The organism is Rhizobium sp. YTUHZ044, from assembly GCF_051123975.1.
In the GTDB taxonomy this organism is placed as follows: domain Bacteria; phylum Pseudomonadota; class Alphaproteobacteria; order Rhizobiales; family Rhizobiaceae; genus Rhizobium.
Genome location: NZ_CP101426.1, coordinates 4,375,001 through 4,600,749 on the forward strand (window position 1 = coordinate 4,375,001; position 225,749 = coordinate 4,600,749).

217 protein-coding genes, 4 tRNA genes, 2 rRNA genes, 1 other RNA gene and 1 pseudogene (2 of these 225 running past the window's edge) are annotated in these 225,749 nt (G+C 61.8%); 106 read left to right on the top strand and 119 right to left on the bottom strand.

Going from position 1 to position 225,749, the window contains the following annotated elements:
• From NL154_RS21355 to NL154_RS21365, 3 genes are all read left to right on the top strand, one after another.
• A 23S ribosomal RNA gene (locus tag NL154_RS21355) occupies positions 1–2,421 on the top strand; it begins 458 nt to the left of the window's first position.
• 217 nt (positions 2,422–2,638) lie between these two features.
• A 5S ribosomal RNA gene (gene rrf / locus NL154_RS21360) occupies positions 2,639–2,753 on the top strand.
• 225 nt (positions 2,754–2,978) lie between these two features.
• A tRNA-Met gene (locus tag NL154_RS21365) sits at positions 2,979–3,055 on the top strand.
• A gap of 51 nt (positions 3,056–3,106) precedes the next feature.
• On the opposite strand, the gene NL154_RS21370 is transcribed toward NL154_RS21365, so the two are convergent.
• Both NL154_RS21370 and NL154_RS21375 read right to left on the bottom strand, forming a co-directional pair.
• Positions 3,107–6,526, bottom strand: coding sequence for a DEAD/DEAH box helicase (locus NL154_RS21370; protein WP_434733314.1), 3,420 nt, complete (start codon positions 6,524–6,526; stop codon positions 3,107–3,109).
• A 29-nt stretch (positions 6,527–6,555) separates the two neighbouring features.
• Positions 6,556–6,705, bottom strand: coding sequence for a hypothetical protein (locus tag NL154_RS21375; protein WP_221147644.1), 150 nt, complete (start codon positions 6,703–6,705; stop codon positions 6,556–6,558).
• Between the two features lie 494 nt (positions 6,706–7,199).
• Between NL154_RS21375 and NL154_RS21380 the strand changes: the two genes are divergently transcribed.
• A complete protein-coding gene (locus NL154_RS21380) occupies positions 7,200–7,982 on the top strand; it encodes a helix-turn-helix transcriptional regulator (protein WP_434733315.1) in 783 nt (260 codons plus the stop codon).
• Positions 7,983–8,098: 116 nt separating this feature from the next.
• Here the strand turns inward: NL154_RS21380 and NL154_RS21385 are convergent, their stop codons facing one another.
• Positions 8,099–8,419 (bottom strand): hypothetical protein, encoded by a 321-nt coding sequence (locus NL154_RS21385; protein WP_210629698.1) that lies wholly within the window; start codon positions 8,417–8,419, stop codon positions 8,099–8,101.
• Between the two features lie 384 nt (positions 8,420–8,803).
• Between NL154_RS21385 and NL154_RS21390 the strand changes: the two genes are divergently transcribed.
• The 5 genes from NL154_RS21390 to NL154_RS21410 are packed head-to-tail and all read left to right on the top strand — an operon-like array spanning position 8,804 to position 14,190.
• Positions 8,804–9,823, top strand: coding sequence for a UDP-glucuronic acid decarboxylase family protein (locus NL154_RS21390; RefSeq protein WP_210629697.1), 1,020 nt, complete (start codon positions 8,804–8,806; stop codon positions 9,821–9,823).
• A gap of 1 nt (position 9,824) precedes the next feature.
• The gene (galE, locus tag NL154_RS21395; RefSeq protein ID WP_210629696.1) at positions 9,825–10,808 is read left to right on the top strand and encodes a UDP-glucose 4-epimerase GalE; all 984 of its coding nucleotides are present in this window, start codon (positions 9,825–9,827) and stop codon (positions 10,806–10,808) included.
• Positions 10,805–12,661 (top strand): glycosyltransferase family 2 protein, encoded by a 1,857-nt coding sequence (locus tag NL154_RS21400; RefSeq protein WP_434733316.1) that lies wholly within the window; start codon positions 10,805–10,807, stop codon positions 12,659–12,661. Before galE ends, NL154_RS21400 begins: the two co-directional genes overlap by 4 nt.
• 35 nt (positions 12,662–12,696) lie before the next feature.
• The gene (locus tag NL154_RS21405) at positions 12,697–13,215 is read left to right on the top strand and encodes a DUF995 domain-containing protein (RefSeq protein WP_221147645.1); all 519 of its coding nucleotides are present in this window, start codon (positions 12,697–12,699) and stop codon (positions 13,213–13,215) included.
• 3 nt (positions 13,216–13,218) lie between these two features.
• Positions 13,219–14,190 carry a glycoside hydrolase family 26 protein gene (locus NL154_RS21410; RefSeq protein ID WP_210629693.1) on the top strand — a complete coding sequence of 324 codons (972 nt, stop codon included), beginning with the start codon at positions 13,219–13,221 and terminating at the stop codon, positions 14,188–14,190.
• 60 nt (positions 14,191–14,250) lie between these two features.
• Here the strand turns inward: NL154_RS21410 and NL154_RS21415 are convergent, their stop codons facing one another.
• Complete coding sequence (locus NL154_RS21415; protein WP_210629692.1) at positions 14,251–15,537, bottom strand: ABC transporter substrate-binding protein; 1,287 nt, start codon at positions 15,535–15,537, stop codon at positions 14,251–14,253.
• Positions 15,538–15,683: 146 nt separating this feature from the next.
• On the opposite strand from NL154_RS21415, the gene NL154_RS21420 reads away from it, so the two are divergent.
• The 3 genes from NL154_RS21420 to NL154_RS21430 are packed head-to-tail and all read left to right on the top strand — an operon-like array spanning position 15,684 to position 19,583.
• Entirely contained in the window at positions 15,684–16,712 is a 1,029-nt protein-coding gene (locus tag NL154_RS21420) for a LacI family DNA-binding transcriptional regulator (protein ID WP_210629691.1), read from the top strand.
• 7 nt (positions 16,713–16,719) lie between these two features.
• The gene (locus NL154_RS21425) at positions 16,720–18,576 is read left to right on the top strand and encodes a DUF2264 domain-containing protein (RefSeq protein WP_434734122.1); all 1,857 of its coding nucleotides are present in this window, start codon (positions 16,720–16,722) and stop codon (positions 18,574–18,576) included.
• On the top strand, positions 18,573–19,583 hold the full coding sequence (locus NL154_RS21430; RefSeq protein WP_210629690.1) for a hydroxyacid dehydrogenase: 1,011 nt from the start codon (positions 18,573–18,575) through the stop codon (positions 19,581–19,583). Before NL154_RS21425 ends, NL154_RS21430 begins: the two co-directional genes overlap by 4 nt.
• A 22-nt stretch (positions 19,584–19,605) precedes the next feature.
• Here the strand turns inward: NL154_RS21430 and NL154_RS21435 are convergent, their stop codons facing one another.
• The 5 genes from NL154_RS21435 to NL154_RS21455 all read right to left on the bottom strand — a co-directional run bounded on the left by NL154_RS21435 (position 19,606) and on the right by NL154_RS21455 (position 25,018).
• The gene (locus NL154_RS21435) at positions 19,606–20,883 is read right to left on the bottom strand and encodes a Gfo/Idh/MocA family protein (protein WP_221156181.1); all 1,278 of its coding nucleotides are present in this window, start codon (positions 20,881–20,883) and stop codon (positions 19,606–19,608) included.
• A 149-nt stretch (positions 20,884–21,032) separates the two neighbouring features.
• Positions 21,033–21,863 carry a sugar phosphate isomerase/epimerase family protein gene (locus tag NL154_RS21440; protein WP_221147648.1) on the bottom strand — a complete coding sequence of 277 codons (831 nt, stop codon included), beginning with the start codon at positions 21,861–21,863 and terminating at the stop codon, positions 21,033–21,035.
• Positions 21,864–21,893: 30 nt separating this feature from the next.
• Positions 21,894–23,057, bottom strand: coding sequence for a dihydrodipicolinate synthase family protein (locus NL154_RS21445; RefSeq protein ID WP_434733317.1), 1,164 nt, complete (start codon positions 23,055–23,057; stop codon positions 21,894–21,896).
• 3 nt (positions 23,058–23,060) lie between these two features.
• Complete coding sequence (locus NL154_RS21450; protein ID WP_434733318.1) at positions 23,061–24,209, bottom strand: Gfo/Idh/MocA family protein; 1,149 nt, start codon at positions 24,207–24,209, stop codon at positions 23,061–23,063.
• A 131-nt stretch (positions 24,210–24,340) separates the two neighbouring features.
• Entirely contained in the window at positions 24,341–25,018 is a 678-nt protein-coding gene (locus tag NL154_RS21455; RefSeq protein ID WP_210629685.1) for a TetR/AcrR family transcriptional regulator, read from the bottom strand.
• A 306-nt stretch (positions 25,019–25,324) separates the two neighbouring features.
• Between NL154_RS21455 and NL154_RS21460 the strand changes: the two genes are divergently transcribed.
• The 7 genes from NL154_RS21460 to NL154_RS21490 all read left to right on the top strand — a co-directional run bounded on the left by NL154_RS21460 (position 25,325) and on the right by NL154_RS21490 (position 34,083).
• Entirely contained in the window at positions 25,325–26,611 is a 1,287-nt protein-coding gene (locus NL154_RS21460; RefSeq protein WP_210629684.1) for an ABC transporter substrate-binding protein, read from the top strand.
• 6 nt (positions 26,612–26,617) lie between these two features.
• Complete coding sequence (locus NL154_RS21465) at positions 26,618–27,577, top strand: carbohydrate ABC transporter permease (RefSeq protein WP_210629683.1); 960 nt, start codon at positions 26,618–26,620, stop codon at positions 27,575–27,577.
• Positions 27,570–28,457, top strand: coding sequence for a carbohydrate ABC transporter permease (locus tag NL154_RS21470; protein WP_405047683.1), 888 nt, complete (start codon positions 27,570–27,572; stop codon positions 28,455–28,457). Before NL154_RS21465 ends, NL154_RS21470 begins: the two co-directional genes overlap by 8 nt.
• Positions 28,457–29,554 carry a Gfo/Idh/MocA family protein gene (locus NL154_RS21475; protein WP_210629682.1) on the top strand — a complete coding sequence of 366 codons (1,098 nt, stop codon included), beginning with the start codon at positions 28,457–28,459 and terminating at the stop codon, positions 29,552–29,554. The genes NL154_RS21470 and NL154_RS21475 overlap by 1 nt, the downstream gene beginning before the upstream one ends.
• Positions 29,555–29,580: 26 nt before the next feature.
• On the top strand, positions 29,581–30,657 hold the full coding sequence (locus NL154_RS21480; protein WP_210629681.1) for an ABC transporter ATP-binding protein: 1,077 nt from the start codon (positions 29,581–29,583) through the stop codon (positions 30,655–30,657).
• 99 nt (positions 30,658–30,756) lie between these two features.
• Positions 30,757–31,632 (top strand): phosphotransferase, encoded by an 876-nt coding sequence (locus NL154_RS21485; RefSeq protein WP_221147651.1) that lies wholly within the window; start codon positions 30,757–30,759, stop codon positions 31,630–31,632.
• A complete protein-coding gene (locus tag NL154_RS21490) occupies positions 31,633–34,083 on the top strand; it encodes a GcvT family protein (RefSeq protein ID WP_434733319.1) in 2,451 nt (816 codons plus the stop codon).
• Between the two features lie 226 nt (positions 34,084–34,309).
• Here NL154_RS21490 and NL154_RS21495 read toward each other — a convergent pair whose 3' ends face one another.
• Entirely contained in the window at positions 34,310–35,767 is a 1,458-nt protein-coding gene (locus NL154_RS21495) for a mannitol dehydrogenase family protein (RefSeq protein WP_221147653.1), read from the bottom strand.
• Complete coding sequence (gene uxaC, locus NL154_RS21500) at positions 35,764–37,179, bottom strand: glucuronate isomerase (protein WP_434733320.1); 1,416 nt, start codon at positions 37,177–37,179, stop codon at positions 35,764–35,766. Before uxaC ends, NL154_RS21495 begins: the two co-directional genes overlap by 4 nt.
• Positions 37,180–37,359: 180 nt before the next feature.
• Here uxaC and NL154_RS21505 point away from each other — a divergent pair, with 180 nt between their 5' ends.
• Entirely contained in the window at positions 37,360–37,569 is a 210-nt protein-coding gene (locus NL154_RS21505) for a SlyX family protein (protein WP_210629676.1), read from the top strand.
• A 43-nt stretch (positions 37,570–37,612) separates the two neighbouring features.
• Here the strand turns inward: NL154_RS21505 and NL154_RS21510 are convergent, their stop codons facing one another.
• Both NL154_RS21510 and NL154_RS21515 read right to left on the bottom strand, forming a co-directional pair.
• Positions 37,613–39,097, bottom strand: a complete 1,485-nt coding sequence (locus NL154_RS21510; RefSeq protein WP_434733321.1) for an NAD-dependent succinate-semialdehyde dehydrogenase — start codon at positions 39,095–39,097, stop codon at positions 37,613–37,615.
• A gap of 63 nt (positions 39,098–39,160) precedes the next feature.
• Entirely contained in the window at positions 39,161–40,441 is a 1,281-nt protein-coding gene (locus NL154_RS21515) for a 4-aminobutyrate--2-oxoglutarate transaminase (RefSeq protein WP_221156149.1), read from the bottom strand.
• A 165-nt stretch (positions 40,442–40,606) separates the two neighbouring features.
• Between NL154_RS21515 and NL154_RS21520 the strand changes: the two genes are divergently transcribed.
• The 3 genes from NL154_RS21520 (at position 40,607) to NL154_RS21530 (ending at position 43,879) form a co-directional block, all read left to right on the top strand.
• Positions 40,607–41,416 carry a MerR family transcriptional regulator gene (locus NL154_RS21520; protein ID WP_210629673.1) on the top strand — a complete coding sequence of 270 codons (810 nt, stop codon included), beginning with the start codon at positions 40,607–40,609 and terminating at the stop codon, positions 41,414–41,416.
• Positions 41,417–41,500: 84 nt separating this feature from the next.
• Entirely contained in the window at positions 41,501–42,127 is a 627-nt protein-coding gene (locus NL154_RS21525; protein WP_064800202.1) for a ribonuclease D, read from the top strand.
• A 225-nt stretch (positions 42,128–42,352) separates the two neighbouring features.
• A complete protein-coding gene (locus NL154_RS21530) occupies positions 42,353–43,879 on the top strand; it encodes a hypothetical protein (RefSeq protein ID WP_434733322.1) in 1,527 nt (508 codons plus the stop codon).
• Between the two features lie 77 nt (positions 43,880–43,956).
• Here the strand turns inward: NL154_RS21530 and rpsA are convergent, their stop codons facing one another.
• Positions 43,957–45,660, bottom strand: a complete 1,704-nt coding sequence (gene rpsA / locus NL154_RS21535; protein WP_210629671.1) for a 30S ribosomal protein S1 — start codon at positions 45,658–45,660, stop codon at positions 43,957–43,959.
• Between the two features lie 175 nt (positions 45,661–45,835).
• Complete coding sequence (gene cmk / locus NL154_RS21540; protein WP_210629670.1) at positions 45,836–46,483, bottom strand: (d)CMP kinase; 648 nt, start codon at positions 46,481–46,483, stop codon at positions 45,836–45,838.
• A 385-nt stretch (positions 46,484–46,868) separates the two neighbouring features.
• Here cmk and NL154_RS21545 point away from each other — a divergent pair, with 385 nt between their 5' ends.
• From NL154_RS21545 to NL154_RS21555, 3 genes are all read left to right on the top strand, one after another.
• Positions 46,869–47,252: a TIGR02300 family protein gene (locus NL154_RS21545; RefSeq protein WP_434733323.1), complete on the top strand. Its 384-nt coding sequence runs from the start codon at positions 46,869–46,871 to the stop codon at positions 47,250–47,252.
• 148 nt (positions 47,253–47,400) lie between these two features.
• Positions 47,401–47,476 (top strand) — tRNA-Ala (locus NL154_RS21550).
• Between the two features lie 120 nt (positions 47,477–47,596).
• Positions 47,597–47,836, top strand: coding sequence for a GIY-YIG nuclease family protein (locus tag NL154_RS21555; RefSeq protein WP_210629668.1), 240 nt, complete (start codon positions 47,597–47,599; stop codon positions 47,834–47,836).
• A gap of 56 nt (positions 47,837–47,892) precedes the next feature.
• Here NL154_RS21555 and NL154_RS21560 read toward each other — a convergent pair whose 3' ends face one another.
• Positions 47,893–48,129, bottom strand: a complete 237-nt coding sequence (locus tag NL154_RS21560; RefSeq protein ID WP_434733324.1) for a DUF2798 domain-containing protein — start codon at positions 48,127–48,129, stop codon at positions 47,893–47,895.
• 228 nt (positions 48,130–48,357) lie between these two features.
• Between NL154_RS21560 and NL154_RS21565 the strand changes: the two genes are divergently transcribed.
• On the top strand, positions 48,358–49,074 hold the full coding sequence (locus tag NL154_RS21565; protein ID WP_210629666.1) for a YoaK family protein: 717 nt from the start codon (positions 48,358–48,360) through the stop codon (positions 49,072–49,074).
• Positions 49,075–49,140: 66 nt separating this feature from the next.
• Positions 49,141–49,929: a YdcF family protein gene (locus NL154_RS21570; protein WP_221156124.1), complete on the top strand. Its 789-nt coding sequence runs from the start codon at positions 49,141–49,143 to the stop codon at positions 49,927–49,929.
• A gap of 2 nt (positions 49,930–49,931) precedes the next feature.
• Here the strand turns inward: NL154_RS21570 and NL154_RS21575 are convergent, their stop codons facing one another.
• Positions 49,932–50,405 (bottom strand): hypothetical protein, encoded by a 474-nt coding sequence (locus NL154_RS21575; protein ID WP_434733325.1) that lies wholly within the window; start codon positions 50,403–50,405, stop codon positions 49,932–49,934.
• A 177-nt stretch (positions 50,406–50,582) separates the two neighbouring features.
• Between NL154_RS21575 and NL154_RS21580 the strand changes: the two genes are divergently transcribed.
• On the top strand, positions 50,583–51,218 hold the full coding sequence (locus tag NL154_RS21580) for a trimeric intracellular cation channel family protein (protein ID WP_210629663.1): 636 nt from the start codon (positions 50,583–50,585) through the stop codon (positions 51,216–51,218).
• A 15-nt stretch (positions 51,219–51,233) separates the two neighbouring features.
• On the opposite strand, the gene irrA is transcribed toward NL154_RS21580, so the two are convergent.
• Entirely contained in the window at positions 51,234–51,653 is a 420-nt protein-coding gene (gene irrA, locus NL154_RS21585; protein ID WP_221156121.1) for an iron response transcriptional regulator IrrA, read from the bottom strand.
• A gap of 301 nt (positions 51,654–51,954) precedes the next feature.
• Between irrA and fabA the strand changes: the two genes are divergently transcribed.
• Genes fabA through fabI form a run of 3 tightly spaced genes read left to right on the top strand, consistent with a single transcriptional unit; the run spans position 51,955 to position 54,559 of the window.
• Positions 51,955–52,470 carry a 3-hydroxyacyl-[acyl-carrier-protein] dehydratase FabA gene (gene fabA, locus NL154_RS21590; protein ID WP_020920068.1) on the top strand — a complete coding sequence of 172 codons (516 nt, stop codon included), beginning with the start codon at positions 51,955–51,957 and terminating at the stop codon, positions 52,468–52,470.
• A gap of 45 nt (positions 52,471–52,515) precedes the next feature.
• A complete protein-coding gene (gene fabB / locus NL154_RS21595) occupies positions 52,516–53,748 on the top strand; it encodes a beta-ketoacyl-ACP synthase I (protein ID WP_434733326.1) in 1,233 nt (410 codons plus the stop codon).
• 4 nt (positions 53,749–53,752) lie between these two features.
• Positions 53,753–54,559, top strand: a complete 807-nt coding sequence (gene fabI / locus NL154_RS21600) for an enoyl-ACP reductase FabI (protein ID WP_210629660.1) — start codon at positions 53,753–53,755, stop codon at positions 54,557–54,559.
• Between the two features lie 93 nt (positions 54,560–54,652).
• On the opposite strand, the gene NL154_RS21605 is transcribed toward fabI, so the two are convergent.
• The 10 genes from NL154_RS21605 to rimP form a co-directional block, all read right to left on the bottom strand.
• Positions 54,653–55,669, bottom strand: a complete 1,017-nt coding sequence (locus NL154_RS21605) for a class I SAM-dependent methyltransferase (protein WP_434733327.1) — start codon at positions 55,667–55,669, stop codon at positions 54,653–54,655.
• An 80-nt stretch (positions 55,670–55,749) separates the two neighbouring features.
• Positions 55,750–57,888, bottom strand: coding sequence for a polyribonucleotide nucleotidyltransferase (gene pnp, locus NL154_RS21610; RefSeq protein ID WP_011423507.1), 2,139 nt, complete (start codon positions 57,886–57,888; stop codon positions 55,750–55,752).
• A 350-nt stretch (positions 57,889–58,238) separates the two neighbouring features.
• The gene (gene rpsO / locus NL154_RS21615; protein ID WP_009997779.1) at positions 58,239–58,508 is read right to left on the bottom strand and encodes a 30S ribosomal protein S15; all 270 of its coding nucleotides are present in this window, start codon (positions 58,506–58,508) and stop codon (positions 58,239–58,241) included.
• A 151-nt stretch (positions 58,509–58,659) separates the two neighbouring features.
• On the bottom strand, positions 58,660–59,508 hold the full coding sequence (locus tag NL154_RS21620; RefSeq protein ID WP_210629658.1) for an alpha/beta fold hydrolase: 849 nt from the start codon (positions 59,506–59,508) through the stop codon (positions 58,660–58,662).
• 79 nt (positions 59,509–59,587) lie between these two features.
• A complete protein-coding gene (gene truB / locus NL154_RS21625) occupies positions 59,588–60,520 on the bottom strand; it encodes a tRNA pseudouridine(55) synthase TruB (protein ID WP_221147660.1) in 933 nt (310 codons plus the stop codon).
• Between the two features lie 12 nt (positions 60,521–60,532).
• Positions 60,533–60,937 (bottom strand): 30S ribosome-binding factor RbfA, encoded by a 405-nt coding sequence (rbfA, locus tag NL154_RS21630; RefSeq protein ID WP_009993666.1) that lies wholly within the window; start codon positions 60,935–60,937, stop codon positions 60,533–60,535.
• Positions 60,938–61,087: 150 nt separating this feature from the next.
• A complete protein-coding gene (gene infB, locus NL154_RS21635; protein WP_210629656.1) occupies positions 61,088–63,841 on the bottom strand; it encodes a translation initiation factor IF-2 in 2,754 nt (917 codons plus the stop codon).
• Positions 63,842–63,943: 102 nt separating this feature from the next.
• Positions 63,944–64,636 carry an RNA-binding protein gene (locus NL154_RS21640; protein WP_210629655.1) on the bottom strand — a complete coding sequence of 231 codons (693 nt, stop codon included), beginning with the start codon at positions 64,634–64,636 and terminating at the stop codon, positions 63,944–63,946.
• Entirely contained in the window at positions 64,633–66,234 is a 1,602-nt protein-coding gene (nusA, locus tag NL154_RS21645; RefSeq protein ID WP_064693309.1) for a transcription termination factor NusA, read from the bottom strand. Before nusA ends, NL154_RS21640 begins: the two co-directional genes overlap by 4 nt.
• A 59-nt stretch (positions 66,235–66,293) precedes the next feature.
• Entirely contained in the window at positions 66,294–66,899 is a 606-nt protein-coding gene (gene rimP / locus NL154_RS21650) for a ribosome maturation factor RimP (RefSeq protein ID WP_088396888.1), read from the bottom strand.
• A 244-nt stretch (positions 66,900–67,143) separates the two neighbouring features.
• Here rimP and NL154_RS21655 point away from each other — a divergent pair, with 244 nt between their 5' ends.
• Positions 67,144–68,775: an MFS transporter gene (locus NL154_RS21655; RefSeq protein ID WP_434733328.1), complete on the top strand. Its 1,632-nt coding sequence runs from the start codon at positions 67,144–67,146 to the stop codon at positions 68,773–68,775.
• 8 nt (positions 68,776–68,783) lie between these two features.
• A complete protein-coding gene (locus NL154_RS21660; RefSeq protein WP_210629652.1) occupies positions 68,784–69,239 on the top strand; it encodes a GNAT family N-acetyltransferase in 456 nt (151 codons plus the stop codon).
• A 6-nt stretch (positions 69,240–69,245) separates the two neighbouring features.
• Here the strand turns inward: NL154_RS21660 and NL154_RS21665 are convergent, their stop codons facing one another.
• A complete protein-coding gene (locus tag NL154_RS21665; protein WP_434733329.1) occupies positions 69,246–70,484 on the bottom strand; it encodes a lytic murein transglycosylase in 1,239 nt (412 codons plus the stop codon).
• Between the two features lie 11 nt (positions 70,485–70,495).
• Positions 70,496–71,101 carry a recombination mediator RecR gene (gene recR / locus NL154_RS21670; RefSeq protein ID WP_434733330.1) on the bottom strand — a complete coding sequence of 202 codons (606 nt, stop codon included), beginning with the start codon at positions 71,099–71,101 and terminating at the stop codon, positions 70,496–70,498.
• 57 nt (positions 71,102–71,158) lie between these two features.
• Here recR and NL154_RS21675 point away from each other — a divergent pair, with 57 nt between their 5' ends.
• Positions 71,159–71,776 (top strand): MOSC domain-containing protein, encoded by a 618-nt coding sequence (locus NL154_RS21675; RefSeq protein WP_434733331.1) that lies wholly within the window; start codon positions 71,159–71,161, stop codon positions 71,774–71,776.
• Between the two features lie 84 nt (positions 71,777–71,860).
• Here the strand turns inward: NL154_RS21675 and NL154_RS21680 are convergent, their stop codons facing one another.
• The 3 genes from NL154_RS21680 to ffs all read right to left on the bottom strand — a co-directional run bounded on the left by NL154_RS21680 (position 71,861) and on the right by ffs (position 74,215).
• Positions 71,861–72,184, bottom strand: coding sequence for a YbaB/EbfC family nucleoid-associated protein (locus NL154_RS21680; protein WP_003571208.1), 324 nt, complete (start codon positions 72,182–72,184; stop codon positions 71,861–71,863).
• Between the two features lie 22 nt (positions 72,185–72,206).
• The gene (locus tag NL154_RS21685) at positions 72,207–74,072 is read right to left on the bottom strand and encodes a DNA polymerase III subunit gamma/tau (protein WP_210629647.1); all 1,866 of its coding nucleotides are present in this window, start codon (positions 74,070–74,072) and stop codon (positions 72,207–72,209) included.
• A gap of 46 nt (positions 74,073–74,118) precedes the next feature.
• Positions 74,119–74,215: signal recognition particle sRNA small type (gene ffs / locus NL154_RS21690), an RNA gene on the bottom strand.
• Positions 74,216–74,304: 89 nt separating this feature from the next.
• On the opposite strand from ffs, the gene NL154_RS21695 reads away from it, so the two are divergent.
• The 5 genes from NL154_RS21695 (at position 74,305) to NL154_RS21715 (ending at position 77,274) form a co-directional block, all read left to right on the top strand.
• The gene (locus NL154_RS21695; RefSeq protein WP_210629646.1) at positions 74,305–74,715 is read left to right on the top strand and encodes an HIT domain-containing protein; all 411 of its coding nucleotides are present in this window, start codon (positions 74,305–74,307) and stop codon (positions 74,713–74,715) included.
• Positions 74,712–75,671: an NAD(+) diphosphatase gene (nudC, locus tag NL154_RS21700; RefSeq protein ID WP_210629645.1), complete on the top strand. Its 960-nt coding sequence runs from the start codon at positions 74,712–74,714 to the stop codon at positions 75,669–75,671. The genes NL154_RS21695 and nudC overlap by 4 nt, the downstream gene beginning before the upstream one ends.
• 4 nt (positions 75,672–75,675) lie before the next feature.
• Positions 75,676–76,371 (top strand): helix-turn-helix transcriptional regulator, encoded by a 696-nt coding sequence (locus tag NL154_RS21705; protein WP_210629644.1) that lies wholly within the window; start codon positions 75,676–75,678, stop codon positions 76,369–76,371.
• 142 nt (positions 76,372–76,513) lie between these two features.
• On the top strand, positions 76,514–76,774 hold the full coding sequence (locus tag NL154_RS21710; protein WP_210629643.1) for a hypothetical protein: 261 nt from the start codon (positions 76,514–76,516) through the stop codon (positions 76,772–76,774).
• Between the two features lie 131 nt (positions 76,775–76,905).
• Entirely contained in the window at positions 76,906–77,274 is a 369-nt protein-coding gene (locus NL154_RS21715) for a VOC family protein (protein ID WP_210629642.1), read from the top strand.
• Between the two features lie 19 nt (positions 77,275–77,293).
• Here NL154_RS21715 and NL154_RS21720 read toward each other — a convergent pair whose 3' ends face one another.
• Both NL154_RS21720 and NL154_RS21725 read right to left on the bottom strand, forming a co-directional pair.
• On the bottom strand, positions 77,294–78,148 hold the full coding sequence (locus NL154_RS21720; protein WP_434733332.1) for a prephenate dehydratase: 855 nt from the start codon (positions 78,146–78,148) through the stop codon (positions 77,294–77,296).
• A 10-nt stretch (positions 78,149–78,158) separates the two neighbouring features.
• Positions 78,159–78,914 carry a 3-deoxy-manno-octulosonate cytidylyltransferase gene (locus NL154_RS21725; protein ID WP_210629640.1) on the bottom strand — a complete coding sequence of 252 codons (756 nt, stop codon included), beginning with the start codon at positions 78,912–78,914 and terminating at the stop codon, positions 78,159–78,161.
• Positions 78,915–79,067: 153 nt separating this feature from the next.
• On the opposite strand from NL154_RS21725, the gene NL154_RS21730 reads away from it, so the two are divergent.
• The gene (locus tag NL154_RS21730; RefSeq protein WP_434733333.1) at positions 79,068–79,631 is read left to right on the top strand and encodes a c-type cytochrome; all 564 of its coding nucleotides are present in this window, start codon (positions 79,068–79,070) and stop codon (positions 79,629–79,631) included.
• 121 nt (positions 79,632–79,752) lie between these two features.
• Here NL154_RS21730 and NL154_RS21735 read toward each other — a convergent pair whose 3' ends face one another.
• Positions 79,753–80,700: an AEC family transporter gene (locus NL154_RS21735; protein WP_210629638.1), complete on the bottom strand. Its 948-nt coding sequence runs from the start codon at positions 80,698–80,700 to the stop codon at positions 79,753–79,755.
• 524 nt (positions 80,701–81,224) lie between these two features.
• On the opposite strand from NL154_RS21735, the gene NL154_RS21740 reads away from it, so the two are divergent.
• Positions 81,225–82,217, top strand: a complete 993-nt coding sequence (locus NL154_RS21740; protein WP_221147666.1) for an adenosine kinase — start codon at positions 81,225–81,227, stop codon at positions 82,215–82,217.
• On the opposite strand, the gene NL154_RS21745 is transcribed toward NL154_RS21740, so the two are convergent.
• Positions 82,210–82,749 (bottom strand): SH3 domain-containing protein, encoded by a 540-nt coding sequence (locus NL154_RS21745; protein ID WP_210629636.1) that lies wholly within the window; start codon positions 82,747–82,749, stop codon positions 82,210–82,212. The two genes, NL154_RS21740 and NL154_RS21745, sit on opposite strands and share 8 nt — an antisense overlap.
• 185 nt (positions 82,750–82,934) lie before the next feature.
• Here NL154_RS21745 and NL154_RS21750 point away from each other — a divergent pair, with 185 nt between their 5' ends.
• A complete protein-coding gene (locus NL154_RS21750) occupies positions 82,935–83,936 on the top strand; it encodes a 2-hydroxyacid dehydrogenase (RefSeq protein WP_210629635.1) in 1,002 nt (333 codons plus the stop codon).
• Positions 83,937–83,969: 33 nt separating this feature from the next.
• Here NL154_RS21750 and NL154_RS21755 read toward each other — a convergent pair whose 3' ends face one another.
• The 3 genes from NL154_RS21755 to recF are packed head-to-tail and all read right to left on the bottom strand — an operon-like array spanning position 83,970 to position 86,394.
• Positions 83,970–84,443, bottom strand: coding sequence for a GNAT family N-acetyltransferase (locus NL154_RS21755; RefSeq protein WP_434733334.1), 474 nt, complete (start codon positions 84,441–84,443; stop codon positions 83,970–83,972).
• Positions 84,440–85,273 (bottom strand): molybdopterin-synthase adenylyltransferase MoeB, encoded by an 834-nt coding sequence (locus NL154_RS21760; protein WP_405048799.1) that lies wholly within the window; start codon positions 85,271–85,273, stop codon positions 84,440–84,442. The genes NL154_RS21755 and NL154_RS21760 overlap by 4 nt, the downstream gene beginning before the upstream one ends.
• Positions 85,270–86,394: a DNA replication/repair protein RecF gene (recF, locus tag NL154_RS21765; RefSeq protein ID WP_210629633.1), complete on the bottom strand. Its 1,125-nt coding sequence runs from the start codon at positions 86,392–86,394 to the stop codon at positions 85,270–85,272. Before recF ends, NL154_RS21760 begins: the two co-directional genes overlap by 4 nt.
• A gap of 380 nt (positions 86,395–86,774) precedes the next feature.
• On the opposite strand from recF, the gene NL154_RS21770 reads away from it, so the two are divergent.
• The gene (locus NL154_RS21770; RefSeq protein ID WP_434733335.1) at positions 86,775–87,140 is read left to right on the top strand and encodes a helix-turn-helix domain-containing protein; all 366 of its coding nucleotides are present in this window, start codon (positions 86,775–86,777) and stop codon (positions 87,138–87,140) included.
• A 125-nt stretch (positions 87,141–87,265) separates the two neighbouring features.
• Here the strand turns inward: NL154_RS21770 and NL154_RS21775 are convergent, their stop codons facing one another.
• From NL154_RS21775 to NL154_RS21800, 6 genes are all read right to left on the bottom strand, one after another.
• Positions 87,266–87,466: a hypothetical protein gene (locus tag NL154_RS21775; RefSeq protein WP_085776534.1), complete on the bottom strand. Its 201-nt coding sequence runs from the start codon at positions 87,464–87,466 to the stop codon at positions 87,266–87,268.
• Positions 87,467–87,828: 362 nt separating this feature from the next.
• A complete protein-coding gene (dnaJ, locus tag NL154_RS21780; RefSeq protein WP_221147667.1) occupies positions 87,829–88,956 on the bottom strand; it encodes a molecular chaperone DnaJ in 1,128 nt (375 codons plus the stop codon).
• A gap of 85 nt (positions 88,957–89,041) precedes the next feature.
• A complete protein-coding gene (gene dnaK, locus NL154_RS21785) occupies positions 89,042–90,958 on the bottom strand; it encodes a molecular chaperone DnaK (protein WP_221147668.1) in 1,917 nt (638 codons plus the stop codon).
• Between the two features lie 282 nt (positions 90,959–91,240).
• On the bottom strand, positions 91,241–93,568 hold the full coding sequence (locus NL154_RS21790; protein WP_210629629.1) for a transglycosylase domain-containing protein: 2,328 nt from the start codon (positions 93,566–93,568) through the stop codon (positions 91,241–91,243).
• Positions 93,569–94,110: 542 nt separating this feature from the next.
• Positions 94,111–94,803, bottom strand: coding sequence for an SH3 domain-containing protein (locus NL154_RS21795; protein WP_210629628.1), 693 nt, complete (start codon positions 94,801–94,803; stop codon positions 94,111–94,113).
• A 372-nt stretch (positions 94,804–95,175) separates the two neighbouring features.
• Positions 95,176–96,564: a M20/M25/M40 family metallo-hydrolase gene (locus tag NL154_RS21800; RefSeq protein WP_434733336.1), complete on the bottom strand. Its 1,389-nt coding sequence runs from the start codon at positions 96,562–96,564 to the stop codon at positions 95,176–95,178.
• A gap of 211 nt (positions 96,565–96,775) precedes the next feature.
• On the opposite strand from NL154_RS21800, the gene NL154_RS21805 reads away from it, so the two are divergent.
• On the top strand, positions 96,776–99,163 hold the full coding sequence (locus NL154_RS21805) for a bifunctional diguanylate cyclase/phosphodiesterase (RefSeq protein ID WP_221156100.1): 2,388 nt from the start codon (positions 96,776–96,778) through the stop codon (positions 99,161–99,163).
• 6 nt (positions 99,164–99,169) lie between these two features.
• Here the strand turns inward: NL154_RS21805 and NL154_RS21810 are convergent, their stop codons facing one another.
• Positions 99,170–99,586 carry a MarR family winged helix-turn-helix transcriptional regulator gene (locus NL154_RS21810; protein WP_011423544.1) on the bottom strand — a complete coding sequence of 139 codons (417 nt, stop codon included), beginning with the start codon at positions 99,584–99,586 and terminating at the stop codon, positions 99,170–99,172.
• 404 nt (positions 99,587–99,990) lie between these two features.
• On the opposite strand from NL154_RS21810, the gene polA reads away from it, so the two are divergent.
• Positions 99,991–102,990 carry a DNA polymerase I gene (polA, locus tag NL154_RS21815; protein WP_434733337.1) on the top strand — a complete coding sequence of 1,000 codons (3,000 nt, stop codon included), beginning with the start codon at positions 99,991–99,993 and terminating at the stop codon, positions 102,988–102,990.
• Positions 102,991–103,160: 170 nt separating this feature from the next.
• The gene (locus NL154_RS21820) at positions 103,161–105,530 is read left to right on the top strand and encodes a DNA translocase FtsK (RefSeq protein ID WP_434733338.1); all 2,370 of its coding nucleotides are present in this window, start codon (positions 103,161–103,163) and stop codon (positions 105,528–105,530) included.
• 58 nt (positions 105,531–105,588) lie between these two features.
• Here NL154_RS21820 and NL154_RS21825 read toward each other — a convergent pair whose 3' ends face one another.
• The 4 genes from NL154_RS21825 to NL154_RS21840 form a co-directional block, all read right to left on the bottom strand.
• Positions 105,589–106,377, bottom strand: coding sequence for an ABC transporter permease (locus NL154_RS21825; RefSeq protein ID WP_210629623.1), 789 nt, complete (start codon positions 106,375–106,377; stop codon positions 105,589–105,591).
• A 1-nt stretch (position 106,378) separates the two neighbouring features.
• Complete coding sequence (locus NL154_RS21830) at positions 106,379–107,548, bottom strand: ABC transporter permease (protein WP_210629622.1); 1,170 nt, start codon at positions 107,546–107,548, stop codon at positions 106,379–106,381.
• Positions 107,545–108,618 (bottom strand): ABC transporter ATP-binding protein, encoded by a 1,074-nt coding sequence (locus NL154_RS21835; RefSeq protein WP_221147672.1) that lies wholly within the window; start codon positions 108,616–108,618, stop codon positions 107,545–107,547. Before NL154_RS21835 ends, NL154_RS21830 begins: the two co-directional genes overlap by 4 nt.
• Before the next feature lie 110 nt (positions 108,619–108,728).
• On the bottom strand, positions 108,729–109,778 hold the full coding sequence (locus tag NL154_RS21840; RefSeq protein WP_434733339.1) for an ABC transporter substrate-binding protein: 1,050 nt from the start codon (positions 109,776–109,778) through the stop codon (positions 108,729–108,731).
• A gap of 576 nt (positions 109,779–110,354) precedes the next feature.
• Here NL154_RS21840 and NL154_RS21845 point away from each other — a divergent pair.
• Together NL154_RS21845 and NL154_RS21850 are read left to right on the top strand one after the other, a co-directional pair.
• Positions 110,355–110,429: pseudogene (locus NL154_RS21845) on the top strand (helix-turn-helix domain-containing protein); the annotation flags it as partial.
• A gap of 75 nt (positions 110,430–110,504) precedes the next feature.
• The gene (locus NL154_RS21850; protein ID WP_311044190.1) at positions 110,505–111,215 is read left to right on the top strand and encodes a LysR substrate-binding domain-containing protein; all 711 of its coding nucleotides are present in this window, start codon (positions 110,505–110,507) and stop codon (positions 111,213–111,215) included.
• 50 nt (positions 111,216–111,265) lie between these two features.
• Here the strand turns inward: NL154_RS21850 and NL154_RS21855 are convergent, their stop codons facing one another.
• From NL154_RS21855 to phnG, 15 genes are all read right to left on the bottom strand, one after another.
• Positions 111,266–111,769, bottom strand: coding sequence for a GrpB family protein (locus NL154_RS21855; RefSeq protein WP_221123522.1), 504 nt, complete (start codon positions 111,767–111,769; stop codon positions 111,266–111,268).
• Positions 111,770–111,789: 20 nt separating this feature from the next.
• Complete coding sequence (gene phnN, locus NL154_RS21860; RefSeq protein ID WP_210629619.1) at positions 111,790–112,386, bottom strand: phosphonate metabolism protein/1,5-bisphosphokinase (PRPP-forming) PhnN; 597 nt, start codon at positions 112,384–112,386, stop codon at positions 111,790–111,792.
• On the bottom strand, positions 112,383–113,522 hold the full coding sequence (locus NL154_RS21865; protein WP_221123523.1) for an alpha-D-ribose 1-methylphosphonate 5-triphosphate diphosphatase: 1,140 nt from the start codon (positions 113,520–113,522) through the stop codon (positions 112,383–112,385). The genes phnN and NL154_RS21865 overlap by 4 nt, the downstream gene beginning before the upstream one ends.
• Positions 113,523–113,535: 13 nt before the next feature.
• Positions 113,536–114,231, bottom strand: a complete 696-nt coding sequence (locus NL154_RS21870; protein WP_210629617.1) for a DUF1045 domain-containing protein — start codon at positions 114,229–114,231, stop codon at positions 113,536–113,538.
• Between the two features lie 141 nt (positions 114,232–114,372).
• On the bottom strand, positions 114,373–115,716 hold the full coding sequence (gene phnE, locus NL154_RS21875) for a phosphonate ABC transporter, permease protein PhnE (RefSeq protein WP_434733340.1): 1,344 nt from the start codon (positions 115,714–115,716) through the stop codon (positions 114,373–114,375).
• A gap of 7 nt (positions 115,717–115,723) precedes the next feature.
• The gene (phnE, locus tag NL154_RS21880; RefSeq protein WP_434733341.1) at positions 115,724–116,683 is read right to left on the bottom strand and encodes a phosphonate ABC transporter, permease protein PhnE; all 960 of its coding nucleotides are present in this window, start codon (positions 116,681–116,683) and stop codon (positions 115,724–115,726) included.
• Positions 116,684–116,747: 64 nt separating this feature from the next.
• Positions 116,748–117,653 carry a phosphonate ABC transporter substrate-binding protein gene (gene phnD, locus NL154_RS21885; RefSeq protein ID WP_210629614.1) on the bottom strand — a complete coding sequence of 302 codons (906 nt, stop codon included), beginning with the start codon at positions 117,651–117,653 and terminating at the stop codon, positions 116,748–116,750.
• An 86-nt stretch (positions 117,654–117,739) separates the two neighbouring features.
• On the bottom strand, positions 117,740–118,585 hold the full coding sequence (gene phnC, locus NL154_RS21890) for a phosphonate ABC transporter ATP-binding protein (protein ID WP_210629613.1): 846 nt from the start codon (positions 118,583–118,585) through the stop codon (positions 117,740–117,742).
• Between the two features lie 118 nt (positions 118,586–118,703).
• Complete coding sequence (locus NL154_RS21895) at positions 118,704–119,321, bottom strand: DapH/DapD/GlmU-related protein (RefSeq protein WP_221102985.1); 618 nt, start codon at positions 119,319–119,321, stop codon at positions 118,704–118,706.
• Positions 119,318–120,025, bottom strand: coding sequence for a phosphonate C-P lyase system protein PhnL (gene phnL, locus NL154_RS21900; RefSeq protein WP_221124363.1), 708 nt, complete (start codon positions 120,023–120,025; stop codon positions 119,318–119,320). Before phnL ends, NL154_RS21895 begins: the two co-directional genes overlap by 4 nt.
• A 24-nt stretch (positions 120,026–120,049) precedes the next feature.
• On the bottom strand, positions 120,050–120,826 hold the full coding sequence (gene phnK, locus NL154_RS21905; protein ID WP_434733342.1) for a phosphonate C-P lyase system protein PhnK: 777 nt from the start codon (positions 120,824–120,826) through the stop codon (positions 120,050–120,052).
• Complete coding sequence (locus NL154_RS21910) at positions 120,823–121,698, bottom strand: alpha-D-ribose 1-methylphosphonate 5-phosphate C-P-lyase PhnJ (RefSeq protein ID WP_221147676.1); 876 nt, start codon at positions 121,696–121,698, stop codon at positions 120,823–120,825. The genes phnK and NL154_RS21910 overlap by 4 nt, the downstream gene beginning before the upstream one ends.
• Positions 121,695–122,801, bottom strand: coding sequence for a carbon-phosphorus lyase complex subunit PhnI (locus NL154_RS21915; RefSeq protein WP_434733343.1), 1,107 nt, complete (start codon positions 122,799–122,801; stop codon positions 121,695–121,697). The genes NL154_RS21910 and NL154_RS21915 overlap by 4 nt, the downstream gene beginning before the upstream one ends.
• Before the next feature lie 4 nt (positions 122,802–122,805).
• Positions 122,806–123,414 (bottom strand): phosphonate C-P lyase system protein PhnH, encoded by a 609-nt coding sequence (gene phnH / locus NL154_RS21920; protein WP_210629607.1) that lies wholly within the window; start codon positions 123,412–123,414, stop codon positions 122,806–122,808.
• Positions 123,414–123,890 carry a phosphonate C-P lyase system protein PhnG gene (gene phnG / locus NL154_RS21925; RefSeq protein ID WP_210629606.1) on the bottom strand — a complete coding sequence of 159 codons (477 nt, stop codon included), beginning with the start codon at positions 123,888–123,890 and terminating at the stop codon, positions 123,414–123,416. The genes phnH and phnG overlap by 1 nt, the downstream gene beginning before the upstream one ends.
• A 110-nt stretch (positions 123,891–124,000) precedes the next feature.
• Between phnG and phnF the strand changes: the two genes are divergently transcribed.
• Entirely contained in the window at positions 124,001–124,738 is a 738-nt protein-coding gene (gene phnF / locus NL154_RS21930) for a phosphonate metabolism transcriptional regulator PhnF (RefSeq protein WP_210629605.1), read from the top strand.
• 54 nt (positions 124,739–124,792) lie between these two features.
• Here phnF and NL154_RS21935 read toward each other — a convergent pair whose 3' ends face one another.
• The 6 genes from NL154_RS21935 to mepA all read right to left on the bottom strand — a co-directional run bounded on the left by NL154_RS21935 (position 124,793) and on the right by mepA (position 130,785).
• Entirely contained in the window at positions 124,793–125,428 is a 636-nt protein-coding gene (locus NL154_RS21935; protein WP_210629604.1) for a 2,3-bisphosphoglycerate-dependent phosphoglycerate mutase, read from the bottom strand.
• 21 nt (positions 125,429–125,449) lie between these two features.
• Entirely contained in the window at positions 125,450–126,274 is an 825-nt protein-coding gene (gene dapB / locus NL154_RS21940; RefSeq protein WP_434733344.1) for a 4-hydroxy-tetrahydrodipicolinate reductase, read from the bottom strand.
• A gap of 15 nt (positions 126,275–126,289) precedes the next feature.
• Entirely contained in the window at positions 126,290–128,077 is a 1,788-nt protein-coding gene (locus NL154_RS21945) for an ABC transporter ATP-binding protein (RefSeq protein WP_210629602.1), read from the bottom strand.
• Positions 128,078–128,201: 124 nt separating this feature from the next.
• Positions 128,202–129,227, bottom strand: a complete 1,026-nt coding sequence (locus tag NL154_RS21950) for a glucokinase (protein WP_210629601.1) — start codon at positions 129,225–129,227, stop codon at positions 128,202–128,204.
• Between the two features lie 17 nt (positions 129,228–129,244).
• A complete protein-coding gene (locus tag NL154_RS21955) occupies positions 129,245–129,625 on the bottom strand; it encodes a methylglyoxal synthase (RefSeq protein WP_210629600.1) in 381 nt (126 codons plus the stop codon).
• Positions 129,626–129,711: 86 nt separating this feature from the next.
• Complete coding sequence (mepA, locus tag NL154_RS21960) at positions 129,712–130,785, bottom strand: penicillin-insensitive murein endopeptidase (RefSeq protein ID WP_221123533.1); 1,074 nt, start codon at positions 130,783–130,785, stop codon at positions 129,712–129,714.
• Positions 130,786–131,031: 246 nt separating this feature from the next.
• Here mepA and NL154_RS21965 point away from each other — a divergent pair, with 246 nt between their 5' ends.
• From NL154_RS21965 to pncB, 7 genes are all read left to right on the top strand, one after another.
• Positions 131,032–132,864, top strand: a complete 1,833-nt coding sequence (locus NL154_RS21965) for an extracellular solute-binding protein (RefSeq protein ID WP_221123534.1) — start codon at positions 131,032–131,034, stop codon at positions 132,862–132,864.
• Positions 132,865–133,014: 150 nt separating this feature from the next.
• Positions 133,015–134,103: a microcin C ABC transporter permease YejB gene (locus tag NL154_RS21970; RefSeq protein WP_210629597.1), complete on the top strand. Its 1,089-nt coding sequence runs from the start codon at positions 133,015–133,017 to the stop codon at positions 134,101–134,103.
• The gene (locus NL154_RS21975) at positions 134,103–135,251 is read left to right on the top strand and encodes an ABC transporter permease (RefSeq protein ID WP_210629596.1); all 1,149 of its coding nucleotides are present in this window, start codon (positions 134,103–134,105) and stop codon (positions 135,249–135,251) included. Before NL154_RS21970 ends, NL154_RS21975 begins: the two co-directional genes overlap by 1 nt.
• Positions 135,248–136,885 (top strand): ABC transporter ATP-binding protein, encoded by a 1,638-nt coding sequence (locus NL154_RS21980; protein ID WP_210629595.1) that lies wholly within the window; start codon positions 135,248–135,250, stop codon positions 136,883–136,885. Before NL154_RS21975 ends, NL154_RS21980 begins: the two co-directional genes overlap by 4 nt.
• Positions 136,886–136,894: 9 nt before the next feature.
• The gene (locus NL154_RS21985; protein WP_434733345.1) at positions 136,895–137,854 is read left to right on the top strand and encodes a 2-hydroxyacid dehydrogenase; all 960 of its coding nucleotides are present in this window, start codon (positions 136,895–136,897) and stop codon (positions 137,852–137,854) included.
• A gap of 145 nt (positions 137,855–137,999) precedes the next feature.
• Entirely contained in the window at positions 138,000–138,356 is a 357-nt protein-coding gene (locus NL154_RS21990) for a hypothetical protein (protein ID WP_434734123.1), read from the top strand.
• A 187-nt stretch (positions 138,357–138,543) separates the two neighbouring features.
• Complete coding sequence (pncB, locus tag NL154_RS21995; protein ID WP_210629593.1) at positions 138,544–139,848, top strand: nicotinate phosphoribosyltransferase; 1,305 nt, start codon at positions 138,544–138,546, stop codon at positions 139,846–139,848.
• Here the strand turns inward: pncB and NL154_RS22000 are convergent.
• The 3 genes from NL154_RS22000 to NL154_RS22010 form a co-directional block, all read right to left on the bottom strand.
• Positions 139,830–140,069 (bottom strand): CrpP-related protein, encoded by a 240-nt coding sequence (locus tag NL154_RS22000; RefSeq protein WP_210631711.1) that lies wholly within the window; start codon positions 140,067–140,069, stop codon positions 139,830–139,832. The genes pncB and NL154_RS22000 overlap by 19 nt on opposite strands.
• A 360-nt stretch (positions 140,070–140,429) precedes the next feature.
• Entirely contained in the window at positions 140,430–140,639 is a 210-nt protein-coding gene (locus tag NL154_RS22005; protein WP_210629592.1) for a KTSC domain-containing protein, read from the bottom strand.
• Between the two features lie 151 nt (positions 140,640–140,790).
• A tRNA-Ser gene (locus tag NL154_RS22010) sits at positions 140,791–140,880 on the bottom strand.
• 227 nt (positions 140,881–141,107) lie between these two features.
• On the opposite strand from NL154_RS22010, the gene NL154_RS22015 reads away from it, so the two are divergent.
• From NL154_RS22015 to deoA, 9 genes are all read left to right on the top strand, one after another.
• Positions 141,108–141,425 (top strand): hypothetical protein, encoded by a 318-nt coding sequence (locus tag NL154_RS22015; RefSeq protein WP_184458686.1) that lies wholly within the window; start codon positions 141,108–141,110, stop codon positions 141,423–141,425.
• Between the two features lie 310 nt (positions 141,426–141,735).
• Positions 141,736–142,728 carry a BMP family lipoprotein gene (locus NL154_RS22020; RefSeq protein WP_085776574.1) on the top strand — a complete coding sequence of 331 codons (993 nt, stop codon included), beginning with the start codon at positions 141,736–141,738 and terminating at the stop codon, positions 142,726–142,728.
• A gap of 83 nt (positions 142,729–142,811) precedes the next feature.
• Positions 142,812–144,323: an ABC transporter ATP-binding protein gene (locus NL154_RS22025; RefSeq protein WP_210629591.1), complete on the top strand. Its 1,512-nt coding sequence runs from the start codon at positions 142,812–142,814 to the stop codon at positions 144,321–144,323.
• Between the two features lie 7 nt (positions 144,324–144,330).
• The gene (locus tag NL154_RS22030) at positions 144,331–145,434 is read left to right on the top strand and encodes an ABC transporter permease (RefSeq protein WP_210629590.1); all 1,104 of its coding nucleotides are present in this window, start codon (positions 144,331–144,333) and stop codon (positions 145,432–145,434) included.
• Between the two features lie 10 nt (positions 145,435–145,444).
• Positions 145,445–146,416, top strand: coding sequence for an ABC transporter permease (locus tag NL154_RS22035; protein ID WP_210629589.1), 972 nt, complete (start codon positions 145,445–145,447; stop codon positions 146,414–146,416).
• 2 nt (positions 146,417–146,418) lie between these two features.
• A complete protein-coding gene (locus NL154_RS22040; protein ID WP_064800281.1) occupies positions 146,419–146,808 on the top strand; it encodes a cytidine deaminase in 390 nt (129 codons plus the stop codon).
• Entirely contained in the window at positions 146,805–147,611 is an 807-nt protein-coding gene (locus NL154_RS22045) for a purine-nucleoside phosphorylase (RefSeq protein ID WP_210629588.1), read from the top strand. The genes NL154_RS22040 and NL154_RS22045 overlap by 4 nt, the downstream gene beginning before the upstream one ends.
• A complete protein-coding gene (gene deoC, locus NL154_RS22050; protein WP_210629587.1) occupies positions 147,604–148,380 on the top strand; it encodes a deoxyribose-phosphate aldolase in 777 nt (258 codons plus the stop codon). The genes NL154_RS22045 and deoC overlap by 8 nt, the downstream gene beginning before the upstream one ends.
• 1 nt (position 148,381) lies before the next feature.
• Positions 148,382–149,689, top strand: coding sequence for a thymidine phosphorylase (gene deoA / locus NL154_RS22055; protein WP_210629586.1), 1,308 nt, complete (start codon positions 148,382–148,384; stop codon positions 149,687–149,689).
• A 6-nt stretch (positions 149,690–149,695) separates the two neighbouring features.
• Here the strand turns inward: deoA and NL154_RS22060 are convergent, their stop codons facing one another.
• The 7 genes from NL154_RS22060 to NL154_RS22090 all read right to left on the bottom strand — a co-directional run bounded on the left by NL154_RS22060 (position 149,696) and on the right by NL154_RS22090 (position 155,197).
• Complete coding sequence (locus tag NL154_RS22060; protein ID WP_210629585.1) at positions 149,696–150,265, bottom strand: TIGR02281 family clan AA aspartic protease; 570 nt, start codon at positions 150,263–150,265, stop codon at positions 149,696–149,698.
• 127 nt (positions 150,266–150,392) lie between these two features.
• A complete protein-coding gene (upp, locus tag NL154_RS22065) occupies positions 150,393–151,022 on the bottom strand; it encodes a uracil phosphoribosyltransferase (RefSeq protein WP_020920114.1) in 630 nt (209 codons plus the stop codon).
• Positions 151,023–151,167: 145 nt separating this feature from the next.
• Positions 151,168–152,136 (bottom strand): adenosine deaminase, encoded by a 969-nt coding sequence (locus NL154_RS22070; protein ID WP_221123537.1) that lies wholly within the window; start codon positions 152,134–152,136, stop codon positions 151,168–151,170.
• On the bottom strand, positions 152,133–153,353 hold the full coding sequence (locus NL154_RS22075; RefSeq protein ID WP_221123538.1) for a phosphopentomutase: 1,221 nt from the start codon (positions 153,351–153,353) through the stop codon (positions 152,133–152,135). Before NL154_RS22075 ends, NL154_RS22070 begins: the two co-directional genes overlap by 4 nt.
• 103 nt (positions 153,354–153,456) lie before the next feature.
• Complete coding sequence (locus tag NL154_RS22080) at positions 153,457–154,038, bottom strand: TadE/TadG family type IV pilus assembly protein (protein WP_210629582.1); 582 nt, start codon at positions 154,036–154,038, stop codon at positions 153,457–153,459.
• A complete protein-coding gene (locus NL154_RS22085) occupies positions 154,038–154,673 on the bottom strand; it encodes a TadE/TadG family type IV pilus assembly protein (protein ID WP_210629581.1) in 636 nt (211 codons plus the stop codon). Before NL154_RS22085 ends, NL154_RS22080 begins: the two co-directional genes overlap by 1 nt.
• 113 nt (positions 154,674–154,786) lie before the next feature.
• On the bottom strand, positions 154,787–155,197 hold the full coding sequence (locus NL154_RS22090) for a pilus assembly protein N-terminal domain-containing protein (RefSeq protein WP_210629580.1): 411 nt from the start codon (positions 155,195–155,197) through the stop codon (positions 154,787–154,789).
• Positions 155,198–155,576: 379 nt separating this feature from the next.
• Between NL154_RS22090 and NL154_RS22095 the strand changes: the two genes are divergently transcribed.
• The 10 genes from NL154_RS22095 to NL154_RS22140 all read left to right on the top strand — a co-directional run bounded on the left by NL154_RS22095 (position 155,577) and on the right by NL154_RS22140 (position 165,160).
• Positions 155,577–155,762 carry a Flp family type IVb pilin gene (locus tag NL154_RS22095; RefSeq protein ID WP_085857806.1) on the top strand — a complete coding sequence of 62 codons (186 nt, stop codon included), beginning with the start codon at positions 155,577–155,579 and terminating at the stop codon, positions 155,760–155,762.
• A 124-nt stretch (positions 155,763–155,886) separates the two neighbouring features.
• Positions 155,887–156,399, top strand: coding sequence for an A24 family peptidase (locus NL154_RS22100; RefSeq protein WP_221147683.1), 513 nt, complete (start codon positions 155,887–155,889; stop codon positions 156,397–156,399).
• Positions 156,400–156,509: 110 nt separating this feature from the next.
• The gene (cpaB, locus tag NL154_RS22105) at positions 156,510–157,325 is read left to right on the top strand and encodes a Flp pilus assembly protein CpaB (RefSeq protein WP_210629578.1); all 816 of its coding nucleotides are present in this window, start codon (positions 156,510–156,512) and stop codon (positions 157,323–157,325) included.
• A 12-nt stretch (positions 157,326–157,337) separates the two neighbouring features.
• Positions 157,338–158,834 (top strand): type II and III secretion system protein family protein, encoded by a 1,497-nt coding sequence (locus NL154_RS22110; RefSeq protein WP_210629577.1) that lies wholly within the window; start codon positions 157,338–157,340, stop codon positions 158,832–158,834.
• Entirely contained in the window at positions 158,831–159,589 is a 759-nt protein-coding gene (locus NL154_RS22115; RefSeq protein ID WP_210629576.1) for a CpaD family pilus assembly protein, read from the top strand. The genes NL154_RS22110 and NL154_RS22115 overlap by 4 nt, the downstream gene beginning before the upstream one ends.
• Positions 159,590–159,603: 14 nt before the next feature.
• A complete protein-coding gene (locus NL154_RS22120; protein WP_210629575.1) occupies positions 159,604–160,881 on the top strand; it encodes an AAA family ATPase in 1,278 nt (425 codons plus the stop codon).
• A gap of 32 nt (positions 160,882–160,913) precedes the next feature.
• Positions 160,914–162,389, top strand: a complete 1,476-nt coding sequence (locus tag NL154_RS22125) for a CpaF family protein (RefSeq protein ID WP_221147684.1) — start codon at positions 160,914–160,916, stop codon at positions 162,387–162,389.
• Positions 162,390–162,393: 4 nt separating this feature from the next.
• Positions 162,394–163,401, top strand: coding sequence for a type II secretion system F family protein (locus tag NL154_RS22130; protein ID WP_210629573.1), 1,008 nt, complete (start codon positions 162,394–162,396; stop codon positions 163,399–163,401).
• A gap of 15 nt (positions 163,402–163,416) precedes the next feature.
• Positions 163,417–164,403, top strand: a complete 987-nt coding sequence (locus NL154_RS22135) for a type II secretion system F family protein (RefSeq protein ID WP_210629572.1) — start codon at positions 163,417–163,419, stop codon at positions 164,401–164,403.
• Positions 164,404–164,527: 124 nt separating this feature from the next.
• Positions 164,528–165,160 (top strand): LysE family translocator, encoded by a 633-nt coding sequence (locus NL154_RS22140; RefSeq protein WP_434733346.1) that lies wholly within the window; start codon positions 164,528–164,530, stop codon positions 165,158–165,160.
• Positions 165,161–165,204: 44 nt separating this feature from the next.
• Here NL154_RS22140 and NL154_RS22145 read toward each other — a convergent pair whose 3' ends face one another.
• Positions 165,205–166,044, bottom strand: coding sequence for a tetratricopeptide repeat protein (locus tag NL154_RS22145; protein WP_434733347.1), 840 nt, complete (start codon positions 166,042–166,044; stop codon positions 165,205–165,207).
• 141 nt (positions 166,045–166,185) lie between these two features.
• Between NL154_RS22145 and NL154_RS22150 the strand changes: the two genes are divergently transcribed.
• The 3 genes from NL154_RS22150 (at position 166,186) to NL154_RS22160 (ending at position 168,970) form a co-directional block, all read left to right on the top strand.
• Positions 166,186–167,577: a leucyl aminopeptidase family protein gene (locus tag NL154_RS22150; RefSeq protein ID WP_210629569.1), complete on the top strand. Its 1,392-nt coding sequence runs from the start codon at positions 166,186–166,188 to the stop codon at positions 167,575–167,577.
• A 173-nt stretch (positions 167,578–167,750) separates the two neighbouring features.
• Positions 167,751–168,101 (top strand): MarR family transcriptional regulator, encoded by a 351-nt coding sequence (locus NL154_RS22155; protein WP_011423607.1) that lies wholly within the window; start codon positions 167,751–167,753, stop codon positions 168,099–168,101.
• A gap of 11 nt (positions 168,102–168,112) precedes the next feature.
• Complete coding sequence (locus NL154_RS22160; protein WP_210629568.1) at positions 168,113–168,970, top strand: NlpC/P60 family protein; 858 nt, start codon at positions 168,113–168,115, stop codon at positions 168,968–168,970.
• Here the strand turns inward: NL154_RS22160 and NL154_RS22165 are convergent.
• From NL154_RS22165 to NL154_RS22215, 11 genes are all read right to left on the bottom strand, one after another.
• Positions 168,967–170,358, bottom strand: a complete 1,392-nt coding sequence (locus NL154_RS22165) for an amidase (protein WP_210631710.1) — start codon at positions 170,356–170,358, stop codon at positions 168,967–168,969. The genes NL154_RS22160 and NL154_RS22165 overlap by 4 nt on opposite strands.
• Before the next feature lie 23 nt (positions 170,359–170,381).
• On the bottom strand, positions 170,382–171,245 hold the full coding sequence (locus NL154_RS22170; RefSeq protein ID WP_434733348.1) for an ABC transporter permease: 864 nt from the start codon (positions 171,243–171,245) through the stop codon (positions 170,382–170,384).
• A gap of 3 nt (positions 171,246–171,248) precedes the next feature.
• Positions 171,249–172,196: an ABC transporter permease gene (locus NL154_RS22175; RefSeq protein WP_210629566.1), complete on the bottom strand. Its 948-nt coding sequence runs from the start codon at positions 172,194–172,196 to the stop codon at positions 171,249–171,251.
• Between the two features lie 162 nt (positions 172,197–172,358).
• On the bottom strand, positions 172,359–173,888 hold the full coding sequence (locus tag NL154_RS22180; protein ID WP_210629565.1) for an ABC transporter substrate-binding protein: 1,530 nt from the start codon (positions 173,886–173,888) through the stop codon (positions 172,359–172,361).
• Between the two features lie 108 nt (positions 173,889–173,996).
• Positions 173,997–174,992, bottom strand: coding sequence for a P1 family peptidase (locus NL154_RS22185; RefSeq protein WP_210629564.1), 996 nt, complete (start codon positions 174,990–174,992; stop codon positions 173,997–173,999).
• A gap of 126 nt (positions 174,993–175,118) precedes the next feature.
• Positions 175,119–175,313, bottom strand: a complete 195-nt coding sequence (locus NL154_RS22190; protein WP_003544544.1) for a hypothetical protein — start codon at positions 175,311–175,313, stop codon at positions 175,119–175,121.
• Between the two features lie 521 nt (positions 175,314–175,834).
• On the bottom strand, positions 175,835–178,762 hold the full coding sequence (locus NL154_RS22195) for an aminotransferase (RefSeq protein ID WP_434733349.1): 2,928 nt from the start codon (positions 178,760–178,762) through the stop codon (positions 175,835–175,837).
• 119 nt (positions 178,763–178,881) lie between these two features.
• Entirely contained in the window at positions 178,882–179,766 is an 885-nt protein-coding gene (purU, locus tag NL154_RS22200) for a formyltetrahydrofolate deformylase (RefSeq protein WP_210629562.1), read from the bottom strand.
• A 312-nt stretch (positions 179,767–180,078) separates the two neighbouring features.
• The gene (locus tag NL154_RS22205) at positions 180,079–181,095 is read right to left on the bottom strand and encodes an acyltransferase family protein (protein ID WP_210629561.1); all 1,017 of its coding nucleotides are present in this window, start codon (positions 181,093–181,095) and stop codon (positions 180,079–180,081) included.
• Positions 181,096–181,149: 54 nt separating this feature from the next.
• Entirely contained in the window at positions 181,150–182,430 is a 1,281-nt protein-coding gene (locus tag NL154_RS22210; RefSeq protein WP_210629560.1) for a hypothetical protein, read from the bottom strand.
• Between the two features lie 2 nt (positions 182,431–182,432).
• Positions 182,433–183,482 carry a glycoside hydrolase family 5 protein gene (locus NL154_RS22215; RefSeq protein ID WP_210629559.1) on the bottom strand — a complete coding sequence of 350 codons (1,050 nt, stop codon included), beginning with the start codon at positions 183,480–183,482 and terminating at the stop codon, positions 182,433–182,435.
• 135 nt (positions 183,483–183,617) lie between these two features.
• Between NL154_RS22215 and NL154_RS22220 the strand changes: the two genes are divergently transcribed.
• The 3 genes from NL154_RS22220 (at position 183,618) to NL154_RS22230 (ending at position 186,123) form a co-directional block, all read left to right on the top strand.
• Entirely contained in the window at positions 183,618–185,255 is a 1,638-nt protein-coding gene (locus tag NL154_RS22220; RefSeq protein ID WP_434733350.1) for a GumC family protein, read from the top strand.
• Positions 185,256–185,316: 61 nt separating this feature from the next.
• Positions 185,317–185,649 (top strand): hypothetical protein, encoded by a 333-nt coding sequence (locus tag NL154_RS22225; protein ID WP_221145688.1) that lies wholly within the window; start codon positions 185,317–185,319, stop codon positions 185,647–185,649.
• A gap of 183 nt (positions 185,650–185,832) precedes the next feature.
• Positions 185,833–186,123: a DUF982 domain-containing protein gene (locus NL154_RS22230; RefSeq protein ID WP_221145690.1), complete on the top strand. Its 291-nt coding sequence runs from the start codon at positions 185,833–185,835 to the stop codon at positions 186,121–186,123.
• A 129-nt stretch (positions 186,124–186,252) separates the two neighbouring features.
• On the opposite strand, the gene NL154_RS22235 is transcribed toward NL154_RS22230, so the two are convergent.
• Positions 186,253–186,337: transfer RNA gene (locus NL154_RS22235), tRNA-Leu, on the bottom strand.
• A gap of 169 nt (positions 186,338–186,506) precedes the next feature.
• Between NL154_RS22235 and NL154_RS22240 the strand changes: the two genes are divergently transcribed.
• Positions 186,507–186,920 carry a BA14K family protein gene (locus NL154_RS22240; RefSeq protein ID WP_210629555.1) on the top strand — a complete coding sequence of 138 codons (414 nt, stop codon included), beginning with the start codon at positions 186,507–186,509 and terminating at the stop codon, positions 186,918–186,920.
• A gap of 10 nt (positions 186,921–186,930) precedes the next feature.
• On the opposite strand, the gene NL154_RS22245 is transcribed toward NL154_RS22240, so the two are convergent.
• On the bottom strand, positions 186,931–187,224 hold the full coding sequence (locus NL154_RS22245; protein WP_210629554.1) for a SelT/SelW/SelH family protein: 294 nt from the start codon (positions 187,222–187,224) through the stop codon (positions 186,931–186,933).
• Positions 187,225–187,349: 125 nt separating this feature from the next.
• On the opposite strand from NL154_RS22245, the gene NL154_RS22250 reads away from it, so the two are divergent.
• The 3 genes from NL154_RS22250 to NL154_RS22260 all read left to right on the top strand — a co-directional run bounded on the left by NL154_RS22250 (position 187,350) and on the right by NL154_RS22260 (position 189,179).
• Positions 187,350–188,087 (top strand): type 1 glutamine amidotransferase, encoded by a 738-nt coding sequence (locus NL154_RS22250; RefSeq protein ID WP_210629553.1) that lies wholly within the window; start codon positions 187,350–187,352, stop codon positions 188,085–188,087.
• An 11-nt stretch (positions 188,088–188,098) separates the two neighbouring features.
• Positions 188,099–188,656: a sugar O-acetyltransferase gene (locus NL154_RS22255; RefSeq protein ID WP_434733351.1), complete on the top strand. Its 558-nt coding sequence runs from the start codon at positions 188,099–188,101 to the stop codon at positions 188,654–188,656.
• Positions 188,657–188,726: 70 nt separating this feature from the next.
• Positions 188,727–189,179 carry a GFA family protein gene (locus NL154_RS22260; protein WP_434733352.1) on the top strand — a complete coding sequence of 151 codons (453 nt, stop codon included), beginning with the start codon at positions 188,727–188,729 and terminating at the stop codon, positions 189,177–189,179.
• Positions 189,180–189,182: 3 nt separating this feature from the next.
• Here the strand turns inward: NL154_RS22260 and NL154_RS22265 are convergent, their stop codons facing one another.
• The 4 genes from NL154_RS22265 to tenA form a co-directional block, all read right to left on the bottom strand.
• Entirely contained in the window at positions 189,183–189,482 is a 300-nt protein-coding gene (locus NL154_RS22265; RefSeq protein WP_434733353.1) for a CcdB family protein, read from the bottom strand.
• 87 nt (positions 189,483–189,569) lie between these two features.
• Positions 189,570–189,800 (bottom strand): type II toxin-antitoxin system CcdA family antitoxin, encoded by a 231-nt coding sequence (locus NL154_RS22270; RefSeq protein ID WP_434733354.1) that lies wholly within the window; start codon positions 189,798–189,800, stop codon positions 189,570–189,572.
• Between the two features lie 57 nt (positions 189,801–189,857).
• A complete protein-coding gene (lepA, locus tag NL154_RS22275) occupies positions 189,858–191,690 on the bottom strand; it encodes a translation elongation factor 4 (RefSeq protein ID WP_085776615.1) in 1,833 nt (610 codons plus the stop codon).
• 77 nt (positions 191,691–191,767) lie between these two features.
• Entirely contained in the window at positions 191,768–192,466 is a 699-nt protein-coding gene (tenA, locus tag NL154_RS22280; RefSeq protein ID WP_434733355.1) for a thiaminase II, read from the bottom strand.
• 137 nt (positions 192,467–192,603) lie between these two features.
• Between tenA and NL154_RS22285 the strand changes: the two genes are divergently transcribed.
• Positions 192,604–193,173: a helix-turn-helix domain-containing protein gene (locus tag NL154_RS22285; RefSeq protein ID WP_434733356.1), complete on the top strand. Its 570-nt coding sequence runs from the start codon at positions 192,604–192,606 to the stop codon at positions 193,171–193,173.
• Positions 193,174–193,197: 24 nt separating this feature from the next.
• On the top strand, positions 193,198–193,716 hold the full coding sequence (locus NL154_RS22290; RefSeq protein ID WP_434733357.1) for a GNAT family N-acetyltransferase: 519 nt from the start codon (positions 193,198–193,200) through the stop codon (positions 193,714–193,716).
• A gap of 15 nt (positions 193,717–193,731) precedes the next feature.
• On the opposite strand, the gene NL154_RS22295 is transcribed toward NL154_RS22290, so the two are convergent.
• The gene (locus tag NL154_RS22295; RefSeq protein ID WP_434733358.1) at positions 193,732–194,343 is read right to left on the bottom strand and encodes an HAD-IA family hydrolase; all 612 of its coding nucleotides are present in this window, start codon (positions 194,341–194,343) and stop codon (positions 193,732–193,734) included.
• A 147-nt stretch (positions 194,344–194,490) separates the two neighbouring features.
• Between NL154_RS22295 and NL154_RS22300 the strand changes: the two genes are divergently transcribed.
• From NL154_RS22300 to NL154_RS22310, 3 genes are all read left to right on the top strand, one after another.
• A complete protein-coding gene (locus NL154_RS22300; protein WP_434733359.1) occupies positions 194,491–195,516 on the top strand; it encodes a histone deacetylase family protein in 1,026 nt (341 codons plus the stop codon).
• Positions 195,517–195,525: 9 nt separating this feature from the next.
• Positions 195,526–196,077, top strand: coding sequence for a recombination regulator RecX (gene recX, locus NL154_RS22305; RefSeq protein WP_221153573.1), 552 nt, complete (start codon positions 195,526–195,528; stop codon positions 196,075–196,077).
• A 93-nt stretch (positions 196,078–196,170) separates the two neighbouring features.
• Positions 196,171–197,064, top strand: coding sequence for an EamA family transporter (locus tag NL154_RS22310; protein ID WP_221163627.1), 894 nt, complete (start codon positions 196,171–196,173; stop codon positions 197,062–197,064).
• Here the strand turns inward: NL154_RS22310 and NL154_RS22315 are convergent, their stop codons facing one another.
• On the bottom strand, positions 197,065–197,532 hold the full coding sequence (locus NL154_RS22315) for a group III truncated hemoglobin (protein WP_221145706.1): 468 nt from the start codon (positions 197,530–197,532) through the stop codon (positions 197,065–197,067).
• Between the two features lie 171 nt (positions 197,533–197,703).
• Between NL154_RS22315 and mbfA the strand changes: the two genes are divergently transcribed.
• On the top strand, positions 197,704–198,687 hold the full coding sequence (gene mbfA / locus NL154_RS22320) for an iron exporter MbfA (protein WP_207244224.1): 984 nt from the start codon (positions 197,704–197,706) through the stop codon (positions 198,685–198,687).
• A 261-nt stretch (positions 198,688–198,948) separates the two neighbouring features.
• On the opposite strand, the gene NL154_RS22325 is transcribed toward mbfA, so the two are convergent.
• Complete coding sequence (locus tag NL154_RS22325; protein ID WP_210629540.1) at positions 198,949–199,548, bottom strand: transglutaminase-like cysteine peptidase; 600 nt, start codon at positions 199,546–199,548, stop codon at positions 198,949–198,951.
• A gap of 137 nt (positions 199,549–199,685) precedes the next feature.
• Positions 199,686–200,537, bottom strand: a complete 852-nt coding sequence (locus tag NL154_RS22330; RefSeq protein ID WP_210629539.1) for an alpha/beta hydrolase — start codon at positions 200,535–200,537, stop codon at positions 199,686–199,688.
• Between the two features lie 179 nt (positions 200,538–200,716).
• On the opposite strand from NL154_RS22330, the gene infC reads away from it, so the two are divergent.
• From infC to pheT, 5 genes are all read left to right on the top strand, one after another.
• Positions 200,717–201,253, top strand: a complete 537-nt coding sequence (gene infC, locus NL154_RS22335; protein ID WP_073990355.1) for a translation initiation factor IF-3 — start codon at positions 200,717–200,719, stop codon at positions 201,251–201,253.
• A gap of 366 nt (positions 201,254–201,619) precedes the next feature.
• Complete coding sequence (gene rpmI, locus NL154_RS22340) at positions 201,620–201,823, top strand: 50S ribosomal protein L35 (protein WP_011423646.1); 204 nt, start codon at positions 201,620–201,622, stop codon at positions 201,821–201,823.
• Positions 201,824–201,862: 39 nt separating this feature from the next.
• Positions 201,863–202,267, top strand: a complete 405-nt coding sequence (gene rplT / locus NL154_RS22345; RefSeq protein WP_011423647.1) for a 50S ribosomal protein L20 — start codon at positions 201,863–201,865, stop codon at positions 202,265–202,267.
• Between the two features lie 147 nt (positions 202,268–202,414).
• Positions 202,415–203,497, top strand: coding sequence for a phenylalanine--tRNA ligase subunit alpha (gene pheS, locus NL154_RS22350; RefSeq protein ID WP_210629538.1), 1,083 nt, complete (start codon positions 202,415–202,417; stop codon positions 203,495–203,497).
• Between the two features lie 16 nt (positions 203,498–203,513).
• Positions 203,514–205,937 (top strand): phenylalanine--tRNA ligase subunit beta, encoded by a 2,424-nt coding sequence (gene pheT, locus NL154_RS22355; RefSeq protein ID WP_221165264.1) that lies wholly within the window; start codon positions 203,514–203,516, stop codon positions 205,935–205,937.
• Between the two features lie 51 nt (positions 205,938–205,988).
• Here pheT and NL154_RS22360 read toward each other — a convergent pair whose 3' ends face one another.
• Both NL154_RS22360 and NL154_RS22365 read right to left on the bottom strand, forming a co-directional pair.
• Positions 205,989–206,348 (bottom strand): nuclear transport factor 2 family protein, encoded by a 360-nt coding sequence (locus NL154_RS22360; RefSeq protein ID WP_210629536.1) that lies wholly within the window; start codon positions 206,346–206,348, stop codon positions 205,989–205,991.
• 91 nt (positions 206,349–206,439) lie between these two features.
• On the bottom strand, positions 206,440–207,435 hold the full coding sequence (locus tag NL154_RS22365; protein WP_434733360.1) for an aldo/keto reductase: 996 nt from the start codon (positions 207,433–207,435) through the stop codon (positions 206,440–206,442).
• Positions 207,436–207,564: 129 nt separating this feature from the next.
• Between NL154_RS22365 and NL154_RS22370 the strand changes: the two genes are divergently transcribed.
• On the top strand, positions 207,565–208,473 hold the full coding sequence (locus NL154_RS22370) for a LysR substrate-binding domain-containing protein (RefSeq protein WP_434733361.1): 909 nt from the start codon (positions 207,565–207,567) through the stop codon (positions 208,471–208,473).
• A 27-nt stretch (positions 208,474–208,500) separates the two neighbouring features.
• On the opposite strand, the gene NL154_RS22375 is transcribed toward NL154_RS22370, so the two are convergent.
• On the bottom strand, positions 208,501–208,998 hold the full coding sequence (locus NL154_RS22375; RefSeq protein WP_434733362.1) for a ferritin-like domain-containing protein: 498 nt from the start codon (positions 208,996–208,998) through the stop codon (positions 208,501–208,503).
• Positions 208,999–209,146: 148 nt separating this feature from the next.
• Here NL154_RS22375 and NL154_RS22380 point away from each other — a divergent pair, with 148 nt between their 5' ends.
• Complete coding sequence (locus NL154_RS22380; RefSeq protein ID WP_434734124.1) at positions 209,147–209,764, top strand: hypothetical protein; 618 nt, start codon at positions 209,147–209,149, stop codon at positions 209,762–209,764.
• Here NL154_RS22380 and NL154_RS22385 read toward each other — a convergent pair.
• Complete coding sequence (locus NL154_RS22385; protein WP_434733363.1) at positions 209,754–210,197, bottom strand: GNAT family N-acetyltransferase; 444 nt, start codon at positions 210,195–210,197, stop codon at positions 209,754–209,756. The two genes, NL154_RS22380 and NL154_RS22385, sit on opposite strands and share 11 nt — an antisense overlap.
• An 11-nt stretch (positions 210,198–210,208) precedes the next feature.
• Positions 210,209–211,156, bottom strand: a complete 948-nt coding sequence (locus NL154_RS22390) for an aldo/keto reductase (RefSeq protein ID WP_434733364.1) — start codon at positions 211,154–211,156, stop codon at positions 210,209–210,211.
• 187 nt (positions 211,157–211,343) lie between these two features.
• Here NL154_RS22390 and NL154_RS22395 point away from each other — a divergent pair, with 187 nt between their 5' ends.
• Positions 211,344–212,330 (top strand): Gfo/Idh/MocA family protein, encoded by a 987-nt coding sequence (locus NL154_RS22395; protein ID WP_210629531.1) that lies wholly within the window; start codon positions 211,344–211,346, stop codon positions 212,328–212,330.
• Between the two features lie 9 nt (positions 212,331–212,339).
• Here NL154_RS22395 and NL154_RS22400 read toward each other — a convergent pair whose 3' ends face one another.
• Together NL154_RS22400 and NL154_RS22405 are read right to left on the bottom strand one after the other, a co-directional pair.
• Positions 212,340–212,717 (bottom strand): GtrA family protein, encoded by a 378-nt coding sequence (locus tag NL154_RS22400; protein ID WP_210629530.1) that lies wholly within the window; start codon positions 212,715–212,717, stop codon positions 212,340–212,342.
• Entirely contained in the window at positions 212,714–213,721 is a 1,008-nt protein-coding gene (locus tag NL154_RS22405; protein ID WP_221145718.1) for a glycosyltransferase, read from the bottom strand. Before NL154_RS22405 ends, NL154_RS22400 begins: the two co-directional genes overlap by 4 nt.
• A 162-nt stretch (positions 213,722–213,883) precedes the next feature.
• Between NL154_RS22405 and NL154_RS22410 the strand changes: the two genes are divergently transcribed.
• Positions 213,884–215,731 carry a hypothetical protein gene (locus NL154_RS22410; RefSeq protein ID WP_434733365.1) on the top strand — a complete coding sequence of 616 codons (1,848 nt, stop codon included), beginning with the start codon at positions 213,884–213,886 and terminating at the stop codon, positions 215,729–215,731.
• 28 nt (positions 215,732–215,759) lie between these two features.
• Here the strand turns inward: NL154_RS22410 and NL154_RS22415 are convergent, their stop codons facing one another.
• Positions 215,760–216,002: a hypothetical protein gene (locus NL154_RS22415; protein ID WP_020920162.1), complete on the bottom strand. Its 243-nt coding sequence runs from the start codon at positions 216,000–216,002 to the stop codon at positions 215,760–215,762.
• Positions 216,003–216,341: 339 nt separating this feature from the next.
• On the opposite strand from NL154_RS22415, the gene xseA reads away from it, so the two are divergent.
• Together xseA and NL154_RS22425 are read left to right on the top strand one after the other, a co-directional pair.
• Positions 216,342–217,922, top strand: coding sequence for an exodeoxyribonuclease VII large subunit (gene xseA, locus NL154_RS22420; protein ID WP_434733366.1), 1,581 nt, complete (start codon positions 216,342–216,344; stop codon positions 217,920–217,922).
• Positions 217,923–217,924: 2 nt separating this feature from the next.
• On the top strand, positions 217,925–218,515 hold the full coding sequence (locus NL154_RS22425) for an NAD(P)H-dependent oxidoreductase (RefSeq protein WP_210629526.1): 591 nt from the start codon (positions 217,925–217,927) through the stop codon (positions 218,513–218,515).
• Between the two features lie 169 nt (positions 218,516–218,684).
• On the opposite strand, the gene NL154_RS22430 is transcribed toward NL154_RS22425, so the two are convergent.
• On the bottom strand, positions 218,685–219,182 hold the full coding sequence (locus NL154_RS22430) for a MarR family winged helix-turn-helix transcriptional regulator (protein WP_221122707.1): 498 nt from the start codon (positions 219,180–219,182) through the stop codon (positions 218,685–218,687).
• A gap of 82 nt (positions 219,183–219,264) precedes the next feature.
• On the opposite strand from NL154_RS22430, the gene NL154_RS22435 reads away from it, so the two are divergent.
• Complete coding sequence (locus NL154_RS22435; protein ID WP_434733367.1) at positions 219,265–220,176, top strand: EamA family transporter; 912 nt, start codon at positions 219,265–219,267, stop codon at positions 220,174–220,176.
• On the opposite strand, the gene NL154_RS22440 is transcribed toward NL154_RS22435, so the two are convergent.
• Positions 220,124–221,377 (bottom strand): aminopeptidase, encoded by a 1,254-nt coding sequence (locus NL154_RS22440; protein WP_097599521.1) that lies wholly within the window; start codon positions 221,375–221,377, stop codon positions 220,124–220,126. The two genes, NL154_RS22435 and NL154_RS22440, sit on opposite strands and share 53 nt — an antisense overlap.
• Positions 221,378–221,610: 233 nt before the next feature.
• On the bottom strand, positions 221,611–222,294 hold the full coding sequence (locus NL154_RS22445; RefSeq protein WP_434733368.1) for a glutathione S-transferase family protein: 684 nt from the start codon (positions 222,292–222,294) through the stop codon (positions 221,611–221,613).
• 79 nt (positions 222,295–222,373) lie between these two features.
• Here NL154_RS22445 and NL154_RS22450 point away from each other — a divergent pair, with 79 nt between their 5' ends.
• Complete coding sequence (locus NL154_RS22450) at positions 222,374–222,817, top strand: MarR family winged helix-turn-helix transcriptional regulator (protein WP_210629521.1); 444 nt, start codon at positions 222,374–222,376, stop codon at positions 222,815–222,817.
• On the opposite strand, the gene ybaK is transcribed toward NL154_RS22450, so the two are convergent.
• The 3 genes from ybaK to NL154_RS22465 form a co-directional block, all read right to left on the bottom strand.
• The gene (ybaK, locus tag NL154_RS22455; RefSeq protein WP_210629520.1) at positions 222,818–223,291 is read right to left on the bottom strand and encodes a Cys-tRNA(Pro) deacylase; all 474 of its coding nucleotides are present in this window, start codon (positions 223,289–223,291) and stop codon (positions 222,818–222,820) included. It lies immediately after the preceding gene.
• Between the two features lie 3 nt (positions 223,292–223,294).
• Complete coding sequence (locus tag NL154_RS22460) at positions 223,295–223,645, bottom strand: ArsC family reductase (protein ID WP_210629519.1); 351 nt, start codon at positions 223,643–223,645, stop codon at positions 223,295–223,297.
• A gap of 90 nt (positions 223,646–223,735) precedes the next feature.
• Positions 223,736–224,797, bottom strand: coding sequence for a succinylglutamate desuccinylase/aspartoacylase domain-containing protein (locus tag NL154_RS22465; protein ID WP_210629518.1), 1,062 nt, complete (start codon positions 224,795–224,797; stop codon positions 223,736–223,738).
• 290 nt (positions 224,798–225,087) lie between these two features.
• On the opposite strand from NL154_RS22465, the gene NL154_RS22470 reads away from it, so the two are divergent.
• Complete coding sequence (locus NL154_RS22470) at positions 225,088–225,651, top strand: methylated-DNA--[protein]-cysteine S-methyltransferase (RefSeq protein ID WP_210629517.1); 564 nt, start codon at positions 225,088–225,090, stop codon at positions 225,649–225,651.
• 31 nt (positions 225,652–225,682) lie between these two features.
• Here the strand turns inward: NL154_RS22470 and NL154_RS22475 are convergent, their stop codons facing one another.
• Positions 225,683–225,749, bottom strand: partial view of an SDR family oxidoreductase gene (locus NL154_RS22475; protein WP_434733369.1) — the end only. 668 nt of this gene lie beyond the right edge of the window; 67 of the gene's 735 nt are visible here — the last part of the coding sequence; the start codon falls outside the window, past its right edge — the gene reads right to left on this strand; the stop codon is at positions 225,683–225,685.

Here is a 225,749-nt window from a genome sequence, read left to right on the forward strand (position 1 = left end):
CCCCGTACGCGTAGATATCATGATTGTCCTAGAGTAGGGCGGGACACGAGAAATCCTGTCTGAACATGGGGAGACCACTCTCCAAGCCTAAGTACTCGTGCATGACCGATAGCGAACAAGTACCGTGAGGGAAAGGTGAAAAGCACCCCGACAAGGGGAGTGAAATAGAACCTGAAACCGGATGCCTACAAACAGTCGGAGCCCGCAAGGGTGACGGCGTACCTTTTGTATAATGGGTCAACGACTTAGTGTAACAAGCAAGCTTAAGCCGGTAGGTGTAGGCGCAGCGAAAGCGAGTCTGAACAGGGCGATATAGTTTGTTGCATTAGACCCGAAACCGAGTGATCTAGCCATGAGCAGGTTGAAGGTTGGGTAACACCAACTGGAGGACCGAACCCGCATCTGTTGCAATAGATTGGGATGACTTGTGGCTAGGGGTGAAAGGCCAATCAAACTCGGAAATAGCTGGTTCTCCGCGAAATCTATTTAGGTAGAGCGTCGAGCGAATACCCCCGGGGGTAGAGCACTGGATGGGCTATGGGGACTCACCGTCTTACTGATCCTAACCAAACTCCGAATACCGGGGAGTACTACTCGGCAGACACACGGCGGGTGCTAACGTCCGTCGTGAAAAGGGCAACAACCCTAACCTCCAGCTAAGGTCCCCAAGTCATGGCTAAGTGGGAAAGGATGTGAGGATCCCAAAACAACCAGGATGTTGGCTTAGAAGCAGCCATCATTTAAAGAAAGCGTAACAGCTCACTGGTCTAAATAAGGGTCTTTGCGCCGAAAATGTAACGGGGCTGAAGCCATGCACCGAAGCTGAGGATGTGTAGCAATACACGTGGTAGCGGAGCGTTCCGTAAGCTGATGAAGGGAGACCCGTGAGGGCTCCTGGAGGTATCGGAAGTGCGAATGTTGACATGAGTAACGATAAAGAGGGTGAGAGACCCTCTCGCCGAAAGACCAAGGGTTCCTGCTTAAAGTTAATCTGAGCAGGGTTAGCCGGCCCCTAAGACGAGGCGGACACGCGTAGTCGATGGGAACCACGTTAATATTCGTGGGCCTGGTGGTAGTGACGGATTGCACAAGTTGTTCATTCTAATTGGATTGGATGGGCAGCGGAGCGGTTCCAGGAAATAGCTCCACCGTATAGACCGTACCCGAAACCGACACAGGTGGTCAGGTAGAGTATACCAAGGCGCTTGAGAGAACTATGTTGAAGGAACTCGGCAAATTGCACGCGTAACTTCGGAAGAAGCGTGACCCCATATGAGGCAACTCTTGTGGGGTGGCACAGACCAGGGGGTAGCGACTGTTTATCAAAAACACAGGGCTCTGCGAAGTCGCAAGACGACGTATAGGGTCTGACGCCTGCCCGGTGCTGGAAGGTTAAGAGGAGAGGTGCAAGCTTTGAATCGAAGCCCCAGTAAACGGCGGCCGTAACTATAACGGTCCTAAGGTAGCGAAATTCCTTGTCGGGTAAGTTCCGACCTGCACGAATGGCGTAACGACTTCCCCGCTGTCTCCAACATAGACTCAGTGAAATTGAATTCCCCGTGAAGATGCGGGGTTCCTGCGGTCAGACGGAAAGACCCCGTGCACCTTTACTATAGCTTTACACTGGCATTCGTGTCGGCATGTGTAGGATAGGTGGTAGGCTTTGAAGCGGGGACGCCAGTTTCCGTGGAGCCATCCTTGAAATACCACCCTTATCGTCATGGATGTCTAACCGCGGCCCGTCATCCGGGTCCGGGACAGTGTATGGTGGGTAGTTTGACTGGGGCGGTCGCCTCCGAAAGAGTAACGGAGGCGCGCGATGGTGGGCTCAGACCGGTCGGAAATCGGTCGTCGAGTGCAATGGCATAAGCCCGCCTGACTGCGAGACTGACAAGTCGAGCAGAGACGAAAGTCGGTCATAGTGATCCGGTGGTCCCGCGTGGAAGGGCCATCGCTCAACGGATAAAAGGTACGCCGGGGATAACAGGCTGATGACCCCCAAGAGTCCATATCGACGGGGTTGTTTGGCACCTCGATGTCGGCTCATCGCATCCTGGGGCTGGAGCAGGTCCCAAGGGTTTGGCTGTTCGCCAATTAAAGCGGTACGTGAGCTGGGTTCAGAACGTCGTGAGACAGTTCGGTCCCTATCTGCCGTGGGTGTAGGAATATTGACAGGATCTGTCCCTAGTACGAGAGGACCGGGATGGACATATCTCTGGTGGACCTGTTGTCCTGCCAAGGGCATAGCAGGGTAGCTATATATGGACGGGATAACCGCTGAAGGCATCTAAGCGGGAAACCCACCTGAAAACGAGTGTTCCCTATCAGAGCCGTGGAAGACGACCACGTTGATAGGCCGGGTGTGGAAGTGCGGCAACGCATGAAGCTTACCGGTACTAATAGCTCGATCGGCTTGATCGTTCTCATTGTTCATGCTCATCAGCCAGAGGCTGATGATGCCTGACCTTTGTCCTGACGCGCCAAGGGCGCTGCGGACGGCCCGCCAAACGATTGGCGACGGCCTCTGGCCTGTATGGGTGCCACAAGCACCCGCAGCCGGAAGAGATCCAAAAGACGTGTTCAAAAAAACAGGCCAACGCCTGCCAGCTTCTCAAATCAATAAGTTGCGCTTTGCCGACCTGGTGGTTATGGCGGGGTGGCTGCACCCGTTCCCTTTCCGAACACGGCCGTGAAACGCCCCTGCGCCCATGGTACTTCGTCTTAAGACGCGGGAGAGTAGGTCGCTGCCAGGTCTGCAAAACGCAACTCAGTTGATAAAAATCTTCTCTGAACAAACCCAAACGGCCAAGGCCGAAACAAAGGGCCGCTCACAAGCGGCCTTTCGTGTTATAATAGTTCCGCGGGGTGGAGCAGCCCGTTCGGCCTAAGATCGATCCACCGGATCGATCTCCAAACGGCCTCACCTCGTCAGGCTACGCCTGACATCGCTCCCGGGCATAACGTCCGGAATGAAATATCGCGGGGTGGAGCAGCCCGGTAGCTCGTCAGGCTCATAACCTGAAGGCCGCAGGTTCAAATCCTGCCCCCGCAACCAATCTTCCCAAAAAGCCCGCCTCGTGCGGGCTTTCTGTGTTTCCGGGAAACGTCAAAGCATGCGTTCAGCGAACGGCGCCGGAGTCCGATCTCTCACGTTCAGCTCGTTGCGGGCCAGGAATTCCGCGGGCCGGATCGTCTGCAATGCATTTGCTGCTTCTCTGAAATAGGGGAGCGTTTGCCAGAGCGTGCGGTCGCCGACGATGTAGAAACGACGCTTGGCGCGCGTCAGCGCCACGTTCAACAGGTTTGGCTTGGATGCGGCCCAGCCGGCCGCTCCGCGATGCTCGGCATCGGCGCCGAGGACCATGAAAACGATATCTTCTTCCTTGCCCTGGAAGGTGTGAACCGTGCCGACCCGTTCCTGAAGCCATTTCTGCAGTTTCGCTGGAGATCCGCGCGCATATCCGTCTTGGTCGATCCAGACCGCATGGAAAAGAGCCCGTCTCAAACTGGTCTTGATCGCCTTGAACGGGGAGATGAGGTAGATGTCCGGCAATGCACCGTCTCGGCGATAAGTCGAGGCGAGGAGGTCGACGATGAAGTCGGTCTGCTCGGCAACGGCCTGTTTGCCCGATACCTTGCCCTTGATGTCGATCCAGGCGCTGTCGCCATAAAAGGGCGATGCGTCGCCGGCCGGTCGGCGCTCGTGCAGCCCGAAGATCATCTTGTTCTGATAGGCGATCTGATTGGCAAGGCTGAACATCGGATCGATGCAGCGTCGATGCACCCTGAGTGGGCTGCCGATCCAGAGCCGATCTGCCTCTTCGCCCTGAAGCGTCGTTCCGTAGCGATTGGCGGCATCGGCCAGCATCTGCACCGACGCCCTGTTCGGCGAATATTGACCTGCCGCCGTGTGGGGTGAAAGAGCCGAGGCGCCTGAAATCAGCGCGCTCGGAAGCGTGAAAACCGGTTCGATCTGCAAAGGATCGCCGATCACCATGACGCGGCGCGCCCGCAACAAAGCCCCGACCGCCGCCTGCGGCACCGCTTGGCCGGCTTCATCGATGAAGACCCAGCCGATCGAGCCGGGCTTGAGCCCGCGGAACTGCTTGGCAAAGGACGCGAACGTCGTGGAGACGATCGGAACGATCATGAAAAGGCTCTGCCAGATCGATGCGATGTGTTTGTCATCGACGGGATTGTTGTTGGAAAGCAGCTTGGTGATGGCAACGATATTTCCGCCAAAACCTCCGCCCTTCCTGCCGACATCGGCCAACCAAGCTTCATGCAGCGTCAGCGCTGCTTCCAGCAATGCCGAACGCAGAGCCGCCAGTTCGTCCTGATGCCAGAGACCGTCGATCTGCACCTGATCCTTATCGAGATCGGTGAGACGCTCCGGTGCGGTGGGACGATCGAGAATTTCCCCCAGCCGCTCGAGTTCCTCCTTTTTCGCAGACCAGATTTTTCGTCGTGACCGCAGGGACCGTTCGGCCCGGTCATGCGCTCGCAAAGCCAGTTCCAGCGCGGGTCTTTCGGTTTTTGCAAGCCGATCTTCGCATTCGGCCAGCGCTTTACGCAGTTCCAGCTGGTTCCGCGCATTGCCGATGACGTCTTGCCGATGCTGCCGGGCGGGGTTGGTCGAGAGCACCCTCTTCCATCGTGCAGGAGCGCTGCGGTCGAGCAACTGTTGCTCCTCCTTCAGATAAGCCAAACCGTCGGCGATGCGGCGCATTTCGGTCGCCAGCATCTCGCATCGGTTCTGCGCATGCAAAACCTTGTCCGCGGCGGCGGCCACCCTCTCAAGCGCCTCGCGGCAGAATGCATCCTGCGAAACGGGTGCTATTTCATCGCGGAGATCGGCATAACGCGCATATTGGCCGATCTTTTCGCGAACCATCTCGTCGGCGGCATGAAAAGCCGATGCCGCTTCGGCAAAGCTTGGCCCCTCATAGCTCTTCAACCATTCCCAGATGGTCTGCGGCTTTGCGGCGCCCGACCAGCCGGGCTTCGGCCTTTCGGCGATTTCCATGAAGGCGAAACGTTCCTTGAAGGCTCGGCGGTTTCTGGAGTTGCCGAGCGCACAGGCGATCAACCCCCACGGGCGATCGCCGTCGGAGAGCTTGATGACTGCTCCATTGTCTTTCTGGCAGGCGATCTTGTGCGCGACCGTCTGCAGATATTGAAATGAAGATGTCCTTGCGATCGAGCTCTGCTTGGGAAGGTCGCGCGAAATATTCTCCACGGCGGCATTGTTGGAGGAGGCGACGACCATTTCGAACCCGGCAAGAGCCGGGATCAGCGCGGATATGGAGGCGGTGCTCCGATCCGCAAAACCGACACGGCGCAGCGTTCCGTCAAAGGCGTCGCGCGCCATCGTCAAGGAGGAGAGCACCCGGGCGCGCCGAACGATATTGTCGGCGAACATGTCCCGAAGCAGGGTCGTCTTTCCGGTGCCCGGCGGGCCGTTGACTGAGAACAATCCCGTTTCCGACAGGCCGCCGATCGCCGAATTGATCGCGAACTGTTGCATGAGGCTCATTGCAAGGTGAGGCTCGCTCAGCCAGCGTCCAGGGTTGAGATTGCCGGGATGCAGCGCCCGAATGATCGACCGGCGCCCTTCCTCCGAATAAAGGTCGACCCGATTTTCACCTGCCGGCGGGTTGAGGTACCGCCGGAGCGGCTCCGGGATATTGCCCTGCTTGACGCAGATCATCGCCCGTTCGATATCCTCGATGAAGAAGCTGTTCAGAATGCCAATGTCTTCATCAAGGCTTGCACTTTCGTCTTCCTCGTCGGCATTGGATGCATGGTCCTCCTGTTGAGGCGGCAACGAGATCAGCTCGGGTCTTTCCGCCCTGTCGCGGTAGCGGATTTCAACGGCGGCGATGGGCTTTTCCTGGCGCGAGGCAAAACCCGCCCAATCGCAGAGCAATTCGTGCAGCGCCAGGATTTCGACGGCATCGATCGGCTGATCGGCGGCAGCCTCGAAGGATGAAGATCCCAGCTGTCGCTGCGCCTGAAAGTTCTGAAGTAACTCCGACAGCTGCCGCTTGCCGTCTGCAAATGCCTCATGGCTGAGCGAGGAGAGACCGGTTTTCCGTACCCGTCCGAGGGCCCACGGAAGCGTCGAGACGGAAAATGTTTCGAACATCGGCTGTCCGAGCGGAGTAAGCTGCAGGCTGGCAAAGCAGGTATCGCCATCGAGATCGCCGCGTTCGGCATCCTCATACTCGGCAATGTCGACCGCAGCGCTGTCGAAGTGCCTGCGGATCTCGGCAATCTCGGATTTGCTGAAAACGCCGAGGAACAGGGTAAAGCCGGTGATCTGCTTCTCCTCGGGTATGACAGGACGGCTGAGTGCAGCGCTGTCCTGCAAGAGCGTCTCTGCATGTAGCCAGAAAACGGTCCGTCCTTCGCCGGAGACAAGGCGACTGGAGAGATCATAAGGTATGAAAAACTCGATTTTATGCCAGAAATCGAGAATGGCCAGAAGCCGTTCCCGTTCCGCCCTGTCCGCATCAATCTGCATGACGTCTCACTGAGGAGTGCAAAATAGGCTCACGCCTCTTTTAGCAGCGATTGCAGCTCAAAATCAAAGAGCATGGTGATGATGCGCCCGGTCGGGTGCATTTCAACAGCCGCGCAAGCGTGCCAGTGCAGACGCGGCCGCCTTTCTTCACCTTGCAGGCGCCCCCTGTTCCAGCCCACGAGGGTCTCCGGCACGATATCAGCCCTGCGATGCGCTACCTCGGCGACCAACCGGGGACGTTCGAGCGCAGCGCCGCCTTGCAGGGATCACGGCCCGGCATAAGCAGCCGGGAATGCGAGGCTTCTGCCAGGCATCACCGGGTTGAGCGCCACCTCGCGAGCGTTTCGCTTGTCTCGTAATCTTCAGGGGCAGATCGCAAAAATATTACAATTTGTACTGAAACATTACATTCACTGAATCATCTATAGTGGGGGCAAATATAACCTCGAAGTATAAGGATGGATAAAAATACAACCGATACGCAGTATCTTATTGTTTCTCGCTCCCTAAAACTAATCACTTTGGGCCATTTCCTTCCTTCTCAATCCGTATTAACATAATTAAGAAATGTCTAAAGAAGAAGGCGATGACACAATAGGACCGGCATTTCATACTATCTTATACCTGACATCGCTTCATGTTTGAGTAAAGTGTACCGCTAGGGGAGGCGTATATGTTCATGACAGGCTCAGGAATGGAGAATGCGGACCAGGCAAGAAAGTCTAGCCCATCCGCAGATACTATCCTTGTAGTAGCCAAGGCTGATCTGTTTTCAGAATGCATGGTGGAAGCGCTGGCAAAGAAATTTCCCAATTGCGATGTGCCAAGCATAACGAACGCAAATCCGATGCTGGAAAAGGATACCAGCGATATAAAGCTCGTTTTATTTTACCATATACCTGCGCCTGAGCTGCAAGACGCGCTGCAGGCGGTCAGAGAAAATCACCCCGAAACCTCGATCGGACTTGTCGTCGAGGCCATCGACATGATGGAACCTTATGTCAGCCGTTTGGTGGAGGCAAGGATCATCGACGGCGTCCTGCCGCTTAATCTTCGACTTGATGTCTTCATGGCCGCGGTGGATCTGCTGATGAAAGGCGGGGAGCATTTTCCCTCGGCGCTTCTCAACCGCCTCACCAATAAGGGGGCCCAGCTGGAGCCCACACTTTATCAGACCAAATCGGTTGATGCCGCCCGCAACAATGCGCTCAAGCTGAGACGCGACAGCATCTCCGCCTTGACGACCCGGGAGGTTCAGATCCTGGATCTCATCTGCAAGGGGACGCAGAACAAGATTATTGCCGACAAGCTGCATCTTTCCGAAAACACGGTGAAGGTTCACGTCCGCAACATCTATAAGAAGATGAACGTCCGAAACCGCACGGAAGCAGCGTCCCGCTTCTTCAACGACCATCCGGTCGGCGATGACGACATGTCCAGCCGGTGGCGCAACTGATCGATTGCGCCGCGCGCTTTTCATGCGCGCAACGAGCGTTGTCTCACTTTTGCGTTGAGCCTAGTTCTATCCTTAAATCGATTCCGATTTAAGGAATATGCAGCGGCGCTTTTGCTTCAGATCGAGGGACGCGCAAAGCAGCGCGACTTCTGCCCGAAGCCGCTTGGAGAGCAGATATAGCGCGCGGACCCGTGATAGGCGACGATGTGGGCTCGTGCCGCAGTCGGCCGAGCAGTTCGTTTTTCCGGGTAGGTATAGGCCTTCGACACGGACGGCGTCTCGACGACGACAACATTCTTTTTCGCGATGACCGCCATGTCGTCGTCAACCGCACAAGCCGTCGCTCCGATCGCAAGAAGCGTCGCTCCCCCGGCAAGCATCGCAAAATGAAATGGACGCCAGCCTTTCGGCTGGGCTGCGGCCCGATTTTTAAACATGACCAGATCCCTCGCATATGACGCTTCCGGATGCAAGACCGGTCGTGGAGTTCTGCGCGACCGACCTCTCCCCTCTTCTATCTCGTATTTATTGAGCAAAGCTTGAGCAGCGGCACGATTCCCGTTTTACGTGAGAAAACAAGTAAAATGATTAATCATTTGTTATTCTAAAGAACAACTATGTAATTATTTGGGATATTTTGCGCTTTTAAAGTTGACCACGGTAACAATCTCCCTATCATTTCAATAGTAAATGAGCTAACGGAAGAATAACCTCGAGGTTTATTCATGTATTTGTGCTTAGTTGCGTGAATAACCATCCGGGTAAGGGGGTGTGAAGCGTATCCATAAAACAAAAGACTAAACCGTGGGGAGGAGTTTGTAATGCGTAGTTTCGTTCCCGGCGAAGGCTCTGAAGTAAAGAACATGGCGGTGCTCAAGTATATGGGCACCGCTCTTGTAAATGGCGGAGCCGGCTTTCTTGGCTCGCATCTCTGTGAAAGGCTTCTGCTGGGCGGCCACAGCGTCATATGCCTTGACAATTTTTCGACCGGCCGCCGTGCGAATGTCGAGCATCTCGCGTCGAACCCCCGCTTTCGCATCATCGAGCACGATGTCCGTCAGCCCTTCGATATCGAAGCGTCGCTGATCTTCAACTTCGCCTCGCCGGCCTCTCCGCCCGACTACCAACGGGACCCGGTAGGTACCCTGCTCACCAACGTACTTGGCGCCGTCAACACATTGGACTGCGCGCGAAAGACGGGCGCGATCGTCGTTCAGTCGTCGACCTCGGAAGTCTATGGCGACCCGACCCAGAGCCCGCAGCGCGAATCCTATTGCGGCAATGTCAACTCCATCGGACCGCGCGCCTGTTACGACGAGGGAAAACGCAGCGCCGAAACCCTGTTCTTCGACTACCACAGGACCTACGGCGTCGATATCAAGGTCGGCCGCATCTTCAACACCTACGGCCCGCGCATGCGCCTGGATGACGGCCGGGTGGTCTCCAACTTCATCGTGCAGGCCCTGCGCAACGCCGACCTGACCATCTACGGCGACGGCCAGCAGACCCGCTCTTTCTGTTATGTCGATGATCTTGTCGAAGGTTTCCTGCGTTTCTCGGCCTCCGGCAGTGCATGCCACGGCCCGATCAATCTCGGCAACCCGGGCGAGTTCACCGTCCGACGCTTGGCGGAGATCATCCGGGACCTCACGAATTCGCGTTCCCGCATCGTTCACCTGCCTGCTGTCGTCGACGATCCCCGCCAGCGGCGGCCGGACATCTCCCGGGCGAAGACGGAGCTGGCATGGCAGCCTCATATCGAGCTCGAAGCCGGCTTGGCGCGCACGGTCGAATATTTCGACGGCCTGCTAGCCGGGACGAAGCAGGCGGAGGCTGTATGAGATGCCCCGCTATATTCTCGTCACCGGCGGCGCCGGTTTCATAGGAAGTCACATCTGCAAAGCGCTGTCGCGCGTCGGGATGATTCCGGTTACCTACGACAACCTCTCGACCGGACATGCCGACAGTGTCCGCTGGGGCCCGCTCGTCCGCGGTGAGCTCGGCGACGCAGCCGCGCTACGCCAGACGATGGCTGAATTTTCGCCGGATTGCGTCATCCATTGCGGCGCCAACGCCTATGTCGGCGAATCCGTCGACATGCCGAGGAAATATTACCGCAACAATGTCGTCGGCAGTCTCACGCTGCTCGAGGCCTGTCTCGACCAGGACATCGACAAGATCGTCTTTTCGAGCAGCTGCGCCACCTATGGCGTTCCCGCCTCGTTGCCGGTACGGGAGGAAAGCCTGCAGCAACCGGTCAATCCATATGGCCGCACCAAGCTGATCTTCGAGATGGCGCTCGAGGATTTTGCTGCCGCCTACGGCATCCGCTTCGCCGCCCTGCGTTATTTCAACGCGGCCGGCGCCGACCCGGAGGGCGAGCTTTCTGAGCGTCACGAGCCCGAGACACATCTCATTCCTCGCGCTCTCCTGGCTGCCGCCGGCAGGCTGGAGCGGCTCGATATCTTCGGCACCGACTATTCGACCGAGGACGGAACCTGTGTTCGCGACTATATCCATGTCAGCGATCTTGCGCAGGCGCATTTGGCCGCCGTCAACCACCTGATCGCAGACGGCGCCTCGCTCAGCGTCAATCTCGGTTCCGGCCGCGGCACGTCAGTGCGCGAGATCCTCGACGCGGTCTATCGCGCCAGCGGCCGCGAAGTCCCCGTCCGTTATCGCGCTCGCCGCCCCGGCGATCCGCCGATCCTCTTTGCCAATACGGCTCGGGCCAAAGCAGAGCTCGGCTTCGTGCCGGCTCTTTCGGATCTCGACACCATCATCCGCACGGCCGGACCCACCTTCGGGCTGGAGGTGACGGCATGAGCCTGGTTTCGGAGATCGATCACCGGATCAGGACGGCGAAAGCCGCCGCTGATGCATTCAACCCGGTTTTCACCGGTCGGAAGCGTGTCGCCTATGGTTTCGGCATCTTCTGCTGGCTGGCGGCACTCGGCTATTTCTGGATCTGGTGGTGTCAGTCCGCCCATATCATCTCCTGGTCAGCCTTCGTGCTCGTCACCGTCGTGCTTGCCTGGATCACGCTTGTGCCTGCCTATTTCATCCTGATCTTCCTCGATGCGAGAGCGATCAGTTCGCGCGCCCGGCTGCCGGAAGGACGCGTGGCGATGGTCGTCACCAAGGCGCCGTCCGAGCCCTTTGCCGTCGTCCGCGCCACGCTTCAGGCGATGCTCGATCAGACCGGTGTCGACTTCGATGTCTGGCTGGCCGACGAGGATCCTTCCGCGGAAACCAGACGCTGGTGCGCCGAGCACGGCGTGCTGATCTCGACGCGAAAGGGCGTGGCGGAGTATCACCGCACGACCTGGCCGCGCCGGACGCGTTGCAAGGAAGGCAATCTTGCCTATTTCTACGACCATTTCGGTTATGCGCGTTACGATTTCGTCGCCCAGTTCGATGCCGATCATGTGCCGACACCGACTTATCTCCGTGAAGTCCTGCGCCCCTTCGCCGATCCTGGCGTCGGCTATGTTTCCGCTCCCAGCATCTGTGATGCGAATGCCGCGGCGAGTTGGGTCGCGCGCGGCAGGCTCTACGCAGAGGCAAGTCTGCACGGCTCGCTGCAGACCGGTTACAACAATGGCTGGGCGCCCCTTTGCATCGGCTCCCACTATGCGGTCCGCACATCAGCCCTTCGCCAGATCGGGGGCCTTGGGCCCGAGCTTGCCGAAGATCATTCGACCACGCTGATGATGAACGCCGGCGGCTGGCGCGGCGTCCACGCGATCGATGCGATCGCTCATGGCGACGGCCCGGCGAATTTCGTCGATCTCGCCGTGCAGGAATTCCAGTGGTCGCGCAGCCTCGTCACCATCCTGCTGCAATATTCCCGCCGCTATGTCATCCATCTGCCCTGGCGGCTGAAATTCCAGTTCGTCTTTTCGCAGCTGTGGTATCCGCTCTTCTCCACCGTCATGGCAGTGACGTTCCTGCTGCCGGTGGCCGCCTTGCTGACGGGCCAGGTCTTCGTCAACGTGACCTATCCGGATTTTCTGCTGCATTTCGCGCCGATATCGATCGTGCTGGCGCTCTTTGCTTTCTTCTGGCGGGCCACGGGAACTTTCCGGCCGTGCGATGCGAAACTGTTTGGCTGGGAAGGGCTCGCCTTCATCTTTCTGCGCTGGCCATGGTCGCTGGCCGGCAGCCTGACCGCCATTCGCGACCATGTCTCCGGTTCTTTCGTCGACTTTCGCATCACCCCGAAGGGAAAGCAGCAGCAGCAGTCTTTGCCGCTGCGTGTCGTTGCGCCCTATCTTGCTCTCGCGGGGCTTTGCGCCGCAGCCATGGCGCTCGCCGGCGAGGCCGCCGCTCAGGGCTTCTATCTTTTCGCCGCGATGAACCTCGCGATCTATCTGTCGTTGACGGTGCTGATCGTCATTCGCCATGCGATCGAGAACGGCCTGCCGCTGCTGCCGCAATCGCGCGGCCTTTGGTTCGCGACGGCCATGGGTTTGGCGATCTGTGTCACCGGCGGCATGCAGGCGGGCAATCACGGTCTGCGCGGCCTCGAAGCCCTTTCTCATGGCCAGACGCTTGTCAGTTTCAGCCAATCGCAATTTGCCGTCGCCGGGGCCGGGCTCGGCAAGACCAGGACCGTGAAGTTTCGCCTCAGGTGGAATGGATTCGGAAGCACGGGACGGGACCAACAGGGTGTTTGAACCGGCCAACCGGCATGTGTCGAGAGGAGTATACAATGAGCATCGGATCGAGACTGTATGGCATAGCCCTGGCTCTCAGCCTGTGCCTGCCTGTGGTGGCGCAAGCTGCCGAGGCCGCTAAGAAGCCGCCGACACCGCTCAGCGCCTATGAACTCTATCGTATCTACGGTGACAAGACCTGGACCTGGGGCACCGGCGGCGGCCGTTTCTTCGATGAGGGCCGGCGGTTCGTGGCCTGGACCAACGACAAGGGCAAGCAGTCCTTCGCCGAAGGCAAATGGGTGGTCGACGATCTCGGCCAGCTCTGCATGCGCGCGACCTGGACGAATGCCGAGGGAGCAGCTCGTGCCAGCACCTGTTTCGGTCACCGCAAGATCGGCAACACGATCTACCAGCGCCGTCAGCCCGACGGCGATTGGTACGTCTTCCGCCATTCTTCGGTGCGCCAGGATGACGAATTCCGCAAGCTCGTCTCCACGGATACCGTCAGCGCCAAGGCGTATGACCTGAAGCAGCTCCTGCTGCATCAGGAAATAGCCCGAAAAGGAGGGTGAGCCATGAAGAAGCTGACGAAAAATCACCTCTCCACCGCCGCCATCGCGCTGCTGCTGTTGTGCGTCGCGGAACTGCCGGGCCGAAGTGAGGTGCAATATGCGGGCATTGCGTCGAACCCGGCGGCGAGCGCGCGGACGATCATCGACAAACGCCCGGTCGTTCATGCCGATGGCATCAAGTTCGGCGCCTACGACCCGCATGGGGATTTCGGCGCTCAGGCCAACGTTTCGACCGAAGCTCTGTTCTTGCCGTGGGAAGACGTTGACCTGGAGACGCTGCGCATCGCGGATGCCTATGCGCTGGCCAGGGGCCGCAACCTGCTGATAACGGTGGAGCCTTGGTCCTGGGATGTCGATTGGCGGCTGACCTCGGGCGAGCTTCGCGCAAAGGTTCTGCGCGGCGACTACGATGTCAACATGCGGGCGATCGCGCAAATGATATCCCAGCTGAAAAGCCCCGTGATCCTCCGCTGGGGACAGGAGATGGAAGACAAATCCGGGCGATTTTCGTGGGCCGGCTGGGACCCGCAAGACTATATCACCGCCTACAAAAGAATGATGGACATCCTCCGCGAGGAGGCGCCCGGCACCGAAATAATGTGGTCGCCGAAGGGCCTGCCGGGCCTGCAGGACTACTATCCCGGCGACGATTATGTCGATCTCGTCGGATTGTCGGTCTTCGGGCTGGAGCGCTATGATGAACTTGCTTACAACACGCACCGGACCTTTTCGGAGGCGCTGAAGCAGGGGTATGATCTCGTCGCCGGCTACGGAAAGCCCATCTGGGTCGCAGAGCTCGGCTACGAAGGCGGCGACGCCTATATGAGGCCCTGGATCGACACCGCGACTCTGAAGCAGGGCGCCTTCCCGAACCTTCGGGAAGTGGTCTATTTCAATGACCGGGACGTGAACGCCTGGCCGTTCAATCTCGGCCGGCCTGACTGGCGCGTGGTCGAGAGCTTGGCGGCCAACTGATGTTGCGAGGGAGAGGCCCGCCGGGGTTTGCGGCCCTCTCCTTTCATATCAGGCAGGCGATCATCCCTTGAGCGTTGCCTTACCCTCTTCGACGAGCCGGGTCGCCGCATCGGCGGGCGAGGTCCGTTCGAAGGCGAGTTCGTCGCAGATCGGGCGCAGCACGCGCTGGTCGAACTGCGTTGCACCCATCGGCACCGGCGGCGGATATTCGCCGACCTGATCCTTGAGCATATTGACGTATTTGACCGTTTCCTGCTCAGTCGGGTTCAGCTGCGGTAGAATGGCTTCACGCACGGCCGGCGACATCGGCACGCCGCGCTCGACGCCGAGAATCTTGCCGGCTTCGATGTCGTTGACGAAGAAGTCGATAAATTTCGCGGCCGCTTCGCCATTCCTTGTCGTGGCGCCGACACTCCAGATCAGCGCAGGGCGGTAATAGTGGCCCGACGGCCCGCCCTTCCTTTCCCGCGGCAGCATGGTGATGCCGATTTTGTTCTTGATGATCAGCTGATAGCCGATCATCTGGTTGGAATAGGCCATGCCGATCACCGATTTGCCGAGACCGAGGGCGTTGGTGTCGATGGTGTTCTGATCGAGCGTCTGGACGTCGGCAGCAACGGTGCCTCCTGCCTTGCGCAGCTTCTCCCAATAGTCGAACCACTCCGTGGCATCGTCGGCCGTGAAACCGAGACCGACCGTTTCCTTAGCAAAGAGGCTTTTGCCGCGCTGGCGCAGCCAGGCATCGAAGACATAGGCGTAGCGGGCCGCATAAGGGCCGCCTGCCTTGCCCGAGGACTTGCCGAGTTCCACCGCGAGCTTGGCATATTCATCCCACGTCAGGTCGGGTGTCGGCACCGGAATGCCTGCCTTTTCGAATTCCACCGTGTCGAAGAACATTGAGAAAGAGTTGAGGCCGAGGCCGACACCGTAGAGTTTCCCGTCGATGGTGGTCAGTTTCAGCACGTCGGCACCGAAGGACTGAACCTTCAACGTCGAGGGGACGAATTCGTCGAGCGGCATGCAGGCGCCGCGCTTGGAATAATCGGAGATGGTTCCGGGCTCGAGCTGAAAGACGTCAGCGATCGAGCGGCCGGCCATCTGCGTGGCGAGCTTCGTCCAGTAGCCGTCGCCCGAAAGCGATTCACCGATGATCGTCACCCCGGGCGTTTTCGACTGGTAGAGTTTGGCGACGTCGAGCGTCCGCTTGGCGCGGTCGTTCGACCCCCACCACATGGCTCGCAGCTGCGTGTCTTCGGCAAAGGCCGGGACGGCGCTTCCGGCGCCAAAGGCAAGGCCGGCGAATGCACCGGCTGAACCCATCAGAAATGAACGGCGATTGACCTGCATCGGTATCCTCCCTTGTCCCAATATGTCCGCTGCCATCCTCCATGGCGTCGTCCGGCATTTTCGTGAGACAGGTTACGCAAAAAAGAATTTATTGCAAGAAATAACTCTGGTATTGCAAATTTGCATTATTTGCATAAAGTTTGCCTATGAGCGATGAAAAAGTCAGACGGCTGCGACAGGCCGACATAGCCACATTGGCCGGCGTCTCCGTTTCGACCGTGTCGCGCGTGCTCGCCAACGAACCTGGGATCAGCGAAACCGTCCGGCGGCAGATATTGAAGGTGGCCGCCGAACACGGTTATCCGGTCAAACCTGCTGCCGAAGCCGTTGCCGGCGGGCTGGCGCTGATTGCCAGCGACGGCGTCACCGGCGGGCTCAGCGTCTTCTACGAAGCGATCGTCGACGGCTTGCGTACCGGAGCCGCCGAAGCGGGCATGCCCTTCGAAATTCGCATGGTCCGCGAGGATCGAATCACGCCGGATGCCCTGCGTGACTATATGCAGGCGGCGGGTGCCCAGGGTCTTTTTCTCGTCGGCATCGATCCCAACGACACTCTGCGTGATTGGCTGCGGGCCACCATGACGCCGACCGTGCTTGTCAATGGCACTGATCCCAGGATGCAGTTCGACGGTGTTTCGCCGGCTAATTTCTTTGGGGCCTACGAGGCGGCCAGCCGGCTGACGAGGGCTGGCCATCGCCGTATCCTGCATCTGAGCGGCTCTCACCGCCATACGATTCGGGAGCGCATTCGTGGCTTCGAGGCGGCGATCTCCGCCGTCCCCGGCGCCGAAGGACGATTCGTTTCGCTGGCGCTGCAGGGTAGCGCAAGCCGCGAGGCTCATGAACGCACCGCGGCAGTTCTTGCCGAGAATGCCGGCTTCACCGCGGCGTTCTGCATGAATGATTTCATTGCCGTCGGCGTATTGGAGGCGGTCACCGAAGCCGGCCTGCGAGTGCCGGATGATTTCGCGATTGTCGGCTTTGATGATCTGCCCTGCGCATTGATGACCAATCCGCGGCTTTCCACCATGCGGGTCGATCGGGCTGCCCTCGGGCGCGAGGCTGTGTCGATGATGCTCACCCGGTTCCGCAACCGAACAGCGGCTGCGCGCCACATCTGCCAGGCGGTCGTTCCCGTTCCGGGAGGGACCGTTGCCAATGCCGAGAACCCGTGAGGTGCCGATGACCTATGATCCCGCCAGCGCCAATCCGCTTGCCGGCAATCCGCTGGAAAGCCGCGCCGATATGAGCCGCGCTCTGCTCGCGCTCTTCGATCCGCTGCTTCCCTGTTTTTCCAAGGGCAATGCCCGCGTCAGGCTCAGTGGTCTCGCCGCCCATTTCGATCGGGCGGCCGCCGATCTCGAGGGTTTCGCCCGCCCGCTCTGGGGATTGGCCCCTTTTGGCGCCGGTGGTGGAGAATTCGCCCATTGGCATCGTTTTGCCGAAGGCCTCGCAAACGGCACCGACCCCGCCCATCCCGAATATTGGGGAACAGTCAACGGCCGGGATCAGCGGATGGTCGAGCTTGCTGCCCTCGGCTTTGCCCTGGCGCTGGTGCCGGAAAAGATCTGGGAGCCGCTTGATGCGCGCGCCCGTGGCAATGTCGTCGCCTATCTCAAACATGCCAGGCAGTTCGACTATGCCGACAACAACTGGAAATTTTTCCGCATCTTCGTTGATATCGCCCTCGATCGTCTCGGCGTTGATTTCGACCGCAGCCTGACGCGGCAATATCTGCAGGAGCTCGAAGGTTTCTATATCGGCGACGGCTGGTATCGCGACGGAAACGTGCGCCGCATCGACCACTACATTCCCTTCGCCATGCATTTTTACGGGCTGATCTATTCGAAGCTCGTCGATGACGATTATGCGAAACGCTATCGCGAGCGCGCCATCTTCTTCGCCCGAGATTTCCGCCACTGGTTTGCCGCCGACGGCGCGACGATCCCCTTCGGCCGCAGCCTGACCTATCGCTTTGCCTGCGCTGGCTTCTGGTCGGCGCTCGCCTTTGCCGATCTCGAGGCTTTGCCCTGGGGCGAGGTCAAGCATCTCTGCCTGCAGCATCTGCGCTGGTGGAGGGACAAGCCGATTGCCGATCGTGACGGCGTTCTGTCGATCGGTTTCGGCTACCCGAACCTGCTGATGTCGGAGAGCTACAACTCCGCCGGCTCGCCCTATTGGGCCTTGAAGGCCTTTCTGCCGCTCGCAATCGCTGGGGATCATCCCTTCTGGACCGCCAGCGAGAAGGCGCCGGAGCCGGCGCCCGAGGTCGTTCCCCAGCGTCATCCCGGCATGGTTCTGATGCGGGCAGGCGGCGATGTCGTGGCGCTGTCTTCTGGCCAGGAAAACCTGCAGATGCGTTTTGGCACTGAGAAATACGCGAAATTCGCATATTCGGCCCGGTACGGCTTCAGCGTCGAGTCCGATGAACGCGGCTTTGCGCTGGCCGCCTTCGATTCGATGCTGGCCTTCAGCGATGACGGCCTGCACTACCGCGTGCGTGAAACGAATGAGGAAGCCCGGCTCGCGGGTGATGTGCTTCATTCGAGATGGTCGCCCTTCCCCGATGCCGAAGTCGAAACCTGGCTCGTGCCCGCCGCCCCCTGGCATATCCGCCTCCACCGGATCAGGTCGGGCCGGCCGCTGCGGATTGCCGAAGGCGGCTTTGCCATCGGCCGCCGCGACTTCGAGCAGGATCGGCTGTCGGCCTCGGAGGGGGCAGCCTATGCGATCGGTGAAGCCGATTTCACCGGCATTCTCGATCTCGGCTCTTCGATCAAACGTGTCGGGCTCGCGCAGAAGGCCCAACCCAACACCAATGTGATCGTCGCCAAGACCATCGTGCCACAACTGCGCGGTCAGATTCCGGCCGGCGAGACCATCCTGGTGACGGCGGTGCTGGCGCTCGACGATCCCGCCGCCGTCTCGTCGGCCTGGACGCAGCCGCCGAAAGCGCCCGATATTGCGGCGCTGCAGGCGCTGGTGCGGGAAAAGGGCGTGACCGTCAGCGCCATCGAAGCACCGGGTCAGATGCCATGAGCCGACCGGCCATCGTCCTTGCCATGGAGCCGTCCCGCACGGAGCATGTCCTGCCCGATGAGATCCTGCGCCGGCTCGATGCGATCGGCCGCCTGCTTGATCCCGAGCCGCTGCAGCGGCTGGACGACGCGCGGGCGAGACGCCTGCTTTCCCGAGCGGAAATCCTGATCACCGGCTGGGGTGCGCCCTGTGTCGGGCCTGAGATCCCTGCTGTCGCGCCGCGGCTGCGCCTCGTCGTCCATGCGGCCGGTACGGTCAAGGGCATCATCGATGACGCCATCTTCGAAGCCGGCATCGCGGTCAGCCACGCGGCCGAGGCCAATGCCGTGCCGGTTGCCGAATTCACGCTCGCCGCGATCCTTTTTGCCGGCAAACGCGCCTTCCGCTTCCGCGAGCTTTACGTCGGCGACCGCAATCGCGATCGGACTTATCCGATGCAGCGCGAAGCGATCGGCAATTATGGCCGAACCCTCGGCATCGTCGGCGCCTCGCGCATCGGCAGGCGGGTGATCGAACTCCTGAAACCTTTCGACTACAGGCTGCTGCTGTTCGATCCCATGCTCGATGCCGCCGAAGCAGCCGGTCTCGGAGCTGAAAAGGTCGATCTCGACGAATTGATGCGGCAAGCCGATATTGTTTCCCTGCACGCGCCGTCGCTGCCGTCGACGCAGCATATGATCGATGCGCGAAGACTGTCGCTGATGAAGGACGGGGCAACGCTGATCAACACCGCGCGCGGAATCCTCATTGATGAGGCAGCCCTGCTTTCGGAGCTGAAGACCGGCCGCATCGACGCGGTGATCGACGTCACCGATCCGGAAATTCCGGAAGTGGGTTCGGCATTCTACGATCTGCCCAATGTCTTCCTGACGCCGCACATCGCCGGCGCCATCGGCCTGGAACGGGCGCGTCTCGGTGCGATGGCGGCGGACGAGGTCGAGCGTTTTACAACGGGCCGGCCGCTGCTCTACCAGATCAGCCGGCAGGATCTCGAAAATATCGCCTGACGCATCCCGTCAGGGACACGCGTCAGCGTGGTGATCTCAAGGAATTGGGCGAGCCGTCATTGGCAAGCTCGGGCATCAACTCGGCGATATCGACCACCTTGCCGGTGCGCGAGCTCGTCAGCGCCGCAATGCCGCAGAGCACGGACATGGCGCCCGCCCGTGTGCCGGCGCGCTGGCCGAGCCGATCTTCCATGCCGGGCTTGAAGATCATGTTGCGCATCCGATCGTCGCCGCCGTAATGGCCGCCGGTGAAATGCGGCACGACGATGCGCTCCACCGCCTCCTTCCCATTCGGGAAATTGCGAATGAGAAGGATCGTGTCTTCCTTCGGCACCTCCCAGGGCTGAGCCTCATACTGGCGAAGCTCGATACGTCCCTTGGTACCGTTGAAGGCGAGGTGATGGCCTTCGATCGGCTGGAAGGTGTTCAGCGAATAGGAGACATGGACGTTGTTGCGGTAGCGGATGGACACGACCATCGTGTCGGGAATGTCGATATCTTCGCGGAAGACGCAGCCGTCTCGGAAATAGCCGTCGATCTTCGAAGGATCCTCGTAAAGCTGATCGAGAAAGGGATCCTTTTCGATATCGAGATAATAGTCGCATTCCTGCGCGTGCGGACAGAGCTTGCAGCGGGGGCCGCGGAACGGGCCCCTGCGGCCGTAGTTCTGCAGGTCGGCAAACGAGGTGACGGCTTCCGGATCGCTGTCGAGATACCAGTTCAGCAGATCGAAATGGTGGGTGGCCTTGTGGACGAACAGGCTGCCGGAATTTTCCGTATAGGCATGCCAGCGGCGGAAATAATCAGCGCCGTGCTTGGTGTTGAGGTACCAGTGAAAATCAACCGAGGTCACGCGGCCGATCTCACCGGCGTTCAGGAGCTCTTTGATCTTCGCGGCTGTCGGCGCATAGCGATAGTTGAAGGAGACGTCGACCCGGCGGCCGGAGCGTTTTTCGGCGTCGAGAATCCGGCGAATTTTCTCGATCGAAGTGGTCATCGGCTTTTCGGTGATGACATCGATGCCGGATTCCAGCGCCCGCACGATGATATCGTCATGCGTATGGTCGGGCGTGCAGACGATGGCAAGATCCGGCTTCTGCTCGGCGAGCATGGATTCGATGTTGTCATAGAGCGGCGCATTGCTGCCGATCATGTTGCGGGCGCGCTCGCCGCGTAGCGCGTTCTTTTCGACGATGGCTGTGAGATCGACATGTTCGCGCCAGCCGGCAAGCAGGTCTTTGCCCCACATGGTGGTGCCACGGTTACCGGTGCCGATCAGGGCAAAACGGCGTTTCTCCATCGAATGACTCCTCTTTCATACGTGATGAAACAATGGGATTTCAGAGCAATTCCAGCAAAAGTGTGCAGCGGTTTTTGCGTCCGGAATTGCGTAAAAACAAAGAGATAAAGCATTTTCGTGTTTCGAAGAAAAACGGAAATGCTCAAGAATCACATCTGGCAGCAGCTCCGGAACCGCTCGACGCAGGTGGCGATCACCTCGTCGGCCGGACGCTTCCACCAGTTTTCGGCCGAGAAGATCTCCACTTCCTGTGCGCCGAAGAAACCGGCGGCTTCGATCATCCGTCTTATGCCCTTCAGGTCGATGACGCCATCGCCCATCATGCCGCGGTCAAGCAGCATGTCCTTCGTCGGCGCCAGCCAGTCGCAGATGTGATGGGCGAAGATACGGTTCATGCGTCCGGCGCGAGCAATCTGGTTGGCAAGATCGGGATCCCACCAGACATGGTAGACGTCAATCGCCACGCCGACATCCTCGCCGAGCGGCTCGCACATGTCGAGCGCCTGGCCGAGCGTGTTCACGCAGGCCCGGTCGGCGGCATACATCGGGTGCAGCGGCTCGATTGCAAGTTTCACGCCGGCAGCCTGCGCATGCGGCAGCACGGCGGCAATGCCGTCGAGTACCATCTGACGAGCCGCGACGATATCTTTCGATGCACCCGGCAAACCACCGACGACGAGCACGAGGCAATCGGCGGAAAAGGCGGCCGCCTCGTCGATGGCCCGTCTGTTGTCGTCGAGATTCTTCTGCCAGTCGGCCTCGTTTGCCGCCGGAAAGAAGCCGCCGCGGCAAAGGCCGGTCAGCTTGATACCGTTCGATTTAACGATCCGCACCGCCTCGTCGAGGCCGACCTTGGCGACCTGGTCGCGCCAGGGCGCGATCGAGGTGATGCCGTGTTTCAGGCAGGTATCGACGGCTTCGGCAAAGCCGCATTGCTCACGGATCGTCGCCAGATTGATCGAAAGTCCTTCGACCTGCATGTCATTCTCCTTCCGTCAGGTATAGCGGCGTCAGTTGACGCCGTGGACCGCGAGCACCTGGCGCATGCGGCTTGCGGCGAGTTCGGGATCAGCAAGAACCCGCGCCTTGTCGGCCAGTCGGAAGAGTTCGGCCAGATGCGCCAGCGAGCGGGTGCTCTGCTGGCCGCCGACCATGACGAAATGATCTTGCAGACCGTTGAGATAGGCGAGGAAGACGACGCCGGTCTTGTAGAAGCGGGTCGGCGTCTTGAAGATGTGGCGCGATAGCGGAACGGTCGGCTCGAAAAGGTCGAAGAATTCGTGGTTGCTCTTGCGGCCGAGCGCGTCGAGCGCAGCCGAAGCTGCCGGGGCGATGGCGTCGAAAATGCCGAGCAGCGCGTCGGAATGGCCCTCTTCGTCGCCGGCGATCAATTCCGCATAGTTGAAATCGTCGCCGGTATACATGCGCACGGATCTCGGCAGTTGCCGGCGCATGGTCACTTCCTTCTCCTTGGAAAGCAGCGAGATCTTGATGCCGTCGACCTTTGCAGCATTGGCTTCGATCACCTGCAGACACGTTTCCATTGCCTTCAGGTGATCGCCATTGCCCCAGTATCCCTCGAGCGCCGGGTCGAACATTTCTCCCAGCCAGTGGATGATGACGGGTTCCTTGACCTGGCGAAGGATGCGGTCATAGACCCTGATATAGTCGTCCGGCCCCTTGGCCGCGACGGCAAGCGCCCGACTTGCCATCAGGATGATGCGGCCGCCGGCCGCCTCCACCGTTTCGATCTGCTCTTCATAGGCCCTGATGATCGTGTCGATGGTCACGTCCGGACCGGGTGACAGATGATCGGTGCCGGCGCCGCAGGCGATCAGCGCGTCCTTGCGGCCGGCCGCCTCGGCAAGCGCCCGGCGGATGAGGTCGCGGGCTTCCGGCCAGCCGAGGCCCATGCCGCGCTGTGCCGTATCCATCGCTTCGGCGACGCCGAGGCCGAGATCCCAGAGCCGGTGCCGGAAGGCGAGCGTCCGCTCCCAATCAATCGCCGGCGTCAGCCAGGGATCGTTGTCGGCAAGCGGGTCGGCGACCACATGGGCAGCGGCAAAGGCGATGCGCGGAAAGCTCTTGGCATCGCGTTTTTTGAGTTCGATCGGCGTGCCGGCGAGCGCGTAGGGAACGATCTTGCCGTCGAGGGGAAGGTTGATCGTGCTCACGGCTCAGAACTCCAGTGCGGGGACGTCGAGCCAGCGGCGCTCGGCCCAGGATTTCAGCCCGAGTTCGGCGAGCTGCACGCCCTTGGCGCCGGCTTCCAGCCCGTAGGGCCACGGCGCGTCTTCGACCACGTGGCGGATGAACATTTCCCACTGCGCCTTGAAACCATTGTCGAAGGCCTGGGTATCCGGAACCTCATCCCAGGTCTTGTAGAAGTCGATCGTCTGCGGCTGGTCGGGATTCCAGACCGGCTTCGGCGTGTTGACACGGTGCTGGCTCCAGCATTTCGTCAGGCCGGCGACGGCCGAGCCATGCGTGCCGTCGACCTGGAAGGTGACGAGGTCGTCGCGGCGCACGCGAACGGCCCAGGAGGAGTTGATCTGGGCGATCGCCCCGCCGTCGAGCTCGAAGGTCGCATAGGCCGCATCGTCGGTGTCGCAATCATACGGCTTGCCCTGCTCGTCGATGCGCCGCGGAATATGCGTGGCGCCGAGGCAGGAGACGGCCTTGACCTCGCCGAACAGGTTGTCCAGCACGTAGCGCCAGTGGCAGAGCATATCGAGGATGATGCCGCCGCCGTCGGCCTTGCGGTAGTTCCAGGAAGGGCGCTGGGCGGGCACGCCCCAATCGCCTTCGAAGACCCAGTAGCCGAATTCGCCGCGCACCGAGAGGATCTTGCCGAAGAAGCCGGAATCCTTCAGCAGCGCCAGCTTTCGCAGGCCGGGCAGGAAGAGCTTGTCCTGCACGACGCCGTGCTTGAGGCCGGAGCGCCGTGCCTTGCGGGCGAGATCGATCGCAACCTGCAGATCGTCGGAAATCGGCTTTTCGCAATAGACGTGCTTGCCGGCGTCGAGCGCCTTGGACAGAAGCTCGGCGCGCATCAGCGTCGTGCCGGCATCGAAGAAGATCGTGTCGTCGGAATTGGCCAGCGCAGCATCGAGATCGGTCGACCAGCGCTTGATGGTGTGCTTTTTCGCCAGCTCTTCCATCTTGGCGCCGTTGCGGCCGACGATGATCGGGTCGATCTCGAGTTTCTCGCCCGATTTCAGCGTGATGCCGCCCTGGTCGCGGAAGGCCAGGATAGAGCGCACCAGGTGCTGGTTGTAACCCATGCGGCCGGTGACGCCGTGCAAGATGATCCCCAAGCGTGCCATATTTTCCTCCCTGCAATCTTTTGCGGTGGGAGCGGGCGTCCTCGCCCGGCCCTCCCAAGCCGGTAACTAAACGGTTACTTGATGGCAGAAGAGCGGCGAGCCTGTCAATAGCCAAATCCTGCTTTCAGTGTTCAGCGCTTGATCGAGGCGAGGGTGACGTGGACGATATGCCTTTCCCAGGCACTGAGATTGGCCGGCTCGATCAGGTCGCGGCCGAAGATCGTCGAAAGCGTGTACTGGTTGGAAAGATAGAAATAGCCGAGCGAGGCGATCGTCAGATAGACGTGCAGGGGATCGGCGGTCTCGATGAAGACACCCTGTTTCTTGCCCTGCTCGAGCACCTGCGACAGCTCGCCGATCAGATGCGAATGCAGTTCCTTGAGCCGGACGGACTGGCGCAGCCACCGGGCGCGATGCAGGTTTTCGGTGCCGAGCAGGCTCAGGAATTCGGGATGCTCGAGGAAATAACGCCAGGTGAAGAGCGCCAGTTCGCCGATGCCTTCCTCGGGGCTGCGGTCGCCGATATGCAGCGCGCGTTCGGCCGTGCGGATGCCGACATAGGCCTCTTCGAGCACCTTGAGGTAGAGCTGCTCCTTGTCGCCGAAATAGTGGTAGAGCATGCGCTTGTTGGTGCCGGCCCGTTCGGCGATGGCGTCGACGCGGGCGCCGCCCATGCCGTTTTCGGCGAATTCCCGGGTTGCCGCATCGAGGATTGCCGCGCGTGTCCGCTCCGGATCGCGTTGGGCCGTCCGTTCCATCGACGGTCGCCGGGCTTGCTTCTTTCCGTTATTTCCCCCGCTATCGTTCATCGCTCCACCCCTGTCGTCACATGTTGCGCTCATAAGCCTTCGGTGCGAAATTGTAAAAACCGAATTTGGAAAGGCCCCTGCTGAAACAGGATGATGAGGCCTGTTAGCCCCCAAAATCATCCTGCTCCCACTTAAGCAGTGAGAGCAGGATGTCGTCCGCTCGCTTACACGTTCGGCATCATGCTTTGGCCAACACCGCTTGACAGCCTTGCCGCTTTGCACGTAGCTTGTAACCAATTAGTTATTTGCGCAAGCGAAACTAGTTTGGAAGCGTGTGGAGGCGCTTCCCTTTGGAGGAGGAAAGAAATGACTCTACGTGTAAGCAGGCGTAATTTCGTTGCGGGAAGCGCCGCGCTTCTGTCGCTCTCGGCGCTCGGAACCAGCGCCTTGGCACAGGAAAAGCGCCTGCGTCTCCTGTGGTGGGGCTCGCAGCCGCGCGCCGACCGCACCAACAAGGTATCGCAGCTCTATCAGACCAAGAATCCGGGGACGTCGATCACCGGCGAGTTCCTGGGCTGGGGCGACTACTGGCCGCGCCTTGCGACCCAGGTCGCGGGCCGCAACGCGCCGGACGTCATCCAGATGGATTACCGTTACATCGTCCAATATGCACGGCGCGGCGCGCTCGCCCCGCTTGAATCCTATATGCCTGCCAAGCTCGATCTCGGGGATTTCGACAAGGCGCAAATTGAAGGCGGCAGCGTCGACGGCCATCTCTACGGCGTCAGCCTGGGCGCGAACTCGGCTGCGACGGTGCTGAACACCACTGCCTTCAAGGAGGCCGGCGTCGATCTGCCGACCCAGGCGACCACCTGGGAGGAATTTGGTCGCATGGGTGCTGAGATTACCAAGGCAGGCAAGCGCAAGGGCATGTTCGGCATCGCCGACGGCAGCGGCGGCGAACCACTGTTCGAAAACTGGCTGCGCCAGCGCGGCAAGGCGCTTTATACCGCCGACGGCAAGATCGGATTCGACGTGGATGACGCCTCGGAATGGTACGACATGTGGGCCAAGTTCCGTGCGTCCGGCGCCTGCGTTCCGGCAGATATCCAGGCTCTCGACAAAAACGATATCGAAACCAACACGGTGTCGCTTGGCAAGGCTGCGGCCGGTTTTGCCCATTCCAACCAGTTCGTCGCCTATCAGGCAATGAACAAGGATAAGCTGGCACTGACCAACTACATGCGCATCAAGCCGGATTCGAAGGGCGGCCACTATCGCAAGCCGTCGATGTTCTTCTCGGTTTCGGCCCAGTCGAAATCCGTGGACCTGGCGGTCGATTACGTCAATTTCTTCGTCAAGAATCCCGAGGCAGCGGTTCTGCTCGACGTCGAACGCGGCATCCCGGAATCCGCTGCCATGCGCGAGGTCGTAGCAGCTAAGCTCGACGAGAATGGCAAGGTCCCGCTGGAATATGTCAGCGGCCTTGGCGACCTCGCCGGCAAATTGCCGCCGCCCCCGCCGGCCGGTGCCGGTGAAGGCGAACTCATGCTGCGCAACATCGCCGAACAGGTCGGGTTCGGGCAGTTATCTCCCGCCGATGGCGGCAAACAACTTGTTGATGAAATCACGCAGATTCTCGCACGAGGCTGATCCCGTATGAGCAATGCGATGCGCACGCCCGCAGGGGCCATACCAGTGGAAAGATATCAAGGCGCAGTGGCCGAGGGACGCTTCAGGCGTCTCTGGAACGCCAACGCGCCCGGCTATCTCTTCCTCCTTCCGTGGCTTATCGGCTTTTTCGGGCTGACGCTCGGGCCGGCCCTGATTTCGCTCTACCTCTCCTTCACCGACTTCGACATGCTGCAGTCGCCGCGGTGGGTGGGAATTGCGAATTACGTGCGCATCGCCACGGCGGATCCGAAATTTTCCGCCGCCATGCACGTCACCCTGACTTATGTCGTCTTCTCGGTGCCGTTCAAGCTGACCTTTGCCTTGCTGGTCGCCATGGCGCTAAACCGCGGCCTGCGCGGGCTGACCTTTTATCGCGCCATCTTCTACCTGCCGTCACTGCTCGGCGGCAGCGTGGCGATCGCCGTGCTCTGGCGCCAGCTTTTCGCCAGCGACGGCCTCGTCAACGCCGCGCTCGCCCAGATCGGCATCGAAGGACCAAGCTGGATCTCGCATCCGAACTATTCGATCTATACGCTGGTGGCGCTGTCCGTCTGGCAGTTCGGTTCGCCGATGATCATCTTCCTCGCCGGCCTGCGCCAGATCCCGCAGGATATGTATGAGGCGGCAAGTCTCGACGGCGCCTCGAAATTCCGTCAATTCTACAAGATCACGCTGCCGCTTCTGACGCCGGTGATCTTCTTCAACGCCGTCGTCCAGACGATCGAAGCCTTCAAGGCCTTCACGCCGGCCTTCATCATATCGGGCGGCACGGGTGGGCCGATCAATTCGACGCTATTCTACACGCTCTACCTCTATCAGGAAGCCTTCGGCAATTTCCGCATGGGCTACGCCTCGGCGCTCGCCTGGATCCTGGTGGTGATCATCGCGATCTTCACCGCCTTCTCCTTCCTGACCTCGCGTTATTGGGTGCATTACGATGACTGAGATGACCGCTCCCGTCACCGCGGCCAGGCCGCCATCGGACATCACGAAACGCAGCCTGCCCGGGTCACTCATGATCCACGCCCTGCTGATCGCCGCCTCGCTTCTGATGCTCTATCCGCTGTTGTGGATGGTCTCGGCATCGGTCAGGCCGGAAACCGAGATCTTTTCGTCGACCTCGCTCATTCCGTCCTCGATCGATTTCTCGTCCTATGCGCGCGGTTGGGTCGGCCTCGATGTCAGCTTCGGCCGGTTCTTCTGGAATTCGCTCGTCATCTCGCTGCTGGTGGTTACCGGCAATGTCATTGCCTGTTCGCTGACGGCCTTCGCCTTTGCGCGGCTGCGTTTTGCCGGCCGGAATTTCTGGTTCGCGATCATGCTCGGCACGCTGATGATCCCCTATCACGTGACGCTGATCCCGCAATATGTGCTCTTCCTCAACCTTGGCTGGGTCAATACCATCCTGCCGCTCGTCGTGCCGAAGTTCCTGGCAAGCGACGCCTTCTTCATCTTTCTGATGGTGCAGTTCTTCCGCGGCATCCCGCGTGAACTCGACGAGGCGGCGATGATGGATGGCTGCAGCGCCTGGCGGATCTATTGGAAGATCATGCTGCCGCTGTCGCTGCCGGTGCTGGCAACGGCCGCCATCTTCTCCTTCATCTGGACCTGGGACGATTTCTTCGGACCACTGATCTACCTGAACGACATGAACACCTACACGATCCAGCTCGGCCTGCGCACCTTCGTGGATTCCACCAGCGCGTCGGATTGGGGTGGTCTCTTCGCCATGTCGACCCTGACGCTGGTGCCGGTGTTCTTCTTCTTCCTGTTCTTCCAACGCCTGCTGATCGAAGGCATCGCCACGACCGGCATGAAACGCTGATGGCAGTAGTGGAAAAGAGTGACATGAGCATCAAGACCGTCGCGATCGTCGGCTGCGGCATCGGCCGTTCGCATATTGTCGAAGGCTATCTGCCGCATTCCGACAAGTTCAAGGTGACGGCGATCTGCGATCTGAACGAAGAACGCCTGGCGGCCGTCGGCGACGAGTTCGGCATCGAACGCCGCACCACCTCTTTCCAGGCGCTGCTGGCCGACGACACGATCGACATCATCGATATCTGCACCCCTCCCGGCATCCATCTGGAACAGGTGGTCGCGGCCCTGGCGGCCGGCAAGCACGTCGTCTGCGAAAAGCCGCTGACGGGCTCCCTTGCCGGGGTCGATACCATCATGGAGGCGGAAAAAACCGCCAAAGGCGTGCTGATGCCGATCTTCCAGTACCGCTACGGCGACGGCATCCAGAAGGCCAAGCGGATCATCGATGCCGGCATTGCCGGCAAGCCCTATACGGCATCTGTCGAAACCTTCTGGCTGCGCAAGCCCGAATATTACGCCGTGCCCTGGCGCGGCAAATGGGCGACGGAGCTTGGCGGCGTGCTCGTCACCCATGCCTTGCATCTGCATGATATGCTGATGCATTTGATGGGCCCGGCGGCAAGGGTTTTCGGCCGGGTGGCCACCCGTGTCAACGATATCGAGGTCGAGGACTGCGCCTCCGCCAGCCTGCTGATGGAAAACGGCGCCTTCGTCTCGCTGTCCTGCACGCTCGGTTCGCAGGAACAGATCAGCCGGCTGAGACTGCATTTTGAAAACGTCACCTTCGAAAGCACGCACGAACCCTACACGCCAGGCAAGGATCCCTGGAAAATCATCGCCGCCAACGATGACGTCCGCGAAAAGATCGATCGGGTGGTCGGCGACTGGCAGCCCGTCGCGCCGCGTTTCACCACACAGATGGGCCAGTTCCATGCCTTCCTCAGCGGCCAGGGGCCGTTGCCGGTGACATCGAAGGATGCGCGCCGCGCGCTGGAACTCGTCACCGCCATCTACCAGTCATCGGACAGCGGCGCCGAAGTGCCGCTGCCGGTCGGTCCCGACAGTCCCAAATACGCCGATTGGCGCGCAAGAACGAAGTAACCTGCAAAAGAGAGGGTTTTGAGACGATGGCAACCAGTGTCGTTCTTCAGAAGGTCGAGAAGCGCTACGGCTCGCTGGATGTGATCCATGGCATCGACCTGGCGATCGATCCCGGCGAATTCGTCGTTTTCGTCGGCCCCTCGGGCTGTGGGAAATCGACCCTTCTGCGCATGATCGCCGGCCTCGAGGAGATCACCGGTGGGGCGCTGCTGCTCGACAGCGAGCGCATGAACGAGGTGGCGCCGGCCAAGCGCGGCATCGCCATGGTCTTCCAGTCCTATGCGCTCTATCCCCACATGTCGGTTTACAAGAACCTCGCTTTCGGCCTGGAGACGGCCGGTTACAAGAAGGCCGAGATCCAGCCGAAGGTGAAGCGCGCCGCCGAAATCCTGCAGATCGAGAAGCTGCTGGAGCGCAAGCCGAAGGCGCTCTCCGGCGGCCAACGCCAGCGCGTGGCGATCGGCCGCGCCATCGTGCGCGAGCCACGCATCTTCCTGTTCGACGAACCGCTGTCGAACCTCGATGCCGAACTGCGTGTGCAGATGCGTGTCGAGATCTCCCGCCTGCACCGGCAGCTTGGCAACACCATGATCTACGTCACCCATGACCAGGTCGAGGCGATGACGATGGCCGACAAGATCGTCGTCTTGAATTCCGGCCGCATCGAGCAGGTCGGCGCGCCGCTCGATCTCTACAACAACCCGGCCAACCGCTTCGTCGCCGGCTTTATCGGCAGCCCGAAGATGAACTTTTTGCAGGCGCGCATCGAAGAGGTCGGCGGGGCCGAAACCAGTATTCATGTCTGCGGCAATTCCGTCCGCCTGCCGCGCCGGCTGAGGGGCGAGGCCGGCGAGGCCGTCACCTTCGGCATCCGCCCCGAGCATCTGTCCCTCACGCAGGGCACCATCACGCTTTCGACCGTCAATGTCGATCTCGTCGAAAATCTCGGCGGCGCCACCATGCTCTATACGACGACGCCGGACGGACAGCTCCTGACGATTGCCCTCGACGGTCAGCAGAAGGTCGAGCGTGGCACCAATGTGCAGGCCTTCTTCGATCCGGCCCGCTGCCACGTCTTCGACGCTGCCGGCAAGACGATCTGACCCTATAGCCCCTTCGCGCGTCCGGAAGGACGCGCGCCGCGGCTTGACAGCCTATCCCGCTCTGCCCCATCATTTTGCAAGCGCCGCAAGGGGGATAGCATGACGCCTGAGGATAGGATTCATGCGCTTGGCATCTGGCAGGGTCCGATTGAAATTTCGCCAATATCCGGTGGCATCACCAACAGGAACTATCTGGTTAGCGATGCCGTCGTGCGCTGCGTGGTGAGACTCGGCGCCGATATTCCGATCCACCACATCATCAGGCAGAACGAGCTTGCCGCAAGCCGCGCGGCGCATGCCGCCGGCCTGTCGCCTGCCGTCATCCACCATTCGCCCGGGGTGCTGGTGCTCGACTATGTCGAGGCGCGGGCGCTGTCGCCCGAGGATATCAGGGCACCTGACATGCTGGCCCGGGTCGTGCCGCTGCTGCGCGCCTGCCACCATGACATCGCGCGGCATTTCCGCGGCCCGGCGATGATCTTCTGGGTCTTCCACGTCATCCGCGATTACGCCGCTAGCCTGAAGGAATCGGGCAGCCTCCACCTTCCGCTGCTGCCGGCGTTGATCGGCAAGGCCGAGATGCTGGAAGCAGCGGCAGGGCCGTTCGAGATCGCCTTCGGCCATAACGATTTGCTGGCCGCCAATTTTCTCGATGACGGCAAGCGGCTCTGGCTGATCGACTGGGATTATGCCGGCTTCAACACGCCGCTGTTCGATCTCGGCGGATTGGCCTCCAACAACGAGTTCTCGCAAGCCGCCGAGCAGATGATGCTCGAGAGCTATTTCGACCGGCCGCTGACCGATGAGCTGAGCCGCCGCTACGGCGCGATGAAATGCGCCTCGCTGCTGCGCGAGACGCTCTGGAGCATGATTTCGGAAATCCACTCCACCATCGATTTCGACTATGCCGCCTATACGGCCGAGAATCTGGCGCGCTTCGAGCGCGCCTATCAAGCCTTTGAACAGGATCCATAAATGACGAGACAATTACCGAAGACGGCAAAGGCCGTGGTCATCGGCGGCGGCATCATCGGCTGCTCGACAGCCTATCATCTCGGCAAGCTCGGCTGGACCGATACCGTGCTGCTCGAACGCAAGAAGCTGACCTCGGGCACCACCTTTCATGCCGCCGGACTCGTCGGCCAGCTGCGCACCAGCGCCAACATCACCCAGTTGCTCGGCTACTCCGTCGATCTCTACAAGCGGCTGGAAGAGGAAACGGGCCTCGGCACCGGCTGGAAGATGAACGGCGGCCTGCGCCTTGCCTGCAACGAGGAGCGCTGGACGGAGGTCAAGCGCCAGGCGACCACCGCCCAGTCCTTCGGCCTCGAAATGCAGTTGCTGACGCCGCAGGAGGCTTTCGATCTCTGGCCGCTGATGACGATTGACGATCTCGTCGGCGCCGCCTTCCTTCCGACGGACGGTCAGGCCAATCCTTCCGATATCACCCAGGCGCTGGCGAAAGGCGCCCGCATAGCAGGCGTTTCGATCTTCGAGGATACCGAAGTCCTCGACCTCGAGATCGACAAGGGACGAATCCGCGCCGTTGTGACCGCCGAGGGACGTATCGAATGCGAGCGCGTCGTCGTCTGCGCCGGCCAATGGACGCGTGCCTTTGGCCAGCGTTTCGGCGTCAACGTGCCGCTGGTCTCGGTCGAGCACCAATATATCATCACCGAATCCTTCGGCGTGCCCTCCAACCTGCCGACGCTGCGCGATCCCGATCGCCTGACCTATTACAAGGAGGAGGTCGGCGGCATCATCATGGGCGGCTATGAGCCCAATCCCATTCCCTGGGCGAAGCAGGGCATCCCGGAGGGTTTCCATTACACGCTGCTGGATAGCAATTTCGACCATTTCGAGCAGATCATGGAACAAGCGCTCGGCCGCGTTCCGGCGCTGGAGGATGTCGGCGTCAAGCAGTTGCTGAACGGCCCGGAAAGTTTTACGCCTGACGGTAACTTCATTCTCGGTGAGGCGCCGGAGCTGAAGAACTTCTTCGTCGGCGCCGGTTTCAACGCCTTCGGCATTGCCTCGGCCGGCGGCGCCGGCATGGCGCTCGCCGAATGGGTGACGAAGGGCGAGCCGCCCTATGATCTCTGGCCGGTCGACCTCCGCCGCTTCGGTCGCCCGCACTTCGATACCGACTGGGTGCGCACCCGCACGCTCGAAGCCTATGGCAAGCACTACACCATGGCCTGGCCTTTCGAGGAGCATTCGAGCGGCCGCCCCTGCCGCAAATCGCCGCTCTATGACCGGCTGAAGGCGCAAGGCGCCTGTTTCGGCGAAAAGCTCGGCTGGGAGCGGCCGAATTGGTTTGCCGATCTCTTCGCCAATGAGGAGCCGAAGGATATCTACAGCTACGGCAGGCAGAACTGGTTCGATGCCGTCGGCCGCGAGCATAAGGCGGTGCGCGAGGCGGCCGTCATCTTCGACCAGACCTCCTTCGCCAAATTCGTGCTGAAGGGCAGGGATGCCGAGGCGGCGCTCTCCTGGATTGCCGCCAACGATGTTGCAAGGCCCGTGGGATCGCTCATCTACACGCAGATGCTGAACGACAAGGGCGGAATCGAATGCGATCTGACCGTCGCCCGCATCGCCGAGGACGAATATTACATCGTCACCGGCACCGGTTTCGCCACCCACGACTTCAATTGGATCGCCCGCAATATTCCGGCGGAGATGCACGCCGAGCTGGTCGAGGTCACCTCGGCCTATTCCGTGCTGTCGCTGATGGGACCGAATGCACGCGCGGTGCTGGAAAAGGTGACAGGTAGCGATGTCTCGAATACCGCCTTCCCCTTCGGTCAGGTCAGAACCATCGGCATATCGGGCTGCCCAGTGCGGGCGCTACGCATCACCTATGTCGGCGAGCTCGGCTACGAACTGCACGTCCCGATCGAATATGCGACCACGGCCTATGACGTGCTGATGGCATCAGGCGGCGAGCTCGGGCTTGTCAATGCCGGCTACCGAGCCATCGAGAGCTGCCGCCTGGAAAAGGGATATCGCGCCTGGGGGTCCGATATCGGCCCCGACCATACGCCCGTCGAGGCCGGCCTCGGCTGGGCGGTGAAGATCAGGAAGAACATTCCGTTCCGCGGCCGCGAGGCGATCGAGCGGCAGCTTGCGGACGGCGTGAAGAAGCGCCTCGCCTGCTTTGTCCCTGACGATCCCGATACCGTGCTGCTCGGCCGTGAAACCATCTATCGCAACGGCAAACGTGTCGGCTGGCTCTCGAGCGGCGGCTTCGGTTATACGCTTGGGAAGGCGATCGGCTACGGCTATGTCCGCGACCCGGAGGGCGTGACGGAGGATTTCGTTCTCGCCGGCACTTATGAACTCGATGTCGCCAGGGAGCGCATTCCCTGCAAGGTGTCGCTGGCGCCGCTCTACGATCCCGATATGATGCGGGTGAAGGCTTGACCATGCGGTATGGCGGAGAAGAAAGAGCAACCCCGAACTTCCTGTGCTCGTCACAGGAATCCAGCCACCGCGCGTCTGCGCGGTGAATGACTTCCCACGGCCTGAATAGAGTTCCCCGCGCCCAGGGACTTGGGCGCACTGGATCCCTGTGACGAGCACAGCGATGACGGAGGAGAGGGTATGCCGTGTGGCACACCCTCTCTTTTGCCGAAAAGACTCACACTTCTTAAAACAGCGGCAGCCGGTCGTCCTGGATTAGGATCTCCAACTTGTCCGAGACATCCTGCGTCCAGGCCCGATGTCCGGTCAAAGCCGCCGGGAAAAGGCCGGGGAGGGTGAAGAGCGCCGCCGAAATCGCCGGGCCGGTGCGCGGGACGTCGGCAATCAGCGCGGCGATCTCAGCAGCGCGGGGATCGCGCAGCTCATAGCGCTCGCCATTGCCATGTTCGCCGGTCGCATAACGCATCCACGCCGCGACGGCGATCGCGTAGGTCTCCGCCCGGTCGCCAAGGGCAAGCGCCTCGCATGCCGGCTCCAGCAGCCGCTGTGGCAGTTTCTGCGTGCCGTCCATGGCGATTTGATAGGTGCGGTGCGCGATCGCCTTATTTGCAAAGCGTGCTATCAATTCATTGGCGTAGTCATCGAGATCGATGCCCGGCACCGCGTCCAGTGTGCGCGCCGCCGCGTGCATGTGGCGGTAGGCAAGCGCCGCCAGGCCGGCATCATCCATAACGTCTCGGATGAATTCATAGCCGCCGATATAACCGAGATAGGCGAGCAGCGAATGGGCTCCGTTCAGCATCCTGAGCTTCATTTTTTCGTAAGCCGAGACTTCCTCGACCATCAGCGCGCCGCGTACCTTTTCCCAGGCCGGACGGCCATTGGCGAAATGGTCTTCGATGACCCATTGCGTAAAGGGTTCCGTCTCGACCGCCGCCATGTCGGTGCGGCCCGTCAGCCGCTCGGCATCGGCATAGGTCGCTTCGGTGCTTGCCGGCGTGATGCGGTCGACCATCGTCGAGGGGAAGGGCACATTCGCTTCGATCCAGCGATGCAGGTCGGCATCGATGCGCGAAGTGAATTCCAGCACGAGGCGTTTCAGCACGGCGCCGTTGCTCGGCAGATTGTCGCAGCTGAGCGGCGTAAAGGGGGCGATGCCCTTCTGCCGTCGGCGCGCCAGTCCTTCGACGAGATAGCCGATGACGCCGCGCGGCGCATGCCGATTGGCGAGGTCGGCAACGACATCGGGATGCTTGAGGTCGAGGCCGCCGGTTGCGGGATCGAAGCCATAGGCCTTTTCCGTGACCGTCATACTGACGATGCGGATGGCAGGGTCCTCGAGCCGCGCCAGCAGGCCGGCCGGATCGCGTGGCGCCACATGCGCCTTCAGGATCGAGCCGATCACTTCGGCCGTCGTGCCTGATGTATCGCGGATCAGCATCGTATAAAGCCCGTTCTGGGCGGAGAGATTGTCCGCGACATCGGGCGTGCGCAGGCTCGCCACCTCAATGCCCCAGTCGCCGCCGGCTGCTGCGAGTGCAGCATCCGTGAAGGGCGCGAAATGGGCGCGGAAGAAGGCGCCCGGGCCGAGATGCAGGATGCCAGCCTTCAGCGCATTCCTGTTATAGGCGGGAAGCTTCGCCGTCGGCGCAAGGCCGGTCACGTTCTGCAGTCTGTCGCTCACAGCTTGTAGGCCTTCTTTGCATTGTCATAGGAGAGTTCGCGCGCCACGATCTCGGCTTCCTTCCCGGAAATCCGATGCTCGGCTGCGAGTTGAGCGAGGAAGCGGCAGACTTCACGGCGCCAGACGTCGTGGCGGGCCGGGATCGACAGCAGCGCCCGCGTGTCATCGTTGAAACCTGCCATATTGGCGAAACCGGCCGTCTCTACCACCTGGTCGAGATAGCGACGGATGCCGAGCGGGCTGTCATGGAACCACCAGGGCGGACCCACCATCAGGCAGGCCCAATGGCCGGCCATCGGCGCCAGCTCTCGCGCATAGGTCGTCTCGTCGAGCGTGAAAAGCAGGATGCGCAGGCCCGGCGCATGGCCATATTTGGAAAGCAGCGCATTCAAGCCGCCGACCCAGTCCGTGCGTGTCGGGATATCGGCGCCCATATTGGGGCCGCGGGTGGCAAAGAGTCCGCTGTCGGTATTGCGTCGCGAGCCGGCATGGATCTGCATCACCATGCCGTCCTCGGCCGAGAGACCGGCCATCTCGGTCATCATCTGGCCGCGGAAAAGCTCGGCCTCAACAGCCGAAAGCGGGCCCTTCAATGCCTTGTCGAGCAACGCCTGCTTTTCGGCCAGCGGCAGATCAGCGGTGAAGGCTGTCGGCACGCCGTGATCGGTGGCAGTCGCGCCGAACTTGCGGAAATAGGCGCGCCGGCGCCGATGCGCCTCGATCAGGCCGTCCCAGTTCGTCACGTCGGCGCCGGTGATTTCTCCGAACTTGAGGAGATTGTGGCGGAAACCGACGGCATCAGGATCGGTGACGCTGTCCGGCCGGTAGGTGGTGCGCACCTTACCGATCCAGCCCTCCGCCGCCATCTTCTGGTGATGGACAAGCGGGTCGAGCGCACCTTCGGTCGTCGCGATCGTTTCGATGCCGAATCGCTGATGCAGCGCCCGCGGGCGGAATTCGGGACGGGCGAGCTGGGCATTGATGTGATCGTAAAGCGCATCCGCATTATCCGCCGTCAGCGGTTCGGTGCAGCCGAGCACGGCCGACATTGCATGATCAACCCAGAGGCTCGAGGGCGTTCCGCGGAAGAGATGGTAATGCTTGGCAAAGGTCCGCCAGATCGCCCGCCCCTCAGCCACCGGCTTGCCGTCGAGCCTGGGAACACCGAGCTCGTCCAAGGTGACGCCGACGCTGTGCAGCATGCGGAAAAGATAGTGATCGGGAATGACCAGCAGCGAAGCGGCGTCTTCAAAAGGCTTATCGTCGGCGAACCAGGACGGTTCGGTGTGCCCATGCGGGCTGACGATCGGAAGATTGCGCACCGTCTCGTAGAGGTCTCGCGCGATGGTCCGTGTCGCCGGGTCGGCCGGAAAGAGCCGGTCCGGATGAAGAAAGCCGTTGCCTGCATCCATCAGTATTCCTCCCTGATGGATTAGGGCCTACCCCACTACATCGGGCACGGCAAGGTCTTTCAGTAACCAAACGGTTCAGTTTTGCGCATGGCCGCGCCGGGGATCGAAAACATTGACGCGGCGGCCTATTTCCGGTTTGGGAGAACCATCTGTTCTGCCGGTGTCGGCAAAGGAGGATCGATGTCCGACGAGACCAACCGCATCACCCGGCTGGAGGAAATGCTGGCCCATCAGGCAAAGACGATCGAGGAGCTTTCCGATCAGCTCGCCGAACAATGGAAGAGCGTGGAGCAGATGCGCACCAAGCTCGAACGGTTGACAGAACGCTTCCTGTCGCTGGAGGAGCAGTCGCTGGACGCGCCGGCCATCACTCGTCCGCCGCATTATTGAAAACACGCGGCGGAATGCCGCGTGCTCTCGGTACAGGGGCCGATCAGACGCCGCCAATGCAGAGATATTTCATCTCTAGATAATCGTCGGCGCCATGGCGGGAGCCCTCGCGGCCGAGACCGGATTGCTTGATGCCGCCGAAGGGCGCCGTCTCGGATGACATCAGCCCGGTATTGATGCCGATCATGCCGTATTCCAGCGCCTCCGCCACCCGCCAGACCTTCTTCAGGTCACCGGCATAGAAGTAGGCGGCCAGGCCGAATTCGGTGTCGTTGGCCTGAGCGATGACGTCCTCGGCCGTCTCGAAGCGGAAGAGCGGCGCCACCGGCCCGAAGGTTTCCTCGCGCGCCACCGTCATGCCGCGGGTCACGTCGGTCAGCACCGTCGGCGCAAAGAAGGTGCCGGCGCCGTCGATGCGCTTGCCGCCGGTCAGAACCTTGGCGCCCTTGGCCAGCGCGTCGCCGACATGATCCTCCACCTTGGCAAGACCCTGCTCGTCGATCAGCGGCCCGATCTCGACACCGGGCTTGAACCCGTCCCCGACCGACAACTCGGCGACCTTGGCGGCAAGCTTCGCGGCAAAGGCGTCATAGACGCTGGACTGGATATAGAGGCGGTTGGCGCAAACGCAGGTCTGGCCGGCATTGCGATATTTGGAGGCGATCGCGCCCTCGACGGCGGCGTCGAGATCGGCATCGTCGAAGACAATGAACGGCGCGTTGCCACCGAGCTCCAGGCTCACCTTCTTGATCTGGTCAGCGCATTGCCGCATCAGGATGCGGCCGACTTCCGTCGAGCCGGTGAAGCTGATCTTGCGCACTTTCTCATTGCCGCAGAGCTCTCGGCCGATTGCCGGCCCGTCGAGCCCGACGATCAGATTGAAGACGCCGGCGGGAATGCCGGCCTGTTCGGCGAGCACGGCGAGGGCAATCGCCGTCAGCGGAGTCTGCTCGGCCGGCTTCGAGACGACAGTGCAGCCGACGGCAAGCGCCGGGGCGATCTTGCGGGCAATCATCGCCGCCGGGAAATTCCACGGTGTGATCGTGCCGACGACGCCGACCGGCTGCTTGATGACGATCATGCGCTTATCCTGGGAAGGCGCCGGGATCGTCTCGCCGTAGATGCGCTTGGCCTCTTCCGCATACCATTCGATATAGGCGGCGGCATAAAGGATCTCACCGCGCGCTTCGGGGAAGGGCTTGCCCATTTCGGCCGTCAGGATCGCCGCGAGCGCGTCGGCATTGGCGACGATCAGGTCGAACCATTTGCGCAGGATCTGGCTGCGTTCCTTGGCGGGGCGGGCAGCCCAGGCCGGCTGGGCAGCATAGGCCGCATCGATCGCCGCCCGCGTTTCGGCTGCGCCCATATCGGGGAGGGAGGCGAGCAGCTCGCCGGTTGCCGGGTTCAGAACGTCGAAGGTCTTTGCGGCGTCGCCCGACGTCGTCCAGACGCCGTTGATATAGCCGGCATCGCGCAGCAGCGGCGAGGAAAAGGCAATGTGCCTGGTCAGTGCGGTAGTGAAAGCCATATCATATCTCCTTGGGAGCGGCTGCCGATCGCCGGCGCCATTGAAATCCGGGTTCGATCGGCGCTAGCTGGCGGCACTCGCCTCCAGCATCGAGGTCTCGAGAATGTCGAGCGCCTCGCCGAAGACCTCGTCCTGGATGGTGATCGGCGCGAGGAAGCGGATGACGTTTCCATGGACGCCGCAGGTGAGCAGGATCAGCCCCTTGTCGAGCGCTGTCAGCCGCACCTTGTTGGCGAAATCAGCACTCGGCAATCCCGTCCTCCGGTCATTGAATTCGACGGCGTTCATGAAGCCCGGTCCGCGAATATCGGCGATCTCCGGCACCTTTTCACGCAAGGATTCCAGCCGCTGCTTCAGCCGCCCGCCGAGCAGGTTCGCTCGGTTGCAGAGATCCTCCTCCTTGATGACGTCGAGGACGGCATGGGCAGCGGCGATACCGAGCGGATTGCCGCCATAGGTGCCGCCGAGCCCGCCCGGCCCCGGCGCGTCCATGATTTCGGCGCGGCCGGTGACGGCAGCAAGTGGGAAGCCGCCGGCGAGGCTTTTCGCCATCGTCGTCAGGTCGGCGGCCACCTCGTGGTGATCCATCGCGAACATCTTGCCGGTGCGGGCAAAACCGGTCTGCACCTCATCGGCGATCAGCAGGATGCCATGCTGGTCGCAAAGTTCGCGCAGGGCTTTCATGAAGGCTGCGGTCGCCGGATAGAAGCCGCCTTCACCCTGCACCGGCTCGAGGATGATGGCTGCGACACGCTGCGGATCGACATCGGCGGCGAAGAGTTTCTTCAGCGCCGCAAGCGACTGATCGACGGAGACGCCATGCAGTTCGACGGGGAAAGGAACATGGAAGACATCGCCGGGCATCGCGCCGAAGCCGACCTTGTAGGGCACGACCTTGCCGGTCAGCGCCATGCCCATGAAGGTGCGGCCGTGGAAGCCGCCGCCGAAGGCGATGACGGCCGAGCGGCCGGTCGCGGCACGGGCGATCTTGACGGCGTTCTCGACCGCCTCGGCGCCAGTGGTGACGAAGATGGTCTTTTTCTGGAAATCGCCGGGCACCAGCGCGTTCAAGCGCTCGGCGAGGCTGACGTAGTTCTCGTAGGGCACCACCTGGTGGCAGGTATGGGTGAAGCGGTCGAGCTGATCCTTGACCGCCGCAATGACCTTGGGGTGGCGGTGGCCGGTGTTGAGCACGGCGATGCCGGCGGCGAAATCGATATAGCGGCGGCCCTCCTTGTCCCAGATTTCGGCATTCTCTGCGCGATCCGCATAGATCTGGGTAGTCATGCCGACGCCGCGTGAAATCGCGGCGTTCTTCCGGTCGGTAAGGCTTGTCGCGGTCATCGATCTGCTCCCGTGTTGAAGGTTTTTGGAATTATCTTGCATAAGTTCTGTAAGATTCTCTGGAAATTCCTACATTTTTTCTGCAAGAAAACAAGCGGCATTTTTTGCTTCAAACATCACGCGATTTGATGAATGCTCGCGCAACGAGAATCGGGGTATTGGCTGATGAGTGACAACGGGCCTGTGCGCTACAAGGTAGCGGAGGCCGCGCGGCTGGCGGGGGTCTCCGCCTCGACGCTGCGCCTCTGGGAAAGCCAGGGCCTGGTCGTTCCCGGCCGCTCCGAAACCGGCCATCGGCAATATAGCGCCGACGACGTGGCGCGGCTGAAGCGCATCTCCTGGTACCGGGTCGAGCGCGGTCTCAATCCGGCAGCAATCCGAGAGGCGCTGGAGAGCGAGGAACCCTCCGCGGACAGTGCCGAACCCGGCCAGGATTCCGGCCTCGGCCGGAAACTGCGGAGCCTCCGCCACGCCGCAGGCAAGACCCTCGATCAGGTGGCCGGTGATATTGGCATCACCGCGTCGACGCTCTCGACGCTGGAGCGCACCTCGCAAGGCGTCGGGTTCAAGACGCTGCACGACCTCGCCGAATATTACGCCACCACCGTCTCCCGCCTCTCCGGCGAGGAAAGCGTGGAGGTGCCGGCAGTGATACGCGCCGGCGAGTGGCGCACCTGGCCGGAAACGACCCCCGGGGTTACGGTGCAGTTGCTTGCCGAAGGCCGCAGGATGATGGATTGCCATCGTTTCGTGCTGGCGCCGGGCGCTGCCAGCGAGGGCGCCTATCGCCACGAAGGCGAGGAATTCATGCATGTCCTGTCCGGCCGGCTGGAACTGGTGCTCGACAGCGATCAGTTCTTCGATCTCGGCCCGGGCGATTCACTGTATTTCGAAAGCCGCCGCTACCATTCCTGGCGCAACCGCCACGATGGCGAAACCGTGCTTCTCTGGATCAACACGCCGCCGACATTCTGAACCAGCCGCAGCAGGAAGCAGTTTCGCAATGTGTGCCTTTGCGCTATAGCGCGAGTGGAGAATATCCGAACGAAAGACAGTCTCATGGCCGCCACCATCCGTTATCACGAAGGCGATATTTCCGCGGCCGACGCGGCCCGCTACACCGGCGCGATCGCGATCGATACCGAGACGCTGGGCCTGGTGCCGCGGCGGGATCGTCTCTGCGTCGTCCAGCTTTCTCCGGGTGACGGCACCGCCGACATCATCCGCATCGCGGCCGGCCAGAAAGAGGCCCCCAATCTCGTCGCTCTGCTCGAAGATCCCACGCACCAGAAGATCTTTCATTACGGCCGCTTCGATATTGCCGTGCTCTTCCATACCTTCGGCGTCACGACGAACCCGGTATTCTGCACCAAGATCGCCTCGCGCCTCTGCCGCACCTACACCGATCGCCACGGCCTCAAGGACAATCTCAAGGAAATGCTCGACGTCGATGTCTCCAAGGCGCAGCAATCGTCCGATTGGGCGGCCGAGACGCTGTCGCCGGCCCAGCTCGAATATGCCGCTTCCGACGTGCTTTACTTGCACGCGCTTCGCGACAAGCTGACGGCCCGCCTGATCCGCGACGGCCGGTTCGATCATGCCACGGCCTGCTTCGCATTCCTGCCGACGCGCGCCAAGCTCGACCTGCTCGGCTGGGAAGAGGCCGATATCTTCGCTCACAGCTGAGCGAATTGCCGTCAATCTTCACTGTCTGCGGTCGCGGGTGAACTGATCCGCCGGCGTTAGCGATTCGTTAATCTCTGTTTCTTAATATTCGATTTAATTTTTAGGCATTCGATGGCGCCGCTTGCGTCATGCGGACAGGAGGATCTGCTCGGGATGCAAGGGACCGGATGAGCGCGGTCCTTTCATAGAGCCTGCTTTCATCGTCACTTTACGAAAGGGCATGCCATGCTGACCCCCGTTCGTGCAGCGTCCAATGCAAGCTTTTCATCTCAGGGCCAGACTGCGGCGATCGTGGCCGGCAGTCCTGACCGTTCGGTGATTGCCCCCGCGCCCGTCAACGCGGTCGAGGCCACTGAGCTGAATTCCGCCATTGCCGGCAAGCTCAATATCCTGCTCCTTGCGGCGCGCGAGCGCATGGTTGAAGCCCTTTTCGATGTCATCGATGCGGCTGGCCGCTCGATCTCGCTCGATCGCGGCGAGGACGAGAGCAATTCCGCCTTCGCCTCCCGGCTCGCCGATGCCATCCGCGGGCTGCCGACCGCCAGGATCGATGAGGTCGAAGGCCAGCTGAGCGCGCAGGGGCACAGTCTGCCGCTTCGGACGATCGCGGAAGCCTTGAAGAATCCGACAGGGCCTGAGGCGGCGCGTATCATCGCCTATCTGGAAATCGTGCGCTACAAGGACCGTGATCTCGCTGCCCGCGCCGTCGTCCGATCCTATGGTCAGAACGATGCTTCGCCGATGCGCGCCGAAGCCCGGCCCGAGATCCAGCTGCATGAAGCCAGCCTGCTCGCCGCGATCCGCCAGCCGGCGGAAACGCAATCTGAACCAGCCGGCAAATTGATCGAGACCGCCCTGCTTGCGGCAAGCGAGGAAGCGGTGAGCGCCGCAGCCGTGGAAGCCGCGGATCCTGAAATTTCGCAGTCTGAAAACTGGATTCGCTCCGCTTCGGTGACAAAAGCAGAGCTTGCCCCGAAGGTCGAAGCCCGGCAATCAGTGCCGGCAGAGTCGCGTGCGGGTGACGACACGGCCGAGGTGACGGAGCCGCCGGTCATTCAGCCTCTCGCAACGTCGGAAAAAGCCGATCCTCTCATTCCCCGGAACTGGACGGGAATCCTCGCCTCCATGACCGAAGCGGTCTCCGAGATGATCGTAACCATCATCCGTGAGCAGGACGTCGAAACGGTGCAGGAGGATGGTCCCGTCGAGGCGGCGGTGGAGGTCGATGCCATTCTCGACGAGGCCGTCATCAGCGAAGCGAAGGAGACCTTGACGAGACAGCCGGCAGATCTGGCCGCTGCCGATGCTCGACAGTCCGCAATGCCCCACCTGTCTCAGATGGAACCCGGGGCCACGGCTGCGGCTGCCCGCCAGCCGAAAGAAATTGCCGCACAGCCGCAACCGATGCCGCTGCCCGACATGGCGGAGGCCTCTTATGTGCCGCTCGCGGCCAAGGTGGCGGAGGGCTTTGCCTATGCTCAGCTGCCTTATCAGTTCGCCAAGGATACGCCGTCGAACGAAAAGGCCGGTGAAACGAGCCACCAGCATCACCATCACCAGGACGGTGCGCCGCAGGACGAGCAGCAGGCGCAATCCGGCGGCGAGGATGCCGAACCCGATGCTGAAGGGGCGGAGGCGGCACCCGAGCGCAGGACGCCGAGGATGATCGATACCGAGCCGTCGGCATATCGGCCCGACACTGCAGCCGATCCGGTCTACGCGCTTTATCAGCGCATGGTCGGCTGGGAATAGCGGCTTTCATCACCTGAAAATGAAGAACCCGCCGGATCGCTCCGGCGGGTTCCGCATTTCAGACGTGACTGCGAGGCTTATTCGCCGCCGCGGTTCTTCAGGGCTGCGCCCAGGATGTCGCCGAGCGAAGCGCCCGAGTCGGACGAACCGAACTGAGCGACGGCTTCCTTCTCTTCCGCAATCTCCAGGGCCTTGATGGACAGCATGATCTTGCGGTCCTTCTTGGAGAAGTTGGTGACGCGGGCGTCGACGACCTGGCCGACCGAGAAACGCTCAGGACGCTGCTCGTCGCGGTCGCGGGCGAGATCGGCGCGACGGATGAAGGACGTGATGTCCTCGTGGTTGACGAGCTTCACTTCAATGCCGCCATCGTTGATGGCGATGACTTCGCAGGAAACAACGGCGTTCTTGCGCAGGTCGCCGGAAGCTGCTGCTTCACCAACAGCATCCTTGCCGAGCTGCTTGATGCCGAGCGAGATGCGTTCCTTCTCGACATCGACGTCGAGAACGACGGCCTTGACGACGTCACCCTTGTTGAACTCCTCGATGACCTGTTCGCCCGGACGGTTCCAGTCGAGGTCGGAGAGGTGCACCATGCCGTCGACATCGCCGTCGAGGCCGATGAACAGGCCGAATTCGGTCTTGTTCTTGACTTCGCCTTCAACTTCAGTGCCGGCCGGATGGCTGCGGGCGAATGCTGCCCACGGGTTTTCCAGCGTCTGCTTGAGGCCGAGCGAGATACGGCGCTTGGACGGATCGACTTCGAGAACGACGACTTCGACTTCCTGGCTCGTGGACAGGATCTTGCCGGGGTGAACGTTCTTCTTGGTCCAGGACATTTCCGAGATGTGGATCAGGCCTTCGATGCCCGGCTCCAGCTCGACGAACGCACCGTAGTCGGTGATGTTCGTAACGGTACCGGAGATCTTCTTGCCTTCCGGATACTTGGCCTGGATGCCATCCCACGGATCGGACTCGAGCTGCTTCATGCCGAGCGAGATGCGGTGGGTTTCCTGGTTGATGCGGATGATCTGAACCTTGACCTGCTGGCCGATGTTCAGGATTTCCGACGGATGGTTCACACGGCGCCATGCCATGTCGGTGACGTGCAGCAGGCCGTCGATGCCGCCGAGGTCGACGAACGCACCGTAATCGGTGATGTTCTTGACGACGCCGTCGACAACCTGGCCTTCTTCGAGGTTCTGAACGATTTCAGAACGCTGCTCGGCACGGGACTCTTCCAGGACCGTGCGGCGCGAAACCACGATGTTGCCGCGGCGCTTGTCCATCTTGAGGATTTCGAAGGGCTGCGGGTTGTGCATCAGCGGGGTCACGTCGCGGATCGGGCGGATGTCGACCTGCGAACGCGGCAGGAAGGCGATCGCACCGTCGAGGTCGACCGTGAAGCCGCCCTTGACCTGGTTGAAGATCACGCCTTCGACGCGCTCGCCGGCTTCGAACTTGGCTTCGAGCTTGATCCAGCTTTCTTCGCGGCGAGCCTTCTCGCGCGACAGAACGGCTTCACCAAGCGCGTTTTCGATGCGCTCGACATAGACTTCGACTTCGTCGCCGACCTTCAGCGAACCGTCCTTGGCGCGTGCGCCGAATTCCTTGAGCGCGATGCGGCCTTCGACCTTGAGGCCGACGTCGACAACGGCGACATCCTTTTCGATGCCCGTGACGATGCCCTTGGTGACATAGCCTTCAGCCAGATCGTTTTTGGCAAAGGACTCTTCGAGAAGGGCCGCGAAATCCTCGCGAGAGGGAGTTGCTACTGACATAAAATCTCCTGCGTGGCCTTCGATAGCGTCAAGGCCCACGTATGCGCCGGTTGGTTCGTGTTGAATGGGCCTGAACCCAGTCCGCCTTCTCTGACGAAGGCAATCCGGCGCTTGGACGGAATTTCAGGCTGCATTAAAGCGATCCATGCGTCTGAGCATGCAAAATCGCTTGAATTTAGGCATTTCGGTTCAAGACCGCATCGATGATCGATTGAGCGGCTTGAAACGCGGCCTCTATACTCATTTCCGACGTATCAAGCAAGTGCGCATCATCAGCTGGTTTCAAAGGGCTGTCGGCCCGCCCCATGTCGCGTTCGTCGCGCCGCTTGACGTCTTCGAAAATCGCCTCCAAATCCGCCGTCGCCCCCTTGCCCAGGATCTCGTCGTAACGGCGTCTGGCGCGCACCTCCGGCGACGCCGTCACATAGAGCTTGACCGGCGCATCCGGGCATACGACCGTGCCGATATCGCGCCCATCGAGCACCGTGCCCGGCGTCTTTGCCGCAAACCGGCGCTGCGCCTCGACCAGCGCCCGGCGCACCGCCGGCATGACGGCGATTTTCGAGGCGGCTTCACCGATCTCGTGTCGGGAAAGTATATCGCGATTCAGTCCGGCGAGTTCAACCTCCCGCGCGATCTTTTCGGCCACCGCCTCGTCGTCGAGCGGCAGGCCGGCATCGAGCAGCGCCTTGGCCGTTGCGCGGTAGGTCAGCCCCGTGTCGAGATGGTGAAAGCCGTATCGTTCAGCGATAAGACGCGAAAGCGTCCCCTTGCCGGCCGCCGCCGGGCCGTCGATGGCGATGGTGAAACTCTTTGTTGCCATGGGATCAATCCTGCAATGATGCGCCGTGTGGCGCCAAAGGGGTCGTCTTGCGCGGATGCGGCTGGAACAGCTGGAAGCTGGCGGTGGCTGCGGCGCAGAGCCATGCATCCCGTAATCCTCTGTAACTGCAGCACATTTCTTCCGAAGCGTCGGCCTGGCCGGCTGCTGCCTTCGCCCGCTTCTTCTACTGCCGCGGCTCGTTACCACAAACACCATGAGCGGTCATCCGTCTGCAGGCCAAAACGCCCGCGCCGAGATGATAAAGTTTGGCTTTGACATGGGAAGCCACAGCGATTAAGGGGACCGGCTTATAAATTCCGATGGAACGCCGGCTTGCACGGCATTTTGCCGAATCGCGGATTCGGCCATTCTCACGAGGCTTATAGTGGCGAAAGCGGAACTTGGAACCAAGCGCACCGATCCGGAAACCGGCAAGAAGTTTTATGATCTGAACCGGGATCCGATCGTTTCCCCTTATACCGGCAAGTCCTATCCCCTGTCCTTCTTCGAGGAAACCTCGGCGATCGCTGAGGTTGCCGAAGAAGACGAGGTCGCGGAAGTCGATACCGAAAACACCGAAGTCGAACTGGTTTCGCTTGAGGATGCCGACGACAGCGCCTCTGGCGACGACATTCCGGACATGGGCGACGACGATGTCGAAATCGAAGGCGACGACGATGACGACACTTTCCTCACGCCCGACGAAGACGACGACGATGACGACATGAGCGACATCATCGGCGTGACCGGCGACGAAGACGAAGTCTGATCGGACAAATGCCGGCCCGGACAACAAAAAAATTCCGGGTCGGTTTTTTTGGGCTTGCTATCTGCGAAAACCGCAAGTAAGAAGCCGCCACTCCAGAGGGAACGCCCTCCGGAGCATCCCAGGACCGGCCATGCCGGACCGCCTTGATGGGGCTATAGCTCAGCTGGGAGAGCGCTTGCATGGCATGCAAGAGGTCAGCGGTTCGATCCCGCTTAGCTCCACCAGCCTACGCTCTTCGAGCTTCGGCTTGGCAAGCCGGAAGGCTTGACGGGACGAGGGCGAGAAGGAGGCGGAGGCTGCCGCGACGTAGTTGCGAAGCAACGTAGGCGGGCTGTGATCCTTCCATGAAATATGTCTACATTCTCAATAGTGTCGAACTTCCGGATCGCTATTACGTTGGCGTGACGGGCGACCTGAAGTCGCGTCTGGCAAAACATAATGCCGGAGAAGTTTCTCATACCTCGAAATACGCCCCTTGGTCTCTCAAGACCTATCTCGCCTTCTCCGACGAAGCGCAGGCCTTTGCCTTTGAGAAGTATTTGAAGTCGGCTTCCGGCAGAGCATTCGCAAAGAAAAGACTCTAGCCGCGCTCACGCCACCCCCGGCAGACCGTTCCCACAGCCTGCCGGCGCCTTCCGCCTCACATCTCCACGATCGCTGCCGTCACCCGTTTCACCACCGGCAGCACCAATAACAGCACCGGAAAGGCGATGGCCCAGGAGAGGACCCAAGCGGATGGCCACATGGCAAGTGCAGCTGCGGTCAGGCCTTGCGCTCTGACGATGCTGATTGCGGAGACGACTGATGTCATCAGCAGCGAGAGGATGAGCGGCATGACGATCGCATTGTAGCGCTTGGGGAGTTTGCCTTTGGGCATTTTGATCTCCGTAAGATGCCGATCGAACAATCGCGCAGCGCCGATCGGCGGTTGCGCGTTGATTGACGTAAACGCTTACGGAGCTTCGGTCTGAAGCGACGCCGTTTTATGATCGAAAGAATCTTTTCGCGCAAGCGTGGCCCCGGCCAAATCCTCTTTGCCAATTCCTCAACGAACAGGATTTATCCTTGCTGCAAGAATCTCAGTGATTCGCCTTCAGGATCCCCAATGACCAGAGCAAGACGCCGCCGTATCATTCGTACACGACGAACCCTGACCGGGCTCGCCCTCGTCGGTTCGATTTCATTTCTGGCCGGCATGACCGATGCGACCGGGCTGCTGCTGACCGGCGATTTCGTCTCCTTCATGACGGGGAATACGACGCGGGCCGCACTCGCGCTGGGCCAGGGCAATCTTTATCATGCGGCGGTGCTGATCTCCGCCATTCTCGTTTTCGTGCTCGGCAATGCGACCGGTATCGTCATCGCCCATGTCTCCGAGCGGCGCATCTTCGTCGTTCTCGGCTGCGTCGGGGCCGTTCTGGCGCTTGCTTCGATGACGACGGCTGAGAGCCTGATGCTGGTGCGGTTCTACATGATCGTTTGTTCCATGGGCATGGTGAACGCCGCCGTCGAACATATCGAAGGCCTGCCGATCGGCCTGACTTATGTCACAGGCGCACTGTCGCGTTTCGGCCGCGGCATCGGCCGCTGGATTATCGGCGATCGCCGTGTCGAATGGACGATCCAGCTCGTCCCCTGGGGCGGCATGATGCTCGGCGCGATCGCCGGTGCCGTCCTGACCCGGCTGACCGGCGCCCATGCCTTGTGGCTGGTCTCCATCTTTGCCATGGCGCTGGCGCTTGTCGCCATGTTCATTCCCCGGCCGCTTCAGCGGCGCTTCAACCAGAAGCTCGCGCCGCATCACACGGGCGCCCTGCGCTAGCGATAGGACCGTCGCAACCGCCGAATCGGATAGGAAGGGCGCGCGCCCATCCTCAAGGAGTAGGTCTTGTTCGTCATTTCCAAGCTTGTCTGGATTTTTGCCCAGCCGCTGTCGCTGGCATTCCTTCTCGTCTTCTTCGCCTTTGCCGCCGGACTTCTGCGCTGGCACAGCTCAAGCGTCCTCGGCGCGATGGCTTCAGCCCTCATCCTCTTCATCACGCTCTACACCACGGCCGGCAACCTTCTGATGCAGGGGCTCGAGCAGCGCTTCGCCAAACCTGCCGCCGATCCCGACAGCCTGCAATGCATGATCGTGCTCGGCGGCGCCTTCGAAAACGAGGTGAATACGGCGCGCCACGGCATTGAATTCAATCCTGCCGCCGACCGCTTCATCGAAGCGCTGCGGCTCGCGCAGAAGTTTCCGCAGTCGCGCATTCTGATCTCGGGCGGCGACGGCTCACTCTCGGGCATTTACGAAGGCGATGCGGCGGCATCCGAGCGCTTCTTCCCGCTCTTCGGCGTCAGCAAGGATCGCCTGATCGAGGAGCGGCAATCGCGCACCACCTTCGAAAACGCCGTCAATACAAAAGAAGTCCTCGCGGGCCACGGCCTTTCCCAGTGCCTGCTGATCACCTCGGGCTTCCATATGCCGCGTTCCGTCGGCATCTTCCGTAAGCTCGGCATCGACATCGTGCCCTGGCCGACCGACTATCGCACCGACGGGCAGGTTCGGCTGAACCTGGATTTCACTCAGCCGAACCTCAACGCCCAGAATATGGCAACGGCGATCCGCGAATGGTACGGCCTGGTCGGCTACTATCTCGCCGGCCGGACGTCGGAGCTTTATCCGCGCTAAGCTTATTTCTTCGAGATGGTGACGAATTTCGTGCCGCGCACACGCGCGGTCACGATGCAGGGATCGCCTTCGGTGCGGTCGCAGAAACGCGGATGCATCTTCATCGCCAGCACCATGTTGCCGAAGCGCTGGACGAAGTCGTAGCCGTAGATCTGTGCCGTCGCGATCATGAAATAACCGCCTTCGGCGACCTGCAGATAGAAATTATAGGTGCAGCCGTCGTCGTTGCATTGCGGCCCCTTCTGCCCGTCGCAGGTCAGCTGGCCCTCATTGACCACGGCGTCGATCAGCCCGTCATTGTTGATGTCCTGCCGGGTGATGAAGCCGTCGGCGAATTCGGCCGCCTTGCACTGTTCCTGGAAATGCTTCTTCTCGTAGATCTCGGGGTCCGAGATCAGCGATTGCTGGGCAAGCGCGGCAACCGGCATGGTAAACAGCAGGACGATGTTGAGAACGGCGAGCACCAGCGTTTTCACGGGCTTTCCTCTTTTGGACGAAGGCTCTGAAGCCAAGGCATGTCGCCTAAAACCATGCAGCGGTTTCGGGATACGACATACATCGAATAAAGACTGATGCTTTATCGCCGCGCCGCCTTGCGCCGCCCTTGCCGCCATGGTTCTTTCCGGAAACTGTTCGCCGGCTCCGGGGTCCGCATGTCCTTGCTCGTCTATCTCGATTATGCCGGCATTGCGCTGTTTGCCGCGACAGGCGCGCTCGCCGCCTCGCGCAAGCAGCTCGATCTGATCGGCTTTCTGTTTTTTGCCATGGTCACGGGAACCGGCGGCGGCACCGTGCGCGACATCGTGCTCGGCCGTGTACCGGTCTTCTGGGTGCTGAACCCTGCCTATATCCTCGTCTGCTGCATCATGGGCGTGATTGTCTTCTTCACCGCCCATCTGCTGGAATCGCGCTATCGCCTGCTGATCTGGCTGGATGCGATCGGCCTTGCCGCCTATTGCGTTCTGGGTGCCGCCAAGGGACTTGCCGCTACCGGCTCGCCGACCATCGCGATCGTCACCGGCACACTGACGGCGACCTTCGGCGGCATCCTGCGCGATCTGATGGCAAACGAGCCTTCGGTGCTGTTGCGGCCGGAAATCTATGTGACGGCGGCGCTGGTCGGGGCCGGCGTGTTCACGCTAGCCAATGCGTTGGGAATGCCGCTCTATCTCGCCTCCGGCTGCGGCGTTGTGGCGGCCTTTGCCGTTCGCGGCGGCGCCCTTTGGTTCGGCTGGACCTTCCCGATCTACAAACACAAGCCCGGGCGGCATCCCGACGATGTGATGTGAGCCTTTTGGGCGCCGTCAGCCTTGCTTGGCTCGCAGGCGGATCACCACGTCGACATGAGCGATCTCCAAACCTTCGGGCGGCTCCGGCAGATTGCCAATCGTCAGGTTGCTGACGGGAATGTCGAGCACCTCGTTATGGCCTTCGATGAAGAAATGGTGGTGGTCGGAAACATTGGTGTCGAAATAGGTCTTCGCGCTCTCGACGGCGAGAACGCGGATGAGACCGGCTTCGGTGAACTGGTGCAGCGTGTTATAGACGGTCGCCAGCGAAACCGGCACCCCGGCGGCAACCGCCTCCTCATGCAGTTCCTCGACGGTCAAATGCCGGTCGCCCTTGGCAAACAGGAGGTCGCCGAGCGCGACGCGCTGGCGTGTAGGGCGCAGGCCCGCGCCGCGCAGCCTTACCTCTATTGCGATCGGGAGTGCACCCGTCATCAACACCAACTCCGATTATTCCTGCATAAAGCAATCATGTTTCTTCAAGCGGTATAACTTTTGCATCGGAGCCTTTCAATAGTTCAGTGGGGACAAGAGCCTGACAAACGCGGCAAAAACGGGCTTTTGATGCAAATAGGTCTGGTCGCAGCTCTGGCCTTCCTGTATGCGACCACCAAATAATGGCGTAAGCCTGGTCCAAACCGATGAATGAAGCTGCCTTGCTTGTGCTTCATTTTCTGAAGAACTTGGACTACACGTTCACATCCATCGGCTTCACGCGGGGGGAAAAAGAAATTTTATGACCACCAGACAGTCCAGCTTCTCGTATGAAGAACTCATCGCTTGCGCCCATGGCGAGCTGTTCGGACCCGGTAATGCGCAGCTGCCGCTGCCGCCCATGCTGATGGTTCACCGCATCACGGACATTTCCGAAACGGGCGGCGCCTTCGACAAGGGCTATCTCAGGGCCGAATACGATGTACGCCCCGACGACTGGTATTTTCCCTGCCATTTCGAAGGCAATCCGATTATGCCGGGCTGCCTCGGCCTCGACGGCATGTGGCAGCTGACCGGTTTCTTCCTGGGCTGGCTTGGCGAGGAAGGTCGCGGCATGGCGCTTTCAACCGGCGAAGTGAAATTCAAGGGCATGGTCCGGCCGCATACGAAGCTGATCGAATACGGCATCGACTTCAAGCGCGTCATGCGCGGTCGCCTCGTGCTCGGCACGGCCGATGGCTGGCTGAAGGCGGATGGCGAGACCATATACCAGGCGTCCGACCTTCGCGTCGGTCTATCGAAAGACAAGACCGCCTGAAACCGCATTTCGAGCGGCTGACGAAAACAACAAAGGTTTGATCAGATGAGACGGGTAGTTGTCACGGGTCTGGGTATCGTTTCCTCGATCGGAAGCGATGCGGCCGAAGTCACCGAATCCTTGCGCCAGGCAAAGTCGGGTATCTCCTTTTCCAACGATTTCGCCGAACACGGCTTCAAGTGCCAGGTCTGGGGCAGCCCCAAGCTCGGCCAGGCGGAACTTGGCGAACTGGTCGATCGCCGCGCCATGCGCTTCCTGTCGCAGGGCGGCGCCTGGAACCATGTCGCCATGAAGCAGGCGATCGCCGATTCCGGTCTGGAAGAGACGGACTACGCCCAGAACGAGCGCGTCGGCATCATCATGGGATCCGGTGGCCCGTCCACCCGCACACTCATCGAGGCGGCCGAGATCACCGTAAAGAACCACAGCCCGAAGCGCATCGGCCCCTTCGCCGTGCCGAAGGCGATGTCGTCAACCGCATCGGCCACACTCGCCACCTGGTTCAAGATCCACGGCGTCAACTATTCGATCTCGTCGGCCTGCTCGACCTCGGCGCATTGCATCGGCAATGCCACTGAAATGATCCAGTGGGGCAAGCAGGACATGATGTTTGCCGGCGGCCACGAAGATCTCGACTGGACGATGTCCAACCTCTTCGACGCGATGGGGGCCATGTCCTCCAAATATAACGACACGCCCGATACTGCCTCGCGCGCCTATGACGTCAACCGCGACGGTTTCGTCATCGCCGGCGGCGCCGGCGTGCTGGTGCTGGAGGAGCTGGAGCACGCCAAGGTCCGCGGCGCCAAAATCTACGCCGAAATCGTCGGCTACGGCGCCACCTCTGATGGTTACGACATGGTCGCTCCCTCGGGCGAGGGCGCTGTCCGCTGCATGCGCCAGGCGCTTTCCACCGTCAAAGGCGATGTCGACTATATTAACACCCACGGCACATCGACGCCGGTCGGCGACAGCAAGGAAATCGGCGCCATCCGCGAGGTGTTCGGCACCAAGATCCCGCATATCCAATCGACCAAGTCGCTGACGGGCCATTCGCTCGGTGCGGCCGGCGTGCAGGAATCGATCTATTCCCTGCTGATGATGCAGCAAGGTTTCATCGGCGAAAGCGCCCATATCGCCGAGCTCGATCCCGAATTCGAAGGTGTGCCGATTGTGCGCAAGCGAATCGACAATGCGAAGATCGATATCGCTCTCTCCAATTCCTTCGGCTTTGGCGGGACGAACGCCACGCTCGTCTTCCAGCGCTATAACGGATAACAACATGACTGGAATCATGCAGGGTAAGCGCGGCCTCATCATGGGCGTCGCAAACAACCATTCGATTGCCTGGGGGATTTCAAAAGCGCTCGCCGCACAGGGGGCGGACCTCGCCTTCACCTATCAGGGCGATGCGCTCGGCAAGCGCGTCCGGCCGCTGGCCGCCGAAGTCGGCTCGGATTTCGTGCTGCCTTGCGACGTCGAGGACATCACTTCCGTCGATGCCGTGGTCGACGCGCTCGGCGAGCGCTGGGGCAAGCTCGATTTTATCGTCCATGCCATCGGCTTCTCGGACAAGAACGAGCTGAAGGGCCTCTACGCCGATACGACGCGGGAGAATTTCAGCCGCACCATGGTCATCTCCTGCTTCTCCTTCACCGAGATCGCCAAGCGCTGCGCTCCGCTGATGGAAGGCAGTGGCGCGATGCTGACACTGACCTATAACGGCTCGACGCGCGTCATTCCGAATTACAATGTCATGGGTGTCGCCAAGGCGGCGCTCGAGGCTTCGGTGCGTTATCTCGCTGCCGATTACGGCCCGCGCGGCATCCGCGTCAACGGCATTTCCGCCGGCCCGATCCGCACGCTGGCCGGCGCCGGAATTTCGGACGCGCGCGCGATCCTCTCCTGGAACCAGCGTAATGCGCCGCTGCGCAAGACCGTGACCATCGATCAGGTCGGCAGCTCGGCGCTCTACCTGCTCTCCGACCTCTCCGCCGGCGTCACCGGCGAAATCCACTTCGTCGATGCCGGCTTCAACATCACCTCGATGCCAACGCTGGAGACCCTGCGCAACGCCGACGTCGAATAAACGCCGCTGATTGAAATTCAATGGCCGTGCGCATCCTCTGCGCACGGCCTTTTGTTTTGCGGGTAAGAACTCGGGGTCGAAGCGGCCTGAGCCTTATTTCTTCGCCCACAGAACCTTGAAGCGGGCATTGCGGCAGGTTTCGCCGCTTTCCCTGAAGTTCGCTGCCAGAACAGGCTCATAAGGCAGGCCGCGATTGGCGACCAGCATCAGCCTGCCGCCGCCGCGAACGGCGGAGGCGGCTGTCTTGATCATCGCCTGGCCGAGCGATGGCTCGGCGGCATGGCCCTCGTGAAAGGGCGGGTTCATGATGACGAGGTCGTATTTGTCCTTGACCGGCTCGCCCGCCAGATCGTGCCAGAAGAAGCGCGCTGGCGCGTTCGGGCAGTTCTCCGCCAGGTTACCCCGCGCGGCCTCCAGGGCCGCGTGATTGGCCTCATAGAGGTCAAGGCGGGCCAGCCCGCGCGATCTCTGTGCCATCTCGACCGAGAGATAGCCCCATCCGGCGCCGAAATCTGCGACGTCGCCGGTAAAATCCTGCGGCAGGCGCGAGGCGAGCAGTTCCGATCCGGCATCGATCCGATCATGCGAGAACATGCCGGCTGTCGCATGGAAGCGATTATCGACGCGCACCGGCGCCTTTGCCAGTTTGGAGATGATGCCGCCGGCCTCGGCCGGCCGTCCGAACCAGAAGGCGACGCCGTGATATTTCGGCATGTGGTCGATGGCGAGGCCGAAACCTTCCATCCGCTTGCGCAGCGGCTGGACGCCGTCTTCCTTGGCGCCGGCGACGACGATCAGCCCGCCGGCCCGTGTGCGGGCGATCGCGGCGGCGAGGTTGGCCTCGTTCTCGCCTTTGTGCTTGGTGCAGAGCACGAGTGCTGCGTCATAGTCCTCGCCGTCGATCTCAGGTGTGGCTTCGATCCGCTGCGCCAGCAGCTGGCGGTAGAGCGGCCGGAAGCCCTGGACGGCGCTGAGCGAGGCGGCAAAACCTTCCGGCAGCGCAAAGCCTGCTTCGGCGCCGAGAAAGAGCACACGCTCGCCTTCGCCGGGCGTCTGGATTGTACCGCTGGCAAACGGATGGAATAGGGTCTTCAACGTTTCGCGGCTCATCGGTCTCGTCTCATTTAGAATAGAAAAGGGGCGCGGAAGATTCCCGCGCCCGGAAAAGCTCTAAAGCTGGCGGAGGCGGCTTATTCGGCCGCTTCTTCCTTCTTCTTCTCGTTCGGGATCTCCTGGCCGGTGGCCTGGTCGACAACCTTCATCGACAGACGAACCTTGCCGCGTTCGTCGAAGCCGAGCAGCTTGACCCAGACCTTGTCGCCTTCCTTGACGACGTCAGTCGTCTTGGCGACGCGCTCGGAAGCGAGCTGCGAAATATGAACGAGGCCGTCGCGGGCGCCGAAGAAGTTGACGAAGGCGCCGAAGTCGGCGGTCTTGACGACAGTGCCCTCATAGATCTGGCCGATTTCAGGCTCGGCGACGATCGAGTGGATCCACTTGCGCGCCGCCTCGATTTCCTTGCCGGAAGAGGAGGCGATCTTGACGGTGCCGTCGTCCTCGATGTTGATCTTCGCGCCGGTCTTTTCGACGATTTCGCGGATGACCTTGCCGCCGGAGCCGATGACTTCGCGGATCTTGTCGACCGGGATGTTCATCACTTCGATGCGCGGAGCGAATTCGCCGAGCTGGCCGCGGCTTTCGGTGATGGCCTTGGCCATTTCGCCGAGGATATGGGCGCGACCGCCCTTGGCCTGGCCGAGAGCGACCTTCATGATCTCCTCGGTGATACCGGCGATCTTGATGTCCATCTGCAGCGAAGTGATGCCATCGGCCGTACCGGCAACCTTGAAGTCCATGTCGCCGAGATGATCTTCATCACCGAGGATATCGGAGAGGACGGCGAAGCGATCGCCTTCCAGGATCAGGCCCATGGCGATACCAGCGACCGGCTTCGCCAGCGGGACACCGGCATCCATCAACGCCAGCGACGTGCCGCAGACGGTTGCCATCGAGGACGAGCCGTTGGATTCGGTGATCTCGGAAACGACTCGCAGCGTGTAGGGGAACTGCTCCGCCGACGGCAGCATCGGACGAATCGCACGCCATGCGAGCTTGCCGTGGCCGATCTCGCGGCGACCCGGGGACCCCATGCGGCCGGTCTCACCAACCGAGAAGGGAGGGAAGTTGTAATGGAGCAGGAAGCGCTCCTTGTACATGCCGGTCAGGCTGTCGACATACTGCTCGTCTTCTCCAGTGCCGAGCGTGGCAACCACGATCGCCTGCGTTTCGCCGCGCGTGAAGAGCGCCGAGCCATGCGTGCGCGGCAGAAGGCCGACTTCCGAAACGATCGGACGAACAGTTTCAAGGTCGCGGCCGTCGATGCGGCTCTTGGTGTCGAGGATGTTCCAACGGACGATCTTGGCCTGCAGGTGCTTGAAGATCGCGCCGACTTCTTCGGCCGTATACTTGGCTTCGCCTTCCTCGGGGAGGAAATGCGCCTTGACCTTTGCCTTGACGGCGTCGACGGCGGCGTAGCGGTCAGCCTTCTGGGTGATCTTGTAAGCTTCGCGCAGTTCTGCTTCGAAATGCTTCAGCATCTCGCCTTCGAGCTCGGAATAGTCTTCCGGTTGGAAGTCGCGCGGCTCCTTGGCGGCGACTTCGGCGAGCTTGATGATCGCGTCGAGAACCGGCTGGAAGCCTTTGTGGCCGAACATGACGGCGCCGAGCATGACGTCTTCGGGCAGTTCCTTGGCTTCGGACTCGACCATCAGCACGGCGTCGTAGGTGCCGGCGACGACGAGGTCGAGGCTCGACTCATCCATCTCGTCGAGATGCGGGTTGAGAACATATTCGCCGTTGATGTAGCCGACGCGCGCGCCGCCGACCGGGCCCATGAAGGGAACGCCGGAAAGCGTCAGCGCCGCCGAAGAGGCGATCATGGACAGGATGTCAGGATTGTTTTCAAGGTCGTGCTGGACGACGGTGACGACGACCTGGGTGTCGTTCTTGTAGCCTTCCGGGAAGAGCGGGCGGATCGGGCGGTCGATCAGGCGGGAAACGAGAGTCTCGTTTTCGCTCGGACGGCCTTCACGCTTGAAATAGCCGCCGGGGATCTTGCCGGCTGCATAGGTCTTTTCCTGGTAGTTGACGGTGAGCGGAAAGAAGTCCTGCCCGGGCTTCGGCGCCTTGGCAGAGACGACGGTGGCAAGAACGACGGTCTCGCCGTAAGTGGCGAGAACCGCACCGTCGGCCTGACGGGCGATCTTGCCGGTTTCGAGCTTCAGCGGGCGGCCGGCCCACTCGATTTCCACTGTGTGTGTATCAAACATATCTTGTCCTTCAATGCGGGAGCACGCGCCATCGCCGATTTCAGGGCGCAGCGCACAGTCGACCGCAATCAATGTGACGTATCACGGGCAAGACAACGGGAGGCTTTTCATCGGCAGTTTCTCGAACGTGAGAGTTCCTGAGAAACTTGGGCCAAAGCCTTGGAGAGCTTTGGCCGAAAGCATCCGGCAATCCTGCCCCATGACAGGTCAGCGGTTGGTTTGGCAGAACCGGCCCATCCGGGTCTGCCGGTCGTTCCACCGCATGAGATAGGGCGCGGGCGGAACATTTCATCGGGAGCGTCGTCCCGAAACAGATCCGGCGGACGCTTAAAAGCGCCCGCCGGATAATTTTAGCGGCGGATACCCAGGCTGTTGATCAGCTTGGAATAGCGGCCTTCATCCTTCTTCTTGAGATAATCAAGAAGCGAGCGGCGGCTCGAAACCATCGTCAGCAGGCCACGGCGGGAATGGTTATCCTTCTTGTGGTCTTTGAAGTGTTCGGTCAGGTTGTTGATGCGCTCGGTCAGGATCGCGACCTGGACTTCCGGAGAACCGGTATCGCCTTCGGCGGTTGCGTATTCCTTGATCAGCGCAGCCTTGCGCTCAGCAGTGATCGACATCGGACGTTCCTTTCTATGAGAGGAGAAGACGTCGCCAAAAGCCGGGATGTCGTCCAGCTTTGGCCGTGAATGCGAGCAGGCGGACCTGACGCTGGCGCTGCCTATAAACCAAATATGCAGCGATGGAAAGAGGGGGCTCCCGCAGCCGCTTTCAACGGCCGGCCATGGCGTCCCGGATCATCGCATCATAACCGCCGGGATCCTGCAGCATGGCGAAATGGCTGGCATCCTTGAGGATGACAAGTTTTGCGCCCGGGATCTCCTTTGCCATCATCTCCGTATGGTCGAGCTTGACGGCTTCATCGTGATCGCCGATCGCAAGCGTGACGGGTACGGTGATCTTTCCAAGGTCCGCCGCCGTCCAGTTCGGCTGCGTCGCCCACATCTGAGAGATCTGGGTGACGAAGGCCTCGTATTCGGTCGGCGTCGGCGAAAGCTTTCTGTACTGGTCACCGGCAACCTCGATATAGTGGCTGAAGGTCTTGTTCTCCAAAACGTCGCCCTTAACGCCGTCCGTCGTGACGTTGGCCGCCTGAGCGATAACGCGGGTCAGCTTTTCCGGATGGTTCATCGCCATGTCGATGCCGATGATGCCGCCGTCCGACCATCCCACGAGCGTCACCTTGTCGATCTTCAGATAGTCGAGAAGGGCAACGTAGTCCGAGGTCATCAGATCGTAGCCGAAAGCCTGCCCGCTACGTGTCGACCGGCCGTGACCGCGGCTGTCGGCGACGATGACCAGATGATCCCGAGCAAACTCCGCGACCTGATGACCCCAGACGTCGGCATTTCCAAGACCGCCATGGATGAAGAGGATCGGATCGCCTTCACCATATTCGGCGTAATACATCTTGATGTCGTTCACATCAGCCATGCCGCTCGTCTTCGGCGTGGGCATTGAAGGAAAGGCGGGAAGCTCGGCCCATCGTTCGGTGGCTTGGGCGCCGGCAACGATCAGGAACAACGAAAAGAACGTCAGTACTTTCGCGATTCTACGCATGGTTTTCCCCTCGAGCCACCATGGCCCAAGGGCAAGGATATCGTATCGCTACCGCCTGACAATCGTCAGTGGTACGGATTCAGGCGAAAACCCGCTTCGGTCGAAACTCGCCCTGGCCGATTTCGCCGATCGCGATCAGCCTGCCGCGTGCCGTCGCATAGGCTTCGCTTTCGGCAATCGGCGCATCGCGGCCGCGCACCAGGATCGGATTACCCATCTTCAGCCGGTGCGCCTGGTCGTCGTTGATGACGAGATGGGGCAGGGCCGACAATGCTTCGCAGGTGTCGATCAGCAGCGCATCGAGGGCGGCGAGCCGCTCATCCATATCCTCGATCGATTCCAGCGCCACGAGGTTTGCGAGCGGAACCATGACCTCTTCCGAAAAGGGCGCGACAAAAGTGCGCCGCAGCCCTGATATATGTCCGTAGCAGCCGAGTTCGCGGCCAAAATCGCGGGCAAGCGCCCTGACATAGGTGCCCTTGCCGCATTCCACTTCGAAATGCGCGGTATTGGCGTCCGGGCAGGCAAGCAGGGTCAGCCGGAAGATTTCCACTTCCCGCGAGGGGATCTCGACGGCTTCGCCGTCGCGCGCCAGGTCGTAGGCGCGTTCTCCCGCTATCTTGATGGCGGAAAACTGCGGCGGCACCTGGCTGATGGTGCCGATATATTTGGGCAGGATATCGCGAATCTGCTGTTCGCTCGGCCGCTTGTTCGAACTCTCAGTGACCTCGCCTTCGAGATCGTCGGTGGCGCGCTCCTCGCCCCAGCTCACCGTGAATTCATAGATCTTCCGGCCGTCCATCACATAGGGAACGGTCTTGGTTGCATCGCCGAGCGCGATCGGCAGCATGCCGGAGGCCAGCGGATCGAGCGTGCCGGCATGGCCGGCCTTCTGCGCCTTATAGAGCCACTTGATCTTGGAAACGGCTTCCGTCGAGCCGAAATCCACCGGCTTGTCGAGAATCAGCCAGCCGGAAATCGGTCGGCCCTTGGGTTTGCGTGGTTTGGACATCAGTCTCTTCTGTTACTGTTCGTCGTTGTCGCCATCGAGATCTCGGCTCACCTCGGGCGAACGCAGCAGCTCGTCGATCTTCTTGTAATTGTCGAAGCTGGTGTCGTCGCGGAAGCGCACCTCCGGCATGTATTTCATCTGCCGAAGCTGGGGCCCGAGCCGGCCGCGGATGAACTTCGCATGGCGGTTCAACGCCTCGATGACGATGCTGTGGTCGGAAACGCCGAGCGGCGTCACATAAGCCGTGGCGATCTTGAGATCGGGCGACATGCGCACTTCGGAGATCGAAATCACGGTCGCCTCGATGATGTCGTCACGCACTTCACCGCGCTGCAGCACCTGGGTGATCGCGGCGCGGACTTGTTCGCCAACGCGCAGCATGCGCTGCGAAGGCGCGGAGGATGTTGGTCTGGTCATTGTTATCTCTGTTTGCCGATGCGGCTGGGAATCGAACCCGTCAAAGGAGAGCGTCCATGACTCTTTTGGCCGAAAAGGTCAAGCCGGCAGATAGAAAAGCCACCCGCCGGAGAGCGGATGGCTTTTGTCAAGCTGCTGTAACGCCGAGGATCAGAGCGTGCGTGTGATATGTTCGACGCGGAAGCACTCGATGACGTCGCCGACGCGCATGTCTTCGTAGTTTTCGAAGGCCATGCCGCACTCCTGGCCCATCGGCACTTCGGAGACTTCGTCCTTGAAGCGCTTGAGGGTCTTGAGCTTGCCTTCGTGAACGACGACGTCGTTGCGGATGAGGCGCACACCCGCCCCGCGCTCGACCTTGCCTTCGACAACGCGGCAACCGGCCACCTTGCCGACCTTGGTGATGTTGAACACCTCCAGGATTTCGGCATTGCCGATAAAGGTCTCGCGCCGTTCCGGAGACAGGAGGCCCGACATCGCTGCCTTCACGTCATCCACGAGGTCGTAGATGATGTTGTAGTAGCGGATCTCGATGCCCTGGCGTTCGGCGAACTGGCGTGCCTGCGCATTGGCGCGAACGTTGAAGCCGATGATGGCCGCGTTCGAGGCTTCGGCGAGCGAAATATCCGACTCGGTGATGCCGCCTGCGCCCGAATGGACGATGCGGGCACGGACCTCGTCGGTGCCGAGCTTTTCCAGCGCGCCGGCAATCGCTTCGATCGAACCCTGCACGTCGCCCTTGATGACGAGCGGGAACTCCTTGATGCCGGTGCTCTGCATCTGCGTCATCATCTGTTCCAGCGAACCGCGCTGTCCCGACTGGCGGGCAGCCGCCTTGTCGCGGGCAAGACGCTGACGGTATTCCGAGATTTCGCGGGCGCGGCTTTCGCTCTCGACGACGGCGAACTTGTCACCCGCCTGCGGCGTGCCGGAAAGGCCAAGCACTTCGACGGGCATCGCCGGCGGTGCTTCCTTCATATGCTCGCCCTTGTCGTTGACGAGCGCGCGCACACGGCCCCAGACATCGCCTGCGACGATGATCTGGCCCGGCTTCAGCGTACCGTTCTGAACGAGAACCGTGGCAACCGAGCCGCGGCCGCGGTCGAGCTGAGCTTCGATGACGGTACCTTCCGCGGTGCGGTTCGGATTGGCCTTGAGGTCAAGGATTTCCGCCTGCAGCAGAACGGCTTCGAGCAGCTTGTCGAGGTTCTTGCCTGTCTTGGCCGACACTTCGACGTCAAGCGTTTCACCGCCCATCGATTCCACGAAGACTTCGTGCTGCAGAAGCTGGTTGCGCACCTTCTGCGGATCGGCTTCGTGCTTGTCGATCTTGTTGATCGCCACGATGATCGGAACACCGGCCGCCTTGGCGTGATTGATCGATTCGATCGTCTGCGGCATGACGCTGTCGTCGGCTGCCACGACCAGGATCGCGATGTCGGTCGCCTGCGCGCCGCGGGCACGCATCGCCGTGAAGGCGGCGTGGCCGGGGGTGTCGATGAAGGTGATCTTCTGGCCGTTCTGTTCCACCTGATAGGCGCCGATGTGCTGCGTGATGCCGCCGGCTTCGCCGGCAACCACGTTGGCATGGCGGATGGCGTCGAGCAGCGAGGTCTTGCCGTGGTCGACGTGGCCCATGATGGTGACGACGGGCGGACGCGAAACGCGGTCGCCTTCGACATCGGCGATGTCAAAGATGCCGAGTTCGACGTCGGATTCAGAGACACGCTTGACGGTATGGCCGAATTCGCCGGCGATGAGTTCGGCAAGGTCGGCGTCGATGACGTCGCCCGGCTTCATCATCTGGCCTTCCTTCATCAGGTACTTGATGACGTCGACGGCGCGTTCGGACATGCGCTGCGACAGTTCCTGAATGGTGATGGTCTCCGGCAGGACGACTTCGCGGGAAATCTTCTCGCGAGTCTCCTGCATCTGGCTGCGGCGGAACTTCTCCTGCCGGCGGCGCATCGCCGAAAGCGAACGGCTGCGGCCGGCGTCCTCACCGTCGACGTCGGCGGTGGTGATCGTCAGCTTGCCGCGACGGCGCTCCTCATCCGTTTTCGGACGGGTCGTCACCGGTTTTGCAGGTTCGGGGCGAACGACGCGGCCGCGCGCCGGACCGCTGCGCGAAGCGCCACGGTCGTCATCGTCGCCGTCATTGCGACGGCCGCGCACGCCAGCTGGCGCGCCGGGCGCCGGGCGAGCGGCTGCTCCGTCGGCATCGGGCCGGCGTGCTGCCGGCGCGGGTGCTGCCGGGCGCGGGGTCGTGTTCGGGCGAGCCTCGGCCGTAGCGGGAGCCGGCGCTGCAGCAGCGGCTACCGGTTCGGCGGCGGCAGCGGCGGCCGCTTCGGCCTGCAGGGCTGCCTCTTCGACGGCTCTGCGTGCGGCTTCCTCCGCTTCAGCTGCCTTGCGGACAGCCTCTTCGGCGGCGCGGCGCTTTTCTTCCTCGGCGCGGCGGATCGCATCTTGGGCGTCACGCGCCTGAGATTCGGCGAGCGCACGGCGGCGCGCATCCATTTCCTCAGGCGACAGATGGTTCAGCACGACAGGGCGCGGGCGATCGTTCGGACGCGGCTGCTGATAGGACTGCTGCGGACGCTGGTTGGCTTGGCTGCCGCCGGGCTGATGAATCCGCGGTGCCGGCGTCGACTGCTGCGGACGCGCCTGAGCAGGTGCCGGCGCCGGTTCGGCTGCGCGAACCGGAGCTGCGGGGGCTGCAGGCGTGATCGGCTTTTCGTCTTCCGGGCGCATCGGGCGCCGCTTGCGGGTCTCGACCACGACCGCCTTGGTGCGACCCCGACCCATATCCTGGCGAACGGTGCCCTGGCTCATCCCCGATGGTTTCAGGGTGAGCGTCTTCTTGCCCGTTACGCTGAGTGTCTTGTCGTCGTTACTATCGGTCATTCGTTCCCGTTCCTTCGGACAGGGAGCGATGACTAGATCAGACCCTGTCGTTCAAATACTGTCGATCAATGAGAATGAGACCGGCCGATGCCGGTGACCGCCTCATTGTTGTTGCCGGCCAGCGCCGCCCGCTGCCCGGGACTGACCGCCAATACGGTACTGTTCGAGCATCTTTGCGCGCTTCACTACACCCTCACCCGCCTGCCCTGCAAGCACTGCGGCATGGATAAAAGCATTCTGGCCCATCAGGCCTTCCATTTCGCTCTCCGAGAAGAAACGGTAGGAAGGTATCTCCTCCTCGGTCTCCATTCCGAGGTGCCAGGCCTTGCGGGCCTGGTCGATTTTTCGCACTCCATCATCCGCTGCGTCAGTGGCGTGAAACACCGCAAGGGCTGCTCCACTTCTGACTGCGGCATCCACTTTCGAGGCGCCGCTGACGAACTGGCCGGCCTTGCGCGCCATGTTCATCATCTGCATCACTTGCGCCGCCAGCAGCCGGTCGACGCTCGCGCCGAGATCGTCTGCTGCCTTCACTTCCGTTTTCAGCGCCCGGGCGAACAGCTTTTTCGCCACCGCCCTGTCGACCAGCGACCGGTCGGCCTTCACCCAGCAGCCGCGCCCCGGAAGCTCGCGCTTCAGGTCGGCGACGACGGTTCCGTCGGGAGCCGCGACGAAGCGGATCAGCTCTTCCGGCGATCCGCTTTCGCGCGTCACGATGCACATGCGTCCGTTCACGTCATACCCTGCAAGATCGTCGTCCTCAGGAAGAACGTTCGGCTCATGCGCGGTCATCATGCTTCCTGTTCGGCTTCGGTGACCTCTTCCTCGGTCCCCTTCGCCAGGTCCTCTTCGGTGATCCAGCCGGCCGCGAGGCGGGCCTGCACGATCATCTGCTCGGCCTCGACACGCGAGACGTCGAACTTCGAGAACAGTCCTTCGAATTTTTTCGTTTCGCCGTTCTTGCGTTCCGTCCAGCCGACGAGGTCATCGGCCGCACAACCGGCAAAGTCCTCGATCGTCTTGATGCCGTCCTCGCCGAGCGCCACCATCATCTGGGCGGTCATGCCGTCGATCTGGCGCAGCTCGTCCTCAACGCCGAGCGCCTTGCGCTTCTCGTCCATCTCGGCTTCGAGACGCTCGAGGAATTCGCGGGCGCGCTGCTGGATTTCCTGCGCCGTCTCTTCGTCGAAACCGTCGATCGAGGAGATTTCGTCGAGATCGACATAGGCAAGTTCTTCGACGGCGGCAAAGCCTTCCGACGCCAGAACCTGGCCGACCATCTCGTCGACGTCGAGCGAATCCATGAACAGGTTGGTGCGCTCGTTGAATTCCTTCTGACGGCGTTCCGATTCCTCGGCCTCCGTCATGATATCGATATCCCAGCCGGTCAGCTGCGAAGCGAGGCGGACGTTCTGGCCGCGGCGGCCGATCGCAAGCGACAGCTGCTCGTCGGGAACGACGACTTCGATGCGCTCGGCGTCCTCGTCGAGAACGACCTTGGCCACTTCCGCCGGCTGCAGGGCGTTGACGACGAAGGTCGCCGGGTCCTGGCTCCAGGGGATGATGTCGATCTTCTCACCCTGGAGTTCGCCGACGACGGCCTGGACGCGCGAGCCGCGCATACCGACGCAGGCGCCGACCGGATCGATCGAGCTGTCGTTCGAGATCACCGCGATCTTGGCGCGCGAACCCGGATCGCGGGCGACCGACTTCACCTGGATGATGCCGTCGTAGATCTCAGGCACTTCCATGGTGAAGAGCTTCACCATGAACTGCGGATGTGTGCGCGACAGGAAAATCTGCGGACCGCGCTGCTCCCGACGGACATCATATACGTATGCACGGACGCGATCGCCATAGCGCACGTTCTCGCGCGGGATCATTTCGTCGCGGCGGATGATGCCTTCACCACGGCCGAGATCGACGATGACGTTGCCGTATTCGACGCGCTTGACGGTGCCGTTGACGATTTCGCCGACGCGATCCTTGAATTCGTCGAACTGGCGGTCGCGCTCGGCTTCACGCACCTTCTGCACGATCACCTGCTTGGCGGACTGTGCGGCGATGCGGCCGAAATCCATCGGCGGCAGCGGATCGGCGATGAAATCGCCAAGGGCTGCGTCCGGATTGCGGTCGCGGGCAAGCTCCAGCGGGATCTGCGTCGAATAATCCTCGGCCTTGTCGACCACTTCGAGCAGACGCTGCAGACGGATTTCACCGGTCTTCGGATTGATGTCGGCCCGGATGTTGGATTCGGTGCCGTAACGGGAGCGCGCCGCCTTTTGGATGGCATCGGCCATTGCGGCAAGCACGATCTCCCGGTCGATGACTTTTTCGCGCGCCACTGCATCTGCGATCTGCAGAAGTTCGAGCCGGTTCGCACTGACTGCCATTGTCTTGTTTCTCCGTCTTTACTCCAGGGTTCCCGTCCCTGTAGCGGTCTGTTGATCGGTTATTCCTGGTCGTCTGCTTCGTTCTGGTTCGCGGCCTGCGCTTTCGCCAGCTTGTCGGCGCGCAACGCATCGCGGATCAGATCGTCGGTCAGAATGAGCTTCGCATCGCTAAGCGCCGTGAAGGGAATGACGACCTTCTGCTCTTCCCCATAGGCGACCTGGTCACGCTCGAGCGTGAATCCATCGGCGTCTGCTTCGACGATCTTGCCGCGGAAGCGTTTGCGGTTGCCGATCATGATCGACGTTTCGCACTTTACAAGGTGGCCCTGCCAGCGGACGAAATCGGATTTCCGCACCATCGGACGGTCGATGCCGGGCGAAGACACCTCGAGATGATACTCTTTATCGATCGGATCTTCCACATCGAGGACGGGAGAAATCGCCATCGAGACTTCTTCGCAGTCCTGAACCGTCATCGTGCCGTCATTGCGCTCGGCCATCACCTGCATCGTGGCGCCGTTCTGGTTCAGCATGCGCACGCGGATCAGCCGGAAGCCCATGCCGACGAGAACCGGTTCGATGATATCGGCAAGACGCTGGTCGAGCCCGGTTTCGGTAATCAGCCGCGGCTCAAGTTCGTTGTCTGCGTTTGTCATGTCCGACAAGCGGCGCTCCTCGCAATTTCAAGCTGTTCAGGCGATCGAGCTAATAAAAAAGAGCGGGTCCTTGCGGCCCACTCTTCATCAAGCGATCAAGAATTTGAGAGCCATATAGTCGGGTTTTTCCGGAATTGCAAGGTCTGAGAGCGATTCCGCCAATTCATGCCGGGCGAGGAGAACGGACCTATGGCCAGCGATCGTCTTCCGCATATATTGCCGTTGGCACACAATAACAAAAGCGGGAGACATCGTGGGCTATACATCGTCGACACTGGCGCCCTTGCGGCACGATACCTACCGCACCATCTGGTTCGCCAGCCTTTCCTCGAATTTCGGCGGCCTGATCCAGGCGGTGGGTGCCGCCTGGATGATGACGACGATTACCGCCTCGGAGGACATGGTCGCGCTGGTGCAGACCTCGACAGCGCTGCCGATCATGCTGTTTTCACTGATATCGGGGGCGTTGGCCGATAATTTTGATCGCCGCCGGGTTATGCTGACGGCGCAGTGCATGATGCTGACGGTTTCGGCGTTGCTGACGGCGTCGGCCCTTCTTGGTTGGGTCACGCCCTGGCTGCTGCTCTTCTTCACCTTCCTGATCGGCTGCGGCACGGCGCTCAACAACCCCTCCTGGCAGGCCTCCGTCGGCGATATGGTGCCGCGCGCCGATCTGCCCGGCGCCGTCACGCTGAACAGCATGGGCTTCAACATCACCCGCAGCGTCGGCCCGGCGATCGGCGGCGTCATTGTGGCGGCAGCGGGTGCCGCCGCGGCCTTTGCGGTTAACACCGCAAGTTACCTCGCCCTGATCTGCGCCCTGCTGCGCTGGCGCCCGAGCACGCCCGTCTCCACCCTGCCGCGCGAAGCGCTCGGCAGCGCCATCTTCGCCGGCCTGCGTTATGTCTCGATGTCGCCCAATCTTGAAAAGGTCCTCGTGCGAGGGCTGGTTTTCGGCATCGGCGCGAGCTCGATCCTGGCGCTGCTGCCGGTCGTCGCCCTCGATCTCGTTGCCGGCGGTCCGCTGACCTATGGCTTCATGCTCGGCGCCTTCGGCATCGGTGCGATCGGCGGTGCGGTGCTGAGTGCGAGAATTCGCCAGGCGCTGTCCAGCGAGACGATCATCCGCCTGGCCTTTGCCGGTTTCGCGCTGAGTGCCGTCATCGCCGCCTACAGTCCGAGCGCCGTGCTGACCTCCGCCGGCTTGCTCGTCTCCGGCGCCTGCTGGGTCTCGGCGTTGTCGCTCTTCAACACCATCGTGCAGCTGTCGACGCCGCGCTGGGTGGTCGGCCGCGCGCTGTCGCTCTACCAGACCGTCACCTTCGGCGGCATCGCCGGCGGCAGCTGGCTCTGGGGTGTCGCCGCCGATCGCTATGGGGTCGCCGATGCGCTGCTGATGTCATCTGTTGTCATGCTGCTCGGCATTGCGATCGGCCTGCGCTTTTCCATGCCGGCCTTCGCCTCGCTCAATCTCGATCCCTTAAACCGCTTCACTGCGCCGGCCTTGAGCCTCGACATCACCCCGCGCAGCGGCCCGATCGTCATTCAGGTCGACTACCAGATCGCCGACGACGACCTGGCGGAATTCATGGCGCTGATGGGCGAGCGCCGCCGCATCCGCATCCGGGACGGCGCGCGCAACTGGGCGCTGATGCGCGATCTCGAAAATCCCGGGCTGTGGACCGAGACCTACCATACGCCGACCTGGGTCGAATATATAAGACACAACCAGCGGCGCACGCAGGCCGACGCCGAAAACATCGACCGGCTGCGCGCGCTCCACCGCGGCGAAGGCCCGCCCCATGTCCACCGCATGATCGAGCGCCAGGCCATCCCGCCAGACGACGATGTCTTCCACAAGGCGCCGATCGATCTGCATCATTGAGACCAGCCATGCACAGTTTCAGGATTGCCCACCGATCCGATCTCGCCGCCATCGTCCGGCTTCTCGCCGATGACGATCTCGGCGCCGCCAGAGAAATTGTCTCCGATCCCGTTGACGCGCGTTATCTCTCGGCTTTCGCGGCGATCGAGGCGGATGCCAACCAGCTGCTGGCTGTCGCAACCGACGCCTCCGACCAGGTCGTCGGTTGCCTGCAGCTGAGCTTTCTTCCCGGCCTCTCCCGGACCGGCATGTGGCGCGGTCAGATCGAAAGCGTCCGTGTCGCAAGAGAGCTTCGCGGTTCGGGTCTCGGCGCGCAGTTCATCGAATGGGCGGTCGCCCAATGCGTCGAGCGCGGCTGCGGCCTCGTGCAGCTGACATCGGACAAAACGCGGAAAGACTCGATCCGCTTCTACGAGAAGCTCGGCTTCGTCGCCAGCCATATGGGCATGAAGCGCAGCCTGTGAAGCCGGCTACTTCAGCTTGCCCTTCATGCTGGCTTCGGGAAAACATGTCGGCTTCATGCCGTTCTTCTCCTGCCACTGGCCGATCGAGCGCCGCGTCTTGTAGCCCGGCAATCCGTCGGAACCGCCGACGTCATAACCCTGGCGCTCCAGCGCCTTCTGCATGGCGGCGACATCCGAACGCAGCATCTTGCCGACATCGCCCCATTCGCCCTCGAAGGTGCCGCCGTTCGAGGCGATGCGGTCGGCGAGATTGCCGATATAGAGCGCGTAGAGGTCGGAGTTGTTATACTCCTTGATGATGTAGAAATTCGGCGTGACGATGAATTCCGGACCGTCGCGGCCGGCCGGCACCAGCATCATCCCTTGAGCCTTCATCTCACCTGAGGGAAAGGCCTTGCCGGAGATGCGCTCAATGCCGAGCGAGGCCCAGTGCGAAAGCGGCTTTGCGAGATCAGGCCCCTCCTGCGCGCAGGAGACCGCTTCGGGTATCGATACCTCGAAGCCCCAGTCACGATCGCGCTGCCAGCCCTTCTTGACCAGATAGTTGGCGATCGAGGCGAGCGTATCCGGCACCGAGGTCCAGATGTTGCGGTGGCCGTCGCCGTCGAAATCCACCGCATATTTCAGATAACTCGTCGGCATGAATTGCGGCTGGCCGAGCGCGCCGGCCCATGAGCTCTTGAAATCGACGGGTGTGACGTCGCCGCCGTCGAGAATGTGCAGTGCCGCCAGCAGCTCGGTACGGAACATCTCCTTGCGCGACGACATGAAGGCCTTGGTCGCCAGTACCTCGATCGCCGAATTCGGGATCTTCGCGGCCCCGAAGCCCGTCTCCCGGCCCCAGATGGCAAGCACGATCGAGCCCGGCACGCCATAGGTCTTCTCGATCCGCTTCAGCGTCGAGCCATATTGCGCGGCAAAGCCGCGTCCCGTTACGGCAAGCCTCTTCAGCCGGTCCTCGTTGAAATAGGGACCGGGCGAGGAAAATTCGGCCTGCGTCTGCTTCTGCTCCTTCGGCGACGGGAAGCCGGGCGGGGCGAGATCGGGCAGGTTCCAGTTCAGCGTGACGCCGGAGAAGGCGGCCCGGAAGGTCTTCTCGGAAATGCCGCCTGTCTTTGCTTCCGGCCAGAGGTCCTTCTGCACCCAGTTTTCGAACTGCGCCTCGACATCGGCTTTGGAAGGGGCCGCGTGGGAAGGGAGGGGAAGAAGCGCGGCTGTTACGGCGAGCGCGAATATTCGAAGCATGGACAAACCCCTCACATCACCGTCCGCGCCCGCAGCGCCGCCGCCAGCGTGCCCTCATCGAGATAGTCGAGCTCGCCGCCAACCGGCACGCCATGCGCCAGCCGCGTGATCTTCACCTCGAGTCCCTGCAACTGGTCGGTGATGTAATGCGCCGTCGTTTGCCCCTCGACGGTGGCGTTGACGGCGATGATCAGTTCGCGAATGCCGCCTTCGCCGATCCGGGCGACCAGCCCGCGAATGTTGAGGTCGTCGGGCCCGATCCCGTCGAGCGGCGACAGCGTGCCGCCGAGCACGTGATAGGCGGCGTTCATCGCCCCCGCCCGCTCCAGCGCCCAGAGATCGGATACGTCTTCGACGACGATGATGACGGATTGATCGCGCTGCGTGTCGGTGCAGACGGTGCAGGGGTCGAACGTATCGACGTTGCCACAGCGCGAGCAGATCTTCACCCTGTTATAGGCTTCGCCCATCGCGTTCGACAGCGGCCCGAGCAACTGGTCCTTCTTCTTGATCAGATGCAGCGCCGCCCGGCGGGCCGAGCGCGGCCCGAGGCCCGGCACCTTCGCCAGAAGCTGGATGAGTTTTTCGATTTCGGGGCCGGTGACTCGTTTTGCCATGCGCTGTTCTTAACTGATATGGAACGAAAACGGAATCGCGGAAGGATCGGCTGCCCCATGAAAATTCTGGCGCTTTGTATCGGCAATCCGGAGAGGCTGGCCGGCAAGAGCTACAAGACCGGTATCTTCAAACGGCCCGTCAACGGCGCGGTGATGATCGACGCCGAGGGGGTGGTCGGCGATGCCATCTGCAACCGCAAACACCATGGCGGTGTCGATCAGGCGGTTTATATCGAGGGATCGCTGACGCTCGACTGGTGGAGCGAGGAGTTAGGCCGGTCTTACGAGCCCGGCACCTTCGGCGAAAACATGGTCATCTCCGGTCTCGACAATCGCGACGTTGCCGTCGGCGACCGGTTCGTATCAGGCGATCTCATCCTCGAAGTCACCGCATGCCGCATTCCCTGCGCCACCTTCGCCGCCAGGATGCACGATCCGAAATTCGTCAAACGCTACACCGATGCCGCCCGTCCCGGCATTTACTCTCGTGTCATCAGGCGCGGTGTGGCCGAGGTCGGAACGGCGGTCGAGCATCAGCCCTTTTCAGGCAATAAGGTGACGATGCCGGAGCTGATGAGAACATTCGGCCGGCAGCTTTCGGAGGCGGACCGGTCGCGATATCTCGCCGCCCCCATTCACTGCAAGCTGCGGGCGATGCTGGAAGCACAGCGTTAAGAGCGGCGTTCTGTAGGCATCGCCGGCTCGATAGCCGCATCGGCTATTGGAACCACAGTCAATATGAAGACCAATTGCCTGCTATCAGAATGGCAGCTTGAAGCCGGGCGGGATCGGCAGACCGGCGGTCAGCGCCTTTGTCTTTTCGGCGGCGAGCGCCTCGGCCTTGTCCTTGGCGTCCTTATGAGCGGCGACGATCAGATCCTCGAGGATCTCGACGTCGTCCTCCTTGAACAGCGACGGGTCGATCTTCAGGCTCTTGAGTTCGCCCTTGCCGGAGATGATGACGGTGACGAGGCCGCCGCCCGCCTTGCCTTCGGCCGTGAGCTCGGCGATTTCCGCCTGCATCTGCTCCATCTTGGCCTGCATTTCCTTGACTTTGCCCATCATGCCCATGATGTCGCGCATCGTCTCGCTCCTTCTTGAAACCTTAGAATTCTATGTCGTCGCCCGGCAGGATGTCGCCTTCCTCGGATTCGGCGACAGCCGGCGGTTTGACCTCGCCTTCCTCCTCCGGTTCGGGTGCCCGCACGCGCACGTCGATGATTTTCGCGCCCGGAAACTGCGCCAGGATTGCCGCTACGTCAGGGTCCTGGCGCGCGTCGCTCACACGCTGCTCCTGCGCCTTGGCTTCCGCCTCCACCATCGTCGGCCCGCCTTCTTCGCGGCTGGTGCTGACGATCCAGTGGATGCCGGTCCATTCCTTGAGCTTAACGGCAAGCTCGTTGAGCAGCGTATTCGGAGCGCCTTCGGTGAGGTTCACATCCAGCCGACCCGGCTCAAGACGGACCGGGCGCACGAAGTTGCGCACCAGTGCCTTCAGCTTGACGTCGCGCTTCTCGCTCGCAAGCTCGACGATGTCGGCGATGGAATTGACACGCACGAGCGGCTTCGGAGCCTCTGCGGGCCTGGCCTCGGTGCGGCCGATATTCTGCGGTTCCGGATTTGGCACGGCGCGGAGCATCGCGGTCGGCCCCGAAGGCTGCGGCCGTGGTGTCGGCTCCGTCGCCCGTGCCGTAACGCTGCTCTGATAAGGAACCCGTGTTCCGTTGCCGCCGCCATTGCCCGAAGGTGAGGAGGGCCGTTGGCCGACATTATCGCCGGAAAACTCCGTAAGCCGCCGCGCCGCATCCTCGGGCGCCGGCAGATGGGCCGCATGCGCAAGCCGGATCAGCACCATCTCGGCGGCACCCGCCGTGCGCGACGAGCCTTCCGTTTCGGGAATGCCCTTCAGCAGCATCTGCCAGATGCGCGACAGCGTCGTCACCGCAACACCCTTGGCGAATTCCGCCGCCTTGGTGCGCTCGATCTCGCTGAGAGAAGGGTCGTTTGCCGCATCCGGCACATATTTCAGTCGCGTTACCAGATGGGTGAAATCGGCAAGATCGGTGAGTACGACCACCGGATTGGCGCCGGCCTCGTACTGGTTCTGGAATTCGCCGAGGGCGGCGGCCACGTCGCCTTTGATGATATGCTGAAAGAGATCGACGATCCGGGCGCGGTCGGCAAGGCCGAGCATGCCGCGCACCGCTTCCGCCTGCACGGCGCCTGCGCCATGGGCGATCGCCTGGTCGAGCAGCGACAGGCCGTCGCGGGCAGAGCCTTCGGCGGCTCGCGCGATCATCGCCAGCGCGTCGCCTTCCGCCTCAATGCCCTCCTTGGCCGCGATTGTCGAAAACAGCCCGACGAGATCCGACGCGCTGATGCGGCGCAGGTCGAAGCGCTGGCAACGCGACAGCACGGTGATCGGCACCTTGCGGATTTCGGTGGTGGCGAAGATGAACTTCACATGCTCCGGCGGCTCTTCCAACGTCTTCAACAGGCCGTTGAAGGCCTGGGTCGACAGCATGTGCACTTCGTCGATGATATAGACCTTGTAGCGCGCCGAAACCGGCCGGTAGCGCACCTGCTCTATGATTTCTCTTATATCGTCGATACCGGTATGCGAAGCGGCATCCATTTCGATCACATCGACATGCCGGCCTTCCATGATTGCCTGGCAATGTTCGCCGGGCACACGCAGGTCGATCGTCGGCTTGTCGATTTCTGCCGTCTTGTAATTCAGCGCCCGCGCCAGGATGCGCGCCGTCGTCGTCTTGCCGACGCCGCGCACGCCGGTCAGCATATAGGCCTGGGCAATGCGGCCGGTCTCGAAGGCGTTGGTGAGCGTGCGGACCATCGGCTCCTGGCCGACCATCAGGTCCGTGAAATCCTTGGGGCGGTATTTGCGAGCCAGCACCCGGTACCCGGTGCCCGTCGAGGCGGCATCTTTTGATTGTCGCTCGGTATCGCTCATCGCCCTGCTTGTCGCCCGAAATTGTCGAGCATTTCGTGGAGAGAAGGTGGGAGGCTGGCACGATGACCCGTGCCGGGCTCGTTAGGGCTGCTTCCTTCCGGACCTGACCCGGTTGGCGAGTGGCTCGTCCACCACCAACCTCCCGGATGCACATATCGGCAATATCGTCATCAAAAGCAAGCCAACATCCAAAAAAACTGCTAGTCCTAGGAAAAGACAGGAGGAATGTCCCTTGGACGGTTTTGTGCTCGACCCCCGGCTGGAAAACGACAGCGTCAGCATCATGGTCACCGGTCTCTGTGATCTCAGATTATCCAAGGATGCCCGCTGGCCGTGGCTCATTCTGGTCCCGCGCCGGGCCGGCATTGCTGAAATTTTCGAGTTGACGCCGCTCGATCAGGTGCTGCTCGCCTTCGAGACGGAGCTTGTCGCCAAGGCCTTGAAGAACATCACCGGCGCGACAAAAATCAACATAGGGGCTCTTGGCAACATCGTCCGCCAGCTTCATGTTCATGTCATTGCCCGCTTCGAAGGCGATGCCAACTGGCCGGGTCCCATCTGGGGTTTCGAGCGCGCCGAGCCTTACGAGGACGCAAGGAGAGACGAATTCACAGCAAAGCTGCGGGAAGCCCTTTCATCATGAACCATTCGCTTTTCGATTCGGATGTGCCGCATCCGGAACCCAGCAATCTCACTGCCTTTGCCGCCAACGACCTCAATCGCGATTCCGAACATCGCGACGAACATTCCGTCGAAAGGGCGCTGGCAAAGGACGGTACCCATATCTTCGCCTTTGCCCGGGACAAGCTGGTGCTGAAACATGACGGCCAGGTGCTCGATCCGCTGTTTGCCCGTTACGAACTGCAGGAATTGCAGCCGAATTGGGACGAGACTGTGCTGCTCGGCTACCGCAAATCAGGCGAGCCGCGCCTTGCCGTTCCCGTCGGCATCGACGTCGAGGACCTTGCCAGCCAATACAAGCCGGCCGACGGCCGCACGCTGTTTCGCGAGATGCTGATCGACGAAGTCTTGCTCGGCGAATTCGCCCAGGCCGCAAGCCTCATCCGCTGGAATGGCGACAACCGCTTCTGCGGCCGCTGCGGCGCGGCGATGGAGATTCATATCGGCGGCTACAAGCGCGTCTGCGCCGCCTGCGAACACATGATCTTCCCTCGTACCGACCCCGTCGTCATCATGCTGACGATCGACGAGACGCGCGACCTTTGCCTGCTCGGCCGCAGCCCGCATTTTGCGCCCGGCATGTATTCCTGCCTTGCCGGCTTCGTCGAACCCGGCGAAACCATCGAGAATGCCGTGCGCCGGGAAACGTTGGAGGAATCGGGCATCCGCACCGGCCGCATCCGCTATCACGCCTCGCAGCCCTGGCCGATGCCGCATTCGCTGATGATCGGCTGTTACGCCGAGGCCAAATCCACCGAAATTACACGCGACGAGACGGAACTCGAGGATTGCCGCTGGTTCACCCGCGAGGAAACAATCGAGATGCTGGAACGCCCGAGTGCAACGGGCAAGGCCTCTCCACCGAAAGGGGCGATCGCCCACCGCCTGATGCGCGACTGGGCGGAGTGGAAGCGGTAACACGATGCCGGTCGCCCGCTCGGAACGGCTGCTGACGCTGCTCCAGACGCTCCGGCGTTATCGGCGGCCGGTGACCGGAACTGTTCTTGCCCAGGAAACCGGCGTCAGCCTGCGCACGCTCTATCGCGATATTGCCAGCCTGCAGGCCCAGGGGGCGATGATCGAAGGCGAAGCGGGCATCGGTTATGTGCTGAAGCCCGGCTTCATGTTGCCGCCGATGATGTTTTCCGAAGAAGAGCTGGAAGCCTTGGTGCTCGGTTCGCGCTGGGTGGCCCGCGCCGCCGAGCCGCGCCTTGCGGGCGCCGGCGCCGATGCGCTCGCCAAGATCGTCGCCGTGCTGCCGGCCGACATGCGTGAAACGGTCGATTCGGCGACACTGTTCGTTGGTCGCAAACGCCAGGACGAGGACAGGGCTGATGTTTCGGCTATCCGCAAGGCGATCCGCCTGGAGCGCGTGCTCGAACTGCATTACGGCGACGAGCAGGGCCGTATCTCCCGCCGCCGTGTCTGGCCCTTCGCGCTCGGCTATTTCGAGCATGTGCGCATCATCATGGCCTGGTGCGAACTGCGCCAGGATTTTCGCCATTTCCGCACCGATCGCATCATCGACATGGCGGTCCATGAGATGCGTTATCCCCGTCGCCGCACGGTGCTCCTAAAGGAATGGCGCGAGACGCAGGACGTGCCGCTGGAGACCTGAACGCTGCTGCCATAAACTGTCAGCAGGGAGAGTTATTATCAGCCTCACTTCACTACAGCGCCGCGCGTCTTCGGACACGCAGGAGGCTGTGACATCCAGGTTTTGCGCATCGTGCCGATGCGCTTGGGAAGGAGTACTGATCATGGTAACGCCTCCAATCATTCAACAGGCCGGCGATCGCTTCGCCTCCGATAGTTTTGCAGATATCATTTCGGCCGAAACTTTTGCCGACGTCCGGCAGTCGGCACGCTCCGGCCTGCTGCGCCTGGCTATGAGCCTTTTCCGGATCCCCGAGGCAAGCCGCTCGAAACTCGATGTCGAAGCCATGCCGGATTCCCGCAGGCGCGACCTCGGTTTCATGGATGGGCGCAACCCGCGCCTCCAGGACCGGTTCCCGCTCTAAATATCTGATTGTCCAGCTCATCCACTTGACGAGAACGGGGCGTTGCTTTCGCGGCGCCTTTCGTTTCCTGCTGCCACAAATTGGCAGCAGGACATCTCGCAGACCCAACTTACAGCAACGGGAGAATCGAAATGACCAGCCCCAATCTGATAATCCTCTATGTCAAGGATCCTGCCGAAAGCGCCAGCTTCTACCGGAACCTCCTGAACCGCGAGCCGGCCGTCGAAGCGCCGAATTTCGTCGCCTTCCCGCTCGATGGCGGCTTCACCCTTGGTCTCTGGCGGCGCAGCAAGGTCGAGCCGCAGCCTTCCGCCATCGGCAATCGAGGCGAAGTGGCCTTCATGGTGGCGGGAGAAAATGCCGTCGCCAGGCAATATGATGACTGGCGTCAGCGCGGCCTGCCGATTGCCCAGGAACTGACCGAACTCGATTTCGGCCCGACCTTCGTGGTGCTCGACCCGGACGGGCATCGGCTGCGCGTCTGCGAGCCGGATAAATAATGAGAGAGCGCGAGGCCTGTTAAAGCAGACCTCGCATCACATGCCCCTTGTAGACGCCGAGGATGCGCACCTTTTCGGAGAAGAAACGCAGCTCCTCCAATGCCCGGCGAACGTTCGGATCGTTCGGATGGCCCTCGATATCGGCGTAGAATTGCGTCGCCACGAATTTTCCGCCGAGCTGATAGCTTTCGAGCTTCGTCATGTTGATATTGTTCGTGGCAAATCCGCCGAGCGCCTTGTAGAGCGCGGCCGGAATGTTGCGAACGTTGAAGACGAAGGTGGTGACGACCTTTTCCTCGGCCGAACTGCGTTGCGCCCATTCCTCATCGCGGGACAGGATGACGAAACGGGTAACGTTGTTTTCGGTATCCTCGACGTTCTCGGCGACGATCGCCAGCCCATAGAGATCGGCGGCAAGGCGCGGCGCGAGTGCCGCCATCGAGCGATCGCCGGTTTCCTTGACGAGTTTAGCCGCCCCCGCCGTATCGCCGGCGATGACAGGCTTCCAGCCGTGAGCGCGCACGATCTTGCGGCATTGGCCGAGTGCGTGGATATGGCTGTGCACCGTGCGGATCTCGTCCTGGGTGACCCCGGGCAGCACCATCAGCTGGAAGCGGATCGGCATGAAATATTCGCCGATGATATGCAGCCGCGATTCCGGCAGCAGATGATGGATATCGGCAACGCGTCCGGCAATGGTGTTCTCGATCGGGATCATTGCGATATCGGCGTCGCCATTGTCGACGGCCGTGAAGGCATCCTCGAAAGTCTGGCAGGGCAGCGGCTCCATGGTCGGAAACATGTCGCGGCAGGCCATGTCGGAATTGGCGCCGAATTCGCCCTGGAAGGCGATCCTGTTGGTCTTGATGTTCATGATCGTCCTGTCAGTTCTGCCGTGCAGAGAGGATGCGCCGCGCTTTTTCGAGGTCGGCGGGAGTATCGACACCGAGCGGAACCGTGTCAACGATCTCGGCATCGATGCGCATGCCGGCCTCCAGTGCCCGCAGCTGCTCCAGCGACTCGCGCTTTTCAAGCGTCGACGGGCCGAGCGACACGAACCGTTCGAGCGCCGCGCGCCGATAGGCATAGAGGCCGATATGATGGTAGAGCGGCCCCTTGCCGTAGGGCGCCGTGGCGCGAGTGAAGTAGAGGCCGCGCAGGCGGGTGTCGGAAATCGGCGAACCGATGACCTTGACGATGTGCGGCGCGGTCTTGTCCTCCTCATTATCGATTTCGATGGTCAGCGTGCCGATATCGACCGCCTCGTTCTCGAGGGGGCGCAAGGCCGCCCGCACTGTTTCCGGCTCGATCGTCGGCAAGTCGCCCTGGACGTTGACGATGAACTTCGCCTTGCCGTCCGGATCGACCTTCGTCAACGCCTCGAAGATGCGGTCCGAGCCGGATTGATGATCCTTGCTGGTCATGACAACTTCGAAGCCGGCGGCGGCCACCGTATCGAACACCTGCGGATCGTCGACGGCGACGACGACCCGGCCGATTTCGGCTTCTCTTGCGCGCATCGCCACCTGCACGACCATCGGCAGTCCGCAAATATCGGCGAGCGGCTTGCCCGGAAGCCGGGTGGAGGCCATCCGTGCCGGAATCAATACGAGCACGTCGTCGAAATTTGAATCACGCATTGTTCGGGCCTTCTATTCCGGGCTGAAAAGTGTCAAAAAGTCTCACGCATAAGACCATTTAGACAGTTGCAACGAACAGTCAAAAGACATAGGTTCCGCGCGATTTCAAGATGGTCCGGTTCTTGTCTGCCGGCTGCAAGGGGAGCATTGCAGATGAATTCATACGTCAATACGGCCGTGGGGGCGCTGCTCGGAACGGTTTTCGTTCTGATGTCGGTCTCCATCGCGTCCGAGGGGATCTTCCATTCCGAAGCGCCGGAGAAGGAAGGTTTCGCGATCGTTGCCGAAGAGGCGCCGGCCGCCGGTGGCGAAGCTGCGCCGGCCGCTGCCGTTCCGATCGCGCAGTTGCTCGCTTCTGCAGATGCCAAGGCCGGTGAAGCGGTCTTCAAGAAGTGTCAGGCCTGTCATGACGGCACCAAAGGCGGACCGAACAAGGTCGGTCCGAACCTCTTTGGTGTCGTAGATCGCCCGATCGCCTCGCATGAAGGCTTCGCTTATTCCGCTGCGATGAAGGATTTCTCCAAGGGTAGCAGCGAGAAGTGGACTTTCGAGAACCTCAACAAGTTCCTGCTGGCGCCGAAGAAGGATGTTCCCGGCACCGCAATGGGCTTCGCCGGTCTGGCGAAGGATCAGGATCGCGCCAACGTCATCCTCTACCTGCACACGCTCGCTGATTCGCCGGTGCCGCTGCCGGATCCGAAAACGGCCACGCAGTGAACGGCGGGATGATCGCCTGATTTTCAAAGCCCGGCCCGCGCGCCGGGCTTTTTGCTGCGCGAAGAGCGAGTTTTTGCGCGCGTCGTTATGACAAGACCGCCGCGCATTTCGGGTGACATGCTCAGGCGCCGAGGAAATAGGCCCAGAGCGAGACCGTGATGGCGCCGAGAGCCGTTGTCACCGTGATCGTCGAGGCGGCGAGGCTGTGACCGACGCCGAACCGGTTGGCGATCAGCCAGGCGTTGACGCCTGTCGGCACCGACGAGGTCAGCACGATCGCTGCCGTCCATGCAGGGTTGAGGCCGAGGAGATGGCTCGCCGCCCAGACGCAACCGGGCAGCAGCAGCAGCTTTAAGCTCGAGGTGACGCTGGCAATACCGAAATTGCCGGAGACGCCGTATCTCTCCAGCGCCATCCCGAGCGAGATCAGCGCTGCCGGACCGGCAATGCCGGCGATCTGATTGACGACCGTCGCCAGCGTTGCAGTCATGGTAAGGCCGGAAAGGTGCATGGCCATGCCCGCCGCAAGCCCGATCACCAGCGGATTGCGTATGAGATTGATGGCGATCTGGCGAAGCACGAACATCATGCTGCGGTCGCTTTTGCCGGCGATCTTGCGCTCCGCATGTTCCATCAGCACTGTGCCAGCGACCATCATGACAGGCAGATGCACGGCAAGGAGGATCGACAACGCCACCAGCCCTTCGTCGCCGATGGTCCGCTGAACGAGCGGCAGCCCGATGAAGACGTTGTTGGCGAAGGCTGAGGACACCCCGGCGAGAACGCCGATCCGTTCGTCGCGGCCGAAAAGCCGCGTGGCGGCGATATGCCCGGCCGTCCAGGTGATGGCGACGCCGGAGAAATAGACGATCCAGAGCCGGAAAGGCGAGGCGCCGTGGAAATCCGCTTCGGCGATGGTGCGGAAGAGCAGCAGCGGCACGGCGATCTTGAAGACGAATTCGCTGAGCGCGTCGCCGACATTCGACGTCATCAGGCCGCTGCGAACGATCACCCAGCCGATGAGGATCAGGATGAAGATGGGGAGGACGTCGAGAATGATGGCTGACATGAGGCAGGATGCTCTGCGGGGGAGGGGAGTATCCGACCTCTACAGCATCGGCCCGAAAATCGGAATCGATTTTCGGTAAGTCCGATGCGTAGATTTAAAGAGTGAGAGCGTCCTTTGCATCCGAACGGATGCACGGCGCTCTGGCAGCAAAAGGTTCGAATTGAAAAGGCAAGCGCCGCCCGCTCCGGCGCTCGGCTCTCCGCAAAGCAAAAAAAGCGGGCACAGCCCGCTTTTCCGCTCCGGCCCTGCCGGATATCCCGATCACGAAGCTGCCAGTTCATCCGTGGTCAGCATCGCGCCGGTAAGATCGAAGGGATCATCCCTCGGGCGCCCGGCCGCAACTGAAAGCTGCTCATGCCGGTTTTCCTGCGAGTTTTTGTAGATTTCGAAGATGACAGCGGCGTGACGAATAAGCGGCACTTTTGCGAAGAAATAGATGCGCCATTCACCATTTGTCCTTCCAAACCGCAGAAATTTCGCTAAGACCGAACCCCGGCTATCACAAATCCGGGACCCCCCATTTCATGACAAGATTCGATGTTCTGACGGTCGGCAACGCAATCGTGGATATCATCGCCCGTTGCAACGACCAGTTCCTCATTGACAACCAGATCACGAAGGCGGCGATGAACCTCATCGACGCCGAACGCGCCGAACTCTTGTATTCGCGCATGGGACCGGCACTGGAAGCCTCCGGCGGCAGCGCCGGCAACACGGCGGCGGGCGTTGCCAACCTCGGCGGTAAGGCCGCCTATTTCGGCAATGTCGCCGCAGATCAGCTCGGAGACATCTTTACCCACGACATCCGCGCCCAGGGCGTCCACTATCAGACGAAGCCGAAGGGCACCTTCCCGCCGACGGCGCGTTCGATGATCTTTGTCACCGAGGATGGCGAGCGTTCGATGAATACCTATCTCGGCGCCTGCGTCGAACTCGGTCCTGAGGATGTCGAGGCCGATGTCGTCGCCAATGCCAAGGTCACCTATTTCGAAGGTTATCTGTGGGATCCGCCGCGCGCCAAGGAGGCGATTCTCGATTGCGCCCGCATCGCCCATCAACACGGCCGGGAAATGTCGATGACACTGTCCGACAGTTTCTGCGTCGACCGATATCGCGGCGAGTTCCTCGATCTGATGCGCTCCGGCAAGGTCGATATCGTCTTTGCCAATCGCCAGGAGGCGCTGTCGCTTTACCAGACCGACGATTTCGAAGAGGCGCTGAACAGGATCGCCGCGGACTGCAAGATCGCCGCCGTGACGATGAGCGAGAACGGCGCCGTCATCCTGAAGGGCCGCGAGCGTTATTACGTCGATGCGATCAGGATTCGGGAAGTTGTTGACACAACGGGCGCCGGCGACCTGTTTGCCTCCGGCTTCCTCTATGGCTACACGCAGGGAAGGTCCCTGGAGGATTGCGGCAAGCTCGGTTGTCTCGCCGCCGGCATTGTCATTCAGCAGATCGGCCCACGCCCGATGACCTCGCTTTCCGACGCCGCCAAACAGGCGGGGCTTATTTGAAGGCCTCGCCGGGATAGGCGCCCCAGATTTCCGACTGCGCCACCCAGCCTGCGGCGCCGTCGGTTTCTGCGTGGCACCAATCGCCGTTGCATTCGCCGATCGTCAGCATCACGCCGGGTTCCAGCTTGGCGACGATCGAGGCGGAGGGCTGCGCCTCGCGGCGCAGGTTGACATAGACGCCCTTGCCCTTCGCCTTCATCCAGGGTGCGGCGATCGCCGCGCGCTGGCCTGACAGCAGCGACTGATTGACCCAGCCTTCAGTGCCGTCGGCATCGCGGATGCGGCGCCAATTGTCGTATTCCTGGATGATTTCCACCGGCAGGCCGGATTTCAGATACATCCACGATACGGCGAAATCCGTTCCGGGGCCGATGCGCAGGTTGACGCGCTTCGATTTCAATGTGACGAAGCGCGGCAACGGCAGGCCGCTCGGCCCTTTGGCCGCCTGCGCATGAGCAAATTCTAAGGTTCCCATGGATGCGGCCAGAGCGATCGCGAGGGCGAGGCAGGACTTCAGGACTTTGCTGCGCATGGAGGCTTCCGTTTGCTCGAATTCGCGGGCAAGCCCGGCCTGCACGCGGTCCGGGCTTTGACATTCCCCGGCTGCACCACGAGTTTTGTTTGTCTTCGCGTGCGGGTCTGGTAGAAATTGCCCGGAACGGGAAAATTATCACCCCTCTTGGTTAAAGACCTCTGAACAAGGCACCGCAGGCAGCCATGACAGCGAAGAAAAAACCGAAGGTCTATATCACCCGCAAGCTGCCGGATGCCGTCGAAACCCGAATGCGGGAGCTGTTCGATGCCGAGCTGAACATCGATGACGCGCCGCGCTCCGTTCCCGAGCTTATCGCCGCTGTCCGGACTGCCGACGTGCTGGTGCCGACGGTCACCGATCGCATCGATGCGGCCCTGATCGAAGAGGCGGGGCCGCAGATGAAGCTTATTGCCAGCTTCTCCAACGGCACCGACCACATCGACGTCGAGGCGGCGGCGCGCAAGGGCATCACCGTCACCAACACGCCGAACGTCCTGACCGAGGACACCGCCGATATGACAATGGCGCTGATTCTCGCGGTTCCGAGGCGACTCGGCGAAGGGGCGCGGATCCTGACCGACAAGCCGGGCGAGTGGGCCGGCTGGTCTCCCACCTGGATGCTCGGCCGGCGCATTCACGGAAAGCGCATCGGCATCGTCGGCATGGGGCGTATCGGCACGGCGGTGGCCCGCCGCGCCAAGGCTTTTGGTCTTTCGATCCACTATCACAATCGCAAGCGCGTCAATCCAGCCGTCGAGGACGAGTTGGAGGCAACCTATTGGGAAAGCCTCGACCAGATGCTGGCCCGTGTCGACATCGTCTCGATCAACTGCCCCTCGACACCGGCAACCTTTCACCTGATTTCGGCGCGCCGCCTGGCGCTGCTGCAGCCCACCGCCTATCTCGTCAATACAGCGCGCGGTGACGTCGTCGATGAAGCCCAGCTGATCAAATGCCTGAGGGAGGGCAAGATCGCCGGCGCCGGCCTCGACGTGTTCGAGAACGAGCCGGCCGTCAATCCGAAGCTCGTCAAGCTCGCCAATGAGGGCAAGGTCGTGCTGCTGCCGCATATGAGTTCGGCGACGATCGAAGGCCGGATCGACATGGGCGACAAGGTCATCATCAATATCCGCACCTTCATCGACGGCCACAGACCGCCGAACCGGGTGCTGCCGGGCCGGTGAGCTAATTCGGGGAGCGGATTCGGTCGATGCGCGTCAGCGAGGAAGGATCTTCCGCATCTCGACGAAGGTCGTCCTGGCAAAACCAGGATGGGCCTTTTCGGCGCTTCTGGAAAATCCCCAGGCGGCAAAGACGGCGTGATTGTCGGTGAGCTCGATGCGTGTCTCCAGCCGCAAAGCGGCAAAGCCGAGTTCTGCAGCCGTCTCCTCGGCAACTGCGAGCAAACGCCTGCCGAGGCCCTTGCCTTGCGCTGCCGGCAGAACGGCGAGCTTGCCGACATAGAGACAATCGGCCTCCGGCCGCAGAAACAGGCAGCCGGTCAGTTTGCCATCGTCGATGACGACATGGCCGATCTCGGCCTCAGCCTTTGCTGCCAGCGCCTCCGCCGTCAGACTGAGCGCCGAGGACGGCGGATCGATCCTCCCGTTCATCGAAGCGAAGGCCGTGAGGATGAGGGCGAGCAGCTCGTCCCAGCGCGTGAAGCTCCGATCAAGGCGGATAATCGTCATCCGGCCTGCCTTGCGCGGCGGCGCTTGTAGCGCACGGTTTCGAACCGGGCCGAGAGTGCGTCGTAAAGCAGCAGCCGTCCGATCAGCGGCTCGCCGGCGCCGGTGACGAGCTTGATCGCCTCCATCGCCATCATCGTGCCGATGACGCCGGTGAGCGCGCCGATGATGCCGGCTTCGGCGCAGCTGGGGATCAGGCCCGCCGGTGGCGCCTCGGGAAACAGGTCGCGGTAGCCTGGGTTGGGCGCTCCGTCCTCGGCCGTCGCGTAAGGTTTTAGCACCGTCAGCGAACCGTCGAAACGACCGACGGCTCCGGTGACGAGTGGGATACGTGCTTCCTCCGCCGCATCGGCCGCGGCATAACGCGTATCGAAATTGTCGGAGCCGTCGATCAGGAGATCGAAGCCGGACAATTGACGCCGGGCAGTCTCGCGAGAAAAGCGTTCCTCGAAGCGGATGAGCCGCACATGCGGGTTGAGCCTGGCAATGGCCAAGGCGGCGCTTTCGGTTTTCCGCTCGCCGATCGTGCCGGAATCATGGATCACCTGGCGCTGCAGATTGGACAGCGACACCCGGTCGTCGTCGACGATGCCGAGCGTGCCGATACCGGCGGCGGCGAGATATTGCAGAATCGGCGCACCGAGCCCGCCGGCGCCGATCACCAGCACGCGGGCGGCCTTGAGTTTCTGCTGGCCTGCGCCGCCGATTTCGGGGAGCAGGATATGGCGTTGATACCGGGCGATTTCATCGGGGCTGAGAGGTTCCATGGCGGCGATGGTAGCATGGCCCCCGACATCGGGAAAAGCGACATCGGGAAAAGCTGTCTCCCTCATCCGAACACCCTTCCGTCCGCAACCGTAAAGAACTGCGCCCTGTCGCCGAGGGCCGAGAACATTCCCCGATCCGTTCCGGTCATGAAGGCCTGACCGCCCAGTCCGTCGATGAGGTCGAACAACGCGGCGCGCCTGTTCTCGTCGAGATGCGCGGCGATTTCGTCGAGCAGCAGGATCGGCGCATGGGCGGTAAGATTGCCGACGAGTCGTGCATGGGCAAGCACCAGGCCGACAAGCAGCGCTTTCTGCTCGCCGGTGGAACAACGCGCCGCCTCCATCGCCTTTTCGCGGTGGTGGACGATGAGGTCAGCCCGGTGCGGTCCCTCCAGCGTGCGCCCCGCGCCGGCATCGCGGTAGCGGCTCTCGGCCAGCATCTCCGCGTAGTCGTCCTCGAGGTCGACCGATGGGCGCGAGAACTGGCCGTCCATGAAGCCCGAGAGCTGCAGTGAGGCCGAGGGGAAAGGCGAGCTCTCCAGTGTTTCCTCGATCAGCCGGCTCAAAAGGCCGAGCATTTCCTGGCGGGCGAGCGCCATGGCGATACCGAGGCTTGCCATCTGTTCTTCGATACCCGCAAGCCAGGAAGGGTCGAAGCGGCTCTCGTCCAGCAGTTTGTTGCGGCTGCGCATGGCACGCTCGAAATCGCTGGCGCGGCGGCCGTGGGCCGGATCGAGCGACAGCACCAGCCGGTCGAGAAAGCGCCGGCGGTCGGAGGAGGCGCCGGTGAAGAGCCCGTCCATCGCCGGTGTCAGCCAGAGAAGACGCAGGTGATCGGTCAACTCGTCGGCGGTTTTTGCCGGGGTGCCGTTGATGCGAAGCCGGCGGGCTGTGGTCTCCTCACCCGCTTCTATGCCGGTTCCGATCTCGACCTCGCCCTCCATGCCATCCAGCGCCGCGAAGATCGAAAAGCCGCCGGCCGCGCCGACGCGGGTAATGTCGCCATAGGCGGCTCGGCGCAGGCCGCGGCCGGGCGAAAGCAGCGAGACCGCCTCCATGAGATTGGTCTTGCCGGCGCCATTGTCTCCGGTCAGCACGGCGTGCCGACCATCGAGGCTAAGGCTCGCGGCCGCATAATTGCGGAAGTCCGTCAGCTTCAGACGGGAGAGAGAAACCTTATGCGGCATTGCGTATCCGGGTCCGTGAAGCGTGACAGCTAAGCCGAAGCGGCGCAGATGGCAAGCGCGCAGCTTCGCGCGCGGATCGCGCCCACTTGACGGGGAGCATCGTAAACACGGTCAATTCCGGAACTTTTCGGTACGGTTTTCTCGAACCCGCGAAAAATACAACCGAATCCGAGGCGTCGAGATTGGCCGTCCTTACCGACGACAGCCGTCGTCGTCGCGCTCCGATCACCTGGATGACAGGGCTTCTGCGGCATTTCTCGGCGTTTGCTGACGTAACGTGACGCCTGCAAAAAGCCGGTTGAATTTTGCAACTACAGGATTGCCTTATCTCGGGAAAACGATATGGTGAACAAAAGGTTCATGTATAAGAGAGTGGTGAAGTGCCAGATCCGGTCGATATCATCGTTGGTCGCAACATCAGACAGCTTCGCGCCATTCGTCGTGTTTCCCAGCTCGAGCTCGGTGAAGCACTCGGACTGACTTTCCAGCAGATCCAGAAATATGAAAAGGGAACGAACCGGGTTTCAGCCAGCAAGCTGCATCAGATCGCGGTTTTTCTCGGCGTCGAGATCGCCGCCCTCTTCGAGGGGACCGATATATCGGAATTCAGCGGCCGTATCGAACTCAGCCCTGATGCCTATGCCCTTGCGCTGAGCTACGACAAGCTGAATTCGGCGGCAGGCAAGGAAGCGGTCAAGACAATCCTTACACTGATGAGCGGCGAAGCGGTCGATAGCGCCGCCTGACTCCGCTGAAGCGGTTAGCTGACCTTCGGGAGAAGCAAGACTTCTCCAGACAGGGATGACCTCCGAGCGATGTCGGGGGGCTGCCTGTCCCCAGCGGTAGACGCATTTCGCGACGCGTTGGTGAATCAGTGAATCTCGCACCCATGCAACGCCGTTAGCAGGTCGTCCTGCGTCTGGTGGCCGGCGTGGTAGAGGTCGATCGCGATACTGGCGATGGAAAGGCCCTGCTGGCTGCGAAGCTTGATATTGCGCTCGGCACACCATGTGTAAATGGCGCCGGCGAGAACGTCGACATCTTCGGACTGAGAGGAAAAGGCTGGCGCCATGATGGATACTCTTGCTTCGTGGTCCCCGTTAGAGCGCCTGCGTCCAATTGGACGCGCGGGAAACGCTCTGTCGCTCTGAAACTGCGCATCACCCCCCTGACATCGATTCCGAGCTCCTGGGTCATCCGCTGACAGCAGAGATTGGAGTCATTTTAAAAACTTGCAAGCGGCGTCATCGGGCTGCGTTAACGCAAGTTCCTGTTCCGAGCGGGCACCGTGTCGATCTGGAACAGATTGCGCGGCAGATCTGGAACAGATCGCCTGGCATGAACTGCCCATGTCCCAAATCAGGATTTGCGGGTGCAAAAAAAGCCGGAGACGTTTTCGTCCCCGGCTTTCGCGACTGCCTATCGATCGACGGCTCAGCCTTCGAAGAATTCCTTCATCCGGGCAAAGAAACCCGTCGATTCCGGATTGTTCTCCTTGGAAGAAATCTGCTCGAATTCCTGCAGCAGTTCGCGCTGACGCTTGGTGAGCTTTTGCGGTGTCTCGATCTGGATCTGGATATAAAGGTCGCCCGTCTGCGCCGAACGCAGCACCGGCATGCCCTTGCCCTTGAGACGGAACTGTTTGCCGGCCTGCGTGCCCTCAGGCACGCTCACCCGCGATTTGGTGCCGTCGAGTGTCGCTACGTCGAAGGTTCCGCCGAGAGCAGCCGTCGTCATCGAGATCGGCACGGCGCAATAGAGGTCGGCTCCGTCACGCTGGTAGAATTCATGCGGCTTCACCGACAGGAAGATATAAAGATCGCCGGCCGGTCCGCCGCGAGCCCCGGCTTCGCCCTCGCCCTGTAGGCGGATGCGCGTGCCGTCCTCGATGCCGGCGGGAATATTGACCGAGAGTGACCGCTCTTCCGTCACCCGGCCCTGGCCGTGGCACTTCGGACACGGATCGGGAATGATCTGGCCACGGCCGTGGCAGGTCGGGCAGGTCCGCTCGATCGAGAAGAAACCCTGCGCCGCGCGCACGCGGCCCGTGCCCTGGCAGGTGCCGCAGTTCTTCGGTTGCGTGCCGGGCTTGGCGCCTGAACCCGAACAGACGTCGCAGGTGATGGAGGTGGGAACGCGGATCTGCGCCGTCTTGCCCGAGAAAGCCTCTTCCAGCGTTATTTCCATATTGTAGCGAAGATCGGCGCCGCGTTCGCGGCCTCCCGACGAGCGCTGGCGCGCCCGTCCGCCGCCCATCATCTCGCCGAAAATATCCTCGAAGATGTCGGAGAAGCCGCCGCCGGCAAAGCCGCCGCCACCGCCGCCCATGCCGCCATGCTCAAAGGCTGCGTGGCCATAACGATCATAGGCTGCCCGCTTCTGCGGGTCCTTGAGCATTTCATAGGCTTCGTTGATTTCCTTGAACTTCCGTTCGGCTTCCTTGTCATCCGGGTTCTTGTCCGGATGATATTTCATCGCCAGCTTTCGGAAGGCGCTCTTCAGCTCTTTCTCGTCCGCCGATTTGGCTACACCCAGAGTTTCGTAAAAGTCCGCTTTTGCCATTAAGGATTAAACCCCGGAAATGGATTTCCGGCTGCCATGGTGAGCAGCCGGATCAGGTGTTGAAGCATAACCACGCCGCCGCGGATTACGCGGACTTCTTGCGGTCGTCGTCCTTGATTTCCTCGTAGTCGGCGTCGACGACATTGTCGCCGCCTTCCGCGGAGGTATCGGCAGCAGCGCCGCCTTCGGCCTGCTGTGCTTCATAGATCGCCTGGCCGAGCTTCATGGAAACTTCCATCAGCGTCTGGGTCTTGGCCTTGATGTCTTCGGCGTCGGCTTCGGTTGCCTCGGTCGAGGACTTCAGCGCGGCGATCGCATCCGAGATGGCGGTGCGGTCGGCTTCGGAGACCTTGTCGCCGTAATCCTTCAGCGACTTTTCCGTCGAGTGGATCAGGCTCTCGGCCTGGTTCTTGGCTTCCACGGTCTCGCGGCGCTTCTTGTCTTCGGCAGCGTGGGATTCGGCATCCTTCACCATCTTTTCGATGTCGGCGTCGGAGAGGCCGCCGGAAGCCTGGATGCGGATCTGCTGTTCCTTGCCGGTGCCCTTGTCCTTGGCCGAAACCTGCACGATGCCGTTGGCGTCGATGTCAAAGGTGACTTCGATCTGCGGCACGCCGCGCGGCGACGGCGGCAGGCCGACGAGGTCGAACTGGCCGAGCAGCTTGTTGTCGGCAGCCATTTCGCGTTCGCCCTGTGAAACGCGGATGGTGACGGCCTGCTGGTTGTCTTCGGCGGTCGAGAAGGTCTGGCTCTTCTTGGTCGGGATTGTCGTGTTGCGTTCGATCAGACGGGTGAAGACGCCGCCGAGTGTCTCAATGCCGAGCGACAACGGGGTGACGTCGAGCAGCAGGACGTCCTTGACGTCGCCCTGCAGAACGCCGGCCTGGATGGCGGCGCCGAGCGCAACCACTTCATCCGGATTGACGCCCTTGTGCGGCTCCTTGCCGAACAGCTGCTTGACGACTTCCTGCACCTTCGGCATGCGGCTCATGCCGCCGACGAGAACCACTTCGTCGATTTCGGCAGCGGTGACGCCGGCATCCTTGAGAGCCGCTTTGCACGGAGCGATCGTGCGCTGGACGAGATCGTCGACCAGGCTCTCGAGCTTGGCGCGGGTCAGCTTCAGCGTCAGGTGCTTCGGACCGGAGGCGTCAGCCGTGATGAACGGCAGGTTGATTTCGGTCTGCTGCGAGGACGACAGTTCGATCTTCGCCTTTTCGGCAGCTTCCTTGAGGCGCTGCAGGGCAAGCTTGTCGTTCTTCAGGTCGATGCCGTTGTCCTTCTTGAATTCGGCAACGAGATATTCGACGAGGCGCATGTCGAAGTCTTCACCGCCGAGGAAGGTATCGCCGTTGGTGGACTTCACTTCGAAGACGCCGTCGCCGATCTCGAGGATCGAAATATCGAAGGTGCCGCCGCCAAGGTCGTAGACGGCGATCGTCTTGCCGTCCTTCTTGTCAAGGCCGTAGGCGAGAGCGGCAGCGGTCGGCTCGTTGATGATGCGCAGCACTTCGAGACCGGCGATCCTGCCGGCATCCTTGGTTGCCTGGCGCTGCGCGTCGTTGAAGTAGGCGGGAACAGTGATGACGGCTTTCTCGACCTTTTCACCGAGATAGGATTCGGCGGTTTCCTTCATCTTCTGAAGGATCATCGCGGAAATCTGTGCGGGCGAGTAGCCCTTGCCATTGGCTTCGACCCAGGCGTCGCCATTGTCGCCCTTGACGATGCTGAAGGGAACGAGATGCTTGTCCTTCTCGACGGTCGGGTCTTCGTAGCGGCGGCCGATCAGGCGCTTGACCGCAAAGAGCGTGTTCGTCGGGTTGGTGACCGCCTGGCGCTTGGCCGGCTGGCCGACGAGGCGCTCGCCATCGTCGGAAAAGGCCACCATGGAAGGGGTCGTGCGCGCACCTTCCGCATTCTCGATGACCTTTGCGTCCTTGCCGTCCATGACTGCGACGCAGGAATTCGTCGTTCCAAGGTCGATACCAATTACTTTTGCCATGTCATTCTCTCCTTGAAGCAAGCTGTCGGAACCCCCAGAAGGCATTTCCCTGACAGCCCCTTACGGGATGGGTCTATTTGAGATTACGCAATCGTGATTGCGGTGATGCGGCGTATATAAGGAGCGGTTTTCTGGACTGCAAGGCGGGAAATAGCCCGGAATCCAGCAAAACGAATGTGTTGCCTTCAATTTTCGCAGCAGCCGGGAAAGAGGCCGCCCGATCCCCCGGAAGCGTGCGATTTCTAGGAAATGTGGCTTGCGCCGGGCATGCAGCACGGAATCTCATTGACCCATGATCAGATCGAGCAGAGTCGTGCGCCGAGGCTGCACCGACGAGGTCGTCTGCGGCCCACCGACATCGCCGGGCGGCACGATGCCGTCGTAGCTTGAACCGCCGCCTTCGGCAACGTCTGCAGGAGGAACAGGGCCGTTTCCGGGGCTTGCCCGCGGTTGCCGGACAGGCGCCTGCGGATAACGCTCGGCATTCTCGCCGCCGCCGAAGACGCCGGAAATGATGCCGCCGATCGTCGTTGGCGGCGGCACTTCGGCCGTGACCGGCTGCCCGCCGTCGGGCGTTGCCTGCGCCATCGGCTGACCGCTGTTCGGATTGTCGATCAGCTGGCCGTTACCGAAGAGCGGTGCCGGCGAAAGACCCTTGTGGGCGGCGATCATGAATTCCTTCCAGGCCTTGGCAGGAAGACCGCCGCCGGTCACCTTTTTCATTGGTTTGCCGTCGTCATTGCCGAACCAGACGCCTGTCGTGAGATTGCTGGTGAAGCCGACGAACAGCGCGTCGCGCGAATTCTGCGTCGTGCCGGTCTTGCCCGCCGCCTGCCAGCCGGGAATCTTAGCACTCTTGCCGGTGCCGTTCTCGATGACGCCCATCATCATCGTATCCATTTGCGCGGCGATCTGCTCGGAAAGCACGCGCGGCGGACTGTCATAAGTATTTTCGTAGAGAACCTTGCCCTCGGCGGTCGTCACCCGGCGGATGACGTGCGGCGTCGCCTTGTAGCCGCCGTTCATGAAGGCGGCATAGGAGGCGGTCAATTCCATCAACGACACTTCGGACGTCCCGAGCGCAATCGAGGCGTTCGGCTGCAGCTCGCTTTCGATCCCGAGCCGGTGGGCGAGCTTGATCACCTGATCCGGCCCGTCATACATCACCAGCTGCGCGGCCACCGTGTTCAGCGACTTGGCGAGCGCGGTCGCCAGCGTCACTTCGCCATTGTATTTCTTTTCGTAATTCTCCGGCGTCCAGTCGCCGATGCGGATCGGCGCGTCGTTGAACACCGAAAAAGGCGTCAGCCCTTTTTCCAGCGCCGCGGTATAGACGAAGGGCTTGAACGAAGATCCCGGTTGACGCTTGGCCTTGACGGCGCGGTTGAACTGGCTCGTCGCATAGTCTCTGCCGCCGACGAGTGCCCGGATCGCCCCGGTGCCGTCGATCGAAACCAGGGCCGCCTGCGAGGCGTCGAGCTTGCCGCCCTCCTTGTCGAGCACGTCGACCAGCGACTGCTCAGCCTTCTTCTCCAGCGATTTGTCGATCGTCGTATCGACGATGATGTCTTCCTTGACGTCGCCGATCAGGCCCGGCAGCTCGTCCATGACCATGTCGGCGACGTAATGCCCGGCGCCCGACCAGTAGCTCTTGGCCGAAGCCGGGGTCTGCGACATTGCTGTCTTGACCTCGGAATCGGTGATGAAACCCTGCTCGCGCATGGCCGCGAGCACGAGCTGGGCGCGCGCATTCGCCGCTTCCGCGTCGCGGGCCGGCGAAAGCCGCGACGGCGCCTTGAGCAGGCCTGCCAGCACTGCTGCCTCGCCGAGGTTCACATCCCGCGCCGATTTGTTGAAATAGCGCCTCGACGCTGCCTCGACGCCATAGGCGTTCGATCCGAAGAACACCCGGTTGAGATACATCGCAAGGATCTGGTCCTTGGTATATTTCTGCTCCAGCCACAGCGCGAGCAGAACCTCCTGCACCTTGCGCTCCAGTGTTCTCTCGGGAGAGAGGAAGAGGTTCTTGGCAAGCTGCTGGGTCAGCGTCGAGCCGCCCTGCACCATGTGGCCGGCCGTGAAGTTGGTGACGATCGCCCGGCCGAGGCCGAGCGGATCGACGCCGAAATGCGAATAGAAGCGCCGGTCCTCGATCGCGATGACGGCCTCCGGAATATAGGGCGACATGTTTTCCAGCGACAGCGCCTCGCCGCCGGTGGCGCCGCGATTGGCAATGACGCTGCCGTCGACGGCGGTGATCTTGACGTTCGGCGGCCGCTCGGGAATCGCCCATGTGCTGGCGCTCGGCATGCGCGAGCCGTAGTAGAGGACGAGCCCGGCAATGCCGATGCCGGCCCAGATGAAAAGCACGACGCACCAATAGACCACGCGGCGCAAGAAGCCGAAAAGGCCGCCGCCCTCACGCTCCCGCGGCTCGCGCCGCCGCTGGCGGGCGGCACGCTGCGGCGGCGGCTTGGAGCCGCCGCGGCGCACGGATCCACTTCCGATGACGCGGTCATCGGCGTCGAGCGAAAATTCATCATCTTCGCGGGCCGGGCGGCCGCTGAAGGACGGTTCGATTCTGTCGCCTGATTTGCCTCTGCCTGCCATCGCGGACCGGTCGCATCCCCTGTTCGATCGCGAAGCCCACTTCGCATAACGGCGCCCCTATTACAGCGCCGGGCGTGTCTTTAGACGCGCGAAGGACGCTGTAGCACTTTGAAGTGCTGCATAATTTTTTCCTTAAACTGGTTTCGATTTAAGGAACTATGCAGCGGGCGACGCGATCATCCGAGTGAACTGTAATTGCGGCGATTTAACGGGGTGTTAAAGGCCGACAAGCGCCCGGCGCATTGTCGAAGCCGCATGGTCATGACCAGAGAGATAGGGACGCGTTGCGCCGGCCGAGCAAACAGGATTTCCGGTTTAAGGAATTATGCGGCGAGCGGAACCAATAGGCTCGACGATTGTTTATGGGGAAGCGGGACAGCCCCTCACGTCCCGCGATTGATCGGCCGTCTCCCCTCAACGCGCGCCGATCGACATCAGGCCCGGTGCATCCCCCCAAGGAGCGCCGGGCTCTTTCTTAGCTCCATTTTCGCAAGAGCACCCCGTGACGCAGAAAGGGCGGCATCGCTGCCGCCCTCAATGTTTCAGTCGCAGGCGGGATCGCCCGGACGGCAGACGAAAGGCGAAGCCCTTGGATCCGGACGATTGTGGGTGTCGGCCTTACCACCTCTGAACTGCGGCAGGTCACGGAAATCCGTGTCGGTTTTCCGACGCTCGGGCCGGCGGACTTCCTCTCTGCGATCATCGTCGCGCCAGTCCCGGTTGCGTTCCCGGTAGTCGCGGTCGCGGGAATAATAACCGCGATCGCGGTCACGGTAATAATCGCCGTCGCGGTTGCGGTAATAATCGCCGTCGCGGTTGCGGTAATAATAGTCGGGGCCGCGGCTCCAGCGGTCGCGCTCGCGATAGAAATCGCGATGGCGGTAGTAACGGTCCCAATAATTGCCGACGCTGAAGGTGACCATTGGAATGCCCAGCGGGCGATAATATTCCGGCCCGACATAGACGCGGCGTTGCTGGTAGACTGCCTGCACGTACTGGCCCGAGACCCAGCCGCGGCCGCCATAGAACTCGACGTCACACCAGTTGACGTTGGAAAGGCAGCCGCGAATTTCGACCGATGATCCGGCGGGTATGACGGCGACGGCGGGATACCGGGTGCTCGGACCCGCACGCATATTGACGTTTGCCGTCGAGTAACCCTCGGCGGCCTGCGCGATTGCCGGAGCCAGCAACAGCAGCGCGGCCCCGGCTATCTTGACGATCAGGTTTTTCACGCTTCTTACTCCTCGTTGGCGTGTTTTCAGGCAGCACTCGGCTGCGTTTCCTTGGCATATGCCATCTGGAACAAAAGATAGAGCGATCGCCGGCATTTGTTAGGGCGTCATCATTCGCTTGTCTTTCAATGCTTTATAGATTGAGCGCGATGAACGTAGCTTGAACGGGGGGAGATTTGTGCTCTCATGCTCGTCCCGGAAATCGGTTGCGTTCGAAGCGTTAACGCTCTGTTAACCTTGCGGCTGCAATCTGGCGTCAATACCTGCTTGCTCCTTGACCACGGATGAACTGGCACCGAGCCGAGCGGATGACGAAAGGCCGGGCGACCGGCCTTTTGTTTTTGTTTTCCTGGTCAGGCACGCCATTGCCCTTCAGACGGCCAGTGCCTGAAGGATACGCACCCAGGAGCGGATGCCCTTGTGATAGGAAACAAGCTCGTATTTCTCGTTCGGCGAATGGATGCGGTCGTCGCTGAGACCGAAACCGACGAGCAGTGATTCCATGCCGAGCATCTTCTGGAAATCGCCGACGATCGGGATCGAGCCGCCCATGCCGATGACGATGGCAGGTTTCGGCCATTCGTCGGAAAGCGCCATCTTCGCCTTGGTCAGAACAGGCGAATCATAGGAGAGACGAATCGCCGGCGAGCCGCCATGCGGATGGAATTCCACCGAGCAGTCGGCCGGAATTTTCGACCTGACATAGCTGCGGAAAGCTTCGCGGATAGCAGCCGGATCCTGGGTACCGACGAGCCGGAACGAAACCTTTGCCGAGGCCTTGGCGGCGATGACCGTCTTGAAGCCTTCGCCGGTATATCCGCCCCAGATGCCGTTGACTTCGGCCGTCGGCCTTGCCCAGGTGAGTTCCAGCACCGACCGGCCCTTTTCGCCGGAGGGAATGGAAAGGCCGACTTCACCGAGGAAGCTCTCGGCCGTCTTGCCGAGCGTCTCCCATGACGCCTTGATGTTGTCGGGCGTTTCCTCGACGCCGTCGTAGAAACCGTCGAGCGTGATGCGGCCCGTCTCGTCATGCAGGCCGGCAAGCGCCTCGACGAGAATATGGATCGGATTGGCCGCAGCACCGCCGAAGAGGCCGGAATGCAGGTCGCGGTCGGCGGCCGTCACGACCACCTCCTCGCCGACGAGGCCGCGCAGTGCCGCGGCGATTGCCGGCGTATCGCGGTCCCACATGCCGGTATCGCAGACAAGCGCATAATCGGCCTTGAGTTCGGAGGCGTTTGCTTCGAGGAAAGGCTTCAAGGACGGTGAGCCCGATTCCTCCTCACCCTCGAACAGAATGGTGATGCGGCAGGGAAGTGCGCCGTTGATCTCCTTATAGGCGCGGCAGGCTTCGACGAAGGTCATCAACTGGCCCTTGTCGTCGGAGGTGCCGCGCCCGGTCAGGATCTTGCGGCCATCGCCGACATCCTTGATCGATGGCTCGAAGGGATCGTTTTCCCAGAGCTCGATCGGGTCGACCGGCTGCACGTCATAATGGCCGTAGAAAAGCACATGCGGCGCGTCGGCGGAAGCGCCGCCATGGTGGGCGACCACCATCGGATGGCCCGGAGTGTCACGCACCGAGGCGGTAAAGCCAAGGCCTTCGAGATAGGCGACCAGCCATTCGGCTGCCTTTCGGCATTCGGCCTTGTAGACGGGATCGGTGGAAATCGACTGGATGCGCAGAAGCTCGAACAGCTTTTCGAGGCTTGAGGAAAGGTTGTGATCCGCGCGCGCAAGCACCTGTTGTAGATCCGCCATTGTCGACTCCTTTTTGAAATTTGGCCGGACGATAGACCAAACGAGGAAGGCAGGCGAGGCGGAAAAGCAAAATGGGCGGCGCGAACGCGGCCATATCCGGATCGGGGTGCAAGAAGATTGCCGGTTAATATAGAAGAAGCTTCTAATTCAATTTACAGTTATTTAGTACAACCTAAATAATCTGACTGAATTCAGCTGTTCGGGGGGACGGATGTTTTCGGTCATTACATGTATTCGGGACGATCATGATTGGCGGCTGGTACTTGCGGCCGCCGCGGTTTGTCTGGTCGGCGCGATGGCAGCAATGCTGCCGCTTTCGCGCGCTCAAGAATGCGATGCCGGGCGCCGCAAGCTCTGGATCGGCGCCTCGGCTTTCGCCTTCGGCACCGGCGTATGGGCAACGCACTTCATCGCGATGCTGGCCTATGACGGCGGCATGCCGATCAGCTACCAACTGGGGCTGACGGCGCTTTCCTTCCTCCTGTCGGTTGCCGGTTCGTGGGCGGCGATCGTCGTCGCTTCGGAGAGCCGCGGCAGGTTTTCGCGCATCCGCGGCGGCGTCCTGATGGCGCTCGGCATCGCCTCGATGCACCTGACCGGTATGCAGGCGATCGAGACACAGGCGGTAATCGTCTATGATCCCTACATGACGCTGAGTGCGGTTCTGGCGGGGGCGCTGCTGTCGAGCGCTGCCTTCCACGCCTTCTTCCGGTGGAGGGGCCCGAGGCGGCTCCTCACCTCGTCCGTCACCTTCGTCCTTGCAATCTGCGCTCTCCACTTCATTTCGATGGCAAGCATCACGCTCGTGCCGGATCCCGGCAAAGAGGTTCCGGCGATGGTGCTCGATACCAGTCTGCTGGCGGCGATCGTGGTGGTAGCGGCGACCGCTCTCATTCTGACCGCTATCGCGGTGGTCTTTATCGAAAGCCATCTGACGGATCTGAGAGGGCTCGCCAATGCCTCACAGGAAGGATTGCTGATCCTGCGCGATGGCAGGATCATCGATGCCAATGAACGCTTCCAGGCTCTTTCCGGCTGGAAGCTTGCCGATCTTGCCGGCAAGGCGGCGTCCGCTGCCTTGACCGTCATCCAGGGGCAGAACAGGCCCGGCGAGACCTTGCTCAGCACCAGCAGCGGCAAGGAGATCGCCGTCGAAGTGAATACGAGCCGGATCGTCTATCGCGGTCACAATTGTGACGTGCTGGCGGTGCGCGATCTGACGGAGCGCAGGCAGGCCGAAGAGATGATAGAACATCTCGCCCACCACGATGTTCTGACCGATCTTCCCAACCGGTCGTTGTTCGATACGCGCATCCGCCAGGCGCTGCAGATGGCCGAACGAAAGAGCAGCAAGGTGGCTCTCTTCTACATCGATCTCGATCGGTTCAAGAGCGTCAACGATATTTTCGGCCATGCCGAGGGCGACCGAATTCTCCGCAAGGTCGCCTCGATTCTCCGTCGCGTCGCTGATGAAAGCGATACGATCGCCCGTCTCGGTGGCGATGAATTTGCCATCATCCAGCCCGCCGGACAGCAACCGGCGGCCGCACAGAAGCTCGCAGCCGCGATCCTCGACGAATTCGCCGCCGAGATGGATACGGCGCGCGACCCCACCGCCGTCGGCGTCAGCCTTGGCATCGCCCTTTACCCGGCCGACGGACGTGATGTCGACGAGATCTGCAACAATGCCGATATCGCACTCTATCGGGTCAAACACGGCGGCCGCGGAAAGGCCTGTTTCTTCGATGCGGAAATGGACGAGGCCACGCGAGCCCGCCGCCAAATCGAAAGCGAACTGCGCCACGCCATCACCCGCAATCAGATCCATGTCTGCTATCAGCCGATTTACGGTGCGCTTAGCGGCGAGGTCAGCGGTTATGAGGCCTTGATGCGCTGGAACCGGCCGGGGCACGGCATCAGCGAGCCGGATGTCTTCATTCCAATCGCCGAGGAAAGCGGATCGATCGTCCAGCTCGGCGAATGGGTGCTGCGCGAGGCCTGTACAGAGGCTGCGCGCTGGCCGCATCCGCTGACGATCGCCGTCAATGTCTCGCCGGTGCAGTTCATGCTGCCGAACCTTTGCGAGCGGATCGAGGCAATCCTCGAGGAAACGGGGCTCGCGCCCGACCGGCTGGAAATCGAAATCACCGAAGCCGCTCTCATCCGTGACCGCGATCGGGTGATGGCCACGCTGCAGCGCCTGCGCAGTCTGGGTGTTCACATCGTCATGGACGACTTCGGCACCGGTTTTTCCTCGCTTTCCAACCTGCGAACCTTCCCGTTCGACAAGATCAAGGTCGACCGCAGCTTCACCGGCATGCTGGAACATGACGCTGCGTCACGTTCGATCGTGCGCGCAATCATCGGTCTCGGCCACAGCCTCGGCATGCCTGTCGTAACGGAGGGCGTCGAAACCGAGACGCAGCGCCAGATCGTCGTCGAAGAAGGCTGCGCCCAGGTACAGGGCTTTTTGCTCGGCAAGCCGGATATCGAGCCGAGCATCAAGCTCGCCGCCCGCAAAAGTCTTCTGTCCTCGACGGCCGACTCCGACGCGCTGTCAACACCGTGGCGGCGACCTACGCGTCTTGCCTGCGAGTAGTCCCGGTCAGAGCGCCTTGGCGTTTTCCAGCAGCCGGCGGATATATTCGAGCGTCAGCTCGCGCTCGAATCCGCGAAAGCCTTTGAACAGCGCCAGGTCCGCCTCACGCGCGGTCTCGATCGCCTCAGCCTCCATGGCACGGGCCTTCGGCGTCAGGAAAATCAGCTGCGCCCGCTTGTCGGACGGATGCGGCCGGCGTTCGATCAGCCCGTCGCGGACCATGCGCGAAAGCGTATTGGCCATGGTCGCCTGCTCGATAGCAACTCGGTCGAGAAGCTGTTTCTGGGTCAGCCCATCCTCGGCCCAGAGTTCCAGCAGGATGGGAAACTGGCCGGGAGAGAAACCGAGCCCTACCGCGCGCTGGTGCAGCGAGCGGGCAAAACCCTTCGCCAGCTGGCTGGCAAGGTAAGCTCCCGAATCCATGCGGTTAAATCCCATGATTGCAAGTTAGGCTCAAAACCGTGCCGGAGACAATGCAGCAAATCGCAGAGGATGCTGCAAAAAATGTAAGCCGGAACTGCGCGGACCTGGAAAATAAAAGTCGCCATGACCTGGAGGTTGGCCATGGCGACTTTAAAATGGGGACAAAGGCCCGGAGAGGGGGATAAGGCCTTTGTCCAAGCCTGATGCGGCGGGGGACAAGCCGGTAATCAGACCCGCGACGCGATCAAGCGCCGGTGACATGGATTTGTGGCTACGAATGTGGTTTTTCAAGGGTCACGGTACGTTACAAATTGGTAACAGTTTGGTGAGCGGAAATCCGTTCCGCTCCTGGTGCACCGAACTTTATATGGACCTGGTTTCCTGCCCGCGCTATCCATGCACGCATGAAAAAAGGCGATCATCTCTTCCTAGTCGACGGTTCCGGCTTCATCTTCCGGGCGTTTCACGCATTGCCGCCGCTGACACGCAAGACCGACGGTCTGCCGGTCGGCGCCGTTTCCGGTTTCTGCAACATGCTGTGGAAGCTCTTGAGGGATGCGCGCAACACCGATGTCGGCGTAACGCCGACCCATCTTGCCGTCATTTTCGACTATTCCGCCAAGACCTTTCGTAAGGATCTCTATGACGCCTACAAGGCGAACCGCTCGGCCCCGCCGGAAGAGCTCATCCCGCAATTCGGCCTGATAAGAGAGGCGACCCGCGCCTTCAACCTGCCCTGCATCGAGACCGAAGGCTTCGAGGCCGACGATATCATCGCCACCTACGCCCGCCAGGCCGAGGCGGCGGGCGCCGATGTCACCATCGTTTCCTCCGACAAGGATCTGATGCAGCTCGTCACCTCAAATGTCCACATGTACGACAGCATGAAGGACAAGCAGATCGGCATTCCCGATGTCGTCGAGAAATGGGGCGTGCCGCCGGAAAAGATGATCGACCTGCAGGCGATGACCGGTGACTCCGTCGACAATGTTCCCGGCATTCCCGGCATCGGCCCGAAAACGGCTGCCCAGCTCCTTGAGGAATATGGCGATCTCGACACGCTGCTCGATCGCGCCACCGAGATCAAGCAGGTCAAACGCCGCGAGACGATCCTTGCCAATATCGAGATGGCGCGGCTTTCGCGCGAACTCGTGCGGCTGCGCACCGACGTGCCGCTTGATCTCGATCTCGACGCGCTGGTGCTGGAACCGCAGAACGGCCCGAAGCTCATCGGCTTCCTGAAGACGATGGAATTCACGTCGCTGACCCGACGCGTCGCCGAAGTCTGCGATTGCGATGCGAGCGCCATCGAACCGGCGGTCGTCCCTATCGAATGGGGTAAGGCGGCCCATGGTCCCGATCTCGATGCGGCCGAGCCGGAGCCCGTTGCCGGCGGCATCCCCGACGTTTCGGGCGAATCGGTGCCCGTGCCGCCGCGCGCGAAGGCAAAGAGCGGTGTCGAAGGCGCTTTTTCGCCGGCGGATCTAGCCAAAGCGCGGGCCAAGGCTTTTGCGGCGCTGCCTTTCGATCATTCGACCTATGAGACGATCCGCGATCTGGCGGCGCTCGACCGATGGATCGCCGATGCGCGCGACACCGGCCTCGTGGCTTTCGATACCGAGACCACGTCGCTGGATGCGATGCAGGCCGAGCTTGTCGGTTTTGCGATGGCGATCGCCGACAATGTCAGCGATCCCACTGGAACGAAGATTCGCGCCGCCTATGTGCCGCTTGCCCACAAGAACGGCGTCGGCGATCTGCTCGGCGGCGGCCTGGCCGACAACCAGATTCCCATGGGTGACGCCTTGCCGCGGCTGAAGGCATTGCTGGAGGACGAATCGGTCCTCAAGATCGCCCAGAACCTGAAATACGACTACCTCTTGATGAAGCGCTACGGCATCGAGACGAAGAGTTTCGACGACACGATGCTGATCTCGTATGTGCTCGACGCCGGCACCGGCGCTCACGGCATGGATCCGCTCTCGGAAAAATTCCTCGGCCATACGCCGATCCCCTACAAGGATGTGGCGGGCAGCGGCAAGGCGAACGTCACCTTCGATCTGGTCGATATCGACCGCGCCACCCATTATGCCGCTGAAGACGCCGACGTGACGCTGCGCCTGTGGCTGGTGTTGAAGCCGCGGCTGGCGGCGACGGGGCTGACCAGCGTCTACGAGCGGCTGGAGCGGCCGCTGCTGCCGGTGCTGGCGCGTATGGAAGCGCGCGGCATCACCGTCGACCGGCAGATCCTGTCGCGGCTGTCAGGCGAACTGGCTCAGGGTGCGGCGCGCCTGGAAGACGAGATCTACCAGCTCGCCGGCGAGCGTTTCAACATCGGTTCGCCGAAGCAGCTGGGCGACATCCTGTTCGGCAAGATGGGACTTGCCGGCGGCAGCAAGACGAAGACCGGACAATGGTCGACCTCCGCCTCAGTGCTCGAGGACCTCGCCGCCGCCGGTTTCGAGCTGCCGCGCAAGATCGTCGACTGGCGCCAGCTCACCAAGCTGAAATCCACCTATACCGACGCGCTTCCGGGCTATGTCCATCCGGAAACCAGGCGGGTCCACACCTCCTATTCGCTGGCTTCGACGACCACGGGGCGCCTGTCCTCGTCCGAACCGAACCTGCAGAACATTCCGGTGCGCACCGCAGAGGGCCGCAGGATCCGCACCGCCTTCATCTCGACGCCGGGTCACAAGCTGATCTCCGCCGACTACAGCCAGATCGAACTGCGGGTGCTCGCCCATGTGGCCGAGATCCCGCAGCTGACCAAGGCCTTCGAGGATGGCGTCGACATTCACGCCATGACGGCCTCGGAAATGTTCGGCGTGCCGGTCGAAGGCATGCCGGGTGAGGTGCGCCGCCGCGCCAAGGCGATCAATTTCGGCATCATCTACGGCATCTCCGCCTTCGGCCTCGCCAACCAGCTTTCGATCGAGCGCTCGGAAGCCGGCGACTACATCAAGAAATATTTCGAGCGCTTCCCCGGCATCCGCGACTATATGGAAAGCCGCAAGGCGATGGCCCGCGACAAGGGTTATGTCGAAACGATCTTCGGCCGCCGCATCAACTATCCCGAAATCCGCTCCTCCAACCCTTCGGTGCGCGCCTTCAACGAACGGGCGGCGATCAACGCGCCGATCCAGGGCTCTGCTGCCGACGTCATCCGCCGGGCGATGATCAAGATGGAGCCGGCGCTGGCCGAAGCCGGTCTTGCCGAGCGTGTGCGCATGCTGCTGCAGGTGCATGACGAGCTGATTTTCGAGGTCGAGGACGAGGACGTCGAAAAGGCGATGCCGGTCATTGTCTCCGTCATGGAAAACGCCACGATGCCGGCGCTCGAAATGCGCGTACCGCTCAAGGTCGATGCTCGCGCCGCCAGCAATTGGGACGAGGCGCATTAACCGCCTCCCCAAAACGAAAAAGATTTTTCCGCTTCCCCTAACTTATTGAATTCACGACGATGTGCTTCCCTGGTTCGTATCGGAACGATACGGCTGGAAGGAACTTATTAACCTTCCTTTTCTATCCCGGTAGGGTCGTAGTTTGTTAGGCATGAGTGAGTAGCGGACGCATGCGTTTTCCCAGAACCAATTTGACGGATGCCGCAGATTTTTCCAGCGGCATTGAAACGGAGCTTCCGGAGGAAAATCCAGGCGAGAGGCCGCCGGCGCCGATCTGGCAGAGCAACTTCTCGCTCGCGCCGAATGTTCGCTTCACCCGCACGCCCGAAACGCTGATCAGCCGCCGCCGCCCGTCGAACGAGCCCGTTCGCAGCGAACCGGAAGCGGAACAGCAGGCGATACGGATAGAACCGGTCACGGTCGACGTGCCCTTCGATATCTACCTGCCGGAGCCCGCTGAAGCTGCCACAGCACCGGCTCAGGCGACCGAGACGCCGCAGCCGCCGGCCGCCGCGCTGGAGGCTCCTACCCTGCGCGTCGCTTCCGAACTGTCTTCGATTTCCGATTTTGCCTTCTGGGAAGTCATGGCCTTCGAGGAGGGCGAACCGGTGCGCGCGCCCTCGATCATTCTTCCGAAGATCGAGACCGCACCCGAATCAATTACCTCGCTGTTTCGCATCATGGAATGGCGCCCGGGCGCGCCGAAGCCCACTCAGGCGGCGTCCCGACCGGTCCAGCCGCCGGCTGCAGCGCCCGCGCCGATAGCTCCGCGCCCGCCGGCGGCCATTTCCCTGGAAAGGCCCGTCCGTACCCGCGAGGCGGCGACTGCACCGGCGCCGCAGGCCGCGCCCCAGACTGCGCCGATGCCTCAGGTCACGCCGGTGCCTCAGGCCGCCCCAGAGTCTCAGACTGCCCTCGTGCCCCAGGCCGCCCCCGTGTCTCGGCCTACGCCCCCGGTCGCCGCAGTCCTGCCGTCGCCGCGCCTTGCGGCGAGGCCTGAAAAGATCGATGCATCGGGTTATGAATTCCCGCCGCGCGCTCTTTTGCAGGAGCCGCCTGAACGTCTCGGCGAGATCATGTCGCAGGAGACGCTGGAGCAGAATGCCGGCCTTCTGGAAAGCGTGCTTGAGGATTTCGGCATCAAGGGAGAGATCATTCATGTCCGCCCCGGCCCCGTCGTCACCCTTTATGAATTCGAACCGGCGCCCGGCGTGAAGTCGTCGCGGGTCATCGGCCTGGCCGATGATATCGCCCGCTCGATGTCGGCGCTGTCGGCTCGCGTCGCCGTCGTTCCCGGCCGCAACGTCATCGGCATCGAGCTGCCGAATGTCACCCGTGAAACAGTTTATTTCCGCGAGATGATCGAGAGCCAGGATTTCGACAAGAGCGGCTATAAGCTGGCGCTCGGACTCGGCAAGACCATCGGCGGTGAGCCTGTGATCGCCGAGCTCGCGAAGATGCCGCACCTGCTCGTCGCCGGCACCACCGGCTCGGGCAAATCGGTCGCCATCAACACGATGATCCTGTCGCTGCTCTACCGCATGACGCCGGAGCAATGCAGACTGATCATGGTCGACCCGAAGATGCTTGAGCTTTCCGTCTATGACGGCATTCCGCATCTGCTGACGCCCGTCGTCACCGATCCGAAGAAGGCGGTCATGGCGCTGAAATGGGCCGTGCGCGAAATGGAGGAGCGTTATCGCAAGATGTCGCGCCTCGGCGTGCGCAACATCGACGGTTACAATGGCCGCGTCTCCCAGGCGCGCGAAAAGGGCGAGACCATCCACATCATGGTCCAGGTCGGCTTCGACCGGCAGACCGGCGCGCCGATCGAGGAAAGCCAAGAGCTGGATCTTGCGCCGATGCCCTATATCGTCGTGATCGTCGACGAAATGGCCGATCTGATGATGGTCGCCGGCAAAGAGATCGAGGGCGCGATCCAGCGTCTGGCGCAGATGGCGCGTGCCGCGGGCATTCATCTGATCATGGCGACCCAGCGCCCGTCGGTCGATGTCATCACCGGCACGATCAAGGCGAATTTCCCGACCCGCATCTCCTTCCAGGTCACCTCGAAGATCGACAGCCGCACCATCCTCGGCGAGCAGGGCGCCGAACAGCTGCTCGGCCAGGGCGACATGCTGCATATGCAGGGCGGCGGACGCATCGCCCGCGTCCACGGTCCCTTCGTCTCCGATGCCGAAGTGGAGAAAGTCGTTGCGCACCTGAAGACGCAGGGGCGCCCCGAATATCTCGACACCGTGACGGCCGACGAGGAGGAAGAGCCGGAAGAGGAAGACGCCGGCGCCGTTTTCGACAAGAGCGCCATGGCTTCGGAGGATGGCAATGAGCTTTACGAGCAGGCCGTCAAGGTCGTCATGCGCGACAAGAAGTGCTCGACCTCCTATATCCAGCGCCGCCTCGGCATTGGTTACAACAGAGCCGCTTCGCTCGTCGAGCGCATGGAGAAGGAAGGTCTCGTCGGCCCGGCAAACCATGTCGGCAAGCGCGAGATCGTTTCCGGACGGAGCGGGGGCGATTGATCGGCATGAGCAGCGCCGTCACGGCTCGACGTGAGGCGCTGCACTCCATAGCCCCGGATCATCCCACGATTGTGGAACGGGCGGCGCGTTTGTGCACGACGGCCAGCAGGCCTCCGAGAAAGACCGTTCCGAGGATGAAGAGAAATGCCGCAGCGACGATGGCCGGGCTGATGTTTTCGCGAATCGACGAGAACATCTGGCGCGCGAGCGTCAACTGATTTGGGCCGGCAACAAACAATGTCAGCACGACTTCATCAAGCGAGGTGGCAAAAGCAAGCACCGCGCCCGACAGCACGCCCGGCATGGCGAGCGGCAGCGTCACTTTCCAGAAGACCTTTGCCGGGGAAGCCCCCAGGCTCGTCGCCGCCCGCTCGACACGATAGTCGATACCTTCAAGCGATGCGGTAATGCTGATCAGCACGAAGGGTACGGCGACAACGGTATGCGCTATGATGACGGCCGCAAAGGTATTCGGAAATCCGAGCTTGGCAAACAGGATTTGAAGCCCGACGCCGAGCACGACCGCTGGAACGACCATCGGCAGAAGGAACATTGTCCGCAGCGTTGAGCCGAAGACAATGCGCCTGCGCAGCGCAAGCGAGGCCAGCATGCCGAGCACGGTTGAAAGCAGAGTGGTCCCCGTACCGATCAGCAGGCTGTTGACGATGGACCGGCGCCAGGCGTCCTCGTTTGCGAGTTCCGCAAACCAGCGGGTCGAAAAAGAAGGGATGGGATAGGCCAGGAAACTGCTGGAGGTAAATGCGATCGGAAGGATCGCCAAAAGCGGGGCCAGCAGAAAAATCACCGTTGCCGCGCCGTACAGAGATTTAAGCAAACGAACTATCATGTCATGCACCTGCCGTCTTCGTCGTGAGCCGGCCATAGACGCCATAGAGCACGATGGTCGCGGCAAGCAGCACGATACCGAGCGCGCCGGCCATGCCCCAATTGGCGGAGCCGGTGGCGTAGAAGGCAATCACCGAACTGATCATCTGGTCTTTCGGCCCGCCGATGAGCGCCGGCGTGATGTAATAACCGAGTGCTGCCATGAAAACGAGCAGCCCGCCGGAAGCGATACCGCGCAATGTCAGAGGCAACAGGATATGCAGGAAGGCCCGGATCGGTCTCGCACCGAGGGAGGCTGCCGCCGGCATGAGATTTCGAGGGATTGCGATGAGGACACTGTAGATCGGGAGGACCATGAAGGGCAGCAGAACATGCGTCATGGCGATAATGACACCCGTTCGGTTGAAGAGAAGTGGCAACGCGTCGCTGACGAGGCCGAGCGACAGGAGGGAGGAGTTGATAAGCCCCTTGTCCTGCAGGAGAATGTACCACGCCGCGGTGCGCACCAGCAGCGATGTCCATAGCGGCAGGAGCACCGCGGCAAGGAGAAGCTGTCGCCGCCAGCCACTGGTGGCTGCGACCAGCATCGCATATGGCAGGCCGGTCAGGCATGTCGCCAAGGTCACGACGGCAGCCACACCGAAAGTTCTTAGAAGAATCGCCTGATTGGCCGACTCTCCATCCGGCATCGCCACGATCGCTCCCGATGTGTCGTGCTGAAGATCAACCGCGGCAAGGAGATTGCGATCGGTATAAGGATTGGTCGCCTCGGCGATCGCTCTCCAGAACGCAGCATCGTTCCATCGCGCGTCCACCTCGCCGAGGGTTGCCGCCCCAGCGCCGTCTTTCACCGCGGCGACGGTCTTTCTCATCAGAGTGCGGAAGCCCGGCTGGGCGCTGTTCAGTCTTCGGACCACCTCGCCCAGCTTCTGATCGTCGTCGATCGATTTCAGGTCGTCGACAAGCGCTGTCTGCATGTCGTCGGAGGGTGGGGAAATACGGTTCCAGGTTGAGGCCGCGGCGGTCGTCCGGGGCAGGTTTTGGCTGACGACAGGATCGGACACCGCCTGCTCGAGCACTGTCAGAAGTGGCCACATGAAGAAGACACCCAGGAACAGGGTAAGAGGAAGGACGAGGGCGAGGCTGCCCACGCTTTGACGGAAAGCGCTCATGCCGCAATCACCCAGCAATCGTCCGGTGCGAAATGCGCCACCACTTCGGCGCCGGCTGGCCACTCCACCGATCGCCTGTCGGTCCGAACCACGAAGCGGAAGGCATCGTGGTCAAGCTGTACCCGCAAGTGATCGCCCTGGTATACGCTGTCGAGTATTTTCGTCGGCAAGGCATTCATCGCAGAGCCGGTGCCGCGGGCCATAAGAGAAATCCGCTCGGGGCGGACCGAAATATGGACGCGGCTTCCGACCGAGAGGGAGCCGTAGCCGGATACCATCACATGCCGTCCATCGGCGATCTCGATGGAAGCCCCGGCTGCTCCCGTCGTCTTCACCGTTCCTTCTATCAGATTGGTTTCGCCGATGAATTCGGCGACGACGCGTGTTTGCGGGCGGTCATAGATATCACGCGGCGAACCGATCTGCTCAATGTTCCCATGGTCGAAGACCGCAATGCGATCGGACATGGTAAGCGCCTCGGCCTGATCGTGGGTTACGAACACCACGGTCAGCTCCAGACGTTTGTGGAGTGCGCGGATATCGAGTTGCATCTGTTCCCGCAACTGCTTGTCAAGCGCACCAAGTGGCTCGTCCATCAGCACGACGGCCGGCTCGAACACCAGGGCGCGGGCAAGTGCCACGCGCTGCTGCTGGCCACCGGAGAGCTGGGCCGGCTTGCGGCTGCTCATTGCAGACAGCTGCACCATGTCAAGCGCTCGTTTTACGCGATCCTCGATCTCACTGCGGCCGGTACCGCGCATCTTCAGCGGAAAGGCGATGTTGTCGGCGACCGACATATGCGGAAAGAGTGCATAATTCTGGAAAACGACACCCATTTCGCGCCGATGCGGCGGCAGATGGTCGATACGGCGGCCGTCGAGACAGATGCTGCCGCCGGTTGGGTTTTCGAAACCCGCCGCCATCATCAGCAAGGTTGTCTTGCCGGAACCCGAAGGTCCGAGAAGGCTGACGAATTCGCCTCTCTCGATGTCGAGCGACAGGTCTTTGACGACCTGAAGCGTGCCATAGGATTTGGAGACTCTATCAAAGCGTATGCGCGGCGTAGCCAAGGCGGCCCTCCGTTCGGATTATCGGTGCTCAAGGAGACGAAGTGACGAGGATGTGCGGAAGCCCCCATGGATCCTCGGCACGAGCGATCCGTGGGGGCGATATTGTACCGCTACTGTGCCAACCAGGCGTCGAATCTTTTGGTCAGCGCTTCCGAATTGTCGATCCAGAAGTCTGTATCGAGGCTGACGGCACCCTGCATGTTGGCCGGGGTCGTCGGCAGGTCCCCCAGTTGGTCGGGCGGCAGGGTCTTGCCGGCTTCTGTGTTCGTAAGACCGTAGGCGATATATTGCGGCAGTTTGGCCTGATTTTCCGACTTGCTGGCGAAGGCAACGAAGTCAAAGGCCGCATCCTTGTTTTCGGCACCCTTAAGGACGACCCAGCTGTCCACGGCGTAGATGCTGCCCGGCCAGACAACCTTGAACTTCCTGCCTTCCGAGCGGTTGATGCCGGTGATGCGGCCGTTATAGGCGCTGGTCATGGCAACCTCGCCGGAGGCAAGCAGTTGCAGCGGCTGGGCGCCCGAGGTCCACCAGACGAGGCTCGGCTTCAAGGCGTCGAGCTTGGCGAAGGCGCGGTCGACGCCTGCCGATGTCGCCAGGACCTCGTATACCTGATCTGCCCGCACGCCATCGGCCATCAGTGCGGATTCGAGCGTGTATTTCGGCCCCTTGCGCAGCGCACGCTTGCCCGGAAATTTCTTCACGTCCCAGAAATCGGCCCAGGATTCGGGGCCCTTGGCAATCTTTGCGCCGTCATAGGCGATTGCTGTCGACCAAACGATGGAGCCGACGCCGCAATCGCTGACGGCGGATGGGAGGAATGCATCCTTGCCGCCGAGCTTGCTCCAGTCCACCTTTTCAAAAAGACCGTCTGCACAGCCGAGCGCAAGCTCGTCTGCCTCGACCTCCACGGCGTCCCAGGAAGGATTGCCGGCTTTGACCTTCGCTTGAAGTACACCGATACCGCCATCCCAGGCCTCATCGAGCAAGGGCTTGCCGGTGACTTCAGAAAAGGGTTGGAAAAAAATCTTTCGTTGAGCATCCTGAAAGTTCCCACCCCAGGAAGCTATGGTGAGGTCCCTGGCCACGCTCGGCCCGGCAGCGACTGCCAATGACAGCAGTCCCAGAGCTGCAATCGTAGACCTGTTCTTGAGTTTCATTCGCTTCCCCTGTTTGTTGAGCGTCTCAGACGCCTGGTTGACAGCCACGATCTTCTGAATCGTTGGCGATCTCGTCAGCCGCGCCTGTGGGATAAGCAAAGCCCGGCTGCAGCAGGCTTGCCATGTGTCATCTCCAAGAGGCGGACGGTTTTGCTAGGGACAATGCTGGCGGATGTCCCAAGGGGCGGAAAGGCGCTTTTTGTTGCCCTCGGTGGAGACGTGGATGCACCGCTCCCAATCGACCTCCACGGCCAGGCATTGCTCAAGCCCCAGAATTCGACGGGACTCGCCGGTGAAAAAGGGGCCGGTAGCGCAATTGTCAAGTAACCGGTAAGTGGTGCATCATATGCACCACCGTGCACCACTCTTCGTTACACCGAAGGTCCGAAGCCTGTGTAATATGGAAGGCGTAGACGGCATTCCGACTTCGGTTCGGTCGAACCACTTTCCTTGTGAGGGACAGGATTGCGCAGAGGGAAATCGTTGGCAGATGAACCGGCAGGGGTTCAGAAACGCGGACGTTTGCCACCATTATCCATGGTGCGCGCTTTCGAGGCGGTCAGCCGGCTGGGCTCGATGCGCAGGGCCGCGGACGATCTCAATCTCAGCCACACCGTCATATCCCGTCACGTCCGCAACCTCGAAGCCTGGCTTGGCACACGGCTTGTCGATGCCGGACCGCGCGGCATCAGGCTCACGGCGGAAGGCCGGATTTTTGCCGAGACCGTGGGGATCGCTTTCGACCTCATTGCCAAGTCGACGGCGGAATTGCGCCCAGCGGTCAACCGCACCGTGTTGCGCATCTGGTGCGTGCCGGGCCTCGCAACGCGTTGGCTGACGCCGCGCTTCAATCAGCTCCAGCTTGCCTTGCCCGGAATCGATTTCGTGATGCGCGCAACCGATCTGGAACCGGATTTCACGCGTTATGAGGCCGATGTGGACATTCGCTACTCTGACGAGCCAAGAGGAAATGTCCGCTGGATCTTGCTGGAGAGGCCCCGCATGTTTCCGGTTACAAGCCCCGAATGGATCAGCAGGAACGCCCCAATACGCACTCTCGATGATCTGGTGTGCCAGCCGTTGATCCATGAGGAAAGCCGCGACCAATGGCGCCAATGGTTCCACAAGGCCGGCTTCGAGCATGAAGTCGTTTTGAATGGTCCGCGCCTCTGGTCGGCCAATCTGACGGTCGATGCGGCGGTCGCGGGCCAAGGAATAGCGCTTGCGACGCGTTTGATCGCTGCGGATGACCTGCGCGCTGGGCGGCTGGTCGAATTGCTCGAAACGGATGTTCGGCTCGGCGGCTACTATTTCGTCGGATCGCGAGAACGCTGGAATGAAGTGACCTTGGCGCGGTTCCGCGCATGGATGCAACAGTCAATCGCTGAAACTATTGGCGGTCATTCGTCTGATGAAACCAGCAAGCCGGGGCGATAGGAGGGGGTGGAACACGCTTTCCTGGTTTGAAAAAGGGCGCACAGCCGATCTCACGCTCCCGATATGGCCAGCCGCACCGTCTCACTGACGAACCCGGTCTTCCCGCCGGTGTAGAAATCCCAGTCGCCGCCTGCCGCCACAGCCAGCCGGCGTTTCAGCTCGGCATAGGCCCGGGCTCTTTCCGGGTGCTCCCTGAGATAGTCGCGAAACAGGATGCGCTCGCGGTGCGCGCGATTATCGGCTCCGCAGAGATAGAGCTTGAATCCGTAACCCGGGTGATCCCGGGTGAAGGCCCAGCGTTTCTCTCCCCGATCGCCGTGGAAGACGAAAGCGGCCGCGCGCATCGCATCGATCGCCGTCGGTAGAGCGTCGTCGAAGATCGTGACGATATCGAGGTCGATCTTCGGCTTGGCGGCCAGGCCGGGAACCGACGTACTGCCGATATGATCGATGGAAAGCACGAGATTGCCGAGCAGGATGGAGATCTCGGCGCTGATTTCGGCAAAGAGCCGCGGCCAGGACGGGTTGTAGTCGACCACTTTGACGGCGCGCATGCCCTTCCTCGCGATTGTCGTCAGCGCACTTCGGCCAACAATCCGTCCAGGATCGCGATCATCTTCTGCTCAGCTTCTTCGAGCGAGCCGCTATTGTCGAGCTCCGTGACGTCGTAGTCGCCACGCACGGTCAGCGGCCCGCGGGCGAGCCTGGCCATGATGTCCTCATGTGTCTCGCGGCCGCGCGCTTCCAGCCGGCTGGCGAGCACTTCGGGACGGGCCGTGACGTTGATGACCTTCAGCCGCGGGAAAGCGGCTTGGAAGCGGTGAAGCGCCGAGCGCGAGCCGTTGGCAACGACGACGTGGCCTCGCGACAGCGCCACCGAGACTTCGGCCGGAATGCCGTATTTCAGGCCATGCGCTTCCCACCAGACGGCGAAGGAGCCTGACTGCTCCATGGCGGCAAAGCCTTGGAGAGAGACGGAAAGATGATCCTCGCCGCCGGCGTCACGGTGGCGGGTGATGACGCGGCGGGCGAAATGCACATTGTCGCGGCCGGCAAAACGTCGCGCAGCGAGGTTCATCAGCGTGTCCTTGCCGGCGCCGCTCGGCCCAACGACGACGACCATGATGCCCCGTTCGGCTCCGGCTGCTGCATGTGGTTCGTGCGGGGTCATGCGACACGGCGTCCCTGGCGCCAGACGGAGCGTGTGACTGGCACGCCGTGCGAACGGTGGACACGGACGAGATCGGCGCGCAGCCCGGTCGCGATCCGGCCGCGATCGTCGAGGCTGACCGTGCGGGCGGGCGTCGATGTCACCATCGCGATCGCTTTCGGAAGGGTGATGCTCTCCACCTCGTCGGCGAGGATGAAGGGTGCATGCAGCAGGCTGAGCGGCACGTAGTCGGAGGACAACACGTCGAGCACGCCCATTTCGGCGAGATCGCGGGCGGCGATGTTGCCGGAATGGGATTTGCCGCGCACGATATTCGGTGCGCCCATCAGCACGCTCATGCCGTGCTCGTGCGATGCCCGGGCGGCATCGAAGCTGGTCGGAAACTCGGCGAGGCGCACGCCATTGTCGATCGCCTCGTCGACATGAGAGAGCGTGGCGTCGTCATGGCTTGCGACCGTGATGCCGCGCTCGGCGCAGACCTTGGCGATGGTATTGCGATGAGGCGTCGAATTGCGCGCCGATTCCGCCTGGCGCTTGGCGACGAAACGGGCAAAAGCCTCATCGCTCAGGCCCCGCTTCTTCTGGTAGTAGAAGATATACTGATCCATCGTCTGGAACTGCCGCTGGCCGGGCGCGTGATCCATCAGCGAGACGAGCCGCACATGCGGATCCTTTTCGAAATCGGCGAAATGTTCGAGCACGTTGTCGGCCGAGACCTCGCAGCGCAGGTGCAGGAGGTGCTCCGCGCGCAGCCTGCCTTCCTTCTCCGCCGATTGGATGGCGTCGGCCATCTCGCGCATCTCGCCATGTTCGAAGCCGCCGTCCTCGTCCGCGCCCATGCGCAGGCAGTCGAAGACCGTGGTGATGCCCGATGTGACGATCTGGGCGTCATGCGCCTGGACGGCAGCCGTCTTGTGCCAGCGGATGCCCGGACGTGGCTGATAATGGCCTTCGAGATGGTCGGTATGCAGCTCGACAAGGCCGGGAATGACGTAGTCGCCCTCGAAATCTTCGCCGGCTACCGAATTGCCTTCGGAGATATCGACGATCTTGCCGTCGCGGATGAGGATCGATCCTGAAAGGACGTCCTCCTCGAGAACGATGCGGGCGTTGGAAAAGACGGTCTCTTTGCTCATATCGTCAGGTCTTTCAGCTTTTGGCGCCGGAAAGCGGCAGCCAGGAATGAACTTTGAACGGGGCGCCGCGCGTCTCCTCGATGAAGACGGCGAGGCCGGAAATCGAAAGCGGCCGGCCGGTAAAACCGGCAAAACGCTCCGCCAGGACCGTTTTCATCACCTCCGCGCGTGTCTCCGGCACCTGGCCGCTCAGAGTCATGTGGAACCCGAAATCCTCCATGACGTAAGGATAGCCCCAGCGTTGCAGATTGGCGCGCTGGCTGTCGCTGAGCTTCTCCGGGTTGCGTCGCGCGATATCAGTCTCGGAAAGCGTAGCGCGGAACGGTTCGAAGGATTTTACCACCTTTCCGGCGAAATCCTGAAGAGGTTGGTAAAGAGAACCGGGAACCAGTGCAAAAAAACGGCCAAGCTGGCCGAGCACGAGTTCAGGAATCTTGAAGGCCGGGGTGCGCGCCGCGAAATCCTCGGCAAAGGTGATGAGATCCCGTTCGGTGACGGAAGCGGCAAGCGAAAACGGCGCCTTGATCGTCGCGTGAAAGCCGTAGCGGCGTGGGTCGGCGGTCAGCTCGAACTGCTCTGCCGCACTGAGTGTCTCATGTTCGGGTGCAGGATAGGTTTTGCCGGTGAAAGCATCGCGGCCGAGCCAGAGCGAAGCCGCGCCGGTCAGGGGATCATCCTTCGGCGGCGAGAAATAGAGAGCGTAGCGCAAGGCTTTTATCCTGGGGATCGTCGAAACGGGGAGCGCAATGTGCAGTGATTTGGCGGCGAACCGCAAGCAGGCTCCCGGCTAAAAGATTTCCGTGACAGAATGATGATGGCGGCAGCGTCGCCGTCGCCCCTCGTCGACCGGTCAGTGCGTCTTCGTGCCCATCAGCCGGTGGCGCAGGACGTTCGAGGCGGCGTCAAACAGGAAGACGACGATCAAGATCAGAATGACCATATAGGCGACGTTTTCCCAGTTGGCGTTGGTGCGCATCGCCTCCCAGAGTTTGAGGCCGATGCCGCCCGCGCCTACGGCGCCGATGATGGTCGCGCCGCGCACGTTCGATTCCCACTGGTAGAGCGTCTGGCTGACGATGACCGGAACGATCTGCGGCATGATGCCGTAACGATGGACGAGCACCGTTCGGGCGCCGGTTGATTTGATGCCTTCCCGCGGCTTGTTGTCGATATTCTCGAGCCCCTCGGAATAAAGCTTGCCGAGCGTGCCGGTCTCGGTGAGGAAGATCGCGCCGCTGCCGGCGAGCGGCCCGGGGCCGAAGGCGCGCGTCAGGAACAGCGCCCAGATCAGCATGTCGACCGAGCGCAGGAAATCGAAGAAGCGTTTCAGGATCTGGTTCAGGAGGCGGTTCGGCGTGATGTTGCGCGCTGCCAGGAAGGCGAGGGGGAAGGCGGCAAGCGCGCCGAGCAGCGTTCCGAGAAAGGCCATGACGATCGTCTGGAAAAGCTTGGTCCAGACGTCGCCATGCTGCCATTCGCTGTTGTTCCAGATATCCTCGAAGGCGAGCGATAGGTTGGTTTGGTCGGGCTTGATGCGCGGGCCGGAAACAACGAGGCCGATGACTTCGCCGACCGGTTTGTCGAAGAAGGAGGATTGCGTGTCGAAGATGAAATTCGCCCAGCCGAGGAAGCGTTTGCGGACCTTCACGCGATCGACGGAAATGCTGACGTCGCCGGCAAAGCCGAGATCCGCAAGCACGTTGTCGTCATAAACAGTCATCCAGCTCGGCACCGGCCCGACCACCTCAGGCGCGCCGCTCGATACGTCGACGGGGACGCTGACGCCGTGCGCGGTCACGATCGTTTCGCTCTTTGAGACGGTGACGCTGCGGCTGATGCCGCTGATGGAAACGGTGATGCTGCCGTCGGGATTGTTGAACACCCAGTCCGGGTGCGGATGATCGCCGAGCGGTGAGAAGCGGGGATAACGCACCTCGATCGAGCCGTCGTCCTGGATGCGGAGGTCCGGCTGGACATCGTAGCTCACCCATTGGCTGAGATAGATGCCGACGCGTTCCCAATGGGCCTCGGCGAAGAGCTTGGGCAGGTCGAAGAACCAGACGGCATAGAGCCCGTAGAGCAGCGTCGCAATGAGGATCATCAGCCCGCCGAAACGCTGGCGGAACGATCGGTGGAAATATTCCGGATAGCGCGCTTCGATCTCATGCATGCGGTTTGCGTCAATCACCGTCATGGCGGCCTCAATGTTGCAGAAGGAAAGCGTGCTCGCCGACGAGACGGCGACGCAGCCATGCGGAGAACTGGTCGACGGCGACGATCGTCACGAAGAGCAGCAGAACGAGCGCCATCGTCTTGGCGCCGAAGCCGCGCGAGATCGAAAGCTTCAGCTCCTCGCCGATGCCGCCGCCGCCGACGGCCCCGATGATGGTCGAGGCGCGCACGTTGATCTCCAGGCGTAAGAGCGCATAGGAGGTGAAATTCGGCAGCACCTGTGGCAGGGCGGCGAAGCGCACGCGCTCCCACCAGTTGGCGCCGACGGCCTTCATCCCCTCATGCGGCTTCATGTCGATGTTTTCGGCGACTTCGTAGAAGAGTTTGCCGAGCGCGCCGATCGTGTGCAGGGTGATGGCTATGATGGCGGCGACCGGCCCGATCGACAGGATCGCCGAAAACAGGCCGGCAATGACAATCTCGGGGAAAGCGCGCAGGAACTCCATCAGCCGCTTGGTGACGATGCGCAGCGGCCATGAATTCGTGAGATTGCGCGCGGCAAAGAAGCTCAAGGGAACCGCAAAGATGAAGGCGATGATGGTCGAGATGAGCGCTACGTTGATCGTGACGATCATCAGCTCGAAATATTCCGGAATGTAGAAGGCACCCCAGACGTAGACGCGGCCCTTGTCGAAGTTGAATTCCTCGCCGCCTCTGTCGTTGACGCTGGCTATGTCGAACAGCGCGCGCCGGACATCGTTCCAATCCTTGGGAATGAGCCAGCTCAGGAAGTCGAAAAGATGCGGCAGACGCTCGAAGAAATGGCCGGCATTGCTCTCATCGGCGAACCGGACGGAGCTGACGAATGCCGCAACGAGGATGACCAAGCCAAGCACGGTATAAAAGCGGCGCTTCGCGACCATCCGATCCCAGGCGGTGGCGATCTCCTGCGTGCTCTGCACGTGCGGCTGTGTTTCGGCAATGGTCATGGACGCTCCGCGCGGTAACAAACAAAGGGCGGCCGTTGCCGGCCGCCCCGCATTGGAAAGGCGATCAGCCGCCGATGGCCGCCTTGCGAACCTCGACGACAGCATTGTAGAAGTCGTGCTTGACCGGGGCATAGCCCTTGTAGTCGCCGCCTTCGACAGCCGAGAAGCACTTGTGATCCTTTTCCGGCAGGGCCGTGAAGAAGGCTGCGAGCTTCGTCTGCCACTCTTGGCCGAGGGCGTTGCGCACGACGAGCGGGCCGTTCGGGATCAGCGGCGAACGCCAGACTTCAACGAGCTTGTTCGGGTCCACGGCGCCCTTGTCGACTTCCTTGCGGAAGGTGCCGGAGGTGTAGCCGTCCTTGAAATCGCCGATGCCCGACGAGTCATCGACTGCGACGTCGACCTTGCCGTCATAGGCGGCAAGCAGGTTGTTTTCATGCCCGCCGTTGAACTGGGTCGAGGCAAAGAACTTGTCATTCGGCATGCCGGTGTCCTTCGGGATCTGCGTCAGCGGAACGAGGTAACCGGAGGTGGAGTCCGGATCGGCGTAGCCGAGCTTCTTGCCTTTGGCGTCCTTGATGGTCTTGATACCGGAGGACTTCAGTGCAAGGCCGATCGAGTAATAACCCGTCGAACCATCTTTCTGCTGCGTCGTCAGGATCGGCGTAACGGCCTTCGAATCCTTGAGGTAGACGGAGGCGTAGCCGGAAGCGCCGAGTTCGGCGAAGTCGAGCGTGCCGCCGAGCAGACCCTGGATAACGCCGTCATAATCGGCGGCCGGGAAGAGCGAGACCTTCTCGAAGCCGAACTCCTGCTTCAGATGGTCCGCAAGGCAGGCATAATTGCGCAGGCGATCGGTTTCGTTTTCGCCGCCAAGGATGCCGATGCGGAATTCCTTGAGGTCTGCGGCATTGGCGGCGCCGGCGAGCGCGAACAGCGCCGTTGCCGCAAAGAGTGCTTTCTTCAACATGCGTTCTCTCCTATCGACCGGTGTTCCGGCCTTCCCGTTACGAAGAATGTGCCCTTGACGCGGGCGTTCGATCGCGGCCGTCCCGCTCAGAGACCGGCCAATGCCAGCGGTTGGGCGCCGGCGGATGGATTGTCTGCCCGCTCGGCAGCGATATTGATGGATGTCGACGTCATGGTTTCGTCGATGCCGGCGCCATCCTTGTCCGTTCCGTAGATTGCCTTCACGGCTTCGGCCGTCAGCTCCGAGGGCTTGCCGTCAAAGACGACGCGGCCGCCGGCCATGCCGACGATGCGCTCACAATAGTTGCGGGCAGTGTCGAGCGTATGCAGATTTGTGATGACGGTGATGCCCTCGCGCTCGTTGATGTCGCGCAGCGCATCCATGACGATCTTGGCGTTCAGCGGGTCGAGCGAGGCGATAGGCTCGTCGGCGAGTACCATCCTCGGGTTCTGCATCAGCGCCCGGGCGATCGCCACGCGCTGCTGCTGGCCGCCGGAAAGCGTGCCGGCCGGCTGCAGCGCCGTCTGCTCGATGCCGAGGCGCTCCAGTGCGGCGATCGCATGAACGCGTTCTTCCCGGGTGAAGATGTTGAGAAGGCTCAGAAGCGTCGAGCGGTGATTGAGGCGGCCGAGCATGACATTTGTGAGAACATCGAGGCGCGGCACCAGGTTGAACTGCTGAAAGATCATCGCACAGTCGCGCTGCCAGTTGCGCAATGCCTGACCGCGAAGCCCGGAGACCTCGACGCCGGCGAAATGAATGGAGCCGGAGCTCGGTTCCTGCAGCCGATTGATCATGCGCAGCAGCGTCGACTTGCCGGCGCCGGAGCGGCCGATGATGCCAACCATCTGGCCCTGGGCAACGGTGAGCGTCACGGCATCGACGGCGAGCTTGTTTCCGAAACGGCGGGTGACATCCTTCAGCTCGAACATCATGCTCTTCCCTTGCACTCCAGGCCTTGGTCAGCATCGCATTAGTCCCGCTTCATGAACCTCCAATGTCATATTTGTGTAAGAGGTGTCACAAATCTCCGTGTCTCGGCGGTGGCGTCTAGCATTCGTAGCGGGCCAGAAAATCTTCCGCGCTAAGGTTGCGGAAATCCTGCAAGGCCAGGCGCAACCGGTCGTGTTGCCAATCCCACCAGGAAAGCCTGTCCATGCGTTCGCCGATCTCTTTCGGGAAACGTTCGCGGATCAGCTTCGCCGGCACACCGCCGACGATCGTGTATGATGCAACGTCCTTCGATACGACCGCGCCGGCCCCGATGACGGCGCCATTGCCGACGTTGACGCCGGGCAGGATGGTCGCGCCATGGCCGATCCAGACGTCGTGGCCGATCGTCACCCGGTTCGAGCGCCGCCAGGCGAAGAAATCCGTCTCCATATCGGCGTCCGGCCAGTAATTGGCGGCGCGATAGGTGAAATGATGCAGAGTCGCGCGCCAGGTCGGGTGGTTGGTGGCGTTGATGCGCACGGCGGCGGCGATATTGACGAACTTGCCGATCGTTGCGCACCAGACGGCGCCGTCCTGCATGATGTAGGAATAGTCGCCGAAGGTCGCCTCGCTGATGCGGCAGCGTTCGGAGACCTCCGTATAGCGCCCGAAGGTGGAATCGCTGACCTCGGCCGTTTCGTGGATGGCGGGCTCGATACCAAGCTTGCGGCTCATGCGGCAATCTTCCTCGGCGAGAACTGCTGGACGTCGAGGATGCGGTCGGCGACGGCCTCGCGCACTTCCTCGTCATGGAAGATGCCGAGAAGGGCGACGCCCGCCTTCTTCTTCTCTGCGATCATGCCGACGACGACGGCGCGGTTTTTCGCATCCAGCGAGGCTGTGGGTTCATCGAGTAGCAGGATCGTATGCTCGGTGATGAAGCCGCGGGCGATGTTGACGCGCTGCTGCTCGCCGCCGGAAAAGGTGGCGGGCGGAAGTTGCCAAAGCGCCTCCGGCAGGTTGAGCCTGGCAAGCAGGGCGCCTGCCTTTTCGCGTGCAACGACGATTTCTTCGCCGCGCGCCACGAGCGGCTCGGCCACCACGTCGATTGCCGCCACGCGCGGTACGGTGCGCAGGAATTGGCTGACATAGCCGAGCGTATCGCGGCGAACATTGAGCACGGTGCGCGGATCGGCGGCGGCGAGGTCGACGATCCGCCCGTCGTGGCGGACGAGGATCTGGCCGGTGTCGACGGCATAATTGCCGTAGATCATCTTGAGCAGCGAGCTCTTGCCGATGCCTGAGGGGCCGCCGAGAACGACGCATTCGCCTGACGACACGGAGAAGGCGACGTCGGAGACGACGGGCAGCCTGATGCCGTCGCGCAGGTGCATGGTGAAGCTCTTCGAGACTTCGGAAACGACGAGGGGCGTTGGCATGATATGGTTTTCCTGGTTTCTAGCTCAGACCTGCAGGATCGAGGAGACGAGCAGCTGCGTGTAAGGCTCTCTTGGATCGTCGAGCACGCGGTCGGTGAGGCCCTGTTCGATGACGTAGCCGTCCTTCATCACCATCATGCGGTGCGAGAGCAGGCGGGCGACGGCGAGATCGTGGGTGACGATGATGGCCGAGAGGCCAAGATCGTTGACGAGGCCTCGCACCAGATCGAGCAGGCGCGCCTGCACCGAAACATCGAGGCCGCCGGTCGGCTCGTCCATGAAGACCAGACGCGGGCCGGTGACGAGGTTGCGGGCGATCTGCAGGCGCTGGCGCATGCCGCCGGAAAAGGCGCGCGGCTGATCGTCGATGCGATCGGCATCGATCTCGACGCGTTCGAGCCAGTCGATGGCGGTGGAGCGGATCTTGCCATAGTGCCGGTCGCCGATCGCCATCAGCCGTTCACCGACATTGGCGCCGGCAGAGACGCTCATGCGTAGCCCGTCGGCCGGGTTCTGGTGCACGAAGCCCCAGTCGGTGCGCATCAGGAAGCGGCGTTCGGCCTCGTTCATGTGGTAGAGGTCGCGGTAGCCGCCGTCGCGCATGTGGTACTCGACGCTGCCGGTCGTCGGCATCAGCCGGGTGGAGATGCAATTGAGCAGCGTCGTCTTGCCCGAACCGGATTCGCCGACGATGGCGAGAACCTCGCCGGGCCAGAGCTCGAAGGAGACGTTCCGGCAGCCGATGCGCTTGCCGTAGAACTTCGAGAGGTCGTTGACCTTGAGAAGCGGGATATTGGTCATTCTGCAGCCCCCCGGGCCAGCATTTCGCCGGCATGCCCTTGGGCCCGGCGATCTTCGCAATGGTCGGTATCGGAGCAGACGAACATGCGCCCGCCCTTGTCATCGAGGATGACCTCATCGAGGTAGACCTCCTCAGCGCCGCAGAGCGCGCAAGGCCTGTCGAAGCGCTGGATCTCGAAGGGATGGTCCTCAAAATCCAGGCTGACGACATCGGTATAGGGCGGCACGGCATAGATGCGCTTTTCGCGACCGGCGCCGAAAAGCTGCAGCGCTTCCGACCTGTGCATCTTGGGATTATCGAATTTCGGCGTCGGCGAGGGATCCATGACATAACGCCCATGTACCTTGACCGGATAGGCATAGGTGGTGGCGATGCGGCCGTTGCGTGCGATATCCTCGTAGAGTTTCACATGCATAAGGCCGTATTCTTCCAGCGCATGCATCTTGCGCGTCTCGGTCTCGCGCGGTTCGAGGAAGCGCAGCGGCTCGGGGATCGGCACCTGGTAGACGAGCACTTGGCCAGGCCCGAGCTTCTCTTCCGGGATGCGGTGGCGCGTCTGGATGATCGTCGCTTCGCTGGTGCGCGTCGTCACCGCGACATTGGCGACCTTCTGGAAGAAGGCACGGATCGAAACGGCATTGGTCGTGTCGTCGGCGCCCTGGTCGATCACCTTCAGCACGTCATCAGGCCCGATGATCGAGGCCGTCACCTGCACGCCGCCGGTGCCCCAGCCGTAAGGCATCGGCATTTCTCTGCTGGCGAAGGGCACTTGGTAGCCCGGAATAGCGATCGCCTTCAGGATGGCGCGGCGGATCATCCGCTTGGTCTGCTCGTCGAGATAGGCGAAGTTGTAGCTGGCGAGATCGCTCATTCGGCGGCTTCCTTCATGTCTTCGCCGGCATTGCGGGCGGCTTCGAATTCGCGGCGCATGCGGCGGACGAGATCGAGTTCCGCCTGGAAGTCCACATAATGCGGCAGCTTCAGGTGCTCGACGAAGCCGGTCGCCTGGACATTGTCGGAGTGCGAAATGACGAATTCCTCGTCCTGTGCCGGCACGGTGATATCCTCGCCGAGCTCTTCGGCGCGAAGCGCGCGATCGACCAGCGACATCGCCATTGCCTTGCGCTCGCTCTGTCCGAAGACCAGGCCGTAACCGCGGGTAAACTGCGGCGGCGCCTTGGCCGAGCCCTTGAACTGGTTGACCATCTGGCATTCAGTGATCTGGATCGTGCCAAGCGAGACGGCGAAACCGAGCTCCGGCACGTCGAATTCCACCTCGGCTTCGCCGATGCGGATCTCGCCGGTGAAGGGGTGGTTTCGGCCATAGCCACGCTGAGTGGAATAACCGAGCGCTAGCAGGAAGCCCTCGTCGCCGCGGGAAAGCGCCTGCAGGCGCAGGTCGCGGGTCATCGGAAATTCCATCGGCTCGCGGGTCAGGTCTCCGATCTCGTGATCTTCGGGCATGTCGCCGTCGGCCTCGATCAGGCCCTCTTCGCCGAGGATTTCCGAGACGCGCATGACGCGGCCGGCCTCGGCCGGGCGCCGGGCCGGCGCCACGACCAGTTCGTCCTGAAGCAGCGACGGATCGAGAAGGCGATGAGTATAGTCGAAAGTAGGCCCAAGCAGCTGGCCGCCCGGCAGATCCTTGTAAGTCGCCGAGATGCGCCGTTCGATCGTCATATTAGCCGTCTCGAGCGGCTTGGAATAGCCGAAGCGCGGCAACGTCGTGCGATAGGCGCGCAGCAGGAAGATCGCCTCGATCATGTCGCCGCGCGACTGGCGCACGGCGAGGGCGGCGAGCGTGCGGTCGAAAAGCGAGGCCTCCGCCATGACGCGGTCGACGGCGAGGGCGAGTTGTTCGACGATCTGCTCAATGCCGATCGCCGGCAACGAACGGTCGCCGCGGCGGCGGTCGGCAAGCAGCCGATGGGCATTGGCGATGGCGGCCTCGCCACCTTTGACGGCAACATACATGAGCTCAGATCTCCGTTGCTGTGATCTTGGTGGTGCGCGGCAGGCAGACGAAGTGTCTGCCTGAGGTCAACACGATGTCGACGCCGCGCGGGAAGAGCGCCCGGTTCTCGCTCCAGAGTCTGAGGAAGGTCTCCGGCAGGCTGGCCGGCCCGATCTCCACGACACTCTTGATGCCCGGACCCATCAGCGCCAGCCTGCGTCCGCCGTCGAGTTCGGGAAGTTCGATGACAACAGTCGTCGAACGGTCGGGATATTCCTGTGTGCCTGATGCAAACAGGCCGAAGGAGCAAAGCGTAATGCCCGCCTCAATGAAGGCAAAACGCGCATCGGCCTTCTCGGCGGTCAGCGGCGCGCCAGTGTGGAAGCCGAGCCACTCCGGCATGGCGGATTTCGCCAGTCCCGTGGTAAGCCAGACCGGCGTGTCGTGGTCGCAAAGCGTGAGCGCGATCGCGCCGGCGGCAATGCCGAGCGGCGCCGGCGGAGCGATATCGGGCTCAATGGTCTGAATGGCGCCGGGACGGGCCATGCCGTCCATCAGCATCTTGAAGACGCTCTGTGCATGGAAAACCGGGTCGGCAAAACCGCCGATCAAAGCTTCTGTCGCAAGACCCATCAGTTGTCTCCCCGCACCATGGTGAAGAAATCGACGCGGGTTGCCGCCGTCTCATCCGCCTTGCGGCGCTCAGTGGCGGCGATGCGCGCGGCAATCGGCAAAAGCAGTGCCTGTTCGACAAAATTCTTGCTCGTCTCCTCCTGCCAGAGCGCGTCGAAGATCGCCGCAAGACGGGCCTTCTCCCGGTCGGTGCCGAGCGCCTGCGCATGACCGATGGAACCGGACTCGAGCCGCACCGTCGCGCGTGTCATCGTCACCTCGCCGAGATTGAAAGGAGCTCCGCCGCCGCCGATGCGGCCGCGCACCATTACAAGTCCGGTCTCCGGTCCGCGCACCGGATAAGCCACGGGCTTTTGCGGCAATGCGTCCCAGACTGCCTGGAGTTCGCTCCGTTCCGCTCGCGCCAACAGATCGGCGGCGCGTTTGCGCTCCGAGACCGTTTGCGACGCGGCGTCTTCCTTGTCCGCTGATATCATCACTGCTTTCCTCGAAATGTCTATTGATATAGACAACCATACAAGTTATACCTAGCCTTAAATCGGTGTCGTGACAAGCGTGTGACATCGTGGGGCAAGGCAGGGGCAGAATGGCAGGACTAAAGCAGGTGCAGAGGCAGACAGGTGTGGCGCTCTGGCGTCAGATCGCCGATCGAATTCGCGAGGCGATCGGCAACGGAGCCTATGACGAAACGGGAATGGTGCCGCCGGAAACGGTGCTGGCGCTGCAATTCGGCGTTAACAGGCATACGGTGCGCAGTGCGCTGGCGGCGCTGGCGCAGGAGGGGATCGTGCGCGCGGTGCAAGGCCGCGGCACGCTGATCGAGCGCAAGCAGCGGCTGAACTTCCCGATCACCCGGCGCACGCGCTTCACTGCCGGCATCGGCGATCAGGCGCGCGAGACGCGTGGTCTTCTGCTCGATGAGGCGCAGGAGGAGGCGAGCGCCGAGGTTGCCCGCTGGTTGGGTGTCAAACAGGGCGAGCAAGTGATCCGGCTGGAAACATTGCGCCATGCCGACAGGCGGCCGGTTTCAAAAGCGACCAGCTGGTTTCCCGCCGGCCGTTTCGCCGGGATCGGCGAGGCCTACCGCAAGCATGAATCGATCACCAAGGCTTTCGCCGAGCTTGGCGTGGCGGATTATGTCCGCGCGACAACCGAGGTGACGGCTGCCCATGCCGGGACAGCCGACCTTGCCGACCTGGAACTCACCCCCGGCGCGATCCTGCTGATCGCCAAGGCAATGAACACCGATCTCGACGGCGTGCCGGTGCAATATTCGATCAGCCGTTTCGCCGCCGACCGGGTGCAGTTCACGATCGAGAACTGAGGCCAATAGTTGAGGCAGGCGTGCCGACCGCTTCCGGCGGCACGCCTCACCGAATTAGTGTGCGCCGGACATATCGCCCAGAACTTCCTTTGAAGCCACGGTTGAATCCGCCTTCAGCTTGTAGACCATTGGAACGCCGGTCGCGAGATTGAGGGCGAGCACGCCTTCTTTGGTCAGCTTGTCGAGCACCATGACCAGCGAGCGCAGCGAATTGCCGTGGGCGGCGACCAGCACCTTTTCGCCGCGCAGCACGCGCGGCAGGATTTCCGTGAGGTAGTAAGGCCAGACACGGGCGCCGGTGTCGCGCAGGCTCTCGCCGCCCGGCGGCGGCACGTCATAGGAACGGCGCCAGATATGAACCTGTTCCTCGCCCCATTTGGCACGCGCGTCATCCTTGTTGAGACCGGAGAGATCGCCGTAGTCGCGCTCGTTCAGCGCCTGGTCGCGGATCGTCTCGAGGTCGGGCTGGCCGACCTTGTCGAGGATGAGCTTCAGCGTGTGCTGCGCGCGCACCAGCGCCGAGGTATAGGCGACGTCGAATTTGATCCCGTATTCGGCAAGTGCGGCGCCGCCGGCGTTGGCTTCCTGGATGCCGAGCTCCGTCAGATCCGGGTCCTTCCAGCCGGTGAAGAGATTCTTCAGGTTCCAGTCACTCTGGCCGTGGCGAACGAGGACGAGGGTACCGCTCATGAATATGCCTCCGAGATGTCGTTATTGGGAAGAAAGCCCGAGCACGTCGAGCATGGAATAGAAACCTGGCTTCTTGTCGCGCGCCCAGAGCGCCGCCTTGATCGCGCCGCGCGCGAAGATCGAGCGGTCTGCCGCGCTGTGCGACAGGGTGACGATTTCGCCTTCTCCGGCAAAAAGCACGGAATGCTCGCCGATGACCGAGCCGCCGCGCAGCGTCGCAAAACCGATCGTGCCGACTTCGCGCGCGCCGGTGTGGCCGTCGCGGACCCTCACCGATTTCGAGGCAAGATCGATACTGCGGCCCTTGGCTGCCGCTTCGCCGAAGAGAAGGGCGGTGCCGGAAGGAGCATCGACTTTGTGCTTGTGGTGCATTTCCAGGATTTCGATGTCCCAGTCCGCCGGATCGAGCGCTCGTGCCGCCTGCTCGGCCAGAACGCTGAGCAGATTGACGCCGAGGCTCATATTGCCAGACTTGACGACGCGGGCATGGCGTGCCGCGGCGGCGATCTTCGCGTTGTCCTCGGTCGAGCAGCCTGTCGTGCCGATGACATGGACGATGCGGGCCTGAGCGGCGAGACCGGAAAACTCCACCGTGGCGGCAGGCGCGGTGAAATCGAGCACGCCTTCGGCATGCAGGAAAGCCTGGAGCGGATCGTCGCCGATGATGACGCCGGTCGGGCCGAGCCCGGCAATTTCACCGGCATCCTTGCCGACGAAGGGCGAGCCGGCACGTTCGACGGCGGCATGCAGCATCACGCCTTCCATGGAATGAATGAGCCGGATCAGCGTCTGCCCCATGCGTCCCGCTGCGCCGACCACCACCAGTTCCATCGCAGCATCGCTCATGTCAGTCTCGCCAGCTTAGTATGAATCCGAGGCCGAGGGCCTCTGCAGATTGTTGAGGCGAGCGTAAAGACCGTCGCTGACCTTCGCAAGCGTCTCATGATTGCCCTCCTCGACGACCCGGCCCTGCTGCATGACGACGATCTTGTCGGCGCGCACCACGGTCGATAGCCGATGGGCGATCACCACCACGGTGCGCCCGGTCATCGCCTCGTCGAGCGCCTTCTGCACGGCGGCCTCGGATTCGGTGTCGAGGGCGGAGGTCGCCTCGTCGAGCAGCAGGATCGGTGCATTGCGCACCAAAGCGCGCGCGATGGAAAGTCGCTGGCGCTGGCCGCCTGAAAGCGTCACGCCGTTTTCGCCGACAGGCGTATCGTAACCCTGCGGCTGCGCTGAGATGAAGTCATGCGCATAGGCAAGCCGGGCGGCCTCTTCCACCTCGGCATCGGTCGCTTCCGGCCGGCCGTAGCGGATATTGTCGCGGATCGTGCCCTCGAACAGGTAGGGCTGCTGCGAGACATAGGCGAGCTGCTGGCGCAGCGACTTCTTGGTGATGTGGGCGATATCCTGCCCGTCGATCAGGATCTCGCCTTCGCGAGGGTCGTAGAAGCGCGGAATGAGGCTGATGACGGTGGATTTGCCCGCTCCAGAGGGGCCGACAAGCGCCGTGGTCGTCCCGCCCTCGGCGACGAAGCTGACACTGTTCAGCACGCTTTCACTGCCGTAGGCGAAGGAAACATTGCGGAATTCGATGCGCGCCTGCGTCACCGTCAGCGGCCGGGCATCCGGCAGGTCGCGCTGGCGCGGCTCCATGTCCAGCAATTCGTAGATCATCCGTGCATTGACGACGGCGCGTTCCATCTGCACCTGCAGGCGGGCAAGGCGGCGGGCCGGGTCATAGGCAAGCAGCAGCGCCGTCACGAAGGAGAAGAAGGCGCCCGGGGCCACATTGTAATAGATCGAGCGATAGGCGGCATAGGCAAGCACGCTGGCGACGGCGAAGCCTGCGAAGCTCTCCGTCAGCGGCGAGGTGCGCTCGGAAAGCCGGGCAATCCGGTTCGCCCGGTTTTCGGCGGCGGTGATGAGCTTGTTGACCTTGTTCTCCAGCTCCTCTTCCATCGTGAAGGCTTTGACGATGGCAATACCCTGGATCGTCTCCTGCATGGCCCCCAGCACGTGGCTGTTCAGATGCACGGCCTCGCGGGTTGCCGAGCGAAGACGTTTGGAAACATAACGCAGCGCATAGAGCAGTGGCGGCGCCATGATGAACACGGCGAGGCTCAGCAGCGGGTCCTGGAGGACCATCACGCCGATCAGCGAAACGAATGTCAGGAGGTCGCGCACCGTCGAGGTGATCGTCAGGTTGAGCACGTCACGGATGCCGCTAACGTTCTGGCTGACTTGCGCGGCGATATGAGCCGAGCGCGCCTCGCTGAAAAAGCCGACTGAAAGCGTCATCAGATGGGCATAGAGGCGGCGCTGATAGCGGGCGACGATATTGTTGCCGACCTTGGAAAGCGCCACCGCCTGGCCGTAGCTGGCAAAGCCGCGCAGCACGAAGGCAATGAAGATCGAAAGACAGATGATCCAGACGACGTCGGCGCGGCGGTTGGCGAAGGCCTCGTCGATGATCGCCCGCATGATCCAGGCGGTGAACGCCGTCGAAAGTGCCACGACCACGAGGCAGACGATAGCGAAGACATAACCCCAGAGATGGTCGCGGCCGTTTTCAGCGATGATGCGCTTCAGGATGCCGGTGACGGTATCGCTGCTGACGCTCTGCTTTCTGCTTTCCACGGCTTCCAAATATCAAGCTTCCTGTCCGAGACTGAGCGCGTCGTGAATGTGGCGCGCACTTTGGCCGGCTCTATAAAGAGTTGGGACTGGTTTGGCTAGACCGCGGCGCGTCCCGGAGGGACGCGCCCTGGGCTCAGCGCCGCCAGCGGCGGCCTTCCGTCGATACGCCGAAATTGGCCGGCATCCGCGCATAGGACGAAAGTCCGGCGAGCGCCGCCAGCGGATGCGTCACCACATAGGTCGGGATGGTGCGAAGCAGCGCACTATGTGGCGCCTTGTCCTCGAAAGCCTGCCGGAATTCCGGTTTCTTCAGCGCCGGGAGGATCTTCTGCGAGATGCCGCCGGAGAGGTAGACGCCGCCACGCGCCATGAACACCATCGCCATGTCGCCGGCCACGCGGCCGAGATAGGTGGCAAACAGCGAAACGGTCTCGACGGCGGTCTTATCGCTGCCGGCAAGCGCATGCGAGGTGATCTCGGCCGGATCCTTCATCGTCGGCTGGCTCCCGTCGACTACGCAAATGGCGTTGTAGAGATTGACGAGGCCGCGTCCGCAGAGGATCTGTTCGGCCGAAATACGACCTTCGATCGTCTCGATATGCGGAAAGATTTCATAGTCGCGCTTGCTGCGCGGCCCGAGATCGACATGGCCGCCTTCGCCGGGAACCGGAATCCAAGTATGCTGGGCATGCACGAGTCCGCCGACGCCGAGGCCGGTGCCGGGTCCGAGCACGACGCGCGAGGCGACCATGTCGCCGGTGGCGCTGCCGATACGTTCGCGGTTTTCATCAGACAGGGCGGCAATCGCCAGCGCCTGCGCCTCGAAATCGTTGACGACGAGCACGTCCTCGATGCCGAGGCCCTCGATCATCGTCTTTGGCCGCACCACCCAGTCGCAATTGGTCAGGGGGATCTCGTCGTCGTTGATCGGGCCGGCGACGGCGAGGATCGCCGAGCGCGGCTGCACCGCTGTCTTGTCGCGCACGCCCTTTTGGATCGCTTCGTCAATCGTGGCGAAATCCGCCGTGCGCACGTTCGGAAACTGCTTCGGTTCGGCATAGGCGTCGGTCAGGATGGAGAAGCGGGCATTGGTGCCGCCAATATCGCCGATCAGGATCGGGAAGGGAAGCGGAGCGGTGCTGTGATTGGATTTGGGCATGGCCGGTTCCGTGCTGATCAGGCTTCGAGTGTGGGAAGGAGCTTTATAGCGGTCGCGTGGTTGAGCGCCATCGGAATGTCGTAGACAATCGCCAGCCGCATCAGCGCCTTCACGTCGACATCATGCGGCATCGGTGTCAGCGGGTCGACGAAGAAAATCAGCGCGTCGACTTCGCCGGTCGAGATCAGCGCGCCGATCTGCTGGTCGCCGCCGAGCGGCCCGCTTTTCAGTCTGGTGACGTCGAGACCGGGAGCGGCGTCGAGCACGCGACCGCCGGTGGTACCTGTCGCGACGATCTTCCAGCGCGAGAGAAGGTCCTGATTGGCGCGGGCGAAAGCCGCCATGTCGTCCTTCTTCTGGTCATGCGCGATCAGCGCAAGGCACTTGCTGCCGGCCATGAAAGGAATCTCCGCCCCAACAATTCAATCGATTTGATCGCTTTATACCAAGAATTTGCGATTTGAAAGACAACGCGTCCGCCCATTCATTGGATCGCCGGCTTGTCGTTCGGAACCGGGCCGACATCCGGCAACCCCTCGTCATCATCAGCCGGCGCGGCTGCCGGAGCGGCGGCGAACGCGCTTACGGCGGAAGGCCCGCCATAGGTGGCGGCCTGCATCGAAGCGACAGAAGCGGCATCGAGCACGGCAGAGCAGGCCTTCGGCAGGTCGGTGATCATCATCTCACGCGGCGGCTTCGGGGGCTTGGCGCCGGGTTTGGGCGGTTTGGGCGGTGCCCAAGGCGCCGGGGTGAACCAATAAGCGAGCGACTTGTCGCAGCCGTCTCCTGAGGCGACGGGAGCTTGCGGCGTGCATCCGGCAGCACCGGGCGGGCATTTGATGCGGATGTGGAAATGCGAGTCATGGCCGTATATCGGCCGCAGCTTACCAAGGTTGGTGCGGTCGCCGGTCCAGGTGTCGCACATCTTCTTCTTGATCGCCGGATTGACGAAGATGCGCTCCACTTCGGGATAGCTCGCCGCCAGCATCAAAAGCCGCGCCCGCGATTCCGTCCACACCTTCGGGTCGACGGTGAGGAACTTGTCCTTCTGCAGCATGCTGGTGAAGGGCAGGTCCTCGCGCTCCTCAGCCGTCATGCGGCGCGCCGGCATCGGGGTGAACCAGATATCGGCATCGAGGCCGATCTGATGTGAGGAATGGCCGTTGAGCATCGGCCCGCCGCGCGGCTGCGCGACATCGCCGACCAGGATGCCCGGCCAGCCGGCATATTTGACCGCATCCTGCGAAAACCGTTCCAGAAGCGCAATCATCGCCGGGTTGCCCCAGCGGCGGTTGCGTGAAAGCCGCATTGCCTGCCAAGTCGGCCCGTCGGTCGGCAGCGCCACCGCGCCGGTCATGCAGCCCTTTGCATAGAAGCCGATCGGCTGCGCCGGCCCCTGCGTCGGCAGGCTGGCGCCTGCGAATAGCGCCTTGGCGCTGCCCGGGCTTGGCGTTTTCTGCTCTGCGCCGACGTCGCCGGCGGCAAGGCTTGCCCCGATTGCGCCGGCAAGCGTCAATTTGCCAAAAGTCCTGAAAGCCTGGGCGAAGCCGAAAGCCATGCTGTTCCCTTACGTCAATGCCGAAGTGATTTGCACTCGAATCTATCGTGAAAAGCAATTTTGGTGAATCGATGATTTGGCGGAGCGGCGCAGGAGGAGCCGGCGACGGATCGCCGCAGCATCACCGCAGCTGCCCTTTGACAGAAAAGCTCAAAATTCCGCGAGCTCGGCAAAAACCAAACTCTCTCCTGTTTTTCGCCCCTATTTCTCGTATTGTCGAATCCGCAATATTCAGGGGAAATGGGAATGACGGCATCGTGGTCGAAAATCGGTGTTATTCTGGCACTTGCTGGTGTTTTGATGCCATTGACGGCAATGGGTGAAGAGCAGCCGTTTCAGATCGGAAGCTCGGTCATCAGCGAAATGAAATACAAGCCGGGCTTTGCGCATTTCGATTACGTCAATCCCGATGCTCCCAAGGGCGGGGATCTGCGCCTTTCCGCAAGTGGCGCCTTCGACACCTTCAACCCGCTGCTTGCCAAGGGACAGACGGCGGTCGGCCTGACGCTCGTGTACGACACCTTGATGAAGCCCGCCGATGACGAGCTCCTTGTCTCCTACGGCCTGCTTGCCGAAGGACTTTCCTTTCCTTCTGACGTTTCCAGCGCGACCTTCCGCCTGCGCAAAGAGGCGAAATGGGCGGACGGTCAGCCGGTAACTCCGGAAGACGTCATTTTCAGCCTGGACAAGACTAAGGAATTGAACCCCGTCGCCGGGAACTACTACCATCACGTCGTCAAAGCGGAAAAGACCGGCGATCGGGATGTGACCTTCACCTTTGATGAGAAGAACAACCGCGAATTGCCCAACATTCTCGGCCAGTTAATGATTGTGCCGAAACATTGGTGGGAAGCACCCGGAGCGGATGGCAAGCCGCGTGACATTACCAAAACGACGCTGGAGCCCGTAATGGGGTCCGGGCCTTACAAGATTGCTTCTTTCTCGCCCGGCGCAACCATCCGTTATGAACTGCGTGACGATTACTGGGGCAAGAATCTCAATGTGAATGTCGGCCAGAACAATTTCCGCAATGTCATCTACACCTATTTCGGTGACCGCGATGTTGAGTTCGAAGCCTTTCGCGCCGGCAATAGCGACTATTGGCAGGAGACAACGGCTGCCCGCTGGGCGACGGGATACGATTTTCCTGCAGTGAAGGAAGGACGCGTCAAGAAGGAAGAGGTTGCAAATCCTCTGCGCTCCACCGGCATTCTGCAGGCTCTTGTGCCGAATATGCGGCGTGACCTCTTCAAGGATATAAGGGTCCGCGAGGCGCTGAACTACGGCCTCGATTTCGAGGAGTTGAACCGCACCGTTGCCTTTAACAGTTACAAGCGCATCGACAGCTATTTCTGGAATACCGAGCTCGCCTCCTCCGGTCTGCCGCAGGGGCGGGAGCTGGAAATTCTGCAAGGCCTGAAGGACAAGGTTCCGCCCGAGGTCTTCACGACGCCGTACACCAATCCTGTTGGCGGCGATCCGCAGAAGAGCCGCGACAACCTCCGAAAGGCGATTGCTCTTCTGAAAGAAGCCGGTTGGGAGCTGAAGGGCAGTCGCATGGTCAATACCAAGACCGGCCAGCCAATGAGTTTCGAGATATTATTGTCGAGCCCCATGTTGGAGCGCTGGGCAGTGCCTTATGCCAGCAATCTCAAGAAAATCGGCATAGATGCGCGAGTTCGGACAGTCGACGCTTCGCAAGCTGTCAACCGCGAACGCAGCTTTGACTTCGACATGATCTGGAATGTCTGGGCGGAGACAATGAATCCGGGCAACGAGCAAGCCGACTACTGGGGATCCGGCTCGGTCAACCAGCAGGGTTCTCGCAACTACGCCGGCATTGCCAACCCAGCCGTCGATGAGCTCATCCGCATGATTATCTTCGCGCCGAACCGCGATGAACAGGTCGCTGCGATCAAGGCAATGGACCGGGTCTTGCTGGCAAATCACTATGTTATCCCGCTGTTCTACCGCGACACCGTTAATATCGCCTATTGGAACACAGTCACGCATCCTGCCGAATTTCCGGCCTACAGCCTTGGTTTCCCCGATGCCTGGTGGTCGACCTCGGCAAAATGAGCGGGCTTGCATTAGCGGGGCCCTGGGCTCCAAATGGCACGAGCGAATCACGACAAGCCGGCGGGGCCGGCAAGGGAAGGCTGGCGGCTTGAGCGGCATTGGACTGAACGGCGTGCAGACAAGAAATACTTTCCCGGAGGCTGAAGGCTGATGGGTGCCTATGTCATTCGCCGCCTGCTTTTGATGATTCCGACCATTGTCGGCATCATGGCAATTTCCTTCATCGTTGTTCAATTTGCACCCGGCGGCCCGGTCGAGCAGGTGATTGCCCAGCTGACCGGCCAGGCCGACAGCGCCGATCAGCGCCTGTCCGGCGGCGGCGATCTCCTCGGTGGCGGCGGCAGCGACGAAGGTTCGAAATATCGCGGCGCTCAGGGGCTCGATCCGGAGCTGATCGCCAAGCTCGAAAAACAGTTCGGCTTTGACAAGCCGCCGCTGACGCGCTTTGGCGAGATGATGTGGAATTACATCCGCTTCGATTTCGGCGAGAGTTTCTTCCGCAACACCTCCGTGCTCGACCTCATCAAGGAGAAGCTGCCGGTGTCGATTTCGCTCGGCATCTGGATCCTGATCTTCTCCTATGCGATCTCCATCCCGCTCGGCATCCGCAAGGCGGTCAAGGACGGGTCGACCTTCGACGTCTGGACCTCGGGCGTCATCGTTATCGGTTATGCCGTTCCGAGCTTTCTCTTCGGCATCCTGCTGATCGTGCTTTTCGCCGGCGGCTCCTTCTACGACTGGTTCCCGCTGCGCGGCCTCGTTTCCGACAATTTCGGTGAGCTCGCCTGGTGGCAGAAGCCGCTCGACTATTTCTGGCACCTCACTTTGCCGCTGATTTCTCTTTCTCTTGCCGCCTTCGCAACCACGACGCTCTTGACCAAGAATTCCTTCATCGAGGAGATCAAGAAGCAATATGTCGTCACCGCCCGCGCCAAGGGTCTGAATGACCGGCAGGTGCTCTACGGCCATGTGTTCCGCAACGCCATGCTGATCATCATCGCCGGTTTTCCCGGCGCCTTCATATCCGCCTTCTTCACCGGCTCGCTGCTGATCGAGAACATCTTTTCGCTCGATGGCCTCGGCCGCCTCGGCTATCTCTCGGTGGTCAACCGGGATTATCCGATCGTCTTCGCGACACTCTATATCTTCTCGCTGCTCGGTCTCTTCGTCAGCCTGATTTCCGACCTGATCTACACCTGGATCGATCCGCGCATCGATTTTGAGCGGAGGGATGTCTGATGGACGCCGCCGCAAATCCCGCCACCGCAACCCCGGTCAAGCCGCCGCGCAAGGGCCTGCTGTCGCCGACCAACATCCGTCGCTGGCAGAATTTCCGGGCGAACGGCCGCGGCTACTGGTCGCTGTGGCTGTTCCTGCTGCTGTTCTTGCTCAGCCTCTTTGCCGAGTTCCTCGCCAACGACCGGCCGATCATCGCCTCCTACAAGGGCGAAATCCTGTTTCCCGTGCTGATCGACTATCCCGAGGAGAAATTCGGCGGCTTCCTCGCCGAAACCGACTACCGCTCCTCGGTGATATCGGACGAGATCAACGCCAATGGCTGGATGATCTGGCCGCCGATCCGCTATTCCTACCGCTCGGTCAACTCGAACATTCCGCATTCGGCGCCAACCGCGCCCTTCTGGCTGATGACGAAAGAGGAGCGTTGCTCCGGCTATCCGCAAGGGGTGAATGATCCCGGCTGCACGCTTGGCAATCTCAACTGGCTCGGCACTGATGACCAGGCGCGCGATGTGCTGGCGCGTGTCATCTATGGCTTTCGCATATCGGTGCTGTTCGGCCTGGCGCTGACCATCTGCTCGGCAATCATCGGCGTCACGGCAGGGGCGGTGCAGGGCTATTTCGGCGGCTTGACCGATCTCCTGCTGCAGCGCTTCATCGAGATCTGGTCGTCGATGCCGGTGCTCTACATCCTGCTGATCATCGCCGCGATCCTGCCGCCCGGCTTCTTCGTGCTGCTCGGCATCATGCTGCTCTTCTCCTGGGTCAGCTTCGTCGGCGTGGTGCGAGCCGAATTCCTGCGCGCCCGCAATTTCGAATATGTCCGCGCCGCTCGCGCGCTCGGCGTCAACAACCGCACCATCATGTGGCGCCACCTGCTGCCGAACGCCATGGTGGCAACACTCACCTTCCTGCCCTTCATCCTCTCCGGCTCGATCACGACGCTGACCTCGCTCGATTTCCTCGGCTTCGGCATGCCGCCCGGCTCCCCTTCGCTCGGCGAAATGATCGCGCAGGGCAAGACCAACCTGCAGGCGCCCTGGCTGGGGCTGACGGCCTTCTTCGCCATGTCGATCATGCTTTCCCTATTGATCTTCATCGGCGAAGCCGTGCGCGACGCCTTCGACCCGAGGAAGACCTTTCAATGAGTGACATGACAGAACCGCTCCTTTCCGTCCGCGATCTCTCGGTTGCCTTTCACCAGGGCGGCGAAGCCTCCCTTGCCGTCGATCGCGTCTCCTTCGATATCGCCAGAGGCGAGGTCGTGGCGCTCGTCGGCGAATCCGGCTCCGGCAAATCGGTCTCGGCCAATTCGATCCTGAAGCTTCTGCCCTATCCGACCGCAAGCCATCCCTCTGGCGAGATCCTGTTCAAGGGCAAGGATCTCCTGAAAGCCTCGGAGCGGGCGCTGCGCGAGGTGCGCGGCAACGACATCACCATGATCTTCCAGGAGCCGATGACCTCGCTCAATCCGCTTCATACGATCGAGAAGCAGATCGCCGAGATCCTCGCCCTGCACCAGGGCATCACCGGCCAGCCGGCGCGCCAGCGCGTGTTGGAATTGTTGAACCAGGTCGGCATCCGCGAGCCGGAAAAGCGGTTGAAGGCCTATCCGCACGAACTGTCCGGCGGCCAGCGCCAGCGCGTCATGATCGCCATGGCGCTCGCCAACCGGCCGGAATTGCTGATCGCCGACGAGCCGACCACGGCGCTCGACGTCACCGTGCAGGCGCAGATCCTCGAACTGCTGCGGCAATTGAAGGCAGCGCACGGCATGTCGATGCTGTTCATCACCCATGATCTCGGCATTGTGCGCAAATTCGCCGACCGCGTCTGCGTCATGACCAAGGGCAGGATCGTCGAGGCAGGAACGGTCGAGGAGGTCTTCGCCAATCCGAAGCACGATTATACCCGCCACCTCCTGGCCTCCGAGCCGCGCGGCGAGCCACCGCTCGCCGATCCGTCGAAGCCGGTGGTGATGGAAGGTTCGGATATCCGCGTCTGGTTCCCGATCAAGGCGGGGCTGATGCGCCGCGTCGTCGATCATGTGAAGGCGGTCGACGGCATCGATCTTTCGCTGCGCGCCGGCCAGACGCTCGGCGTCGTCGGCGAGTCCGGTTCGGGCAAGACCACGCTCGGCCTGGCGCTCACCCGGCTGATCTCTTCACAGGGACGGATCGCCTTCGTCGGCAAGGATATAGCCGGCTATTCGTTCAATGAGATGCGACCGCTGCGCAATCAGCTGCAGATCGTCTTCCAGGATCCCTATGGTTCGCTCAGCCCCCGCATGTCGGTGGGCGATATCATCGCCGAAGGGCTGAAGGTGCATGAGCGCGCATTGACGGCAGAGGAGCGCGACCAGCGCGTCTGCTGGGCGCTGGAGGAGGTCGGCCTCGATCCGCTGACCCGCTGGCGCTATCCGCATGAATTCTCCGGCGGCCAGCGCCAGCGCATCGCCATCGCCCGGGCCATGGTGCTGAAGCCGCGTTTCGTCATGCTCGACGAACCGACCTCCGCGCTCGACATGAGCGTACAGGCGCAGGTGGTCGACCTGCTGCGCGACCTGCAGAGGAAACACGACCTCGCCTATCTCTTCATCAGCCACGACCTGAAGGTGGTGAAGGCGCTTGCCAACGACGTCATCGTCATGCGGTTCGGCAAGGTGGTGGAGCAGGGACCGTCCGCGGAAATCTTCCGTGCGCCCAAGGACGATTACACCAAGGCGCTGATGGCGGCCGCCTTCAACATCGAGGCGGTGCCGACGCCCGCCGTGCAGCAGTAAAAGAAGATCATGTCCGCACCTTCTCCCGTTCTCGTCGATCTCAAATTCAACCCCGAAGGCATTGCCAATGCGCTGAAGACGGCTTTTGCCGATCGCGGCTGCATCAATCTCGCCGATCCGGCTGATGCCGCGCATGATCTGCGTGCCGTCGAGTATGCTCTTCTCTGGAGGCCGGATGCCGATCTTTTCAGCCGGGCGCCAAACCTCAAGGTCATCTTCTCGGGCGGCGCCGGTGTCGATCACATCATCGGCATGGCCGGTCTGCCCGACATTCCGATCGTCCGTTTCGTCGACCGCAGCCTGACAACCCGCATGAGCGAATGGGTCGTCATGCAGTGCCTGATGCATCTGCGGGGGCAATATGCCCATGACATCAAGCAGCGGCGGCGCGAATGGGCCAAGTTGATCGCGCCGGAAGCGGCGGAGGTGACCGTCGGCGTCATGGGGCTCGGCATTCTGGGCCAGGATGCGGTCGCCAAGCTGAAAGTGATGGGTTTCAACGTCATCGGCTGGTCGCGCACCCGCAAAACAATCGAGGGCGTCGAGACCTTCGACGCGGGCGAACTGGACCGGTTCCTCGCCAAGACCGACATTCTGGTCGGCCTCTTGCCGCTGACGCCTGAGACGACCGGCTTCTATGATAGCGGGCTATTTAAGAAGCTCCGCCGCGACGGTGCGCTCGGGCAGCCTGTCTTCATCAATGCCGGCCGCGGCAAGAGCCAGATCGAGAGCGACATCGTCTCGGCGGTCAGGGAGGGGATCCTCGGCGGCGCTTCTCTCGACGTTTTCGAAGTGGAGCCGCTCGCCACCGACAGCCCGTTGTGGGAATTGGAGAATGTCTTCATCACCCCGCATGACGCGGCGGTCTCCGAAGAGAACGCGCTGTTCCGCCATGTCGAGATGCAGATCGCCCGTTTTGAGCGCGGCGAGCCGCTGCAGTTCGTGATCGATCGCGACGCCGGCTATTAGCGGAATCTCGCGCCAAAAGCACTGCCGAGGTTTGGTTATTCCCAAGACCGCGGCAGGTATGAGCCCGGAACCTTCCAGACGGCCACCCGTTTTCCTTGCGAAGTTCTTTGCGGCCAAATCGGCCGCCAAGGCAGCGAAGGAGACGATGATGGCGCATCAGACCGAAACACGCTGGGAAAAATCCGACGGAAAGCTTCACAAGGAACAGCAAATCCCGCCGGTCGAGGCAAAGCAGGGGCGTATGGGTTATCGTATCCTGACCGTGCTGCTCGTGGCGCTGATTCTCGCTTTCTTGGTCTGGATTCCAGTCGAGATCTGGGGCCGCCGCGAGGCGAACGAGGTGGCGCCGCAGCAGCCCGGCCAACAGCTCCAGCAGCAGCAGTCGGACGCAGCACCCGCGCCGACGATCCAGAATGGCAATGCGGCCCCGACCGAGACGCCGCAAACGGCGCCGGCCCCGGATACCGCTCCTGCGACCCCGGCTCAACCTCCGGCCCAATAGGCGTTCGACGGATGATCTCCCGCATCCCGTCGCCACCATGCGGCGGGATGTTTATGTTTTGTCTGGACTTTCTCCGCCGATTTTTCGATAAGAAGGCGCACGAGCCGGTTTCGTGCGCCGGCCCGGAACTTGGCAGCACCTGGGAATTTGGCAGCACCTGACCGGAGTGGACAGGGGCAGGAATCTCATGGCCAAGACCGATATCGCGAGACGCGTCTACAATCACGCCTGGAAACTCGACCCGATCATCCGCAGCCTGATCGATACCGACTTCTATAAGCTGCTGATGCTGCAGATGATCTGGAAGCTCTATCCTGATGTGAACGCCTCCTTCACCCTGATCAACCGCACCAAGCGCGTCCATCTCGCCGAAGAGATCGATGAGGGCGAATTGCGCGAACAGCTCGATCACGCCCGCACGCTGCGGCTCTCCAAGAAGGAGATGATCTGGCTGGCGGGTAACAGTTTCTACGGCCGTGCGCAGATCTTCGAGCCGGAATTCCTCGCCTGGCTGTCCAATTTCCAGCTCCCTGAATACGAGCTGTCGAAGAAGGACGGGCAATATGTGCTGGACTTCCATGGGTCCTGGAAGGAAACCACGATGTGGGAGATCCCGGCGCTCGCCATCGTCAACGAGCTGCGTTCGCGCTCGGCGATGAGGGCGCTCGGTCCCTTCACGCTGGATGTGCTCTACGCCCGCGCCAAGGCAAAGATGTGGTCGAAGGTCGAGCGGCTGAGGGAGTTGCCGGGCCTGCGCATCTCCGATTTCGGCACCCGCCGCCGCCACAGCTTTCTCTGGCAGCGCTGGTGCGTCGAGGCGCTGAAGGAAGGCATCGGTCCGGCCTTCACCGGCACCAGCAATGTATTGCTGGCGATGGATTCCGATCTCGAGGCGGTCGGCACCAATGCCCACGAGCTGCCGATGGTGGCAGCCGCCCTGGCGCAGACCGATGAGCAACTGCGCAATGCCCCTTACAAGATCCTGCGCGACTGGAACAAGCTCTATGGCGGCAACCTGCTGATCGTCCTGCCGGACGCCTTCGGCACCGCGGCCTTCCTGCGTGACGCCCCCGAATGGGTCGCCGACTGGACCGGCTTCCGTCCGGACAGCGCGCCGCCGATCGAAGGCGGAGAAAAGATCATCGACTGGTGGAAGAAGATGGGCCGCGATCCGCGCCAGAAGCTGTTGATCTTCTCCGACGGCCTCGATGTCGACGCCATCATCGACACTTACCGGCATTTCGAAGGCCGTGTGCGCATGAGCTTCGGCTGGGGCACCAACCTGACGAATGATTTTGCCGGCTGCGCGCCGACGGAAATATCAGGCCTCAATCCGATCTCGATCGTCTGCAAGGTCAGCGACGCCAACGGCCGTCCAGCGGTAAAACTCTCTGACAATCCGCAGAAGGCGACGGGAGACCCGGCGGAGGTCGAGCGTTACCTGAAATTCTTCGGCGCCGAGGATCGGGTCGATCAGACTGTCCTGGTATAGGCACGAGGTGAGGCGCGGCCATGACGGGGCGCATCGATATGCCCCGCCATCGCATCCTCGATCGACCAGCCGAAGCGCCAGGCGTCGAACATCGAGTACCATTCCTGAAAATCGGTGATCGGCAGCACATCCGGCTTCGACATCGGATTGTCCGCCAAGCTGCGGCCACGAGCACGGTCGCGCACGCCACGCTCCTGCATCTCAAGCAGATTCTCGAACATCATCACCCCGGCCTCCCGTTCCATGGGTTTATGCAATCATGCTAATGAAGCATTGTCGAGTCTAGATGTGAGCATTCCGGTTTTTCACAGGATTAGCCCCATTTCGCTATTTCAAGGCAATCGCAGCCGACCTCGGATTGATCTGGCGAAACGGATTGGGCGTGACGGGGAGGCCCGGCTTCGTGGCTGGGGTCCGCCACCGAGCCTCCCGGCTGACCGAATCTCTGAAAGCGGCAGCGCTGACAATTGCCGCGTTCTGCTCCGGCCGATCCAACTGTGATGAAGGTGAGGGTTAGCCCGTGGTTAATATCCACCGGCCCCGTCTCAATCCGGCGCAATTTCCAGCCGGGCCCACGGGTTTCAGGCGGCCAGTCTGCGAAATCGCGTCCTGATCCGGTCGAGATAATAATGTCCGGGAGACGGCGCCGCCGTCATCGCATGCGCTTCCGAGGAGGGCACGCCTTCGAACAGGCGCTCTTCACCGTTCTTGAAACAGATCCTGAGCCTTCCGTCTTCCTGACTGAAATAGACGGATTTGATGATCTTCGACTTCACCGAAAGTTCTTGCACCTGTTTTACCTCTGTTCTTGGTTTGGCAGAACCCTAAACCCAAACGTGCAAAGACACGGTGAAGCAGCGTGGTAAAAAATCTCCAATTCGGGACATGCCGAACTCGGTTCCCCCGGGGATGTCTGAAGGAGATGCAAGAGGGAAAGCGAAATGGCGGACAGGGAGGGATTCGAACCCTCGGTACGCTTTCACGTACACACGCGTTCCAGGCGTGCGCCTTAAACCACTCGGCCACCTGTCCTTTGGCGTTCGCGCCCGGATAGGAGCAAATCGTCGGAACGGCGCGATATATACCGATGAATTTTTGCCGATCAACCCAAATCTAACAGTTTTTTGACTTCTTCCGATAAAACTCCCCTTGGCCCATCCCATTGTGCTTCACCTCATCGATGACTATGTAATTCTCAAGGTGGAGAATGGCGCGGGCTCGCCGGAATTGTCCGGCATATTGAAGCGTCGGAGGGATTGATGCGTTTCCTGTTGCGTCTGGCGAGTCTTGTCGCGCTTGCGGCAGCCGTTATTGCCGGAACCATCGATTCGATCCAGTCGGTTGCCGCCTCCGCCGTGATCATGACGCCGATGTCGGATGCCTGGCAGGATGTCAGCCCAGACACGCTGACGTCGCTGCAATCCGCGCTTTCCTACTATATCCACCCGCGCTTCTATGCCTTCATCTTTCAGTGGCTGATGCTGCAGCCGGCCTTTGCGGTTTTTCTGGTGATCGCGCTGCTTCTTTGGATGATCGGCTACAAGAAACCGCAAGTGTCAGGCCGCTTCATCGCGTAGCCGATCGGTTTGAGCCGGTGCGCTGCGGCGAAGGCCGGTTATGGCCCTCCGCGGCTTCGGCATCTGCCGGCGGATTGGCTAGAAAAACTGCAGCATCGATGGGGAAATGTCCAAAAATCAGCCGGGAAGAACTGATTTTCAGCAATCGCTGCAAATCTTTACCGCCTGAAAAATTTCTGGTGAATTTTTCCGTGAGCCATGCAAGGATGCGCGCAGCCAGGCCTCCGGGGGGAGGTCGGTGGTTCCGCAGACATGTCCGAAAAGGGCTTGCGGGAGGACCCCAAACGAATAGCAACAACAGGGCTGCACAATGAAAAAATCCCTTCTCACTCTCCTTGCCGTGGCTGCCATGTCGACGACGGCGCTGGCCGCCGATGTCAAGCCGGCGCTGGTTTACGGCACCGGCGGGAAGTTCGATAAGTCTTTCAACGAAGCGGCCTATAACGGCGCCGAGAAGTTCAAGGCCGAGACCGGCATCGCCTATCGCGACTTCGAGCCGACGGGCGACACGCAGGGCGAACAGGCCATCCGCAACTTCGCAAGCCGCGGTTTCAATCCGGTGGTGGCCGTTTCCTTCGCCTGGACTTCGGCAATCGAGAAGGTCGCAGCCGAATTCCCGGATACCAAATTCATCATCGTCGACTCCGTCGTCGATAAGCCGAACGTCCGCTCCGTCGTCTACAAGGAAGAAGAAGGCTCCTACCTCGTCGGCATTCTCGCCGGCATGGCATCGAAGACCGGCAAGGTCGGTTTTGTCGGCGGCATGGACATTCCGCTGATCCGCAAGTTCGAATGTGGCTATGAGCAGGGCGCCCGCGCCGCCAAGGCCGATATCGAGGTGTTCCAGAACATGACCGGCACCACGGGTGCTGCCTGGAACGACCCGGTTCGCGGCGGCGAGCTCACCAAGAACCAGATCGATCAGGGCGCCGACGTTATTTACGCGGCTGCCGGCGCCACCGGTCTCGGCGTTCTCCAGACCGCCGCCGACAACAAGAAGCTGTCGATCGGCGTCGATTCCAACCAGAACCATCTGCATCCGGGCTCGGTCCTGACCTCGATGGTCAAGCGCGTCGACCTCGCCGTCTACAACGCCTACACCGATACCAAGAACGACAAGTTCACCGCTGGCGTTCAGGCTCTCGGCGTCAAGGAAGACGGTGTCGGCGCCGCGATCGACGACAACAACAAGTCGCTGATCACGCCGGAAATGCAGGCTGCCGTCGACAAGGCCAAGGCCGATATCATCGCCGGAACCGTCAAGGTTCACGATTACACCTCGGACAACGCTTGCCCGAAGTGATCAGCGCCCTGATGTAATATCGAGATCGGGCGTATGGCGGAGGGGATTTTCGCCATACGCCCTTTTCTTATTTGGAGCCTGCAGTGACAGATAAGCCCGCTATTGAGCTTGTCGGCATCGATAAGAAATTCGGTGCCGTCCATGCCAACAAGGACATCAACCTCACCGTTGCCAAGGGGACGATCCACGGCATCATTGGTGAAAACGGCGCCGGCAAATCGACGCTGATGTCGATCATCTACGGTTTCTATCATGCCGACAGCGGCGAGATCCGCGTCAACGGCAATCCGGTCACCATCCGTGACAGCCAGGCGGCCATCGCCGCCGGCATCGGCATGGTGCACCAGCATTTCATGCTGGTCGACAATTTCACCGTGCTCGAGAACATCATGCTCGGCGCCGAAGGCGGCTCGCTGCTGGCCAGGGGCGTCGCATCGGCCCGCGCCGAGCTCAAGCGGCTGGAAACCGAATACGGCCTCGAGGTCGATCCGGACGCACTGATCGAAGAGCTGCCGGTCGGCTTGCAGCAGCGCGTCGAAATCCTGAAAGCCATGTATCGCGGCGCCGAGATCCTGATCCTCGACGAACCCACAGGTGTGCTGACGCCAGCTGAAGCGGACCACCTCTTCCGCATCCTCAAGGTGCTGCGCGACCAGGGCAAGACGATCATCCTCATCACCCACAAACTTCGCGAGATCATGGCGATCACCGATACGGTCTCCGTCATGCGCCGCGGCGAGATGGTCGCCACCCGCAAGACGGCGGAAACGACGGTGGAGGAGCTTGCCGAGCTGATGGTCGGCCGTCGCGTGCTGCTGCGCGTGCAGAAGGGCGAAGCCAATCCGGGCGCCGCCGTGCTCTCCGTCCGCAACCTGACGGTCAAGGACAATCGCGGCGTCACCATGGTCGACAACGTCTCCTTCGACGTGCGCGCCGGCGAGATCGTCGGCATTGCCGGTGTTGCCGGCAACGGCCAGTCGGAATTGCTGGAGGCGATTGCCGGAATCCGCAAGCCTGTCTCCGGCGAAATCCTTCTCGATGGCCAGACGATCGACAAGGCCGACCCCGCCTGCCTGCGCGATCTCGGCCTCGCCCACATTCCCGAGGACCGGCACCATATGGGACTGGTGCTGAAGTTCGAGGAATATGAAAACTCCGTACTCGGCTATCACCGCCGTCCGGACTACAGCAAAGGGCCGCTGCTCGATCTCGAAGCGATCCGCAAGGATGCGATGGAGAAGATCGAAAAATACGATATCCGCCCGCCGAACCCGCGGCTGAAGACGGCGAATTTCTCCGGCGGCAATCAGCAGAAGATCGTCGTCGCCCGCGAAATCGAACGCGATCCGAAGATGCTGATCATCGGTCAGCCGACCCGCGGCGTCGATATCGGCGCCATCGAATTCATTCACCGCCGGATCATCGAAATGCGCGATGCGGGCAAGGCGATCCTGCTCGTCTCCGTCGAACTCGATGAGATCCGCGCCCTTTCAGACCGTATCCTTGTCATGTTCGCCGGCCAGGTCGTCGGCGAGAAGACGCCCGATGCCGGTGAACAGACCCTCGGCCTGATGATGGCCGGCATTGCCGCGTGAGGCCTTTATGAGCACTGCTTCCGTTCCGCTACCAAACTGGATTAATTACGGTCTCATCCCGCTTTTAAACCTCGTCGTCGCCTTCCTGATCTCGGGTTTCGTCGTCTGGCTGATCGGCGAAAGCCCGCTTGCCGCCCTCTCGCTGCTGATCGAGGGCGCCTTCGGCAGCGGCGAAGGCATAGGCTTCACGCTCTACTATGCAACGAGTTTCATCTTCACCGGCCTTTCCGTGGCCGTCGCCATCCATGCCGGTCTCTTTAACATCGGCTCTGAAGGCCAGGCCTATATTGGCGGGCTCGGCTGTGCGCTGGTAGCGCTTGCGCTCGACCATTACGTGCCCTGGTATGTGACGATGCCGATTGCCATTGTCGGCGCCGGGATCTTCGGTGCGGCTTGGGCCTTCATTCCCGCTTTCCTGCAGGCCAAACGCGGCAGCCATATCGTTATCACGACGATCATGTTCAACTACATCGCAGCCGCCCTGATGGTCTATCTGCTGGTGCACGTGCTGATCGTGCCGGGCAAGATGGCGCCGGAAACTCGCACCTTCCTCGAAGGTGGGCAGCTTCCGAAGCTTGGCTGGCTCATGAGCATCTTCGGAGCCAAATTGGGTGCAGCGCCCTTCAACGTCTCCTTCATCATCGCCCTTCTTGCCGCTTGGTTTGTCTGGATCCTCATCTGGCGCACCAAGCTGGGCTTTGAGATGCGTACACTCGGCGTGAGCTCGACCGCGGCTGCCTATGCCGGCATACCCTATGCACGCATCGTTATCATCGCGATGCTGATTTCGGGCGCGCTCGCCGGCATGATGGCGCTCAATCCCGTCATGGGCTCTTCCGCCCGTCTGCAGGTCGAGTTCGTTGGTGGCGCCGGCTTCGTCGGCATTGCAGTGTCGCTGATGGGCCGCAACCATCCGCTCGGCATCATCTTTTCCGCAATCCTTTTCGGCACCCTTTACCAGGGCGGCGACTGGATCTCTTTCGAGATGCCGAATATCACCCGCGAAATGATCCTGGTCATCCAGGGACTGGTGATCCTCTTTGCCGGTGCGCTGGAATACATGTTCCGGCCGGCAATGGTGCACATCTACCAGCAATTGAAGCGAGCCTGAGGAGCGGACGATGGATTATTACGACATCTTCATCAACGTCCTGAGCTCGACGGTCAGGCTCTCTATTCCGCTGATCTTTACCGCGCTCGCAGGACTGTTTTCCGAGCGCGCCGGCATCTTCGATATCGGCCTGGAAGGCAAGATGCTGGGCTCGGCCTTCGCCGCCGCCTGCGTGGCCTATCTCACCGGTTCGGCCTGGCTGGGCCTTGGCGCCGGCGTCGTTTGTTCGGTGGCGCTCAGCCTGGTGCATGGCTTTGCCTCGATCACCAATCGCGGCAACCAGATCGTCTCAGGTGTGGCGATCAACTTCTTCATCGCCGGCATCACCATCGTGCTCGGCCAGGCCTGGTTCGGCCAGGGCGGCCGGACGCCGCAGCTGGCGCCGGAGGCCCGCTTCGCGCCGATCATCCTGCCGGGCGCCGATGCCGTCCACGACATACCGATCATCGGTCCGCTCTATGCAAGCGTGATATCGGGCAACAATATCCTCACCTATCTCGCCTTCCTCGCCGTGCCCTTCTCCTGGTGGGTGCTTTACCGCACGCGCTTCGGCCTCAGGCTGCGCGCCGTCGGCGAAAATCCCGGCGCGGTCGATACGGCAGGCATTTCGGTTTCTTGGCTGCGCTATCGCGCCGTCATGTGCGCCGGCATCCTCTGCGGCTTTTCCGGCACGTACCTCGCGATCGCCCAGTCCGCCGCCTTCATCAAGGACATGTCGGCCGGCAAGGGCTACATCGCGCTGGCGGCGCTAGTTTTCGCCAAGTGGAAGCCGGTACCGGTGATGTTCGCCTGCCTGCTCTTCGGCTTCCTGGATGCTTTGGCGAACTTCATGCAGGGCAAGCAGGTGCCGTTGGTCGGTGAAGTGCCGGTCCAGGTCTTCCAGGCACTGCCCTATATCCTGACCTGCATCCTGCTTGCCGGCTTCATCGGCGTCGCAATACCGCCCAAGGCCGGCGGCGTGCCCTATACGAAGGAGCGTTGATCATGTCCCACGACCTGTTCGAAGCCGCCCGCGGCGCCATGGCCTTTGCCCATGCGCCCTATTCGAAATTCCCGGTCGGCGCGGCGATCCGCGCCGAGGACGGCAAGGTCTATACCGGCGCCAACATCGAAAACCTCTCCTTTCCGCAAGGATGGTGCGCCGAGCCGACGGCGATCAGCGCCATGATCATGGGCGGCGCCAGGAAGATCGTCGAAATGGCCGTCATCGCCGAGAAGCTGCCGCTCTGCCCGCCCTGCGGCGGCTGCCGCCAGAAAATTTCCGAATTCGCCGCCAAGGACACGAAGATCTATCTCTGCGATGAGGCGGGCGTGAAGAAGACCATGACGATGGAAGAGCTCCTTCCTTTCAGCTTCGAGACCGAACTCGGATGAAGGCGACGGTCGAACTGCTTGTCGCCCTGCTCGGCGCGATCAAGCCGCGCCATGGCATCGTGCTCGGCTCTGGCCTCGGCTCCCTCGTTGGCCAGCTGGACGGCGCCGTCCGTATTCCCTATCGCGACCTGCCGGGCTTTCCCGTCAGCGCCGTCTCCGGCCACGCTGGCGAAGTCGTCGCAGGCCGCCTCGGTGGAAAGCCAGTCATCATGCTTTCCGGCCGCGTGCATTATTATGAGAAGGGCGATGCCAACGCCATGCGCCTGCCGATCGAGGTGCTGAAGGCGCTCGGCGTCGAGGCGCTGATCCTGACCAATTCGGCCGGATCGCTGCGCGACGACATGCCGCCCGGTTCGGTGATGCAAATCACCGATCACATCAACTACTCCGGCATGAACCCGCTGATCGGCGAGGAGAGCGACCATCGCTTCGTCGGCATGACCAATGCCTATGATGCCGGCCTCGCCGCGGCGATTCGGAAGGCAGCGGCAAAGCTCAAGATTGAGCTGGCGCAGGGCGTCTATATGTGGTTTTCCGGGCCGAGCTTCGAAACGCCGGCCGAAATCCGCATGGCGCGCATCCTGGGCGCCGATGCCGTCGGCATGTCGACAGTGCCCGAGGTGATCATCGCAAGAATGCTGGGTCTGAGGGTTGCGGCCGCTTCCGTTATCACCAACTATGGAGCAGGCATGACCGGCAATGAGCTCAGCCATGAAGAAACCAAGGACATGGCGCCCGTCGGCGGCGCCCGTCTCGCCGCCATATTGAAAGAGATGATTGCGGGAGGAAGCGAAAATGACTAGCCATTCTATCCGGGAGACCGCGGCGGTCGCCCTTTCCCTTCTCGACCTCACCAATTTGAAGGACGATTGCACCGAGGCGCAGATCGACACGCTCTGCGCCCGCGCGCAGACGCCCTACGGCAACAGCGCCGCGATCTGCATCTGGCCGCGTTTCGTCGCCCATGCCCGCAATATCCTCGGTGCCGGCCATGCTGTGCGGATCGCAACCGTCGTCAATTTCCCCGCGGGCGATATGGAGGTGGCCGATGTCGCCGCCGAAACCCGTGAGGCGATCGCCGATGGCGCTGACGAGATCGATCTGGTCATTCCCTACCGCAAGTTCATATCAGGCAACGAGAAGGCGGTGACCGACATGGTCAAGGCGGTGCGCGCCGAATGCGCCGGCCCCGTCCTGCTGAAAGTGATCATCGAGACCGGCGAGTTGAAGGATGCGGCCCTGATCCGCCGTGCCTCGGAGCTCGCGATTGAAGCCGGCGCCGATTTCATCAAGACCTCGACCGGCAAGGTCGCCGTCAACGCGACGCTCGAAGCCGCCGACATTATGATCCGGGCCATTCGTGAGAGCGGGCGCAAGGTCGGCTTCAAGCCGGCTGGCGGCATCGGCTCGGTGGCCGATGCGGCGCTCTATCTCAGCCTTGCCGAAACCATCATGGCGCCGGACTGGGCCATGCCCTCGACCTTCCGCTTCGGCGCTTCCGGCCTGCTCGACGACATACTGGCGGTTCTGAGCGGAGCGCAGCCGGCAGCGGCTGCGGCGTCGAGCTATTGAGATGATTCCGCAGGAGATCATCCGGCGTAAACGCGATGGCGAGGAACTCGACCCCGCCGATATCAGCTCCTTCATCGCGGCACTCTCCGACGGGCAGCTGTCCGAAGGACAGATCGGCGCCTTCGCCATGGCCGTCTGGTTCAAGGGCATGTCACGCAAGGAAATCGTCGCCCTCACGCTGGCGATGGCCAATTCCGGCGACAGGCTGCAATGGGCGGATATCGGCCGTCCCATCGCCGACAAACATTCAACCGGCGGCGTCGGCGATAACGTCTCGCTGATGCTGGCGCCGATCGCCGCCGCCTGCGGCCTCGCCGTCCCCATGATCTCGGGGCGCGGCCTCGGCCATACCGGCGGCACGCTCGACAAGCTCGAATCCATTCCCGGCTATGTAATCACCCCTGATTCGGACCTGTTCCACAGGGTCGTGAAAGGGGCGGGATTCGCCATCATCGGCCAGACCGGAAGCTTGGCGCCCGCCGACGGCAGGCTTTATGCCGTGCGCGATGTCACCGCCACCGTCGATTCCATTCCGCTCATCACTGCCTCCATCCTGTCGAAGAAGCTCGCAGCCGGACTTGAGACGCTGGTGCTCGACGTCAAGCTCGGCAACGGCGCCTTCATGGCTGACCGCGGTCAGGCGGAGATGCTGGCGCGTTCCCTGGTCGAGGTGGCGAACGGCGCGGGCGTGAAGACCTCCGCCTTGATCACCGACATGAATGAGCCGCTTGCCGATTGCGCCGGCAATGCCGTCGAGATGCGCAACTGCTTGGACTTCCTGGCGGGCAGGAAGACCGGCACGCGACTCGAGACCGTGGTTTTTGCCTTCGCCGCCGAGATGCTGGTTAAATCAGGCATTGCCTCTTCCTGCGAGGAAGCCGACGCGATGGCGCGTCGAGCGCTGTCGTCGGGACGGGCGGCCGAAAGCTTCGGGCGCATGGTTTCCATGCTCGGCGGACCGGCCGATCTCGTCGAAAATCCCGAGAGATACCTGGCCGGGGCGCCGGTCGAAAGAGAAGTCCCCGCTGCCCGATCCGGCTGGATGGCCGCCTGCGACGCGCGCGGTATCGGCATCAGCGTCATCGATCTCGGCGGCGGCCGCCGCCATCCGTCAGATCGCATCGACCACCGCGTCGGTTTCTCCGGCCTCCTGCCGCTCGGCACGTGGGTCGATGCGGGCGATCCGATCGCTGTCGTTCACGCTGCCTGCGAAGCCGCGGCGGAAAAAGCAGTTGCCGCCCTTGCCGTGCATTATCGCATTGCTGACGACAGGCCGGAATTGGCCCCCGTCATTGCAGGTCGGGTCTGATGCGGTTTACTGTTTGAGGCTGAGCGAGCCGTCGGCGACCGAATAGGAGGCGAGTTTCTGCAGGAAGCTCATGCCGACGAGCGTGGTCGTCAAGGCATCGTCCCTGAGCACGAAGGCTTCGACATTGCGGACGCGGATGCCGCCGATTTCGACGCGGTCAAGGATCACATGCGCGGCCTTCGTCTGGCCGTTCGCCGTGTTCACACCATAGCGGAAGTCAAGCTGATTTGCGGTGTAGCCGAGCCGGCGGGCGAGTGTCTCATTGAGCGCGACATAGGTGGCACCGGTATCGATCAGCCCTGGCACCGGTTTGCCGTTGATCTTGAAGCTGCCGGTATAGTGCCCCTGCGCATCCGCCTGCAGGCGGATCGTACCATTGCCGGAAGCGGGCGCCGGTGCAGCGGACTGGTGGGCGTCGGCCGAGACGTAATTGGCGGAGAGACCGTCGGCAGGTTGTTGGCTGATACGTCCAACGAGCGAAGGTACCTGTGTGGCCAGCACTGCGGCGACGCTGGCGAAAATGACGGTACGCACGAGCATGAAACAGAAATCCTTCCTGTATAAACCCCGCGTCATGCGGGGCCTCATGCTTCCAGCTTGCTAAGCCTCAAATCCTGAGAACTTGCTAATATCGATAACAAAAAGGCCCGGAGCGAACCTTCCGGGCCATAAAGTCTTGCGATTTGGTAAAGGAAGGCTGAAATTATTTCGTGCCGTACATGCGGTCGCCGGCATCGCCGAGGCCCGGCATAATGTAGCCCTTCTCGTTCAGATGGCTGTCGATCGCCGCGGTGAAGACCGGAACATCCGGATGCGCCGCGCGGAAGTTGCGGATGCCTTCCGGGGCGGCGAGCAGGCAGAGGAAGCGGATATTGTGGGCGCCGCGTTCCTTGAGCTTGTCGATCGCCGCAATCGAGGAATTGCCGGTCGCCAGCATCGGGTCGACGACGATGATCAGGCGCTCGGCCACGTCCTCCGGCGCCTTGAAGTAATACTCGACCGGCTGCAGCGTCTCGTGATCGCGATAGACGCCGATATGCGAGACCCGGGCGGAAGGCACGAGATCGAGCATGCCTTCGAGCAGCCCGTTGCCGGCGCGCAGGATCGAGGCGAAGACCAGCTTCTTGCCCTCGAGGATCGGCGAGTCCATCGTCTGCAGCGGCGTCTCGATCGTCGCCATCGTCAATTCGAGATCGCGGGTGACCTCGTAACAAAGCAGCGTGGAGATTTCGCGCAGCAGGCGCCGGAAACTTCCCGTCGATGTCTCCTTGCGTCGCATGATGGTGAGCTTGTGCTGCACAAGCGGGTGATCGATGACCGTGACGCCGTCCATGGGGAAGCCTTTCATTCTTTCTATCGAATGTTTCTTTCACGGAAATCGGCCCGACCGCAAGAGCGGAGCCGAATTTGCCGCGATCTTCCCCAATGCTTGTCGCCCGGAAGTGTGCAGCGGTTCCGGGATAAGAAGACACTCATCTTCAAAGCCGGGCAAGCAGAGCCTTGCGCGTCTCTTCATCGACGAAAGCTGCCTCGATCGCCGTGCGGGTCATGGCGTCGATCTCTGTGTCGCTGAAGCCGAAGACATCGGCCGCAAGTTCATACTCCCGCTTCAGCGACGTATGGAAAAACGGCGGATCGTCGGAACTGATCGTCACCCGCACGCCCGCTTCCTTCAGTCGCCGCAGCGGATGCGAGGTGAAATCGGGAAACACCCTGAGCGCGATATTGGAGCCTGGGCAGACTTCAAGCACGGTGCCGAGATCGGCAAGTCGCTTCACCAGATCGACATCCTCGATGGCACGCACGCCGTGGCCGATGCGTGCAGGCCGGACGGCATCGAGCGCGTCGGCAACGCTGAAGGCGCCGCAGACCTCGCCGGCATGGATGGTCAAGCCCAGACCGGCATCGCGGGCGATGTCGAAGGCTCTGATATAATCGGCCACACGGCCCATGCGCTCCTCACCGGCTAGATTGAAGCCGGTTATCAGAGGGTTGCCGGCCTTTGCCGCATATTCGGCCGCTCCCATCACGCTCTCCGGACCGAAATGCCGTTCCCCGGTGACGATCAGCCGGGCCTCGATGCCGGTTTTGGCCTTGGCCCGCCGGATGCCTTCACAGACGCCTGCTATATAGGCATCGGCGCCGAGCCCGATACGCTTGCCGTGGTCGGGCGAGACGATGAGTTCGCTGTAGATCGTATGGATGCCGGCAAGTTCGTCCAGATAGGTTTCGGTCAGAAGCGCATAATCCTCCTCCGTCCTGTAGACCTCGGAAACCTTGTCGTAACATTCCAGAAAACTTGCGAAATCGTGCCAGACATAGGCGCCATCGCGCAGCTCGCCGCTGATGTCGACACCGTATTTCCGCGCCTGCGCCTCGGTCAATGCAGGCGGTGCCGCGCCCTCCAGATGGCAGTGCAGCTCGACCTTCTTCAAATGCGATGTCACAAAAAGCTCCTTCCATGCGCGCCGCCCGGGATGCCGAGATGGTGCGCAATGCTTTCGCCGATATCGGCATAGGTGCGGCGAACGCCGATGGAACGCGACCGGATGCCGGGGCCGTAGGCGATGACCGGCACGCGTTCGCGCGTATGATCCGTGCCGCGCCAGGTAGGGTCGCAGCCATGGTCGGCGGTCAGCACGACGAGGTCGCCGGGTTTCAACTTCTTGTGGACCTCAGGCAGACGCGCATCAAAGGCTTCGAGCGCTGCCGCATAACCGGGCACGTCACGACGATGGCCGTAGATCATGTCGAAATCGACGAAATTGGTGAAGACGAGATCGCCGTCCTCGGCCTCGTCGATTGCCGATAGCGACGCATCCATCAGCGCCTCGTTGCCGCTGGCCTTGATGAGCCTGGAAATGCCCTGGTGGGCGAAGATGTCACCGATCTTTCCGACGGCATGCACATGCCGGCGGTGCTCGACGAGCCGGTCGAGCAGTGTCGGCTCCGGCGGCGGCACGGAAAAATCGCGCCGGTTTCCGGTGCGCTGGAAGGTGGAGGACGACTGGCCGATGAAGGGCCGGGCAATGACGCGGCCAATATTGTAGGAATCGAGAAGGGTGCGGGCCGTGCGGCAGAAGGCAAGCAGCCGGTCCAGGCCGAAATGCATTTCGTGCGCCGCGACCTGGAAGACCGAATCCGAGGACGTGTAGCAGATCGGCTTGCCGGTGCGGATATGTTCCTCGCCGAGCCTGGCGATGATTTCGGTTCCCGAGGCGTGGCAATTGCCGAGAATGCCGGGAACGTCGCCCTCCCGGCATAGTGCCTCGATCAGCTCCGGGGGAAAGGCATCGCCTTCCGTCGGAAAATATCCCCAATCGAAATTGACGGGTGTCCCTGCGATCTCCCAATGCCCCGATGGCGTATCCTTGCCGCGGGAGATTTCGCTGGCGGCGCCATAAATGCCGTAGAGCTTTTCCGGCAGGGGCATGCCGGCCGGAAATCGGCCGGAGGCGGCCCGGGCGATGTGCAGAAGCCCGAGTTCCGACATGTTGGGCAGGGAAAGCGGTCCGCTGCGCAGCCCAGCGCGGTCTCCGGCACCGGCCGCGCAGAATTCGGCGATATGGCCGAGCGTGTCGGCGCCCTCGTCGCCATAGGCTGCCGCATCCGGCGCCCCGCCGACGCCGAAGGAATCGAGAACGAAAAGAAAGGCGCGCGCCATTTTACCCCCGAAAGGACCGATCGCCGGCCTCCGGACCGTCGGAGGCTGAAGCCCACGCATATAGTGCCGCGCCTGCCTTGGCAAATTCGAGGTGGGAAGGGGGTCAGCAGTCTCCGCAGGGGATCGAGTCGCCTTGCCGCTGGCGGTAGAAGTAACTGCGGCTGATGGTAATCGTGCGCATCCCATCCGGCATGAAGTTCGGCGCGAACAGGAACATCGTATAGGGGATGCTGAGTTCGGTCCGAACGAGGAAGCTGTTTGCCGTCTTCATATCGGCCGGCACGTCGCTCACCGGCGCATTCTTGGCGTAAGGCGCCGTTCCGCCCTGCGCCCAGGACCAGAGCACTTTCGCATTGGCGCCGGCGTCGATTGAAATTCCGGTGATTTTCAGCGTCAGCGATGTTGAATTGTAGGGCACGAACATCGCCGTTGCGACCGACGGCATCTGCGCGAGCGCGCTCTTCGTGACGGATTGCTGCTGGGTGACGAGGTCGGCGATCGAACCAGCGGCGCGTGTCGCGCGTTTGCTGACGCTGAGGCCGATGGTGATCTCGAAAGCGCCGATATAGAGCATGATGAGCACGGGAAAGAGGATCGCGAATTCGATCGCTCCGGCGCCCTTGCGCTCTCGCGCCAGCCGACGCGCCTGCTGTACCAGTCTGGTGAACGGGTTGCGCATCGCCATTATGGATACTGCTCGTTCTGGAAGGCGGAGGTTGCGATGATCAGATATTGCGTCGGCATCGAACCGTCGGACGGACGGATCGTCGTGATATAGGGCCGGACCAGATCCGTGATGATTTCCCATCGATAATAGGCGCGCAGCATGTTGATGGTGCCGGCACCGCCAGGCGTATATTTGAAGGCGGCAGTGTTGATATCGGCATATCGGTCACTGGAAACCTTGGGGATCGTCGTCGGGATGGCCGAGAAGGTGCCGAATGTCTGCACATCCAGGTAAAGCTTGCTCGGCGTGGCGGCTTCGCTGGTCGAGCAGCTGATCAGGATCGAAATCTCATTGCAGAACGCCTGGCGGAATTGCGTCCGGCTCATGTCGGTCGTACGGCCGAGATTGTAGGTGATCTGCCCGGTCCGCATCCGCCGGCTCATCGTATCGACGGCGTTGGAGACGAGTTCTTCGGCAGCGAACGCGATGAAGGTTTCTAGGATCGCGAAGATCACCAGGAAGTACGGGATGGCAAGCAAGGCAAATTCGATCGCCGCTGCGCCGTCGCGCGAGCGGACAACAGCGCGAAACCGGGAGAAACGGTCCGGCGCGAAGGCGCGCTCCCTATCCGTCTTCTGATCAACTACCGTCATTGCCTGGACCCGCGCGACATCTCTGCCTGCCACACTAGGGTCCGTTCGTTGATTTTCCGTTTCAGGCCGATACGACGATTTTAACGAATGGCAGAAGATCCGGGCCGGGCCGATCAGGGTGACGTGGCGCCGGCGGCCGCTTGCTGCGCATGCTGCTCGCAATTGGGCGTGCAGGACAGCACGGAGCGCTCGGTCTGCCGGTAGACGCGCACCGTGTTGCCCTCGTCTATCGACACAAGGATGCGCTCGTCGAGGATCGCGTTGCCGTCGGCGTCCAGAAGGACCAGATTGGTGGTGCCGAAGCTGCGTCCTGTCAGCACGATCGTCTTGGCATCGGCGACGGTCGCGTCGGCGACCTGGGCATTGCCGACGATGACCTTGCTGACGGGGCGGTCGAGCTTCAAGACGCGCGCGTGATCCATATAGACGCGCAGCATGTCATCGTCTGCGGCCGAGGAAACTCCCGAAACACCGGAAACGGCGATCATACCGGCAAAGAAAATGGTTTTGCCGCTCGATGACATTGGGTCCTCTTTCACGATCACAGCGCAATAGGCGCATAGAATGGAAAAAAATGGTGAATGAAGCCTTAAACCCACCATCTTGTTTCGCGGTGAAGCAAGTTGATCTGATTTGGCACTGGATCCAGTCGGTGTCATTGCGGCTCGATACGGCGCCTGTGCTATTACCGGATGAATCCCCTCGTTAACCTCTGAAAACCATTAAATCTTGAGCGAAATGAATAGCGTAAGGCTTACCATACAGGAGCCTCCGACGGCTTTCACATGCTGTTAACTCTTTTTCTTAAGCCGATGGAAACGCCCATTCATTAGATTGCTGTTCATCCGATCAACGGCAACAGTTGGCGGACGTGCTGAACATCAACTGGAGTTAGGAGTACCCATGACCAAGCTTTTTAGCCGTTTTCTGAAGGACGAATCCGGCGCGACCGCAATCGAATACGGCCTGATCGCAGCTCTCATTTCCGTAGCGCTCATCGCCGGCGCCACGACCCTCGGCGAGAAGATCGGCAACACGTTCAACGGTCTGAGCACCAAGATGGATGACGCCACCACGGCGGTCAACTAAGCGAGGCGCCGCGAGGCGGCACCTCCCTGATTCTGGCCGGATCTGACCTGGCTGGTCTATCGAGCGGGCTCACGCGCTGAATGGCCGTGAGCCTTTTCGCATCTTATTATGATCGGGTATACGCATGATCGCAGCTGCAGTCTTTGTAATACTGCCACTCTGCCTCGCCGTGGCGGCCTTCTCGGATCTGTTCACCATGACGATCCCGAACCGCATTTCCCTGATCCTTGTTGTCTCCTTCCTCGCACTGGCGCCGTTTTTTGGTTTCGGCCTGCAGGCGATCGGCATGCATCTTGCCGCCGGCGCGATCGTCTTTACCGCATGCTTTGCTCTTTTTGCCTTTAATGTGATGGGCGGCGGAGACGCAAAGCTGTTGACCGCCACCGCACTCTGGTTCGGCCTGAACGAATCCCTGCTTTTCCTGATGACCGATGTTGCCATTATCGGCGGCCTGATCACCCTGCTCATCCTGCTGCTGAGGGCACAGTCGAATACCATCCTCGCCATCGGCCTGCCGGTGCCGAACTCTCTGCTGCTCGCCAAGAAGATTCCCTACGGCATCGCCATCGCGATCGGCGGCTTCATGGCCTTCCCGTCCTCGCCGCTCTTCATCGCCGCGCTGGAAAGCCTGAAATAACCGCATTTTAAATGCCCGTTAACTTAAAATGTAAGCATTCCATTAACCATAATTACACCAATTCCTGAGCATTCTGCAGGGCGAACATATCGTGCCCTGAGGAATGATCGATGAAACCGGCCCGCCTTATAATTCTCGCTGTCGCCGTGGTGGCAGCCGGCCTAGCCGGGCTCCTGGCAATGCGCATGGCCGGCAGCGGTGGCGTCGTCACCCAGGTGCAGTCGGTTATCAAGAAAGAACCCACCGTCAACATCCTCGTTTCGAGCGGCAATCTGCCGGTCGGGGCAAGGCTCGATGAGAAATCGGTGCACTGGATGCCCTGGCCGCAGGGCGGCGTGGTCCAGGGCTTCATCACCGAGGCTGACAAGCCGGACGCGATCAAGGACCTGCAGGGCGCCGTCGTGCGTCTGCCGATCTTCGAAGGCGAGCCGATCCGGCCTGAAAAGGTCGCCGATTCCAGCAGCCGCATCCTGTCCTCGCTGTTGCCGGCCGGCAAACGCGCCGTCGCGACCGAGATCTCTGTGGCAACGGGCGCTGGCGGTTTCATCCTGCCGAACGATCGCGTCGATGTCATCATGGTCCGCAAGGGTACCGAGGCCAACAAGCTGATCACCGAAACCGTGCTGAGCAATGTGCGCGTTCTCGCCATCGACCAGCAGATCCAGGAAAAGGACGATGGTTCGAAGACGGTGGTCGGCACGACCGCAACGCTCGAGCTGACCCCGGACCAGACGAAAGTTCTCGCCGTTGCCCAACAGATGGCTGACCGGCTTTCGCTCGCTCTGCGCTCGGTCGCCGATGCGCAGGAGCAGGATACCAGTGCGGCAGACTATCTGCTGAGCGGCGACAACGGCAGCGCGATCATTCAGGTCATCAAGTCGGGCTCCATCGTGACGGATGCCGGCGCAGCGCCGAAGGCGGAGTAAAAGGACGTGCAAATGGGTAATTCAACGCGGCGCGCCAAACTTCTCCTGACAGGCTGCCTTTCGCTGGCAGTCGGCGCGACCGGCATGGCGCCGGCCTCTTTCGGGCCGCTTTTCGCTGTCCGTGAGGCGCGTGCCGCTGAAAGCCTTGTCCGCATCTCGCAGACCGGCCCCGACGCCCATCGCCGGCTGAAGCTCGGGCTGAACAAGGCCGTCGTCGTCGACCTGCCGGAGGATGCCCATGATATCCTGGTCTCCGATCCGACAATGGCCGATGCCGTTACCCGCACTTCCCGGCGCATCTACCTGTTCGGCAAGAAGGTCGGCCAGACGAATATCTTTGTCTTCGGCGCCGGCGGGCAGGAGGTCGTCAATCTCGACATCGAGATCGAGCGCGACGTCTCCGGCCTTGAAACCAATCTCCGCCGTTTCATTCCCGACTCCAACATCAAAGTCGAAATCGTCTCCGACAATATCGTGCTGACCGGCACCGTGCGCACCCCGCAGGATGCGACGCAGGCGGCCGATCTGGCGCAGGTCTTCCTGAAGGGCGGCGAAGCGACGACGAGAACCGAGACGGCCTCCGGCACCGGCGGCGACAGCTCGGTGGCGCTCTTTGCCGAAGGCCGCCAGACGTCGCAGGTCGTCAACCTCCTGCAGATCCAGGGCGAGGACCAGGTCACCCTCAAGGTGACGATCGCCGAGGTTCGCCGCGAGGTGCTGAAGCAGCTCGGCTTCGACAACCTCGTCTCCAGTTCCTCCGGCATGACGGTCGCTCAGCTTGGCACTCCGAGCGCCGACAGCGCCACAGCCACCGTCGGCGGCGGCCTGGCGGCGCTCTTCAAGAGCTCGATCGGCAAATACGATATTTCGACTTATCTCAATGCGCTGGAGCAGGCCAAGGTCGTCAGGACGCTTGCGGAGCCGACGTTGACGGCGATATCCGGCCAGGCGGCAACCTTCAATTCCGGCGGCCAGCAGCTTTATTCGACGACCGACAATGACGGCAACGTCACGGTCGTTCCCTTCAACTACGGCATCAATCTTGCCTTCAAACCGGTCGTGCTGTCGTCTGGACGCATCAGCCTGGAGATCAAGACGAACGTCTCCGAGCCGGTGGCCGGCAGCGGCAACGCCACCTATCAGCGGCGTTCGGCGGAGACCTCGGTGGAACTGCCCTCTGGCGGCTCGATCGCTCTGGCGGGCCTCATCCGCGACAATGTTTCCCAGACGATGGGCGGCACACCCGGCGTCTCCAAGATCCCGCTGCTCGGCACGCTCTTCCGCCAGAAGGGTTTCGAACGTCAGGAAACCGAACTTGTCATCATCGCGACACCCTATCTGGTGCGCCCGGTGGCGCGGAACCAGCTCAACCGGCCGGATGATAATTTCAGCCCTGAGAATGACGGTGCAACCTTCTTCCTCAACCGTGTGAACAAGGTCTATGGCGGCCGCGAGGCGCCCGTGGCCGACGCGCAGTTCCACGGCTCGATCGGGTTCATCTACAAATGAGCGGGGCACGATCGGCAGCAATGGCACAGAACAGAGATCAGGCGATGGCCCAGATGAATGCGACGACACACCGCCTCGGTTGCTCCAGGGCGCTTTTTACCGCGGCGGTCATGTCGCTGGCGATCCTGTCCGGATGCGCCGGTCCGCATGACCAGCTGACGACAGGCGGGATTCCTGACGACTACCGCGCCCGCCATCCGATCATCGTCACGGAGGCGGAGCAGACGGTGGATATACCCGTCGCCTCGACCGACCGCCGCCTGACCATCGCCCAGCGTGATCTCATCCGCGGCTTTGCCGCCAACTACATTTCACGCGCCTCGGGGCCGGTTTATGTCCTGTCGCCGGAAGGTTCGCCCAATTCCGCAGCCGCACATCAGCTGCGCAACCAAGTTCGTGCCGAGCTGACGACAAGAGGGATCGCAAGTTCGAAAATCATCAATACCTCCTATGCCGCTGCCGGCGCCGGCGATGCCGCGCCGATCCGGCTGAGCTTTACCGGCACGACCGCGATCACCACGCAATGCGGCCAGTGGCCGAAGGATATCTCGAACGATCTCGCCAACCAGAACTATTATAATTTTGGCTGCGCCTCGCAGAACAACCTCGCTGCCCAGATCGCTAATCCGGAGGACCTGGTGGCGCCCCGCGGCATGACCCCGATCGATGCACAGCGGCGCAACAACGCAATACAGGAATACCGGACGACGACAACGACGATCGAGGATGTTGCCGGCAGCGACAGCAGCTTCTGAGGCGGAACGGGACGATGAGCGCGATCGAATACGAAATCAGGAACCCCAGCGAACTTCGTCACGCCGAAGAGGCGGTGCGGATGGCGGATCTGGAAAATATGCGGCCATTGCCGCGCATCTCCGTTCACGCCTTCTGCGAGAGCGAGCCCCTGCAGCATGTGATGGAACGCTGCGCCAACGACCGGCGCATGGCGAAGGTGAGCATGCGCATCACCAGCGGCGGCATAGCCGCTGCCGCCAATATGTTCGCCGCAGCGCCGACGCCGAACCTGATCATCCTCGAGACCAAAGCCAATTCCGGAAGCCTGCTCGACGAACTTGCGCCGCTCGCCGCCGTCTGCGACCCCAGCACCAAGGTCGTGATCGTCGGCTACTACAATGATATCGGGCTTTATCGCGAACTCATCCGCAACGGCATTTCCGAATATATGGTTCAGCCGGTCGCCATGCCCGACATTCTGACGGCGATGGCCTCGATCTTCGTTGATCCGGAAGCCGAGCCGCTCGGGCGCAGCATCGCCTTCATCGGCTCGAAAGGCGGCACCGGCGCCTCGACCATCGCGCATAATTGCGCTTTCGGCATTTCCAATCTTTTCTCCACCGAGACGATCCTCGCCGATCTCGACCTGCCCTATGGCACAGCCAATATCGACTTCGATCAGGATCCGGCGCAAGGCATCGCCGAAGCGGTCTTTGCGCCCGATCGGCTCGACGAGGTCTTTCTCGACCGCTTGCTGACGAAATGCTCCGAGCACCTTTCCCTCCTTGCCGCACCCTCGCTGCTCGACCGCGCCTATGATTTCGATGGCCAGGCCTTCCAGCCGGTGCTCGATGTCCTGCAGCGCAGTGCGCCCGTCACCGTGCTAGACGTCCCGCATGCCTGGTCGGAATGGACGCGCTCGGTTCTGGCGAGCGTCGACGAGGTGGTCATCACGGCGGTTCCCGACCTTGCCAACCTGCGCAACACCAAAAACATGCTGGACGCGCTGCGCAAGATGCGGCCGAACGACAAGCCGCCGCATCTGATCCTCAATCAGGTCGGCATGCCGAAACGCCCGGAGATATCGCCGTCGGATTTCTGTGAGCCGCTGGAGGTCGATCCGATCGCGATCATTCCCTTTGACATCAACCTCTTCGGCAACGCCGCCAACAGCGGCCGGATGATCTCGGAAGTCGATCCGAAGTCGCCGACGGCCGAAACCTTTTCGCAGATATCGCACATCGTCACCGGCCGGGTCGCCATCAAGAAGGCGAAGAAGGGCGGCCTGCTCGGCCTCCTGAAGCGGAAGTAGGTGACCAGAATGAAGAGATCGGATTAAGCGGCATGTTTGGAAAACGCGGAAACGATGGTTTCGGAAAGGCCGGAGGCGCGATTGCTCCTCCGCCGCCGGCCCCGGCCGCCGCCCCCGTGGCCTCTTCTCCTGCCGTCCTCGTCGAACCCCAGCGCGAACCCGCGCGCCAGCAGGTGATGCCGCCGCCGATGCAGGCGCCGCAGCGCAAGCGACCGGTTCGCACCGACGAATATTATGATACCAAGCAGCAGGTCTTTTCCGCGCTGATCGACACGATCGATCTCTCGCAGCTTTCCAAGCTCGATGGCGAAAGCGCGCGCGAGGAAATCCGCGACATCGTCAACGACATCATCACCATCAAGAACTTCGCGATGTCGATCTCCGAGCAGGAAGAACTGCTCGAGGATATCTGCAATGACGTTCTGGGCTACGGTCCGCTGGAGCCGTTGCTCGCGCGCGACGACATCGCCGACATCATGGTCAACGGCGCCGGCCAGACCTTCATCGAAGTCGGCGGCAAGACGATCGAATCGGAAATCCGCTTCCGTGACAATGCGCAGCTTCTCTCCATCTGCCAGCGCATTGTCAGCCAGGTCGGCCGCCGCGTCGATGAATCGAGCCCGATCTGCGACGCGCGCCTGCCCGATGGCTCGCGCGTCAACGTCATCGCGCCGCCGCTGTCGATTGACGGGCCGGCGCTGACCATCCGCAAGTTCAAGAAGGACAAGCTGACGCTCGACCAGCTCGTCCGTTTCGGCGCGATCACGCCGGAAGGCGCGACCGTGCTGCAGATTATCGGCCGCGTGCGCTGCAACGTCATCATCTCGGGCGGCACGGGCTCGGGCAAAACGACCCTGCTGAACTGCCTCACCAACTACATCGACCGGGACGAGCGCGTCATCACCTGCGAGGACACGGCCGAACTGCAGCTGCAGCAGCCGCATGTCGTGCGTCTCGAAACGCGCCCGCCGAATATCGAAGGCGAGGGCGAGATCACCATGCGCGACCTCGTCAAGAACTGCCTGCGCATGCGTCCAGAACGCATCATCGTCGGCGAAGTGCGCGGACCTGAAGTCTTCGACTTGCTGCAGGCGATGAACACCGGTCACGACGGCTCGATGGGCACGATCCATGCCAACACGCCGCGCGAATGCCTGAGCCGTATCGAATCGATGATCGCCATGGGCGGCTTCTCGCTGCCGGCAAAGACGGTCCGCGAGATTATCTCCACCTCCGTCGATATCATCATCCAGGCAGCGCGCCTGCGCGACGGTTCGCGCCGCATCACCCAGATCACCGAAGTGATCGGCATGGAAGGCGACGTCATCATCACCCAGGATCTGATGCGCTACGAGATCGAAGGCGAGGATGCTGGCGGCCGACTGGTCGGCCGGCACATGTCGACCGGCGTCGGCAAACCGCATTTCTGGGATCGGGCTCGTTACTTCAACGAGGAAAAGCGCCTGGCCGCCGCCCTCGACGCAATGGAAGCGAAATCGAAGGAATAGGGTGATGTTCGGATTCGATCCGGTAGTCCTGGCAATCGTCGTCCTCGCCGCTGTCTCCGCCGCGGCGGTCGCCTATGCCCTGCTGTTTTCCCGGATCGAGGCCGACAAGAAATCGGCAAGCCGCATCAACCGTGTCAAATCGGCCGAGGTCGACCGTGCCAAGGTCAAGGCTGCCCGCGACCGGGTGCAGGAGATGTCGAAGCGGCGCAAATCGGTGCAGGACAACCTGAAGGATCTGGAAAAGCGCCAGAACGAAAAGACCAAGAAGACCCTGTCGATGAAATCGCGGCTGGTGCAGGCCGGGCTGACGGTCACGCTGACGCAGTTCTATCTCTTCAGCGCCATTTTCGCTTCGGTGCTGCTGTTCATGGCCTTTATCATCGGCGCGTCGTGGCTGGTCATGGTCGGCATCGCTTTCGTCGCCGGACTCGGTCTGCCGCGTTGGGTCATTGGTTTCCTGATCAAGCGCCGCCAGAACAAGTTCCTCAACGAGTTCCCCAATGCGCTCGATGTCATCACCCGTTCGATCAAATCGGGATTGCCGCTCAACGATGCGATCCGCCTCATCGCCACCGAAGGCACCGAGCCGGTGAAGAGCGAATTCCGCCGGGTGATCGAAGCCCAGCAAGTTGGCCTCAGCATTCCCGACGCTTGCGCCCGCATGACACTCCAAATGCCGCTGCAGGAAGTCAACTTCTTCGCGATCGTCATCGCCATCCAGTCGCAGGCCGGCGGCAATCTCTCCGAAGCGATCGGCAACCTGTCAAAGGTGCTGCGCGAGCGCAGGAAGATGAAGGCCAAGGTCTCGGCGCTGTCGATGGAAGCCAAGGCGTCCGCCGTCATCATTGGTGCTCTGCCCTTTATCGTCGCGACCCTCGTTTACCTCACGTCGCCGAACTACATGATCGTCCTTTTCACCGATCCGCGCGGCCATTTCATCATGGGCGCCTCGGCGGTCTGGATGTCGATCGGCATCCTCGTCATGCGCAACATGGTCAATTTCGACATCTAGCGGGAGAGAAGCACCATGTCGCAGGATCTTGCCGCAACGCTGACCAATCCGAGCATGCTGATCGCTGTTTTCGTCGCGATCGCCGTCTTCGCGACTTTTTACACGATCGCCATCCCCTTCTTCGAGCGCGGCGATCTCAACAAGCGCATGAAAGCTGTCTCGACCGAGCGCGAGCAGATCCGCGCCCGCGAACGCGCCCGCTTGAACATGGAACCGGGCGCCGGCAAGGCTTCGCTCAGGAACCAGAACAACCGCTCGGTCCGCCAGATCGTCGAACGTTTCAACCTGCGCAAGGCGCTCGTCGACGAAAACACGGTCAACAAGCTGCGCGCCGCCGGTTTTCGCTCGGAAAATGCGCTGAATACCTTTCTGGTCGCGCGCTTCCTGCTGCCATTTCTCTTCCTCGCACTTGCCGCCTTCTGGGTCTTCGGTCTCGGCGGCCTTGCTGGTCGCGGCATGCCCATGCGTATGCTCGCCGTCATCGGCATCGCCTATCTCGGCTTTTACGCGCCGAATATCTATATCTCCAACCGCATGAGCAAGCGTCAGCACTCGATCAAGCGCGCCTGGCCGGATGCGCTGGATCTGATGCTGATCTGCGTCGAATCCGGCGTCTCGATGGAGGCGGCGATGCGTCGCGTGTCGGAGGAGCTCGGCGAGCAGTCGCCGCCGCTTGCCGAGGAGATGGTGTTGACCACCGCCGAACTCTCCTTCCTGCCGGATCGCCGCGTGGCGCTCGATAATCTCGCCGCACGTACGCAGCTCGAGCTGGTGCGTTCGGTGACCCAGGCGCTGATCCAGGCGGACCGCTACGGCACGCCGGTTGCACAGGCCCTGCGCGTTCTGGCCCAGGAAGGACGCGACGAGCGGATGAACGAAGCGGAAAAGAAGGCGGCCGCCCTGCCGCCGAAACTGACGGTGCCGATGATCCTGTTTTTCCTGCCGGTGCTGATCGCCGTCATTCTCGGCCCGGCCGGCATCCAGGTGGCGGATAGATTCTGAACCGCAGGGGCCACTTCGACCCGCGTGACCGACGCTGGCATAGCTGATAAACAGGATGAGGCGGTCGGGAGCACGGAAGTGACCGCCGCTTTCCCAGCGCTATCCGATTCCGAAAGAGGTTCCGATGTCTTCCGCAGGCATTTTCATCAGCATCATGGCAGCCTTGGCCGTCGGCGCGATGAGCCCCGGCCCGAGCTTCGTCGTCGTCTCCAGGATTGCCATCTCGCGTTCGCGGCTGGATGGACTTGCGGCGGCATTCGGCATGGGCGCCGGCGGCGTCGTTTTCGCCGGCCTGGCGCTCGCCGGCCTGACGGCGTTGCTGTCGCAATTCGAATGGCTTTATGTGCTGCTCAAGGTGGCGGGCGGGGCTTATCTTCTCTACATCGCCGTCAATATCTGGAGAGGCGCCGCAAAGCCGATCGAGCTTTCCGATGCCGTCCATGGCCATCGTGCGCCCATGCGCAGCTTCATGACCGCATTGCTGACGCAGCTCAGCAACCCGAAGACCATCATCGTCTACGCCAGCCTCTTTGCGGCGCTTCTGCCGAGGACGGTGCCGCTCGATCTCCTCGTCGGGCTGCCGGTCGGCGTGTTCGCGGTGGAGGCGGGGTGGTATTCGATCGTGGCGCTCGCCTTTTCGGCCCGCCACCCGCGGCGGCTCTATCTCCATGCCAAGGGCTGGATCGACCGCGCCGCCAGTGCGGTGATGGGCGGCCTTGGTCTGCGGCTCATTCTTTCGGGCCTCAGCGTCAGGTAGATCAGGCGGAGAGGGGCCTGGTCATCCGGCAAAAAATGACGAGGTCAGTTGGTGTTGCTGCCATCGGCTGCGCCCGGCGTCTTGTCCTTGGCGGCGAGCTTCTGCCAGGAATTCTGTTGCGAGAGCATGCCCCTGAGATAGGCGACATTGGCATCGGCCTGCTGCGGTGAAAGCTCCCGCCGCGCGATCTGTTCCGCTTCCGCAAAACGCCCTTGCAGGCCGACGACGAGGGCAAGATTCTGCCGGACGCGGCTGTCGGCGGTCGGCTGGCCGGCGGCGGAGCGCAGATAGGTTTCGGCCGTGCGCAGATCGCCGGTCAGCACGTAGGACATGCCGAGGTTGGACAGGATGGAAGGTTCGTTCGGCTGAATGTCGAGTGCGTCGCGGTAGCGCTGCCGGGCCTCGCTTGCCCGGCCCATCTGGTCGAGGATTGCGCCTTCGGCCGAGATCAGCCTCCAGTCGGGGCGATCCGGTGTCTGGGCGCGGCCGATCGTGTCGAGCGCCTGCTGGAACTGCCCAGCCGCCGCCTGCGCCTTGCCATAGGCGGCCAGCACGTTGCGGTCGCCCGGGTTGGCGATCGCCACCTGCTGCATGACGGCGAGCGCCTGAGCGTCGCGGCCGCTCATGCGCAGCAGGTTGGCGTAGTTGACGCCGTTGACGGGATCCCGCGGGTTCTTCTCATAGGCCTGGCCGATTCGGTCCGTCGCCGAGCGCAGTTCGGTCGAATCCAATTCCTCGACCGGTTTGGTAAGCTTCGGCACCGAGCCTGTCGTCATCCGGTCCTTGGCCGTCGTCGAGCAGCCGGCAAGCGCGAGGATGATCAGCGATGCTGCTGCGCCCTGCAGGATGCGATTTAGGGAAATGGTGATGCGCGAGGCAGGCATGTTGCGTTCCTGATTCCGAAATCGGCGCCTGACCTCGAAGCGGAACAGGGAAAGGTTTGACGCAATCTTCGCTCCAGCAATAGTCTGTTAACCCTAACAGACCGTTAAGGAACGATTCCTGGCGACCGCCGAAGGACAATCATGGCCCCCTATCAGTTCATCGAAAGACCGACTCCTTTCAACACGAAGGGCGGCTTGACGCTGCCGATCTTTGCCGTCACCCCTGCCCATATCGAGACCGGCACGATCGATCCGATCGCGCTCGATTGGGCGCGCAAGGCGGGCTACAAGGCCGAAAGCGGCTCGCTCCTGCTGATCCCGACGGCCGATGGCCATCTCGGCGGCGCGCTTTTCGGCCTGGGCACCAACCCGTCGGAACAGCCCTACATCACCGGCAGGCTGGCCCGTGCGCTGCCCGCCGGCGAATGGCACATCGAGACCGCGCCGCTGACGGCAAACCGGCTGGCCCTTGGCTTCGGGCTCGGCAGCTACCGTTTCGATCGCTACAAATCGGAAAAATCGCCGGCAGCGACCTTGATGATCCCCCGCGATGCCGACGGCGCCGATATCAAGCGCCAGCTCGCCGGCGTCTTTCTTGCTCGCGACCTCATCAATACGCCGACGAACGATATGGGGCCGGACCAGCTCGAGGCCGCTTTCCGTGCCCTGGCCGGACATTACAAGGCGGAACTGTCGGTCATCACGGGCGATGAACTGCTCACCCAGAATTTCCCGCTGGTTCACACCGTGGGCCGCGCCAGCGCCGACGCGCCGCGCCTTCTTGAGCTGCGCTGGGGCAAAAAGGGTCATCGCAAGGTGACGCTCGTCGGCAAGGGCGTCTGCTTCGATACCGGCGGTCTCGATATCAAGCCTGCCGCCTCGATGCTGCTGATGAAGAAGGACATGGGCGGCGCCGCGAATGTCATGGGACTCGCCCTGATGATCATGGACGCCAAGCTGAAGGTCGATCTGCGCGTCATTATCCCGGTCGTCGAAAACGCCATCTCCTCCAATGCCTTTCGCCCCGGCGACATTTACCGAAGCCGAAAGGGCCTGACCGTTCAGATCGACAATACCGACGCCGAAGGCCGTTTGATCCTGGCCGACGCGCTGGCCTATGCCGACGAGGAAGAGCCCGAACTCTTGATCGACATGGCGACGCTGACAGGGGCTGCCCGCGTTGCCCTCGGTCCGGATCTTCCGCCCTTCTTCACCGATGATGCCAATCTGGCCCATGACCTGACCGAAGCAAGCCTGGAGACGGACGATCCGATCTGGCGTCTGCCGCTCTATGCCGGCTATGAAAAGGATGTCCGCGCCAAATTCGCCGACCTGACCAATGCCCCGGCCGGCGGGATGGCGGGATCGATCACCGCCGCGCTTTTCCTAAAGCGTTTCGTCAGCAAGTCCAAGAGCTGGGCACATTTCGACATTTACGGCTGGGCTCCGTCCGAACGGCCACATTCGCCGGGCGGCGGCGAAGCACAGGCAATCCGCGCGCTCTTCCATCATATCCGCACCAGCCTGCGCTGACGCCGCCCGGATAATGCTAAGGCGCATCGCATGACCGCCGTCCCGCGCTGCGTCTCGCGGCCGATCGTTAAAATTTTATTCACCCTGCCGGGCGGCAGTTCCCGCCACCTCTTGCATGTCCGTTGCAACTGCCGGAAAATGAAACGCTAGCGTAACGATTTTCCGGAGGGGCCGTGCCGATCGAACTGACCGCCTCGCAGGCGCTGGGGCTCTGGCATGGCGTGGCGCTCGATCAGGTTCGCCATGACGACCGCGATTTGACATTGCGCCAGATGGCGATCCTGCTGCATATTTACCTCGTGCCGCCGCCCCACACGGTGCGCGGGCTTGCCGCCACACTCAATGTCACCAAGCCGGTCATTACCCGCGCCTTGGATACGATGGGTGAGATGGGCCTGGTTGATCGCGTGCGCGACGATGCCGATCGCCGCAATGTGATCATCAAACGTACCGTCGGCGGTGCGCTTTACCTGGAAAAGCTCGGCGATCTCGTCCGGGATCAGGGCCGCCGGCTGCCGATCTGAAGGGAACACGAATGACGATGCTCGACCGCCGCCTGCATGCCTATCGGCCGGATCTCGCGGAAGCGGGGCTCCAGGGCAAGGTGGAGGCGTCGCGCTTCGTCGAAGGCGCCGCAGCGCGCGTTGCCCTTCCCGTCGCCGCCCTGCGCCCTGAGCCGGAACTTGCCCGCGGCATCGATACGGAACTGCTCCTCGGCGAGGAGGTGACCGTTTTCGATCGCGCCGACGGCTGGTGCTGGGTAAAAGCTGCCTCCGACGGCTATGTCGGTTATCTCGAGGCAGAGGCGCTCTCCCAAACAGGGCCGGCGCCGACTCACATCGTCACCGTGCCGCGCACCTTCCTTTATCCGGAGCCGGAACTGCGCAAACCGCATCAGGCCATCTTGTCGATGGGAAGCCGCGTTCACGTCGTAGGCGAGGCGGAGGTGCGCGGCAATCACTATGTCGTGCTGACGGACGGCACGGCGATCTTCGCCAGGCACGTGCAGCCGATCGGCGCTCTCGAGGGTGCCGATTATGTCGGTATCGCCGCCCGTTTCCTCGAAACACCCTATCTTTGGGGCGGCCGATCCGGCCTTGGCATCGATTGCTCCGGCCTCGTCCAGCTGGCGATGCTGATGACCGGCAGACTGGCGCCGCGTGATACCGACATGCAGGCGGCCGGACTCGGCGAACCGATCGACCGCTCCGAAATTCGCCGCGGCGACCTGGTGTTCTGGAAGGGCCACGTCGCCATTTTCGAAGATTCCCAAACCATTCTCCACGCCAATGGCCACAGCATGACGGTGGCGCGGGAGAACTTCGAGGCGGCCGTCGAGCGCATCGGCTCGCTGTACCAACGGCCGACCGGCTATCGCCGCCCGTTTAGCTAAGTGATCGGTCGCTGCGGCCAGGATCTCACGCCGCCGGTCCAATCCTCGAAAGCTTTCGACAGTCTCAGCACCCGCATGTCGTCGAAACGCGGCCCAACGATCTGAAGCCCGATCGGCATGCCCGAACGGGAGAAGCCGCAATTGATCGACGCGGCCGGCTGCTCCGACATGTTCCACGGCACGGTGAAGGCGATATGTTCGAACGGCCTCGCCGGATCGTTGGTCGGCGATGCCCATTCGGCCGGATAGGAGACGATCGGGTTGGTCGGCGAAAGCAGGGCGTCGACCGAGGTGAACAGCCGTCCGCAGCTCCTGCGCATTTCGATCGTCTGATTGAAGCCCCTGACGGCATCGACGCCATTGATATCGGCGCCGGCCTTGGCCCATTCCCGGATATAGGGCAGGATGCTGTCGCGCCGCTCTTCGTCCAGCCCTGCGATATCGCTCCACAGGCGGGCGCGCCAGAACGTGTCGAGCCCGTCAAGCATCGCGCGCGTCAGCACCGGTTGAACGCAGACGATGGTCGCGCCGGCCTTCTCGAAACGTTTCGCCGCCGATTCGACCGCGACCCTGATCTCATCATCGACAGCAAACCCGCAGCCGGCATCGAGCATTAGGCCGATCTTCATGCCTGACATGTCGACAACGAAATCCATCCAGTCGAAATCGTTGGGCGGCAGGCTGGTCCCGTCACGCCAGTCGGGCCGTGACAGCGTCGCCATGGAAAAAGCGGCGTCCTCGACGGTGCGCGTCATCGGGCCGAGACAGCGCCCGACATAATAGGGATCGGCCGGAATGCGCCCGTGGCTCGGCTTGAAGCCGAAGGTGCCGGTCCAGCCGGCAGGAAGCCGCACCGAACCGCCAATATCCGTGCCGATGTGCAGCGGCCCGTAACCGGCCGCGGCCGCGGCCGCGGCGCCGGCGCTCGATCCGCCGGGATTTTGCGCGATGTTCCAGGGATTGCGGCTGAGAGGATGAAAGCTCGACAGGCCGGAGGAAAGCATGCCGTAATCGGGACAGGTGGTCTTGGCGAAGATCACCGCGCCGTCCTCGCGCAGCCGCGCTGCAGCCGGCGCGTCGGCCTCCGCCGGCTTCAGTTCCACCGCCCTGGAGCCGAGCGGCACCGGCTGGCCCTTCGTCGCGAGCAGTTCTTTCAGCGTGACCGGGATGCCGTCGAGCCTGCCCAGCGTTTGTCCCTTCGCCCAGCGCTCCGTCGAAGCTTTCGCTTGCACGCGCGCCGCCTCTGGGTCGTAGAGGTAGAGTGCTGATATGGACGGCTCCCAGGCGGCGATATGGTCTTCGAGGGAGAGCCAGTATTCGAGCGGCGAGAGGCTCTTATCGGCGAAGCGTCGCCTGAGTTCACGGATTGTAAGATCGGTTTCGGCCATAGGCGTTTTGTTTCGGAGGGACATCAGCGGCTCGCCTCGCGTGGATCGAGAAGATCGCGCAAGCCGTCGCCGAGCATGTTGAAGCCGAGGACGGTGAGCGCGATGGCAAGGCCGGGCAGGATCGCGAGCCAGGGGGCCAGCGCCAGATAGGTTTGCGCATCTGCAAGCATCCGGCCCCATGTCGGCGCTGGCGGCGCCATGCCGAGCCCGAGAAAGCTGAGACCGGCCTCGGTCAGGATCGCCAGACCGAGCTGGATTGTCCCATGCACGATGATCTGGCTGATGATATTCGGCAGCACATGGCGCAGTGAAATGGTCAGGCGCGTATTGCCGATCGCGCGCGCCGCCGTCACATAATCGCGGCTCCAGGCCTGCAGCGAGGTTGCCAGCGTCACCCGCGCAAAGACCGGAATCATGAAGACGGCGATCGCGGTGATCGCGGTGAAGCGCCCCGGCCCGAGAAAGGCGCCGAGCACCATCGCCGACAGGATCGGTGGCAAGGCGAAGATGACGTCGCAGATGCGCATCAGCAGCGTTTCGGCTGGACCGCGGATCGCCGCGGCGGAGATGCCTGATATCGAGCCGAGCGTCCCGCCGATCGCAACCGCGGTGATGGCAATCGACAAAGAGTTCCGGCATCCAGCCATCAGCATCGACGCCACGTCGCGGCCGAACTGATCCGTGCCGAGCAGGCCGAAGGCAAGCGGCGGCTGCAGTTTATGGATGATCTGCATCTTCGCCGGCGGCAAGGGCGTCCAGACGAGCGACAGCAGCGCAACGGCGACCAGCAGGCCAATGATGACCGTGCCCGCGATGAGGTTCATTCGCCGGCTAAGTCTGTCAGTCCTTCGGCGGCGGGCAAAGGCGGAGGATACGATATGGGCCATGTTTCAAACCGCCTTTCTGATTCTGGGGTCGATCGCCACATAGGAGAGATCGACGACGAAATTCACCACGATGACCAAGCCCGCGAAGAACAGCACGACATCCTGCATGACGATGACATCGCGCTGGGAGAGTGCCTGAAGCGCAAGCCTCCCGAGCCCCGGCAGGTTGAAGACGTTTTCCACCAGCACCGCGCCGGCGACCAGAAAGGTGAACTGCAGTCCGATCATCGTCAGAACCGGGATCAGCGCATTCGGCACGATATGCCGCCACAGCACCGCACTGCTTGACAGCCCCTTGGCCACCGCGGTGCGGGCAAAATCCTCATGCATCGTCTCGAGAACCGCCGAACGTGCGACGCGTGTCAACACGCCCGCCTGCGGCATCGCCAGCGCGACGGCCGGCATGACGAGCGCCTGCAATGCCGGCAGAAGACCGGCGCCCCACCCCGGGAAGCCGCCGGCCGGCATCAGCCCGAGCATCGTCGAAAACAGGATGATCAACAGCAGCGCCACCCAGAAGGCGGGCACGGCGATGCTGATCTGCGAAAACAATGTTGCGATCGTGTCGAAAACGCGGCCGCGGCGCGAGGCGGCCAGAACGCCAAGCGGCAGGGCGATCGCCATCGAAAGCACCATTGCCATCAGCGCCAGCGGCAGCGTCACCGCCAGCCGCTCGACGATCAGTCCGGCAACGGGAACGCCGTAGGTCAGGGAATTGCCGAGGTTGCCGGACAGGAGGCCGGCCAGCCATTGGCCGTAGCGCAGGACGAGCGGCTGGTCGAGGCCGAGCTCGTGACGCAGCGCTGCCAGCGTTTCCGGGCTTGCCGAGGTGCCAAGCATGATCGAGGCTGGATCGCCGGGCAGCAGATCCATGACGGTGAAGATCAGCAGAGAGACGATGACGAGGGTGAGGATGAGGCCGGTGAAGCGGCGAAGGAGAAGCGCGATCATGCATGCCACGCTTTCGAGTTGGCTTTTGGGAGTACGTTGTAGCCTCGGCGCCAAGCTTGTGACAGGAATGAGGGATGGCGAGGGCTGCGGCCTGCATTGAGCGTATCGCTGTCCCGCTTCGCCTTGCTCATCGTGCCTCTCAATCCGCCCGAACCCGCTCGCTCACTCCTCCCAATAAACCCCCGAGAGCACATTCGACGGAATCGGCTCGTTCTCCCACAACCCCTTCAGCTTCCTGTCCCAGACGCCGAGTTTCGGCATGACGAAGAGGTAGAGCGCCGGTACGTCCTCGGCGAGGATCTTTTGCGCTTCGCCGTAAACCGCATTTTGGGTGGCGGGATCCGCGGTCTCCTGGACCTTCTTCATCAGCGCATCGAAGGCCGGGTTCCTGTAGTTGAAATAATAGGGATCGCGTGCGTAGATGTCGATGTCGAGCGGTTCGGCGTGGGCGACGATCGTCATGTCGAAGTTGCGATCCTTCATGACGTCCTGCACCCATTTCGCCGGAAACTCGGTCGGTTCGATGTTCATCGTCACGCCAATTTCGGCAAACATCGCCTGCATCACCTGGGCGCTGCGCGGCGCATAGGCCATCTGCGGCGATTTGATCGTGAACGTGAAGCCGTTGGGGTAGCCGGCCTCAGTCAGCAGTGCCTTTGCCTTTTCGACATCATAGGGCAGCACGCCGGTCATGTCCTTGTAGCCCGGATCGTTCGGCGTGTAGTGGCTGCCGATCGGCGTGCCGAGGCCGGACCACGCCCCGTCGATCACCGTCTGGCGGTCGATCGCCATCATCAGCGCCTGGCGGACGCGCTTGTCGTCAAAGGGCTTCCTGGCATTGTTCATGCCGGCGACGACCTTGAGTTCGGTATTGCCGACCTTGGTGATGAGCCTGGCATCGCCGTCGAAGGAACTCATCAGCTCGGGTGCGGCAAATTCCGGAAAGGCATCGAGATCGCCGGATTTCAGGGCGGCTGCCTGCGCCTGCGGATCGGCGATGAAGCGGAAGGTCACCTTGTCGAGCTTGGCAGACGCATCCTTGTTCCAGTAGTCGCCATTCCTGACGAGTTCGACCCTGTCGCCCTTCGTCCAGCTGGCGAACTTGAAGGGACCGGTGCCGATCGGCATGACCTTGTCGTTGTCGGCCGTCTTCGGGGCGACCATGACAGATGCCGGCCAGGCGAGCCAATAGATCAGGCTGCCGGTCGGGGCCGTGAGATGCAGCACCAGCGTTTCGGCATCCGGCGTATCGATCGAGGCAATCGAGGCGAAGAAGCGTTTTTGCGGATTAACCGAATCCGTACCGCGGGCGCGGTCGAGGGCAAATTTGGCGGCGGCGGCATCGAAGGCCTCGCCGTCATGGAATTTGACGCCGGTCCGCAGCTTGAACATATAGGTCAGGCCATCGCCCGAGATTTCCCAGCTTTTCGCCAGCTGCGGCTGGACCTTGCCGGTCTGATCGATCGTCACCAGCCCCTCGAACACATTCTGCCAGGTGAGCTGGCCGATCGCGACCGGTGCGGCGATCGTCGGGTCGAGGCCTGTTGGTTCGACGCTCATGCCGAGATTGAGGGCGGTCTTGGCCGCTTCCGCCGGTGTCATTGCTGTCACTACGAGACCGGCCGACAACGCAGCACCGAGGGAAAGCCGCTTGATGCAGCGCGCCGAAGACGCAAACGAAACCTTGTTCATCACATCACCCGGCATGATTCGGTCCCCACCAGCTCGTCGAAAATACTTCAGCGCCAGGATCTGCATTCGCGTGTCTCCGCCATTTCACCAGGTTGCGACCCTATTCAATCAACGGCCCTGGGGATAGCGGTCTTGCCATGCTATTTGCCCGCCCTCGGCCGGAAGGGCGCTCGCCATATAGACGCCGCGCGCGATTGCCCGCGCCATGACGATGGTGGCGAGGTGGCAAAGTTCCATCAGGCTTGCCATGTCGTTTCTTGGATGTTTGACGGTCGACGCGGCAAAGACGGTATCGCCGTCGAGCGGCAGGTGTGCCGGCAGCAGCGCTCGGGCAAGGCCGTCATGACCGGCAAGTGAAAGCCGATGCGCTTCCGCCTTCGTCAGCTGCGCGTCGGTGACGACAGCGCCGATCGTCGTTGCCGGCGTGCTCATCCCCTTGAGCCGTATCCTGTGATCGGTGGTCGCAGGCATACCGAGCCCGCCAAATTCGCCGTCCTTCTCGAAGGGCGCCGCCCAGAAATGCGGCCCGTCACCGATCGTTGCCGAACCGAGCGCATTGACGGCGACGATCGCAGCGACGCGATGGCCGGCGCTGCTGACGGCACTGGCCGAGCCGAGCCCGCCCTTGAAAGTGGCCGTCGTCGCCCCGGTGCCGGCGCCGGCGGTGCCGAGCGCAAATACGCCCTTCGTCGCGGTCTTCAATGCCGCATAACCCATCTCACGATAGGGGGAGTGAAGACCCCAATCCTTGTCGCCGCCGTTCAGCAGGTCCATCAGGATCGCTTGCGGCACGATCGGAATCTTGACCGGCCCGACTGCAAAGCCGCGGCCGGCTTCGCGCAAGCCGGCCTGCACGCCCCCGGCCGCATCGAGCCCGAAGGCCGAGCCGCCCGAGAACACAAAGGCATCGACGGTACTGACGGTCATCGACGGGTCGAGCAGGCCGGTATCGCGTCCGCCCGGCGCGCCGCCGAGCACCGTGCCGGAGGCGACCGCCGGCTCGTCGAAGACGATGACCGTGACGCCGGATCCCAGCGAGAGGTCGGTCGCATGGCCGACGGAAACGCCTTCGATGTCGGTGAGCAGATTGAGAAGATCGGGCAAGGGCTGATCCTGGTGGCGCTGATCCGGCCGATAGGACTGCAATTGCCCTCAAAAAACAAGACCGGCCCTTTTGGCAGGACCGGTCACATCAGAAGAGCCGCGAAAGTCGGTAACGGCCGCATGCCGTCAGGCATGAAGCGGCTTCGGATGACGGCGGGTCATCAGGTCGTGGATGGCCAGCCGCACCTCGTCGGGCGAACCGAACCGCTGCTCGTCGAGGTCGTGGACATGGAATTTCACGGCGATGAACTTCAGCCGATCTTCGTCGGGGATAACGATGCCGACGGGAACGCCTGCATATTCGATAACTTGCTTCTTCATAGATAGAACTCCTGCCGCGCGGGCATGCGCAGCCATGGCGAATTGACTTGTCTGGTACCGTTAAAAGGAGGACGAATGTCACATTCGACAGTTCGGGCGGGAGAGGGCGCCCGGACGGTCATTGCCAAGCACAGATCGCCCAAGGAGAGTGGCGAGAATTTCGATGTCTGTCATGTCTCGTTCCTTTCGTTGGCGTTGCGCTCGATGGTCCCGGAAGAGCCCGGGGCCGGTGATGGCTGCGTTCAATATCTACTAACTTAGTAGAGATTATCCGACAGCCTGTCGGAAACATATTCCGAAACGTGTCAAAATATCGACGATCCGAAAAAATTCATTCCATCCTGGCCCGAACTTACAGAAAGAAACATATCAGCTCTTCGTAAAATTCGCATGACAGAATCGAAACTCGTTCGATCGCCGCAGCAGAAATAGGAAGTCTGTCTGATTCCGGCAATGGGCCTTGTCGTTAAAAATCGAGATGCCTCGAAATCACCGATTTGGTTAACGCCCGAAAGCATGGATCACCAGCCTTCCTGGAGCACCTTTTCCAGCATGTCTGCGAAGAAATCCGCGCTTTCGAGACTGACGCAGAGCGGCGGTTTGATCTTCAGCACATTTTGGTGATCGCCGGTTGGCTGCATGATGATGCCGAGGTCGAGAAGCCGGTCGCAGATCGCTGCCGTCTCTTCCGTCGCCGGCTCCAGCGTCGTTCTGTCGCGGACGAATTCCAGGCCGAGATAGAGACCCATCCCATGGACGGCGCCGGCGATCGCGTGCCGGTCGATCAGCACGGCAAGCCGCGCCTTCAGATGATCGCCGACCGTGCGGGCATTTTCCTGCAGCTTCTCCTCAGCCATGATATCGAGCACCGTCATGCCGGCGACGCAGCTGACCGGGCTGCCGCCGGTGGAGGAGAAGAAAGGTCCCTCCTTCTCCAGCGACTGCGCAATCTCCCGTGTGGTGATGACGGCGCCGAGCGGGTGGCCATTGCCCATGCCCTTGGCGATGGTGATGATATCGGGCACGACCCCCTGCTGCTCGAAGCCCCAGAAATAATGGCCGAGCCGGCCGTAACCGACCTGCACCTCATCGGCGATGCAGAGCCCGCCGCGGGCGCGCACCTCGGTATAGATCTCCTTCAGATACCCTTCGGGCAACGAAATGCCGCCGGCATTGCCGTAGACCGATTCGCAGATGAAGCCGGCGAGGCCCTGGCCGCCGGCGTCGATCGTCGCGAGCGTCGGCTTGACGGCGGCCAGATAGCTCGCCGCTGTGTCGGGTCCGCGAAACGCGCCGCGATAGGTATTCGGCGAAACGGCCGTATGCACCCAATCCGGTCGGGTGGTCAGCGCCAGCGGATTGTCGGCGATCGACGTGGAGACGGCATCGCTCGCCGCCGACCAGCCATGATAGGCTTCGAGCAGGCAGAGCATGTTGCGGGCGCCGCTATGGGCCTGCGCCAGCCGAATCGCCAGATCGTTCGCCTCAGAGCCGCTGTTGACGAGGAAGACCGCGTCGAGGCCCTCCGGCGCGAGCGCCGCGAGACGTTCGGAAAACTCCGCAATCGCCGCATAGTGGAAGCGTGAATTCGTATTGAGCCGCAGCCATTGGGCACTGATTGCCGCCGCCAGCCTGGGATGGCCGTGGCCGAGGATCGTGACATTGTTGACCATGTCGAGATAGGCGCGGCCCTCGACATCGAACAGATATTCCCTCCAGCCGCGCTCGATCTGCGGCGGCGCGGCATAATAGTTCTTCTGCGCACTTGCGAGATAGGTCTGCCGCTTGGCGAGCAGTTCTCCGGTCTCCGGTTGCGGCGCATCCGCTCCCGGGCAGAGAAGGGATGAAGGCGAAGGGCAGAGCACCGACCAGGCCGCCGCCTCGCGCGGCATGGCAAAGAGCGGGGGTTCAAGACCCGCGATGCTGCAGAGCTGGAGGCGCAGGCCGCCAAGTGACGACACTTCACCGAAAACAGAACCAAGCGGATCGCCAGCGGCAAGCACGGCGCCATTCTCGACCAAAGGGTCGAGTCCGTCGAGATGCAGGGTCGTGCTGTCGTCCGTCAGTGTCAGATGCTGGTCCTTCCAGCCGATACGGCCGGCAAAGGGCGCTGCGACCGCACTTCCTGCGGCAAGGCAGATGTCGACATGCAGGGCGAAGGTCGCCTGTGCCCTCGCGTTTCCAAGGGCAGCGCGGGAAAGCCGATATTCACCATAGCGCGTCGCCGCCGTGCCGTTTTCGCTTGCGGCCCGGGCAAGCAGCCGCCAGTCCATATCGGCGCTCAGCCAGTTGCCGGCGGAAAAATGCGCGCTCCGCACGCCAAGGTCGACATAGGCGATCGTGGCGGGATCGATATCGGGCAGCAAGGGCAGCCATGCCGATGGCGGCGGAGCGGCGACATCCGCGCCGGCCGCCTTGAGGATCGCAGCTTCCATGAGTTCGAACGGAACCGACATCACCGTATCGAAGATCGCCCGCTCGCGGTCGAGATTGCCACGGACATAATCATTATCGGGATCGATCGACATCTGCTGTTCGCTGCTGGCAACGAGGATGACCGCGCGCGCGACGATCAGCGGCCAGAGCGCCTTCAGCTCCTCGTCGCTCAGCGGATAGATCGCCTGATAGGCGGTGACGGCGGGCAGGATGTGAAAGGGATCGCCATTCGCCTGATGCAGCAGCGAAGCGCAGGTGACGGCGAGGTCGCCGACCAGCCAGCCGCGGATGATGTCGCCGAAATCGATCACCCCGTCGGGGATCGTGTGGCCATGGGCGTCGCGATGGCCGACGACATTGTCGCCGGTGACGTCGTGATGGACCGCCTGGAGCCGAAGCGACGGCGCCAGGGGCTGGATGCGGCGAACGGCCGTCACCATGGTTTTGGCAATCCGGTCACGGGCAGCGCTGTCGGTGATGGCGGACAGCAGCTGTACGGCGACAGGCCCGGCGCGTCGCAAATCCCACTGCAGGCTGCGGTCGAGGCCGGGATGGTCGAAATCGGCAAGCGCCTGCGCCAGCCTCGCGCAGAGCGCGCCAAGCGCCGCGACGGAAGCCGGCGCCAGATATCTCATCTCCGTCAGTCCCTGGCCTTCCAGATATTCCAGCAACCGGACCTGGTAGCCCCGCCCGCGCACGGTAAGGACGATAATTTCCCGCCCATCATTCGTGGCGATAACCTTCGGAACGCGTGGCGCGTCCTGCTGGCTCTTGAGATAATGGAGCGCGGCATTTTGCGCCTCGAGCTCGCGGGCCTCGTAGGCGGCATGGCAGATCTTCAGGACGTATCGCCCGCGATCGCTGTCGACGCGGTAGTTCCGATCCTGCTGGCTGCCGAGTTCGGCGAGCGTGCCGGACAGGCTGTAATGGGCAAGAAGGATCTCTTCCGCGTCAGCAACGGTGACGTCGGGACGCGGCAGCGTCATGCGATCCACAAGCGCCTCGTCGGTCATGACACCCCTCCCGCAGCATGATTCGATTACCCCTTAAGCGCGATAATCAAATACTTGCCGCTGGCAGGCAACGGGAGATTGTTGTCTGCCGGCAAAAGAGATGCGCGGCCTCGGCCGACTCACCCCATGCGTTCGGAGGCGTAGCTTCCGGGGCTGGCCGGGAAGACGACGGTGCGGTTGCCGTTGATGAAGGTGCGATGATGGATATGGGCGTGGATAGCGCGGGCCAGCACCTGGCTTTCGACGTCGCGGCCGATCGAGACATAGTCGTCCGGCGACTGCGCATGGGTGATGCGGGCCGTGTCCTGCTCGATGATCGGGCCTTCGTCGAGATCGGCGGTGACGTAATGGGCGGTGGCGCCGATCAGCTTGACGCCGCGCTGATAGGCCTGCTTGTAAGGGTTGGCGCCCTTGAAGCTCGGCAGAAAGGAATGGTGGATGTTGATGATCCTGCCCGACATCTGCTTGCAAAGCTGATCGGAGAGGACCTGCATGTAGCGGGCGAGCACGATCAGCTCGGTGCCGGTCTGCTCGACGAGATCGACGAGCTGGGCCTCGGCCTGCGGCTTGTTCTCCTTCGTCACCTTGATGTGGTGGAAGGGGATGTCGTGGTTGACGACGACCTTCTGGTAATCGAAATGGTTGGAGACGACGCCGACGATGTCGATCGGCAGCGCCCCGATCTTCCAGCGGTAGAGCAGGTCGTTGAGGCAATGGCCGAAGCGCGACACCATGAGCAGCACCTTCATGCGGCTCTCGCTGTCGTGGAAGTCGTAATCCATCTCGAAGGGCGCGGCGACGGCGGCAAAATCGGCGCTGATGGCGGAGCCCGACAGTCCCTCTTCCGAAATGAAGCTGACGCGCATGAAGAACCTGCCGGTATCGAGGTCGTCGAACTGGCTGGAGTCGATGATGTTGCAGCCTTTGTCGGCCAGATAGCTCGAAATCGCCGCAACGATGCCGCGCGTCGATTTGCAGGATACCGTCAATACATAGCTTCTCATGTCTCTCCCTCTTCCCTCTTGGAGGCCGCAGCCCGTGCTTAAATCAAAGCCCGTGCCGCGAATAGGCCGGCGCACTTTCATTCATGCGACAAATTGCAAGATAAACCATCACGTTCCAGCAAGTTCTCTCATGGCCGTATCGGCTTAGGAGAAGTCGCTCAACGCCGCACCGCCAGCGCCGTCCGGATGTGTATTCTCGCCTTCAGTGGATGAAATTAAAGCATGTCGCTGAAAGCTGATGAGCAATATGCGACATCGAGAGGCGGGAAACCAAGCATGTGAAGGGCGGAAATTGAATCCGAAGGTTCACATCTAGGCCGGCGGCCTGCCTGCCACGGCCACCTTCCGGCGCGGCGTGGTGATTTCATGGACGATTGCGCCGCCGATTGACGAAAGCACCAGCGCCAGGATCACGAAGAGCACCGGTTGCTGCAGGATGCCGATCGGCAGGCGGTCCGAAGCCACCCTCAGGAAAGCGAGGGTGAAGGCGTGGGTGATATAGATGCTGTAGGAGCAGTCGCCGAGATAGTTCAGCCATCCCAGAACCGGCAGACGGGAAAAGTCGATGGAAACAGCGCCGTAGAGGATGAAGATCGCCGGGATGCCCCAGGCGTAGAACCGGCTCTCCGGCGGCATCAGCGCTTCGTTGACGACGAGGAACACAAAACCCGTGGCCAGTGCCGCCCATGCCCAGCGGTTCGGCAGAAGCACCTTCTGCCGGTAAAGCCAGCCGAGCACGACGCCGGCAAGAAATTCCAGCATGATCGGCTCGCCGTAGAACCGGGTGGCCGTTGATTCCGGAAGCAGCCGGCAGGCAATCAGGATGACGGCAAAGACGGCAAACATCACCGGAATCCGGCGGGTTTCCGAGAGCGGCAGCAGCAGTGCAAACACGAAATAGAAGAACATTTCGTAATTCAGCGTCCAGCCCGGCACGACAACGGGGGTGATCGTGCCGGGATCGGCGGCATTGGCCCATGGCAGGAACAGCAGCGAGGCAATGAGATGCGGAAGGTCGAACACCGTGGATTTGAGCAGTGAGGGGGCAGCAAGCGCCACGACAGCCGAAAACAAGGTTGCCAGCCAGTAGAGCGGGACGATCCTCCTGATGCGGCGGCGGGCGAAATCGATGGGGCGGATCGCCCGCCCGCTCGTCGTCAGCCACATCACGAAGCCGCTGAGCACGAAGAAGATGTCGACGCCGGTTTCGCCATAAAGAAAAGCCGTGGCGTCGACGGCGGGATTGACCTTGGCCAGCTGCAATATTGCATGGAAATAAACGACCATCAGCGCCGCAACCGCGCGCAGATATTGAAGCTGGACAAGCATCTGATGTCTTGCTCCTCGAGCTCGCGGACGCCGGTTTCCACCGTGCCGCTGCGGTCAACTCAGTACATCTGCCGCACGACCCTGCCGGATGCGCGGGCTGTCGTGGAAGCGCATATATCCGACGACGAACCACAAGAGGCCGGCAATCTTCATCGAGAAAACGGCGGTGCCCCCGATCATCATATTCAGAAAAATGAAAAGAGAAAGTGAATGGGCGCAACGCCGCTGCGCCGCCGTACGGCCGGCAGGGAACAGGCAGACGAACAGCCAGAGGGCGACGACGCCGAAGATCGTCGCCGCGTAGATCAGATAGACGTAGCCGCTGTCGGCGAACTCGGCGACCCTGTCGACCGAAAGCCCGAGAACGGCGAGCGGATCGAGCTCCATGATCTTCTTCATCGTCAGGTTGATGCGGCCGGTGAAATTGTCACCCGTCGCATTCGGTTTGAGGGTATAGACGATGAAGCCCGCGGCGACGATCAGCGGCATCAGCGCCAGATTGAGATTCCGCGGGATCTTCGGAAAGACGAAATAGCCGACGATGCAGGCAAAACAGAAGATCAGCATTGTGCGCGTGTCGTTCGTCACCAGGATCAGCACCGCCGTGCTGATGAAGAGCAGCCGGTCCCAGCGCCCCAGTCTTTCCCACATGGAAATCAGGTAGATCGCGATCACGCCGCAAAAATTGGCAAGCGACACCTGTTCGAGGAAGATCGACGACGAGCGATGGTCGATGATGCCGAAGGAAAATCGCTCGGGAAAGCCCAGCGCGTTCTGGAACAGGCCTGTCGTGTTGTAGCTCAGCGGCAGCAGCCCGCGCGTATTGGCGAAATAATCGGACGGATGCACGATGCTGACATAGAAGGGCACGCTGACGATCTCGAAGATCAGGAAGATCAGCACCGTAAGGCTTGCCCAGCGGAAGGCCAGCTTCATCGTTCTCTCGTTGCTCCAGCCGCCGAGGCCGGTAAAGCAGAAGATGATCAGCACGTTGCGGAAATGATCGACGAACGGCATGCGATTGAGCACGCTGACATAGATGGTCACGACAAGCGTGAACAGCAGGAACAGGAAGGCCGGCAGATCCGTCTCGTAGATCCCCTTATGAAGGATGTAGATGATTGCGCTTGCCAGAATCAGGCCTTCGCTGGCGGCGACATGCGTCATCGACAGCGGCATGATGTTGTGGTTGATGAAGGCGAGAATGCCGTTATAGAGCATCGAAAGCAGGCCGAGCCAGAGCACTGGATGGTCGATGCGCGACGTCCCCCCGGCCGCCTCGATGCGGTTGCCCGCCACGGTGAAAGTCGCTGCCTTCTGATCGACTGTCGCCACGGTCAGTTCCCCGCAGGCTTGACGGCGGTGCAGGCGCCGGCGTCCGCTTTCGCCGACGCGGCGAGAAGCCGCATCTGCGGTCGCTCGGGGCCCTTGCCCGGCTGAACGTTGAAAGGTTCGTCCGCCGGCCACCATTCGCCCGCCGCCCAATAGGACCAGCCGAGCCAGACATCGCTATTGTCGGACATGGTCGCGTAGATCTTGGTCAGGCCGCTCATGCAGTCCTTATCGGCGGAGCCGCCGAATTCGCCGAGAAAGCCGCGTTTATGGTTCCGCTTCAGCCAGGCGGTGACGCCGGCGATGGCCTCGACCGCGGTGGCGGCGCCTTCGCAGGTGGCATGGGTTCCCGACGAATCGACGTCGAGATATTGGTGGACCTCGTAAGCGTAGAAATCGAGCGGATCGCGCACGCCGAGCATCACCGTAGCGTTGGCGCCGCCGATCACATCCTCCTCCCAGCTGTGAGCGCCGCTCCAGGCGGTGCCTGGCACGAGGATAAGGTTGCGAGCGCCGACGGCGCGGATGGCGCGGATCGCCGCGTTGGCGGCATCGAGCCAGTCGGTGGCCTTGATGTCGTGCGGCTCGTTCATCAGGCCGAAGAGAACGCCGTCCTGATTGGCGAATTCGACCGCGAGCCTTGCCCAGAAGTCGGCGAATGCGGCGTCCGTCGCCGGCGGGGTGCCGATCTGCGCCTTATCGTAATAGCCGAAATTATGCGGGTCGAGCAGAACGGCCATGCCCTGCTTTCGGATCAGGCCGACCGTATCCTTGATCCGCTTGAATTCGTCCTCGTCCAGCCGCCCGCCTAGCGCCGGCTGCAGCCGCTCCCAGCGGAAGGGCAGCCGAATGATCGTCATGCCCTTCTTGGCGAAATAGCGGATCGTCTGCTCGCTCGGATAGATGTAGTTCGTGCCGTAGATGGCGCCGCGCTCGCTATATTCGCCGCCGGAAAGATTGATGCCGCGATAACACGGCGCGCCGGCCGCAAAGACCGGCGACGGCATGAGGGCGGCCGCAAGCAGCAGCGCCACCAGATGGCGTGTCGTCCTCATGGCTATCCTCGCAATCACGGCAACTCGCAACATCGACTTCGCTGCGCCTATCTTAACGGTCCGTTAGCTAAGAATTTCTAAAGTCTCGGCACCTCGGCTTCAGTCTTTCACGCTGGGCGGGACACGAGTGCGCGTATGAGCCAGTATGACAGGAACAGGGTAAGCCGGCTGCCCGGCTGGCGGAGTTACGAGCCGTCTCCGACTGCGTCGGAAGGCGTGCGCCCGCGCAGTCCCGTCGTTCGTCCGGATGATTTCGCCCGTCCCGAGCCCGAGCCAGCCCCTCCGCCTTTCGTGCCGCCGTCGGCACGGGTTGCAGAAATCCGTCGATCCGAGCAGCCGCCGGCCGCTGCAGTCGAACCGCCTGCGGCCATAGAACCGCCTGCGGCCCCAGAGAGGCCTGCGGCCAATGTGCCGCTGCAGAGCACAGCCGCCCCGCTTCTCGATCTCCGCTCCAGCATCGCGGCGATCTGGAGCCGCCGGCTGGTGGTATTTGTGCTGGCCCTTGTCGGAGCCGTTGGGGGTGGCGCGGTGGCGCCGCTGATCGGCCAGAAATTCACCGCCGCCAGCAGCCTTTATTTCGATCCGCGCCAGATCGGCCTGGCCGAGGCCGGCGCGCAATCTTCAGGCCCGTCGCCGGAAATGATCTCGGCGCTGATCGACAGCCAGGTGCAGATTCTGACCTCGGGCAATGTGCTGCGCCGCGTCGTCGAGGCGATGAAGCTCGACCAGGATCCGGAATTCAACGGCGGCAGGACGGATGGCGCGGCCGTGATCGGCGCCCTGCAGAAGGCGCTTGTTATTACCCGCCAGACCGGCACCTATGTCGTTTCGCTCGCCGCGACGACCAACGATCCGGAAAAATCGGCACGGCTTGCCAACCAGGTGGTCACCTCCTTTACCGAGGAGGAAAACAGCGCCTCGAACGGCCTCTACGAAAACACTTCCTCGACGCTTGACGGACGCCTTGCCGACCTGCGCCAGAAGGTGCTGGAGGCCGAGCAGGCGGTCGAAACCTTCCGGGCCGACAACGACATGGCCGCGACCGAAGGCAACCTGATCTCCGACCAGCGCCTCGTCTCGCTGAACACGCTCTTGGTGACGGCGCAGGAAAAGACCATCCAGGCGAAGGCCCGCGCCGATGCCGTCGCCAATCTGCGCGTCGAAGATATCGTTGCCGGCAACCAGGCGCAGGGCGGCGGCACCTCGCCGCTCGTCAGCCTGCGTCAGCAATATGCTGCCCAGGCCGCCGCCGTCGGCAGCCTCGAAAGCCAGATGGGCACGCGTCATCCGCGCCTGCAGGCGGCGCGCTCCTCGCTGCAGAGCATAGCAGGCGAAATCAGGGGCGAATTGCAGCGCCTCGCCACCTCGGCAAAGGGCGAATATGAGCAGGCCAAGGCCGCTGAGGACAGCATTGCCAAGGAGCTTGGCGTTCAGAAGGCGCTGCAGGCAACCGTCTCCGACAAGCAGGTGGAACTGAACGAATTGCAGCGCAAGGCGACGGCGGCGCGCGATATCTACGAAACGGTGCTCAAGCGCTCGAGCCAGACGAGCGAGGAACAGAACCTCAGCCAGAGCAACATCCGCGTCATCTCGCCTGCCGAGCCGCCGGTCAAGGCCGACGGCCCGGGAAAGAAGATCCTGATGGTCGCCGGCGTCATCGGCGGCTTCCTCGCCGGGTTCTTCCTGGGTGCCGCCTTTGCCATCCTCGCCGGTCTCTTCGGCCACCCCGTCATCAGAGGCTATTTCAGGAAATCGCCCGCCGCGGCGGCTTGATGCGCGCCGTCGATTTTCCTACATGGAGCAGAAGCGCTTTGTCGCCGGCAGGAGAATTCCCATGCGGCTGTTGATGATGCTTCTGATATCGCTCGGCGTCCTGTCCAGCCTCGCCCCGGCGTCAGCCCTCGCTGTCGATTGGACGAAATCCGTGGATTCGGCTGTTCAACCCCTCTACCCCTACAAGGGCCTTCCCGGCGTCAAGGCGCAGCCGGACAAGAAGGACGAGGAATCCTATAATTGCCGCACCGAGACCGTCCAGCTTCGCCGCCGTTATGACGATATCTTCCGCTCTGGCGGCATGCCGACGCTGATGTATGTCTGCGAGCGCGACGGCTTCGTCACCATGGGCGGAAAGGTTCCGCTCCGCGGCCATTACCAGCCGGTGCGGTAAGGCCAATCGCCTTTCTCGGAGAAGACATGCAACTCGGCCGGTTTGTCCCCGAGCCCCGAAAGATTTCATCTCTGGCCGAGATCATTCACGAACCGCTGCTCGATCGGGCAACGAACGTGCCTCCGCTCCCCGGCACGCTTCTTGCATCATTACTAATATTCTAACCTTTGGGGAGAAAGTGTCATGCAATGGAACGCATCGGCGAATTTTGCGCCTCTTGTCCTCTTTCTTGGCGGCCGGCGAAGGGTCGTCAAGACGCTCCGAGACGCAGCCGAAGTTCTGATAATAGATTGGCCGTTCGACGATGGAGAGGAATACGTCGCGGCCGTAAAGGCTTGCGACGATGCCATCGCGGGGGAGGCCGGCTTGGAGGAATTGAGGGAATTGCTTCTTCGCGCCGCCAGGGAAGCCGGCATTACGGCTTTGTCGGTCATATCGGATAGCGGGAAGACGACCCCCCACATGGCGGCGTGACAGGGCTTCAACCTGCACCGCTCCTCGAACCGGTATCCAGACAAGCACGTCGATGGCCTCTGTCAACAGAGCCAAACGCGTAATTTTGGAAGGATTTGATATTTGATCTTGGCAGCGATCAAAAGGAAATGGTGCCCAGAAGAGGACTCGAACCTCCACGCCTCGCGGCACAGGTACCTGAAACCTGCGCGTCTACCAATTCCGCCATCTGGGCGACGGAGAGCGATGTAAGGGGGCGGCTCATGACTGTCAACTGGGTTTTTGAAGTTTTCCTGACAGTTGGCAAAAAACTGCGTCTCGCATCGGGAGGAGTGCGGGCCGGGCCGGCATAGCGCTGTCGCCGGCGCGCCCTATATAAAGAGAATATCGAAAGGAAATGCGTCATGCCCGCTCCTCGCACGCTTCTGCTCGCCAGCCTCTTGGCCGTTCTGTCGCCCGCAATGGCAGCCGCCGATTCGCTGAATGTGGGTAGGCCTGGCCTCGGCTCGGTCAACACGGGATCGACGCTCTGCGATTTTCGTGGCTGCTTCGGCTTCGGGCCGCAGCAATGGCATCGCCCCGCGTATGTTCAGCCAAATTACCGTCCGAGGGGCGCGGGGCCGACCTATTACCTGCCGGGCGCGGCGGGGCGGCCGCAGCTCACCTATGATCCGCCGCCGGTGCCCCGTGTGCAGCCGAAGCAGGTGAATAAGCACATCGCCTGGTGCACCAATGAATACCGTTCTTATAATCCGCGGACGGATCACTTCCTCACCTATGAAGGCGTCTACAGGGTCTGCCGCTCGCCCTATCGCTGAGCGAGCTTGATCAGCTTTCGTGCGACACGCGGTCGACATGGCCGAGATCGCGGCCGGGCTCGATGATGTCGCGGACGCGTTGCTTGAGCTCCTTCGGCCCGGGAAAGCCGCCGTCGCGCTTACGCTCCCAGAGGAGATCCCCATTGATGCGGATTTCGAAATTGCCGCCGGTGCCCGGGATCAGCGCCACCTCGCCGAGACTGTCGGAAAAGGTGCTCAACAGCTCCTGCGCCATCCAGGCGGCGCGCAGCAGCCAGTTGCACTGGGTGCAGTAGAGGATCGAGACGCGGGCTTTTTCGGTCATGGCGTTTTCCTTTCGTTTGGCGTGATTTAAGCCCTTGCGGCGTGCGGACGCAATCGCACATGCGCAAGCATCTTGCGCGCCGTTCTTCGGCATGGTCTCTTCCTGCCGACCACCGGGGAGAACCTATGCGAGTCGCAGTCGTCGAAAATATGCGCAACACCGGCCTCGGCGCGCTTGCCACGGCGCTCGACGAGGCGGGTGCTGAGATCGAGTGGTTCCGGGTCTGGCGGGATGGCATCCTGCCGAAAGACATATCCGGTCATGACGCGCTGGTCGTTCTCGGCGGCGAGCAAAGCGCGCTGGATGACGAGACGCATCCCTATCTGCCGGAGCTCGCCCGGCTCGCGCGCCGTTTCGGCGATGCCGGCAAGGCCGTGCTCGGCATCTGCCTCGGCAGCCAGATTCTTGCGCGCGCCTATGGCGCCGACAACCATCTCGGAACCGCCCGCGAATTCGGCTGGCACAGCATCGACGTCACCGATGAAGGCCGGGCCGATCCGCTGCTCTCGGCGCTTGGCGGCGAATTCACCATCTTCGAGTGGCATGCCGACACCTTTTCCCTGCCTGCAGGCGCCGTTCGTCTCGCGACAAGCGCTGTCGCCGAAAATCAGGCCTTCCGCATCGGCCGCGCCGTCTACGGCACCCAATTTCATTTCGAGGCCGATAGAATGGTTGTCGAGCAGTGGAAGGCGGAATTCCCTGACACGATAGAACGCATCGCGCCCGGCTGGCTGGAAAGCTATGCCGAGCTGACTGCGCGGCATGCTGGTGACGCCGATGCCGCTGGCCTTGCCATCGCCCGTGCCTGGGTCGGGCAGATCGAACAGCAAGAGGTCGAGATGCTGTCGCAGGTCCCGGCTTGAAGGGCAATGCGATGACACTAAGCGAACGCGAGAAGATGGCGGCGGGTGAGTGGTATTGCTGCCTTGACGATGAGCTCAATCACCTGCGCCGGCAGGCGCGGCTCGCCGTCCACGCCCACAATACGCTGCCGCCGGACGAGCGCGGCCCCGCTGCCCCCGCCCTCAGCGCGCTTTTTGCACGGGCCGCCTCCGATATCTTTATCGAAGCGCCGTTTCACTGCTCCTATGGCATCAATATCGTTCTCGGCGAGCGCGTCTATGTCAATGCCGGCTGCACCATCCTCGATTCCGGCAGCGTGACGATCGGCGACCGCACCATGTTCGGCCCCGGCGTGCAGATCTATTGCGCCGAGCATCACAATGACCCTGCGCTTCGCGGCGCGGGGATCGAGATCGCCCGGCCGGTCGCAATCGGCAGCGACGTCTGGATCGGCGGCGGCGCCATCATTCTCGGCGGCGTGACGATTGGCGATGGCTCGATCGTCGGTGCTGGTGCCGTGGTGACGAAGGATGTGCCGACGGGCGCAACGGTGGTTGGCAATCCCGCGCGTCCGATAAACCGCGTTTGAGATACGCGTCTAGGACTCTCGACAATGACGCCGCCTCCGCTAGATCAGGGGACGGAAGGGGAGAGATATCATGACATCACCGAATTTGCCCATGGAAGGCGGCTGCCGCTGCGGCCGGGTGCGCTTGAAGATCAGCGCTCCGCCGCTGCTCACCATGGCCTGCCATTGCACGGGCTGCCAGAAGATGACGGCGAGCGCCTACTCGCTGAGTGCCGCCATCCCCAGCGAGGGCTTCGAGGCTACCAAGGGCGCGCCTGTTATCGGCGGGCTGCACGGCGCCACCAAGCATTATTTCTGCCCGCATTGCATGAGCTGGATGTTCACCCGGCCGGAAGGCATGGACTGGTTCGTCAATCTGCGCGTCACCATGCTCGACGACCCGAGCTGGTTCACGCCCTTCATCGAGACATGGACGAGCGAGAAGCTGTCGTTTGCCGAGACAGGAGCGGTGTATAGTTACGAAGCGCTACCCGAGATGGACGCCTATGAGGGGTTGGTGAAGGAGTATATGAGCAGGGGATAAGGCTCAGAAGCCTTGGAAGAGAAAGTCCATGGCGCCGATGATGGCATCGCTTTTGCCCGATAGATCTGTGACGGCTTCTCCAATTTCCGATGTCGGGACAGACGCCATGCGCTGGGTGGCCATCACGTATGGTTCATTCTCAATGAGAAAGCGTGGGTTCAGTCGCGAGATCGTCCAAGTCAATTCCTGGACTGGATGCAAAGGAACCATGACTCTTGAAGGCAGATCGTCAAGCAGATTGGATTGAAGGTCGACGGCAAGGACATTCCCACTTTTCAGGCGATAGACGTGAAAGCGTGCCATGGAGCAATTCCAGGAAAAGTGTGAAGCGGGTTTTCCGTCAGGAATTGCGTAATACAAGACTGCGCTTCAATGAAAAACTGAACCGCTCTAAAACTGACGGTACTTGGCGAGCGGCAGGCCGTGTTTTTCGACATATTCCTTTTCGAGCCGGATCGCCTCGGCGTTCTCGATCCGCCACAGCCGCTCGCGTTCCGCCTTTATCGCTTTCGCGATACCTTCTTCCGCCGCCCTGGATATGTTGATCTTGAGCTCGCGGGCCTGGGAAACGAGGCCTTCATCAAGTGAAAGATTCGCTGCTTTTCTCGCCTGATGACCCATAACGATCTCCTCGTCTTATGCGCAAATCATATGCGCATAAGACGTCATTGAGAAGCGTTATTCATCGCCCATCTTGAGCGCGGCGATGAAGGCTTCCTGCGGAATCTCCACCTTGCCGAACTGGCGCATGCGCTTCTTGCCTTCCTTCTGCTTGTCGAGCAGCTTGCGCTTGCGGGTGGCGTCGCCGCCATAGCACTTGGCCGTCACATCCTTGCGCAGGGCCGAGATGGTCTCGCGGGCAATGACGTTGCCGCCGATCGCCGCCTGGATCGGGATCTTGAACATGTGCTTCGGGATCAGCTCCTTCAGCCGCTCGCACATGTCGCGGCCGCGCTTTTCGGCTGCCATGCGATGCACGAGCATCGAGAGCGCATCGACCGGCTCGCCATTGACAAGGATCGACATCTTCACGAGGTTGCCTGCGCGGTAGCCTTCGAGGTGATAGTCGAAGGATGCGTAGCCCTTGGAGATCGATTTCAGCCGGTCGTAGAAGTCGAAGACCACCTCGTTGAGCGGCAGTTCGTAGGTCACCATCGCCCGGGTGCCGACATAGGTCAGCTCGGTCTGGATGCCGCGGCGGTCCTGGCAGAGCTTCAGGATGCCGCCGAGATAATCGTCCGGCGTCATGATCGTCGCCTTGATCCAGGGCTCGCGGATTTCGGCAATCTTGACGACATCGGGCATATCGGCCGGATTGTGCAGTTCGCGCTCGCTGCCGTCGGTCATCGTCAGCTGATAGACTACGGAAGGCGCGGTGGCGATGAGGTCGAGGTCGAACTCACGCTCCAGGCGCTCCTGGATGATTTCGAGATGCAGCAGGCCGAGGAAGCCGCAGCGGAAGCCGAAGCCGAGGGCTGCCGACGATTCCATCTCGAAGGAGAAGGAGGCGTCGTTGAGGCGAAGCTTGCCCATGGCGGCGCGCAGGTCTTCGAAATCGGCGGCATCGACAGGGAAGAGGCCGCAGAAGACGACCGGCTGCGCCGGCTTGAAGCCCGGCAGGGCTTCCGCGGTCGGGCGCTTGTCTTCGGTAATCGTATCGCCGACACGCGTATCGGCCACTTCCTTGATCGAGGCGGTGATGAAGCCGATCTCGCCGGGGCCGAGGCTGTCGACATTGACCATCTTCGGCGTCAGCACGCCGACGCGCTCCACCTGGTATTTCGCATCGGTGCCCATCATGCGGATCGTCTGGCCCTTGGTCAGCACGCCGTCGATGACGCGCACGAGAACCATGACGCCGAGATAGGTGTCGTACCAGCTGTCGACGAGCAGCGCCTTCAGCGGCGCCTTCTCGCCGCCCGGGCTCTTCGGCGCCGGCAGCTTATGGACGATCGCTTCCAGCACGTCGGGAATGCCGAGGCCGGTCTTGGCCGAGATCAGCACGGCCTCGGAAGCGTCGATACCGATCACTTCCTCGATCTGTTCCTTGATGCGGTCGGGTTCGGCGGCCGGCAGGTCGATCTTGTTGAGGACGGTGACGAGTTCGTGGTTGTTGTCGATCGCCTGGTAGACGTTGGCGAGCGTCTGCGCTTCGACGCCTTGGCTGGCGTCGACGACGAGCAGCGAGCCTTCGCATGCTGACAGCGACCGCGAGACTTCATAGGCGAAGTCAACGTGGCCAGGCGTGTCGATCAGGTTGAGAATATATTTCTCGCCGTTGTTTGCCTGATAATGCAGGCGCACGGTCTGGGCCTTGATGGTGATGCCGCGCTCACGCTCGATCTCCATATTGTCGAGCACCTGCTCGGACATTTCGCGCTCGGCAAGTCCGCCCGTCGTCTGGATCAGGCGGTCGGCCAGCGTCGATTTGCCGTGGTCGATATGGGCCACGATCGAGAAGTTGCGGATATGGGACAGCGGAGTGGTCGAATTGGTGCTCATGCGCGCCATATAGCAGCGCCGCCCCCTGGCGCAAAGCGGTAATTATCCCGGATTTTACGCTATTTTGCGGGTCTGCCCGGCGTGCGTCAGACCGGCCAGGTCTCCTGCCGCCAGGCCGAATCCCAGAACATCCATTCATATTGCGAGGCGCGCACGAAAACGTCCATCATTGCCGCGCGCTCCGTCTCCGACGCGGCGCGTGCGGCGATATCGGTCAGTGCGATCACCTCGCGGGCGCCGGCGGCGAATTGCGGATCGCCGTAGGTGTTGATCCAGGCCTGGAAGACATTGCCATCGATTGCCGGCCTGCCTTTGATGCCTTCGCCGACATGCATGTAGATCCAGAAGCAGGGAAGGATGGCCGAAAGCGCAACGGCATAGGAGCTGTGATAGGCAGTCGCCAGAAGGAAATTCGTATAGGCGAAGCAGGAAGGCGAGGGCTCGGCGGCCGTCACATCCGCGCTCGAAATGCCGAATTGCGAGAGGAAGCCCGCATGCAGGCCCTGCTCGACGGTGATGGCCTTCTGTGCCGAACCGAGGAAGCGCAGCACCTGTGCATTGTCGGGCGCCTTTGCCGCGACGATGGCGAGGCACCGGGCATAATGCTTCAGATAGATTGCGTCCTGCAGGATATAGTGACGGAAAACCTCCGGCGGCAGCGTGCCGTCCGAAAGCCGTTCCAGGAGCGGCAGTTGCTCGATCTCGGCCATAAGAGGCTTGATCCGCTCCCAGGCGGCGGCCGTGAAGCTTCCCGTGATTTCGGTGTTATGCATGCTGCCGTCCATGAGGTCCTCCGCTCTGCAAGCGCCGCTGCCATATATCGGCGGCGCGGCGGTGAAGGCAAGCGAGATGAAGCATCGACGGAGGCTTGATTCCATCATGAGATAATGTATTTCTCATATAGTAGAATAATGGATCGGCGATGGAACGGGAACTCGAACAGGCGATCGGTATCCGCATTCGCACATTGCGGCTGCAAAAGGGCCTGACACTGGATGAGCTTGCCGAGGCGTCGGGCGTCAGCCGCGCGATGATCTCGCGCATCGAGCGGGCGGAGGCGAGCCCGACCGCCTCGCTGCTGGCAAGGGTCTGTGCCGCGCTCGGACTGTCGCTGTCAGCCTTCTTTGCAGAGGAGGGGCAGCAGGCCTCGCCGCTGGCACGCCGGCAGGAGCAGCAGGTCTGGCGCGATCCGGAGACCGGTTATCTCAGGCGCGCGGTATCGGCGCCCGGCACCGGCTCCGCCGTCGATATCGTCGAAGTCGAATTTCCACCCGGCGCCCGCGTCAGCTTCCCACCGCATGCGGCATCCCATGACATGACGCAGCATGTCTGGCTCTTCGACGGCGAGTTGGAGATGACGGCGGGTGAGACGGTCTACCGGCTGCGTCCAGGCGATTGCCTTTTCATGCCCGTCGGCGAGGGCCATTCCTTTTATAATCCCGGCAATGCGCCGGCGCGCTATTGCGTCGTGCTCGATCGCGGCGGCCGATGACGACCTTCATTTCAGGAGAAGAACATGCCTGACATTCGCATCCTTTCCGCCGAGGAGGCCCGCGCTGCCATTCCGGCCCTCTCGGAGGTGCTGGCCGATTGCGTCACGGGCGGCGCCTCCGTCGGCTTCATGCAGCCCTATGGACCGGAAGATGCCGAGCGCTATTGGCTGGACGTTGTGGATGCGGTTGCCGGCGGCGGCAGCCTGCTTGTTGTCGCCGAACTCGATGGCCGGATCGTCGGCACGGTGCAGGTCGGTGCTGCGCAGATGCCGAACCAGCCGCATCGCGGCGATCTGAAGAAGCTCCTGGTGCATCGTTCCGCCCGCGGGCGCGGCCTCGCCCGGCTGCTGATGCAAGCCGCTGAACGCGAGGCGGCCGCGCGCGGCAAGACCCTGCTCGTGCTCGATACGGCAACCGGCAGCGATGCCGAGGCGATCTATCCCCGCCTGGGCTGGCAGCGCGTGGGCGTCATCCCCGATTATGCTCTGTGGCCGGAAGGCGGCTTTTGCGACACCACCTTGTTCTACAAGCGGCTCGCCTGATTGTGCCAGATCCGCTCAAACCAGCTGGCCGAATGCCGGAAACGCGCCCGCAACTGTAGCGCCCGCTGTCCATTGCGCCGCATTCCAGCCGAACTGCCGCGCGGCTTCGACATTTTCCGCCATATCATCGATGAAGGCGATGTCACCGGGCAGCACGCCCGCGCGCTCGGTTGCAAGCCTGAAGAAGTCCAGCGAAGGTTTCCTGTGCCCGAGGGCTGCGGAATAGAGGATGTCGTCGAAATGCGCGCCAAGGCCGGCCTGTTCCATCGGATAACGCGCCCGCCTATGCTCCTGGTTGGTCGCCAAGAAGAGCGTGACACCGCTGTGTCGAAGCGCGATAAGTTCTCCCAAGAGATTGCGGTCGATGCGGCAATCGTTTTCAAACCAGTAATCGATCAGCGTCACGGCGCTGAGATGAGGCGCGATTTTTGCCAACAGTTGGGCGAGCCTCGGCTCCAGGGCCTCGCGGCCAGCGAAGATCTCGCCCCAGTGAGTCTGGAAGAATTCCCGCTGCAGCAGTTCGAGACTAAGTCCCAGATCGCGTTCCAGAAACGTGAAGAGAGGGAGGCCGTCGGCCGGACGCCCATGAACGAGCACGCCATCGACATCGACCATCAACACTTTCATGCGGCAGATTCCCTCGCTCCGGAACGGGGGCCGAAGGTGGCTTCGTTTGCTTGGGCAATCAAGAGCGCCATGCCGCTTTTTTGTCGGCTCCGCTCCATGTAAGTGTCGATCTCGCCGATCGATTTTCGTTCAAGGACAGGATCTGAAATGCGCGTCGTCTATTCCGAAGACCACAAGCTGCGCGACGCCAGGACGGAGCTCTATGCCGGCCAGCTGGTGACGCCCTTCGAGGCGCCGTCTCGGGCCGAGTGGATCCTGGCGGCGGTCAAGGAAGCGGGTTTTGCCGATGTCGCAGCGCCGGATGCGCATGGGCTGGAAACGGCCCGAAAGGTACATGATCCCGCCTATCTCGATTTTCTCGCCACCGTCTGGGATCGCTGGGTGGCGGCCGGCTTCGAGGGCGAGGCGATCGCCAATTCCTTCCCGGTCCGCCGCACCAGCCAGCGCGTGCCCGACAATATCGTCGGCGCGATCGGCCATTACGCCAATGCCGCCGACACCTCCATCACCAAGGGCTCCTATGAAGCGGCGATCGCCTCGATGCGTTGCGCCATCACCGGCGCGGATTGGCTGAATGCCGGCAACCGTTTCGCCTTTGCGCTTTGCCGGCCGCCTGGCCATCATGCCGGCATCGATCTCTTCGGCGGCTATTGTTTCATCAACAATGCGGGCGTCGCGGCCCAGCGGCTCATCGATCACGGTGCGAAGAAGGTCGCCGTGCTCGATGTCGATTTCCATCACGGCAACGGCACGCAGGACCTCTTCTATCACAGAGGTGATGTCTTCACCGCTTCGCTGCATGGCGACCCCATGTTTGCCTTTCCCTATTTCCTCGGCCATGCCGACGAAGAGGGCGAAGGAGAGGGCACGGGTAGCAACCACAACTATCCGATGCCGCCCCACACGCCCTGGCAGGTCTGGTCTTCGGCCTTTGCCGATGCGCTCGCCCGCATCAAGGCCTTCGGTGCCGAGGCGATCGTTGTGGCGCTCGGCGTCGACACCTTCGAGCGAGACCCGATTTCCTTCTTCCAGCTGAAATCGGAAGATTTCATTCGCATGGGAGAGATGATCTCCGCCGCCGGCCTGCCCGTCGTCATCTGCATGGAGGGCGGTTACGGCGTGCCGGAAATCGGTCTCAACGTCGCCAATGTCCTCAAGGGCCTGGAAGCCTGATCGCTTGATATGACCGACGACACCATTCCATCCGATATACCGACGCCGCGCATGCTGAGCTGGGCGCGCAATTCCGCCATCTACAGGCTGGAGCGGCGGATGATGACGGAAAAACAGCTGTTTGACGCCATCACCCGTAAGGCGAAGGAGAAGTTCGAGGATATCGGCGCGGCGCAACTCAAGGCCCTTGCCGATTTTGCCGTCAGGTTCGCTTATGACAACAAGGCGCTCGATGATCGCGCCTATGCCGAGATCAGCACGCGCTCCCAGCTGTGCGGCGGCAAATCGAAGCGCGCCATCGCCCGGAAACTTGCGGCCAAGGGTGTTGCTGGCGATAAGGTCGAGGCCGCCCTTGCGGAGGCTGACGATCTCTACGCCGCGGCGATATTTGCCCGCAAACGCGCCTTCGGTCCCTTCCGCCGCGTCCAGCTTGACGAAAAGCGAAAGGCCAAAGAGCTTTCGGCCTTCGCCCGTAACGGCTTCAGCTTCGATATCGGCAGGAAAGTGTTCGACATGAGTTTGGAGGATGCCGAAGACGTCATCCTGGCCCGCCGTCTTTGATATCGCATAAGGCCTTTTGCTGGCCGGATCAGAAGTTTGAATTTGTCGCTCGCAGGCCGTCTTCGTAAGAAGAGCGCACAATCGGGGGCGAGCATGGAAGAAAGAGCAAATGCTGGCGCGGGCACGCTGACCGCAGAGGCGTCAACAGCATTTGGCGGGGTAGCGACCGGTGGGCTGATGTGCCTCCTGTCCATGTCGTCGATCCAATTCGGCGCCGCACTCTCATCCTCGGCCATCTCAACCTATGGGCCGGCCGGCGCCAGCTGGCTGCGCCTGGCTTTTGCGGCCATCATTCTCGCCCTTGTCGTGCGGCCGCGCATCGTCAGCTACAACAGGGCGCAATGGACGAGCGCACTGGTTCTCGGCGCGACGACAGCGCTGATGACCATGAGCTTCTTCGCGGCGATCGAGCGCATTCCGTTCGGTCTCGCCGTAGCGATCGATTTTCTCGGTCCGCTGTCCGTTGCGACCATCGGCTATGGCCTCAGCCGGCGTCTCGTCTGGCCGCTCATTGCAGCACTTGGCGTTCTGGCCCTCGCCCATGACGGTAAAGGCTGGGTCGGCGATACCGGGGGCACTCTTTTTGCGCTCGGCGCGGGAACCGGGTGGGCGATCTATATCGTCCTGACAAAAAAGATCGGCGCGAGCTTCAAGGGGCTGGAAGGACTGTCCATGTCGCTGATGGTCGCCGCTCTTGTCGCCACACCCTTTGGCTTCGCCGGCGCCGTGCCGAAGCTCGATGCTTACGGCCTGGTTGAAATGGCGGGCCTTGCCATCCTTGTGCCGCTGCTGCCCTACACTCTGGAACTGATCGCCCTGCGGCGCATGCCGACAGCCTCCTTCGGCATTCTCATGAGCCTCGAGCCGGCCATCGCGGCACTCGCGGGTTTCGTCATTCTGGCGCAGCCGATGACGCTGCTGCAGATGGCCGGAACTGCCCTGGTCGTGGCCGCAAGCGCCGGCGCGACCTTTTCCGCACGGCAGTGATCAGCCTGCCTTTTTCGCCGGGTCGTCGAGAGCGGGATTGTAGAACAGCGACAGCGTCAGGCTTTTGGCGATCCGCTCTGCGGTCGCCATGAACCAGTCCTTGGCTTCCGGCGAAGGGGCGACATCGTCAAGTGTTGCGGCAAATAGCGACAGCCACTTCGGAAAAAGATCGGGCGTCAGGTTCTGAACGGTGGTATGCGCCTGCACCGGCTTGCCGCCATAGGCGCCGCTGCGGAAGGCGACGGCCGACCAGAAGCTCTTCATCTTCTCCAGATGCTCCGGCCAGCGGCCGGAAAGCCGCGCATCGAATACCGGGCCGAGATCGGGATGCTCCAGCACGCGCCCGTAGAAAGTCTCGACCAGCCTGCCGATAAAGGCCTCGTCGACCCCCATCGCCCGCATCTCGGCCTCCGCCTTTTCGCGGATCGCCGCGACATGGGCAGGGCGGCCCTGAATGTCATTGTTCATCATAAACCCCGGCGCCGCATGATGCGGCAGCCTCCATATAGGCCTTTACCCCAGCGAACCAAAGCCGCTCGTGCGGATTGCGGCAATCTGTCAGCCGGTCCGCCCCGGCCACTTGACCGCCATCGCTTCCTTGCTTAGATTTAGAATTATTCTAAATTATTGGAGAGATTTATGCTGGCGCGTTTTTTCAGATCGCCGAAACGATCCTTCGAGTCCCTCTCCGAGCAGGAGATTCTCGCCCTTGCGATTGCCTCCGAGGAAGACGACGCCCGCATCTATCTGGCCTATGCCGATAGGCTGCGCCCTGAGTTTCCGGCTTCGGCCAAGGTCTTCGAGGATATGGCCGAGGTCGAGGACACGCACCGCAAATCGCTGTTCGAAATCCACCGCCAGCGTTTCGGCGAGCGTATCCCGCTGATCCGGCGCGAGCATGTGCAGGGCTTTTACGAGCGCAAGCCGGACTGGCTGAGAGCCAACCTGTCACTCGATGCGATGCGGCAGGAGACTGAGGCGATGGAGGAGCAGGCCTATCGTTTTTATGTCGAGGCGGCAAAGCGCACCACCGACGCCTCGACGCGTGAGCTTCTCGGCGACCTCGCACTCGCCGAACAAGGGCACGAAGACATCGCCCGCATGCTTGGCGACAAACATACGCCTGAGGATATCAGGCACGACGAGGACGAGACCGCGCACCGGCAATTCGTGCTGACCTATGTGCAGCCGGGCCTTGCCGGCTTGATGGACGGCTCTGTCTCGACGCTGGCGCCGATCTTTGCCGCCGCCTTCGCAACCCAGGACACATGGCAGACCTTCCTCGTCGGTCTTTCTGCCTCCGTCGGCGCCGGCATCTCGATGGGCTTCACCGAGGCCGCCCATGACGACGGCAAGATCTCCGGCCGGGGCTCGCCGATCAAACGTGGCCTTGCCTGCGGCATCATGACGGCGCTCGGCGGCCTCGGCCACGCGCTGCCCTATCTGATCCCGCATTTCTGGACGGCGACGATCACCGCCGCCATCATCGTCTTCTTCGAACTCTGGGCAATCGCCTTCATCCAGAACCGCTACATGGAAACCCCCTTCCTGCGCGCCGCCTTCCAGGTGGTGCTCGGCGGCGGCCTGGTCCTCGGCGCCGGCATCCTGATCGGGAATGGGTGAGGAGCGGTCGGCGAAGCCGAGCAATCGATCCAGTGAATCGATTGCAGCGACGAACGCCCTGAGCCAAAGCGAAGGGCCGGGAGACGGTGCGGCATATCAACACCTCATCTCCGGCGGCACGCACGATCAACGCTCAATGAGGTGCACAGCACGGACCTCGAAGGAAGAGGACTGCGAAAGCTAACGACGACGCGTCTCCAATCTCCAAAAAGCAAAAGGCCGGCTTTCGCCGGCCTTTTCCCCCGCATCCCCTTGAGATCCCTATCGAAGAGCGCCGACCAGAAGGTCGCGGCCGTTCTCGATGGTGACCCAGCGGCCAGCATTGTAGCTCGACTGGCGCTTGACGAAAGTATAGGCCGTCGCGAACCAGGGCTTCACGTCGGCAGCGAGATTATCGAGCACGAAATCGCCCTCGGCGGTGCGCAGCGTCAAGACAGCATGGCCTTCACCGTCAGGCTTGCGCACGACGGTCATCAGCAGGTCGGCGGCCGAAAAGCCGCGCTGGATCAGCATGCGGCGCTTCAGCAGCGCGAAATCTTCGCAGTCGCCGGCGGTCGTCGGATAGGCCCAGACCTCGTCCTTGCCGTAGATTTCCTTGTCGGTCATCGGCTTGATCGTGCTGTTGACCGTGGTGTTGAGCGAACGGACGAGCGACCACTTCGCCGGCGTCATCTCGATCGGGCCCGCATTGCGGTTCGCGCCGCATTCACTGCTGTGGATCTGACAGAAATCGTAATGGCCGATCGGCTGCGAAGTGGCATTGCCTGTTACCATGGAAGCATTTCTGCTTGGAGCTGGGATGGCGGCAGTCGCCATCGCAAACACGGCCATCATGGCCACAAAGACACCCTTGATCCGCACGCCCGCTCTTTCCTTGATCGCCCCTTAATTATTAACAAATTGTTAATGGAGAGGGCGGAGAAGAGTCAATCGTTACTTCTTGGGAGAGCGTTGCAACGCGCCAACATGGTTAAAATGCAACGGGTTGGCGGCTTGCGTTAGGGGAATTTCTCGGGCGGTGCTGTTCGAATGGGCATCTGCATATTTGTTGATGAACGAATGATGCCTTTGACGGCGCTGAGGAGAAGGGCGATATCGCCCGGGCGGGAAAGGCGGTGGTCGCCATCGCGGATGAAGGTCAGCACCACGTCGTCGGCGGGAAGGTGCTCCAGAAGCTTCATCGCGTGCGCATGCGGCACGTCCGGATCTTTCATGCCCTGCAGGATATGGACCGGGCAGCCCGTCTCGATCATGCCGTCGAGCACCCGGTTTTTGCGCCCGTCTTCGATCAGCGCCTGCGTATAGATGTTCGGTTCCGGGCTGTATTGCGAGCGCTCTTCGAAATAGCCGCGCTCCGCCAGCGACTTGCGTTCCTTGGCCTTAAGGTTCGGCTCGATCAGTTCGGAGGTGAAATCGGGCGCCGGCGCGATCAGCACCATGCCGGCGAGCTTCGGACCACCCTGTCGGGCGAGTTCCTGCGCCAGCCGGAGCGCGATCCAGCCTCCCATCGAGGAACCGACGAGAATGAAGCGCTCGGGCGCAACATGGCGGATGACGGCAAGCGCTTCCTCCAGCCAGCGCGAGATCGTGCCGTCGCGAAAGCTGCCGCCGGAAAGCCCATGGCCTGAATAGTCGAGGCGGATGCAGGCCGCACCGAGTTCGGCCGCCAGCCCATCGATCTCCGCCGCCTTGGTGCCGCTCATGTCGGAACGGTAGCCGGATAGCCAAACGAGCGATGGGGCAGCATTGCCGGCCTGCGCCGGACGCAGGAGCATGGCGATCTCCCGTGCCGCCTCGCCTTCGCCGACGGTCAGGAACTGCGGTTGGGCATTGCTGATCTGATCGGACATCGGCGAAACCTCCTGTTGTTTCGGCCTATAAAACAGATTCTTGGCAGGCTGACAGCTGGTGATTTTTCCGCTAAAGGATGATATTGACTCCGTTGCAGCGATAACGAGATACGTTTGTGCACCCAAGATTGAGCGTGCGCGGCTGCAACGTTCCGAAACAACGCGAGGAGAATACGACCATTCGCAGACCTTTTAAGACCGATGCGCCCGTGAAGGACGGACCGCGCTCGAATCGTGAAATCCGCATTCCCAAAGTTCAGCTGATCGCGGCTGACGGACAGAATATGGGCGTCGTGCCCACCGACCAGGCCTTGAGAATGGCGGAAGAAGCCGGCCTCGATCTTGTCGAAATTTCCCCGAATGCCGAACCGCCGGTGTGCAAGATCCTCGATCTGGGCAAGCTGAAATATGCCAACCAGAAGAAGGCTGCCGAAGCGCGCAAGAAGCAGAAGATCGTCGAAGTCAAAGAAATCAAGATGCGCCCGAACATCGACACCCATGATTATGAGGTGAAGATGAAGGCGATGGGCCGCTTCTTCGACGAAGGCGACAAGGTCAAGGTGACGCTGAAATTCCGCGGCCGTGAAATGGCCCACCAGGAACTCGGCATGAAGCTTCTGCAGCAGGTCAAGGCGGATACGACCGAGATTGCCAAGGTCGAGGCCGAGCCCAAGCTCGAAGGCCGTCAGATGATGATGGTGCTGGCGCCGAAGTAAGCGCCAGTCACTTCTTGCCCAAGGCCGTCCGCAAGGGCGGCTTTTGTGCGTTTGGCTACCCTGTCTTCAGCCTTTGTTTTATGCATGTCGTTATCCCGGAACCGCCGCACACTTCCGGGCGACATGCGTAGCCGAAGATTCCTCCGGGGCCCCGTTGCACTTTCGTGACGCTGCGGTTATAAGCGCGCGTCCGAACTGACCGGCAGGGCATGCCGTGGCAGTCTCGAATGCTTGCGGAACGGTTCGTCGCCGATGCCGCAGATCAACAACAAACGCTCCCGCACCTTGTTGCGACGACCGGAGAACCGGACTTCGCAAGGAGGGCTTTTTGATGAAGCGCGCAGGGAGGACAGAAGGAGTAGCAAAATGCCCAAGATGAAGACGAAGTCCGCTGCCAAGAAGCGGTTCAAGATCACCGCATCCGGCAAGGTCAAGGCGGCTGCCGCTGGCAAGCGCCATGGCATGATCAAGCGCACGAACAAGTTCATTCGCGATGCACGCGGCACGATGGTTCTCGCAGAACCCGATGGCCGCAAGGTCGTGAAGAACTATCTGCCGAACGGTCTCTGAGACTATTCCGGTAACGCGTTAGATTAAGGAGATCATGATATGGCACGTGTAAAAAGAGGCGTCGCAGCCCACGCCAAGCATAAGAAGGTTCTGAAGGCCGCGAAGGGCTTTTACGGCCGCCGCAAGAACACCATCCGTACCGCCAAGGCTGCCGTCGATCGCGCCAAGCAGTACGCCTACCGCGACCGCAAGGTCAACAAGCGCAACTTCCGCGCCCTCTGGATCCAGCGCATCAACGCTGCCGTCCGTGAATTCGGCCTGACCTATGGCCGCTTCATCGACGGCCTGAACAAGGCTGGCATCGAAGTCGACCGCAAGGTTCTGTCCGACATGGCGATCCACGAGCCGGAAGCATTCGGCGCCCTGGTTGCTGCCGCTAAGAAGGCCCTTGAATATCTCAAGGAAACCGGCACGGCTAACGAGTTTGAAGGCGCGGTTCGGTAACCAGCGCTTCCCAAGCTTGACGCTTTTTGAATTTTGGGAAACCCGCGCTGGTTTGGGCTGGCGCGGGTTTTTCTTTCTTTATATTCCTTGCGCCGGCCTCTCCAGCCTGCCTTTCGAACGCCGCCTGATCTGGACGGAAAGAAGACGATGTCAGATATCGACCAGCTTAAATCTACCTTGCTTGCCGAAATTTCCGCCGCTGGTGATGAGCCCGCGCTTGAAGCCGTGCGCGTGTCCGCGCTTGGCAAGAAGGGCTCCGTCTCCGAACTGCTGAAGACGCTCGGCGCCATGACGCCGGAGGAACGCCAGACCCGGGGGGCTGCGATCAACGCCCTGAAGAATGCGGTGACGGACGCCATTGCCGAACGCAAGTCAGTGCTGAAGGTTGCGGCTGTCAATGCGCGGCTGAAGGCCGAGACGGTCGATATCAGCCTGCCGGTGCGCTCCTCGCCCGCCGAGCGCGGCCGCATCCACCCGATCAGCCAGATCGTCGACGAGATCACCGCGATCTTCGCCGACATGGGCTTCTCGATCGCCGAAGGTCCCGATATCGAAACCGACTACTACAATTTCACGGCGCTGAACTTCCCCGAAGGCCATCCGGCCCGCGAGATGCATGACACTTTCTTCTTCAATCCGGATGAGAATGGTGAGCGCAAAGTGCTGCGCACCCATACCTCGCCGGTGCAGGTGCGCACTATGGAGACGCAAAAACCGCCGATCCGCATCATCATTCCCGGCAAGACCTATCGCCAGGACTCTGACGCCACACATTCGCCGATGTTCCATCAGGTCGAGGGCCTGGTCGTCGACAAGAAGGCCAATGTCGCCAACATGCGCTGGGTGCTGGAAGAATTCTGCAAGACCTTCTTTGAGGTCGACAGCGTGACGATGCGTTTCCGCCCGTCCTTCTTCCCCTTCACCGAGCCCTCCTTCGAGGTCGATATTCAGTGCGACCGCTCCGGTCCGATCGTCAAGTTCGGCGAAGGCACCGACTGGATGGAGATCCTCGGCTGCGGCATGGTCCACCCGAACGTGTTGCGCTATGGCGGGCTCGATCCGGACGAATATCAGGGTTTTGCCTGGGGCATGGGCCTCGATCGCATCGCCATGCTGAAATACGGCATGCCCGACCTGCGCGACTTCTTCAATGCCGACGTCCGCTGGATGACGCATTACGGCTTCCGCCCGCTCGACATGCCGACGCTGTTCGGCGGTCTGAGCGCTTGAACGGAGATTTGGGACGATGAAATTCACGCTCTCCTGGCTGAAAGAGCATCTCGAAACGGATGCCACGCTGGATGAAATCTGCGCCCGCCTCACCGAGATCGGGTTGGAAGTCGAGGATGTCGATGACAAGGCGGCGTTCAAGCCCTTCGTCATCGCCAAGGTCCTGTCGGCGGAAAAACATCCCCAGGCCGATCGCCTGAAGGTGTTGATGGTGGATACCGGATCCGGCGCGCCGGTGCAGGTCGTGTGCGGTGCCCCGAATGCACGCGCCGGCCTGGTCGGCGCCTTTGCCGCACCTGGAACCTATGTTCCCGGCATCGAGGTGACGCTGGCCGTCGGCAATATCCGCGGCGTCGAAAGCCGCGGCATGATGTGCTCCGAAAAGGAGCTTGAGATTTCCGACAATCATGACGGCATCATCGATCTGCCGGAGGATGCGCCGGTCGGCCGGAGTTATGCTTCCTATGCCCATCTCGACGATCCCGTCATCGAGATCAACCTGACGCCGAACCGGCCGGACTGCACCTCGATCCACGGCATCGCCCGTGATCTCGCCGCCTCCGGTCTCGGCACGCTGAAGACGCGGTCTGCGCCGTCCTTCGCTATCGAAGGCGAAACGCCGGTGAAGCTGACGCTCGATCTCGATGATCCCAGGCTCTGCCCAGGCTTTGCGCTGCGTCTCGTGCGCGGCGTCACGAACGGCCCGAGCCCGCGCTGGATGCAGCAGCGGCTCACCGCCATTGGCCTGCGCCCGATCAATGCGCTGGTTGATATCACCAATTACATGACCTTCGATCAGGGCCGCCCGATCCACGTCTTCGATGCCGCCAAGATAAAGGGCAATCTCACTGTCCGCCGGGCAAGGGAAGGTGAGACTGTGCTGGCGCTCGACCAGCGCGAATACAAGCTCGGCCCGAACAATGTCGTCATATCAGATGAAGAAGGCATCGAATCGATCGGCGGCATCATGGGCGGCGAACATTCCGGCTGCGACGACAACACCGTCGACGTCCTGATCGAATCCGCTCTGTGGGATCCGATGAACATCGCCAAATCCGGCCGCAGTCTCGGCATCATCACCGATGCCCGCTATCGCTTCGAACGCGGCGTCGATCCGGAATACATGGTTCCCGGTCTCGAACGCACGACGGAACTGGTGCTGGAACTCTGCGGCGGCACCGCCGCCAGGACCGAGATTGTCGGCTATCACGGCTACGAACCGAAGGTCGTCGATTTCCCCTATTCGGAGGTCAAGCGCCTGACCGGCCTCGACGTCTCGAATGAGGAAAGCAACACGATCCTGACGCGTCTCGGCTTCACGGTCTCCGGTTCCGGCGAGCGCGTCTCCGTCGCCGTTCCCTCCTGGCGCCCGGATGTCGACGGCAAGGCGGATCTCGTCGAGGAGGTCATGCGCATCCATGGCGTCGACAATATCAAGCCGGCGCCGCTCGAAAGCCATGCCGCCGTCAACGGTAAGATTCTGACGACTCTGCAGATCCGCACCCGTGCGGCCAAGCGGGCGCTGGCCGCGCGCGGCATGCTCGAAGCCGTCACCTGGTCCTTCATTGCGGAGGAACATGCGAAGCTGTTCGGCGGCGGTTCGCCAGCCCTCAAGCTTGCCAATCCGATCGCTGCCGAAATGTCGGACATGCGCCCGTCGTTGCTGCCGGGTCTGCTGATCGCAGCTCAGCGCAATGCCGACAAGGGTTATGCCGACGTCGCCATCTTCGAGGTCTCGGGCACCTATGAAAACGACCGGCCGGAAGGCCAGCGCCGCGTCGCCGGCGGCATCCGCCGCGGCACGGCCTCGCTCGCCGGCGCCGGCCGCATGTGGTCGAATGCAGCCAAGGGCGGCGGCAAGCCGGTCGACGCCTTCGACGCCAAGGCCGATGCGCTCGCCGTCATCGAAGCCTGCGGCCTGCCGATGGGCAACATCCAGATCGAGCGGGGCGGCCCCGAATGGTATCACCCCGGCCGCTCCGGTACGATCAAGATGGGGCCGAAGATCGTGCTCGGCTATTTCGGCGAATTCCACCCGCTGATGCTGGAAGCGCTCGATGTCTCCGGCGCTCTCTGCGGCTTCGAAGTCTATCTCGATGCTATGGCGGAGCCGAAGAAGAAGGCGACCCGTACCAAGCCGGCGCTCGATCTGTCGCCGTTCCAGGCCGTCAAGCGCGACTTCGCCTTCGTCGTCGACAAGACGGTGGAATCAGGCGCGATCGTCAAGGCTGCGACCGGCGCTGACCGCAAGCTTATCACCGGCGTTAACGTCTTCGACATCTTCGAGGGCGCATCGGTCGGCGAGGGCAAGAAGTCGGTGGCGATCGAGGTTCAGATCCAGCCGGTCGAGCGCACGCTGACGGATGAGGATTTCGAGGCGCTGACGCAGAAGATCGTGGCGAGCGTGACGAAATTCACCGGCGGTGTGCTCAGAAGTTGAGCTTCATCTTCCGAAAACTGAAAAGACCGGTCGCGTAAGCGGCCGGTCTTTTCACGTATGAAGATGGTAGAGCTTGCTGACGATCACCCAGCGTCCTTCGATCTTCAGCAGCGAGAGATAGTCGGTAAAGCGCATTCCGGCGAAATCGTCGGTGACCTTGACGCTTGCCGCGTCACCCTCGACATCGACGTTCTGGATGTCCATGAAAGGCTGCGTGCCGGGCGCGGCGGGCTCCTCCGCCAGGATCGCGGCGATGAATTCGTCCCGCGTCAGCCATTCGACGGCATTCTGGTAATAGCCGATGATCGAGCTTTTCGGGTGAAAGGCCTTCTTCAAGGCTGCCGCATTGGCGAAGGCCATGCCTTCGACATAGAGATGAACCGTCTGTTCGACTGCCTGCCTGTCCGACATGTTTCCATCCCGTTCTCCAAGATGACGTTAGATAGTTTCGCCGGCCGCGAAGGCAAGCCCGACCTATGCGACCGGCCGGGCTTGTCCGTTTTCAAATGTTCGTCATGGCAAGCGAGGCATCCGAATAGCGCTTGCCGGCGACCTGTGCCGCTGGGATCGCTTCGCCGAGCTGATCAAGCTCCTCCGCGCTGAGCGTGATATCGGCAGCGGCGACATTTTGTTCGAGGTGGTGAAGCTTGCGCGCGCCGGGGATCGGCACGATGTCGTCGCCCTGGTTCAGCACCCAGGCCAGTGCCAGCTGCGCCGCGGTCACGCCTTTGGCGGCGGCTAGCTTTTCGAGCGTTGCGACAAGCGCGGCATTGGCGTCGAAATTCTCCGCCTGGAAACGCGGCACCTGCCGGCGGAAATCGTCGGCGACAAGGTCGTCGGCCTTGCGGATCGCTCCTGTCAGGAAACCGCGCCCGAGCGGGCTGTAGGGCACGAAGCCGATGCCGAGTTCGCGGCAGGTGGCAAGCACATCCTCTTCGGGATCGCGCGTCCACAGCGAATATTCGCTCTGAAGCGCTGCGATCGGATGGACCCCATGCGCGCGCCGGATCGTGGCGCTGCCGGCTTCCGAGAGGCCGAGGGCGCGAACTTTCCCTTCCTTCACAAGCTCGGCCATGGCGCCGACCGTCTCCTCGATCGGCACGTTGGGGTCGACCCGGTGCTGGTAGAGCAGATCGATCGTCTCAATGCCCAGACGCTTGAGTGAGGCTTCGGCAGCCGCACGCACATGTTCGGGACGGCTGTCGACGCCGGCGATGGCGGCAACGCCGGCTTGGCTGGTATCGATCCTGAAGCCGAACTTGGTGGCGATCACCAGGCGGTCGCGGAAGGGCTTCAGCGCTCTTCCGAGAAGAACCTCGTTGGTGAAGGGGCCGTAGACCTCGGCGGTGTCGAAGAAGGTGACGCCGAGATCGACGGCGCGGTGCAGTGTCCGCACTGATTCCGCTTCGTCGCTGGCGCCATAGGCAAAGCTCATGCCCATGCAGCCGAGGCCGACGGCCGAGACCGACAGATCGTTTCCGAGTTTTCTGGTTTTCATGATGCGCTCCTTTTCTGAGCTGGCGCCGAACCGCTTGGGAGATCATTGCGGCAGGGGCAGACTATATCGGCGCCGTATCAATCAAAAAATGCATGCAGTTTCTAACAGCCTGTTCTATAATTTCGATCAATGGACAGAAGGCAACTCTCTCAACTCGCCGTTCTCGCCGCCGTCGCGGAGCATCGCAGCTTCCGGGCCGCGGCCAAGGAACTGCTCGTCGCGCCGTCGGCGGTCAGCCACGCCATTTCGAGCCTGGAGGACAGTCTCGGCGTCAGGCTTCTGGCACGTACGACCCGCAGTGTCGCGCCGACAGAGGAGGGCCGGCTGCTTCTCGAAAGGTTGCGTCCGGCGCTCGAGGAGATCGGCGTCGCGTTGGAGGCGGTCAACGATACGCGCGGCAAACCGGCCGGAAACCTGCGCATCACTGCGCCGCGCTTTGCCTCCGATATCCTGCTCGCCCCGCGCCTTGGCGATTTTCTCAACACCTATCCCGATATCACGCTGGAGATCGCCAATGAGGACGGCTTCACCGATATCGTCAAGGAGGGTTTCGACGCGGGCATCCGGCTGGAGGAGAGCCTGGAGGCCGATATGATCGCAGTCAGGATCTCACCCAATCTGACGACGGTGATCGCGGCCTCGCCGGAATATTTCGAGCGCTATCGGAAGCCGGAGCACCCGCGCGATCTCGTCCGTCATCGTTGCATCAAGCGACGCTTCACCAACGGCTCCATTTATCGTTGGGAATTCGAAAAGGATGGGCAGGAACTGATCGTCGCGGTCGATGGGCCGCTTGTTGTCAGCGAGGACCGGCTGGCCCTGCTCGCGGCGCTGAACGGCGCCGGCCTTGCCTATCTCTTCGACATGCGGGTGCATACCGAACTGACGGCCGGCAGGCTGGTGCGGGTGCTGGAGGATTGGTGCGCGCCCTATCCCGGGTGGTTTGTCTATTATCCGAGCCGACGGCAAATGCGGCCGGCGCTGCGCGCCTTCATCGATTTCTTCAGGTATGCGGAGAGGGATGCGGGCGGCCGATGAGGGCCGCCGCTCGTTTGCCTCGTTTCGTCAGGCGGCTTTTGCCTTCTGGTTTGCCGCCGTCGTGGCGAGCTTGGTAAGGATCTTGTCGGTGGCCGTTTCCTCCTGCAGCGTCTGGTCGAGCAGGGCGACGACATCCTTCTGGCCGAGAGTTGCGGCCCATGTCTTCAGCGTGCCGTAACGGGCGATTTCATAGTGCTCGACCGCCTGGGCAGCCGAGATCAGCCCGGCATCCAGCGCCGGCGTGCCCTTGAATTCTTCCATGATCTCTTCGCCCTCGGCGATAATGCCCTGGATCGCCTCGCAGGTCTTGCCCTGGGCGCGCTTGCCGATCTTTTCAAAAACCTGCTGCAGGCGCTCGACCTGGCCTTCGGTTTCCTCGAGATGCTTCTGGAAACCTGCCTTCAGTTCGGAGGACTGGGCGGCACGGGCCATCTTCGGCAGGGCACGCAATATCTGCCGCTCGGCAAAATAGATGTCCTTGAGCGTGTCGTAGAAGAGGTCTTCCAACGTCTTTTCCTTGGCCATTTTCTCGATCCTTGTTTTGGGAAAGGCCGCGAATGCGGCGACACACTAAGAAGCGAAGATCGCGCAATTTGTTCCCGATCGATTTCGGGTGGACTGGAAAACCGCGCCGGGCAATCATTCGGCCGCTGAAGTGGAGGACGAAAAGATCATGCGAAAGCCGGGTTCGATGAAAGGTCTGGAGGATCTCGGCCGCGTGCGGCTGTCGCAAAACTTCTTCTTCCGCGATTTCCTGCATTCGGAAATCGCGGATTTCTACCGGATTCCCAATATCCCCGAGGATCCCAACCTGGCGATCGAAGCCGGCAAAAGACTTTGCGAGGAACTGCTGGAGCCGCTGGAAGCGACGTTCGGGCGTCTTCACATCCGCTCCGGCTACCGCTCGCCTGAGGTCAACCGCTTCGGCAACGCGAACAATCTGAACTGTTCCACCAATGCCGCAACGGCTGCGCATCACATCTGGGATATCAGGGATTTCGACGGCTGCATGGGCGCCGCCGTCTGCATTGCCGTGCCCTGGATGATCGACCGCTATCGCGATGAAAGCGATTGGCAGCGGCTCGCCTGGTGGATCCACGACCATCTGCCCTACGCCTCGCTCTGCTTCTTCCCAAAGCTCTCGGCCTTCAATATCCAATGGCACGAACGGCCGAAGCGGGTGATCCAGAGCTACGTCAGGCCGCGCGGCATCCTGACAAAGCCGGGCATGGGGAACTGGGAAGGCGACCATTCGGAATGGTATGAGGGATTTCCCGCCCTCAGAAACTGATGCGGTAGCGAATGTGGCCGTCACTCTCGACGTAGCTGTCGTAGAGCGCACGGGCAGTCTTGTTTCCTTCGCTCGTATGCCAATAGAGCCGCGACCAGCCCTCGGCCTTGCAGAGCGCGACGAGATCGTCCAGCAGCGCCCGGCCGACACCCTTGCCGCGCGCATCGGGATCGACGAAGAGGTCTTCGAGATAGCAGTCCCTGCCGCGGATCCAGGTGCCCTCATGCGTCAGGAAAAGAGCAAAGCCCATGATCCTGCCGTCGGCCTCGGCGACGCGCATGCCGATCGCCGAGGCCGGATCGAAGATTCGCCGCCACGTCTGGTCGGTGATGTCAGCGTCAACGCTCACCTCGTAAAAGGCCAGATAAGCTGCCCAGAGTTCACGCCAACGGGCTTCGTCTTCCGGGCGGGCATCGCGAATGATTAAGGTCATGGCATTCCTGTTCAGGCACCGGCTTCGTCGAGCAGCGCCATTGCGTCGTTGGAAAGGGAGAGTGTTGCTGATTTCACCAGGCTTTCAAGCTGCGACAGGCTGGTCGCACTGGCAATCGGCGCCGTGACGCCTTTCTTGCGCAAAAGCCAGGCGAGCGAGATTTCCGCGGGTTTGGCGCCGGTCTCGGCCGAGACCTGATCAAGCGCGGCGAGGATGCGCAGGCCCTTGGCGTCGAAATACTGCGAAACCCGGCCTTCGCGGGCGCGGCCTTGCGTATCGGCCTTGCTGCGGTATTTGCCGGTCAGGAAACCGGCTGCGAGGCTGAAATAGGTGATGACGCCGATATTCTGACGGATGCACAGTTCGGCCAATGGCCCCTCGAAGCTCGCGCGCTCGTAAAGATTATATTCCGGCTGCAGCACGTCGTATCGCGGCAGGCCAGCCTTCTCGGCTGCGTCGAACGACGCCTGGAGCAGATCCGCATCATAGTTCGAGCAGCCGATGGCGCCGATCTTGCCCTGTTGCTTCAGCTTGGCGAAGGCGCCAAGCGTTTCCTCGTGTGGCGTATCGGCATCCGGCCAGTGCGAGAGATAGAGATCGATATAGTCCGTCTGCAATCGGCGCAGCGAACCCTCGACCGCCTTCAGGATGTATGCCTCCTTGAGGGTCTTTCCCTGCCCCATGTCTGAGCCGACCTTGGTAATGATGACGGCCTTGTCGCGGGAGATCCGCGATTGCTTTAGCCAGCGCCCGATGATCTCCTCGGAATCGCCACCCTTGTTGCCGGGAACCCATGTGGAATAGACATCCGCCGTGTCGATCGTGTTCAGCCCCGCGTCGAAGAAGGCGTCGAGAATGGCGAAAGATGTTTTCTCGTCGGCCGTCCAGCCGAAAACATTGCCGCCGAAGACGATCGGCGAGACCGAAAGACCTGTTTTTCCAAGCCGGCGCATGTTCATGACGCTCTCCAAAATGGGTGAATATAAAAGGCTGTATTGAATCGCGGATACGGCAGAACGCCGTCTGGCCAAGCTAGCGCGATCCCGGCGCCAGGCAAACCCGGCTTCCGCAATTTCATGTCGCGCCATTGCGTCGCGGCGGAGGCCTGAATATGGTTCGCCGACATTGGTTTTGGGAGGCTCGCACATGCTGCGTTTCGGTATCATTTCAACGGCGAAGATCGGTCGCGACAATGTCGTTCCCGCCATCCAGGACGCGGAAAATTGCGTCGTCACGGCGGTTGCCAGCCGTGATCTCACGCGCGCAAGGGAGATGGCCGATCGCTTCTCCGTGCCGCATGCCTTCGGCTCCTATGAGGAAATGCTGGCTTCCGACGTCATCGACGCGGTCTATATCCCGCTGCCGACGTCGCAGCATATCGAATGGTCGATCAAATCAGCCGATGCCGGCAAACATGTGCTCTGCGAAAAACCCCTGGCCCTGAAGGCCGACGATATCGACGCGGTAATCGCTGCCCGCGACCGCAACCGCGTGGTGGTCACCGAAGCCTATATGGTCACCTATTCCCCGGTCTGGCAGAAGGTGCGCTCACTGATAGCCGAGGGTGCGATCGGTTCGCTGCGACATGTGCAGGGCGCCTTCACCTATTTCAACCGAGACCCCGCCAACATGCGTAACGTTCCGGAACTCGGCGGCGGCGGCCTTCCCGATATCGGCGTCTATCCCGTCATGAGCACGCGTTTTTCCACCGGCAAGGAGCCGCTCTCAGTCCAGGCGATCACCGAGCGCGATCCGGATTTCGGCACCGATATTTACTCCAGCGTCAAGGCCGATTTCGGCGATTTCGAGCTGAGCTTCTATGTCTCGACACAGATGGCCAACCGTCAGGTCATGGTCTTCCACGGCACCGAAGGTTACATCGAGGTCAAATCGCCCTTCAACGCCAATCGCTGGGGACCGGAAGAGATCGAACTCGCCGATCGCAGCCACAATGAATCGCGCATCTTCCGCTATCAGGACAGCCGCCAATACAGGCGCGAGGTCGAGGCCTTCGCTCGCGCGGTCAAGAACGGCAAGGAAGAGATCGTCACGCTCGAAAACTCGAAGCTGAACCAGAAGGTGATCGATGCCATCTACCGCGCCAGCGAGAAGGACGGCTGGGAGGCAGTCTGATCATTCCGCTCATTCCGCGCGGAAGACGAAGCGCGAATAGCCGAAGAAGCTGAAGACCATCGAGGCGACGCTGGCGATCACCATGGCCGCCAGCGGTTGCAGCGCCGGCAGCGAAAGCAGCAGCGCAGAGTATAGCCCGTAATTGACCAGTGCCGCCGTCACGCCGACCGAGCCGTAGCGGAAACCCTCGGCGGCAAGCGACCGGCCGGAACGATCGAAGGTGAAGCTGCGGTTGAAAGCCCATGTGGTCGCCATTGCCGTCGCAATGGCGACGAGCCGGGCCAGAAACGGTCCGAGTGGCGTCAGATGGAGCAGCGCCGCCAGCATGCCGGCATCGACAAGGAAGCCGATGCCGCCGCCGATCGCGAAGCGGACGAGCTTTCTCATGCCGCATCCGCCTTGCCGGGACGATCGCGCGATGCCGGTTTGGCGTCGGCGAGCGGTGCCTTGACCGCACTCGGGGTCTCCAGGCTCATATAATGGATACGAAGCTGCTCGGCCCGGGCGCGGGCCACGGAATCCAGGATGACGCCGGCGGTAAAAAGCATGAAGGAGATCATCATCAGCGCCATCGACAGCACCCAGGTCGGCATGCGGCTGACGAGGCCCGTGTCGAAATATTCCGCCAGCACCGGCGTCATGAAGCCGAGGCTCGTCAGCATGAAGGCGGCGCTGATCGCGCTGAAGAAGGCGAAGGGCCGGGTTTCCTTCATCAGCATCGCGAACATCCAGAGGATTTTTCCGCCGTCGCGGAACGTCGAAAGCTTGGAATGCGAGCCTTCCGGGCGCCGGCCATAGTCGAGTTCCAGCTCGCTGACCGGAAGCTTCAGCCGGGAGGCATGCACCGACATCTCCGTTTCGATCTCGAAGCCGCCGGATACCGCCGGGAAGCTTTTGACGAAGCGACGTGAGAAAGCGCGGTAGCCGGAAAAGATATCGGTGAAGTCGGGGCCGAAGATCGTTCGGTAGAGCAGGTTGAAAAGCCGGTTGCCAAGCGCATGGCCCTGACGGCCGGCATCGGCATGCACGCCGCGCCGGGTTCCCACGACCATGTCGGCGCGCTCGGTTAGAAGCGTTCGCACGAGCTCCTCGGCGTCGCCAGGCGCATAGGTTCCGTCGCCGTCGGCGATGATATAGATGTCGGCCTCGATGTCGGCGAACATGCGGCGCACGACGTGCCCCTTGCCCTGGCGCCGTTCGCGCACGACATGCGCTCCGGCCAGCATCGCCTGCAGCGCGGTGCCGTCGGTGGAATTATTGTCGTAGACGTGGATCGCGGCATCCGGCAGCGTCGCCCGGAAGCCCCGCACCACAGCGCCGATCGTCGCAGCTTCATTATAGCAGGGAAGCAGGACGGCAATGTCCGGGTGATGGGTAAGCGTTCGGGCCATGACTCTACTCGTTACACTGAAAAGCCGCCACCAGCCTAAATCACGCAGCGTTAATAAGACCCTATGACGCAGGCAAAATCGGCTGCGGTCTCAGACGGCTTTACACTTTCTTGATCGGTGCCCGCTAAGGTTCGGGCATCTGGAAACGAAGCGCTAACCACGATGAACGCCGTGCAGCCGATCGCTGATGCATCCGCCGTGACCGCCGCCCGCCGGAGCCGGCTCGGGGGGCTGCTGACGCGTCTGTGGCCGGCTGTCATTGCCTATAGTGTCATCCTCGCCGCCGTTATCCTTGTTACCAAATTCTCCGGCTCCACCGATTATGTCGGTCCCGACAACGACGACGGCATGCGTCTCGTCGAGGTTCGCGATTTTCTTGCCGGCCAGGGCTGGTTCGATCTGACGCAATATCGTCTCGGCCTTGCCGGCGGTACGCTGATGCACTGGTCGAGGCTGATCGATCTGCCGATCGCTTCGCTGATCTGGTTCTTCGGCCTGTTTGCGCCGCGTGAAGCCGCCGAGGCGCTGGCGCTCGCCGTCTGGCCCGTATCGCTCATCTTTCCTGCCATGCTGGCCATGGGCGTCGCCGGCCGGCGGATCGGCGGCGTCGCAGGCATGCATATCGCCCTCGGTCTCACCGCCCCGGCGATCTACACCGGAAACCGCTTCGCCCCGGGCGCGATCGATCATCACAATGCGCAACTGGCGCTGGTCGCGACGATGGTGGCGATGCTCGTGGACCCCCAGCGTCGCGGTTGGAGCTACGCCGCCGCCGGCGTTGCGGCGGCTGTCGCGATTGCCATCGGCGCCGAGACCACCCCTTTCGTCGCCGGCGTCTGCCTCACGGTCGCCCTGCTCTGGGCATGGGAAGGGGAGAATTTCGCCGTCGCCGCCCGGGCCTTCGGGCTGTCGCTGACGATTACGATCAACATTCTTTTCTTCGCAACGGTACCGCCCCGGCTCTATTCGATGGTCACCTGCGACAATCTCTCGCTCGGCTATTACAGTCTGGCGGCGATTGGTGGCGGCCTGCTGCTGTTTTTGGCCGTTTTTGCCAGCGGCTTGCGTCGGCCATTGCGCTTTACCGCGCTCGCCTTTATCGGCGTCGGCGTTTTTGGTGCGGCGATCGTCATCGCGCCGCAATGCCTGAGCGATCCGTTGGGCAATCTCGATCCGATGCTGGTCGAGCTCTGGCTGCGGCATATTTCGGAAGCCCAATCGCTCCTGGCGCTGGCGCGCGCCGATCCCACCGCGGTCGGCGCCTTCTATGCGGCAGGCCTCTTCGCCATTGCCGTCTGCATCTTTCGCCTCATTCAGCGCGACCGCGTGCAGATCCATCTGATCCTGCTCTTCCTGATCGCCACGAGTTGGGCAATCGCGCTGGTCCAGGTGCGCGGCTCTTCCTTCTCGAACCTGCTTTCGATCCTGCCGCTCGCCCTGCTGATCATTGATGTCAGGCGCATCTCCAACAGCGACAGCGAGAATGTCGCCGCTGCCTTCGTCTATGTGATGAGCGTGCTTGCAAGCGTTCCGGCGGTCTGGGCCGTCGGTGGCGGGCTTGTCTCGCTGCAGATGGAGAACGATGCGCAGAAGAAGGCGGCGGAGCCGACAAAAGCGCTTTCCTGCACATCGAAAGAGGCGCTGGCACCGCTTGCCGAACTCCCGCCCGGCCTGGTCTCCGCGCCATCGGAAATGGGTGTGCCGATCCTCCGCTTCACGCAGAACCGGGTTCTCTCCGCCCCCTATCATCGCGATCAGGGCGGCATGCTGACGGAAATGCATATCGGCCTGGCAACACCGCAGGAGGCGGAAGCCTTCCTGAAGGGAGCCGGTGTGACGGCGCTTGCTTTCTGCCAGAAGGACCTGCAGACGCGCGAACTCGCCAAATTGAAGCCAGATGGGCTCTATGCCGAACTCGGCAAGGGGAATATTCCGCCCTATCTGGAGCGGCTGGCGCAGGTGCCGGGTACGGGCGTCCAGTTCTTCCGCTACCGGCCGACGGCGAATTGACGCCGACAGCCTTTATGTTGCGCTGACGTCAGTGAGACGTGCGGACGGCCCGCAGACGGTCGCTGGCATAAAGCCCGAGCACGAAGAGGATAAGGCCGCCATTATAGCCGAGAATGGCATAAACAAGCGCCAGAAGTGACACCGGCCCCGGCGAGGTTATCGCCGCCAGCGTGAAGCTCATTCCGATCAGCGCGGCGACCAATGCGATACCGGCGGCCGAGCGCATTAACCCGGCGCTGATGCCCAATGCTGCTGCTGTGAGAATAATCATTTCAGCACCTTCCCAGAGAGAACGAGGGGAAGAATAGGAAGCGCCAACTAACAAAGATTTACCGGCTCTCTCGGCTGAAAATCCTTTGTATTGCGGTGGTTAGCAATCCCTTTCAGAAAAAACGCGCGTTTTATCTATGCGTTCCCCGACGGAGCGAATTTTCCCGTTTTTCTTGTCATTCTTATCGCTGCAACGACCGCATGCACGCAATGCCCGGAGCGTGAATCTTGATGCAACGGCGACGACTCGGCCTCGCCACCTGGTTTCAGCAGTCGGGAAAACGGTCTCTCCGGCTGTCGCGACCTTCCCGTTTCCCGCCAATGGAAATAGAAAGGAGGGATGAGCAACCTCTTCGACAGCGATTCGCCGACCAACCTTGCCGAATATTCGGTTTCGGAGCTTTCCGGCTCGATCAAGCGCACCGTCGAAACCGCCTTCGATCAGGTTCGCGTGCGCGGCGAAATATCCGGCTATCGGGGTCCGCACTCCTCCGGCCACGCTTATTTCGCACTGAAGGACGATCGCGCCCGTATCGACGCCGTTATCTGGAAAGGCACTTTCTCGCGGCTGAAGTTCCGTCCTGAGGAAGGCATGGAGGTGATCGCCACCGGCAAGGTCACCACTTTTCCCGGCTCCTCGAAATATCAGATCGTCATCGAGACACTGGAGCCGGCAGGCGCCGGCGCGCTGATGGCGCTGATCGAGGAGCGCAAGCGCAGGCTCGGCGGCGAAGGCTTGTTCGATGCGGCCCGGAAGAAGCGGCTGCCCTTCATGCCGCATGTGATCGGCGTCGTCACCTCGCCGACCGGCGCCGTCATCCGCGATATCCTTCACCGCATCTCCGACCGGTTTCCCGTGCAAGTCCTCGTCTGGCCGGTGAAGGTGCAGGGGGAGGGATCCGGCGAGGAGGTGGCGAACGCCATCCGCGGCTTCAACGCGCTGGACCCCGCCGGCGCCATTCCGCGTCCGGATGTGCTGATCGTCGCGCGCGGCGGCGGCAGCCTGGAAGATCTCTGGAGTTTCAATGACGAGATCGTCGTGCGCGCTGCTGCCGAAAGCCGCATACCGCTGATCTCGGCCGTCGGCCATGAGACCGACTGGACGCTGATCGACTATGCCGCCGATGTGCGCGCTCCGACGCCGACCGGGGCGGCGGAGATGGCTGTGCCCGTCAAGGCGGAGCTCGAAGCGCAGGCGGCCGCACTTGCCGCCCGCCTGCAGGGTTGCATGAACCGGCAGATGGATCAGCGCCGCCAGTTCGTCCGTAGTCTGATGCGGGCATTGCCCTCGCTTGATCAGCTTCTCGCCTTGCCGCGCCGCCGCTTCGACGAGACGGCGGCCGGCCTCGGCCGCGGGCTGGAACTCAACACCATCAACAAGCGTCGCGGCTTCGAGCGCATCGCCTCGCATCTCCGCCCGGATGTGCTCTCCAATCGCATCGCCGAGAGACGCCAGCTTCTGAGCGAGCGCATGGCGCGGGCCGAGCGCACCGTCGAGCGCCTGGTCGATCGCTCGAAGTCCCGCATTGACCGCGCCGAGGCCATCCTCGCCTCGCTGCCGGCCCGGCTGAAGACCGAGACAGACCGCAGTCGCGAGCGGCTCGGCAACCTTTCGCGCCATGCCGATACGGCGATCCGCCACCAGCTGACGCGCGGCCGCGCCGAGCTCTCCGCGCAGGACCGCGTGCTGCAGTCGCTCTCCTACAAGAACGTGCTGAAGCGCGGCTACGCCGTCATTCGCGACGAGGACAACAGGCCGGTCTCGCAGGCGGCCGCACTTTCCGCCGGCATGGGCATCGCCATCGAATTTGCCGACGGCCGTGTCGGCGCAATGACCACGGAAGGCAGCATCTCGCCTGGCGGCGCCAAGAAGCGCAGCACAAAACCGGCGGAACCGACGAAGCAGGGAAGCCTGTTCTAACGATGCGGATCCTGCTGGTGCTCGCCCATCCCTTGTCGGACAGTTTTGCTGCCGCGGTGGCGCACACGGCTCGCCAAGCGCTGGAAGCTTCCGGTCATGCCGTCGATCTGCTCGATCTCTATGCGGAGGATTTCGATCCACGACTCTCCGAGGCCGAGCGCCGTGCTTACTTCGATATGCCCTACGACACCTCTGATGTGGCCGATATCGTTGCCCGGCTGAAGGCGGCCGATGGTCTCGTCCTCGTCTTTCCGCAGTGGTGGTTCAATTTCCCAGCCATCCTGAAAGGCTTCTTCGATCGCGTCTTCGCGCCAGGTGTGGCCTTCACGCATGACGCCGCTGGCGGCCGGATCGTGCCTGAGCTCACCAATATCAGGCTGCTCTATGCGCTGACGACGACGGGCTCGCCCTGGTGGCTGGTGCATCTCTATATGGGCGATCCCGTTCGCCGCCTGCTGAAGCGCGGTATCGCCAACTTCTGTTCGAGGAAGCTTATCTTCCGCATGCTGAGCCTCCACGATATGGACCGCGCCACGGAATCCAGGCGCAGGGCGCATCTGGAGCGTGTCAGCAAGGCGCTCGCCGCCATCTAAAGAGCCTTTCCTGGTCAGATTGAAGCATTCTGCCGGAGGGCTGAAACGGGCCGGCTGATCGACCGGCCGGCTTGGCCGTAGAGCTTGGCTACGACGCGCGCCGGCCGGTCGACCATCCGACTCCGTTTGAGCCAACAGAATGCTTCAATCTGACCAGGAAAGGCTCTTATTATTCGAAATCCGCGAGGAATTTCTTCAGCAGTCGGTCAAACTCGGCCTTGTCCTCGGCCGTCAGGTTGCGCGTCAGCCGCTGCTGGTTGGCGACATGCGCGCCGACCGCCTCTTCGACGGTCGCAAGCCCCTTTTCGGTCAGCGCGATCAGCACGCTGCGCCGATCCTGCGGATTGACGATGCGCTCGACCAGGCCCGCCTTCTCCAGCTGGTCGATCCGGTTCGTCATCGTGCCGGAGCTGACCATGGTCATTTCCAGGAGCTCGCCCGGCGAAAGCCGATGAGGTGCGCCGGAGCGGCGAAGTGTGGCCAGCACGTCGAAGGCCGAGGTGGAAAGCCCGTGCTTCATGAGCATGGCTTCGACTTCGCGGCCGAGATGGGTGCCGAGGCGTTTCAGGCGCCCGAGGATGCCCATCGGCTCGACGTCGAGATCCGGCCGCTCGCGCCGCCATTGCGCCAGAATCCGGTCGACGTGATCTTGCTTCGCTTCACCCATGTGGGATGGATACCACTGCATATCTTGACGTCAAGATAAATTGCGTTATGTTCGAATTTATCTTGATGTAGAGATTCTTGAGATGAAGACAAATTCTCGATACTTGGCGGACGTGCTGACGACCGCTGTCGCCCCCGCTATCTGGGGCAGCACCTATTTCGTCACCACATCCTTCCTGCCCCAGGGCTATCCGTTGACGGTCGCTCTGCTGCGCGCCCTGCCGGCGGGCCTGCTTCTGCTACTGATTGTTCGGAAGCTGCCGACGGGCGTCTGGTGGGGCCGCGCCTTCCTTCTCGGGGCGCTGAACTTCTCGTTCTTCTGGGCGATGCTGTTCGTCTCCGCCTACCGGCTGCCCGGCGGCGTTGCCGCGACCGTCGGTGCCGTGCAGCCGCTGATCGTCATCGCCCTGTCGCGGCTTTTCCTCGGCAAGCCGGTCCGGCCACTTGCCGTGCTGGCGGGTCTTGCCGGCATGGCCGGGGTCGCGCTGCTGGTGCTGACGCCGAAGGCGAGCCTCGATCCCGTGGGTGTCGCCGCCGGTATCGCCGGCGCGGTTTCGATGGCGTTCGGCACCGTGCTGTCACGGCGCTGGGCGCCGCCGGTGTCGAACCTCACCTTCACCGCCTGGCAACTGTCGGCAGGCGGTATTCTCTTGGTACCCTTTGCGCTCTTCCTGGAACCGGCGCTGCCGTCGCCGAACATCGCAAACATTGCCGGCATTGCCTATCTCGGTCTGGTGGGTGCGGCTTTCACCTATCTGCTCTGGTTCCGCGGCCTGTCGCGCGTCGAGCCCTCGGCGATTTCCTCGCTCGGCTTTCTGAGCCCTGTGGTCGCGACCCTGCTCGGCTGGCTGGCGCTCGGCGAGAGCCTGACGCCGGCGCAGCTTGCCGGCTTCGCCATGGTCCTTGCCAGCGTCTGGCTCAGTCAGCGCACGGTGATGCCGCTCAGGCCCACTCGCCCTGCCGCATCACCGGAACCCGCCCACCGTCCGGTGTGATGCCGTCGATATCGACCTTGTCGGAGCCGATCATCCAGTCGATGTGGATCAGGCTGGAATTGCCGCCCTGCGCCTTGATCTGCTCCTGGCTCAGTGAAGCGCCATCGAGGAAGCACTTGGAATAGCACTGGCCGAGCGCGATGTGGCAGGAGGCGTTTTCGTCGAACAGCGTGTTGTAGAACAGAATGCCGCTCGCCGAGATCGGCGAGGAATGCGGCACGAGAGCCACTTCGCCGAGCCGGCGCGCGCCCTCGTCGGTATCAAGCACCTTATTCAACACTTCTTCGCCGCGTGACGCCTTGGCTTCGACGATCCGCCCACCCTCGAAGCGCACCTGGATATTGTCGATCAGCGTGCCCTGGTGCGACAGCGGTTTGGTGCTCGAGACATGGCCTTCGACCCGCAACGCATGCGGCGTCGTGAACACCTCTTCAGTCGGAATATTCGGATTGCAGGTAATGCCGTTCTTGGCGGTGGAGGCGCCGCCATGCCACTCATGTCCGTCGGCAAGACCGACCGTCAGATCGGTGCCTGGCCCCTTGAAATGCAGCGAGGCAAAACGCTCGCCGTTCAGCCAGGCTGAGCGCTTGGCGAGATTGGCATTGTGCTCCGCCCAGGCGGCGACGGGGTCGCTGACATCGACGCGCGAGGCGGCAAAGATCGCCTTGGCGAGCTTGGCGATTGCGATCGGTTCCGGGTCGTCGGGGAAGACCACCTTGGCCCAGGAGGGGTTGGGATAGGAGACGATGTTCCAGTTGATGTCGAAATTCGAGATCTTTTCCAAGGCCGGCTTATAGGCGGTTGATGTGGCGCGATTGGCGCGGCCGACCTTGCCGGCATCCTGCTCGGAAAGCAGCATTGGATTGTCGCCGGCGACCGCCAGACGGGCCGCCCCGTTGGCATAGGCCTTGGCCATGCCCTCGTAGAGCCAGTCGGAGGCGCGGTCGAAGCTCTCGTCGCTGCCGTACTGATAACGCGCCAGCGTCGTTTCCTCGTCGGAGTAGAAGGCGCTCACCAGACCGGCGCCGGCCTGATACGCGTGTTTGGTGATGAGGCGAACGAGCGGGAGCGCCACAACAGGCGCGGTGATCACCAGATCCTGGCCCTTCTGCAGCTGCAGCCCGACCTTGACCGCGACTTCCGCGAGTTTCTCCAGCTTGACGGGATCAACGGTGTTCTGGCTCTGGGGCATGAAAGTCATGGTTCAACCTGCCTTCTTTCATCGACGCTAAAGCAATTCCAGGAAAAGTGCGAAGCGGTTTTCCGTCTGGAATTGCGTAAGTTCAAGAGATTAGAGCGGTTCTGCTCTTCCGTGAAAAGCTGAACCGCTCCAAGAGGCTGAAAGACTTAGACCCGTTTGCGGCGAAAATGAAGCGCGCCGCCGCCGATTTGAAACCGGCCGGCGCCATGCCCGATCCGCTTCAGCATCACGCCTCAGGCCGCGACGGGCAGCCTGAGCAGGATCGACTTGTGCTTTTCCAGGAATTCCATCAGCCGCTGCGGATAATCTTCGCCGACGGCGTCTTTCACGCTTCGCCGTTCGCCGAGCGCGCTCCGCCAGCGCGTCACCCGTTCAAGCCCCGCGAAGATGCCGCTATCTCCCAGCCTGTCGAAAACATCGAAATACCGAAAGATCGGCGCGAAAACGGCATCGACGAGGCTGAAGCTGCTGCCGGAAAAATAAGGTCCGTCCGCGAGTGCTCCTTCGAGCGTCGTGAACTTGGCGATCAGCATCTTGCGCTTGGCCTCCAGCTGTTCCGCGTCCGTGGCGGTTTCATAGCCCCAGAGATCGGAAAGCACGGATGAGCCGAATTCCATCCAGCCGCGATGGCGGGCGCGGGCAAGCGGATCGGCAGGATGCAGGGCAGGCCCCGGCTGCGTCTCCTCCAGATATTCGCAGATGACGCTGCTTTCGAAGAGGACGGCCTCGCCGCCTTCTTCGTCCTCGATCCTCAGCAGCGGCACCTTGCCGAGCGGCGAGATCTGCAGGAACCAGTCCGGCTTGTTGGCAAGGTCGATGTTGATGCGCTCGAAGGGAACACCCTTTTCGCGAAGTACGATGGCGGCGCGTTGCACATAGGGGCAGAGATGGTGGCTGATGAGGGTAAGCCTGCTCATGAACGTCTCCTCGTTTTAATAGATGCATTTGCATATAATAGCGCTTGCGGCCTTATGCAAGATAAATGTATTTGCATCTATGATGGAAAAGACAACGAAGCTGAGCGAAGCCGCCACCTCTGCCTGGATCAGCATCATGCGCGCCGGCGAACGGCTGCTCGCCGCGATCGAAGCCGATCTGAAAACGGCCGGCATGCCGCCGCTTGCCTGGTATGACGTGCTGTGGGAATTGGCGCGCTCGAAAGACGGCAAGCTGCGGCCCTACGAGATCGAGGAGCGAACCTTGCTGGCGCAGTATAATCTTTCCCGGCTGATCGACCGGCTGGAAAGAGAGGGCCTGGTCCGGCGCGAGGTCTTCGCCGAGGACGGCCGTGGGCGCTGGGTTGTGATTACCGATGCCGGCCGAACGCTTCGCACACGGATGTGGGCTGTCTATGCGGCAGCGATCGAGGCCCATGTCGGCAGCAAGCTTGCCGAAGACGAGGCGAAGGCGATTTCCGGTCTACTCGCGCGTTTCCTCTAATCAGGCGATCAATGATGCACCGACCGCTTTCAACGCTTTCAGCGCATCTTTCGGATCAAGCCGCACCTGCAGCCCGCGCTGTCCGCCATTGATATAGACCAGCGGTTCGGCGAGAGCGGTTTCCTCGATCGCCGTCGGCACGGCCTTCCTCTGGCCGAAGGGACTGATGCCGCCGACATGGTAGCCGGTCAGCCGCTCGGCATCGGCCGGCTTCATCATATTGGCCGACTTGCCGCGAAAGGCGCTGGCGAGCTTCTTCATGCTGACCTCGCGATCCGAAGGCACCACGACGCAGACCGGCTTGCCGTCCACCTCGGCCATTAGCGTCTTCAGCACCCGCTGCGGCGCCTCAGCAAGGGCTTCCGCCGCCTGCAGCCCGACGCGCTCCGCGCCCGGGTCATAAACATAGATGTGGATGGTGAAGGCGACGCCTGCCTGGGAAAGAACCTGTGTCGCGCGCGTGGTCTTGGACATTGCTCAGCGCCCGAATATATCCGCGTAATTCTCCGGCTTGAAGCCGATCACCAGCTTGCCTTCGGTCTCCAGCACCGGCCGCTTGATCATCGACGGCTGGTCGAGCATCAGCGCGATCGCCTTTTCCCGGCTCAGATTCTCGCGCTCGGCATCGGGCAGTTTGCGAAAGGTGGTGCCGGCGCGGTTGAGCACCGCATCAAGGCCGGCCTGGTCGATCCAGGCTTCGAGATGGGGGCGGTCGATGCTGAACGCCTTGTAATCGTGAAACTCATAGGCGACGCCGTGTTCTTCCAGCCAGCTGCGGGCTTTCTTCATCGTGTCGCAATTCTTGATCCCATAGATGGTGACGGCCATGCCCGATCGTTCTCCCTGTGATGGCAGCGGGATAACATGCGCGAGAGACGGCGCAAATGCCGCCCGGCATTTATCCCGGGCACCGTTTGTTCAACTCTCCAGCGTGCCGGCCTTGCGTGCGGCCTTGCTCGGCCTGGCGCAGACGATCTTCATCAGGTCGCCGCGCCGGCGCACCAGCCGATCCGAGGTTCGGGTCAGGACCAGCCCATCCTGCGGTGCATGCAGATCGATGCTGCCGTCAGGCCGACCGGGCCGGGTGACGATCGTCGCCAGAAGCTCGCCCTCTGCAACCCTGTCGCCGATCGTGCGATGGAAGAGCACGGCGCCGCCTTCGGGAGCGCGAATGATCTCGACATTGTCGAGCGGCACGGCGGGACCGGCAAACATGGCCGGCGCCATTCTGTCGTCGCTCACGATCCCCCGTGCCGCGAGAAAACGCCAGAGCCCGTCCGCATCCCGCTTCGCCAGCAGCGGATCGACGTCGCGCTTGCCGCGCAGCTCGACCGTGACCGAAAGCTTGCCCGGCAGCCGGGATTGTCGTTCACCGGGAACCGCATATTTCCATGCAAAACCGACGGCCTCCTCGAAGGCCGAGCTTTCGCCATCCGAAAGCAGCACCGCCTCCATGTCGAGCGCGGCGGCAAGATCGGCCGCCTCCGGCCAGAAGGCCTCATCGATATAGGCATATTGCAGCGATTCATCGTCGCAGTGCAGATCGAGGACGAGATCGGCGCCGAGCGCCATATCCAGAAGTCGCCGCTTCAGCTGGTCCGTAGCCGGATAATCATTCAGGTCTTCCGTCAGCATCGGCCGATCGGCGACGCTGATCAGCGGAAAATCCCGATTGAAATTGGTACGCGAGCCGAGATCGAAGCGGCCCTGCAAGTCGCCGAAATGCGATTGCGCCGCGCCGATCGGGTTGGCCTGCGGCACGATGGTGATGTCGCCGGCGACCGCGCCTTCGCTTTCCGCCCGCCGCAGGCGCTCGCAAAGGAAATGCAGGAGCGCCGTTCCCGGCAGCTCACCGGCGTGAAGCGCCGCCTGGATATAGGCCTTCGGAGCCTTCGGATTACGGCCCGCAAAACGCAGCACCGGCAGCCGCCACTCCGTTCCCGGCGTATCGCCTGGGATGATGATCTCCGAACCTTCCATGCTGTCCTTGCTCCGCGTTCACCAGCCGACCAGCTTTATGCGCGGAAATCCGGCGAGCGCAAGCCTCACCGGCACCCTTGTCTCAACCGGGGGCAATCCCGAAGAAAAGCAGGTTGCCGCTATGTTGATCTTGCCTTGCCGTCGAGATCACGGACGAACATCAAAAGCGCCTGCTTCATCGGCTTCCAAGCCGATAGGAACAAAAAAAGAACGATTTTCGCAAGAAACGGGTTGAAACCGGGGTCTCGCCATAGGATCCTTGGGGAGATCGTAAATGCGGAGGCTGTGTCATGGCCGAGACGATGCATCACTATCTCATCTTCGAAACCGCTGGCGGCTTCTGCGGCATCGCCTGGAGCGACGCCGGCATCGCCCGTTTCCAATTACCGACGAAAACCGCGGAGGCGACGGAACGGCTGCTGCTGCGCCGCCTGCCGGATGCCCAACCCGGCGCCCCGACGCCTGAGGTGGTGGAGACGGTAGCGGCCGTGAGGCGCTATTTCCAAGGCGAGGAAACCGATTTCTCGGGCGTCGAACTCGATCTTGCCGACCAGAATGACTTCTTCCGGGATATCTATGCGGCGGCAAGGCGTGTTGGCTGGGGCAGCACGACCACTTACGGCGCGCTGGCCAGGGAACTCGGCGCCGGGCCGGAAGCGGCTCGCGACGTCGGCCAGGCGATGGCCAAGAACCCGGTCGCCCTGATTATCCCCTGCCACCGGGTGCTTGCCGCCGGCGGCAAGATCGGCGGCTTCTCGGCGCCCGGCGGCTCGTCATCGAAGGCCCGCATGCTGGAGCTCGAAGGCGTCAGCCTCGGCCCGCCGCCGCCTGCCCAGCAGTCGCTGGGCTTTTGAGCGGCCGGACAATTCCACGGGACGTGGCTGCTCAATGCGGGCTGGCCGTCGGGCGGATGATGATTTCGCTGACATCGACGTCGTCAGGCTGGCTGATG

Coding starts and splice junctions, on each gene's coding strand:
- NL154_RS21370 (WP_434733314.1), bottom strand. CDS start 6,526: ATGCAGATTGATGCGGACAGGGCGGAACGGGAACGGCTTCTGGCCATT.
- NL154_RS21380 (WP_434733315.1), top strand. CDS start 7,200: ATGTTCATGACAGGCTCAGGAATGGAGAATGCGGACCAGGCAAGAAAG.
- NL154_RS21385 (WP_210629698.1), bottom strand. CDS start 8,419: ATGTTTAAAAATCGGGCCGCAGCCCAGCCGAAAGGCTGGCGTCCATTT.
- NL154_RS21390 (WP_210629697.1), top strand. CDS start 8,804: ATGCGTAGTTTCGTTCCCGGCGAAGGCTCTGAAGTAAAGAACATGGCG.
- galE (WP_210629696.1), top strand. CDS start 9,825: ATGCCCCGCTATATTCTCGTCACCGGCGGCGCCGGTTTCATAGGAAGT.
- NL154_RS21400 (WP_434733316.1), top strand. CDS start 10,805: ATGAGCCTGGTTTCGGAGATCGATCACCGGATCAGGACGGCGAAAGCC.
- NL154_RS21405 (WP_221147645.1), top strand. CDS start 12,697: ATGAGCATCGGATCGAGACTGTATGGCATAGCCCTGGCTCTCAGCCTG.
- NL154_RS21410 (WP_210629693.1), top strand. CDS start 13,219: ATGAAGAAGCTGACGAAAAATCACCTCTCCACCGCCGCCATCGCGCTG.
- NL154_RS21415 (WP_210629692.1), bottom strand. CDS start 15,537: ATGCAGGTCAATCGCCGTTCATTTCTGATGGGTTCAGCCGGTGCATTC.
- NL154_RS21420 (WP_210629691.1), top strand. CDS start 15,684: ATGAGCGATGAAAAAGTCAGACGGCTGCGACAGGCCGACATAGCCACA.
- NL154_RS21425 (WP_434734122.1), top strand. CDS start 16,720: ATGACCTATGATCCCGCCAGCGCCAATCCGCTTGCCGGCAATCCGCTG.
- NL154_RS21430 (WP_210629690.1), top strand. CDS start 18,573: ATGAGCCGACCGGCCATCGTCCTTGCCATGGAGCCGTCCCGCACGGAG.
- NL154_RS21435 (WP_221156181.1), bottom strand. CDS start 20,883: ATGGAGAAACGCCGTTTTGCCCTGATCGGCACCGGTAACCGTGGCACC.
- NL154_RS21440 (WP_221147648.1), bottom strand. CDS start 21,863: ATGCAGGTCGAAGGACTTTCGATCAATCTGGCGACGATCCGTGAGCAA.
- NL154_RS21450 (WP_434733318.1), bottom strand. CDS start 24,209: ATGGCACGCTTGGGGATCATCTTGCACGGCGTCACCGGCCGCATGGGT.
- NL154_RS21455 (WP_210629685.1), bottom strand. CDS start 25,018: ATGAACGATAGCGGGGGAAATAACGGAAAGAAGCAAGCCCGGCGACCG.
- NL154_RS21460 (WP_210629684.1), top strand. CDS start 25,325: ATGACTCTACGTGTAAGCAGGCGTAATTTCGTTGCGGGAAGCGCCGCG.
- NL154_RS21465 (WP_210629683.1), top strand. CDS start 26,618: ATGAGCAATGCGATGCGCACGCCCGCAGGGGCCATACCAGTGGAAAGA.
- NL154_RS21470 (WP_405047683.1), top strand. CDS start 27,570: ATGACTGAGATGACCGCTCCCGTCACCGCGGCCAGGCCGCCATCGGAC.
- NL154_RS21475 (WP_210629682.1), top strand. CDS start 28,457: ATGGCAGTAGTGGAAAAGAGTGACATGAGCATCAAGACCGTCGCGATC.
- NL154_RS21480 (WP_210629681.1), top strand. CDS start 29,581: ATGGCAACCAGTGTCGTTCTTCAGAAGGTCGAGAAGCGCTACGGCTCG.
- NL154_RS21485 (WP_221147651.1), top strand. CDS start 30,757: ATGACGCCTGAGGATAGGATTCATGCGCTTGGCATCTGGCAGGGTCCG.
- NL154_RS21490 (WP_434733319.1), top strand. CDS start 31,633: ATGACGAGACAATTACCGAAGACGGCAAAGGCCGTGGTCATCGGCGGC.
- uxaC (WP_434733320.1), bottom strand. CDS start 37,179: ATGGATGCAGGCAACGGCTTTCTTCATCCGGACCGGCTCTTTCCGGCC.
- NL154_RS21505 (WP_210629676.1), top strand. CDS start 37,360: ATGTCCGACGAGACCAACCGCATCACCCGGCTGGAGGAAATGCTGGCC.
- NL154_RS21510 (WP_434733321.1), bottom strand. CDS start 39,097: ATGGCTTTCACTACCGCACTGACCAGGCACATTGCCTTTTCCTCGCCG.
- NL154_RS21515 (WP_221156149.1), bottom strand. CDS start 40,441: ATGACCGCGACAAGCCTTACCGACCGGAAGAACGCCGCGATTTCACGC.
- NL154_RS21520 (WP_210629673.1), top strand. CDS start 40,607: ATGAGTGACAACGGGCCTGTGCGCTACAAGGTAGCGGAGGCCGCGCGG.
- NL154_RS21525 (WP_064800202.1), top strand. CDS start 41,501: ATGGCCGCCACCATCCGTTATCACGAAGGCGATATTTCCGCGGCCGAC.
- NL154_RS21530 (WP_434733322.1), top strand. CDS start 42,353: ATGCTGACCCCCGTTCGTGCAGCGTCCAATGCAAGCTTTTCATCTCAG.
- rpsA (WP_210629671.1), bottom strand. CDS start 45,660: ATGTCAGTAGCAACTCCCTCTCGCGAGGATTTCGCGGCCCTTCTCGAA.
- cmk (WP_210629670.1), bottom strand. CDS start 46,483: ATGGCAACAAAGAGTTTCACCATCGCCATCGACGGCCCGGCGGCGGCC.
- NL154_RS21555 (WP_210629668.1), top strand. CDS start 47,597: ATGAAATATGTCTACATTCTCAATAGTGTCGAACTTCCGGATCGCTAT.
- NL154_RS21560 (WP_434733324.1), bottom strand. CDS start 48,129: ATGCCCAAAGGCAAACTCCCCAAGCGCTACAATGCGATCGTCATGCCG.
- NL154_RS21565 (WP_210629666.1), top strand. CDS start 48,358: ATGACCAGAGCAAGACGCCGCCGTATCATTCGTACACGACGAACCCTG.
- NL154_RS21580 (WP_210629663.1), top strand. CDS start 50,583: ATGTCCTTGCTCGTCTATCTCGATTATGCCGGCATTGCGCTGTTTGCC.
- irrA (WP_221156121.1), bottom strand. CDS start 51,653: ATGACGGGTGCACTCCCGATCGCAATAGAGGTAAGGCTGCGCGGCGCG.
- fabA (WP_020920068.1), top strand. CDS start 51,955: ATGACCACCAGACAGTCCAGCTTCTCGTATGAAGAACTCATCGCTTGC.
- fabB (WP_434733326.1), top strand. CDS start 52,516: ATGAGACGGGTAGTTGTCACGGGTCTGGGTATCGTTTCCTCGATCGGA.
- fabI (WP_210629660.1), top strand. CDS start 53,753: ATGACTGGAATCATGCAGGGTAAGCGCGGCCTCATCATGGGCGTCGCA.
- NL154_RS21605 (WP_434733327.1), bottom strand. CDS start 55,669: ATGAGCCGCGAAACGTTGAAGACCCTATTCCATCCGTTTGCCAGCGGT.
- pnp (WP_011423507.1), bottom strand. CDS start 57,888: ATGTTTGATACACACACAGTGGAAATCGAGTGGGCCGGCCGCCCGCTG.
- rpsO (WP_009997779.1), bottom strand. CDS start 58,508: ATGTCGATCACTGCTGAGCGCAAGGCTGCGCTGATCAAGGAATACGCA.
- NL154_RS21620 (WP_210629658.1), bottom strand. CDS start 59,508: ATGCGTAGAATCGCGAAAGTACTGACGTTCTTTTCGTTGTTCCTGATC.
- truB (WP_221147660.1), bottom strand. CDS start 60,520: ATGTCCAAACCACGCAAACCCAAGGGCCGACCGATTTCCGGCTGGCTG.
- rbfA (WP_009993666.1), bottom strand. CDS start 60,937: ATGACCAGACCAACATCCTCCGCGCCTTCGCAGCGCATGCTGCGCGTT.
- infB (WP_210629656.1), bottom strand. CDS start 63,841: ATGACCGATAGTAACGACGACAAGACACTCAGCGTAACGGGCAAGAAG.
- NL154_RS21640 (WP_210629655.1), bottom strand. CDS start 64,636: ATGATGACCGCGCATGAGCCGAACGTTCTTCCTGAGGACGACGATCTT.
- nusA (WP_064693309.1), bottom strand. CDS start 66,234: ATGGCAGTCAGTGCGAACCGGCTCGAACTTCTGCAGATCGCAGATGCA.
- NL154_RS21660 (WP_210629652.1), top strand. CDS start 68,784: ATGCACAGTTTCAGGATTGCCCACCGATCCGATCTCGCCGCCATCGTC.
- NL154_RS21665 (WP_434733329.1), bottom strand. CDS start 70,484: ATGCTTCGAATATTCGCGCTCGCCGTAACAGCCGCGCTTCTTCCCCTC.
- recR (WP_434733330.1), bottom strand. CDS start 71,101: ATGGCAAAACGAGTCACCGGCCCCGAAATCGAAAAACTCATCCAGCTT.
- NL154_RS21675 (WP_434733331.1), top strand. CDS start 71,159: ATGAAAATTCTGGCGCTTTGTATCGGCAATCCGGAGAGGCTGGCCGGC.
- NL154_RS21680 (WP_003571208.1), bottom strand. CDS start 72,184: ATGCGCGACATCATGGGCATGATGGGCAAAGTCAAGGAAATGCAGGCC.
- NL154_RS21685 (WP_210629647.1), bottom strand. CDS start 74,072: ATGAGCGATACCGAGCGACAATCAAAAGATGCCGCCTCGACGGGCACC.
- nudC (WP_210629645.1), top strand. CDS start 74,712: ATGAACCATTCGCTTTTCGATTCGGATGTGCCGCATCCGGAACCCAGC.
- NL154_RS21705 (WP_210629644.1), top strand. CDS start 75,676: ATGCCGGTCGCCCGCTCGGAACGGCTGCTGACGCTGCTCCAGACGCTC.
- NL154_RS21710 (WP_210629643.1), top strand. CDS start 76,514: ATGGTAACGCCTCCAATCATTCAACAGGCCGGCGATCGCTTCGCCTCC.
- NL154_RS21715 (WP_210629642.1), top strand. CDS start 76,906: ATGACCAGCCCCAATCTGATAATCCTCTATGTCAAGGATCCTGCCGAA.
- NL154_RS21720 (WP_434733332.1), bottom strand. CDS start 78,148: ATGAACATCAAGACCAACAGGATCGCCTTCCAGGGCGAATTCGGCGCC.
- NL154_RS21725 (WP_210629640.1), bottom strand. CDS start 78,914: ATGCGTGATTCAAATTTCGACGACGTGCTCGTATTGATTCCGGCACGG.
- NL154_RS21730 (WP_434733333.1), top strand. CDS start 79,068: ATGAATTCATACGTCAATACGGCCGTGGGGGCGCTGCTCGGAACGGTT.
- NL154_RS21735 (WP_210629638.1), bottom strand. CDS start 80,700: ATGTCAGCCATCATTCTCGACGTCCTCCCCATCTTCATCCTGATCCTC.
- NL154_RS21740 (WP_221147666.1), top strand. CDS start 81,225: ATGACAAGATTCGATGTTCTGACGGTCGGCAACGCAATCGTGGATATC.
- NL154_RS21745 (WP_210629636.1), bottom strand. CDS start 82,749: ATGCGCAGCAAAGTCCTGAAGTCCTGCCTCGCCCTCGCGATCGCTCTG.
- NL154_RS21750 (WP_210629635.1), top strand. CDS start 82,935: ATGACAGCGAAGAAAAAACCGAAGGTCTATATCACCCGCAAGCTGCCG.
- NL154_RS21755 (WP_434733334.1), bottom strand. CDS start 84,443: ATGACGATTATCCGCCTTGATCGGAGCTTCACGCGCTGGGACGAGCTG.
- NL154_RS21760 (WP_405048799.1), bottom strand. CDS start 85,273: ATGAGGGAGACAGCTTTTCCCGATGTCGCTTTTCCCGATGTCGGGGGC.
- recF (WP_210629633.1), bottom strand. CDS start 86,394: ATGCCGCATAAGGTTTCTCTCTCCCGTCTGAAGCTGACGGACTTCCGC.
- NL154_RS21775 (WP_085776534.1), bottom strand. CDS start 87,466: ATGGCGCCAGCCTTTTCCTCTCAGTCCGAAGATGTCGACGTTCTCGCC.
- dnaJ (WP_221147667.1), bottom strand. CDS start 88,956: ATGGCAAAAGCGGACTTTTACGAAACTCTGGGTGTAGCCAAATCGGCG.
- dnaK (WP_221147668.1), bottom strand. CDS start 90,958: ATGGCAAAAGTAATTGGTATCGACCTTGGAACGACGAATTCCTGCGTC.
- NL154_RS21790 (WP_210629629.1), bottom strand. CDS start 93,568: ATGGCAGGCAGAGGCAAATCAGGCGACAGAATCGAACCGTCCTTCAGC.
- NL154_RS21800 (WP_434733336.1), bottom strand. CDS start 96,564: ATGGCGGATCTACAACAGGTGCTTGCGCGCGCGGATCACAACCTTTCC.
- NL154_RS21805 (WP_221156100.1), top strand. CDS start 96,776: ATGTTTTCGGTCATTACATGTATTCGGGACGATCATGATTGGCGGCTG.
- NL154_RS21810 (WP_011423544.1), bottom strand. CDS start 99,586: ATGGATTCGGGAGCTTACCTTGCCAGCCAGCTGGCGAAGGGTTTTGCC.
- polA (WP_434733337.1), top strand. CDS start 99,991: ATGAAAAAAGGCGATCATCTCTTCCTAGTCGACGGTTCCGGCTTCATC.
- NL154_RS21820 (WP_434733338.1), top strand. CDS start 103,161: ATGCGTTTTCCCAGAACCAATTTGACGGATGCCGCAGATTTTTCCAGC.
- NL154_RS21825 (WP_210629623.1), bottom strand. CDS start 106,377: ATGATAGTTCGTTTGCTTAAATCTCTGTACGGCGCGGCAACGGTGATT.
- NL154_RS21830 (WP_210629622.1), bottom strand. CDS start 107,548: ATGAGCGCTTTCCGTCAAAGCGTGGGCAGCCTCGCCCTCGTCCTTCCT.
- NL154_RS21840 (WP_434733339.1), bottom strand. CDS start 109,778: ATGAAACTCAAGAACAGGTCTACGATTGCAGCTCTGGGACTGCTGTCA.
- NL154_RS21855 (WP_221123522.1), bottom strand. CDS start 111,769: ATGCGCGCCGTCAAAGTGGTCGACTACAACCCGTCCTGGCCGCGGCTC.
- phnN (WP_210629619.1), bottom strand. CDS start 112,386: ATGACCCCGCACGAACCACATGCAGCAGCCGGAGCCGAACGGGGCATC.
- NL154_RS21865 (WP_221123523.1), bottom strand. CDS start 113,522: ATGAGCAAAGAGACCGTCTTTTCCAACGCCCGCATCGTTCTCGAGGAG.
- phnE (WP_434733340.1), bottom strand. CDS start 115,716: ATGACGGTGATTGACGCAAACCGCATGCATGAGATCGAAGCGCGCTAT.
- phnE (WP_434733341.1), bottom strand. CDS start 116,683: ATGACCATTGCCGAAACACAGCCGCACGTGCAGAGCACGCAGGAGATC.
- phnD (WP_210629614.1), bottom strand. CDS start 117,653: ATGTTGAAGAAAGCACTCTTTGCGGCAACGGCGCTGTTCGCGCTCGCC.
- phnC (WP_210629613.1), bottom strand. CDS start 118,585: ATGTTCGAGCTGAAGGATGTCACCCGCCGTTTCGGAAACAAGCTCGCC.
- NL154_RS21895 (WP_221102985.1), bottom strand. CDS start 119,321: ATGAGCCGCAAGCTTGGTATCGAGCCCGCCATCCACGAAACGGCCGAG.
- phnL (WP_221124363.1), bottom strand. CDS start 120,025: ATGCCAACGCCCCTCGTCGTTTCCGAAGTCTCGAAGAGCTTCACCATG.
- phnK (WP_434733342.1), bottom strand. CDS start 120,826: ATGACCAATATCCCGCTTCTCAAGGTCAACGACCTCTCGAAGTTCTAC.
- NL154_RS21910 (WP_221147676.1), bottom strand. CDS start 121,698: ATGAGCGATCTCGCCAGCTACAACTTCGCCTATCTCGACGAGCAGACC.
- NL154_RS21915 (WP_434733343.1), bottom strand. CDS start 122,801: ATGTATGTTGCCGTCAAAGGTGGCGAGGCCGCCATCGCCAATGCCCAT.
- phnH (WP_210629607.1), bottom strand. CDS start 123,414: ATGGGTCTTGCGACAGAAGCTTTGATCGGCGGTTTTGCCGACCCGGTT.
- phnG (WP_210629606.1), bottom strand. CDS start 123,890: ATGATATCAGCGGACAAGGAAGACGCCGCGTCGCAAACGGTCTCGGAG.
- phnF (WP_210629605.1), top strand. CDS start 124,001: ATGGCAGGACTAAAGCAGGTGCAGAGGCAGACAGGTGTGGCGCTCTGG.
- NL154_RS21935 (WP_210629604.1), bottom strand. CDS start 125,428: ATGAGCGGTACCCTCGTCCTCGTTCGCCACGGCCAGAGTGACTGGAAC.
- dapB (WP_434733344.1), bottom strand. CDS start 126,274: ATGAGCGATGCTGCGATGGAACTGGTGGTGGTCGGCGCAGCGGGACGC.
- NL154_RS21950 (WP_210629601.1), bottom strand. CDS start 129,227: ATGCCCAAATCCAATCACAGCACCGCTCCGCTTCCCTTCCCGATCCTG.
- NL154_RS21955 (WP_210629600.1), bottom strand. CDS start 129,625: ATGGCCGGCAGCAAGTGCCTTGCGCTGATCGCGCATGACCAGAAGAAG.
- mepA (WP_221123533.1), bottom strand. CDS start 130,785: ATGGCTTTCGGCTTCGCCCAGGCTTTCAGGACTTTTGGCAAATTGACG.
- NL154_RS21965 (WP_221123534.1), top strand. CDS start 131,032: ATGACGGCATCGTGGTCGAAAATCGGTGTTATTCTGGCACTTGCTGGT.
- NL154_RS21970 (WP_210629597.1), top strand. CDS start 133,015: ATGGGTGCCTATGTCATTCGCCGCCTGCTTTTGATGATTCCGACCATT.
- NL154_RS21975 (WP_210629596.1), top strand. CDS start 134,103: ATGGACGCCGCCGCAAATCCCGCCACCGCAACCCCGGTCAAGCCGCCG.
- NL154_RS21980 (WP_210629595.1), top strand. CDS start 135,248: ATGAGTGACATGACAGAACCGCTCCTTTCCGTCCGCGATCTCTCGGTT.
- NL154_RS21985 (WP_434733345.1), top strand. CDS start 136,895: ATGTCCGCACCTTCTCCCGTTCTCGTCGATCTCAAATTCAACCCCGAA.
- NL154_RS21990 (WP_434734123.1), top strand. CDS start 138,000: ATGATGGCGCATCAGACCGAAACACGCTGGGAAAAATCCGACGGAAAG.
- pncB (WP_210629593.1), top strand. CDS start 138,544: ATGGCCAAGACCGATATCGCGAGACGCGTCTACAATCACGCCTGGAAA.
- NL154_RS22000 (WP_210631711.1), bottom strand. CDS start 140,069: ATGTTCGAGAATCTGCTTGAGATGCAGGAGCGTGGCGTGCGCGACCGT.
- NL154_RS22015 (WP_184458686.1), top strand. CDS start 141,108: ATGCGTTTCCTGTTGCGTCTGGCGAGTCTTGTCGCGCTTGCGGCAGCC.
- NL154_RS22020 (WP_085776574.1), top strand. CDS start 141,736: ATGAAAAAATCCCTTCTCACTCTCCTTGCCGTGGCTGCCATGTCGACG.
- NL154_RS22030 (WP_210629590.1), top strand. CDS start 144,331: ATGAGCACTGCTTCCGTTCCGCTACCAAACTGGATTAATTACGGTCTC.
- NL154_RS22035 (WP_210629589.1), top strand. CDS start 145,445: ATGGATTATTACGACATCTTCATCAACGTCCTGAGCTCGACGGTCAGG.
- NL154_RS22040 (WP_064800281.1), top strand. CDS start 146,419: ATGTCCCACGACCTGTTCGAAGCCGCCCGCGGCGCCATGGCCTTTGCC.
- NL154_RS22045 (WP_210629588.1), top strand. CDS start 146,805: ATGAAGGCGACGGTCGAACTGCTTGTCGCCCTGCTCGGCGCGATCAAG.
- deoC (WP_210629587.1), top strand. CDS start 147,604: ATGACTAGCCATTCTATCCGGGAGACCGCGGCGGTCGCCCTTTCCCTT.
- deoA (WP_210629586.1), top strand. CDS start 148,382: ATGATTCCGCAGGAGATCATCCGGCGTAAACGCGATGGCGAGGAACTC.
- NL154_RS22060 (WP_210629585.1), bottom strand. CDS start 150,265: ATGACGCGGGGTTTATACAGGAAGGATTTCTGTTTCATGCTCGTGCGT.
- upp (WP_020920114.1), bottom strand. CDS start 151,022: ATGGACGGCGTCACGGTCATCGATCACCCGCTTGTGCAGCACAAGCTC.
- NL154_RS22075 (WP_221123538.1), bottom strand. CDS start 153,353: ATGGCGCGCGCCTTTCTTTTCGTTCTCGATTCCTTCGGCGTCGGCGGG.
- NL154_RS22080 (WP_210629582.1), bottom strand. CDS start 154,038: ATGGCGATGCGCAACCCGTTCACCAGACTGGTACAGCAGGCGCGTCGG.
- NL154_RS22085 (WP_210629581.1), bottom strand. CDS start 154,673: ATGACGGTAGTTGATCAGAAGACGGATAGGGAGCGCGCCTTCGCGCCG.
- NL154_RS22090 (WP_210629580.1), bottom strand. CDS start 155,197: ATGTCATCGAGCGGCAAAACCATTTTCTTTGCCGGTATGATCGCCGTT.
- NL154_RS22095 (WP_085857806.1), top strand. CDS start 155,577: ATGACCAAGCTTTTTAGCCGTTTTCTGAAGGACGAATCCGGCGCGACC.
- NL154_RS22100 (WP_221147683.1), top strand. CDS start 155,887: ATGATCGCAGCTGCAGTCTTTGTAATACTGCCACTCTGCCTCGCCGTG.
- cpaB (WP_210629578.1), top strand. CDS start 156,510: ATGAAACCGGCCCGCCTTATAATTCTCGCTGTCGCCGTGGTGGCAGCC.
- NL154_RS22110 (WP_210629577.1), top strand. CDS start 157,338: ATGGGTAATTCAACGCGGCGCGCCAAACTTCTCCTGACAGGCTGCCTT.
- NL154_RS22115 (WP_210629576.1), top strand. CDS start 158,831: ATGAGCGGGGCACGATCGGCAGCAATGGCACAGAACAGAGATCAGGCG.
- NL154_RS22120 (WP_210629575.1), top strand. CDS start 159,604: ATGAGCGCGATCGAATACGAAATCAGGAACCCCAGCGAACTTCGTCAC.
- NL154_RS22125 (WP_221147684.1), top strand. CDS start 160,914: ATGTTTGGAAAACGCGGAAACGATGGTTTCGGAAAGGCCGGAGGCGCG.
- NL154_RS22130 (WP_210629573.1), top strand. CDS start 162,394: ATGTTCGGATTCGATCCGGTAGTCCTGGCAATCGTCGTCCTCGCCGCT.
- NL154_RS22135 (WP_210629572.1), top strand. CDS start 163,417: ATGTCGCAGGATCTTGCCGCAACGCTGACCAATCCGAGCATGCTGATC.
- NL154_RS22140 (WP_434733346.1), top strand. CDS start 164,528: ATGTCTTCCGCAGGCATTTTCATCAGCATCATGGCAGCCTTGGCCGTC.
- NL154_RS22145 (WP_434733347.1), bottom strand. CDS start 166,044: ATGCCTGCCTCGCGCATCACCATTTCCCTAAATCGCATCCTGCAGGGC.
- NL154_RS22150 (WP_210629569.1), top strand. CDS start 166,186: ATGGCCCCCTATCAGTTCATCGAAAGACCGACTCCTTTCAACACGAAG.
- NL154_RS22160 (WP_210629568.1), top strand. CDS start 168,113: ATGACGATGCTCGACCGCCGCCTGCATGCCTATCGGCCGGATCTCGCG.
- NL154_RS22165 (WP_210631710.1), bottom strand. CDS start 170,358: ATGGCCGAAACCGATCTTACAATCCGTGAACTCAGGCGACGCTTCGCC.
- NL154_RS22170 (WP_434733348.1), bottom strand. CDS start 171,245: ATGGCCCATATCGTATCCTCCGCCTTTGCCCGCCGCCGAAGGACTGAC.
- NL154_RS22175 (WP_210629566.1), bottom strand. CDS start 172,196: ATGATCGCGCTTCTCCTTCGCCGCTTCACCGGCCTCATCCTCACCCTC.
- NL154_RS22180 (WP_210629565.1), bottom strand. CDS start 173,888: ATGAACAAGGTTTCGTTTGCGTCTTCGGCGCGCTGCATCAAGCGGCTT.
- NL154_RS22190 (WP_003544544.1), bottom strand. CDS start 175,313: ATGAAGAAGCAAGTTATCGAATATGCAGGCGTTCCCGTCGGCATCGTT.
- NL154_RS22195 (WP_434733349.1), bottom strand. CDS start 178,762: ATGACCGACGAGGCGCTTGTGGATCGCATGACGCTGCCGCGTCCCGAC.
- purU (WP_210629562.1), bottom strand. CDS start 179,766: ATGAGAAGCTATGTATTGACGGTATCCTGCAAATCGACGCGCGGCATC.
- NL154_RS22205 (WP_210629561.1), bottom strand. CDS start 181,095: ATGCTTGTCCAGCTTCAATATCTGCGCGCGGTTGCGGCGCTGATGGTC.
- NL154_RS22215 (WP_210629559.1), bottom strand. CDS start 183,482: ATGAGGACGACACGCCATCTGGTGGCGCTGCTGCTTGCGGCCGCCCTC.
- NL154_RS22220 (WP_434733350.1), top strand. CDS start 183,618: ATGAGCCAGTATGACAGGAACAGGGTAAGCCGGCTGCCCGGCTGGCGG.
- NL154_RS22225 (WP_221145688.1), top strand. CDS start 185,317: ATGCGGCTGTTGATGATGCTTCTGATATCGCTCGGCGTCCTGTCCAGC.
- NL154_RS22230 (WP_221145690.1), top strand. CDS start 185,833: ATGCAATGGAACGCATCGGCGAATTTTGCGCCTCTTGTCCTCTTTCTT.
- NL154_RS22240 (WP_210629555.1), top strand. CDS start 186,507: ATGCCCGCTCCTCGCACGCTTCTGCTCGCCAGCCTCTTGGCCGTTCTG.
- NL154_RS22245 (WP_210629554.1), bottom strand. CDS start 187,224: ATGACCGAAAAAGCCCGCGTCTCGATCCTCTACTGCACCCAGTGCAAC.
- NL154_RS22250 (WP_210629553.1), top strand. CDS start 187,350: ATGCGAGTCGCAGTCGTCGAAAATATGCGCAACACCGGCCTCGGCGCG.
- NL154_RS22255 (WP_434733351.1), top strand. CDS start 188,099: ATGACACTAAGCGAACGCGAGAAGATGGCGGCGGGTGAGTGGTATTGC.
- NL154_RS22260 (WP_434733352.1), top strand. CDS start 188,727: ATGACATCACCGAATTTGCCCATGGAAGGCGGCTGCCGCTGCGGCCGG.
- NL154_RS22265 (WP_434733353.1), bottom strand. CDS start 189,482: ATGGCACGCTTTCACGTCTATCGCCTGAAAAGTGGGAATGTCCTTGCC.
- NL154_RS22270 (WP_434733354.1), bottom strand. CDS start 189,800: ATGGGTCATCAGGCGAGAAAAGCAGCGAATCTTTCACTTGATGAAGGC.
- lepA (WP_085776615.1), bottom strand. CDS start 191,690: ATGGCGCGCATGAGCACCAATTCGACCACTCCGCTGTCCCATATCCGC.
- tenA (WP_434733355.1), bottom strand. CDS start 192,466: ATGGACGGCAGCATGCATAACACCGAAATCACGGGAAGCTTCACGGCC.
- NL154_RS22285 (WP_434733356.1), top strand. CDS start 192,604: ATGGAACGGGAACTCGAACAGGCGATCGGTATCCGCATTCGCACATTG.
- NL154_RS22290 (WP_434733357.1), top strand. CDS start 193,198: ATGCCTGACATTCGCATCCTTTCCGCCGAGGAGGCCCGCGCTGCCATT.
- NL154_RS22295 (WP_434733358.1), bottom strand. CDS start 194,343: ATGAAAGTGTTGATGGTCGATGTCGATGGCGTGCTCGTTCATGGGCGT.
- NL154_RS22300 (WP_434733359.1), top strand. CDS start 194,491: ATGCGCGTCGTCTATTCCGAAGACCACAAGCTGCGCGACGCCAGGACG.
- recX (WP_221153573.1), top strand. CDS start 195,526: ATGACCGACGACACCATTCCATCCGATATACCGACGCCGCGCATGCTG.
- NL154_RS22310 (WP_221163627.1), top strand. CDS start 196,171: ATGGAAGAAAGAGCAAATGCTGGCGCGGGCACGCTGACCGCAGAGGCG.
- NL154_RS22315 (WP_221145706.1), bottom strand. CDS start 197,532: ATGAACAATGACATTCAGGGCCGCCCTGCCCATGTCGCGGCGATCCGC.
- mbfA (WP_207244224.1), top strand. CDS start 197,704: ATGCTGGCGCGTTTTTTCAGATCGCCGAAACGATCCTTCGAGTCCCTC.
- NL154_RS22330 (WP_210629539.1), bottom strand. CDS start 200,537: ATGTCCGATCAGATCAGCAATGCCCAACCGCAGTTCCTGACCGTCGGC.
- rpmI (WP_011423646.1), top strand. CDS start 201,620: ATGCCCAAGATGAAGACGAAGTCCGCTGCCAAGAAGCGGTTCAAGATC.
- rplT (WP_011423647.1), top strand. CDS start 201,863: ATGGCACGTGTAAAAAGAGGCGTCGCAGCCCACGCCAAGCATAAGAAG.
- pheS (WP_210629538.1), top strand. CDS start 202,415: ATGTCAGATATCGACCAGCTTAAATCTACCTTGCTTGCCGAAATTTCC.
- pheT (WP_221165264.1), top strand. CDS start 203,514: ATGAAATTCACGCTCTCCTGGCTGAAAGAGCATCTCGAAACGGATGCC.
- NL154_RS22360 (WP_210629536.1), bottom strand. CDS start 206,348: ATGTCGGACAGGCAGGCAGTCGAACAGACGGTTCATCTCTATGTCGAA.
- NL154_RS22365 (WP_434733360.1), bottom strand. CDS start 207,435: ATGAAAACCAGAAAACTCGGAAACGATCTGTCGGTCTCGGCCGTCGGC.
- NL154_RS22370 (WP_434733361.1), top strand. CDS start 207,565: ATGGACAGAAGGCAACTCTCTCAACTCGCCGTTCTCGCCGCCGTCGCG.
- NL154_RS22375 (WP_434733362.1), bottom strand. CDS start 208,998: ATGGCCAAGGAAAAGACGTTGGAAGACCTCTTCTACGACACGCTCAAG.
- NL154_RS22380 (WP_434734124.1), top strand. CDS start 209,147: ATGCGAAAGCCGGGTTCGATGAAAGGTCTGGAGGATCTCGGCCGCGTG.
- NL154_RS22385 (WP_434733363.1), bottom strand. CDS start 210,197: ATGACCTTAATCATTCGCGATGCCCGCCCGGAAGACGAAGCCCGTTGG.
- NL154_RS22390 (WP_434733364.1), bottom strand. CDS start 211,156: ATGAACATGCGCCGGCTTGGAAAAACAGGTCTTTCGGTCTCGCCGATC.
- NL154_RS22395 (WP_210629531.1), top strand. CDS start 211,344: ATGCTGCGTTTCGGTATCATTTCAACGGCGAAGATCGGTCGCGACAAT.
- NL154_RS22400 (WP_210629530.1), bottom strand. CDS start 212,717: ATGAGAAAGCTCGTCCGCTTCGCGATCGGCGGCGGCATCGGCTTCCTT.
- NL154_RS22405 (WP_221145718.1), bottom strand. CDS start 213,721: ATGGCCCGAACGCTTACCCATCACCCGGACATTGCCGTCCTGCTTCCC.
- NL154_RS22410 (WP_434733365.1), top strand. CDS start 213,884: ATGAACGCCGTGCAGCCGATCGCTGATGCATCCGCCGTGACCGCCGCC.
- NL154_RS22415 (WP_020920162.1), bottom strand. CDS start 216,002: ATGATTATTCTCACAGCAGCAGCATTGGGCATCAGCGCCGGGTTAATG.
- xseA (WP_434733366.1), top strand. CDS start 216,342: ATGAGCAACCTCTTCGACAGCGATTCGCCGACCAACCTTGCCGAATAT.
- NL154_RS22425 (WP_210629526.1), top strand. CDS start 217,925: ATGCGGATCCTGCTGGTGCTCGCCCATCCCTTGTCGGACAGTTTTGCT.
- NL154_RS22430 (WP_221122707.1), bottom strand. CDS start 219,182: ATGGGTGAAGCGAAGCAAGATCACGTCGACCGGATTCTGGCGCAATGG.
- NL154_RS22435 (WP_434733367.1), top strand. CDS start 219,265: ATGAAGACAAATTCTCGATACTTGGCGGACGTGCTGACGACCGCTGTC.
- NL154_RS22440 (WP_097599521.1), bottom strand. CDS start 221,377: ATGACTTTCATGCCCCAGAGCCAGAACACCGTTGATCCCGTCAAGCTG.
- NL154_RS22445 (WP_434733368.1), bottom strand. CDS start 222,294: ATGAGCAGGCTTACCCTCATCAGCCACCATCTCTGCCCCTATGTGCAA.
- NL154_RS22450 (WP_210629521.1), top strand. CDS start 222,374: ATGATGGAAAAGACAACGAAGCTGAGCGAAGCCGCCACCTCTGCCTGG.
- ybaK (WP_210629520.1), bottom strand. CDS start 223,291: ATGTCCAAGACCACGCGCGCGACACAGGTTCTTTCCCAGGCAGGCGTC.
- NL154_RS22460 (WP_210629519.1), bottom strand. CDS start 223,645: ATGGCCGTCACCATCTATGGGATCAAGAATTGCGACACGATGAAGAAA.
- NL154_RS22465 (WP_210629518.1), bottom strand. CDS start 224,797: ATGGAAGGTTCGGAGATCATCATCCCAGGCGATACGCCGGGAACGGAG.
- NL154_RS22470 (WP_210629517.1), top strand. CDS start 225,088: ATGGCCGAGACGATGCATCACTATCTCATCTTCGAAACCGCTGGCGGC.